The sequence below is a fragment of the Mycobacterium sp. NS-7484 genome, from assembly GCF_001953975.1.
In the GTDB taxonomy this organism is placed as follows: Bacteria; Actinomycetota; Actinomycetes; order Mycobacteriales; family Mycobacteriaceae; genus Mycobacterium.
This window is the reverse complement of sequence record NZ_MBEJ01000028.1, coordinates 57,430-242,501: the sequence shown is the minus strand read 5'-3', so window position 1 is coordinate 242,501 and position 185,072 is coordinate 57,430. Positions and strand designations below refer to the sequence as shown.

Sequence of the window (185,072 nt, the reverse complement as noted above, 5' to 3'; positions counted from 1 at the left end):
CCCCGCTTGCACAGCTGTGCCCGTTCCACGGTGAGCAGCGGACTGTCCAGCACTGCGGTGAGGTCACCGAGCACGGCGTTCACCTGGGCGCCGGTTCCCAGCCCGATGATCATCAGTGGCACCTCGGTGTTGCGGCTGAAGAACCGGGCGCGGCGGCGGTGGCCGTGCGCGGTGCCGTCCACCCCGAGGAACACCGTGGCGCCGGCGAAGCCACGCCGGTGCAGCAGGTCGCACACCGCCCGGTGGGCCGGCGCCCCGCCGATCCGGTGATGACGGCCGACGTACACGGTGAGCTTGCAGATGTCGGTAACCGTCGGTGGCGGTGACTGTCGGCGGATCAGCTGGGCGCGTTCCAGGGTGATGAGACCGCGGGGGATCAGCGTCACGGCCTGCTCGGCCAGCGCGGAGATCGTGGCGGCCGTGTCGACGGCTGCGATGGCGATCGGGGGGTCTTCGGAGGCGGTCAACGTCTCGTCGGTGCGCAGCTGATGGTGCGGGCCGAAACTGGCGATCCCGCGCAGCATCACGCTGAGGGCGACGTCGCTGCGGCCGTAGAGGTCGAGGAGCGCATCGGCGACAAACCGCTGCTCGTGGCGCAGCCGCTCGGCGAAGTACGTGGTCAGCTTGAGGTAGTCGGTGGTGGTCACAGTCGCGTGCCCACCGACATGCCCGCCCACGCCGCGACGAGCCCGAGCGCCACGCTGACGACGATGTTGGCCAGCGCGGGCCAGAGCCGACGTTCCTCGGCGAGGCGCTGCGTTTCCAGCATCCACGTGGAAAACGTGGTGTAGGAGCCGACGAATGCGGTGCCGGCCAGCAGCGCGGCGTGCGGGTTCAGGGCCAGGCCGCCGAGGAAGCCGAGCAGGAAGGCGCCGCTGAGATTGACCGCCAGGGTGCCGAACGGAAAACCCCGGGTGTGGCGCGCGGTAACCGCGCGGTCCAGGAGAAATCGGCAGACCGCGCCGACACCCCCGAGGGCCAGAACGCCGGCCCACACCACGGCGGTCATCAGCGCACCGCCGCGCGCCGCACGAGCGCGGTGGCGGTCAACACCGCGAAAAGTCCGGCGGCGATACTGGCCGCCGTGTAACCCGCGGCCAATGCCCAGTGGCCGTGCTCGAGCATCGTGATCGTCTCGACCTGCATCGTGGAGAACGTGGTGAGCCCGCCGCACAGACCGGTTCCCAGCAGCGGGCGTCGATAGCTGGACACCGGCAACCGCTCCAGCAGGCGTGTGGTGAAGTAGCCGAGCAGAAACGCCCCGAGGACGTTCACGATGAACGTGGGCCACGGCCAGTGACCGGGATCGTGCGCCATGAGCACTGCCAGGCCGGCGCGCGCCACCGTGCCCAGGGCGCCGCCGACGAACACTGCGGCCAGTTCTCGAAGATCGTGGCCGAACATGGGTTAAAAGTATGGCCTCTGGTGCGCGTGCGGCGGCAGCGACATCGGTTCGGGAGCAGAATCGGTTGCATGGCTGCCCATCCCCGCGCCGGACAACCGGCTCAACCCGAGGACCTCATCGACGTCGCACATGTGGTGACTGCGTACTACACCACCCAACCCGATCCCGAGAACGTCGCCCAGCAGGTGGTCTTCGGCACGTCCGGGCACCGCGGATCGAGCCTGGACGCGGCGTTCAACGAGGCGCACATCCTGGCCACCACGCAGGCCATCGTCGAGTACCGGGCCGCCCAGGGCACCACGGGTCCGCTGTTCATCGGTCGTGACACGCATGCGCTCTCAGAACCGGCGTGGGAATCGGCGTTGGAGGTGCTGGCCGCCAACGACGTGGTGGTGATGATCGATGCGGCCGACCGCTTCACGCCGACTCCGGCGGTCAGCCACGCGATCCTCACCTACAACCGGGGCCGACGGGATGGCCTGGCCGACGGCATCGTCGTCACCCCGTCCCACAACCCGCCGCGCGACGGCGGGTTCAAGTACAACCCGCCCAACGGCGGCCCGGCCGACACTGACGCCACCGGCGCCATCGCCAAACGCGCCAACGAACTGCTGAAGGGCAAGCTCGACGGTGTGCGGCGGAAGCCCCTGGCGCAGGCGCGGAACTGCGTCGAACGGCACGACTACCTCAACGCCTACGTCGAGGACCTGTCGAATGTCGTCGACCTGCACGCCATCAGCGCCGAGCACATCCGCATCGGCGCCGACCCGTTGGGCGGCGCCAGCGTCGACTACTGGGGAGCGATCGCCGAGCGCTACAACCTCGACCTCACCGTGATCCACCCCTACGTCGATCCGACATGGTCGTTCATGACGCTGGACACCGACGGCAAGATCCGGATGGACTGCAGCTCGCCGAATGCGATGGCCGGACTTGTTCGGAAGGTGACCGGCAACCCCGACACCTACCAGATCGCGACCGGAAACGACGCCGACTCCGATCGGCACGGCATCGTCACTCCCGACGGCGGGCTGATGAACCCCAACCACTATCTGGCGGTGGCCATCGACTACCTCTATACCCAACGGCCGAACTGGCCGGGCAGCACCGCGGTCGGCAAGACCGCGGTGAGCAGTTCGATCATCGACCGGGTGGTGGCCGGGCTGGACCGCAAGTTGGTCGAGGTGCCGGTCGGGTTCAAGTGGTTCGTCGACGGCCTGATCAGCGGCGGCATCGGGTTCGGTGGGGAGGAGAGTGCCGGGGCGTCGTTCCTGCGTACCGACGGTTCGACGTGGACCACCGACAAGGACGGCATCATCCTGGCGCTGTTGGCCTCCGAGATTCTGGCGGTCACCGGCCAGACGCCGTCGCAGCGCTACGCCGAATTGGCCGAGCGTTACGGCTCACCGAGCTATGCGCGCATCGATGCGCCCGCGAACCGCGAGCAGAAAGCCCGGCTGGCCAAGCTGTCGCCCGAACAGGTCAGCGCCACCGAGCTGGCCGGTGAACCGATCACGGCCAAGCTGACCGCGGCACCCGGCAACGGCGCCCCGCTGGGCGGGCTGAAGGTCACCACCGAGAACGCCTGGTTCGCCGCTCGGCCGTCGGGAACTGAGGACGTGTACAAGATCTACGCCGAGTCTTTCCTCGGCGCCGAGCATTTGGCGGAGGTGCAGCAGGCCGCCAAGGAGGTGGTCAATACAGTCATCGGGTGACCGTCAAGACCACGCAGAGGCTGCCGCGCGAGGTCTGGCTGTTGGTTTGCGCGAACGTGGTGGTCGCGCTCGGCTACGGCGTGGTGGCGCCGGTACTGCCGAACTATGCCCGGCATTTCGGGGTCAGTATTGCCGCAGCCACCTTTGTGATCACGGCGTTTGCCGCGATGCGCCTGGTGGGTGCCCCACCGGCCGGCTCTCTGGTGCAACGGCTGGGGGAGCGTCGGGTCTACATCAGTGGACTGCTGATCGTCGCGCTGTCCACCGGAGCGTGCGCGTTCGCCCAGACCTACGCGCAGTTGCTGTTGTTCCGTTCCCTGGGCGGGCTCGGCTCGGCGATGTTCACGGTGTCCTCGCTGGGCCTGATGATCCGGATTTCGCCGCCGGATGCTCGCGGCCGAGTGGCCGGGTTGTTCGCCTCCGGGTTCCTGGTCGGCTCGGTCGGTGGCCCGGTGCTGGGCAGTCTGACTGCCGGGTTCGGACTCTCGGCACCGTTCTTGATCTATGGTGCGGCGCTGTTGGTGGCCGCCGCGGTGGTGTTCATCAGCTTGCGCCATTCCGAGTTGGCCGCCCCGTCGGTTGAAGACGCTCCCAAGGTCTCGATGCGTAAAGTGCTGCGGCACCCGGCATATCGCGCGGCGCTGTTCTCCAACTTCGCCTCCGGATGGTCCTCTGTCGGACTGCGCATCGCGTTGGTGCCACTGTTTGTGGTGGACGCGCTGGGCCGCAGCGCTGGTACGGCGGGCCTGGCGCTGGCCACCTTCGCGATCGGCAACGTCTCGGCGGTGGTGCCCAGTGGCTACCTGTCCGACCGGGTCGGCCGCCGGATGTTGGTCATCGTGGGGCTGACGGCGTCAGCCGCGGCGACAGTAGTGGTCGGGTTCAGCAGCTCGCTGCCGCTGTTCTTGGTGTCTGCCTACGTGACCGGCGCGGCCACGGGCATGTTCGTCTCACCGCAGCAGGCCGCGGTGGCCGACGTCGTCGGCAACAAGGCGCGCGGCGGAACCGCGGTGGCCACCTTCCAGATGATGTCTGACCTTGGCGCGATCGTCGGCTCGTTCGCGGTCGGCCAGATTGCCCTGCACCTCAGCTTCACGGTGGCGTTTGTCACCACCGGTGTGATTCTGCTCGCCGCGGCGGTCGGCTGGCTCTTCGCCCCGGAGACCCGGCCGGCGGCTTCCCACGAGCACACTCCGGCCCGCCCGTTGGGGCCGGACTCGGCCGATGAGCTGCCGTGACCAGCGATTTTGAATGCAGGGTAGCGGTGGTGTAACTTCGTGGGGCACGACAAACGGGGCTATGGCGCAGCTGGTAGCGCACCACACTGGCAGTGTGGGGGTCAGGGGTTCGAGTCCCCTTAGCTCCACGTTTGAAAACCCGCTCTGACTTCGGTCCGGGCGGGTTTTCTAGTTGGCGACGCTTTCATCGGCCTTCGCGGCTCCCGTTTTGCCGGGTTGCCACGCCAGCGTGGGAGTAGGATTCAGTCCTACTACTCGCGGAGGTGGTCATGCGGACAACGCGGCAACTCAGTATCACGCTCCCGAACGACATGGCGGATGCGTTGCGCCAGCGCGTGAACTCCGGGGAGTACGCCAGCGAAAGTGAAGTCATCCGCGAAGGATTGCGCGCGTTGTTCGCGCGTGACCATGCAGTGGAAGCCTGGCTTCGTGATGAGGTCGCGGCGGCGTATGACGCGGTAGCCGCTGATGAGTCACGCGTTGTCGGTGCCGACAGGGTGCGCGCACGATTGGCCGCCGAGCAGGCCGGAGGCGCGTGACTCTCACTGTTGTCTTCACGCCAGAGGCGGAAGATCAACTGGTTGAGCTATATCGGTACATCGCCAGTGCTGGATCGGCGGACGTCGCGACGCGTTACAGCCAGGACATCGTGGCGTTCTGCGAAGAACTGGCGGCGTTTCCGCATCGGGGCCGAGCTCGCGACGACGTAAGGCCAGGACTACGCACAATTGGCTTCAGGCGACGCGTCGTCATTGCCTTCGCTGTGTTGGGCGAGAAGCTGATAGTCATCGGCGTCTTCTACGGCGGCCGCGACTACGAGGTGATCATGAGTGAGCCGAAGCCCCATTGCAAGTAGCAAATTCGCCAAGGCCTCACTCTAAGTCGGAGAGAACCTTTTGCGCAGTTTCGAGTTCGGCTTCGACAGCGGCAATTTTAGTGGCCTGAGCCGGCCTCCTCGATCACCTCGTCGATGGGCGTGGAGAGGTCCTCGTGCAGCTCCTTGGCCGCGCGCGAGACGATAGCAGCAGCGACCGCGACGTTGCGCGCAAGGTAGGTGGTGCCCTTCTTGAGTGCGGAGTGCAATTCACCGTCGGCGGTATCGAAAACCGCTTGTGCACCGGATTTTTCGGGCTCGAAGTCGGCGACGCCACGCATCGCAGACCGACGAGCGGTACGCTGTCGACGTACCCACAAGGTTGCTGCAGAAGCTGGACCTGTCAGGGGAATTCGTGTACACCAATACTGATGGGGGCCGGTGCGTTACCAGTGGTTCTGGCGTGACGTGTGGGGGAATTTCGCTGTCGCGCAAGCTGAATTGGCGGGGAAGCCCACCCCGCACGATCTGCACCACACCTATGCCTAGTGGCAGTTGGTTGACGGGAGGCACGCCGATCACGATCGTGTCGCGGCAGCTCGGGCACGAGTCCATTCAGCTCACCGTCGACTTCTACACGGATGTAAGCCGAACTAGCTCCCGTCAGCTTTCGCCCGGCTTGGCGTACCGCAATTCGTCGGGAAGATGCGCGAAATATTCGGGCGTGTACTCGTCGTACGACAGAACCAGGGTTGATGTAGGCGTGTGGATATCGACGTATTGATGTCCGGGGTGGTCGGCGGGTGTCGCTAGGTCATCAAGGATTTCAACCGCAGCTGCCCGATCTAGGAGCCACTCGATGCGGCCTTCAACCTGTTCTATATCGGCTGCACCGGACTGAATCCGGAACTCGTGGATGACTCCGTCGTGTTCTAGCCGCGACCGTCCATGCTGCACCGCATCGTTCAACGCGGCATGGATGACCGCCGCACCTGCGGTATCCATTGCCAGCATGACAACGTCGTCACCCAGCATGAATTCAGGAAGAAACTGGACATGAATAAAGCTCATCAGTCTCTCCTTCCCTACCTTGTTGTGGTTGGGTACAGCGATTTTCGTACATCAGAACGTGCATCAGAAATCGTCGTCAAGTTCCCCGCCCAATACTGGTAGCTCATTGTCGCCGTCGGGCGGTGATACGAGCTGCGGGCCAAATATGCCAGGCCCACCGCCGATCATGGGTCCGCGCGGCATTCGCGGAACCTCGGCGGGAGCATTCGGTGCTGGCGCTTCGGCGGGTCCCTTGGGTGATGCTTCAACGGGCGCGCGTCGACAAGCACACGCTTCGCGATGCCGCCAGCGCGATGGTCACCGACTACCACTTCACCGCGCCGACCGAGCAGTTCGTCCGGGCGCACGCCGAGCGCGGGAGCACGGTGTTTCGTTACGAATTGCAATGGCCTTCTCCGCGGGCCGGCCTGGGGGCATGCCACGATTCGTGCCTGCCCTTGGTCTTCGGCGCCCTGGACGCCGCGCCTGCGCTTGCCGGTACCGACGAGAAGGCACGCCAGGTGTCGGATGCAGTTCAGCGGCTGCGGCTCGACTTCATTCGTGGGGGAGAGCCTTGGGCACCTTACGACGGTGTCAGCGGGTTCACGATGTTGCTGGGCCCCGAGACCAGAATCGTCCGCGGCCACCGCGCAGAGCAACTCGCGATCTGGGAGAACCGCTATCCCGCCTACGGGTAGGCGACTTGACCGGACACTCCGGACCTGCGCCTCACGCCAAGTCGGACAACACCTTTCGCGCGGCTTCGAGTTCAGCTTCCAGCGCAGCGACTTTGGCGGCCTGCTGGGTGCGGGCCTCTTCGATCACCGCGTCGATGGGGGTGGAGAGGTCTTCGTGCAGCTCTTTGGCGGCGCGGGACACCGCGGCGGCCGCAACGGCGACGTCGCGGGCCAGATAGGTGGATCCCTGCTTGAGCTCGGCGTGCCATTCGCCGTCGGCGGTACCGGTGACGGTGAGGGTCAGCTCAATGGTCTTGGCTTTCTTGCCTGCTGCCTTCTTGGCCGGGGCCTTCCGCGGCTTCTCCTCGACCGTTACCTCAGCGGCGGGGGTGTCGGAATCGGTGGTCGGCATTTCTGCCACGGGAGCGTCTACAGTCATCGTCACGGCGGACTCCTTCACAACATCGCTTGCGCTGGGCGGGCTTGGCGGTCGGAGTCATTAGAACACACGTTCGACGTCCGCGGTCAAGTCGACGCGCCCTCGGCGCTCACTTCGTCGAGTCACCGGTGTCGCGAAGGTGGGTTCCGATGACGGTAGTGTCCAGATGCTTGAGCAGATCTAGCGGATCATCGAAAACCGCTTGTGCACCGGCGGTTTCGAGTTCGCAGTCCGCGACGCCGCCACACCGTAGCCCGATGAACGGCACACCGACACGGGTGGCGGCTTCCCCGTCCCACACCGCATCGCCGACGAAGACGGCGCGATCGGCAGGGACGCCGGCGCGCTGCAACGCCACTTCGACGATGCCCGGGTCGGGTTTGGCCATGTCGACATCCTTCGACGAGGTTGCCGCGGTGATGGCGTCGTCGCTGTCGAGAATCTTTCGGGTGATGGACAGTTCGTCTTCCGGCGCCGAACTCGCGAGCACCACCCGTATCCCGTTGTCGGCGAGGTGGTGCAGTAGTTCCCGGGCACCTGAAAGACGGACGATCAATTCGGCGGACTCTTTGTAGAGGCTGCTGTGGCGGTCTTTGAGGCGCTCCTGCACCTCGTCGTCGGCGTCGCCGGACAGCTGCGCCACCAGGTGGCTGCCGTCCATGCCGATGCTGCGGTGAATCTGCCAGGCCTCCACGTCGATCTTCTCCTCGCGGAATGCCCGCGTCCAGGCGTGCACGTGCAGATAGTTCGAGTCGACCAGAGTTCCGTCGACATCGAAGAGAACCGCAAAAGTCTCAGACATGGGCATCCCGGCGGGATACCCGTCGCCTCGCAGGTCAAACGGTCACCCGCGGTAGCGGGCCAACTGCTCGGTGAGTTCCTGCGCGTAGGCCAATTGCCGCGACAGTTTGGCGCAGGCTTCCGCGGCGCGCGTGTGGCATTCGGCCACGAATGTTGAAGCCTCGTCACGTGCAGCGGTGGCCGCCTCGGAGGCGTTGAGGGTGTCCAGGGCGTCGAGCAGGTGACGCATCTCCTCGAGGCTGAATCCCAACGGTTTCATGCGCCGGATCGCCAACAACCGGTTGACATCGTCGCAGGTGTAGAGCCGGAAGCCGCCTGCGGACCGTGCCGAGGGCACCACCAGACCGACCTCGTCGTAGTGCCGGATTGTCTTGATCGACAGCTCAGTTCGTGCGGCGACCTCGCCGATCTGCAGGTGCTCTTGAGCGTTCAACGATGCCCCGTGTGACGGTTCAGTGCGCCGCGGTGAGTTGGCCACTGAGGCGGGCGTGACGCTGTGCACTGTTGTCGTTCATACCGACAATGGTGACAGTCTTACCCTTGGCGGCATATTTGGTGGTGATGGCGTCCAGCGTGGCGACGGTGGACGCATCCCAGACATGGGCTTGGCTCATGTCGATGACGATGTTCGTCGGGTCGCCGGCGTAATCGAATTGGTAGACAAGGTCATTGCTAGAGGCGAAGAACAGCTCGCCCCTGACCGCATACACCCGGGTGTTCTCGTCGGGATGGGCGATGTCGACGACGTCGGTGAAGTGGGCGACGCGGCGGGCGAAGAGCACCATCGCGGTGAGTGTGCCGACCGCGACGCCGTAGGCCAGGTTGCTCGTGGCCACGGTGACGGCCACGGTCGCGAGCATCACCGCGGTCTCACTCTTGGGCATGCGCCGCAACGTCTTCGGGTTGATCGAGTGCCAGTCGAAGGTGCCGACGGAGACCATGATCATCACCGCGACCAGTGCCGCCATGGGGATGCGGGCGACGAGATCGCCGAGTCCGACCACCAGACCCAGGAGGAACACACCCGCCAAAAACGTCGAGATGCGGGTGCGGGCGCGGCACACCTTTACGTTGATCATCGTCTGACCGATCATGGCGCAGCCGCCCATGCCCCCGAAGAATCCGGTGACGACGTTCGCCACGCCTTGCCCCAGCGCCTCGCGGGACTTGTCGGAGTGGGTGTCGGTGATGTCATCGACCAGCTTGGCCGTCATGAGGGATTCCAGCAGACCCACCACTGCCATGGCCAGTGCGTAGGGCGCGATGGTCCCGAGCGTCTGCAGGGTGAACGGCACGTCAGGGAGTAGCAGGGTCGGCAGGCTGGAGGGGAGTTGGCCTTCGTCCCCCACGTTGGGAATCGACCAGCCGAACCCGACCGTCGCGGCGGTGAGCACCACGATGGCGACAAGCGGGGCGGGGATGGCGGTGGTCAGTTTCGGCAGCGCCACGATCACGACGATGGCGACCGCCACCAACGGATACACCGACCACGGCACCCCGAGCAGGTGCGGCAGCTGAGACAAGAAGATCAGGATCGCCAAGGCGTTGACGAAGCCGACCATCACACTGCGCGGCAGAAACCGCATCAGCTTGGCGACACCCAGACCGCCGAGGATCAATTGCAGTACGCCGGCCAGGATGACGGTGGCGATCAGGTAGTCCAGACCGTGACTGCGCACCAGCGGCGCCACCACCAGCGCCACGGCACCGGTCGCGGCCGAAATCATCGCCGGTCGACCGCCGACGATCGCGATGGTCACTGCCATTGTGAAAGCGGCGAACAGTCCGACGCGGGGATCCACTCCGGCGATGATCGAGAACGAGATCGCCTCGGGGATCAAGGCCAGCGCCACCACCAGGCCGGCGAGCACCTCGGTGCGCAGTCGCTGTGGTGAACGAAGGGTGGCGGTCACCGACTGCTGTTCGCGCGGCGTCAGAGCGTCAGGCGATCGTTTCAACACAGCTCCGTTTCAGCGCCACGCGGCAACCCGGCGAGGCAAGTGGGCATGGGTGATACACGCGTCGTTGCGTGAAAAGTCTTGCCAGAGCATGCGATCCGCGATGTCCGGCGCCGGTGTCGAACTCTACCCTTGGGGGAGGGTTGCGTTCCAAATCGGTCAGCCCGGATGTGCCCGACGCCACATGGGCGTCGCGCGGTTTCGGAGCCGGCGCGGCAATCGACGGCCTGGAGAGCTGGTACTACCGGCGATACCAGGTTTCGAACACACACCATGCCTCCGCAGCCGCGACGGAAGTGACGCGTGTGATCACCGGGTATCCGAGCCGCGCGGAACTCAGTCCGCGAGACCGTATTCGTCGAACCAGTAGGCGAGTTTGCCGCGTCGGCTCACTGCCCGCAGTCGGGCCTCGGCGGCGGTGCGCATCTTGCTGGTGGTGACGATGAGCAGTTCGTCGCCGACGGCGATGCGGGTGTCCGGTAGGGGCACGAACGTCCGCCCGTTGCGGATGATCAGCGTGATGACGGCCGGGTCGGGCAGCCGCAGCTCCAGGATCGTCACGTTGTGCAGCCGGGAATGCGGTTGGACGGTCATGGTGAGAAGTTCGGCGTCGAGCACGTCCAGCGGGGCAGCCTCGACCTGGATCTCGCGGGTGACGTCGCGGGTGATCAGTCCCAGGGCATTGGCCACGAAGCGGATGCTGGGCGCCTGCACCAGGGTGAAGATCACCACGAGCACGAACACCACGTTGAGCAGCCGGTAACTGTCCGGCACCCCCGCCACGATCGGAAACGTGGCCAGCACGATCGGCACCGCACCGCGCAGCCCGGCCCACGACAGAAAGAGTTGTTCGCGGATCGGGATACGGAAGCCGACCAGGGACACGATCACCGAGACCGGCCGGGCGATCAGCAGCAGCACGAGCCCGACCACGATCGCCGGAATGATGTCCCCGGCCAGATCATGCGGGTTCACCAGCAACCCGAGGAGCACGAACAGCCCGATCTGCGCCAGCCAGCCCACCCCTTCGGCGAACGACCGGGTGGCCGATTTGTGCGGCAGGCCCGAGTTGGCCAGCACCACCGCGGACAGGTAGGCGGCGATGAAGCCACTCGCGTGGGCGCTGCCGGCGGCGGCGAATGCGATGAAGCCCAACCCGAAGGTGGCGATGGGATACAGCCCCGAGGCCGGCAGCGCGATGCGCCGCAGCGCGAAGGCACCGGCGAACCCGACGGCCAGGCCCAGCAGAGATCCGGTGACCAGCTCGTAGGCGAGGTCGGTGATGGCGCCCTCGGGATGGAACACGAACGGCACCACGCTGAACGTCAACACGAGGATGACCGCCGGCGCGTCATTGAAGCCGGATTCGGCTTCCAGCAGCCCGGCCAAACGTCGCGGCAAGGGCAGGATCCGCAGCACCGAGAACACCGCGGCCGCATCAGTGGAGGAGACGATGGCTCCGAGCAACAGGGCGAGCTGCCAGTTCATGTCCAGCAGCAGGTGCGCCCCGACAGCGGTGATCGCGGTGCTGATCACCACACCGACGGTGGCCACTACGCCCGCCGGCGCCAGCACGCCGCGGATATCGGAGAACCGCGTGGTCAGGCCACCTTCGACCAGCACGATCGCCAGTGCCGTGGTGCATACGTTGCGGGCCAGTTCGACGTTGTTGAAGTCCAGTCCGATCCCGTCGACCCCCAGCACCATGCCGACCGCCAGGAAGAACAGCAGACTGGGAAATCCGATCTTGGTTGCCACCCGCGTGCCGATGATGCTGGCCAGCAGTACGACGCCGCCGGTGAGCAAGGTGAGGTAGAGCTGGTTCAGACTCATCGGAAGTTAGTTAATCACCGACAATGGGCCGCAAGTGGGGCGTGCGGATAGGCGAAGATGGCGGGGTGGAGGGACGCAAGATGCGAGTCGTGGTCGCCGGGGCGGGCAACGTGGGTCGCTCCGTCGCGCGCGAGTTGCTCGACAACGGTCACAAGGTGCTGTTGATCGAGCAGCTCTATCGGCGCTACGAACCGCAGACGGTGCCCGATGCCGACTGGTTGCTGGCCGACGCCTGCGAGCTCTCCGCCATGGAGGAGGCCGGGATCGAGACCGCCGATGTGTTGATCGCGGCCACCGGTGATGACAAGTCGAACCTCGTGGTCGGTTTGCTGGCCAAGTCGGAGTTCGGGGTGCCGCGCGTGGTGGCGCGCATCAACGACATCCGCAATCAGTGGCTGTTCGGTCAGGACTGGGGTATCGATGTTGCCGTGTCGACGCCGGGCGCGCTGGTGGCCGGCATCGAGGGCGCCATCGACGTCGGGCACCTGGTGCGGTTGATGACGCTGCGCGGTGGTCGGGTCGAGCTGACCAAACTCACGCTGCCCCAAGACAACCCGGTGGTCGGCCAGCGGGTGGACCGATTGGAACTGCCCGCCGACACCGCGTTGGTGACCGTCGTCCGGGGAAACAAGGTCAGGTTTCCCAAACCCGACGACGTGCTGGAAGCGGGCGACGAGCTGCTGTTCACCGCCAACCGCACGTCGGAACACTCATTGCTGGCCGCGATCCATGGAGGTGAGTTTCTGCGTGAGGTGGTTTCGGAGGAGCCCTGAGCTCGTGCACAAGAACACCGAGGACACCGAAGACGCCGAGGTGCTGGAACGCCGGCTGGTGATCAGGGTCAACTCGAACGCCAAGATGTCGCGCGGTAAGGCTGCCGCGCACGCGGTGCACGCGGCGCTCAAGCTCTATGGCATCGACTACCACCATCCGGTCATCGTGATCGGCGGCAAGCCCGACGAGATCTTGGCGCAGACGGTGCACGTGCGTGACGCCGGCCGTACCGAGTTGGAGCCCGGCACCCTGACGGCCGGTGCCAGTTGGGAGTACAAGCACCGCGAGGAGCCTGCCGACCCCGAATAGTCAGCCTGTTGCAGCGGTGCGTTCCTCGCCCGGCTGGGGAACGCCCAGCCCGAGGTGCTCGCGCAGCGTGGTTCCTTCGTAGTCGGTACGGAATACCCCGCGCTCCTGCAGCAGCGGAACGACGCGGTCCACGAACGGGTCGAGCCCGCCCGGGGTGACGTGGGGGACCAGGATGAACCCGTCGCTGGCGTCCGATTGCACGAGATGGTTGATGGATTCGGCGATGGTGGCCGCCGAGCCGACGAAGTTCTGCCGTCCGGTGACCTCGATGATGAGCTCGCGCGTGGTCAGGTTCTCGGCTTCGGCCTTGGCGCGCCATTCGTTGGCGACGGCGATCGGGTCGCGGTGGATGCGCACACTGGCGCGGCCCTTGGCGATGGTGTTCTCGCCGACTCGCGGGTCGACGGTGGGTAGCGGTCCGTCGGGGTCGTGATCGGTGAGGTCACGGTTCCACAGTTGTTCGAGGAACTTGATCGCAGTGGCCGGCGACACCTGGGCCAGCCGCACCTCGTGGGCGAGCTCGGCGGCCTCGGCATCGGTGTCGCCCAGCACGAAGGTGGCCGCGGGCAGAATCAGTAGTTGGTCATGGCGGCGATCGTATTTGGCCAACCGGCCCTTGACGTCGGCATAGAACTTCTGGCCGTCTTCCAACGTCCCGTACCGGGAAAAGATGGCGTCCGCAGCTGCCGCGGCAAACTCACGTCCGCGCTCGGAGTCCCCGGCCTGGAAGATCACCGGACGGCCCTGTGGGCTGCGCGGGACGTTGAACCGGCCGCTGATGTCGAAATGGTCGTTGTGGTAGGCGAACTCGCCGGCCGCCGCATCCGACAGGAATAAACCATGTTCTTTGTCGGCGACGATCTCATCGCCTCGCCAGGAATCGAACAACGTGTGGGCGGCCGCCAGGAAGCTCTCGGCCCGTTCGTAGCGTTGGTTCTCGGGCAGGAAGCCGCCGCGGCGAAAGTTCTCTCCGGTGAAGGCATCCCAGGAGGTGACGACGTTCCAGGCGGCCCGGCCTTCGGACAGGTGGTCCAGCGAAGCGAATTGCCGTGCCACCTCATAGGGTTCGTTGAACGTCGAGTTGATCGTGCCGGTCAGCCCGAGCCGATCGGTCACCGCCGCGAGGGCCGCCAGCACCGTGAAGGTGTCCGGGCGTCCCACCACGTCGAGGTCGTAGATCTGGCCGCCCTGTTCACGCAGCCGCAATCCTTCGGCCAGGAACATGAAGTCGAACTTGCCGCGCTCGGCGGTCTGCGCGAAGCGGACGAACGAATCGAACTCGATATGGCTGCCGGAGTTCGGGTCACTCCAGACCGTGGTGTTGTTGACCCCGGGGAAATGTGCGGCTAGATGAATCTGCTTGACGGGCTTGCTCATGGGCGTGTCCTGTCAGACGGTCGTGTAGCGGTTAGCGGGCCGAGGGAGTCCCAGCAGACCGCGCAGGGTGGACGCTTCATAGGACTGGCGGAACAGGCCGCGGCGCTGCAGGTCGGGGACCAACACATCGGTGATCTGTTGCAGGTCGTGCGGAAGGGAGGCCGGCCGCAACCGGAAACCCGCGGCTCCGGCGGTGTGCCAGGCTTCCAACAGGTCGGCGAGCTGCCCTGGCGTTCCCATGAAAATCTCAGCATCACTGCGGTATTCGGCTCCCGCCAGTGCGTCGAGGCGTTCGCGTCGTGCACGCGCCGCGTCGAGCGTGTCGTCAAGGACTACCACCAGGTCGGCGAACACCTGCGGATCGCGTGCGGGCTGTAGTGAGCCGATCGTCTCGACCAGGGCGGCGACCTCATCGACGCTGTGCGGGGTGACAAAGCCGACGTCGGCGCTGTCGGCGATCAGTTGAAATGCCGGGTCGACGTGGCCGAGCGCGGCGACGATCGGTTGTCCCTGCGGCGGCCGCGGGGTGATCGAGGGACCTTTGACGGAAAACGAGGCGCCCTGGAAGTCGATGTAGTGCAGCTTGTTCCGGTCGATGAACCGCCCGGTGGCCACGTCGCGGATCTCGGCGTCGTCCTCCCAGCTGTCCCACAACCGGCGCAACACCTCCACGTAGTCGCCCGCCTCGTCGAACAACTCCGCACTCAGCGCCGCACGGTCCTCGGGCAGACGACGACGACCGAAGTGGGCTGCGGCATCCCGACGAGAAGCCACCTGAACCCGCACCCCGGCGCGGCCGGTGCTGACGTAGTCGAGGGTGGCGATCGCCTTGGACGCGTGGAACGGCTCGGTGTAGGTGGTGATGACGGTGGGCACCAGGCCGATGTGGTGGGTCCGCGGTGCGACGCGGGACGCAATCAGCACGGCGTCGAGCCGGCCGCGCAACCGGTCGGTGCGGTTATCGGGGCGGAAGGGGTGATCGGACTGCAGTGTGAGCCCGTCCTCGATGGTGACAAAATCCAGCAGTCCGCGTTCGGCCTGGCTGACCAGGTCGGTCCAATACCGCGGGGTGAGCGTTTCGGCAGGGCGGGCCAGCGGCTCGCGCCAGGAAGCCGGGTGCCAGCCGGTGCCATCGAGCGCGACGGCCAGGTGCAGTGGGGTGCCCATCGACGGTTCTCACTTTCGGTCGCGGTCTGCACTGGCAACGCGTGCAGGCGCACCAGTAATCCCCTCGGAGGTCGATTCCAGTGTCCGACTCTCCGCTGACCTGCGGGTAGAGATCGACGCATGGTGAGGAAAAACCCCTGACAGCTCAAACGCGAGGCAAGAAGGGCACGCTCTACGGCATCGAATACCACCATCCCGCAATCGTCATCCGTGGTTGGTCCAGACACTTTCGGGCTTCGGGGCCGGGTGTGGCCGCAACCGGCCGCGTAGGACGCTCATGATCGGCCGTGGGTCGGCGCGCCCGTCCCGCCGGAAGGGCATCGAGTCCCGCGATGCACTGATCCACTCGGAGCGCGCCATGTCCTCGAGGAACAGCCGGCGTCCGGCTCGGCCGGCAAGCAGGTGTAGCAGCAGGGTCCCGGTGCGCCCGTTGCCCTCACGGAACGGATGGATCTGGTTGTAGTCGGCGTAGATTCGCGCCAGACGGTAGGACAGCGTGCCGTCGTCGATCTCGACACCCTCACCGGCGAGTGCGCTGATCTCGGCGCGAAGTGCCTCCAGGGCACGCGGAATTCGTGCGCAGGAGCCAAACGCGGTGTCGCGTTTGCGGAGTTCGACGATGCGGGGCTCGCCCGCCCAGGCGTACACATCGCCGAACACGTGGCGGTGCAGTGACCGCACATCCAGATCTGAGTCCTGGCAACGGAGATGCACCTGCAGGATCCGTCCGGCGGTCGCGACAAATTCCAGTTGCGTCAGCAGCGTGTCATCTTGCACGCCGAAGTTGTTGCGCAGCACCGATGTTCCCGGGAGGAAATAGGGGCGACGTCGCGCGAACACCCGGCGGCGCGGCGACGGGGCAGGGTGGGGGAGATGGGGACCCAGGTACTCGCCGTAGGTAACCGCACCGGTGAGCAGGGCGGTCAGGGCGTCGATCTGTTCCGGTGTGGGTCGCCAGCCCTCGAGGCGTTCGGCGGCGATGGTCTGAGTCAGGGCGTGCTGCCCGGACTCGGTGAGGCCGGTTACCACGTCGAGAACGTCGAGGTCGACGCCAGATAGTCAAGTTTGCGGCGCACCGCGGTGAGCTCGCGGCCGATGCTGCGCAGCGCAGTGCGGTCCTGCGGTGAGAGCTCCGACAGTTCGACGCGCTCGTCGAAAGCCGCGGAGTCAGCATCGGCCCGCCAGCGCGCCGCCCGGACCCGCCAACGGATGCTTGAGCCGATCGCATGGCATTTCGCCAGCACCCGGGCATCGTCGGGATCGAGGTAGCGGGTGCCGGCGGCCGTACCGAGGCGATCTGCGGTGAGCAGCGCGTCGGATCCGCAACTCAGCGCGGCCCAACGGGCGATGCGGACCACGGGGTCGACGGCGGCGAGCTTGATGTCGACGCCACCGTCCCCGGAGGCAAGCACCCGCAGGCGGGACGGGACGTAGGCGCGCGCATAGGTGGCGTCCTGCAGCATCGCAGCCAGCGCCGCCGGTTGCGCCCGCGCTGCGATACCGGCTTGATCGCGGAGGTCCGGTCCGTCACCAAGCGCAACCGCGTCGGTCAACAGCCCGATCATCACCACACCCCGGTCCGTGGAAGGGTCGGTGGACCAGCGACCCATCCCGACCGCCCACTCCTGAGCGGTGCGGTTGAACCGGGCGCGGGAGGCGACGGCGCCGTTGTCGTCGGCGCGGAACCCGCAGCGTGCCAACACGTCGTGGACATCCGCCGCCTGGGCCACGGCGGAATTCGGTGTCGCGTCGCGGCTGCGGACCATCAACGTCTCCAGGTCCGATCCGGGTAAGGCGTCACCGCGGCCCACGCTGCCCGAGGCATACCAGTCGCCGACGTCGGGAGCGACCAGTCGTGCCGCGGTCGTCACTGCGGCCCGCATGACGGCCGACCAGGTGGCCGCGACTGACGCTGCCCCGGTGCGGGCGTCGACCACCGTGCGCACCGCATCGTGGGCTTCGAGGGCCGCGGTCACCAGGTCGTGTTCGTTGTCCGCCGACGCAATACGCCGGCAGGCATCGTCCAACGCAGCCACCGCCATGTCGGTGATTGTGACAGCACACCGGCGTGGTGAGGTTTCGGCAACGCAATGCTTACCGCTCGCTACATGAACGAAACACGCGGGTGACAGCTCGGACATGCCGGGAGGCTTATCTATCGAGTGACAGTTAAGAAGCTGGCGGCACCGCCCCTGAGCCCGAGAGAAACGCCTATGACCAGCAGCGCTACCGAAAGCCAGCGAGACGTGGTCGGCCGCTTCGGCGACCACGACGACCTGGCCGAGTTCGGTTACGACCAGCAGTTGCACCGTCGGCTCGGCAAGTTCGAATCGTTCGCGGCGGGCTTCTCGTTCGTGTCGATTCTGACGACGATCTTCCAGTTGTTCGGCCTCGGCTTCGGTTTCGGCGGCCCGGCCTTCTTCTGGACCTGGCCGGCAGTGTTCCTCGGCCAGTTCCTGGTGGCGCTGTGTTTCGCCGAACTGGCCGCGCGCTATCCGATCTCGGGCGCCATCTATCAGTGGTCCCGGCGGATGGGTGGCGAGGTGATCGGCTGGTTCGGTGGCTGGTTCATGATCCTGGCCCAGATCGTCACCGCGTCGGCCGCGGCGATCGCGCTGCAGGTGGTGCTTCCCACGATCTGGTCGGGTTTCCAGATCATCGGTGACGACCCGGCGCTGACCTCTTCCAGCGGCGCGGCCAACGCGGTGCTGCTGGGCACCATTCTGCTGGTGCTGACGACCACGATCAATTGCCTTGGCGTCAAATGGATGTCCCGCGTCAACAGCGCCGGGGTGATCTGCGAGATCGTCGGTGTCATCGCCGTCATCGGGGTGTTCTTCACCCATGCTCAGCGCAGTCCGCAGGTTGTGTTCGACACCGGTCACGCCGGAGGGCAACCCGGCTATGTCTGGGCCTGGATCATGAGCGGACTGATGGCGGCCTACGTCATGGTCGGCTTCGGCTCGGCCGGTGAGCTCGCCGAGGAGACCCGCAATCCTCGGCGCGTCGCGCCCCGGACAATCCGGATGGCGCTGTCGGTCTCGGCGCTCGGCGGCGGGTTGATGATCCTGGGTGCCCTGATGGCCGCGCCCAGCCTGACCGACGGACGCCTGGCCGCCGAAGGCCTGCCGTACGTGCTCGACACCGTGTTGTCCTCGCCGTGGGGGACGGTGCTGCTGGTCGATGTCTGCATCGCGATCACGATCTGCACCTTGGCAATTCAGACCGCCGCCTCACGGCTGATGTTCTCGATGGCCCGTGACGGCCGCCTGCCGGCCTCGTCGATCCTGGCCCGGGTCAACAGCCACACCGGCACACCGATCTGGCCGTCGGTGCTCATCGGTCTGCTGTGCATCGGGGTGCTGCTGGTCAACGTCGGCAACTCCGCCATCTTCGCCACTCTGGCCAGCGTCTGCATCATCCTGATCTACCTGGCCTACCTGTTGGTGACCGCACCGCTGCTGTACCGCCGCATCAAAGGCTGGCCCGCGCAACGCAACCAGGTCGACGCCGAAGGGCTGCCGTTGTTCTCGCTCGGCAAGTTCGGTGTCGCCGTGAACGTGCTTGCCGTGCTCTACGGCGCGGTGATGATCGTCAACCTCGGCTGGCCTCGCGCCGAGATCTTCAACCCCACCGGGGAATTGCCGATCCTGCAGTGGGCCGGTCCCCTGAGTATCGCAGCTGCAGTTCTACTCGGCGCGCTGTGTTTCCCCCGCGGCAAGACCCACCCCAACCCCGTCACGATCGGAGCCTGACATGTCTACCGCGACGACCGCCGGAGCCCGCGACCACGCCCGCGCTCAAGCCGGAGCCCTCACCGACTCGATGCCGGTGGTGCCGGCTTCCGCCTGGCCCACGCCACCGACCGGTGTTGCCGCCGAGAGTTTGACCTGGGCCGAAACCGTTCCCGGCGGCCGCTATACGAGCAAGGTGTTGGCCCGCGGTACCCGATTGCGGCTGCGCGACCTGGATGGCACCGCATGTGCGCACGTGTTGCTGTGGCGAGCGGACGCCCCTTGGGAGCGGCTCAACGTCGCTGACACGGTGAAAGTGCCGTGGCAGGCGTATCTTTCGACGGGCCACCCGCTGCTCAGCGATCAGGGCCGGGTACTGGCCACGCTGGTGTCGGACACTTCGGGTCACCACGATGCGCTGTGCGGTACCACCACGCTGACCGGCAATGCGGCCAAATACGGTGCCGGTGAGGTGGAGTCGGCGAGCCCGGCCGGGCGTGAACTGCTTGCACTGGCCGCCCTGAAGAACGGGCTGACCCGTCGCGACGTGGCACCGAGCGTGTCGTTCTTCCACGGTGTGCGGGTGGAAGCCGACGGCACATTGCTGTCCACCGGGTCAGCGGGTGCCGGTACCGCCGTCGAGCTGGTCACGCACCTGCCGCTGATCGTGGCTGTCGCCAATACCGCGCATCCGCTCGATCCGGCGCCCCAGTTCACCGTCGGCTCACTCGAAGTGCTGGCCTGGTCGGCGCCCGGTGACCTGGCCGAGATCGGTGCCACGATCGACGCGCGCGATCCCGAATACCAACGCGCTTACCTGAATTCCGAAGACGTCTGGAGCGCCCGATGACCCTCACCGCTACCCACACCATCGTCGATGAAATCGTTGCCCCTCGCGCCCCGTGGTCGAAAATCGTGCGCGCCGGGGACGTACTCACCATCATCGACCTGCACGGCAACCAGGCCGTGGACACCCTGTTCTACGGAGCGGACGATCACACCGTGCGCTACAGCGCACCGGCCACGATCGCGGCGCAGGGCAACATCTTCCTGACCACCGGGTCGGTGCTGCGCGACAGCGACGGCGAACCGATGCTCACCATCGTCGATGACGAGGTCGGCAACCACGACACCCTCGGCGGAGCGTGCTCGCAGGAATCCAACACCCTGCGGTATGGGCACCACACCAAACACCAGCACGCTTGCGTCGAGAACTTCATCGGCGAAGGCGCCCGCTGGGGGCTGACCAAGGCCGACATCGTCAGCAACATCAACTTCTTCATGAACGTGCCGGTGGATCCCGACGGCTCGCTCGGTATCGTCGACGGCCTATCCGCCCCCGGCAAGTCCGTGTCGCTACGCGCCGAGATCGACACCTTGGTGCTGGTGTCGAACTGCCCGCAGATCAACAACCCCTGCAACGGGTTTGATCCGACCGCCGTGCGGATGATGGTGACGCGCCCATGAGCACGTGCGAGATCGTCCGGCCCGGCATGTCCACCACGGTCCAGGATTGGCCGGGGCGCACCGGGTACTGGCAGATCGGGGTGCCACCGTCGGGACCGATGGACGACGTGTCCTTCCGGCTCGCCAACATCGCCGTCGGCAATCTGGAGGGTGCCCCGGGTCTCGAGGCGACGATGGGCGGACCGGCGGTGCGGTTCGACACCGACACCTGGGTATGCGTCAGCGGTGCGCCCGCACTGGTCACCGTCGACGGCGCCCGGGTACCGCAGTGGGTGCCGGTCCTGGTCGAGGCTGGGCGGGTTCTCGATGTCGGAATGGTCGACGGCCCGGGGCTTCGGATCTACATCGCGATGGCCGGCGGTCTTCAGGCCGATGAATACCTTGGTAGCGCCTCGACTTTCACGCTCGGCCGATTCGGCGGCCACGAGGGCCGGGTACTGATGTCGGGTGACAAGCTGGAAATCTCGGATGCGGCAGTGAAAACTCGACGGCGCATCCTGTTCGAAGAACAGCCGGCCATCGGCAACCACTGGTACATCGCGGTGACCGTCGGCCCGCACTCCGCGCCGGAGTTCTTCACGCGCAACGACATCGACACGCTGTTCGACCACGACTACGAGGTGCACTTCAACTCCGACCGCACCGGCGTCCGGTTGATCGGGCCGAAGCCGGAATGGGCGCGCCCCGACGGCGGGGAAGCCGGACTGCACCCGTCGAACATCCACGACAACGCTTACTCGGTGGGCTCGCTCGACTTCACCGGGGACACCCCGATCCTGCTGGGCCCCGACGGGCCCAGCCTCGGGGGCTTTGTCTGCCCGGTCACCGTCACCGCCGCCGACCGCTGGAAACTAGGGCAACTCGCCCCCGGCGCCACCATCCGGTTCGTGCCGGTGCAGGCCGCGGCGGCCGCCGCGCCGGCCTGCCTCGGGCCCGCCCGCCGCGCGCACCTGCCGGCGGTGTTCTCCGCCGGTGGTGACGAGGACGATGGAATCATCGGCGGCACAACCTCGTCGGATGGCAGTACGACTGTCACCTACCGCCGGATCGGTGATGACAACGTCCTGGTCGAGTACGGTGAGATGCGGCTGGATCTGGCGTTGCGGGCCCGGGCTCACGCACTGCACCACGCGCTGGAACAGCATCGGCCGGATGGGCTGATCGACCTCACGCCCGGGATCCGTTCGTTGCAGGTCAAGGTGGACCCGGCCAGGCTGCCGCAGTCGAGACTGGTGCCGCTGCTGGCTGAGCTTGAGGCCTCGCTGCCTGCCGCGCAGGACCTTGTGGTGCCCAGCCGGACTGTGCGGTTGCCGCTCAGCTGGGATGACCCGTCGACCCGCGAGGCCATCGAACGCTACATGCACGGCGTGCGCGCCGATGCGCCGTGGTGCCCGTGGAACATCGAGTTCATCCGGCGGATGAACGGCCTGGACTCGGTCGATGATGTGCACCGAATCGTCTATGGCGCCGAGTATCTGGTGCTCGGGCTCGGTGACGTGTATCTGGGTGCCCCGGTTGCCACTCCGCTGGATCCGCGGCACCGTCTGGTGACGACCAAGTACAACCCGGCCCGGACCTGGACCCCGGAGAACGCGGTCGGGATCGGCGGGGCATACCTGTGCATCTACGGGATGGAGGGGCCGGGCGGGTACCAGTTCGTCGGCCGCACCACGCAGATCTGGAACCACAGGCATCCATTGGTAGCTAAGGGCTTCGATCCCGAACATCCTTGGCTGTTGCGATTTTTCGACCGGATTCAGTGGTATCCGGTTTCCGCTGAAGAGCTGCTCGACCTGCGCGCCGACATGGCGGCAGGGCGCGGTCACGTCGAGATCACCGACGGAACGTTCTCGCTGGCCGAACATGAGCACTTTCTAGCCGCCAACGCCGAGAGCATTGCCGCAACTCGAGCGGCGATGGAGGCCGCACGGGCCGAGGAGCGCCAACGGTGGGAGACGGCAGGAGAATTCGCACGAAAGGAGTCCGCGTGACTCGGATTGCCGACATCTACCGCTCGATCGCCGAGAGTGGACGTGACGAGGTGTTCATCCACCTGCGTCCGCAGAGCGAGGTCGAGGCCGACTACCACGCCGCGAGTGGACCCTTGGCCGGGCTGGTGCTCGCCGTCAAGGACAACGTCGACGTTGCCGGCATACCGACCACTGCAGGATGCCCAAACTTCAGCTATATTCCCGATGCCGACGCACCGGCGGTCGCCGCTCTCAAGACCGCCGGTGTTGTCGTCATCGGGAAGACGAACCTCGACCAGTTCGCCACCGGATTGGTCGGTACCCGCAGCCCCTATGGTGCTGTGCGGGATTCGCGACGACCCGAGTACATCTCGGGAGGGTCGAGTTCGGGGTCTGCGGTGGCGGTGGCGCTTGGGTTCGCCGATATCGCGATCGGTACCGACACCGCAGGGTCGGGCCGGGTGCCCGCCGGGCTGCAAGGAATCGTCGGCATCAAGCCCACCCTCGGCGTGGTCTCCGCCAAGGGTGTCGTTCCTGCGTGCGCCAGCTATGACTGCGTGACAATCTTCGCCGCTGACCTGGCCACCGCTCAGTCGGCGATGGCTGTGATGAGTGGTGGTGCGCCGCAACGGCAATGGCCGGCGGACGTTCCCTTCGCCGCGCCGGTGACGCCCAGAATCGCGATCCCGGAGACCTTGACGGGGCTCGACGACGCGTGGCAGGCCGCGTTCGGTGAGGCCGTGCGGCAGGCGAAGGCTGCCGGATCCGACACCGTACCGATCCCGATGGACGACTTCTTCGCCGCCGCAGCCCTTCTCTACAACGGCGCACTGGTGGCCGAAAGATGGGACGCGGTGGGGGAGTTCGTCAGCTCATCCGGTCCTCAGGCCGGGTTGGATCCGACCGTAGCCGCGATCATCAGTGCGGCTGGCGCATATTCGGCCACGGACCTGCTGCGTGACCGGCGGCGGGTCGAGGAATTGCGTCGCACAGCCTTGGCGCAGCTTGAGGGCTGTCACGCACTCATGGTCCCGACGGCTCCCGAGCATCCGCGCATCGACGAAGTCGCGGCAGACCCGGTTGTGGTGAACTCCCGGATGGGCCGGTACACCAACTTCTGCAACCTCTTCGACATGTGCGCGATCGCGGTTCCCGCCGGGACGGTAACCGATGGGGCACAGTTCGGAATAACCCTGCTGGCACCGGGATTCCACGATGGCGTTATTGCCGATCTGGCGGCCCGGTTCCTCGACGTTCCGTCAACCGAGACCTGGCCCGAGTCCGGTGGTGCGCCGCTTACCGAGCTCGCCGTGTTCGGTGCACATCTACGCGGACAGCCGCTGGAGCATCAGCTCACCGGGCGGGGCGCTCGCTGGGCCGGACCGATCACGACGGCACCCCACTACCGGCTGTATGCGCTCGACACGGTTCCACCCAAGCCCGGCCTGATCCGAGTCGGCGAGGGCGGGGCGCCGATCGTGGGTGAGCGGTGGCTGTTGTCCCCGGCCGCGCTGGGGGAGTTCCTGACCGAGCTGCCGACGCCGATGATGCTGGGGAAGGTGGAGCTCGACGACGGCCGCTGGATCACCGGTTTCGGTTGTGACCACGTCGCTCCCACGCATGGACGTGACATCACCGAGTACCGGGGCTGGCTGGCCGCAATGGCGTAAGGGGCTGTGGATGAATTCCGCGTTGGGGACAACTCGCCCATGAGCTGGGCTGGTTGTCGGTAGGTAGCGAGACCGTTGTCGCGATCATCCCTTCGAACAAGGATTGCGACATGGGTAGGTTCGAGTCAACCTGCAGTCAGGTATCTGAAGTATATAGTCAGGGTGCCTGATATATATACCGGAGGTCTCTATGACCAAGCGTCTGATCGACATCGATGACGAATTGCTGGCCGCTGCGCAGCGTGAACTCGAAACCACCGGGATTGCAGACACGGTCCGATCGGCATTGCGGTTCGCGTCAACGCGATCGGCCCGCGTGCGGCAGGCGGATTGGCTGGCCTCGGGCGGATTGGCGTCGCTGGCGGAGAAGCGCGACAGGGACGAGGTATGGCGCTGACGGCCCGGTTTCTCATTGACACCAGCGCAGCCGCCCGGATGGCACAGCCGGCGGTCGCGGAACGACTGCGCCCGTTGATCGAAGCAGGACTGGTGGCCACGTGTGGGGTACTCGACGCCGAGGCGCTCTTCAGTGCCCGGTCGGCGGACGAGTATGCGCAGTTGCGCGCGGACCGTCGCGATGCGTACGAGTATCTTCCGACCGACGATGAACACTGGCAGTCGGCCTTCGACGCGCAGTTCCGGTTAGCGCAATCTGGCCGGCATCGGGCGGTGGGCATTTCCGACCTGTTGACGTCGGTGATCGCAAGTCGTCACCGGTTGACGGTGGTGCACTACGACGCCGACTTCGAAATCGCTGCCTCGGTACTGGATTTCGAGCAAGTATGGGTGGCTGCCCCTGGATGGGATTGAGCGGCAAGCTGATTGGCGGATTCAGCCTCCGGGGACGATCAGCGACACCATGGTCTCGAGCTGGCGGGCCATCTGTCGGTAACTCATCGCTCCGGTTTGTGCCTGTAGCAGCGCGCCCCAGAACACCGCCTCCAGGGTGGCGAGGACTTCCGGCCAGGCTCCACCGCCCAGGGCCGTGGAGATCCGGCGGTTGACCTCGGCGGCGATCCGGGAGCGGACGTCCTCGACCAGGTCATCGTCGGTGCTGATCAACGCCTGGGTACAGGCTCGGGCCAATCGCGGCTCATCGGCCATCAACAGCGTGAGCGCGGTGAGTTGCTCGGTGACGCGGCTGGTGGGTCTGGCTGTGGGATCGATGTCCAGCGGCAGCTGAATCACCCGGTCCAGGTACAGCTCGGCGAAGACCACCTCGATGGATGGGAAATGTGCGTAGAGCGCGGCCGGTGCCATCTTCGCGCGTGCGGCCAGCGCCGGTACCGAGACGACGTTGTGCGCGTCGAGAAGTTGCGTGGCCGCTCCGAAGACACGACGGTGCGCGCGGACGCGCTGATCGTGTGCGTCGTGTAGGCGAGTGACCGTAGCCGCCGCTGGCCTGGACATGTGTCCAAGATATAGGCCAGGTGCTCGATTGGCAATCGCGCAATGAAACAGCATGTAACAACCCATTTCCAGTGCTGATCTCCGTGTGGTTCGATTTCCGTTGGGAGCGCGGGCGCGGGTTTCGACTCGATAAATCGGACAGGTGTCCAGTAGGATCTGGTCGAGATCTGGAAGGGGAGGTCCGATGGCTTACGTGATCACGCAGAACTGCTGCAAGGACGCCAGCTGTGTTCCGGTGTGTCCGGTGGATTGCATTCGGCCGGCCGAAGGAGGGCTGGATTCCGCCTCCGCCGAGATGCTCTACATCGATCCGGAATCGTGCATCGACTGTGGAGCGTGCTTCGAGGAGTGCCCGGTCGGCGCGATCCATTACGAAGAGGACCTGCCTGTCGAGCTGCAGCGGTTCAAGGACCTCAATGCCGCCTATTTCGAGCGCCATCCACTTGAGCCGGTGACCGTGTCGACGCCGGCCTCCCGCGCACGGGTCGCGCCGGGATCGCTGCGGGTGGCCATCGTCGGATCCGGCCCGGCCGCCTGCTACGCCGCAGCCGAATTGATCGACGTCGACGGCGTGGAGATCAATCTGTTCGAGCGACTGCCCACGCCCTTCGGCCTGATCCGCGCCGGGGTGGCACCTGACCATCAACACACAAAATCGGTGGTCGACATCTTCGAGCGGGCATTCACCAACCCTCGCTTCGCCAGTCATTTCAACGTCGAGATCGGCCGTACCATCAACCACGACGAGCTGCTGGCCCATCATCACGCGGTCATCTACGCGGTGGGGGCGGCGACCAGTCGGCCACTGGGAATCGCCGGTGAGGATCTCATGGGCCATCACGCCGCGGCAGAGTTCGTCGGTTGGTACAACGGGCACCCGGACCACGCCGGGCACCAGTTCGACCTGTCCGGTGAGCGTGCGGTCATCGTCGGCAACGGCAACGTCGCCCTCGACGTCGCCCGGGTGCTGTTGATGGACCGGGCCGCGCTGGCGGCCACCGACATCGCCCAGCACACACTGGATGCCTTGGCCGACAGCGCAATCCGGGAAGTCGTTGTCCTGGCCCGCCGCGATATCAGCCATGCCGCCTTCTCGGCAGGGGAGTTCCTGGCCCTGGGGCACCTCGACGGTGTCGACGTGATCGTCGACCCCGCGGACCTTCCGGCCGATGACGAGCATGACGACGTCGAGACTTCGTTCAAGCTCGCGATCGCCCGCGAGTATGCCCAGCGCACACCGACGCCGGGTAACCGGCGGGTGGTGTTCCGATTCGGCGTCGTCCCGGCAGCCATTCTGGGTGCCGATCGCGCCGAAGGGCTGGAGGTCACCACCGCACGCGGCACCGAGGTGATCGAGACGTCACTGATCCTGCGGTCGATCGGCTACCGGGGCCTGCCGGTGTCCGGGCTGCCCTACGACGAGGACTCCGGGACGGTGCCCAATGAGGCGGGCCGCGTCGTCGACGGTGCACCGGTGCCTGGTACCTACGTGACCGGCTGGATCAAGCGAGGGCCCCGTGGGGTGATCGGGACGAACCGGCTGTGCGCCGAAGAGACCGTGGCGCAGCTGTGGGCGGATTTCGATGCGGGCCTGCTGACCCGCGAGGCCGAGAGCCGCGAATCGCTCGATGCGCTGTTGGCGGCGCGGGGAGCCGAACCGGTCGGCTGGCCCGGATGGCGTGCCATCGATGCCGCCGAACGCGATCGTGGTGTTCAGGCCGCACGGCCACGGGTGAAATTCGTGTCCGTCGAGGAGATGCTCAGCGCGGGCCGCGGCTGACCTCGGCTTCGGTCTGGGCGCCGGAACCCACAGCAGAACCAAAGGATCACCGGAACACCGAGATTGAAGCCTGGGACAGAGACAGCGCCGATTGTGTCCCTGGCTTCAATCTCGGTGAACTCCCCCTACGCCCGGGTTAGTTCTGCGTACCGGCCAGTGTGGTAGTCGGTTGATCCGAACTCGTACTGAACCGCAGTCAGGCGCTTGAAGTAGTGACCGATCGCAAGTTCCTCGGTCATGCCCATGCCGCCGTGCAGCTGCACCGCGTTCTGCCCGACAAACCGCGCGGCCCGTCCGATGGTGGCCTTGGCCGCCGATACCGCCTTGGCCCGTTGTGGCGGTTCGGCGTCGAGGTTCAGCACGGCGAGATAGACGGCGGCAGCGGCCTGTTCGACCTCCATGTGCATATCGACCATGCGGTGCTGCAAAACCTGAAAGCTGCCGATGGGCAGGCCGAACTGCTGGCGTTGCTTGCAGTACTCGACCGTGTCGGCCAGTACCTTGCGCATACCGCCAACAGCTTCGGCACACACCGCCGCCGCCCCCTCGTCCCGGGCCAGGTCCAGTGACGGCCAGGCCTGTCCCTCGGCCCCCAGGAGCGCCGAGGCAGGAACCCGGACATCGGCGAATGTCAGGTCCGAGGCTCGGCGGTCGTCCACCGTACGGTACGGGTGCGCGGTGAATCCCGTTGACAGCGAGGCGATGTCGACCAGGATAAGAGAGATCCCGGAGGTATCGGCACGTTCCCCCGAGGTACGCGCGGTCACCAGCACGTGCGTGGCCAACGGTGCGCTTACGGCCATCACCTTCGAACCGTTGAGCACCCACTGGTCACCGTCGCGTCGCGCGGTGGTGGACACGTCGCGCCAGTTGTCCCCGGAGGTCGGCTCGGTGGCCGCCAGTGCGACGATGACCGAACCCGCGACGATGTCCTCCAGCAGGGAGGCAGCGGTCGCATCACCGGACCGGCGCAGCAGCCCACCGGCCACCACCACGGTGTCCACGAACGGTTCGATCACCAGGGCGTGGCCCAATGCTTCGGCGATCACCATGGTTTCGACCGCACCGCCACCGATGCCGCCGGCCTCCTCGGGCAGGGTGGCGCCCAGGATGCCAAGTTCTTCGGCGAACCCGCGCCAGATCTCGGGCTGCCAGCCCGGGCCGGTCTTAGCTGCGGCGCGGCTGGTCGCCAGGTCGTAGCGGCTGGCCAGGAACTTGGTCAGCCCGTCGCGCAGCAGTTGCTGTTCGTTGGTCAGGTTGAAGTCCATCAGAGCCCCAGTTCTGCCTTGGCGAGGATGTTTCGCTGAATTTCGTTGCTACCGGCGTAGATCGAGCCGGCCCGGTCGTTGAAGTAACGCAAGGGGGCGACCGCCTGCCACGGTTCACCGCTGTGATAACCGTCGGCTGGTGGCACGTATTCGGCCACCGGGCCACCCGGGCACGTGGCGTGCGGCTGGTAGGCGCGGGCGAGCGGTCCGGCTGCCTCCATGGACAGTTCGGTCAGCGTCTGGCTCAACTCGGTGCTCAGCACCTTGAGCATCGAGGACGCGGTTCCGGGATGACCGCCCTCGGCGAGTGCCGCCAACACCTGATACTCCAGGACCTCCAGCACATCGGTACGGATGCGGGCGTCGGCCAGTCGGCGGCTGAACCCCGGATCGTCGATGAGCCGTCCACCGGCGGGGCCGGGCATGTCGGCGGCGACAGCAGCAATTTCGTCGCCCAGTACCTGCAAGGCCGGGGCATTGGCGCCGCCACCGCGCTCGAACTCGAGCAGGTACTTGGCCACCGTCCAGCCGTCGTCGATCGTGCCGATCACGTTGGACTTCGGCACCCGCACCTCGTCGAAGAAGACCTGATTCTGGACCTCTTCGCCGGAAGTCATGACCAGCGGGCGGATTTCGATGCCGGGGGAGGTCATGTCGATCAGCACGAACGTGATGCCCTGCTGCTTTTTGGCGCCGCGGGTGGTGCGCACCAACGCGAACATCCAGTTGGCTTCCTGGGCATGGGTGGTCCAGATCTTGCTTCCGGTACACACCAGGTCGTCCCCATCGGACACCGCCGCCATCGACAGCGCGGCCAGGTCCGACCCGGCCTCTGGCTCGGAGTAGCCCTGGCAGAAGAACACCTCGCCGGTCAAAATCCCCGGGAGGAAGTAGTCCTTCTGCGCCTGCGTGCCGAATCTGATGATCGCGTGGGCCACCATGCGGATGCCCATGGGCGACAGCGACGGGGCGCCGGCCAGCGTGGATTCGCGGCTGAAGATGTAGTGCTGGGTCAGGCTCCAGTCACAGCCGCCGTACTCGACGGGCCAGGCCGGGGCTGCCCAGCCGCGCTCGTGGAGAATTTTCTGCCAGGCCATGCTCGCGTCGTGATCGGCATACACGCTGGTCATCAGCTGACCGGCCCGCCGGATCTCGGGCGTCAAATTCTTTTCGAGAAAGTCGCGCACTTCGTCACGGAATTCCTGGTCGCTGGTCGACCACTTCAAGTCCATGCCTGCCCCTGTCTACTGGTGTCGCTCCACAGAGTAAACCTAGTTAGTCAAGTGGCGTACGCCACCCTGCATTCCGTGTGTGGGCGAGAAGGCAACACCGGCCCCCGCAGTGCCGCGGCAGTGGTACCCGAGAGTGAGCACAGGCGATAATCGAGCCGTGGAGCGTCGCCAGAGCGGTCCGGAGCCTCGATCTCCGATGGCATTGCTGGAGAACCTGCCCGCCCTGGTCGTGTTGGAGCGGTTCCCGGTGCCGGTGTTGGCCATCGCCGAGGACGGCACCATCCTGTTCGCCAATACGGCCTTCGCCGAGATGGTGGGGCGCGACACCGAGGCGGTCACGAGCATGCCGTTCGCCGACGTGTTTCACGCGCTGCCCGCCGATGAGTCGGCCGTCTCGGTGGTGCGGGCCAATGCCGGCCTGCTCGTCGATCTCGTGCACCACGACGGGTCGATCGTCCGCGCGCGGATGAGCAAGTCAGCCCTGCTGCGCGGTGACGATCCCGTGGCGTTGGCGACGTTCCAAGACCTCACCGATCGACTGTGGGCCGAGGAACTCTAGGAAGTCAGCCTGCGGCTTGTGACCGGCGCAGCGATTCACGGGCCAGGAACTCCCGGAAATAGCCCATGGACTCCGCGCTGACGATGGCAGGCAGCAGCATGTCCCACGTGTGCGCCACCCGCTCGCGTAGGTCGGTGCCCGTCGCGGTGGCACGCGACAACGTCTCGGCGCCGAGCATCGAGCCCAGGATCACCCCGGCCGCGCCCGTCACGTCCAGGTCCTCGCGCAGATCACCCTCGTCGGCGGCCTGGACCAGCTGGGCGGTCAGTTCCTCGAGCCAACTCTCGTACACCCGGGTGGCGGCGTCGTTGATGCCGCTGAACGTCCGCAGCAGATCCATGCCGATGCGGGCGAGCTTGTCGGAGCGGGCAAAGTCGGCCACCACGAACAGTCCGTGAATGGTGTTCTCCAACGCCGGCGACGACGATTCGGTGATCGTGCGGAACGTGGCGAGCATCGCGGCGCCGCCGTCGACGATGATGGCCTCGGCCAGGGATTCCTTCGAGTCGAAGTGGTAGTAGAGCGCACCTTTGGTCATCTCGGCCCGCGCGATGATGTCGCCGAGTCCCGTTGCGGGATACCCCTGTTCCCTGAACAGCTCGACAGCGGCGGTGATGATCTTCTGCCGGGTCAGCTCCGAGCGGGCCTGACGTGGCACGGTGGCTTTTCGAATTTCTGGTATCCGTCCGTCAGGGGCACTGGGCGGTCGTGTCTGCCGCGCGGCCCGACTGGTCCGGGCGAAGCGGGGTCACCTTCTTGATGCCCACCGCCGTCCGCCGTCGGATGAACTGATTGATGTAGCCGAGCCGCTCGGGCTCGACGAACCCCGGCAGCGCCAACCGCCAGCTGTGTTCCAGGTCGGTGAGGAACCGTCGCGGATCATCCAGGTCGCTGATCTGGCGTACGCCCAGATAGAGCGACACCAACAGACGTGCGGCTGCCTCCGGGTCCGTATCGGCGGTGAAATCGCCCTCACTGATGGCCCGTTTGGCAATTCCGGCGAAGCCCTGAACCCATTGGTCGAGCACCCTCGGTCCGAGACCGTCGGTGCGGCCGATGGACTCGACGAGGTTCAGGCAGGCCCGGGCCATCGGATCACTGATGTCCTCGGCGGCCACCAGGCACGACAGGTCGATGATGGTCTCCAGCCCGGACAGGTTGCGCGCCAGGGCTTCGGCGAGCGTTTTGTGGGCCAGTTCCGTTCGATGCTCGACGATCGAGACCGCCAGAGCGCGTTTGGAACGGAAGTGGAAATACAGCGCACCTTTGGTGACGGCCGCGTCGGCCAGGATGTCGTCGAGGCTGACCAGGCTGTACGGCGTGTGGGCGAACTGTCGCGCTGCCGCCTGCAGGATCTGAAGGCGGGTCAGGTCTGCTCGCCGGTCGAGCTGCTCAGTCACCTCCCGGGCCTTCCTGATGCGGGCCGTCGACCGTGTCGGGTTTCTCCACGGCCTCCGACAGACTCAAAGTCGTCACGCTACGTGCGTAACATTCTAAAGGTATGTATCGTGCTTAGCGTGATAACTCTTGGTTGGTCGCGGAATGCCCGCCCGGCAGTGGCACTCGCCATCGCCGCGGGTGCCGTCGCCGGCCCGGCCGTGCCTCGGTCAGGCGTAGCCATGAGCTATCCCGGAAACGTTGCCATGGCCTGCACCGGCAATCCCCCTCGAATCCCGGTGCGGGCCGTGGCAACCCCAACTTTTGTGCACTCACGCGACGTTGGCGGGTCTGGAGATCTGTCGTTCAGCAACATCGGAGTGTCGTCGATCCATGTGGGATGACGAAGTCGATGTTGTTTGCTGTGGATCGGGCTTCGGGGCATTGGCCGTGGCGATCGCGGCGGCGGATTCCGACGCCGACGTGTACCTCGCCCGGTCGCCGATCCTGAGTCACCCCCGAATCGCAGGGGATCGGCCCTGGTTGGGCGTCGGGGTCGAGGACCCCGAGACCCGCGAGTATTTCGATGAGCTGTCAGCCGATCTGAGACTGATCCCGGACGCCGGCTACGACACGGCCCTGACGGTCCGCCCGGTGAGCGAGTGGACGCCGGTATCCGGACGCGGCCGGATCGCACCCTTCTACGGAGCGCGGCTGCAGGATTGGGCGAAGCACTGCCTGACCTCGCCGTACGGCGTGCTCTACACCCGGTTGACCGACCGGGGTACGACGTCGATGAAGACCCGTGCCGGTGACGAAATCCAGGTCAAGGTCCTCGGCGCGCTCGAGGTCGACGGCGGTAGGGATCCGGCGTCGGCGCTCGGCGACTGGCTGTCGGCTCAGGTACACGACCGGCAGGTCGAGATTTCACCGGACAGCACCTTGCAGCGCATCGTCTTCGAGGAGGGCGAGATTGTCGGCGCGGTGCTCGATACGCCCGACGGTCCACTGGCCCTGCGGGCCCGGCACGGCATCGCCGTATCCACCGAACCCCCTGGCAGCAGCTCGGATTCGGCCACACAACCCGTCGAAGCGGATCAACCCCTTCAGGTGGCCCTGGTCGGCCACAACGCGAGCCGGTTCGGCCGGGTGGAACTGCTGCAGTTCGAACGAGATGGCGGACAATCGACCTACTGCGGCTCAGGCGGGGTTCGGGACTCCGGCCGTGACGCCGGGCGTTCACATGCGCGGCGCCGACGAGAAGTGCACGGGCACCCGCCCTTTGGCGAGTAGCTCGGCCATCTCGTGACCGAGGATCGGCTTGGACAGCAGGAACCCCTGGGCTCGATAACAGCCGTGCCGTAACAGTGTGAGCGCAGCCCGTTCGGTCTCTACTCCCTCGGCCACCAGTTGCAGGCCGAAGGCCCCGGCCAACGCGATCACCGCACGGACGATCGGCAGATCGCCGGGATCGGACCCGAGCCCGGCGACGAAGCTGCGGTCGATCTTGAGCGTGTCGACGGGCAGCGACTTCAACAGTGACAGCGCGCTGTAGCCGGTGCCGAAGTCGTCGATGGCCACCTGCACGCCGACCTTGTGCAGACCGGTCAGCGTCGAGCGGGTGGTCTCGATGTCCTGCACCACGATGCTCTCGGTGATCTCCAGACACACGGAACCGCGTGGTAGACGGAACTCCTTCATGATGCCGGCCACCGACTCCACAAATCCGTCGGTCACCAGCTGGACCGGCGAGACGTTGATCCGCAACACCACATTGCGGCCGACGCCGTTGGACCGCCAGCGGGCAAACTCGGCACATGCCGTCCGCAGCACCCAGCGGCCCAATTCTCCTGCCAGGTTTATGGATTCGGCCACTGCGATGAACGATTCGGGGGACAGCAGACCGCGGGTCGGGTGTTGCCAGCGAACCAGGGCCTCGGCGGCGAGCACCTCGCCGGTTCGCATGTCGATCTCCGGCAGGTAATGCAATACCAAAGCGCCGCTTTCGATCACGCTCTGCAGATGCAGCTCGATGTCATTGCGGAAGTCGATGTCCATCGCCATCGCATCGGAGAACACTGCGACCCGGTTGCCGCCGGAGTTCTTGGCGGTCAAGACCGCGTGATCGGCACGGTTGATCAGATCGGAGGTGGAGTCCCGGCCCGGAATCCCTTCGGCCAGACCGATACTGACCGTTCGGGTGAGCATCTCGCCATCGATCGTCACCCGCTCGCGCAGCACCGACTGGAGCCGATAGGCCATTGCCGTGGCCGCCTCGGCCGTCATCGGCGCCGCCGGGACGACGACGAACTCGTCACCCCCGAGTCGCGCGATCAGCTTGGGCTGGTCGTCACCGCGCTGCAACCGCTCTGCCAGGATGCTGATGAACGCGTCGCCGGCGGTGTGGCCCAGATAGTCGTTGATCGCCTTCAACCGATCGAGGTCGAAGAACATCACCGACACCGGCCCCGGCTGCCCGGGCGCCAGTCGGGCCTCCAGATGAGCCATCAGTGCCCGCCGGTTGTGCAACCCGGTCAGATGATCATGATCAGCCAGGTAACGCAACCGGTCTTCGGCCTCGATGCGAGCCTGCACCTGGGCGAACAACGAGGCGATGGCCTTGAGGGCGTTGAGTTCTGCCGGCAGCCACTCGCGGTCACCGAACTTGACGAAACCCAGTACACCCGTGGTGATGTCGCCGGACAGCAACGGCACGCAGGCCATCGAGGTGGACGCGACATGGCGTCCGGCCTCGATCGTGCGCTGGTAGTCGTCGGTGGCCGGTTCCGGGCGGAACACCGCCGGCTCTTTGAGGTGCTCGGCCATCGCAAACACCGGATCGGCGTCGGCGAAGTGGACGACCGCGATCGGATCGGTCGGGGTGTCCACTTGCCGCGGTGGCCACTCCGCGACAAGTCGGGTGGCGTGCGCCTCGTGATCGTTGTGGCGCAGAAAACTGACGTCCACGTCGAAGAACGAGATGAGCTCGGCCAGCACCTGTTCGCTCACCGCGACCGAGGTTGCCGCGTCGACCGCCATGAGCTGCGTGGCGACAGACGTGACGAGCAGCTCGAGGTTGCCTGGCAACAAATTCCTCCGCATCTAGCACAACATCCGGCTCAGCCGTGCAGCGGCGTCGAACCCGTCCGGACCCGACGTCGGCTGCGGACGGTGGGCCGCGGCGCGTAGGACAATCTCAGTACCAACGCCTGCGACTCGTCGCGTTCGGTGCACGTCAACCTGCGAAAAGCGTACTGGAGTTCGCGCAGCGCGTCGGCATGGTGTTCCGAGAGTTCCTGACGGTCCCCGTCGTCGTGGGCGTAGAGAAACACCGGCGACACCGGCTGGACTCCGAGCGCGTGTTTCTGGGCCTGGACCCACACCGCCTCCACCGCCGACCCGGCCAGGGCATAGTCGGTCAGCCGGCGGCCGCGAACGGAGACCACCGCCAAAGCAGAGCTGGAGGTGACCCGCTCATAGGTGTCGTCGCCGAGGGCCGCGCCGGCATTCCAGTCCGACAACTTCGCCATCACGTCGGACCGGCGCAGGATGTCCAGCACCACCACGTCGGTCGGGTCCAACCCCAGCGTGATGACCTCGATGCCCGTATCGGGTTCCGGGTCGCCGGGCCAGCGCAGTTCCGAGATCATTTCCCGGTGCAGGGTCGGGGTCAGATAGCGGAGCCGGTCGGTTTCGGCGAGTAGCCGTGCGGCCGTTTCCATCTCGGCGCGGTCGGTCAGGATCGTCAGCTCGGCGCCCTCACCGCGTGCGGCGGTACGCAGATCCTCGAGGACATCGGCGGGAATCGCCGCCGCCGTGCCGCGCAACCGGTTGGTTTCGCGGGCCAGCATCGGTTGGTACAACTCGGCCAGTTCCGGGGCGGCCCCCGGGGCGAATTCCGCGATCCCGTACAACGGGGTCCCCTCGTCGCCGCGTGACCACTGCACCTGCCCGGTCAGGCCGTGGGCTGCCGCGGCCACCCGAGCATTGAAGGCCGCCGCGCCCAGCGCCACGGCACTGCCGCGATAACCGACGTCCATTGTCGTCGTGCAGTTGGTGTCGAGTCGGAGGCTGATCCGGTTGTCCCTGGCCTCGATGTGCCACGGTTGGACATTGCCGCCCGAGGGGGCCCGCCCGGCTGCGTGAGCGAGAACGTCTGCGACGGTGACCGGTTCGGGCTCGTGGGGCGCGGGCGCAGGTTCCGGTGTCGAAGCCGACAGCGTGACCAGGGGATCGCCGATCTGATCCAGCGCATCGGCAACATCGACGCGGACCCGGCCGGACGGCATCGGCTCACCCAGTCCGATGCGGCGCACGGCATTGGCCACGACGGTGGCGCCGAGGACGACCTCCGCGGCGAGCTGGGGCCAGGTGGTCAGTGTCTTGCCGACCTCGACCAGCGATGCCGCCATCCGGGGAGACAGCTCCGACGCGTCGAGAATCCGCAGGACGTGTGGCACCTTGTCCTTGCTGTCGAGCCCGGCCAGATCAGCGGCGGCGATGTCACCGAGCAGACCGTGCAGGATCGGACGTGCGGGTTCCAGGTCGAACCGTTCGACGTCGAGCAACCCGCGGTCGCCCGTCGTCATCACCACGGGCAGTCGTCGAGCTCGCGCCTGTTCTCGGACAAGCACTTTCGCATCAAGGGAGTCACACTCCTCGACGACGATGTCCAGGCCGTGCAGGAAGTCACCGATCGACTCCGGTACCGCGCCGTTGCGGTCGATCCGCACCTCGATGTACGGATCGATCTCGGCGATCCTGCGTGCCGCGACCACGGCCTTGTTCACGCCGAGATCGAAGACGGTGCCGGGCACCCGGTTGAGGTTCGCCAGCTCGAGTTCGTCGAAGTCGGTCAGGCGAATCTCGCCGCACAGACCTTCCGTGGCGAGGTTGTAGGCGATGGCGTGTCCGACGCTGAGCCCGACGACACCGATTCGCAGGTTCGACAGGCGGTGCTGCTCTTCGGCGCTGATGAGATTCCGATTGCGGTCCAGGCGTAACCGTTTGAACGCCGCAGGCCCCAGAATGTGGACCACGCAGCGGCGCCACGGGTAGTAAACCCATCGGGTCGGCTCGTCTGAGACCTCGGCCTCCACCGCCGGCACGAGCCCGCGCAGCGCAGCTCGCTGTCCGTGACAGCTGTCGACCACGGTGATCCGCGAATCCCGACGCAGCCGCTCCAGGGTGTCCTCGTCGTCGACGAAGAGCGCGCGGTACTGATCGGAATCTTCGAGGGCGGTCAGCTCGGAAGTCTCGTTGTGGTTCCCGTGGGTCATCGCCCCGCCGCGCTGGACGTGAGGGCGTCGAAGCCGACAGCTCCGGTGCGCGGGGCGATTCGCTGCGCTTCGGTGAAGTATCGCGCCAGCTGTCGGGCATCGGCGTGATTGGCGAATGTGCGACGATCCCACCACATCATCTTGGTCTGATAGCGCTCGTCCGGATAAGGAGTCGCCGGGATTTTGGCCGCCAGTACACCGCCCGATGAGAGCCAGCGTTTCAGCACGTAGGCAGCAGCTGTGGCCATTGCGAACTGAATGTTGAGCAGGGTCATGGAATGCAGCGGCATACGCGCCAGCGTATCGGTGAGTGCGCGGCTCTGTTCGGGGTCGTCGCACACCCAGGCGGTCTTCATCTCGACCACTCCGAAAGGCAGACGGTCGCCGATCATTTTGCGCACGGAATCCAAGCCGGGCTGGCCGGCCCATTCGACGACGGCGTGGCTTTCGTCGATGTTTCGGTAAGGGCCTTTGGCGCGAAGGCCACCGACCACCCGTCCCGAGGTGTTGATCCCGACACAAAACAGCGCCGTATCGTCGCCTGTCTCTAGGGCTTTGGCGTCCAGTGCTTGTTCCACCCCATGTTTGCGGTAGTTAGCCTGGGCGCCGCGAACATATTCGTTCCACAGTTCGCGCTCCACGCCCGGACGTGCCACCACAATGGTGCACTCGCTGTCGGGGTCCCACCAGGTTGGGCTTTCGTCCAGTGCGACGGAGGTGCGGCCGGCGGCATCGAGTTGGGGAGCAGTCATCTGGGATCCATTTCGTCGGTCAACCGCACCTTCCAACTGGAGCGGCTGATTGGTGCGCAGCACGGTTGTGCGAATACGTGTGTTGAGTATCGCGCCGCATAGCCTTGAAATTCCAGCGAGCGCGTAAAACTTGTCCAGTCCTATGTTGAATTCGATGTGCCGGTCATGGAATTACTCGCGGGTACATGCAAATTTGGCAAATTCAGGAAACCCTATTTAGGCCGTATATCGCCGTATCGGGCCGAGTTGTGGCAAAAAATCGTTATTTGCGCCGACGTCGAATTGCCTTGGCGGTGTCGGCGGGGGCGCGTTTTGCTGTGTCAGTGCCCAGCCAGCCCCCACCCGCTACGGTTCGCCGTCGGGTGCGCTCGGTTTGGGGCGGCTTCGGCGATAACGCCGAGTTGCTCAACCGCCGGCCGGCGCAGATGAGATTCTGGTGGCGATGACACAGGAGTACCCGAAAACAAGCGCCCTCCCCGCCCAGGACATCGGCAGGTTATTGCTGCGTTGCGCGGACCGACCCGGCCTCGTCGCGGCCATCAGCGGCTTTCTCACCGACGCCGGGGCGAACATCGTGTCGTTGGATCAGCACTCCACCGAAGAGTCCGGCGGCACGTTCATGCAGCGCACGATCTTCCACCTGCCGGGCCTGGCGGCGGCGCGTGAGCGATTGGAACAGGACTTCGACGCGCAGGTGGCCTCCCCATTCGGGATCGATTACCGCCTCACCGAGGCTTCTAAACCCAAACGGGTGGCGTTGATGGCCTCCCGTGAGGACCACTGTTTGCTCGACCTCTTGTGGCGCAACCGGCGCGGGGAGCTCGACATGTCGGTGGCCATGGTCATCTCGAACCATCCCGACCTGGCGGATCAAGTCCGCGCCTTCGGCGTGCCCTACCTCTACGTTCCGGCGACCCGCGACAATCGGGCCGAAGCCGAGCAACGGCTGCTGGAACTGTTGCGCGGCAACGTCGATCTGGTGGTGCTGGCCCGGTATATGCAGATCCTCACCCCGGAGTTCCTCGATGCCGTGGGCTGCCCCCTGATCAACATCCACCACTCGTTCCTGCCGGCGTTCATCGGCGCGGCCCCGTACCGCCGGGCCAAGGAACGCGGGGTCAAGTTGGTCGGGGCGACAGCGCATTACGTCACCGGCGATCTGGATGAAGGTCCGATCATCGAGCAGGACGTGGTCCGCGTGGATCACCGCCACTCGGTCGGTGACCTGGCCCGCTTGGGGGCCGATGTCGAACGGCTGGTGTTGGCGCGGGCGGTGCTGTGGCACTGTGAGGACCGCGTGATCCGGTTCGGGAATCAGACCGTAGTCTTCTGAGCACGGTTCGAGAGGAGTGAGCGTGAAAGTCTTCAATGGTCTTGACGAGTTCGTGGCGGCGGCCGGTAGCGAGCTGGGCCCCACCGACTGGATGGAGATCACCCAGGATCGGGTGAACCTGTTCGCCGACGCCACCGATGACCATCAGTGGATTCACGTCGACCCCGAGAAGGCGGCCGGCGGTCCGTTCGGGGGGGCCATCGCGCACGGCCTGTTGACGCTGTCACTCCTGCCGCATTTCACCCATCAGCTCTATCGTGTCGACAACATCGCGATGGCGATCAACTACGGCTACAACAAGGTTCGGTTCATCACGCCCGTGCGGGTCGGGGCCAAGGTGCGTGCGCGGGCGGCGATCGCCGACGTCGCCCAGCTCGACGGCGCGGTGCAGGCCACCATGACGGTCACGGTCGAGATCGAGGGCTCGGACAAGCCCGCTGCCGTCGCCGAGTCGATCATTCGCTTCATCGGCTGACCCTCTTTTCGCGAGCAGTCACAAACCCGCACCAAAACTGGGCTTTTGGTGCGGGTTTGTGTCTGTTCGTGCGCTTTCTGACAGTTGTCAGAATCCGTTGACGCCCGTCAAACGCTGCTGTTAGTGTTCTGCATCACAACGTGAGGAGCACTGGGTTGGCGCATTCACTTCCGCGGACGGCGATCATCGGCGCAGGCATCAGCGGGCTCACCGCGGGGAAGATGCTCAAGGACTACCGGGTGCCGTACACGACGTTCGAGACATCGGACCGCGTCGGCGGCAACTGGGCCTTCCGGAATCCGAACGGACACAGCAGTGCCTATCGCTCCCTGCACATCGACACCAGCAAGCATCGGTTGTCGTTCAAGGACTTTCCGATACCCGAGCACTTCCCGTCGTTCCCGCATCACTCCGACATCAAGGCCTATCTCGACGCCTACGCGAACGCCTTCGGACTGCTCGACCACATCGAGTTCAACAACGGCGTGGTGCATGCGGCCCGTCGCGACGGCGGCGGATGGGAGATCGAGGACCAGGCCGGTGCCCGCCGCGAGTTCGACCTGCTCGTCGTCGCCAACGGTCACCACTGGGATCCGCGACTGCCGGAGTTCCCGGGAACATTCACCGGTGCGTCGATCCATTCTCACCACTACATCGACCCGAAGGAACCGCTCGAGCTGACCGGCAAGCGAATCCTGGTGGTGGGTATCGGTAACAGTGCCGCCGACATCACCGTCGAGCTGTCGTCGAAATCGCTGCAGAACCGGGTGACGCTGTCCACCCGGTCGAGCGCGTGGATCGTGCCGAAATACATTGCCGGACAACCGGGTGACAAGTACTTCCGCACCAATCCCTACATTCCGTTGTCGTGGCAGCGCAAGCTGGTGCAATTGATCGCGCCTGCCCTCGGCACCGATCCGACGATGTACGGGTTGCCCGCGCCGAATCACAAACTGTTCGAGGCACACCCGACGCAATCGGTGGAATTGCCGCTGCGGCTCGGCTCCGGTGACGTCATCCCGAAACCCAATGTGTCCCGATTGGACGGTGACACCGTGCATTTCGAGGACGGCACCAGTGACGTCTTCGACGTGATCGTCTATGCCACCGGCTACAACATCACGTTCCCGTTCTTCGACCCGGGACTGATCAGTGCTCCGGACAATCACATCCGGCTTTACAAGCGGATGTTCAAGCCCGGCATGGACGATCTGGTGTTCATGGGTTTTGCGCAGGCCATCCCGACACTGTTCCCGTTCGTCGAGTGCCAGTCCCGGCTGCTGGCGGCCTATGCGGTCGGTCGATATGCACTGCCCTCGGCAGCGGAGATGGAGCGGGTGATCGATGCCGATCAGCAGCTGCACGCCGGACACTGCACCGACCGGCCTCGGCACACCCAGCAGGTGGACTACTTCTACTACGAACACGACATCCGCGCCCGTGAATTGCCCGCCGGTGCGAAGCGGGCTGCCGGCAGAGAGCGTGTGGGGGTGACGGCATGACCTACACCGAGCTCACGTTCTACTCGGTGGGTGAGCGGTGCAGTGCATGGCATTTCACCGCCGCGGGCGACGGCTTCACCGGCCCGTCCGGGCGGCCGGTCGTGGTGATGGCACACGGCTTCGGTGGCACCAAGGATTCGGGTCTGCAACCCTTCGCCGAACGGTTCAGTGGAGCCGGCCTGGACGTGCTGGCGTTCGACTACCGGGGTTTCGGCGCCTCCGATGGGCGACCGCGCCAAAGTGTTTCGGTCGATCGGCAGATGGCGGATTACACCGCCGCGATCACCGCGGCCCAAGGCCTACCGGGTGTCGACCCTCGGCGGGTGTTGTTATGGGGCTCGTCGTTCTCCGGCAGTCACGTGCTGCGGGTGGCTGCGCAATGTGCCGACGTGGCCGCCGTGATCGGGATGACGCCGTTGACCAGTGGGCTGGCCGCCAGCCGGGCGGCAGTGGCGCACCGCGACGTCGCATCAGCGCTGCGCTGGACGCTGGCGGGGGTGAAGAGCCGGGTGTCGGTGGCCCGGGGCGGGCGGCCGACATTGATGCCCCTGGCGGCCAAACCGGGAGAGGCCGGCGCGCTGGCGCTCGACGGCGCGTACGACAGCTACACCGCGATCGCCGGACCGACGTGGCGCAATGAAGTTGATTCGGCGATTGGCATGGAGCTGGTGCAGATCCGCACCGGCGCCGCGGCCAAGGCGCTGAAATGCCCGGTGTTGATTCAGATTGCCGATTTCGACCGGTTCGTGCCGGCCAACTCGGTGATGAAGACGGCGGTGCAGGCCCGCGCGCAGATCCATCACTACCCATGCGATCACTTCGACGTCTGGCCGGGACACGACTGGTTCGAGACCGCCGCCGACGACCAGGTGAAGTTCTTGACCCGCACGTTGGCCACGGCGTGACTTTCTCCCGCGAGCAGACACAAAACCGTAGCTTCTTACGCGAAAAGGTACGGTTTTGCGTCTGCTCGCGGGGGAAAAGTTAGGGGCGGTACAGCACGGCGACGTCGTCGGGCCGCACCTTGAGCGCCGCATTGCGCGGGAGTGCGTCGACAACCGTCACGGCCACCGGCACGTGATGGCTCGGGAGTGCTTCGCGGACCAGGTCTTTCAACTCGTCCTCGGTCGGCGCCACAGCGCCTCGTCTCAGCTCAACTGCGGCGAACGGCACCTGACCCAGGCGGGCATCGGGGACACCCACCACGCAAGCGTCGAGCACGCTGGGGTGTGAGATCAGTACCCGCCGAACCGTTTCCGGAAGAATCTTGAACCCACCACGGTTGATCGCCCCGTCGCCCCGGCCGTGCAGGGTCACGAACCCGTCCTCGTCCATCGACGCCAGATCCGTGGTGCGCACCCAGTCCGGTCCGATGACCTCGACGCTGGCTTCCAGCAGTCCGACGCTGCCGGTCGGCACCTCGGCCCCGGTGTCCGGGTCGATGATACGAACGCGCACGCCGGGTAGGGGAGGGCCCACGCTGTCGGGTTTGTCGGCGCCGTAGCGCTGATATAACTCCGGTGTCCAGCTGCACACCGAGCCGGCGAATTCCGTTGCCCCATAGGCCCACAGCAGTGGGATTCCGTAGCGGATCTCGAATTCCGCGCGCAGTTCCGGCTCCAACGGGCCGGAGCCACCGGAGAGCCCCTCCAGGGAGGCCAGGTCCTCGGGCGCGACGTCGGCCTGCAGCAACATCCGGATGATGGCCGGTTGCACTCCGGCCCGGGTGATCCGGTGCGTCTTGACGGCGCGCACCCACTCGTCGACGCTGAATTTCTCCAGCAGCACCATGCGTTTACCCGCGCATGGCGCGGCCAACAGTTGGCAGACGCCGATGCTGCCGAACGGCCAGTACACCAGGGCCGGCGGGGTGTCCGGTCCGACCGCTTCGGTGCCTGAGCCGATCGTCATGCTCAGCACGGTGTGCGCAAGGACCTTGGTGGCCACCGGGATTCGCTTGGGTGGGCCGGTGGTGCCGCTGGTCAGGATGTGCAGGCCGGCCTGCTCCAGCTTAGGATCGTGACGACGGCCCGGCTGCCGGGGCGTCATGACCCCGACCGCAAGGGGATCGTCGGACAGCGAGAGGACGGCGGAGCCCACTGAGCGCACCGCGGTGTCGAGTTCCGGTGTCAAGTCGTCGACCTCGGCCAGGATCGCCGGCAATTTCAGGCTTTCGACGTCCCGCGCGATCCCGGAGGCCGACTGATACGAGTAGATCATCACCACCGGCCGTCGGCTGGCGATGAACCCCAGGATGGCTGCGGCGTGAGGAACCCGATTGCGAACCACGATGCCGACCGGCTCATCCGCCGTGACTCCGGCGGCAGTCAGGGCACCGTCGATGCGCTCGATGAAATCCGTGATCGCGTTGCCCGAGTACCACTTTCGGGAAAACTCGATGAACGGCCGATCGCCGTACCGCTTGAGTCCGGCTGCCAGCGCGTCGGCGAAGTCGGTACCGATGGGGCTGGACACGGCGGTCTCAGAACTGGGTGGAGCCCAGGTCGACGGCCACCTTGCTGGCGGTGACGAACCGCGACTCGTCACTGGCCAGCCAGCAGGCGGCGTCGGCGATGTCCTCGGGTTCGGCGATCCAGTCCGGCAGGAACGGTGTGACCATCTGCATCAAACCGGGGTTGGTCTCATTGGCCCGGTTGAGTGCGGCCATCATGTCGCCGGTGCCCATCGGGGTGTTGACCGCGCCGGGATGCAGGCTGTTGACCCGGATTCGGTGCTTGCCCAACTCGGCAGCGAAGGCGCGGGCCAGCCCGGTGACACCGTGCTTGCTGGCGGTGTAGTGCACCATGAACGGCTGCATCTTGATCCCGGCCGCGGAGCTGATCAGGATGATCGAGCCGCCGCGGCCGCCGTCGATGATGTGCTGAGCCCCGGCGATCACGGTGTTCCAGGTGCCCGTCAGGTTGATGTCGATGACGTCGCGGAACGATTCGGGGGTGGTCTCGTTCCACGCCTCGGGCACGGTGATGCCGGCATTGGCGACGATGATGTCGAGCCGACCGAACTCGGCCACCCCCTTGTCGACCACGGCCCGCAGCGCGTCGAGATCGCGAGTGTCGGCGGTGGCAGCCAGGATTCGCTTACCGGTGGCCTCGACCAGGCGCACGGTTTCGGCCAGGTCTTCGGGGGTCGCCGAGTCGTAGGGCACGCTCGGCGGCAGCGGCGCGGCGATGTCGATCGCGATGATGTCGGCGCCCTCCTTGGCCATTCGGACGGCGTGTGCGCGTCCCTGGCCACGGGCAGCTCCGGTGATGAACGCGACCTTTCCGGCCAGCCGCTTGGTCATGAATTCTCCTTAAGGGGTCTGCGGATGGGTTCAGAGCTGACGTTGGGCGGCCTTGACCAGGCCGCCGCCGATGATGAGTCGCTGGATCTCGCTGGTGCCCTCATAGAGGCGCAGCAGGCGGACCTCGCGGTAGATGCGCTCGACCGGTACCTCACGCATGTAGCCGGTACCGCCGTGGATCTGGACCGCGAGATCCGCGACATTGCCGGCCATTTCGGTGCAGAACAGCTTGGCGGCTGACGGGGCGATGCGACGGTCTTCGCCGGACACCCACTTGGCGGCGGCATCGCGCACCAACGCACGTCCGGCCATCACCCCGGTCTGCTGATCGGCGATCATCGCTTGCACGAGTTGGAAACTGCCGATCGGTTGACCGCCCTGGGTGGCCGCGGCAGCGTAGGCAACCGATTCGTCGAGGGCGCGCTGGGCGGATCCGACGGCGAGCGCGGCGATGTGGACCCGGCCCCGGGCCAGGGAGGTCATGGCGGCGCGGTAGCCGACGTCCTCGCTGCCGCCGACGAGCGCGGCGTCGGGCACCCGCACGTCGGTGAAGGTGACGTCGGCGGTCCAGGCGCCTTCCTGGCCCATCTTGGCGTCCTTGACGCCGACCTCGACACCGGCTGCCTCGGCCGGCACCAGGAACACCGCGATACCCGCTCCGTTTTCGTCGGCGGGCCGGGTGCGGGCGAACACCACGAACAGGTTGGCGGTGGGGGCGTTGGTGATGAACCGCTTCTGGCCGTCGATCACCCAGTCATCACCGTCGCGAATAGCCTTGGTGCGCAAGCCTGCCGGGTTGGATCCCGCTCCGGGTTCGGTCAGCGCGAAGGAGGCCACGACGTCACCGGAGGCAATGCCCTCCAGCCATCGGGTCTTCTGTTCGTCGGTGCCGAAGCCGACGAGAACCTGCCCGGCGATGCCGTTGTTGGTGCCGAACATTGATCGCAAGGCCAGCGAGGTGTAGCCGAATTCCATTGCCAGCTCGACGTCTTGGGCCAGGTTGAGACCCAAGCCGCCCCACTGTTGGGGGATCGCATAGCCGAACAGCCCCATGTCCTTGGCTTGCTGGCGCAGGTCGTCGGGCACGGTGTCGGTGGCCAGGATCTCGTTCTCGCGCGGCACCACGGCGGTGCGGATGAAGCTGCGGGTCTGCGCCAAGATCTCGGCGAAATCCTCGTCGCTGACTTCGGCGGGGGCCGCGGTGGTGGTCACAGGGCAGGCTCCATTTCTTCGCGCGGAATCCGGCGGGGTGATGACTTGCAATATCGTATATGAAATATGATCCTAGGCTGACAGAGCCCCCGGGATCGAAAGTTAGGTGATCAGGTGTCGTTGCTGACCGGTCAGACTGCAGTGGTGACAGGCGGTGCCCAGGGTCTGGGCCTGGCCATTGCGCGGCGTTTCATCGACGAGGGCGCCCGGGTGGTGCTCGGCGACGTCAACCTCGAGGCCACCGAGGCTGCCGCCCAGGAACTGGGTGGCCCGGACGTCGCGACGGCGGTGCGCTGTGACGTCACGTCCTCCGCTGAGGTCGAGGCGCTCGTGCAGGCCGCCGTCGAGCGATTCGGCGGGCTGGACATCATGGTGAACAACGCGGGCATCACCCGTGACGCCACCCTGCGCAAGATGACCGAGGAGCAGTTCGACCAGGTCATCGCGGTGCACCTGAAGGGCACCTGGAACGGCACCAAATCGGCGGCAGCGATCATGCGGGAAAACAAGCGCGGCGCGATCGTCAACATGTCCTCGATCTCGGGCAAGGTCGGCCTGGTCGGCCAGACCAACTACTCGGCGGCCAAGGCCGGCATCGTCGGCATGACCAAGGCGTCGGCGAAGGAACTCGCGCATCTCGGGGTCAGGGTCAACGCCATCCAGCCGGGGCTGATCCGCTCGGCGATGACCGAGGCTATGCCGCAACGGATTTGGGACGAGAAGCTGGCCGAGATCCCGATGGGTCGTGCCGGTGAACCCGATGAAGTGGCCAAGGTGGCGCTGTTCTTGGCCAGTGACCTGTCGTCGTACATGACCGGGACCGTGCTCGAGGTGACCGGCGGTCGGCACGTATGAGCACTCCCGAGGCGGTCATCTGCGAACCGGTCCGCACCGCGATCGGCCGCTACGGCGGCATGTTCAAGTCGTTGAGCGCCGTCGACCTCGGCGTCGTCGCCCTCAAAGGCCTGTTGGAACGCACCGGGGTGGCACCGGATCAGGTGCAGGACGTGATTCTGGGCCACTGCTATCCCAACAGTGAGGCCCCGGCCATTGGCCGCGTGGTGGCACTCGACGCCGGCCTGCCGATCACAGTCCCCGGGATGCAGGTCGACCGGCGCTGCGGCTCCGGGCTGCAGGCCGTGATCCAGGCCTGTATGCAAGTCCGCAGCGGTGACAACGATCTGGTGATCGCCGGCGGCGCCGAAAGCATGAGCAACGTCGCGTTCTACTCCACCGACATGCGCTGGGGCAGTGCACGTTCCGGGGTGCAGATCCACGACGGCCTCGCCCGCGGTCGTACGACCGCCGGTGGACAGTTCTACCCGGTGCCCGGCGGCATGTTGGAGACCGCCGAGAATTTGCGTCGCGAGTACGGCATCACCCGCGCCGAGCAGGACGAGCTCGCGGTGCGGTCGCATCGCAGCGCGGTGGCCGCCCAGGAATCCGGCGTGCTGACCGAGGAGATCATCCCGGTGACCGTTCGCGACCGAAAAGGCGAGCAGCTCATCGACACCGATGAGCACCCCCGTGCCGACACCACGGTCGAGGTTCTGGCCAAGCTCAAACCCGTTCTGCTCACACAGGATCCAGAGGCCACCGTGACGGCCGGGAACTCCAGCGGTCAGAACGACGCCGCGTCCATGTGCATCGTCACCACCCCGGAGAAGGCCGCCGAGCTCGGACTAAGGCCGCTCGTGCGGCTGGTGTCGTGGGGTTCGGCCGGGGTGGCGCCCAACGTCATGGGCATCGGACCGGTGCCGGCCACCGAGGCGGCTCTGGCCAAAGCCGGTCTGCAACTGAGCGACATCGATTTGATCGAACTCAACGAGGCCTTCGCCGCCCAGGCGCTCGCCGTGATGAAGGAGTGGAAGTTCGGCGACGCCGACTTCGAGCGCACCAACGTCCGGGGGTCCGGGATCTCGCTGGGGCATCCGGTGGGGGCGACGGGCGGCCGCATGCTGGCCACCCTGGCCCGGGAGCTCGATCGGCGTCAGGCCCGCTACGGGTTGGAGACCATGTGCATCGGCGGCGGCCAGGGGCTCGCCGCGGTTTTCGAGAGGGTGGCATCGTGACCAGACTTGCGCAGACGCTGGGACTCACCGAGTTCCAGACCGAGATCGTTGCGACGGTACGGCAATTCGTCGACAAAGAGGTGATCCCGACCGCGCAGGAGCTCGAGCACTCGGACACCTACCCGCAGGCCATCGTCGATCAGATGAAGGACATGGGCCTGTTCGGGTTGATGATTCCCGAGGAGTACGGCGGGCTCGGCGAATCGCTGCTCACCTACGCGTTGTGTGTCGAGGAGCTGGCGCGCGGTTGGATGAGCGTGTCGGGGGTGATCAACACCCACTTCATCGTCGCGTACATGATCCGGCAGCACGGGACCGACGCGCAGAAGCAGAACTTCCTGCCCCGCATGGCCACCGGCGAGACCCGCGGGGCGTTCTCGATGTCCGAGCCCGAGCTGGGTTCGGACGTGGCGGCCATTCGGACCCGGGCCGCCAAACAGCCCGACGGCGATTACCTCATCAGCGGTCAGAAGATGTGGCTGACCAACGGTGGCAGTTCCACCCTGGTGGCCGCGCTGGTGCGCACCGACGAGGGTGCCGACAAACCGCACCGCAACCTGACGGCGTTCCTGGTCGAAAAGCCCACTGGCTTCGGCGAAGTCGTTCCGGGACTGACCATTCCGGGCAAGCTCGACAAGCTCGGCTACAAGGGCATCGACACCACCGAGTTGATCTTCGATGGTTACCGCGCCAGCGCGGACGACGTTCTCGGTGGCGTGACCGGCCAGGGCTTCTTCCAGATGATGGACGGGGTCGAGGTCGGTCGCGTCAACGTCTCGGCCCGCGCCTGTGGAGTGGGCATCCGGGCCTTCGAGTTGGCGGTGCGCTATGCGCAGCAGCGGGAGACGTTCGGCAAGCCGATCGCCGAGCACCAGGCGGTGGCCTTCCAATTGGCCGAGATGGCAACCAAAGTCGAGGCCGCCCACCTGATGATGGTCAACGCCGCCCGACTCAAGGACTCCGGTGAGCGCAACGACGTCGCCGCCGGGATGGCGAAGTACCTGGCCAGTGAGTTCTGCTCGGAGGTCACCCAGCAGAGTTTCCGGATCCACGGCGGGTACGGCTACTCCAAGGAATACGAGGTCGAGCGGCTGATGCGGGATGCCCCGTTCCTGCTGATCGGTGAGGGCACCAGCGAGATCCAGAAGAACATCATCAGCAAGCGGCTGCTCTCCGACTATCGGGTCTGAGCCGTGTCCATCCCCGATTTCGCTTCTCGGCCACAGTTGGCCGAGGACGTGGCGCGATTGATCCGGAGACGGATCTTCGACGGCACCTATCCGGCAGGCAATTACATCCGGCTTGAGCAACTCGCGGCCGAGTTGGGAATCAGCGTGACGCCGGTGCGGGAAGCGTTGTTCGGCCTGCGCACCGAGGGTCTGCTGACCCAGCAGCCCCGCCGCGGGTTCCTGGTGCTGCCGGTGACCCGCCGCGACATCGATGACGTAGCCGGTGTCCAGGCCCACATCGGTGGTCAGCTGGCGTCGCGGGCCGCGGCGCAGATCACCGACAGCCAGCTCGACGAACTCGACCGGATTCAGGGTGAGCTGGAAGATGCCTACGCGCACAATGATCATGAGGCGGCGGTCCGGCTCAACCACGCATTCCACCGCGGGGTCAATCGCGCGGCCGAGTCACCAAAACTGGCCCAACTGATGTCCCAGATCACCCGGTACGCACTGGAATCGGTGTACCCGACGGTCGAGGGTTGGCCCGAACAGTCCACCCACGACCATCGCCGGATCCTCGCCGCGCTGAGGGCGCGGGACGGGGATTCGGCCCGTGCGGCGATGGCCGAACATCTGTGTGCGGCCTCCAAACCGCTCACTGATCATCTCGACCGGCTCGGCGTGCTGGAGTAGCGATTTATCCCGCGAGCAGACACAAACCCGTACATCTCGGTGCAAAAATGTACGGGTTTGCGTCTGCTCGCCGAAGGAAGGTGAGCCAGGATGGCAGGAGTTCTCGACGGGATCCGCGTGCTCGATTACGGCAGGTTCATCGCCGCACCGTGGTGCAGCGCGATCCTGGCCGATATGGGAGCCGACGTGTTGCGGGTGGAGAAACGTGAAGGCGGCGAGGATCGTTGGGTGCAGGCGGTCACCGAAGGCGGTGAGGGCGGCACGTTCCTGCAGTGCAACCGCAACAAGCGTTCCCTGACCCTGGACTCCACGACGGCCGAGGGCGCCGAGATCACCCGCCGGCTGATGGCGAGCGCTGACATCGTGATCGCCAACATGCCCGCGGCCGGGATGCGAGCCAGCGGACTGGACTACGAAACGCTCAAGGCGGTCAAGCCGGACATCATCCTGGCCAGTGCCACCGCCTACGGGGAGGGCGGCCCTTACAGCGAGAAGATCGGCTTCGACGGGGCCGGACAGGTGATGTCGGGAGCGGTGTACCGGCAGGGCCTACCCGATCAGCCGATCCGAACCGTGGTGCCGTACGCGGACTTCGGCACCGCGCTCACGTTGGCGATCGGGGTGATGATGGCGTTGTATCACCGTGATCGCACCGGCCAGGGCCAGCACGTGGAGGGTGCGCTGCTGCCCACCGCGCTGATGCTGTCCAACGCGTTCCTGATCGAACGGGAACTGCTGCAGGTGGACAAGCCTCGGATGGGCAACAAGGGCGCGTCCGTCGCGCCGTGTGATCTGTACCGCACTGCCGACGACCAGTGGGTGCTGCTGCAGGTGGCCGGGCAGCCGATGTTCAAGCGTTGGTGCCGTCTGGTGGGCCGCGAAGAACTATTCGACGACCCGCGGTTCGCCAACGACGACATCCGCTGGGCCAACGGCGACATCCTCAACGACATCATGGCGCAGTGGTGTGCCGACAAGACCAAGGCTGACGTGTTGGCGTTGCTGGAGAAGGCGAAAATGCCTGCCGCACCCCTACATTCCACACAGGACGTTCTCGACGACCCTCATGTACAGGCCATGGGCTACCTGAAGCGGGTCCCGTTCCCGGGTGCGTCGCGGGACGTGCCGATCGTCGAAACCCCGTTCCGGCTGTCGGAGACACCGGGCACTATTCGACGCCGGGCCCCGCTGTTGGGCGAGCACACCGATGAAGTGCTCGGTGAGATCGGTTACGACGCTGCACAGATCGCCGACCTGCGGGCGAACCAGATCGTGTGACTCAGAGATCGTCACCGATCGGCTTCAGTGCCTCGAGCTGCTCACGGAAGTGTTCGGCACTGCGCGCCTGCACCGAGCAGTTGGCGACCGTGGCCCCAACCTCACGCAGCCGCTCGAGTCGACGGCGGGTGCCGGACGGGTCGCCGAGCGGATCCAGCGACACGCCGGGGGAGAGGACGACGTCGAAATCGGTGGGTAGCTGGTGGCGGCTGAGGAACTCGGCGATGGTGTCCGGCGAGAGGGCGAAAGGCATCCAACCGGTGCCCAATTCGACTGCCCGCCGTAGCGAGCGCTTGGTGCGCCCGCCCACCCAGACCGACACATCCGTGCGGGGTGCATGCGGTTCGATGGCGAAGCCGTCGACCACCGGCTGCCCCCAGGCGGCGCGCAGGGTGGCAATGTCACGGTCGGCTGCCGTGCCCCGATCGGTCCATTGGGCACCGAGAAGCTCGAACTCCTCGGCGAGCGATCCGACGCCGACGCCGAGGATGACTCTGCCGCCGCTGAGCCGGTCGAGCGTGCCGTAGCTCTTGGCCAGCGCCACCGGATGGTGATAGGGCAGCACGACGACGGCGGTGGCCAACCGGATCTGGCGGGTGCGGGCAGCCAGGAACGACAAGGTGGCCAACGGATCCCAGTACACCGTTCCGCGCACCCCGGCAGCCGAGGCGGGGATTCCGGTGTGCTCGGCACAGGTGAGGTGGTGAAAACCCAGCCGGTCGGCCGCCTCGGCCACCAGTGCCAGCTCGTCGGCGCCGGCGGTTGCCTCCCAGGGCGAGAACTCACCAGGGTGCTGCATCACGATGGGGGTGGAAAGTCCGAGCTTCATGTCGCTGCCTCCTTCACCCGGATCTTCGCAAAGCTGACGGAGGCGACGACGGCCAGGTCGTTGTCGGGCACGGTGAAGATCTCGACCTGGATCACCATGGAGCGCTTGCCGCTGTGCACGAGGCGCGCCACTGCACGCGCGGCGCCGGCGGTGACCGGCCGCAGATAGCGCAGGTTGAGGTCGGAGGTCACCACGCTGTGACCGGCCGGCAACTGGCGCATGGCGAGCTTGCCTGCGGCGGTGTCCACCAGGGTGGCGAGCAGCCCGCCCTGCAGCCCGCCGTTGGTGTTGACCACATGCGGGGCGACGGGAAGATCGACCACCGCCTCGTCATCGGAAGCCGGTACCTCCCGATAGCCGATCAGCTCGAACAGTTCGAAGATGTCAGCGGTCATCGGTCGGCATCCGTGTAGCGGATCACGCCGCGAATGTTGCGTCCCTCCAGCATGTCCCGGTAGGCATCATTGATCTGTTCCAGGCGGTACTCGCGGGTCACCATGTCGTCGAGGTTCAACTCACCCAACTGATAAAGCGTCAGCAGGTTGGGGATGTCGAACTGCGGGTTGCCGCCGCCGAACAGGCTGCCCTGCAGACTTTTCTGGAGCAGGGTCAGACCCGCCAGATTGAGCGTGGTGTCGTCGTCGACGACGTTGCCCATCGCGGTGAGCACACACGTACCACCCTTGGCGGTGAGCTGCATCCACGACTCCACCTGATTGCCCTCGGCGCGCCCGACGGTGACGATGACCTTGTGACACATCCGGCCTCCGGTGGCATCAGCGATACCGGCCAGGGCGGCGGCGACGTCCGGATAGGCTTCGCGGGCACCGAACTTGAGGGCCTGCTCTCGCTTCCAGTCGACCGGGTCGACGGCGAAGATGCGCCTAGCGCCAGCGATCGCGGCGCCCTGCAGGGCCGCGGTGCCGACACCGCCGATGCCGATGACGGCCACGTCTTCACCGGGCCGGACGTCGGCGCTGCGGACGGCCGAGCCGTATCCCGTGGTCACCCCGCAGCCCACGAGGCAGGCCACCTCGAACGGGATCGACGGGTCGATCTTCACCACGGAGGTTCGGTGCACCACCACGTAGGGAGAGAAGGTACCGAGCAGGGACATGGGGATCACGTTCTGCCCCTTGGTCTGGACCCGGAACGACCCATCGGAGACAGAGGCACCGGCCAACAGGCCCATGCCCAGGTCGCACAGATTGCGTAGGCCGACCTGGCAGGCCGGGCAGCTGCCGCACGAGGGGATGAACGACATCACCACATGATCGCCGACCTGCAGACCCTCGGTGTCCGGGCCGACCTCCACGATCACCCCGGCACCCTCATGCCCGCCCAGGATCGGGAAGTCGGCCATCGGGATGTCCCCGGTCATTAGATGATGATCAGAGTGGCACAAGCCCGCCGTTTCCAGTTGTACCTTCACCTCCCCGGACCGCGGGTCGCCGATCTCGATCTCCTCGATCGACCACGGCTCACCGAAATTCCACACCAGCGCGCCTTTGGTTTTCATTGCCGGACACCTTCTTTCAACATGGCCCGCAGGGCGGAGTTGTCGATCTTTCCGGTGGCGCCGCGCGGCACGGCGTCCTCGTCTTCGAGCAGCGTCCACAACGTGGGCACCTTGAACGAACTCACGGCCGCAGCGGCCGCGGCGCGCACTGACTCGACCGTCAGCCCGTCACCCACCACGACCGCACCGACCCGGTTAATTTGGCCGTCAGGGACATTGACCACATGAGCGGCACGCACGCCGGTAATGGACCGCAGCGCCCGCTGTACTTCACTGGGGTACACGCTGGCGCCCCGGACCTTGAACATGTCGTCGGACCGGCCGCGGTAAAACAGGAACCCATCCTCGTCGAGGTAGCCGAGGTCGCCGGTGGGATAGTAGCCGTCCGGGGTGAACACCTGCTCTCGCGTGCGCCGACAGATACCTCGCATCAGGTGCGGGCCCCGGATCTGGATCACCCCGGTTTTCCCGTGCGGCAGTGGTGTTCCGGTGTCGGTGTCGACGATGCGGACGTCCATACCGTCGAACGGCTTGCCGCAGCTGCCCCACGCCGTCTCCGGCATATCGGTGTCGGCCCGGAATCCACAGTAGGGGCCGAACGACTCGGTCATGCCCAACAACGATGCCCGCGCCCCGGGGCGCGACCGTAGGCCCGCCGGCAACAGCGCCTCGAGACTGCCGGGTTGCAAGCTGCTCAGGTCTGCGGAATGTGCGTGACGGGCCAGCACCTCGGCCTGCTCGGGCCAACCGCGGAAAAGTGTGACGCGTTCGCGTTGCAGCAGGGCCAGAGTCGAGTCCGGCCGTCGGATCGGCTCGGTAACGAGGGTGGCCCCGGCCATCAGGACGGTGAGGATGCCTGCGCCGAAACCCCCGACCCAGAAGAACGGCATGGGCAGATACAGCCGGGTGTCAGCGGTGACACACCGTGCGTGCAGTCCAGAACGCACGGCACCCAGGGCGTTTCGGTGCGAATGTATGGTGCCCTTCGGAGCTCCGCTGCTCCCGGAGGTGAACATGATCACCATCGGGTCGCTTTCGCGCAGTCGGTCAGCCAGCGCATCGGCGGCGTCGCGTGGTCCGGTGAAGGCCAGTGCCTGCGCGGTGGTCCACACGGCACGCAGCGCGGGCAACTGATCCGGCTGTACCGGGTAGGGCTGGCCCCGGAACTCCTCGACCGATACCAGGAACTGCACCGATGCCATGCGAAGTTGTGCGGCCAGTTCAGCGGGGCGCAACAGGGTACTCAACGGCACCAGGACCGCGCCGATCCGCATCAGCGCCACGGCGATGCGGACCCAGTCCACCCCGTTGGGCATGATGAGGCCAACGCGCGACCCCTTGGTGACGCCCGCCGCGATGAACCCGGCAGCCAATGCTGCGGTATCGGAGTCGAGTTCGGCATAGGTAAGCCGGGATGCGGGGTCGATCACCATGGGCTTGTCTGCCATCACCGTCGCGTTCGCGCGTACGACGGCGTCGACGGTCAGAGTCGGGTCAGCCATCGAACAGTCCGGCCAGGGCGGGATAATCGATTTTGCCGCTCGACAACACGGGTATCTCGTCGCGTGGTATCACCGCGAACCGGCGCGGCACCTTGTAGGCCGACAACCGGGTTCGCAGTGCCCGACGAACCTCGTCCTCGTCGAATCGCGACGCGTCGTCCAGTGCCACGACGGCGGCCACGCTCTGCCCGCGGTCGGTGTCGGGCAGTCCGATCACATGTGCCGAATAGCCGAGTGCCGCCAGTGCCTTCTCGACTTCTCCCGGTGTGACGTTGGCGCCGGCGGTCTTGATCATCGATCCGGCCCGGCCAAGAAAGTAGACATAGCCGTCCGCGTCGACACGCACCAGATCCCCGGTGTGAAACCAGCCGTCGGCGTCGAAGCAGTCCTCGCGGTTACGCCCGTAGTAGCCCTGCATCAGATACGGCCCCCGGACGCACAATTCGCCCGAGGCCAGTACCTTCGTCTCGAAGCCGGGGGCCGGCCGGCCGTAGCTGCCGCGCCGATGTTCGGGCTGATCGCCCTCATCGGCGTCGATCAGCACCACGCTGCCGGTCTCGGTCATGCCCAGCATGTTGTGCCGTAGCTCTGGATCGGCGGGCCGGGAGTCGGGCGTCATGATCGGATACAGATTGCCGCGGCGCGCCGAGAACATCCGGTCCGGGTAACTCGGGTGACGAGCCAGCTCGGCAATGCCCGCCACGAAACCGTTTGTGATCGTGGGCTTCTCCTCCTCCAGCAGATCGAGAGTGGCACCGGCGTCGGAGGCGGTCGAACAGATCAGGGTCGCCCCAGCCACCATCGTGGCCAGCAGCCCGAACGCGAATCCGCCGATCCAGAAGAACGGGGAATTGCAGAACAACCGGTCGGTGGCGGTGAGACCGCGGATCTGGTTGAGACTTCGTTGATGCGCCAGCAGGCCGCCGTGCGTGTGCACGACGCCTTTGGGTGCGCCCGTGGAGCCCGACGTGTAGATGATCGCCAACACGTCAGATTCGTCGACGTCATCCTCCAACCCGGCCAGGTCTGGCCCGTCGGCGTGCGGCAGGTCGAACAGCACGTGCCGCAGGCACGGGGCCGTGACCCCGTCCAGGCGCTGCACATAATCGTGGTTGCGATAACTCCACGCCGACAACAGGATCGCAGTGTCGCTGTCGAGCAGTTGATGAGTCAGCTCGGTGGCGGTAAGGAACGTCGAATACGGCACCACCACCGCACCGATTCGCGCGGCGGCCAGCATCGCCACCACGAAATCAATCCCGTTCGGGTACAGCAGCCCGACATGGGTGCCTTTACCCGCGCCGAGGTGGATCAGCCCGCGAGCCACCGAGGCCGAACGGCGTTCGGCCTCGGCGTAGCTGATCCGGTCACCGTCGCAGATCAACAGCGGATGCTCAGTGCATCCGCGCAGTAGTCCGGGAACGGTGTCAGGCACTGGCAGAGAAGTACTCCCGGATGGCACCGAGATCGGCCTTGCCCGACGGAGTGCGGGGGATGGTGTCGACGATGGCGATCTTTGTGGGGACCTCGTATCGGGCCAGCCGGCCCTGCAGGTAATCGGTCAATTCGGCCGCCGGGGCCGGCCCGCGCAACTCGACCATGGCCACCGGGGTCTCACCCAGTCGGTCATCGGGCATACCGATCACCGCCGCGCCGAGGACGGCGGGATGGCTTTCCAAAGCGGTGCGGACATCATCGGGCATCACCTTGAACCCGCCGCGGATGATGGCCTGGTCGGCGCGACCGAGAATCCAAACGAACCCGTCGGCGTCGATGCGGGCCAGGTCGGTCGTGCGCAACCAGTCGGCATCGGCGTCGAACTGCGCCGGTTTGACCTCCAGCAAGCCCTTTTCGCCTGCCGGAAGAACGGCGCCATCGGAGTCGACGACGCGTAGCTCGGCACCGGGATTGGCTCGGCCGACGCTGCCGCGTTTGTCTTTCCAGTACTTCTGGTGGTCGGCCAGTGTCCAACTGGCCACTCCACCGCCGAACTCGGTGGCGGCATACGACGTGAGCACCGGGATGCCGAATTTCTCGGTGAACGCGTCGGCGTCGTCGGCCGACAGCGGGGCGGTGCCGGAGGTGACAGCGCGAATCCCCGCCAGATCGTCGCGGGTGAGATCGGAGTGCAGCACCATGCGCAGCGCGGCGGGCACCAGTGACACCACCTTGGGGTGATGCTCCCGGACGGCATCGGCCCAGCGTCGCAGTTCGAACTTGGGCAGCAGCACGAACGGCCGCGCCTCGGCGATGCACAGCAACACCCGGAACACCCCACCGACATGCACCAGCGGTGAGTTGACGATCGCCACCCCGCGGCGCAATTCAGTGGGCGCCGCGGCATTCTCGGGATCACGCCCAATCACGCTGCGGGCCAGCATGTCGTAGGTGAGGTCGACGCGTTTGGGTGGCCCGGTGGTACCGCTGGTCAACATCCACACCGCCACGCCGGGACGGCCCGCGTCGGCCGCTGGGCTCGGGGCCGGCGTGACCTCGGGTTCGGTGTCGAGATCGCGGATGGCCACCGTCGTCGTCGTGGGGGAGGGCGAGGCCAGGGTGGCGAGATCGTCCGCCAGGCCGATCAACACCGGCAGGGCCAGCGCTTCGACGTCGGCTCGGGTCCGCTCGTCACCACGCGAGGGATTGATCACGACCACGGTGCCACCGGCGGCCAACACGCCGAGAAGTGCTGCCACATGGGCGGGTTGGTTGCGCAGCATGATCCCCACCCGGGTGCCGGCCGATACCGCACCGATGCGCCGGGCCAGGGTGGCAAGTTGACCCCAGGTGGCCCAGTCGCCGTCGTATTGGATCGCGCGGGCAGTCGGCTCCAAGCCGAGCACATCGGAGATGCGTTGCGAGAGCGGATGAGTCATCACCGAATCCAGGGCTTGTTCTTGGTCAGCGGGCGCTCGGCCAACTCGGCCTTGGCGATCGGGTTGCCCAGCCGGGTGTAGATCAGCCCCTGGTCCATGGCGGCCCGGTACGGCTTGTCCAGGGATTCCCAGATGGCCTTGACTGTGCCCTGGGTGGCGGTCGGCGGTTTGGCGGCGATGCTCGCCGCGATCTCGTGCGCGCGACCCCAGAGTTCGTCGCGGGCCACTACTTCGGTGACCAGACCGATCCGCAGCGCAGTCTCCGCGCTGACGCGTTCGTCGTTGCCCATCAGCGCCATTCGCAACGTGTCACCGAGTCCGACCCGACGCATCAGCCCGATGGGCTCGAGCGCCGAGACCAGTCCCGCGCTGACATGTGAGTCGAAGAAGGTGGCCTCTTCCGAGCAGATCACGACGTCGGCTTCGTTGACGAAGTACAACGCACCGGCGGTGCACATGCCCTGTATCGCGCACACCACGGGCTTCCACATCTTCTGCCACTTCGGGCTGAGAAGCTCACCTGGATCCTCGTGGTTCCAGACGATCTCGGGCTGCCCGTAACTGGACTTGACGTCCAACCCGGCGCTGAACGCCCGGTCGCCGGCCGCCCGCAGTACGACGGCGTTGATGCCCTCGTCCTCCTTGATGGCATGCCAGGCATCGCGCATCTCGTGGCACATGGTGCGGTTGAACGAGTTCAACGACTCCGGCCGGTTGAGGGTCACCGTAGCAACGCGAGCGACGTGGTCCAGATCGAGCAGGATCGTGTCCATGGCTTACCGCGCCTGCCAGTTGGGCTTGCGCTTCTCCACAAACGCCCGTGGGCCTTCCAGCGCGTCCTCGGTGCGCACCACGCGCTCGCGGAAGGTCTCGGCCAGAATCTCGCCCTCGTGTAGCGGCAGGTCCAGGGTCTTGTGAATGGCCAACCGGGTGCCCCGAACGGCCAGAGGCGCATTGAGACACACTGTGTCGGCGATCTCGTGGGCACGTTCCAGCAGCTTGCCGTGTTCCACGATCTCGGTGATCAGTCCGAGCTCGTACGCCCGTTCGACGGTCATCCGCTCGTGCTTGCCCATCAACGCCATCCGTAGCGCCACCGAACGCGGCAACGCGCGGGCGAGCCGCACCATCTCCCGGGCGGCCACCAGGCCGATGCTCACGTGCGGGTCGAAGAACGTGGCCTGGTCCGAGGCGATCACGATGTCGCCGGTGGTGACCCAATCCAGTCCGGCGCCACAGCAGATCCCGTTGATCGCCACGACGACCGGTTTGGCCATCGTGCGAAACGGCGGAGTGCCTTCCTGGGGTGCCTCCCACTGCTCGTAAGTGGACAGGTAGGGCCGCTCGTTGACGACCTTGCCGTCGCCGGGTATCTCTTTCACGTCGGCTCCGGTGCAGAACGCCCGGCCGGTGGCGGTGACGATCATCAACCAGACGTTGTCGTCGTTCTCGGCTTCGGCGTAGGCCGCCCGCAACTCGGTGATCATGTGTGGCGACAGCGCATTGAGCGCCTCGGGCCGGTTCAAGGTGATGGTGGCCTTGTGGCCGTCCACCTCGTATTTGATGGTGTCGTAGGTGACAGACGCAGTCATGTGTTCCCCTTATCGGCCTCGGAAGTCCGGGTCGCGGCGTTCCCGGAACGCGGCCAGGCCTTCTTTGAAATCGGTGGTACGACAGGCGAGTTCCAAATTGGACAGTTCCTGGTTCATGGAGTCGGTCAGGCTCGCGTGCTGACCGAAGGCGATGGCCTGCTTGGCCAACCCGATCGCCACGGTGGGGCCGGCGGCGAGCCGGGCCAGCAGCTCCTCTGTGGCGGTGTCGAGGTCGGGGGCGGGTACCGCGGAGTGGATCAAACCCCAGTCGGCGGCCTGTGCGCCGCTGACCTTCTCGCCCAACAGCAACATGCGCTTGGCGCGGGCAACTCCCGCCAGCCGCGGCAAAAGCCAGCTCGCCCCGGAGTCGGGGGTGAACCCGCGGCTCATGAACGGTTCCCAGAACGTCGCCCCGGTGTCGGCGATGGTGAAGTCGGCGGCCAGCGCCAGATTGCAGCCAAGGCCCACCGCCCAGCCCCGCACCGCGCAGACCACCGGTAGCTGGATGGTGGCGACCAGTTCGATGATCCGGTGCGCGGTGTGCGGGATCCGACGGACCAGATCGCCGGTGCGGGGCCGTTCTCCGCTGCTGTTGGTGGCAACCCAGTCCGCCCCGGTGCAGAAGTGCTCGCCGGAGCCGGTGATCGCGATCGCCCGCAACGAGTCATCGTAGGCGGCCGCCGACAGGGCGGCCACGAGAGTGTCGACCATGCTGTGGTTCAACGAGTTTCGTCGTGACGGCCGATTCAGGGTGATGCGAAGGACGGCACCGTCGCGCGACGTCGATATCGCCTCGTCGCTCATCAGAAACCCGCCTCCCAAAGCCATACAGTTGCCCATACAGTAGACGATGCGATTACTATCCTGTACAAGTTAGCAAGGAAAGACCGTCGGCGGAACAGTGGAGGGCAGGGTGCCGGCACATCGGATACGTCAACCTCGGGTGGCCGAGATCGTGGCATCCAAGCTGCGCGACGACATCCTGTCCGGCCGCCTGCGGGAGGGGGACGTCCTGCCCACCCAGGAGAGTCTGTTCGGTGAGTTCGGGGTCAGCCCACCTGCACTGCGCGAAGCCATCCATCTGTTGGAGACCGACGGGTTGATCTCGGTACGCCGTGGAAACGTCGGCGGCGCGGTGGTGCAGATGCCCTCGGCCGACCGCACCGCCCACACGATCGGCATGGTCCTGCAGACCCGGTCCGCCACGCCCGCCGACGTGAGCGAGGCTCTCCTGCATCTGGAGCCGATCTGCGCCGGGATGTGCGCTGCTCGGGAGGACCGTGCAACCGAAGTGGTTCCGTTCCTGCAGGCCGAGATCGACCTGCAGAACGCGCAATTCGACGATCTGTCGCACTACGTCCCCAATGCCCGACGCTTTCACGAGGCGTTGGTGTCCCGTTGTGGCAACGAGCCGATGATCCTGCTGATCGGTTCGTTGGAGTTGATCTGGTCGGCGCATGAATCGTCGGTGTGGACCGGGGAAGGGGATGCCGGCGTATCCGAAAAGACCATGCGCGCCGCATTGCGCGATCACCAGCGGCTGCTGGACGCGATCGCCGAAGGAAACCCGGCCCGGGCGACCAAGCTCGCCGCCGACCACCTGACCGCCGCACGGCGCACCACGCTGGCCGCCGGTTACGACAAAACCATTGAAGCGAGGCTGATTTCGAATGACAGATGACCGCGTGCTCTTCGAGGTCGACGACGATCACCGGATCGCCACCATCACGCTGAACAACCCGAAGCAGCGCAACTCCTACGACGCCGCGATGCGCGACGAGCTGGCCCGCCACCTCGACGTCGCGGCGGACGACGATGACATCACCGTAGTGCTGCTGCGCGGCGCCGAGGGGGTGTTCAGTACCGGTGCGGACATGAACAATGCCTACGGTTGGTATGGCGACGGCAAGAAAGAAGAGCAGGAGAAGTCGCGCCCGAGCCAGCGGCGGCGGCTCACCGTGGACCGCAAGTCTTTTGGCTTCTATCACAACTTCATGGGATTCCCGAAGGTCACCGTGGGGGAGATCAGCGGCTACGCGCTCGGCGGCGGTTTTGAGATGGCGCTGATGACCGACATCTCCGTCATCGCCCGCGACACCAAGATCGGGATGCCGGCCGCGCGGTTCCTCGGCCCGGCGCTCGGAAGCCTGCACATGTTCTTCCACCGCCTCGGTCCGGTGCTGGCGCGGCGGCTTCTACTCACCGGCGACATCATCGACGCCGGTGCCGTCGAACACCTGGGCATCTTCACCGACACCTGCGAGGCCGACCAGGTGACGGCTCGGGCGCAGTACTGGGCGGCGAAGGCGGCCAAGATGCCCGCCGACGGGGTGGTGATCGCCAAGGAGGCGTTCCGGATGGTCGAACAGAGCCAGGCCTACCAGGGCGAAGAAGTGGCCAGCTACCTCTTCCACGCCTACGGCACCAATTTGCAGTTCTCACCCGGCGAGTTCAACTTCGTCAAGACCCGGGCCCAACACGGCACCAAGGAGGCGTTCCGGCTGCGTGACGAGCATTTCCACGTCCCGGAACCGCGGTGAACCGGACTCCTGGTACGTTTACACAAGCACTCGATATCGTAAAGGTGGAACCATGCCAACACCCGTCATCGTGGGCGCTGCCCGCACCGCGATCGGCCGCTCCTTCAAGGGGACGCTGGTCAACACGCCGCCCGAAGATCTGCTCGTCCCGGTCCTGGCCGAGGTCGTGCGCCGGGCCGGCATCGCCCCGGAGGCGATCGATGATCTGATCATCGCCGAATCGAACTACGGCGGCGGCGATCTTGCGCGTTACGCCGCTGACATCCTCGGTTGGCAGTCGGTGCCGGGTCAGGCCGTCAACCGGCACTGCGCGGGCAGCTTGACCGCGATCGGCAACGCGTCCGCCCAGATCGGTTCCGGCATGGAGCGCGTGTTGATTGCCGGTGGCGTGCAGTCGCTGTCCATGACGCCGCTGACCAACTGGCGGATTCCCGGGCCGGAGCTCAAGTTCGAGGAGCGCTGGATGACGCCCACGCATGTGGAGACGCCGGATGCCCCGATGCGCGACATGTCGATCACCGTCGGCTGGAACACCGCCCAGTCGGCCGGGCTGACCCGCGAGGACATGGACGCGTGGGCTGCCCGGTCACATCAGCGCGCGATTGCCGCGATCGACGCCGGCAAGTTTGTCGACGAGATTGTCCCACTCAAGATCACCCAGCCCGACGGCTCGGTCACGGAATTCAGTGTCGACGAGCATCCGCGCCGCGGCACCACCGTCGAGAAGCTCGCCGAACTCAAGGTCCTGCATCCGGAGATCGAAGGATTCTCCATCACCGCGGGCAACAGCAGCGGCACCAATGATGCTGCCGCTGCTGTCGCCCTCGTCGACGCCGACTATGCCGCGGCCGAGAAACTGGACGTCCTGGCCACGGTCAAGGCCTGGGCCGCGGTCGGGGTCGCGCCGCGCGACACCGGCCTGGGCGGCGTCAAGGTGATCGGCAAGGTCTTGGACCGGGCCGGGCTCAAGCCGTCGGATGTGGCGCTGTGGGAGATCAACGAGGCCTTCGCCTCGGTGCCGATCGCCGCGGTCCGCGAGTACGGGCTCGATGAGGAGTTGGTGAACTTCTCCGGCAGCGGCTGCAGCCTGGGACACCCGATCTCGGCATCGGGCGCCCGCATGGTCACCACGCTGGTCTACGAACTGAAGCGCCGCGGTGGCGGCATCGGTGTCGCCGCGATGTGCGCCGGCGGTGGCCAGGGCGGCGCAGTCGTCATCGAGGTTTAGCGCGTTTGGCGTGCGCCCGATGGGGAGGATCCGCTGTGGTCTCCCCATCGGGTTCCGCCTTGCCCGCTGCTTGATAGTCGTCCAACTCCGCGCGGACGGCTTCGTCGAACGCGCGGTCCAGGCTCGCGTGGGCGAGTCGTCGGGCCGCCCTGCGCATGGTGTCCACCAGGTCCGCGGCCCAGGCGAGTTCGGAATCATTGGTGGGTAGCCAGCCCGGCCCCCGCTGGCGGACCACTTCGGTATGCCCCCCGCGGGTCATCTCGCGCGCTGCGGCATCGAGCTTCTTGTCAACCGCCGCACTGGTTTTCAGAAGAATGTCGAGCGGCATTCCGCGGGCGACGAGTGAGGCGAAGTCATCGACGAGCCGCACATCGGTGACCGAGTAGACGTTCTTCTCGGCCGTCGGTGCGATCAGGCCCTGGTTGGTCAGTCGTCGCAGCATCGTCGGGTCCAGCTCACCGAGCCGCTCTTCGAGTTCATCGAGGGACATGGTGCGCGGCTCGGGGTGCGACCACGGCGCGGTGACCAACTCTTCGAGATCGGAAAGATCCAGAACGTCGACGAGGTTCTGACCGCGCTGCAAGCCGGTCAGGAACTTCGTGATGTGCTTGAGGGTGAAGCCCTCACCGAGCAATCGGGTGATGGCGCGCAGTTGCCGCAGATGGCGATCGGTGTAGATGGCCACCCTGCCCCGACGCTGGGGCCGGGGCAGGAGCCCGTTGTCCTGGTAGACGCGCACGTTCCGGGTTGTTGTCCCCGCCTCCCGAGCGAGGTCGTCAATCCGATACTCGGTCACCACGAAATCCTATCCGGTGGGCAGGGGATCGGCGCTGACCTGCGCCACGGCGCTCTCGTTGTCGCGGCCCGCCGCAGTGTTGTTGTCGCGGCCCGCCGCGGTCTCACTGTCCCGGCGTGCGGTGATCTTGTAGTCGTGCAGGTTCACCGTCTTGAGCTGAGTGACGTACTGCGTGGCAAACCCGGGGTACATGGTCGCGTTGAAACCGTCCTCGGTCAGGTACCAGCTCTGGCAACCGGAATTCCAGGTCGTCGACTGCAGACGGCGTTGGATGTCCTCGTTGTAGCGGTCCTGGGCTTCCGGGCGGACATCCAGTGACTTCCAGTCGTACCGCAGAACAGTGGATATCGCCTCGACGATGTAGTTGATCTGGGCTTCCATGTACACCAGGGCGGAACTGTGTCCGGGCCCGGAGTTCGGGCCGAACGTGAAGTACAGGTTGGGGTAACCCGATACTGCGACGCTGCGGTAGGCGTAGGCACCGCGACTCCATTCGGCGGCCAGCTCTCGCCCGTCGATCCCGGTGATCGCGAACGGCGTGCCGGTCTTGCAGACATCGAAGCCGGTGGCGAACACGATGCAGTCGAATTGATGCTCGATGCCTTCGACGGTGCGAATCCCGTTGGGGGACAGGCGCGCAATCGGCCATGTCACGAGCTTGCAGTTGTCGGATTGCAGGGCGGGGTAGTACTCGCTGGTCATCAGCAGTCGCTTGCACCCGGCGGAGAAATCCGGGGTGAGCTGTCGCCGCAACCACGGATCCTTCACCTGCAGACGTAGATTGGCGATGCTGACCGCCTCGACGACGCGGGTGAACGGGCTGTCCCACACCACGCCGAGGGCGACCGACTCGTGCCCCCAGTACCAAGCGCTGCGCATGAGGCTCTGGGTGAGCGGAAGCGTTCGGTAGAGACGCTTGAGCCAGCTGCTGGTCGGGGTGTTGACCCTCGGCAGCACCCACCCTGGGGTGCGCTGGAAGACCTTGACCGATTTGGCCGTCTTCACCAGCTCCGGCACGATCTGCACTCCGCTGGCACCGGTCCCGATCACCGCGACCCGTTTGTCCGTGAAATCGTAGTCGTGGTCCCAGCGGGCGCTGTGAATCTTGTGGCCCTCGTAGGTGTCGATCCCCGGGATGTTCGGGAAACTGGCATTGGCCAGGGGGCCGGAGGCGACGATGACGTTCCGGGCCCGCACCGGGTCCCGGCCGTCCAGCTCCACGGTCCACTCACCGGCAACCACATCGTAGGAGACACCGACGACGGTGTGGCCGAACCGGATCTTCGGTGCCAGACCGGACGATTCGACCATGCCGTCGATGTACTCGAGGATCTCGGCACTGCCGGAATAGGTGTGCGACCAGTCCGGGTTGGCCGCGAAACTGTATGAGTACAGCCGAGACGGGATGTCGCAGGCTGCACCGGGATAGGTATTGTCGCGCCAGGTCCCGCCGACGCGGGTATCGCGCTCGAATATCACGAAGTCGTCGATGCCCTGGGCCGCCAGGCGGATGGCCGCGCCGATGCCGGCGAATCCGGCGCCGATGATGGCAACAGACGTGGAAGAAGAAGTCATCTCGTCGATAGGTCCCTTCAGGCGACGGGTTCGTAGGTCAGTTCCTGCGACCAGGTCGGGGTGTTCTGGACCAAAGACATCGGGATCACCCCGGTGATCTTGACCAGGGAATCGGCCAGCCAGTGGTACTTGGAGGTCCGGTCGATCACCTTGCGGCTCTGCCACGAGATGATCCGGTACATCGGCAGGCGACGGGCGAATTCGCTTCGCTCGCCGACACTTTGGAATCTACGCATCGCCTGGTACAGCCGGTCCTCATTGACGCCCATCTCGACGATGTTGTCGCGCATCTTGTTCAGCAACGGGAAGTAGCTGAGCACACCGACCAGGAAGGTGGGCTTGATCCACCCGCCCACCAGCTCGATCAGCAGCTTGCGCATATCGGCATGGCCCAGTATGTCCATCACCTCGAAGTCGACGGCCAGGTGCCGGGACTCATCGGAGTTGATCCGCTTGAACACCTCCTGGGCCACCGGATCCTTGACCTCGTCGGTGATGAACTTGATGAGTGCCCCGTCCAGTGCCACCTCGAGCATGGGGATGACTGTGCCGAGGAACGTCAGCCCCATTCCGTCCGAATGTTTGTCGAGCCAGTTGATGACCAGTTGGACGTTGACGTTCGGCGGTGGGATCTCGTCGTTTTCGAGCATGCCCCATCTGCGCATCAAGGCCAGCTCGGCGTTGGCGTGCTTCTGCTCTTCGGCGTGGAAATGCTCGTAGATGCTCTTGAGGGTCGGATTCGGTGCTTTCTTCGCCAGGGCGGCAAAGCCCCGGGCGCCGACGTTCTCGATCCACATCAGGTCGGTCATGAACGGCTTGAGCTTGGCATGCAGCTCGGGCTCGATCAGCTCGGCTCCCGGTGCGTCCCAGTCGATGTCGACCAGGGCCCACTGCCGGTCCTTGATCATCTGCAGCATGTTGTCGAGATCCATCGCCATGGTGCGTCCTTTCTCGAAATAGCGGTTCAGTTGTGTCCGGAGGCGTCAGTCTTTGGGTAGAACGCGGCCGAGCAGTCCGGCGCCGCGGACATAGAGACCGGGGAAGTGCCGCTTCAGGTGCCAGATGACGGTGGCGTCGATCTGGGGCACCACGTAGAGCCGGCCGGCGTCGTGGGCGTCGAGGGTGCGGGCGGCCACGTTGTCCGGCGACAGTCCGGTCCACCGGGCGAGTTGCTGGCTGAGATTCATGGAGCCGGGCGTAATGCGACCGTCCTGAAAGACGTTGGTCTTCACGAACGTCGGGCACAGCACCGTGACCGCGACACCTGCACCGGCAAGCTCGGCGGCCAGTGTCTCCGACAGTGACATCACGCCCGCCTTGGAGACGTTGTACGGAGCCATCGACGGGGCGGCGGCGAATCCCGCGGCCGAGGCCACGTTGATGATCCCGCCGCGGCCGGCCTCGCGCAGGATGGGTGTGAACACCTCACACCCGTACACCACCCCCCACAGGTTGATTCCGAGCGCCCAGTCCCAGTCTTCGAATCCGATGGCGCCGACGGGCTTACCGCCGACACCGACGCCGGCGTTGTTGATCACCAGCGTCGGTGGGCCGCCGAAGACGCTGTTGGCTTGCTTGGCCAACTGCTCGATCGCGCTGCGATCCGATACGTCGCAGACCACCGCGTGGCCCTTCCCGGTGGGAAGTTCGCCGATCAGCTCCACCGTCTCGTCCGCCCGGTCACCATCGATATCCGCGCAGACGACCTCGCCACCCCTCCGGGCGAGCTCGAGCGCGAACGATCGGCCGATTCCGCTACCTGCACCGGTCACCACCGCCTTGGCGTTGGTGCAGCGCCGGTCACCGCGAAACACGTTGAGCAGCATGTCGATTCCGAACATCAGGACACCTCCATGTGGGTATCGGGCTTCCTCAGGGCGGAGGAGATGAACCATGCTGCCCGGCGCAGCGCCAGTCCGGCTTCTGGTGCCAGTCGTGGCAAGGCCTGGAACACATGCACCATGCCAGGCCAGACTTCGACGATGCTCGTCCCTCCAGCCTTTCTCACCTCGGCGTCGAGGTGGCGCGCGTCCGCGCTGAGCATTTCGAACTCACCCACCTGGATCAGCATGGGCGGCAGGCGATCTGCTTTTCGGAAGGAGAGGCGCAGCCGCGGCTGATCGGGGTTCTGGGCTGTGGTGTAGAGACGGACCAGTTCCCGCGCGGCGATGGCGGACATGGCCGGATCGCGTCGTACCGTTTCCTGTTGCAGCGCGAGCTCCATGGTGAGGTCGATCAGTGGGGAGAACAGCACCACCGCGGCGGGCTGGAAACCGGGTTCGTCGGCATGCTCGAGCAGTAGGTCGCAGGTGAGGTGTCCACCGGCGGAGTCTGCGCCGATCACGACATCCGATGCGGCATATCCCTGATCGAGCAACCAGCGGTAGCCGGACTCGACGTCTTCGGCGGCAGCGGGGAATCGGTGTTCGGGTGCCAATCGGTAATCGACCGAGAAGAACGGCATGCCGGTGGCCTCGGACAGCTGTGCCACGAGCTTGCGGTGCGTCCGCGCCGAGCAGATCACGTACGCGCTGCCATGCACGTAATACCCAGCGCATGTGCCGAACTCGACGCCGGGCCCGAGCACCCATTCGCCACGGACGCCGCGCTGGCGGACCGGGACAACCCTGGTGCCGTCGGGCATCGTTCCCAACGTCCCCATGATGGTGGCGATCAGCCCGCGGGAAAACCACACCCCGGAACGATTCATCGGGATGACGCCGGTGAGATTGCCCAACGTCCACCGAGTGATGGCCGCCGCGACCACGGCACGCCGGGAACGCTCGGTGGGCACCGCCGGTAGGTCGGGTGAGGCAACTGCAGTCACGCGGTTCACGTCACCACAGACTGTTACATTTGTCAATGTAACAATAGGCGATGACGCAACTGATCGAGTGAGTCTGGCGGAGCACGAAAACGCCCGGGCCAGAGCAGGTCCGGGCGACGTGGGTTGGTGAAAGTGCCAGAAGCAGCCGGAATGCGGCTCCGGGTCAGAAGGCGCCTACTTGCGCTTACCTTTCGCGGCCTTGCCGGCGTTGGCGTCGATCCGGGCGGCTGCATGGTCGAGGATGCATTCCAGGCCGTACTCGAAGTTCTTCTCGTCGGCCGCCCCGATGCGGTGGCCCTCGCTGGTGACCTGCGCCAGCAGTGGGGTCACCTCGGGATCGATGACCATGCTCTCTTCGTAATAACCCGGCGCGTTGTCGTCGGCCCGATTCTTCTCGTAGAGCCGGTGCAGCACGACTGATCCGCGCACGTGCACCGACACCGCCGAATAGGTGTCGAAGGCGTCCTCGACCGACAGTCCGGCTTCCACCAGGCCCGAGATCGCGGTTTCCATTTCCTGGACGCCCAGGCGGGCCGCGCGGGGGCTCAGCGCGGACCGGATGAGAATGAGGTCACACAGAATCGGATTGGCGATGAAGGCTTTTCGCATCGTCCTGGCGTGGTTGGCCAGTGACTCGCGCCAATCCTTGGCCTCGACATAGGGGGTGGCCACGACGAACTCGCGCAGGGCGCGGTCGGTCATCGCGTTGAGCAGGTCGTCCTTCTTGCGGAAGTACCAGTAGATGCTCGTGACGCCGACGCCCAGATGTTTGCCCAGAAGCGGCATGCTGAGGTTGTCGATCGAGACCTGTTCGGCGAGTTCGAAGGCGCCCTTGATGATGTCGTCCGGATTGATGGACCCGCGTTCGCGCCGTTGGCGTTTCTCCGCGGTCGGTTGCTTTGCCACTGCGGGCACCTCCATCGAAGTCGATACTGTCCGAGCCGTCCCTGTGCCGCGGGTCAATCGCAGGTGAATTTACCGTCGGCTACCACTTGAACTGCGCCTATGCGCGCGTGTCGCGGGGGCTTGTCGCTGTCAACCTTACCGGTAGCCCTTCTGTGTGTGCCGTTCAGCGTGGGTGCCGCGGCGTCGCTCGGCTATCGCCGGCGAGCCGCCATCGCAGTACTGTAATCCCTATAGTAGGCTTTTCGGCGGTTATTGGGCTGCGAGTAAAAGGGGCATTGATGTCGGACGAAGTTCTCACAGAGCGTCGGGGTCGAACACTCATCATCACGATCAACCGTCCGGAAGCGCGTAACGCGTTCAACCTGGCGGTGGTTCAGGGTCTTGCCGACGCCATGGACGAGCTTGACGACACTGCTGAGCTGTCGGTGGCGGTGCTCACCGGTGCGGGCGGAAACTTCTGCGCCGGCATGGACCTCAAGGCGTTCGCTGCGGGGGAGCTGCCCTATGTACCCGGGCGCGGCGCTGGTTTCACCGAGCGTCCGCCACGCAAGCCGCTGATCGCCGCCGTCGAGGGATTCGCGCTCGCCGGTGGTACTGAACTCGTCCTCGCCACCGACCTCGTGGTGGCGTCCAAGGTCGCCAAGTTCGGCATCCCGGAGGTCAAGCGCGGTCTGGTGGCCGGTGGCGGTGGCCTGTTGCGACTGCACCAGCGCATCCCGTACCAGAAGGCGATGGAACTCGCACTCACCGGTGACAGCTTCACCGCCGAGGAGGCCGCCGCGTGGGGCTTCGTCAACAAGCTGACCGAACCCGGTGCCGCGCTCGACGGTGCGCTCGAGCTCGCCGATCGAATCACCGCCAACGGGCCGCTGGCAGTCGCGGTGACCAAGGAGATCATCGCGTCGTCCTCGGAATGGTCGTCCGACGAGATGTGGAAGAAGCAGGGCGAACTGCTCGGCCCGGTGTTCTCTTCGAACGACGCCAAGGAAGGCGCGATCGCGTTCGCCGAGAAGCGCGCCCCCAACTGGACCGGTTCCTGAGCCCGGCGGGCAGGAGCGGAGCGACCGGGGGAGATATTTAGGCCATGGATCTCGGATTCGCAGGTGCGGCCACCGTTGTCGTCGGCGGTGGCCGGGGCATGGGTTTCGCGACGGCGCAGTGCCTGGCCGAGGACGGCGCCCGGATCGCGATCGTCGGACGTTCGCGCGACGTACTCGATGCCGCGGCCACCGAACTCGCACGGATCGGGTCGCCGGAGGCCATCGCGATCGTCGCCGACACCTCGGACGGCTCACAGGTCGACCGGGCGTTCGCCGAGGTAGGGGAGCGCTGGGGTGAACTCAACGCGCTGATCAACACCGTTGGCCCGGGTGCCGCCGGCAACTTCGAGGAGTTGACCGACGATCAGTGGCAAGAGGCGTTCGACTCCGGTCTGATGGGCATGGTGCGCTGCGTGCGGGCGGCACTTCCGTTGCTGCGCAACGCCGAATGGGCTCGCATCGTCAACTTCTCGGCGCACTCCACCCAACGGCAGAGCACGCGGCTGCCGGCCTACACCGCGGCCAAGGCCGCACTGAACAGTGCGTCGAAGAACCTCTCGCTGTTGCTCGCCAAGGACGAGATCATGGTCAATGTGGTGTCCCCGGGCAGCATCTCGTCAGAGGCCCTGCGGGGCTGGGCCGATACCGTGGGCGTCGACGGCGACGATCCTTACGCGCTGATGGCTGCCATCGATGAGCACTTCGGTCATCCAGCTCACTTGCCACGCGCCGGCCTGCCCAGCGAAATCGGTCCTGTCGCAGCATTTCTCGCGTCCAAGAGAAATTCATACATGACCGGGGCGAACGTCAACGTCGATGGTGGTAGCGACTACATCTGAGGAGGGCTCATGGCGACGGCATCCGAGGCACGTGACTGGGCTCGTACTGCGCTACGTGGTATCGGCGACTCGCTGTACACGCCCTTCTGCGGCACTGACGGTGACGACATCGACTGGGCGGCCTACCGGTACCTGGTGCGCTACTGTGCCGGTGACCTCGGTCACCAGATGCTCTGGTGTACCAGCGGTTTGGCCGAGTTCTGGGCGCTGACCCTCGCCGAGCGCAAACAGCTGTTGGAAGTGGCCATCGACGAAGGGCGCCGGGCCAACCCCGCGGTCGTGGTTCAGGCCTGCACCGCGGCCACATCGGCCAAGGACTGTCTGGAGCTGACGCTGCACGCGCAACAGGCGGGCGCCGACATCGTCTACATCCAGACACCGATGATGGAGGCCCACGGTGGCGAGGGCGTCCTTCGATTCTTCCGCTACATCGCCGACCGCACCGACATCGCCCTGGGGATGTTCAACTCGCCGTCCTCGGGTTACGTGCTCACACCCGACGAGAGCGCCCGGATCGCCGAGGAGATCCCGGCGGTGTGCGCAACGAAGGAAGGTGCGTTCCGGCCGGCGGCCAGCCGCAGACTGCACGAACTGGCGCCGTATCTGGCGGTCTGGGAATGCGATACCACGGTGTACCGGGCCGGCTGGCTGCGCGACGGCATCGTCTGCCCGGCACAGCTGGGCACGGCCGGATATCTCTACGAGACCCCGCAGCGTCGTATCTTCACCGAGTACTGGGACCTGGTGTACGCCGACCGATTGATCGAAGCGATGGACTACGGCCGGGAATCCGGACTCGACCAGTTCGGTCTGGACATGGGCTCGTGGTTCACCTGTTACCCGGGCCGGGCCGACTACTTCACCCACTGGGCCGGGGCGTTCAAGCATGCAGCGTCCGTGCTGGGGTTGCCGATCGGTGACTATCCCCATTCCCGTCCACCGCAGGTGCTATTGCCCGAGGTCGCCAAGACCCAGATCGAGACCGCTTATCGAAAGCTCGGTTTGATCGACGATTGAGTCGTCTTTGTGCAGGTCGACGCGCTTCCACGGGGCTTGCGGAATGCACTACCGATAGGTATACAGTATGTATGTCTGAACGGCTGGCGCGGTATCGGGAGGTGTTCGGCGGATGACGCTCGCCGACGATGTGGGAACCGAGGCGGTGCGGTATGAGGTCACCGACGCCGGGGTCGCGATCATCATGCTCAATCGCCCGGATCGGCTGAACTCCTGGGGTGCGGACATCTCGGCCGGCGTGTACGCGAGTTTCGACCGCGCCGAAGCGGATCCGGCGGTGCGGGCCATCGTGCTGACCGGTTCCGGACGGGGATTCTGCGCCGGTGCCTACATGGGCGCCATGGCCTCACTCGGCGAATCCATCAGTGAAGACACCGATGTCAGCAAGATCGTCGGCGAACGGCACCCGCACTTCCTCACCACGCTGAACAAGCCGGTGATCGCGGCGATCAACGGGGCGTGCGTGGGCATCGGTCTCACCCACGCCTTGATGTGCGACGTGCGCTTTGCCGCGGCCGGTGCCAAATTCGCCACCGCGTTCCCGCGTCGCGGGTTGATCGGCGAATACGGCATCACCTGGATATTGCCGCGACTGGCCGGCTGGGGTGCCGCGGCCGATCTGCTGCTGAGTGGCCGGACGTTTCTCGCCGAGGAAGCCGCGCAGCTCGGCTTGGTGAAAGAGGTTGTGGCGCCGGATGATCTATTGCCGCGAGCGCTGGAATACGCCGAGGATCTGGCCCGGAACTGCTCACCGGCATCGATGGCCGTGATCAAGCGCCAACTCTACGGCGACGCCCTCGACGACGTCGTCGACGTCAGCGATCGCGCCGAAAAGCTGATGCACGAGTCCATGGTGCGTCCCGACCTCATCGAGGGCATCACCGCATTCTTCGAAAAACGGCCCCCGAACTTCCCGCCCTTGAAAGAAGGTTGATGACATGACCGAAGCTCCCGAACGGCTTCCGTATCTGGCCGTCGACGTCGACAACCACTACTACGAACCGATCGACGCGTTCACCCGGCATCTGCCCAAGGAGTTCCGCAGCCGCGGCGTGCAGATGGTGCAGGACGGGAAGCGGACCCTGGCGGTGATGGGTGGCACGGTGAACCACTTCATCCCCAACCCCACCTTCGACCCGATCATCGAGCCGGGCTGCCTGGATCTGCTGTTCCGCGGCGAGATCCCCGAGGGCGTCGACCCGGCGTCACTGATGAAGGTCGACCGGCTTTCCGAACACCCCGAGTATCAGAACCGGGACGCCCGGCTCAAGGTGCTCGATCGCCAACGCCTCGAAACCGTGTTCATGCTCCCGACTTTCGCGTGCGGTGTGGAAGAGGGCCTCAAGCATGACATCGAGGCCACCATGGCCTCGGTGCACGCCTTCAACCTGTGGCTGGATGAGGACTGGGGTTTCGACCGGCCCGACGGTCGCTTCGTGTCGGCGCCGATTATCTCCCTGGCCGACCCGGACAAGGCGGTCGAGGAGGTCGAGTTCGTGATCGGCCGCGGCGCGAAGCTGGTGTGCGTGCGGCCGGCGCCGGTGCCCGGGGCGGTCAGGCCGCGCTCACTCGGTGACCCGCTGCACGATCCGGTGTGGGCCCGGCTGGCCGAGGCCGGAGTCGCCGTCGTCTTCCACCTGTCGGACTCCGGATACATGGCGGTCCCGGCATTGTGGGGCGGCAGCGGCGTGTTCAAGGGATTCGGCAAGCGGGATCCACTGGACATGGTCATCATGGACGATCGCGCGATCCACGACACCATGGCCTCGATGATCGTGCACCAGGTGTTCACCCGGCACCCCAAGCTCAAGGTGGCCAGCATCGAGAACGGCTCGTACTTCGTGTACCGGCTGATCAAGCGCCTGAAGAAGGCGGCCAACAACGCGCCGTATCACTTCAAAGAGGATCCGGTCGAGCAGCTACGCAACAACGTCTGGATCGCGCCCTACTACGAGGACGACGTGAAGTTGCTGGCCGATACGATCGGGGTGGACAAGATCCTGTTCGGTTCGGACTGGCCGCACGGCGAGGGTCTGGCCGATCCGACCACGTTCACCGCCGACATTCCACAGTTCCCCGAGTTCAGTCTCGAGGACACCCGAAAGGTCATGCGCGACAACGCTCTCGAACTACTCGGTGACGTGCACCGAGTCGCACCCGGGGTCGCACACCTGACGGTGCCGGCGTAGCCCGCGATGGCCGAATGGACCATCGGTGCCGTCGTCGACGCCATCGCCGAGGCGGTGCCCGACCGGGAGATGACGGTGTGTGGCGCGCGCCGCACCACGTTCGCGCAGGGGGCAGAGCGGACCCGCCGGTTGGCGAACTTTCTGGCGTCGGCCGGGCTGGGGGCGCACCGCGAGCGTCAGGACCTCAATCGCTGGGAATGCGGTCAGGACGTCGTCGCCCTCGTGATGCACAACGATCTGTACCCCGAGATGGTGATCGGTTGTCTCAAGGCGCGCACGGTGCCGGTGAACGTGAATTACTACTACACCCCGGCCGAGGTGGCCGATCTGCTGGCCTACTTGAAGCCACGGGCAGTGATCTACCACCGCTCATTGGGCGCGAAATTCGCCGACGTGCTCGCGCACAGCACCGCCGAGCTGCTGATCTCTGTCGATGATGGCGACGGCGCCAAGCTGCCCGGAGCGCTGACACTGGAAGACGCTCTGGCGCAGGGGGACCCAGAGCGTGTCGGTCCGGCGTCGCCGGACGACCTGCTGATGGTCTGCACCGGCGGCACGACGGGCAGGCCCAAAGGCGTGATGTGGCGTCAGGGCGACATCTATGTCTCCTCGATGAACGGCGCCGACCATGAGCAGGTCGGCGAGATCCACGACAAGGTGGTCCATGCCGGGCCGCCCTGGTTCGCGGTGTCGCCGTTGATGCACGCGGCCGGGATGTGGACCGCGTTCTCGGGTCTGCTGTCGGGCCAGACCGTGGTGCTGCATGACACCAAGCCGCGGTTCGACCCGCGAACGGTGCTAGAAACCGCGCAGCGGGAGAAGATCGGGCTGATGACGATGGTCGGCGACGCGTATGCCGCCCCGATCGTCGAGGAGTTGGGCCGTCGGTCCTACGACCTGTCGTCGATGTTCGCGATCGGCACCGGGGGCGCGGCCACCAACCCGAAACATCAACGGGCCCTGCTCGAACACATTCCGCAGATCACCATCATCAACGGGTTCGGTTCCTCGGAGACCGGCAACATGGGCTTCGGCCACACTCAGCGCGAAACCCCGACCGCCGAGACGTTTCAGCTGCGGGCCGGCGGTTTGGTGCTGGCCGACGATTACTCCCGGTTCCTCGTACCTGGTGACAGCGCGGTCGGTTGGGTGGCCCGTAACGGTCGAATCCCGTTGGGCTACTTCAACGATGAAGCGGCGACCGGGAAAACCTTCCCTGAGGTGGCCGGTGAGCGCGTCGTGGTGTCCGGTGACCGTGCCTCGCTGGAGGCCGACGGCACCCTGCGCCTGTTGGGGCGGGATTCGTTGGTGGTCAACACCGGTGGGGAAAAGGTGTTCGTCGAGGAGATCGAAGAGGTCCTGCGGACACACCCACAGGTGGCCGATGCACTGGCGGTGGGTCGACCGAGTGAGCGATGGGGCGAAGAAGTTGTCGCGGTGGTGGCGCTTCGCGGCGCGGTGGACGCCGACGGCCTCCGCGACCACTGCGCGACGCGGCTGGCCCGATTCAAACTGCCCAAGGCGGTGCTTTTTGTCGATGAGATCCGCAGGCTCGGCAACGGCAAGGCCGATTACCGGTGGGCCAAGGACGTCGCTTCCGGAGGAATGAAGGTATGACCCACAAGGTGATTGACTGTCTTGCCAATGTGCACTTCGGCGAGACCGAGAACCAGCCCACCTTCATGAAGAAGGTGCGCGACGACTACTTCAAGGGCCCGCAGTCGATGTATGACCCCATCGACCTGTCGGAACTGCTGGACGAGATGGACACCCACGGTGTGCAGCGGGCAATCCTGATGGACTCCCTGGTCAAGCCGTCGGTGACCGCGCGGAAGTTCGTCGAGGCCCACCCGGATCGCTTCGCGCTGGCGATGGGCGGGGTGAACCTGTTACGGCCGATTGCTTCCTTGCGCGAGCTCACCGCGGTCGTCACCGACCTTCCCGTCGCGTATTCCGTTGTGGGGCCCAGCTTCTGGGGTGACGGTCAGTATCCTCCCAGTGATGCGGTGTACTACCCGCTCTACACCAAGTGCGCAGAGATCGAGCTGCCGTTGTGCGTCAACACCGGCCTGCCCGGCCCGCCGATACCGGGTGAGGTGCAGAATCCGATCCACCTGGACCGGGTGTGTGTCCGGTTCCCGGAGCTTAAGCTGTGCATGATCCACGGTGCGGATCCGTGGTGGGACATCGCGATTCGGATGCTCATCAAGTATCAGAACCTCCGGTTGATGACCTCGGCGTGGTCGCCCAAGCGGCTACCGGAGTCCCTGCTGCATTTCATGCGGACCCGGGGCAAGGGCAAAATCATCTTCGCGTCGGATTTTCCGGTGCTGCGCATGCAGCGTGTGGTGCCCGAGGCGCTTGCGCTGGATCTTCCCGAAGACGTGCTGGACAACTACCTGTACAACAATGCTGCCGAGTTTTTCTTCGGCGAGGCCCACGAGACGGAGAGCTGATGGACCGCTACGAACTACGCAGGCTGGATTACAGCCTGTCCGAGGATCACGTCGACCTGCAAACCGCGTACCGGCAGTTCTTCAAGACCCATTCCGACATCGAGGCCGTGCGGGCCTCCGAGCCGTCGGGCTTCGACAAGAGTCTGTGGGAACGCTTGTGCGCGATGGGCGCCACCACGATGGCTCTGCCCGAAACTGTTGGGGGAGACGGGGCGACGCTCGTCGACCTGACCCTGGTGGCCGAGGAACTCGGCCGTTCGCTGGCGCCGGTGCCGTGGATCGATCATGTGGTGGCCGCGCGGTTGCTGGCCCGACTCGGCGCATGCGAGTCCGAGGAGATCGTGCAGGGCACCCAGATCGTCGGGTTCGACCCGCAGCAGGTCGCCCCGACCGGCGCGCGGCTGATCCCCACCGGTTCGATCGCCGACCACATCGTCGTCCGCGACGGACAGGATGTGGTGAAGCTCGAGTTCTCCACGCGGCCGGCCCGCGTCGACAATATCGGCAAGCTGCCGATGGCCTGGGTGGACCCGGCCACCGCCGACTCGCGGGTCGTGCTGGCCAGTGGTGCCGATGCCATGGCGGAATACCAACGGGCGTTGGATGAATGGCGTCTGTTGACCGCCTCGGCCCTGGTCGGCCTGGTCGAGGAGACGATGACCATCGCCGCAGAATTCGCCAAGACGCGTTACACCCTTGGCGTGCCGATCGGGACGCTGCAAGGCATTTCGCATCCGTTGGCCAACATCGCGATCACCGTCCAGAGCGGCCGTGGGTTGGCGCGTCGGGCCGCCTGGTTCCTCGACAACGAGCCTGACGAGCGGCCCGAGCTGGCGCCCTCGGCGTTCGTGTTCATGGCCGAGGAGGCCGCCAAGGCCGCCACCATGGCGGTGCACGTCCAGGGTGGGCTGGGGGTGTCCGCGGAGGCCGCGGCCACCGCCTATCTGGTGCGGGCCCGCGGCTGGGCGCTGGCCGGCGGGGATCCGGGTGCCACGGCGGTGCACATCGGTCAGATCGTCGCGGCTCGTGAAAGCAAGGTTTAGACATGGATTTCTCAACTGTTGAACTGTCCACCGAAGACGAGGCGTTCCGCACCGAGGTACGAGAGTTCCTGTCGAGTGTGGTGACCGAAGACGTCATCCGGCGGGATCGCGAGACCGGCGACAACTTCGACGAGGGTGTGCACCTGGCCCTGGGGGCGGCCGGCTATCTGGAACGAGAGTTCAAGGCCGAGGCCGACGGCGGATTCAACCGGGTGCAGCGGCGCATCTGGATTCTCGAGAAGCGGCGTGCCGAAGTTCCCTGGGTGACATGGGGAACCACCGTGATGATCGCCCGTTCGGTGGCCAAGTTCGCTTCCGATGAGATCCGTGACGACGTGCTGCGCGGGGTGTTCGACGGCACCGTCCGGATGTGCCTGGGCTATACCGAACCCGAGGGTGGTTCTGACGTCGCCACCTGCAAGACCCGCGCCGTGCGCGACGGTGACCAATGGATCATTAACGGGTCCAAGATGTTCACCACCGGTGCCCACAACTGCCAGTACGTCTTCCTGATCACCAACACCGATCCAGAGGCGCCGAAACACAAGAGCCTCACCATGTTCCTGGTGCCCTTGGACTCCGACGGCATCGAAATCCAGGGCATCCGCACCGTCGACGGTGATCGCACCAACATCGTCTATTACTCCGATGTGCGGGTCGATGACAAGTACCGGCTCGGTGACGTCAACGGCGGCTGGACCGTGGTGCGTGAGCCGTTGGACGCCGAGCACGGTGCGGTCGCCGCAGCCGACGACGGGCTCGACGATGTGGCGATCATGATGCATCAGGCCGGCTTCATGGCGGAAGCGGCCGACAATGTCGCTGCCCTGGTTGGCAGTAATGGCGCCATCGACGACGGCTCCGTGGCATATCGGTTGGGGCGCAGCGTGGCTCGGCTGGAGGCATCCCTGTCATCGCCCAGCATTTTCGGACGCGTGGCGATCGCACAGACCATGCGAGATATCTCCCCGGACCTGATGGATATCGCGGGTTCGGTTGCCGCACTGCCGATCGGGGCCGACGGGGGAGCCGACGACCGCAGTGAGTACATCTACCGCTTCGCCCCACTGGTCGGTATCTACGGTGGCACGCTCGAGGTGTTCCGCAACATGATCGCCCAGCATGTCCTGGGCCTGGGTAAGCCGAACTATTCGGCCCCGAAGGCGAAGGCTTCCTAGCGCGAGCAGACGCAGGTGTACCCAAATCCCGCGCGTGTCGGGTACATCTGCGTCTGGTCGTCGACTATGCGGGCGCCTCGGCCACTTGCGCCCCTGCCGGAGCGCGGCGTCTAACCAGTCGGCGCCAGGCTGGGTTGAACGGGAGCCAATGGCGGCGGGACAGTCGACGGCGCTACCTGCACGTCGCCGCGGGGTACGAGGCCTGGTGGTATCCGTCCGGCACCGCTGGCTTCGGCCGGCGGCGCCTCACACTTCTGCTGGCCTTCGTTCCAGACCCCGCCGCTGTGCCGACAGCAACCTTTCGTATCGTCAATCTTTTCCTGCAGAGATTCATTGAGACCGTCATTGAGGATGTCCGTGCAGGAGTCGAAATCCTCGATGTCCCAGACGCCGGGTTCGGCTTGCGAAATACCGGTCGGCGCCATGATGCCGAACATCGTCGCAGCGGCGACAGCCGTTGCACCCGATGCAATGCGCTTCGCGAGAGTCCTTGTCGGGCTTGATCTTGTCGTCGTTGAGTTTGCCATCGCCGCACCCCCATTGGGCTGGGCGTCCGCGACCGTATCCGCCCCGGGCGCCTGCGAATCCCCTGTCTTGAATACAAAGAGTGTGCGCTCCGGCCGGGGCAGGAACAACCTCGGCGATGACGGGACCTTGCCAGGGCAAGATTCCGGCAAAAAGGCGTTCCAGCCAGAACGCTATGAGTCACCCCAATGGCCGCTCAGCAGTTTCAGGCCCGGATGCTTCAGCCTTCGGCCATCGCCGGTGGTCTGACCGCGTCTGGATCGGGGTTGGCGATCGGCAGGCCCATGAAGCGCCGCGCGTTGTCGCCCATGAAGTCGTAGGTGCGGCGAATGTCCATGCCCTCGGCGTACTTCCAGAAACCCTTCGGTTCGGCCAGGCCTTCGGGATGCGGGTAGTCGGAGCCGAACAGCACCTTGTCCCAGCCGACCGTCTCGACCACGTCGGATACACAACCCTCCCAGAACGGGCTGACCCAGATGTTGCGGCGGAACACGTCGTGCGGGTGCTCGGGGAAGTTCTGTGGCATCTTCTTGTACAGATCGGCGAAGTCGTGGAACAGCGGGAAGATCCAGCTGCTGCCGTTCTCCACGCTGGCGATACGCAGCTTCGGGAACCGGGTCAGGGTGCCGTGGCAGATCAACGCCGTCAGCATGTCGGCGATTTCGCGGTGGCCCAACACCATCCAACGGAATGCGCTCTGCGCCATGAAGTTCTGCGTGTAAGGCGGTTCCCACTTGTTGACATAGTCATCGAGCGGGGGATAGCTGGCATGCAACACGATGGGCAGCCCGGCGGCTTCGACATCACGCCAGAACGGATTGAACTCGGGCAGGGCAGGGGAGCGCCAGCCGTGCAGGCCGTTCACCGGCCCGGGTTTGATCAGCGCGACCTTGGCGCCTTTGGCCAGGATCCACTCCAGCTCCCGTTGTGCCGCATCCACTTCCGACAGGTTGATGATCGGCGTGGAAAACACCCGGTCGGCGTGATTGAAGCCCCAGTGCTCCAGGATCCATTCATTGAGCGCGTGCACGAGAGCCAGGGTCAGCTGCGGATCGTCTGCGCTGGAGTGCTCGACGAGACTACCCAGGGTGGGGTAGTTGAGGGCCTCGACCACGCCTTGGCGGTCGAGTTCTTTGACGCGGTCCTCGGGGTTGCGGGTGGCCGCGGGCGCGTCGATCGCCTTGCCCTGCATCTCCCGCAGCGTCAGGCCTTCGGTGTTTTCCCCGGCGAAGAACTTCTCGTGCGCGCCCGGCGCCGCGACCCGCTCGAAGGTCGGGTTGGGGATGAAGTCGGTGACCCGGTTGTTGATCACGATGCGGGTCTGACGGCCGATCTGGGCGTACTGCACTGCACGTGAGTACTTTTCCGGGAGGAACTTCGTGAGCGCGTCGCCGGTTTCGTACATGTGCTGGTCGGCATCGAAAATCGGTGCGTCCCTGAACTGTTCGGTCATGGTGGGTTTCCCTTCTCCCGCGAGCAGACGTCCCGCTTTTCTCGGCGTGTCGGGTACATCTGCTGGGGGTCCCTCCCGCTTGCGGGGGACTGCTCGGCGTTGAAAGTCAGAGGGTCAGCACGGTGGCACCCGCGGTGCCGGGTGCCCCGTAGAGCTGAGCGAAGCCGACGCGGGGATTGCCGGGCACCTGCCGGTCGCCGGCTTCGCCACGCAACTGACGCACGAGCTCGTGAATCTGGCGTAGGCCCGAGGCCCCGATCGGCTCTCCGTTGGCGATCAGGCCGCCGTCGGTGTTGATGGGCAGGGACCCTCCGATTTCGGTGGCGCCGTCGGCCAACAACTTTTCCTGATCTCCGTCGGCGCAGAATCCGCATTCGGCCATGTGGATGATCTCCGCACCGGCGTCGGTGTCCTGCAGCTGTACGACGTCGACGTCTTCGGGTGCCACGCCGGCCTTTTCGAACGCGGCGCGGGCGGCATACACCGTCGGCGCCACATCTTCCTCGACCGGTGCGCACGTCGTGTTGACCTCGTAGGCGCCGTAGCGGCGGGTCCGCACCTCGACAGCCTTGAGGTACACGGGTTTGTCGGTGTAACGGTGGGCGATGTCGGCGCGGCACATCACCACCGCGGCCGCACCTTCGTCTGGGGCACAGAACATGTACTGGGTCAGCGGGTAGTTCAACATGGCCGAGTTGAGGATGTCGTCCTCGCTGATCGGCTTGCGCCGGAAGGCATTCGGATTGAGCGCGCCATTGCGGAAATTCTTGTTCGCCACCTTGGCCAGCGTGCGCTGCGAGATGTTGTGCTCGTGCAGGTACCGGTTGGCCTTCATCCCGAAGAACTGCGTGGTCAGGTACTGGCCGTTCTCGGCATACCAGCTGGGCATGCCGACCAGCGCCGGATCCTCGGTGAACGCTCCGCGCGGATGCTTGTCCAGGCCGACGGCGATGCCGATGTCGTAGTCGCCGAGGCGGATCCCGTCGGCACAGGCCTTGGTGGCGCTGGCCGCCGTCGCGCAGGCGTTGAACACGTTGGTGAACGGGATGCCGGTCAACCCCACCATCCCGACGATCGCATCGGGGTTGGCCACTGTCCAGCTGCCGCCGGCCGCGGCACCGATGTCCTTCCATTCCACCTCGGCGTCTTCGACCGCGGCGAAGATGGCGTCGACGCCCATCTGCATGGCGGTCTTGCCCTCGAACCGGCCGAACGGGTGGATGCCGACGCCGATGATGGCTACCTCGTTGGTCACTGGTCGGAACCTTTCGGGGTGAAGGCGAAGGTGACAACCTCGTTGCCTTCTTCGTCGGTGGTGAACGGGATCATGGTGAGTTCGACGTCCATGCCGAACCGCAGTTTGGCCGGGTCGCTCTCGGTGAGCCGGCCCTCGACGCGGATCACGTCACCCAACTGGACCAGGCCGACGCCGAACGGGACGAAATCTTTTCCGATCGGCCCCTTGTACGGAGGCCCGGGCGGGAAGCCCTGGGTGGTCCAGGCGATGAGGGTGCCGTCGCGCGGTAGGCGGACCTCCTCGGTGTTGCCGCTGGAGCACCGCGGGCAGCGGGCCTGAACCGGGAAGGTGGTGGCACTGCAGTCGGAGCATCGGCTGCCGATCAGCCGGGGTTCGGCGTCGGGCCACGTCGAAATCTCAGGGGCCAGCGCTTTCTGCATCGTGAGCTCCTCATATCACCGAACTACGCACACCAACTGTAATTCTTACAGTAGCGTATCTGGTGTCGTGTTCCAGCCCCTGTTCCGAGGTGTCGATGTCACCACACGCCGTCGAGCACAAGCCGACGTTCTGCCGGATCTGCGAGCCGCTCTGCGGCATGATCGCGACGGTCGAGGAGGGGCGGCTGACCTCGCTCCGCCCGGACAAGGACCATCCGCTGTCGGCGGGTTTTGCCTGCCAGAAAGGCATCGCCTTCACCGAGGTGGTCAACGACCCGGACCGGATCACCACTCCGCTGAGACGGACTGACGACGGTTTCGAACCGGTGAGCTGGGACGCCGCCCTCGACGACATCGCCGCCAGGCTCACCGAGATCCACCGCCGCCATGGATCGGGTGCGGTGGCGTGGTACATGGGCAACCCCGCGGCATTCAGCTATTCGCATCTGTTCGCCGCGATGGCGTTCGCCAAGGGCATCGGTCGCAGCAGCCACTTCTTCAGTTCGTCGACGCAGGACACCAGTAGTCGGCTGCTGGCCAACCAATTCCTCTACGGCGCACCGTTTCCGGTGCCGATACCGGACCTGATGCGGACCGATCTGTTGGTCATGCTGGGTGCGAATCCGGTGGTGTCCCATGGCAGTTTCCTGACCGCGCCGAGGATCAAAGACCGCATGCACGACATCGTGAAGCGGGGCGGGCGCGTGGTGGTGGTCGATCCGCGCCGCAGCGAGACCGCGGCCCAGTTCGAATGGCTCGGCATCGTTCCCGACACCGATGCCTACCTGCTCCTGTCGATCCTGCAGGTGCTGTTCGCCGAAGGGCTTGTCAATGCACGAGCCCGCAGCCAGGCCGACGGAGTGGACTGGTTGTCCGAGCAGTGCGCGTCCTTCACCCCGGAACGCACCCTGGAACACACCGGCATCGACCCCGACACGGTTCGCGCCTTGGCCCGCGATCTCGCCACCACCGAGCGGGCCGCGGTCTACGGCCGGCTCGGCACCTGTGTCGGGCGCAACGGCACGTTGACCACCTATCTGCTCGATGCGGTCAATCTCGTCGCCGGCAACCTGGACACCCCCGGCGGCAGCGTGTTCAGCACGTTGGGGATTCCCGGTCAGAAGTGGGGATCGATGGCCATGGGTGCCTCGTTGCGCCGCAGCTACCGAACCGCACGCACCCGCGTCGGTGGGTTCCCGTTGGTCATCGGCGCCGAACCCGCGGCCTTCATGGCCAAGGAGATCACGACGCCGGGAGAGGGCCAGGTCCAGGCGATGTTCATCGGCGCCGGCAACCCCGTGCTGTCGGTGCCCAACGGCCACGAGTTGGAAGAGGCGCTGGACGCGACGGAACTCTCGGTCGGCCTCGACCTTTACGTGAACGAGACCACCGCGCACTGCGACTACGTGCTGCCCGTGACGACGATGTACGAACGTGACGATTTCGCCGTGACGTTCCAGATGTTCCAGGCCACCCCGTTTCGTCAGGCCACCGACGCGGTGGTGGCGCCGCGTGGTCAGGCCCGCACCGAATGGGACATCGTCATCGACCTGATCAGCAGGATGCGTGTGCGCACACCGGTTTTCGCTGCGATACGGCTGGCCACCAAGCGGGCGGCACGGCGCGGCAAACGGCTCAGCCCGAGGCCGATGATCGACGCCATGATCCGGATGGCCGAGGGCGGTGACCGCTTCGGCTTGCGCCGCGGCGGCCTGACCTTCCGTCGCCTGGCCGAGCAGCATCCGCATGGTGTGGTGGTGGCGCCGAACATCCGCACCGACGTGCTCGGTGAAGTCGTGGTGTATCCGAGGGGCCGGGTACGGCTCGCGCACGAGGAGATCACTGCCGAGATCACCGCGATGTCGCGTCGCGTTGCGCCCGAGGGCTTTCCACTGCGCATGATCGGCATGCGGGAGCCACGGTCGGAGAACTCGTGGTTGCACAACGCGCCGTTGCTCATGCGTGGCAACAGGATTCATCGAGCCCTCATGCACGCCGACGATGCCGCCGCACGGCACCTGTCCGACGGTGACGAGGTGCGAGTGCGCTCGCCCTACGGGCAGATCGAGCTTGCGCTGTCGCTCACCGAAGACATCGTGCGCGGCACCGTCGCCATCCCGCATGGGTGGGGTCACAACGGAAAAGGCGGCTGGCGGTTGGCCAATCAGGCCGGCGGTGCCAACGTCAACCAGTTGATGTCGAGTGATCCGACGGATGTCGAGGCGCTGGCCGGTATGTCGTGGCTGACCGGGGTTCCGGTGCAGGTGGAGAACTGCTGACCATCGTACTGTAAGTGTTACAGTTGTCGGCGTGAGCGAAGTCGTGGACCAGGCCGTCACCAGTGTGGAGATCGGTCGCCGCGCGGCCGGCCGCGCCGAGAAACGCATGTTGATCGACGGTGAGCTGGTGGCCTCGGCGTCCGGTGCCGAGTTCGACAATCGCAGTCCGGCCACCGGCCTGGTGCTCGGGACGACGGCTGCCGCGGGTGCGCCGGACATGGACGCCGCGATCGGGGCGGCCCGGCGTGCTTTCGACAGCTCTGATTGGAGCACCAACCGCGGGTTACGTCAGCGGGTGCTGGGTCAGCTTCAGTCCGCGATCGAAGCCGAAAAAGATGACCTGCGTGAGGAATTGATCGCCGAGGTCGGCTGCCCGGTGATGACGACGGAAAACGCCCAACTCGACTGGCCGCTGGCCGACGCGCTGCGGTACCCGGCCCGGCTGATCGACGAGTTCGAATGGGAGCGCACGCTCGACGGCGGCGGTCTGTTCGGTGAACGCAACGCCCGCACCGTGGTCAAGGAAGCGGTCGGCGTGGTCGCCGCGATCACGCCCTCGAATTTCCCGATCGAGGTGATCCTCAACAAGCTCGGTCCCGCGTTGGCTGCCGGTAACACCGTGGTGCTCAAACCAGATCCGAATACCCCATGGAACGCGACCCGCCTGGGCCGGCTGATCGCCGAGCGCACCGACATGCCGCCCGGTGTGGTGAATGTGGTGCCCACCCCCGACAACGAGGTGGCCGGGCAGTTGGGCACCGATCCGCGCGTCGACATGGTGTCCTTCACCGGATCGACGGCAGTCGGCCGACACCTGATGCGCGTCGGGGCCGACACCATGAAGCGCACCTTCCTGGAGCTCGGCGGCAAGTCGGCGATGATCGTTCTCGACGACGCCAAGCCCGGCCACATCATCCCCGGCGCGATCGGGGCCTGCGTGCACGCGGGCCAGGCCTGCGCGGCCAACACGCGAATGTTGGTGCACCGGAGCCTGTTTGACGAGGCGGTCGCGAACGTGACGATGGCTTTCGGCGCGGTCCCGGTGGGTGATCCGGCGCTGCCGACGACACTGGTCGGCCCGTTGATCAGCGCGGCGGCCAAACAACGTGTGCTCGATGCCATTGACGGTGCTCGCCGCGGCGGGGCGCAGATCACGGTGGGCGGCGGTGAGCCGTCCGGGCTGGCCGAGCATCTGCGCGACGGACACTTCGTCGCACCCACCGTGATCGTGGGAGCTGATCCGGGCTCATCGATCGCCCAGGACGAGGTGTTCGGCCCGGTGCTGGTGATGCTGCCCTTCGATGACGACGACGAGGCGGTGCGGATCGCCAACGACAGCGCGTTCGGTCTGGCCGGTGCGGTGGTGTCGGCGTCATCGGAACGGGCGATGGGCATCGCACGGCGGATAAGGACCGGCGCAATTGGTGTTAATGGCGGCATGTACTACGGCGCCGACGCTCCGTTCGGTGGATACAAGAACAGCGGTGTCGGAAGGCAATGCGGCATCGAAGGTTTCGCGCAATACACCGAGACCAAGACGATCGGGTGGCGCCGGCCGCGGCAGTGAGTTTCCTCGCCGAGCAGGCAGTGCGTTCCCTTGCCGAGCAGGCAGTGCGTCCCCTTGCCGAGCAGACGCAAACCCGTACTTTCTGGCGCCAAAAGGTACCGGTTTGCGTCTGCTCGCGGAAGGACGTTAGGTGGCTGTTCGCGGAAGAACGCAAGGTGCCTGCTCGCGGGAGGACGTTAGGTGGCGCAGGCGGCCGCGCGGTCGAGGATACTGTCGAGGATGTGGTCGAAGTTGATGTCGTCGGCCATGCCGATCCGGTAGCCCCGCCCGGGAATCGAAGCGATCAGCGGCATCTCGTCGGGGTCGATCACCTGTTCCCAGTATTCGCGGGGAAAATGCACATCGGCTGATCGGCTCTGCAGCCGCTGCAGCACCGCCGAGCTACGCACCAGCACCGCAATGGCGGTGTAGGTGTCGAACGCCTGCTTGGCGGTGAGCCCGGCCGCCACCAGTGCCGCCACCGGATGCTCGATCTTCTCCAGCGCGGTGCGCGCCGCCGGGATGCCCCGGGTGCCGCGGATCAGCAGAAGATCGCACACGATCGGATTGCTTTTGAACATGTCGCGCATCCGGTGGGCATGGGCGCGTAGGGATTCTCGCCAGGTATCGGCTTCGATGGACAACACACTGAGGTCGTAATCGAGCAGCACGCGCTCGGTCATCGCATCGAGTAGCTCGTCCTTGCGGCGGAAGTACCAGTAGATGCTCGTGACGCCGACGTCGAGATGGCGGGCCAGTTGCGGCATGCTGAGGTTGTCGATTGACACCTCGGCGGCCATTTCGAAAGCGCCGCGAAGGATTTCGTCGACACTGATCGATCCGCGTTCGCGGCGTCGCCGTCCGCCGGCAGCCCTCACCATCGCGGCATCCTCAACGGGCCGGCTCGAAGGTGACGGGGATGGCGGTCGGGGAGCGGAACGGCTGACCGAAGATGTGTGGATCGTCGTCGGTGACGAGTTGGAGGTTGTGCACTCGCGAAAGCAGGCTTTCCATCGCCACGCGGGTTTCCATCCGGGCCAGGTGCAAGCCCATGCAGGTGTGCTCGCCCGCGGCGAAGGTGATGTGCGGCACCCGTTTCCGGAAGATGTCGAACTCTTCGGGTCGCTCCCAGCGGGTCTCGTCACGATTGGCAGACCCGATGCACACGTCGATCACCGCACCGGCCGGCAGCGCCATTCCGTCGAGTTCGGTGTCCTGGGTGGTCGAGCGTTGCACGGTGGTCAGCGGGGTTTCGTAGCGCAGCCCCTCCTCGATGGCCTGGCCGATCAACTCGTGGTCGGACTGCACTGCGGCGAACTGGTCGGGGTGGGTGAGCAGCAGATAGATCAGGTTGCCCGAGGACCGGTAGGTGGTCTCCAGCCCGGCCGGCAGGAGCAACCGCAAAAACGAATAGATGGCCTCGTCGGTCAGCTTCTCGCCGTCGATCTCGGCGGTGACCAGGTCACCGATGATGTCCTCGGTGGGCTTGGACCGGCGCAGGTCGATCTGGGCCAGGAAATAATCCTTGAGCGCCGCCGAAGCTTCGAATGCGCGCTTGTACTTGACGGTGTAACTGATCAGTTCGACGGCCCGTTGGCGGAACCACGGCAGGTCTTCCTCGGGGAGTCCCAGCAGCTTGGAGATGACGCGGGTGGGGAACTCGAAGGTGAAGTCGCGCACCAGGTCTGCCGTACCGGTCTCGATGAACTCGTCGACGAGCGCCTCGCAGATCGGTCGGACGATCTCGGGCTCCCAGCGCTGCAGCGAGCGTGACTTGAATGCGGCCGACACCAGGTTGCGATGATCCCGATGGGTCTTGCCCTCCATCGCCAAGATGGTGGGACCTATGAACAACCCGATGGTGCTGTCATAGATCTTCGAGTTGAACGACTTGCCGTCCCGGAACACGGTGTTGACCGCGTCGAAGGACACCGCTGCGTATTGGTGTTCTGGCAGTAGGGATTCCGGAGTCTTCGACCAATCCATCACCGAGCCACGGAACACGCCGTGCTCGGCTCGGTGCCGCGCGAAGATCGGGTACGGGTCGCGCAGCAGGGTGGCGGTGTCCACGATCGGCGCGTCGACGGTTCCCTCAGACGCGAAGTCTCGTACCTGGCTATCCACGGCTCACCCCACCATTCGCAACGGCACGCTCACACTGATGCATATTACTGTAAATATTACAGTAACTAAATTCGCGAGGTCCGGCAGAGATCACAGCGGGATCGGTGCCCCATTGCTCATCGCGGCGATGAACCCGCCGTCGACCTGGATGTCCTGCCCGTTGATCCAGCGTGCCGCCGGTGAGGTCAGGAAGGCGATCAGCGGAACAACGTCGTCGACGGTGGCGTGCCGGCCCACCGTCGCACGCACCAGATCCAGCACGTCCTTGCCCATGGTCTGCTCGAAGTCGGTCAGGATCGGCGTTTCGACCGGCCCCGGGCTGACGGTGTTGACCCGCACCCCGTATTTGGTCCAAGCCGGCCCGGAGACGCGTTTGGCGAACAGGATCGCGGCCTGCTTGGAGGTGGTGTACACCGGGAAGTCCGGATCCTGTCCGGTCTGCCACTCCGCCACCGCATCCCCGTCGGTGAGCGCGAGCAGTCCGTCGAGGATGTCGATCCGTTGCTGCCAGCCCAGGGCGGCGGTGGACGCCACTGTGACGATCGAGCCGCCCTCGCGTAGCAGTGGCAGCATGCCCTCGGTCATCAGCCGCATCCCGAGGTAATTGACATTGAGGACGTCGGCGGCCGGCGCGGTGCCCGGCACTCCCGCGACATGTGCCAACGCATCCCACCCCTCGCCGATTTCGCCCAGCAGTCGGGCGATGTCGGCGGCGTCGCGCAGGTCGCAGACCGCATGCTCGGAGGCCGGGGTGTCGCCCGGACGCAGATCGACAGCGAGAACATGGTCCCCGCGGTCGTGGAAGTACGCCGCCGTGGCCGCTCCGATGCCGGAGCCGGCTCCGACGACGACGATTCTGCGGGCGGTTTCCGACATGCACAGACCTCTCACCGAATTAACGACAGTAAGGATGACTGTAAACAATTCAGGCCGACCGGACAATCGACTCGGACCGGCTTGGCGAGTGCTACCGTTAGCCTTACCGGAGGGGCCTTCGGTACGCAGAAGCGTGCCTGGCGAAGGGACGGAATCGATGAGTGCGATCGACGAGCGGGCAGCGGTGCAACCGCAGCGTGACGGGCTGGATGAGCTGCTGGCTGCCCAGCGTCGTTCATTCATCGCCGACGGTCCGCCCGATGTCGGGTTGCGTCGCAACCGCATCGACCGGTTGCTCGCGATGGTGCTGGACAACTCCGAGGACTTCGTGGCGGCCACCGCGGCCGACTACGGATCGCGGTCGCGGTCGGCGGCATTCTTCGCCGAGATCCTGGGCATGTTGTCGGTCATCGAACACACCAGGGCCCATGTGCCCCAATGGATGCGCGCCACCAAGCTGATGCGCGCCGCCCGGTTCGCCGGGTTGCGGGCCGAGGTGCTGCCCAGCCCGCTCGGGGTGATCGGGGTGATCGGCCCGTGGAACTTCCCGATCCAGTTGACGGTGCTGCCCGCAGCCGCGGCGTTCGCCGCCGGCAACCGGGTGATGATCAAGATGTCGGAGGTCACCGGGCGCACCGCGGAGTTGATGGCCGAGACCGCGCCACGATATTTCGATGCGACCGAATTGCAGGTGGTGACCGGCGGACCGGAGGTGGCCGCCGAATTCGCCGGCCTGCCGTTCGACCACCTGTTCTTCACGGGCTCGCCGTCGATCGGCGCGCTGGTGGCCCGCGCGGCTGCCGACCACCTGGTTCCGGTGACGCTGGAACTGGGTGGCAAGAACCCGGTTGTCGTGGCACCTGGTGCCGACATCGAACGGGCGGCGAGCCGAATTGCCCAGGGCCGCATGGTCAACGGTGGTCAGGTGTGTGTATGCCCGGACTATGTGTTCGTACCCGAGGGACAGGTGGACCGGTTTGTCGCAGAGGCGCGTAAGACGCTGGCCGCCATGTTCCCGAGCATCGTCGGCAATCCCGACTACTGCTCCTCGGTGAACCAGTCCAACTTCGACCGTGTGGTGGACCTCATCGCCGACGCCCGTGCCCACGGTGCCCGGGTCGATGCCGTCATCCCGGCAGGGGAGGTGCTTCCGGATCCGGCGTCGCGCAAGATCGCCCCGACCATCGTGCGCGACGTCGACGACCGGATGAAGCTCGCCACCGAAGAGGTGTTCGGGCCGGTGCTCGCGGTGCGCGGTTACTCCCACCTCGATGAGGCTGTCGACCACATCAACGCCAACCCGTCGCCGTTGGTGGCGTACTGGTTCGGCCCGGACGACGCCGACTTCCGGCGCTTCGTCAGCCACACCCGCAGTGGCGGAGTCGCCCGCAATGACTTTGCTGCACATATGATCCCGGCGAGCGCCCCGTTCGGTGGCGTGGGACGCAGCGGCACAGGTGCTTACCACGGGAAGGCCGGTTTCGACGCGTTCAGCCACTACCGCACGGTGGTCGGCAGCGACCTGCCGTTCAGCATCACCGGGCGGGCGGCGTGGCCGTTCACCGGTTCGATGCGGGTCAGCGCTGATCTCAGCCTGCGCCGAGCCCGCAACCGGACTGCCGCGCGGCTCAAGAAGTTTCGCTGACCGCCTGCTCGCGGGCCCAGCGGTAGTCGGCCTTACCGGCCGGGCTGCGTTCGATCCGCGGCCGGAACACCACAGCCTTGGGGAGCTTGTAGCGGGCGATCGAGGACTCGGCGTGCCGGATCAGCTCGTCGGCGTCGGCAGCGGTCCCGTCGACGAGCGACACGACCGCCACCACCTCCTGCCCCCAGCGTTCACTGGGACGGCCGGCCACCACCACGTCGCTGACCGCGGGGTGGGAAGCGATCGCCGACTCGACCTCTTCGGCGAAGATCTTCTCGCCACCGGAGTTGATGGTCACCGAGTCCCGGCCGAGTAGTTCGATCGCGCCGCTGTCCAGGTGGCGGGCCCGGTCGCCCGGAGTCGCATAGCGTACGCCGTCGATCACCGGGAACGTCGCCGCAGTCTTGGCGGCGTCGCCCTTGTAACCCAGTGGCACGTAGCCGCGCTGGGCCAGCCAACCCAACCCGTCGTGGCCGGGAGCCAGCACCGCGGTGAAATCCTCGGTGACCACACAGGTATCGGGCCCGGCATTGAACGTTCCGGTCGAGACGGCGCCCGGTGCCGACATATGGCTCATCTGTGCGCCGGTCTCCGATGAGCCGACGCCGTCGACGACCATCAGGTTGGGCTTCGAATCGATCAACTGCTGCTTGACGTAGGGCGTGAGTTGGGCACCGCCGTTGGCGACGACCGCGAGCGAGGAGACATCGGCGACACCGCCTTCGATGGCGGCGACCAACGGTCGCGCCATCGCGTCACCAACGACCGTCGCCACCAGAACCTGCTCGCGCTCGATGGTGCGCACCACGTCCTCGGCGTCGAATCGGTCCACCACACTGGGGAATACGAGCGTCTGACCCGTCGTGATGGCCGTCATGGCGGCCCACTGGGCCGCGCCGTGGATCAGCGGAGGCAGGATCATCAGCTTCGTCCCGGGATTCTCGCCCGCGCGGGTGGCGATCTCCTCGGTCGATTCGGCCTTGGCGCCGGTCATCATGTTGCGGCCACCGAAGGCGGTCATGAAGATGTCGTGCTGACGCCACAACACGCCTTTCGGCATGCCGGTCGTGCCGCCGGTGTAGAGCACGTAAAGGTCGTCCGGACTGGGTTCGACTGGGGCCACCGCCGGCGTCGAGGTATCGGCCACGATGGACTCGTAGTCCACCGCGCCGTCGAGCAGTTCGTTGCCGGAATCGTCGGCGATCTGGATCAATACGCGAAGCTGGGGCAGTTCGGAACGGATCTCTGCCACGCGCGGGGCGAAGGTGGCGTGGTAGACCAGTGCGCTCGCCCCGGAATCGTCGAGCAGGTACTGCAGTTCGTTCTTCACGTAGCGGTAGTTCACGTTGAACGGGGCCACCCTGGCCCGGAAGGCGCCGAGCATCGACTCCACGTATTCCGGCCCGTTGTGGGCGTAGATGCCCAGCAGGTCCTGCCCTACTTCGTGCCCGGCCAAGTCGCCTCGTTCGGTCTGCACGCCCAGGCCGCGTGAATGCAGGTATGCCGCCAGGCGATTCGATCGGTCCAGCACCTGACGGTAGGTGAGTCGACGCTCGCCCTGGACGATCAGCGGACGGTCGCCGATGGTGGCGGCAACGGCTTCGACGACGGCCGGGACGGTGAACTGCACGGGGGTTTCTCCTCTGGAGTGGGGGTCTCAGCGCTGCCAGGCGCGCAGCAAGTGGTCGGTGGTGGTGACGGTGGCCAGTAGGGACAGCGTGTTGTCGATGACCGCGTCGGCATAGGCCGTCGGGATTCCGGCCACGGCGTCACGCGGTAGCACCACACGGTATCCGGCGTTGACCGCGTCCATCACCAAGTTGGTGATCGCGATGTTCACTGAGACACCCACCGCCACGATGGTGCTCACCCCGAGGTTGCGCAGGATCGCATCGAGGTCGGTGCCGCCCATGGGCCCCAGCCCGTGCCAGCGGGACAGCACCAGATCGTCTGGCTCCGGGCCGAATTCGGGTAGCAGGGAGGCACCGGGGCTGCCGGGCGTGATGCCGACATCGCTGCGGCCGATCGCGAAGATCTTGGCGTTGTGGTTGGAGCCGAGCCCGTCGGGACGACGCTGCACCAGGCAGTGCACCACGTTCACCGACGCCGCGCGTGCCACCGGAAGCAGCCGGCCGATGTTGGGTAATGCCTGCCGGCGGGCCTCATCGGCCAGGGCGGCCAGACCGGCGTCGGGGCCGACGACCGCGCCTTGGCATTCCTGGGTGACGATCGCGGTGTGCCCGGGCGCGACGAGGTCCTCCAGCTCGGGTTTCATGCGTGGACGACGGGGTCGTCGGCGGGCACCTCGTAGAACTGGGTGGCCCACTTACGCATCGCCATATACGGTTTCGCATCGATCTTGGCCAGCGGCGGATGCTCCACGTACTTCTGATAACGCCAGATGTCGCAGTCCTCCCAGACCGTTTTCAGGAACTGTTTCTCGACCTGCTTGCGCACCTGCTCGGGTGGGATGTCGGAGGTCTCACCCGGAAGTTTCGGCCACCAGATCGAATAGAACATGTCCGAGACCTCGTCATCGACCGGGGTGCAGGCGAAGATCAACCGGTGGTTGGACGAACCCTCGAACGCGCTCATGGCGAACCCGAGCCCGGAGAAGTGGCTGTGGATGCGCAGCGCCATCTTGTCCGGGTCGTCACTGCGGGCGTCGGGCCATCCGGTCAAAAACCGCCATTCTTCGTCGACGTGTTCCCAGTGCAGGCACACCGGTGTCACCGTGGCGCCATGTACATAGCGGAAATGCGAACTGTCCGGGCCGTTTTCGGCCACGATCTGCGGGTGCACCGGGATGGCGTCGGCCCGGCTGGAGAACTCCGGATACGGCCGGTAATACGCATCCGGATCGGTCTCGAACTGCGGGAACTTGTGGAAGATGTCGGGCAGCTCCCACTGTGGCGGCTTGCCCTCGGGCTGATACCACATGAAGATGCAGCCGTACTGTTCCTTGACCGGGTAGGACCGCAGTCGCAGGCCACGGTTTGGCTTGTCCGGTTGGTAGGGAATGTAGGTGTTGTTGCCCTCGGGCCCCCAGCGCCAGCCGTGGAACGGGCACTCGACGCAATCGCCGACCACCTTGCCGCCGTGGCCGATGTGAGCGCCCAGATGCTTGCAGTGGGCCTCCAGCACGTGGAGTTCGCCGGCCTCGTCGCGGTAGGCGGCGAGGTCCTCGCCGAAGTACTTCAGCGCTTTGACGTCACCGACCTCATGATCGGCTGACCAGCCGATCATGAACCAGCCAGTGACTTTCCAGGTGAACGGCACTTTCACGGCCGATGCCTCCTCTTCCCCCGCTCGCGTCAACGTTACGGAAGACATTACAGTAGTGGTTACTGCACAGGGAAGCGGCAGCGTGCGCGGCCGCCGGATTCGAGGAGGAATACATGTCCGACGACATCGAGGCGATCAAGCAGCTCAAGGCCCGCTACTGCCGGTTTCTGGACACCAAGGACATTGACGCCTGGCGTGCCCTGTTCGCCGAGGATGTCGTGGTCACGCTGGACATGGCGGTGTCGACCGGCGGTGCCGATCCGCAGACCGCCCCGCCACTGAACGGTTTCGACGAGTTCTTCCCAGTGGTCTGGGGTGGGGTCGAGCACGCGGCAACGGTGCACCACTGCCACACCCCGGAGATCACCTTGACCTCGGACACCACGGCGACGGGCATCTGGGCCATGGAGGACATGTTGTTCTTCGCCGATGGTAACGAATTGCACGGCGCCGGCCACTACCACGAGACCTACGAAAAGCGCGGTGGCAGTTGGCAGATCACCAGCCTGCACCTGACCCGGACACTGTTGAAGTTCAAGACGGCTTGATCCGTGAGCTCGAGGCGTCCGATCCGGCACTGAAACCCATCACCTCACCGAAGGTCGTGATGTAGTCGAGTGCGGCTTCCGGGCTGCTGCCGTCGACGTGCACAACCGCCCAGGTGGCACCGTGGCCCGCGAGGTCGGCCAACGTCTGCCGGGCGTGGCGCAGCGACGCGTCGTCGTCCAGGTCGACGGGTGGGCAGACCACCTGGATATCGACCGAGCGCGGATCGCGGCCGGCGTCGGCGAGCCGTTCGTGAAGATGGCGTACCGCGGAGGCGAACTGGTCGGAGTTCTCGATGGCCGTGGTGCGCATCGTCGAGGCCATCCCTTTGGCCGCGATGATCGGCATCCATCCATCACCGTGCTCGACCACCCGTCGGATCGCCGCATTACCGTTTCCGCCGATCCAGATCGGTGGATGTGGCCGCTGCGTCGGGCGTTGGAGCCAGAGCTCACCGACCGCGGCGAAATCTGCACCGGTGACCGGTATTTCGGGGGTGGTCCAAATGGCGCGTAACGCGGCCAGCGCCTCGTCGAGCAACTCGGCGCGACGGTCCAGACTCACCCCGACGGCGGCGAACTCGGATCTCAGATAGCCCGCGCCGACACCGGCGATCAACCGGCCGCCGGAGACGAGGTCCAGACTGCCCAGCGCCTTGGCTGACAGGTACGGATTACGGAACGGCAGTACATACAGGTTGGTCATCAACCGGATCTGCGAGGTGGCCGCCGCCATGAAGCTCAGCGCGGCGATCGGATCGAGTGTGTTGTGGCCGCCGTTGCTGCGCCACTTGACCGACGGAGCGGGGTGTTCGCTCAGGGCCACCGCCGAGAATCCCGCGGCTTCGGCGCCGGTGGCAACTGCCCGGATCACCTCCGGCCGCAGGAAATCGTCAGGTGCAGTGGGTAGTTCGCTGGAATACTCCAGGGTGTACTTCATCGATCTCCCGGTTCCGGCACCATACTGAAAGCATTACCGTAACATTCATAGCCGATCGTCAGACGGGATGGAGTTGCGATGGATCGCCGGCGGAAAGTGCTCGTCATGGGTGCCAGCGGAAATGTGGGTGCCTGCGTGACCCGCCAACTCGTCGAGCGTGGCGACGATGTGCGGGTCCTGCTGCGTCGCAGTAGCTCGACCAAGGGCATCGACGGTCTCGAGCTGGAACGCTGCTACGGCGATATCTTCGACACCGAAGCGGTGGCCGCGGCCATGGCGGACCGCGACGTGGTCTTCTATTGCGTCGTCGACACCCGGGCCCATCTGGCCGACCCGGCGCCGCTGTTCTCGACCAACGTCGAGGGTCTGCGTAACGTCCTTGATGTCGCGGTGGACGCGGACCTGCAGCGCTTCGTGTTTCTCAGCACCATCGGAACCATCGCGATCGGGAACGACGGCGCCATCGTCGACGAGGACACCCCGTTCAACTGGGCCGGTAAAGGCGGGCCCTACATCGAATCCCGCCGCCAAGCCGAGGACCTCGTGCTGTCCTATGCCCGTGAGCGCGGGCTGCCGGCAGTGGCGATGTGTGTGTCCAACCCCTACGGTCCGCCCGACTGGCAGCCCAGACAGGGGGCGCTGGTGGCCATGGCCGCCTTCGGCAAGATGCCGGTGTACATCCGGGGTGTCGGCTCCGAGGTGGTCGGCATCGATGATGCCGCCGATGCGCTCATCCGGGCCGCCGAGCACGGGCGGATCGGTGAACGGTACATCGTGTCCGAGGGCTACATGTCCCAGCGGGAGATGTTCACCACCGCGGCACGGGCCGTGGGCGCACGGCCGCCGAAGTTCGGGATTCCGATGGCGCCGATGTATGCGCTGGGCTGGTTGGCCGGCCTGTCGAACCGGTTGTTCGGCACCGATTTTCCGATGAATCTCACCGCGGTGCGGCTGATATGGCTGACGTCGCCGGCCGACCACGGCAAGGCGACCCGCGACCTGGGCTGGAAGCCGGAGCCGACTGCCGAGTTCATCGCGCGTGCGGCCGAGTTCTATGTCGAGCGCAAGAGTCGCGACGAGAAGGTCATCGATCTATGAGCGCCCACGACTCCGACGTCGACTTTGACGTCGTAGTCGTCGGCGCCGGATTCTCCGGCCTGTACGCATTACACCGGCTACGTGAACTCGGCCTACGGGTGCGGGTGCTGGAGAAGGCCGACGCCGTCGGCGGTACCTGGCTGGTCAACAGATACCCGGGCGCGCGCTGCGACATCGAGAGCATCGAATACTCCTACAGCTTCAGCGACGAGATCCAGCAGGAGTGGGTCTGGACCGAGACCATGCCGGCCCAACCCGAGATCGAGGCCTACCTCAACTTCGTCGCCGATCGACTCGACCTGCGCCGCGACATCGAGTTCGGCACCGAGGTCGTCGCGATGGCCTTCGACGATGGCCGCGCGCAGTGGGCGGTGTCGACGGCGGCCGGTCAGACACTGCACACCCGGTTCGTGGTGGCGGCCACCGGAATCCTGTCCGTGCCACTGGAACCCGACATCCCCGGGATGAACCGGTTCGGCGGAACCTCGCTGTACACCAGCCGCTGGCCTCGCGACGGCGTCGATTTGACAGGCAAGCGGGTCGGGGTGATCGGCACCGGCTCCACCGGTGTCCAGTTGATCCCCGTCGTTGCCCGCGAAGCGGCGGAATTGACGGTCTTCCAACGCTCGCCGGCGTTCACCCTGCCGTGGCAGGTGCGTCCGTTCGAGCCCGGTGAACTCGACGCGCTGAAGGCCGATTACGCACAGATCCGTGCCGCGCAGCGTGAGCATCCGGTAGGGGCGGCACGACTCAGCGCCTTCTCGGTGCTGCTGGACATGTTGGTGCGTCCGCCGGTGAAATCCGCTACGCCCGAGGAGAAACAGCGCGCGGTCGCCGAACACGGCGTGATGGGTGCGCTCAACTGGGGCGACGTGTTCTTCGACATCGACGCCAACTGGATGGCCACGGAGTTGTACGGGCAGGCGGTAGCCCGCATCGTCGACGATCCGGACACCGCGGCGTCCCTGACGCCCAGCCATCCGTTCGCGTGCAAGCGCCCGATCATCGACCAGGGTTACTACGAGACATACAACCGGGACAACGTCGCCCTGGTCGATCTGCGCAAGGGTGGTATCCGCGAGGTGACCACCAGTGGAATCTCCACTGAACAGGGCGATTTCGACCTCGATGTGATCGTGTATGCCACCGGGTTCGACGCCATGACCGGAGCGCTGAGCCGGATCGATGTGCGTGGGCGTGACGGGTTGGTGCTGGGGGAGTACTGGTCCAAGGAGGGTGCGCTCTCCTATCTGGGGCTGGCCGTGGCGGGATTCCCCAACCTGTTCACCATCCAGGGACCGGGAAGTCCCTCGGCGGCAACCAACTTCGTGGCGGCCCTGGAACAACACGTGGAGTGGATCGCGGACTGCATCGCCTACCTCACCGACGGCGGGTATCGCACGATCGAGGCGACACCGCAGGCGCAGGCCGAATGGGTCGAGCACACCACGGCTCTGGTCGCACCGACGGTGCTGGTGCACCCCAGCTGCAACTCCTGGTACAACGGCGGCAATGTGCCCGGCAAGAAGCGGATGTACCTGGGCTACACCGCGGGCATCCCCGAGTACCGTCGCCGGTGTGACGAGATTGCCGCCGCCGGCTACACGGGCTTCGTCGTTGCCTAGGGCCGCCAGGATCGCCTGGGAACTCGGTGGGGTGCTGCCGCGCTCGGTCAGCGCCTTGGCCAGTGCCGGCGACTGGCGCGCATTGTCGCTGACCGGTCTGCGTCAGCTCGGTGAAGTGACCCTCGACGAACTCGTGGTCACCGGTATGACGCTGACCGGCCCTCCGCCACAATTGCCGCGGCCGCTGGATGACTATCGGCGCGCCGCCAACGAACTGGCCACGCTGGGTATCGATGGCGCCCACGCGTGTCCTGAGGCGTTGGAGGTCAAATACATTCGGCCGCGCCGCTTCGGTGCCTTGATGTTCGACGAGCTGATCTTCGACCATGAGCCCGCACTTCCGGCTTCTGTGCTGGCCGATGGACACGGCGGTGCAGCGACCGGCAGGGTGCGGCTGTATCGCCGTGGTGAGGTCACCCGGCCCTGGGTGATCTGGGTGCACGGCGCGGGACAGGGCGATTCGATGGATCTGCTCGTAGCCCGGGTGCGCCAGCTGGACGAACTCGGATTCAACGTGGCGCTGCCGGTGCAGCCCGGCCACGGGCCGCGTCGCCGGTCCTGGCCGGAGTATCCCGCCCGCGATCCGCTGGCCAACGTGGCCGGCATGATGCGGGCCGTCTCGGAAGTGCGGGCACTGATCGGCTGGTTGGAACCGCAGGGGTCGTCGATCATGGTCGCCGGTCTGTCGCTGGGAAGTGCTGTGGCCGCACTGGTTTCACACCTGGAACCGCGTGTGGGGGCGGTCGCGGTCTACACGCCGATTCTCGGGCTCAACGCGATGATCGGGCTGCACCTGGGCCGTTGGGGCACCGCCGGACGGGAGGCCGGCACGCTACTGCAGTCCGACGTCGTGGCGGCGCTGACCTCGGTGATCGATCCCCTCGCCACCATGCCGCAGGCCGACCGTCGGCTCATCGTGGGCGCCTGGCACGACCAGATGGCCATGCGGACCTCAGCTGTGGCCCTGCACGAGCGGTGGGGTGGTGAACTGCACTGGCACGACGGTAGTCACGTAGGGCATCTGTTTTCGCGGCAAGTGTGGGACGCCACGATGCGATTTCTCGAGCCGTTACGTTCCATAGGTTGACGTGATCCGGCGTCGAACCCGGTTCAGCTCGTTCGGCAGATCGAGATCTTCGGGCAGCACCACCCAGTGGTAGGCGATGCCGAACACCGAGCCGGTGATGTCCTGCTGGGCGATCTCGAGGTCGATGTCGGGCCGGATCGATCCGTCTTCGATGCCGGTGCGCAATCCCGCGTCGATTTTGCCCGCGGCGCCGCGCAATTGAGTCCGAACGGCGTCGCGGAGCGGGGAGGTGGTCTTGACCGCCTCGAATGCCGAGACGAACATGGCCCGCATGAGTGCCGGGTCCTGGGAGTGGATCTCCTCGATCCGATCGAAATGTGCGAGCACCTGCTGCAGGCCGGTATCGCCCGGTTCGGGGTCGGGATTCAGGCGCGTCACGTAGGTCTGCTGGAACGCCTCCAGGATGGCGTCCTTGCTCCCGTACCGGGCGTGCACCATCGCCCGGCTGTAACCGGCGCGGCGACCGATCTCGGCGGCAGTCGTTGCTTCCCAGCCTTTTTCGACGATGAGCTGAGCGGCGGCCTGCAGAAGCCGCTGACTGGACATCTCGACTCGTTGCGGTTGGGTCAACCCGCGCTCAGGCGAAGGCACCATTGCATATTAGACACTGAACAATTATGTTGTTTGTTCAGTGTCAAATAATTCACCCGGGAGCGCGATGGTGGCCTACGTCCAAGCCTCGGATCCCGCACGGATACCCACCGGCATCGACGAGGTGACCGTCGACTGGCTGACCGAGGTGCTGCGGGCCGATTCCGCCCTGCCTGACTCGGCGACCGTGACCGGGCTGCGTGCCGAGCAGATCGCAATGGACAGCGGGTTTTCATCCCTGCTGTACCGCCTGCACCTGGACGGGAATGACGTCCCGGCCACGCTGATCGTCAAGCTTGCCGCGCAATCCGAAGCTCGCGGCGCCATGGACCTGCTCGGTGGCTACCGTCGTGAACTCGCGTTCTATCAGCGGGTGGCCGGCCACGCACCGATGGCCACCCCGCACGTGTACACCGCCCGCATGGACGAGGGCTCCGTCGACTTCGTGCTGGTCATGGAAGACCTTCAAGACTGGGTCAATGCGGACCACCTGGCCGGGCTGTCGCTGGACCGGGCCCGTATCGCCATCGGTGAGCTCGCCGGGCTGCACGCGTGGTCGGTCACCGAGGCCGACCCGGTGGTGGTCGACGAATTTCCCAGCCTGGACACGCCCATGGCCCGCGACCTGTTCCTGCCGGTCTTCGGGATGGGTTGGCAGGTGTACCGCGAACATTCGTCGCAGCCAGTACCCGCCGCGGTGGCCCGCTTCGCCGAGCGGTTCGCCGAACTGGCCCCGCAGGCGCTGGCGGCCTTCACCGAACGCACGATGCTGCTCCACGGCGACATCCGCGCCGACAACATGTTCTTCGACGGAGATCGCTTGAAGGTGGTGGATTTTCAGTTCACCAGCCATGGTGCGGGGGCGGCCGACATCGGCTATCTGGTGAGCCAGGGCCTGCCCACCGAGGTGCGGCGGGACAATGACCAAGCGCTGGTGCGCGAGTACCTGGGCCGGTTGCAGGCTCACGGGGTGACGGACTACCGGTTTGACGAAGCCTGGCGGCACTACCGCTTCGCCGTGGCGTATCTAATGGTGCTTCCGGTCATCACGCTGGTCGGTTGGGAGGCGATGCCGGACCGGTCCCGCGCGTTGTGCCTGACCCTGGTGGACCGCGCGGTGGCATGTGTCGACGAGATCGACGCCCTCGAGGTCTTCGTATGACCGCCCGCACCGCGCGCGACGTCGTCGAGCTGTACAACCTCGTGGTGTGGAACAAGCGTGACTTTGTACTGGCCGAAGAACTGATGGGCGACACCGTGATTCGCCACGACGTCGGTGAAGCGCAGACTCTCACCCACCGGCAGGCCGTGCAGCGCATCATCGACCACTGGGCGATGTTCGAAACCATTCGTTTCGACCTCAAGCTGGTGATCGCCGGCGACGACGGCCAACACGTGGCTATCGTCTACGAATCACCGATGACGTTCCCCGACGGCAACGCCATGACGATCAGCAGCATGGAGATCTTCCGGGTGGTCGGCGGTCGGATTACCGAGGTGTGGAATTGTGGTTATAAGCAAGGAGTTTGGGCGTGACCGACGAGCGCTTGCGCGAGGAGCCGAAATGACCGACGAGCGCTTGCGCGAGGAGTCGAAATGACCGACGAGCGCTTGCGCGAGGAGTCGAAATGACCGAACCGGTACTCGATGAATTGGGCTATTACCTGCTGGCCGGCGCCGGGGGAGAGGGCCCGGCCACCCTGATGGACGAGGCCCGGCGCGGTGAGGAACTCGGCTTCGGCACCGCGTTCATCTCCGAGCGGTGGAACGTCAAGGAGGCGTCCTCGCTCGTCGGTGCCGCCTGCGCGGTGACGAACCGCATGCAGATCGCCACGGCCGCAACGAATCACAACACGCGCCATCCACTAATCACCGGATCCTGGGCCACCACCATGCACCGGTTGTCGCGTGGACGTTTCACCTTGGGCATCGGCCGCGGCATCGCGGCGATGTACAACGCGTTCGGTGTGCCCGCGGTGACCACCGCGCAGATGGAGGATTTTGCCCAGGTCATGCGCAAGCTGTGGCACGGCGAGGTGATCTTCAACCACGACGGGCCGATCGGGAAATACCAGGTGCTGTTCCTCGACCCCGACTTCGACGAGGACATCCGGCTGGCCATCGTGGCCTTCGGGCCTCAGACGCTGGCCCTGGGTGGGCGTGAGTTCGACGACGTCATCCTGCATACCTATTTCACCCCGGAGACGTTGCAGCGCGCCGTCAAGACCGTCAAGGACGCCGCCGAGCAGGCCGGACGCGATCCCGACAGCGTGCGGGTGTGGTCCTGCTTCGCCACGGTGGGTGACCACCTGCCCGAGGAATTGCGGCTCAAGAAGACCGTGGCCCGGCTCGCCACCTACCTACAGGGTTACGGTGACTTGATGGTGCGCACCAACAACTGGGATCCGGCTGTGCTGCAGCGGTTCCGGGAGGATCCGGTGGTGACGTCGATTCCCGGCGGCATCGACCACAAGGCCAGCGCCGAGCAGATCGAGCACATCGCGACCCTGATCCCCGATGAGTGGCTGGAGCCCTCAGCCACCGGATCGGCGCGGCAATGTGTCGACCGCATCCGCAAAGAATTCGACTACGGTGCCGACGCCGTCATCATGCACGGAGCCACCCCCGACGAACTCGAGCCGATCGTCACCGAGTACCGCGCAACCCGATCCTGACGCGGAAAACAGAAGAGCAGGGGCGCCGTCCGCTCCCTGCCACTTTCAACATATAGCGCACCCGGGGTCTTGTGGCAAGGCCCGGGGTATGCGTCACAATCTCCTGTCTGACGCCAATAGGCCCAGATGACAGGGGGTTTCATGATCGACGTGATCATCGCCGGTGCCGGGCCCACAGGGTTGATGCTCGCCGCGGAGCTACGACTGCAGGGTGTGCGCGTACTCGTGCTGGAGAAGGAGAACGAGCCGACACAGGTGGTCCGGGCGCTGGGATTGCACGCCCGAAGTATCGAGGTGATGGATCAGCGCGGCCTGCTGGGCCGGTTTCTCGAGCGCGGAGAGCAACACCCGGTCGGCGGGTTCTTCGCCGGCATCCCCAAACCGCAGCCGAAAGGCTTGGACACCGCGCACGCGTACGTGCTCGGTATTCCGCAACCGATCATCGAGCAGTTGCTCATCGAGCACGCCGAAGATTGCGGTGCCGAGATCCGGCGCGGGGCCGAAGTGGTCGGTCTCGGTCAGGACAGTGACGGGGTGACGGTCGAGCTGGCCGACGGTTCCACCGTGCAGGCTGGCTATCTGGTGGGCTGCGACGGTGGCCGCAGCACCGTGCGCAGACTGGCGGGCATCGACTTTCCCGGCGAGCCATCGCAGGTCGAGACGCTGCTCGGCGAGGTGGAGCTGGATGTGCCGGTCGACACGCTCGACGCCGTGACGGCCGAGGTGCGCAAGACCCAATTGCGTTTCGGCTCCATGCCGCTCGGTGACGGGAGATACCGAGTCATCGTGCCGGCCGACGGGGTGGCCGAAAACCGTGCCACCGCACCCACTCTGGACGAGTTCAGACAACAGCTGGTAAAAACGGCGGGCACCGACTTCGGAGTGCATTCCCCGCGCTGGCTGTCCCGGTTCGGGGACGGCACGCGACTGGCGCAGCGCTACCGCAGTGGCCGAGTGCTGTTGGCCGGTGATGCCGCCCATATCCATCCCCCGACCGGTGGGCAGGGGCTCAACCTCGGTATCCAGGACGCATTCAACCTGGGCTGGAAACTGGCTGCCGTGGTGAACGGTTGGGCGCCGGAAGGGCTGCTGGACACTTATGAGTCCGAACGCCGCCCGGTCGCGGCCGACGTGCTGGACAACACCCGCGCACAGATGGCACTGATGTCCCTCGAGCCCGGCGCCCAGGCCGTGCGCCGGCTGATGGCCGAGCTGATGGACGTCCCGGAAGTGAGCCGACGTTTGACCGAGAAGATCATCGCGATCGGCATCCGCTACGACTTCGGTGACGGGCCCGAGCTCCTCGGGCGTCGGCTGCGCGACATCAGGCTGGGCCGCGGACGGCTCTATGCGTTGATGCATGCCGGTCGCGGACTGTTGCTCGATCAGACCGGGCACCTGTCGGCGGCCGGATGGGCCGACCTCGTCGACCACGTCGTCGATCAGAGCGACGAACTGGATGCCCCGGCGGTGCTGCTGCGCCCCGACGGGCACGTGGCCTGGATCGGGGATGATCAGGCGGACCTGACTGCGCACCTGGCCAAGTGGTTCGGTGCCGGGGTTACGGCATGATCAGGGAGCGGGACACCGGCTCGGCCACCGCTTGGCGGCTGAAGATTCCGTGCTGCAGCGTGACCAGCAGCGCGTTGCGGGTCTCCTCGGGGGAGATGAGCTCGTCGAACCCGAGGTGGCCCGCGGACCGGAACGACGCCTCCAGCTCCATGCGCTTGAGCACCTCGGTGTAGTCCTCGCCGGCGTGGGTGGCGGCGCTGAGCGCGGCCGCTCCCATGGCGCCCATGGTCGCGCCGGGATAGGCGAACGTGGCCACCTGGTCGTCGAACCCCAACAGTGACATCACCATCGACCCGAACCCGAATGCCTTACGCAGCGTCACATGCAGCTTGAGCGTGGTCGCGGCCGTTTGCGCGGCGAACATCCGTGCCCCACTGCGCAACACACCGGATCGCTCGGACTGGCTGCCCGGCAGCATGCCGGGGTTGTCGGCCAGGAAGATCAGCGGCAGGTGGAACGAGTCGGCCACGGAGATGAAGTGTGCGGCCTTGTCGGCGGCGTCGGCATCGATGGAGCCGGCCATCACCTGTGGCTGATTGGCCACCACCGCAACCGGATAGCCGCCGAGATGGGCCAGGGCACAGATGATGGCGCGACCGAACTTGGGCTGCACCTCGAACCAGTCGGGCCGGTCGAAGATTTCGTCGAGCACCGTGCGCATGTCGTAGATCTGACGGTTGTCACGCGACACGATGTCGAGGATCTCGGGGGTGAGTCTGGGATCGGCCGTGTCGTCGGCAAGCCGGGTCGGGGGATACGACCAGGCGCTCGACGGGAAATAGGACAGGTACCGCCGGATGTCGTCGATGACGGTTTCGTCGTCGTCGCCGTAGTTGTGGATCACGCCGCTCGTCAGCGCCACGTCGGGGCCGCCCAGATCCTCCTTTGAGATGTCTTCTCCGGTGGACTCTTTCACGACGGGCGGGCCCGCGGTGAAGATGGCGCCCTGACGGCTCATGATCGTGAAGTCGCACACCGGGGCGACCAGCGCGCCGTGGCCGGCCGACGGGCCGAGGATGGCCGAGATCGTCGGCACCTTCCCTGAGCATTTCGCCTGCGCGATCAGGTCGGTGGGCGTGCGCCCGTAGTGTTCTCCACTCGGGCGAAAACCCGCCCCCTCCAACAACATCACCAACGGAATCTTGTTACGCAGGGCCAATTCGGCGAGCCGGTAGCGCTTGGCGTTGCCGCCTGGGCCGATGCTGCCGGCCAGGGTGGTGAAATCCTCGGCGCCCACCATCACCGGGGTGCCTTCGATGCGGCCGGCGCCGGCGACGAGACCGTCGGCGGCGATGTCCCCGCCGACCAGCGTGCCGAACTCCTGGAAGGTGTCTGGGTCGAGCAGTCTCGCAATCCGGGCTCGGGCGTCGAGTTTTCCCTTGCCGTGGTGCTTGGCCACCCTCTCCTGCCCGCCCATCCCATAGGTGTGCGCACGTCGCCGGGCAAGGTCCTCGAGGGTTTCCTTCCACTCCGGATCGTTCGTCATCGCTGTCCTCACTCGTCGTGCAGTGCCCTGGGGGCTCAGCCTACCGCCGTTGACCATACTGAATTGCTTACTGTAGCGTCGATCAGGTGGTCGGATGGCACATGATCGAACCAACTGGCAAAGGAATGCGGCACCGATGAGCGACTCGGCGGCTCGCGCTGTGAAGATCGACCGCGGTATCCCGAGCCGACTTGCCGAGGTCCCAGAACTCGCCCGTGAGTTGGAGGCGCAGGGTTACGACGGCTGCTGGACCGGCGAGATCAACCACGACCCGTTCCTGCCGTTGACGTTGGCGGCCGAGCACACCCGGCGGATGCAAATCGGCACCAGCATCGCCGTGGCTTTCGCGCGCAATCCGATGACGATGGCACAACTGGGCTGGGACCTGCAGACGTACTCCGGCGGACGTTTCATCCTCGGGTTGGGCACTCAGATCCAACCGCACATCGAAAAGCGGTTCAGCATGCCGTGGAGTCACCCGGCGCGCCGCATGCGTGAATACATCGAAGCGCTGCAGGCGATTTGGGAATGCTGGCGCGACGGCACCAAACTTCGGTTCGAGGGAGAGTTCTACACCCATAAGATCATGACGCCGATGTTCACCCCGGAACCGTCGGCGCTGCCGTTCCCGAAGATCTTCCTGGCCGCGGTCGGTGAGTTGATGACCGAGGCGTGCGGTGAGGTGGCCGACGGACTCCTTGCGCATGCCTTCACCACCCGCCGCTACCTGGACGAGGTGACCACCGTCGCGCTGCAGCGCGGGATGGACCGCAGCGGACGCGACCGTGGTGACTTCGAGCTGTCCTGCCCGGTGTTCCTGGTGACCGGAGCCGACGAGCAGGAGATGGCCGCGGCGTCGGTCGCGACCCGCAAGCAGCTTGCCTTCTACGGGTCGACACCCGCCTACCGCAAAGTTCTCGACCTGCACGGCTGGGGAGATCTGCACACCGAACTGCACCGGCTGTCGCTGGCCGGCGAGTGGGACGCGATGGGCGAACTCATCGATGACGAGGTGCTGGGCGCCTTCGCCGTCGTGGCCCCGATCCCCGAATTGGCCGCGGCGTTGCGGCGCCGCTGTGACGGCGTCATCGACCGCGTGCTGCCCGGCTTTCCCGCCGCTGTATCCCCGGAAACCGTCAACGCGGTGCTGCAGGAGTTTCGCGAGTGCCCGCCAGTGAGGAGCAACGTATGACCGTCCGCGCCGTCGACGATGTCGCCAAGATGTTCGCTGATCCGTCGGCGTACACCGATGAGGTGACATTCCACCAGGCCCTGACCCACCTGCGCGCGAACGCGCCGGTGTCCTGGGTCGACGTGCCGGACTACGCGCCGTTCTGGGCGATCACCAAGCACGCCGACATCATGGAGATCGAGCGCGCCAACGACATCTTCACCAACTCGCCGCGCCCGGTGCTGGTCACCCGTGAGGCCGACGAGCAGCAGGCCGCGATCGGCATCCGGACGTTGATCCACACCGACGACCCGCTGCACCGCGATCTGCGGGCGATCGGAGCCAACTGGTTTCGGCCAAAGGCCATGCGCGCGTTGAAGGATCGCGCTGACGAACTCGCCAAACGATTCGTCGACCGGATGGTCGATGAAGGGCCGGAATGCGACTTCGTGCAGCAGGTCGCCGTGAACTATCCGCTCTATATGATCATGACGCTGCTGGGTGTGCCCGAGTCCGATTTTGCGTTCATGCTCAAGCTCACCCAGGAGCTGTTCGGCAGCGACGATGACGAATTCAAGCGCGGCGCCAGTATGGAAGAGCAGGGCATGGCACTGCTCGAGATGTTCCAGTATTTCACCGAATTGACTGCCTCACGTCGGGCGAATCCGACCGACGACCTGGCCTCGACGATCGCCAACGCCACCTTGAACGGGGAGCCGCTGTCCGATATCGACACGGTCTCCTACTACGCGATCATCGCCGCCGCCGGCCACGACACCAGCAGTGCCAGCATTTCGGGTGGCATGCACGCGCTGCTGCAAAACCCCGACCAGCTGGCCCGACTGCAGAACGACATGAGCCTGATGCCGCTGGCGGTCGAGGAGATGGTCCGGTGGACGACACCGGTCAAGGAGTTCATGCGCACCGCGCAGCAGGACTACGAGATTCGCGGTGTACGTATTGCGAAGGGCGAGTCGGTGCTGCTGTCGTATGTTTCGGGCAACCGCGACGAGGACGTCTTCGTCGACCCGTTCCGCTTCGACGTCGGGCGAGATCCCAACAGACACATCGCGTTCGGCTACGGTGTGCATTTCTGTCTCGGCGCTGCGCTGGCCCGGTTGGAGATCAACAGTTTCTTCTCCGAGCTGCTACCGCGGTTGCGCTCGGCAGAACTCGCCGGCGAACCGCAGCACATGGCCACAACGTTCGTCGGCGGTCTCAAGCACCTGCCGGTGCGGTACTCGCTCAGATAGCCCCGCCAACAGACATAAACCCGTACCTTTTCGGCGGAGAAGGTACGGGTTTATGTCTGCTCGGCAGGGAAAGGGACTACTCGGAACCGGAGTTTCCGCGGGCCGCCGCATGCAGGGCGTCGCCGCGGGTGCCCTGTTCGTGGTGGCTCAGCGCCTGGATCGAAACATCGTGGCCCTCAGCGGCTTTACGTAGCGCGCCGACGGTAGCCTGCTCGCGTGAGATATGGGTGAACGGGTCGAACGAGTACCAGCGCATGGCGTTCTCGTGCGTCATCTTGTTGATGTCCGCGTCGGGCACGTTGTTCTCGGTCAGCACCTCCCACAGCTCCTCGGGGGCGCCCGGCCACATCGAGTCGCTGTGCGGGTAGTCGGCCTCCCAGCAGATGTTGTCGATACCGATCTTGTCTCGCAGGGCCACGCCGACCGGATCGGAGATGAAGCAGGTCAGGAAGTGGTCGCGGAACACCTCGCTGGGCAGCTTGCCGCCGAAGTTCTGCTTGGTCCACGTCGAGTGCATCTCGTATGTACGGTCGACGCGCTCCAGGAAGTACGGGATCCAACCGGTGCCGCCTTCGGACAGCCCGATCTTCAGGTCCGGATAGTCCTTGATCGGCTTGGACCACAACAGGTCTGCGGCGGCCTGCACGATGTTCATCGGCTGCAGGGTGATCATCACGTCCAGCGGCGCGTCGGGGGCGGTGATGGCCAGCTTGCCCGACGATCCGATGTGCACGTTGAGCACGGTGTCGGTGTCGCACAACGCCTTCCACAGCGGCGTCCAGTAGTCGTCGTGGAAGCTGGGGTAACCCATGGCGGCCGGGTTCTCGGTGAACGTCAGGGCGTGTACACCCTTCTTGGACACCCGACGTACCTCGGCGGCGCAGGCTTCAGCATCCCAGATCACCGGCAGCGCCATCGGAATGAAGCGGGCCGGGTACGCGCCGCACCACTCGTCGATGTGCCAGTCGTTGTAGGCCTGGACCAGAGCCAACGAAAACTCCGGGTCTTCGGTGGCGAACAGGCGCCCGGCGAATCCGGGGAAGGACGGGAAGCAGATCGAGCCCAGGATGCCGCCGGCGTTCATGTCCTTGACGCGCTCGTCGACGTTGTAGCAGCCCTTGCGGATCTCGTCGAGGCCCTGCGGTTCCAGGCCGTACTCCTCCTTGGGGCGGCCGGCCACGGCGTTGAGCGCAACATTGGGGATGACGATATCGCGGAACTGCCAGGTGTCGCTGCCGTCGGGGTTGTGCACCAGGCGGGGTGCCTCGTCGGCGTACTTCTTGGGCAGATGGTTCTTGAACATGTCAGGTGGTTCGACGATGTGATCGTCCACGCTGATCAGGATCATGTCGTCTTTGTTCACGGGCGCGCTCCATTCACGACTGCCTTACCGTATGGCTCACAGTATATGCTCGATCTCGCCGGATTGACCCGAGGTTGAACTACCTTTCCAGGGCCTCCGCACATCGGCCGAGGATGGCGAGGAAGCTGCGACGGACGAGCCGAGAACTGACTGCATCCATCAGCTTGCCGCCCACGCGAACCGGATAGGTGAAGCAAGACTCCCACTCAACGTGAGTGCCCTCGGCCACGGCCGTGAATGTCATTGTGGCCCCACGATGGTCGACGGTGGGAAACGCGCGAACGACCCGGTAGGAGTAGCCTCGCGGAGGGTTGTACGCCGTGATCACCTCGCGAAACCAGGCATTGCCGAACCCGTTGACTTCGCGTACTGCGCCTACCGCAGGGGGCGAACCGCCGACATAACCTGCCGTGAATCCGATCGAAGAGGCCAAAGGCGTCGTGAAGTTGGCCGGATCGGCCAGCCAGCGGAAAACTCGGTCCGGCGAAGCGGCGATAGTGCGCTCGACATGAAGTTGGACCATGACAGTGGGCCCCCGGGTGTTGCGTCTCCACCGGATGGTAGCTGCTGGACCTGCTCGTTCAGGCCGCTCTGGACAGACTGACGCCTGTCCGCTCAGCAGCAGCGGGCGCCCGGATTGGCCTCCGTGTTGCGATGGCGCATCTTCCAGTAGTCGCGCTCGGACAACACCGGCTCGCCCGGGTGAGTGCGTGCGCGGTGCGCGACGTAGCGCCGATAGTGGTTGTCGCCCATCAAGGTTGACCAGTACCAGCCGATGTGGCGTGCGGCCTGGCGTGTGCTTCGGGCAAGGCGTCCCACTGTTTCTGCACCTCCTTCTCGACCGATGTGGCGATCAGGCCCGACGGGGCGAAGATGCGCGACGGCACCTCCTCGTCGACGGCCAAGGCGCGTCCGCTTCCCCGCAGTGCGCGCAGGGCCACCACCACACCCGCGATGAACACGATCAGCACCAGCACCGCGAACACGATCGACAGGGTGCCCTGGATGAACGTGTTACGGATGACGGCATCGATCTGGTCGGGGTTCTTGGCTGCCCCGAACGACGACTGCCCGGCCTCGCTGGCGGCGACGTACTGCGAATGCTGCTTCCAATAACCGACTTTCGGATCGGCTGAGAAGATCTTCTGCCACGATGCCGTCATCGTCACCACCAGATCCCACAGCAGCGGAATCCCGGGAATCCACGCCCACTTCACCAGTCCGCGTTTGATCACCACGACCGTGACCACCGTCAGCGCGATCGCCGCCAGCAGTTGGTTGGCGATACCGAACAGCGGGAACAGGGTGTTGATGCCGCCCAGCGGGTCGGTCACGCCCATCAGCAGGATGGAGCCCCACGCGGCGACCACGATGATCGAGCAGGCCCAGGCGCCCACCCGCCAGCTCGGATTGCGCAGCTTCTTCAGCGGCCCGCCGAAATTGCCCAGCCCGTCGGACAACATGAACCGGGCCACCCGGGTGCCGGCGTCGACGGTGGTGAGGATGAACAACGCCTCGAACATGATCGCGAAGTGGTACCAGAACGCCTTGAGACTCGCGCCGCCGAACACCTGGTGCAGCACCTCGGACATGCCGAACGCCAATGTGGGTGCGCCGCCGGTACGCGACACGATCGACTGCTCACCGACCCCGTCGGCGGCCGCGGTGATCTCCTGGGCGGTGATCGGATCACCGGACAGGCCAAGGCCGTTGACGTAATCGGCGGCGGTCTGCGCGGTGGTGCCGGTGGCGGCCGTGGGCGCATTGATCGCAAAGTAGAGATGCTGGTTGAGGATTGCCGCGGTGATCAGGGCCATGATCGCGACGAAGGACTCGGTGAGCATGCCGCCGTAGCCGATCAGCCGCATCTGGCTTTCCTTCTCCAGCAGCTTGGGTGTGGTGCCCGAGGAGATCAGCGCGTGAAAGCCCGACAGCGCACCGCAGGCGATCGTGATGAACAGGAACGGGAACAGCGAACCGGCGAACACCGGGCCGGTGCCGCTACCGGCGAACTGGGAGATGGCCGGGGCTTCCATCACCGGCCGGGCGATCAGGATGCCGATGGCCAACAGCGCGATGGTGCCGACTTTCATGAACGTCGACAGGTAGTCGCGCGGCGCCAGCAGGAACCACACCGGCAGCACCGAGGCGGCCAGTCCGTAGATGATGATGCACCACGACAGCGTGACCTTCGAGAGGGTGAACCAGTCTGCACCCCACGACGTTTCGGCCACCCAACCACCGGAGACCACGGCCAGCAACAGCAGCGCCACGCCGATCAGCGAGACCTCCGACACCCGGCCGGGCCGGAAGAAGCGCAGGTACAGGCCCATGAAGATGGCGATCGGGATGGTCATGGCGATCGAGAACACGCCCCACGGGCTCTCGGCCAGAGCGTTCACCACGACCAGGGCCAGCACCGCCAGCAGGATCACCATGATCACCAACACGCCGACGATCGCTGCCACGCCGCCGACTGCACCCAGCTCGTCACGCGCCATCTGTCCCAGCGAGCGTCCGCGCCGGCGCACCGAGATCGACAACACCAGGTAGTCCTGCACGCAGCCGGCCAGGACGGCGCCGACGATGATCCAGATGGTGCCCGGCAGATACCCCATCTGCATGGCCAGCACCGGGCCGACCAGCGGCCCCGCGCCGGCGATCGCGGCGAAGTGGTGGCCGAACAGCACCCGCCGGTCGGTCGGCATGTAATCGGTGCCGTTCTCGAAAAGCTCTGCCGGAGTGGCATTGTCGTCACGTGGCTGGACGATCTTCATCTCGATCAGCCGGGCGTAGAACCGGAAACCGATGACGTAGGTGCAGATCGCGGCAATGACGAACCACACCGCGTTGACCGTCTCGCCGCGGAAGAAGGCGATCACCGCCCAGGCGATTGCGCCCAGCACCGCGATGACCGCGAAAATCGCCTTGTGCTTGGCGGTGATCGGGGACCGGTCGACGACCGCTACCGGTGGCAGGTCTTTGTCGGTGCGGATATAGGTGACGTCGCCGTCGTGCTCCTCGATGCGATCCGCCGGTGGGGCATCCGGTGTTGCCACGCTCTCTCCTCGCTCGCCCAGTGTCGTATGCGTCGGTGACGATCTTTTCATCGAGCCAAACGGTGCGCATCGAAACCCCGATTCGAGCGTCACTCACGTTCGTGCAGTGCGCGCACCGTCTCGACGGTATCGGCCTCGTCGGCCGCCTTGTCGTCGCGGTAACGGATCACGCGAGCGAATCGCAACGCCATCCCACCGGGGTAACGGGTGGACCGCTGGATTCCGTCAAAGGCGATCTCGACGACCTGTTCGGGCCGGACGGTGACCATCCAGCCGTCGTCATCGACCTGCAATTCGCGGAAGCGTTCGGTCTGCCAGTCCAGCATCGCGTCGGTCATGCCCTTGAAGGTCTTGCCCAGCATCACGAATCCGCCGGTGTCGGGATCTCTGGCGCCCAGGTGAATGTTGGAAAGCTTGCCGGTGCGGCGGCCCGACCCTCGCTCGACGGCCAACACCACCAGATCGAGCGTGTGCACCGGCTTTACCTTCAGCCAACCGGCACCGCGGCGTCCGGCCTCGTACGGTGCCGTCGGTGCTTTGGCCATCACGCCCTCATGGCCGGCCGCCAAAGTGCGGTCGAGGAATTCCTGTGCGGCCGCGGGATCGGAGGTGACGATGCGATCGACGCGCTGGTCAGCCGGCACGAGCGCATCGAGTTCGGCCAACCGCTGTTCGGTCGGCAGATCGAGCAGATCCCGACCGTCGACATGCAACAGGTCGAAGACGAACACCGACAACGGCTGCAGGTCCCGCGGATTCTTGCGGCCGAACCGGGCAGCGGTCACCTGAAACGGTTGGGGGCGACCGTTCGGCCGCAGTGCGATGGCCTCGGCGTCGGCGATCAGATCGGTGGCCGGCAACGCCAGCGTCGCCTCCACCACCTCGGGGAGCCGGTGGGTCACATCGTCGAGGCTGCGGGTGTAGATCGACACCTGCGCGCCGGCGCGGTGGATCTGCACCCGGGCACCGTCGAGTTTGGCCTCCAGAATGCCTGTGCCCCCGAGCCGTTCGAGTGCGTCGGCCACGTCGGTGGCGGTCTGGGCAAGCATCGGACCGACTGGACGTCCGACCTGCAGCTGAAATTCGGCCAAGGCAGAACGACCGTCTATCAGGGCGGCGCCGGCGACCGCGGAGAGATCACCGGCGAGCATGGCAGCCCGGCGGATCTCGGCCGCGGGGATGTCCGATGCGCGCGCCACCGCGTCGGCCATCACACCGGACAGGGCACCCTGACGCAGCTCGCCACCGAGCAGCTTGCGCAGGAAAATCTGCTCGGTGTCCGTCGCCGTGGCGAACAGGTCACGCACCAACTCGGCACGTAGCGCCTGCGACCCCTTCCCGGAGACCGCGCCGATCCGCGTGAAGCGCCCGTCGACGTCATCCACGGTCAGCGTGGGTTGCTCCGCCGGCGCCGGAAGGGACCGTAAACCGGCCCAGCCCACCCCGATCTGACGTTGCGGGAGTTCGCCGGACAACCAGGACACCGTCACCGCGACCGAACGTGCGTCGCCCTCGGCGGCGATCAGGCTCAGCAGCGTGGCGATCCGGTTGGTCTTGGCCAGGCGCGCCGACGTCGCGGCAATGTCGGCGGACGCGGCGGCTACTTCGGCAAGCAACACCTGCTCAGCGTGCCACGGGGCGCGGACACTCTCGGAGGATTCTCCGCACGCTCGGCCGTGGTGAACGTGCGCTGAGTGTCGCTGCGGCACGGCGTGGCGGGAGACAAACACGCACGCTCGCGGGGCAGGGGGTTACCCGAAAGGCTTACGGGAAGGCTCGATGGGATAGGTTGCTTTACGATTTCGGTCATTTTTGGAAAGGAAGCTAGATGGAGATCGAAGGCAAGAAGGCGATCGTCGTCGGTGGCGCGTCGGGCTTCGGCCGCGCCACCGCCGAGGCATTGGCCAAGCGTGGCGCCAGCGTGGCCGTGCTGGACCGGCCGCAATCCAAGGGCCAGGAAGTGGCCGACGCCATCGGCGGCTCGTTCTTCGCCGTCGACGTCACCGACTTCGACGGCACCGAGAAGGTGCTGGAAGAGGCCGTCGCGGCCCTGGGCGGTCTGCACATCATCGTGACCACCGCCGGTGGCGGCATCGGCGAGCGCACCATCAAGAAGGACGGCCCGCACAGCCTGGACTCGTTCCGCTCCACCATCGACCTCAACCTGATCGGCACGTTCAACATCAGCCGGCTGGCGGCGTGGCACATGAGCAAAAACGAGCCGGTCGATGCCGAGGCCGAGGAGCGCGGCGTCATCATCAACACCGCCTCGATCGCGGCGTTCGAGGGGCAGATCGGCCAGGTCGCCTACACCGCCTCCAAGGCCGCCATCGCCGGGATGTGCCTGACCATGGCACGTGACCTGGGCAGCCTGGGCATCCGGGTGCTGGCCATCGCCCCGAGCCTGTTCGCCACCGGCCTGACCGAAGGCATTCCCGACGAGTTCGCCTCGGTGCTGACCAAGGACGCGGCGTTCCCCAAGCGGCTGGGCAAGCCCGAGGAGTACGCCAAGCTCGCCGTGGCGATCGCCGAGAACGCCATGCTCAACGGCCAGTGCCTGCGTTTGGACGCCGGTCAGCGGTTCGCCCCCAAGTAGAGTGAGTTCCGGCGTGATCGAGGCGCTCCCGCGTCGCCGATCACGCCGGACTCGCTACCGGGAGGCGTGATGGCGACCATTGCGGACCAGGTCATTTCCCTGCTGAGCCTGAGCGGGGTACGACGTGTCTACGGCCTGCCCGGTGACAGTCTCAACGGTTTCACCGACGCCATCCGCCGCAGTGATCAGATCAGCTGGCAGCACGTCCGCCACGAGGAGTCCGCGGCATTCGCCGCGGCCGCCGACGCCGCATTGACCGGTCAACTGGCGGTGTGCGCGGGCAGCTGCGGCCCCGGCAATCTGCACTTGATCAACGGCTTGTTCGACGCGCAGCGCAGCCGCGTCCCGGTGCTGGCCATCGCCGCGCACATTCCCCGCACCGAGATCGGGTCGGAGTACTTCCAGGAAACCCATCCGCAGGACCTGTTCCGCGAGTGCAGCGTCTACTGCGAACTGGTCAGCACGCCCGAGATGGCGCCACGCATCCTGGAAATGGCGATGCGTACCGCGATCGAGGAGAGCGGCGTGGCCGTCGTCGTCATCCCCGGCGAGATCTTCCTGCAACGCGCCGATGACAACGGCTGGACAGTGCGCCCGGTGCGCCCCACCCGATCGATCGTGCGCCCCGACGACGAGTCGGTACGCCGGGCCGCCGACATCCTCAACGCCGCCGAGCGCGTCACCATCCTCGGCGGTGCCGGCGTGGCCGGCTCCCACGATGCGCTGATCGAACTCGCCTCGACTTTGCAGGCCCCGATCGTTCACGCGTTGCGTGGCAAGGAATTCATCGAGTACGACAACCCCTACGACGTGGGTATGACGGGGCTGTTGGGTTTCGCGTCGGGCTACAAGGCCATCAAGGAAGCCGACACGCTGCTCATGCTGGGCACCGACTTCCCGTATCAGCAGTTCTATCCCGAGGGCGCCACCGTCATCCAGGTTGATATCCGCGGCCGCAACCTCGGCCGGCGCACCCCGATCGATCTGGGCCTGCGGGGCAGCGTCGCCGACACCCTCGCCGCACTGCAACCGTTGCTGCGCGCCAAGACCGACCGCGAGCATCTCGACCGGTCTCTGCGGCACTACCGCAAGACGCGCGCCACGCTCGACTCGTTGGCCGTCAACGACCGTGACCGCACCCCGATCCGACCGGAATACGTTGCTGCCCTGGCTGATCGATTGTCCGCCGACGATGCGGTGTTCACCTGTGACGTCGGATCTCCGGTGGTGTGGGCGGCCCGGTATCTGACGATGAACGGGCGACGTCGGCTGATCGGGTCGTTCAACCACGGCACCATGGCAAACGCGCTGCCGCACGCGATCGGTGCTCAGACCGCCTTTCCGGATCGACAGGTGGTGGCGCTGGCCGGTGACGGCGGCCTGACCATGCTCTTCGGTGAGCTGGTGACGCTGATCCAGAACCGCTTGCCGGTCAAACTGATCGTGTTCAACAACTCGTCGCTGAACTTCGTCGAGCTGGAGATGAAGGCAGCCGGCATCGTCACGTTCGGTACCGATCTGGTCAATCCGGATTTCGCCGCGGTGGCCCAGGCCATGGGCATGTTCGGCAGACGGGTCACCGAACCGGGGGAGTTGGAACGGGCGCTCTCCGACGCCTTCGCCCACGACGGCCCGGCCATCGTCGACGTGCACACCGCGCGGCAGGAGCTGTCGATACCACCGGCCATCACCGTCGAACAGGCAAAGGGCTTCTCGCTCTACGCGATCCGCACCATCCTGGCCGGGCGTGCCGACGAACTCCTGGATCTTGTCACCACCAACGTGGCCCGCCGCATCCTGGACTGAGCGCTCAGGCCGGCCGCGGAATCGTGGCCGCGGTGCTCTGACCGAGCCATCTGGGAATGGCGCGGCGGACATCAGCCGACCCGGACAACGCGACGCGGCCGTCGAGTACCGCACGGGCCCAGCCGACGTCACCGCGCCAGATCTCGGTCAACGTGCGCAGGCTGGTCTGTACCGTGCCGACCACCTCGTGACCCGGATCGAAATCGCAGGCATCGGCCTGCCCGTCGGCCACCACCAGCCACCACCTCGACGCCCGGGGCGCCACCCCGTCGAGGATGAACGCCACCGTGGTGCGCTCGGCAGGCCAGTTGTCGAGCGGGATGGTGCGACGCATATCCCACATCAGCAGGTGCGGGTCGAGATCCTGCTCGCCGAGTTCACCGATCCACCGCACGCCCCAGGAGCCCAGGGCATCGATGACGCCGGCGAGTTCCTGGCCGCACGGGGTCAGGGAATAGCTTGTGCGGCCGTCGGTTTCGGAGCGTTCGACCACCCCGGCGCGGGCCAATGACTTGAGCCGCTTGGACAGCAGTGCCGGCGACATCCTCGGCACCCCGCGGCGCAGATCGTTGAAGTGGGCACTGCCGCGCAGCAATTCCCGGACCACGAGCAGGGTCCAGCGCTCATCGAGTAACTCCATGGCCTTGGCCACGGGACAGAACTGGCCATAAGTCGACATCGGCGGGGACCTCCCGGGACAGTGCGTCGTCCTCTAAGTACACCGCTGTCAGGGCCTGCAGGCCAGTACAGATCCGGAACTGGAACCGCACCGGTCTTCGGGATGACGATGGATAACACCTGCGAAAGGAGGCCGAGATGACCGCCGCGAGCATCGGCCGGGACCTGGAGGCCAAACACCGGGCGCTGTGGGCGCTGGGTGACTATGCGGAGATCGCCGCGAACATCGTGCGGCCGCTGGGCTCGGTGCTGGTCGACGCCACCGGGATCGGGCCGGGGGACCGGGTGCTGGATGTCGCCGCCGGGACCGGCAACGCGGCCATCCCGGCCGCGGTCACCGGTGCCCGGGTGACCGCCAGTGACCTGTGCCCTGAACTGGTCGCAGAAGGTCGTCGGCTTTCCGCGGCGGCCGGGGCGAACGTGGAGTGGAACGAGGCGAACGCCGAGGCGTTGCCTTACGCCGACGATTCCTTCGACGTCGTGCTGTCGTGCATCGGGGTGATGTTCGCCCCGCACCACCAGCAGGCCGCCGACGAACTCGTCCGGGTGACCCGCCCGGGCGGACGCATCGGTCTGATCTCCTGGACGCCAGAGGGATTCGTCGGGCAACTGTTCGCCACGATGAAGCCGTACGTGCCGCCACCGCCCCCGGGGGTGTCGGCGCCGCCGCTGTGGGGCGACGAGGGCTACGTCCGCACCCTGCTGGGGGACCGGGTCGCCGGATTGACCTGTGATCGGCGGGAACTGGACGTGGGGGCGTACGCCGACGGCGCCGAATTCCGCGATCATTTCAAGGCCGCCTACGGTCCGACGATCGCGGCCTACCGGGCGATCGCCGAGGATGCTGACAAGGTCACCGCCCTCGATGCCGAGATCGCCGCACTGGCCGATCGGTTCCGTCAGGGCTCATCGATGCCGTGGGAATACTTGCTCACGGTGGCGAACCTGCGCTGATCCGAGCGGCCAACTGGCACCATGACTGCATGCCCGAGGACGTACAGGAACTGCCGACGCTCAACGCCACCGACCAAGAGGCGATCAGCCGATGGCTGCGGGATCAACGGATCGGCACGACGCTGACCGACGTGGCGCCTTTGACCGGTGGAACGCAGAACATCGTCGTGGGCATGAACGTCGATGGCCGCCGAATGGTGTTGCGGCGTCCGCCTTTACATCCTCGGCCGACCAGTGACAAGACCATGCTGCGTGAAATCGCGGTGCTGCGTACCCTGGCCGGCTCGGCCGTACCGCATCCCGGCTTCATCGCGGCCTGTACCGATCTCGATGTGATCGGCGTGGTGTTCTACCTCATGGAGGAGGTCGACGGGTTCAACCCCGGTACCGAGGTGAGTCCGGCCTACCAGGACGATGCCGGCCTCCGTCACCGCGTCGGGTTGTCATACGCGGCGAGCCTCGCCGAACTGGGCAACGTCGCCTGGGAGAACAGCGAGTTGGCCGCCATCCGCAGGCCGGGATCGTTTCTGGCCCGCCAGGTCCCGCAGTTCCTCGGCCTGCTGGAGAGTTACCGCCACGACGCGTATCGGCCCGAATCGTTGACCGGGGTGGCGCAGCTGGCGCAATGGCTGGAAGACAATCGCCCGGCCGATGCCGAGCCCGGGATCATGCACGGCGACGCCCACCTCAACAACGTTCTGCTGCGCCGGACGACTCCCGAGTTGGCCGCCTTCATCGACTGGGAGATGTGCACGATCGGTGATCCGCTGCTCGACCTGGGCTGGATGCTGGTGTGCTGGCCGGACGATCCCAATCCCATCAACGCCGGATCGGCCCTGGCAGCGCTCGGCGGACTGGCCGACCGCGGCGAGTTGATCGAGGCATACCGCGCGGCCGGGGGTAGGCAGACCGACCGGCTCGACTGGTATGTGGCGCTGGCCTGTTTCAAGCTCGGCATCGTCATCGAGGGCACCTGGTCGCGGTATCTGGCCGGGCGGGCCAGCCGGGAGGCCGGGGAGCAGCTGCACGCCTCGGCGGAGAATCTCCTGGCACTGGGGACTCGGGTCACCAAGGGCGACAACCCCTTCGGGTGATGGCCCAGGTGCTCCGGCGACCAGACGCAAACCGGTACGTTTTCGGGCGAAAAGGTACCGGTTTGTGTCTTCTCGCGGGGGTCAGTAGGTGTCGAGCGCGAGTTTGACGGCCAGTGCGACGCCGGCCGCACCGATCAGCAGCCGCAGCGGAGTCGCCGGCGCGTGGCGGACGATCACCGGCCCGAGGCGTGAGCCGATCAGGCAGCCGACGCCCAACGGCACCACAGCTGGCCAGTACACCGGGGCGATCACCATGAAGGCCACGGCGGCAACCGAATTGGCCACGCCGAGGATCACGTTCTTGCCGGCGTTGGCGTGCGCCAGCGTCGCACCACCGGTACGCAACAACAGCGCCAGCAGCAGCACTCCCGCCGCCGCACCGAAATACCCGCCGTAGATCGTGATCACGAAGATGGCCCCGGCCTGCATGGCCACCTTGATGCGGTGCTCGCGATGGTCGGCCACCCGGGTCTCTTGTCGACGGCCACGCGGCAGCAAGATCGCCACCGAGGCGAACGCCAGCAGGAACGGTACGACCTTCTCGAAGCCCTCGGCCGGTGTGCACAACAGCAGCGCCGCGCCGACCGCGCCGCCGGCCACCGCGACTGGCACGATGCGCTTGATCCACGCGCTCTGCCCGGCGAGCTCAGGCCGCGACCCCAGCACGGAACCCACGCCGTTGAACACCAGCGCCACCGTGTTGGTGACGTTGGCCGTCACCGGCGGCAGGCCGATCAACAGCAGCGCGGGATAGGTGGCCACCGAGGCCAGGCCGGCGATACTGCCGGTCAGACCGCCGCCGATGCCGGCGACGACAAGCAGAACGACCTCACCGACACTCATGAGGCTTCCACCCCGAAGAGATTACGGATCAAAAGCGTTTGCGCGACCCGACGGGCTGCGTCTAGCATCGCCAACGTGCCAAGGCGACTCGTAGTAGCAACCCGCAGCGGGGTCTGATCAGACCGACCCCCCGCTGTGGGTCGTTCGCTACCTCGTCGGTCACTTCCTCTGAGCAAGAGAAGACCGGCACATGTATTCCACTTCACCAGCACCGCAATCGGGTGATCCGATGCCTTTCTCAGCGCACTTCACCACCCCGTTGCCGCGTGATCTGCGCGAAGCCGGCGCGGCGACATCCTGGGAGCAGTTCCTCGGCGAGTACGCACCGTCGGCCGGGCCGCTACGGCTCGGGCAGTTCACCTGCACCGAAGAGCGTGCGCGTGGCCGTCTCGGGCCGCAGGCCCGCACCTACCGGGCCACACTCGCCATCGGCGACACGATCGAGACCTCGACCACCGCGGCCAGTGGGCCCGTCGCGGCGTTGACCGCGATGCTGCACGACTGCGGCGTCAGCGTCGAGACGACGTCGTTTCATCAGCTGCCGACGGACGGGCAGACCGCCACCTTCATCGAGGGCTGCGATGGCCTGCACCGCTGCTGGGCGGTCGGGGTGTCCGAAGATCCCGTGCAGTCGGCGCTCTCGGCGGTGATCGCCTGTGCCAACCGCCTGATGACGGCGGCCTGACGGCAACCCACCGGCCTCGGCGCGGGCCGCCAAGCAGCGTCTCCGTAGGCTGTCCGCTCAGGCGGTTGGGGTAGATCGGGGGAGGGGCTCTGGTGAGATCGGTATGGACGCTCGTGGCGGCGACCGCGGCGAGCTGCACGGTGGTGGCGGTGGTCACGGCGACGACACCGTGGGCGGGGCCGAGCAACCGGTACGCCGAGTTGCTGGCCAAGACGGTCCTGGCCATGGGCGGCAACGGAAACGGCACCGGGCTGCTGATGGAGAACGAGCTCGACGGATACATCCGGCCGGGGGACCCGAATTACGGGCTCTGCGCGACGGGCGCGGATTGCGCGGGCGACCAGTTCCAGATCGCCACGTGGAACGCGACCGCCTGGACGCCGGCATCAGACTTCGATCGCCAGCAGGCCGACGGTGTCGACAGCCTGGACCGTCAGTTACGCCAAGCGCTGGCCGCTGAGAAGGCGAAGGAGGCCGGCCCCGACGCAGACGGGGAGGCGCGCGTCGTCGTGGTCGGCTACTCATCGAGCGCCGACGTCGTCCTGAAGGAACTGCAGGCGCTACAGGCGCAGCGCGACGCCGGCGCCGCGGATGCGCTCGACCCGGACGAGGTCAGCTTCCTGGTGATGGGCAATCCCGACCGGCCCAACGGCGGGATCCTGGCCCGCTTTCCGGCGTTCACCCTGCCCATCGCGGGGGTGACGTTCGGAGGGAGCAGTCCCCACACCGACTATCAGATCACCGACATCAGCTGGGAATACGACCTCGCCTCCGATGCTCCTGCCTATCTGAATCCGCTGTCGTTCGCCAATGGCGTGCTCGGCTTCTTCTACCAGCACAGCTTCTATTTCGGGCTGGACCCCAACACCACCGACACCGACTCGGTGGTGTTCGACGGCTACGACGACAAGGGAAATCGCTACATCACGATCTCTGCGCGGCACCTGGCGTTGCTGCAGCCGTTCTACGACATCGGTGTGCCCATTCGGGTTCTCGACGCTGTCGAGCCGACGCTTAAGGTGCTCATCGACCTCGGCTACGACCGCGACACCAAGCCCTGGGAAACCAAGCGGCTCGAGCTCGCACCGCCCCCCGAACAAGTTGCCGCTGCATTACCCGAATTGCAGAAGGCACTGACCGAAGGCGCCCAAATCGCATTGGGCATCAAGGAACCGCCGTCGGCCGACGACCCGGATACCGAGAACGCCACCCTGGCGGTCATCGAGAATGTGCTGGGTGGCTTCCTGAAGGAGGCGTCGTGGGACACCGTCAAGACCACGATCGAGAACACCTTCGGGATCTCGTTGCCCGATCTGCCGGGCACCCCGACGAGCCAAGCCGGCGTGCCCGCGGCCGTGACGCACCCGGCGGTCGAGCCGGCCCCGCAGGCCGGCGACGATGACGGGCCGGCCGACCTGTCGACCGGTCTACGCGTGGCTGCACCGGATGCGGCGCGGCCGATCCGCACCCAGGTCGCCGACAACGCCGCGCGCCGAATCGACGACCGTCACGACGCCGTTGTCGCGAGGCTGCAGGGTCAACGGAAGGTTGTTGCCAAGCTCGACGAGACGGCCGACGCATCGGCGGGTCGGCCGGGTCGAAGTGCGGCGAACTCAGCTCACGACGTCGTCAAGCGGCCAACGGGCGGGTCCAAGTTGGGTCCGGCGAAGAACAAGGCCACGCCGGGCAAGACCATGAAGGACAAGGCCACGAAGAACAAGACCACGAGGCACAAGGCCGCCGCCTCGACCGACTGAGTGCAGCTCAGCCCAAGGGGCGCAGCACGATCGGCATGCCGTCGATCGGCACCGGCATGCCGCCGTAGTCGTAGCTCGGCTGGTAATCCGGGCTGGCCAGCTCCAGCTTGTAGCGGCGCAGCAGTCGGTGCATCACCGTCTTGATCTCCAGCTGGCCGAACACCATGCCGATGCACTTGTGCGCTCCACCGCCGAACGGGGCGAACGCGTAGCGGTGCCTCTTGTGCTCGTTGCGCGGCTCGGCGAAGCGATCCGGGTCGAACTTCTCCGGATCGGTCCACAGCTCGGGCAGCCGGTGATTGATCGAGGGCCAGGTCACCACGCTCGTCCCGGCCGGGATGAAGTAGCCCAGCAGGTCGGTGTCGCGCACGGCCTGGCGGAAGTTGAACGGCAGCGGCGTCATCATCCGCAGCGACTCGTTGATCACCAGGTCATAGGTCTCCAGCTTGTCGAGCGACTCGAAGTCCAGCGGCCCGTCGCCGATCCGGGCGGAGTCCTCGCGCAGCCGTTCCTGCCACTCCGGGTTGGCGGCCAGGTGATAGCACATCGTCGTCATCGTCGAGGTCGACGTGTCGTGGGCGGCCATCATCAGGAAGATCATGTGGCTGATGATCTGCTCGTCGGTGAAACTCTGGCCGTCCTCGTCGGCGGAATGACACAGCACGCTGAACATGTCGGTGCTCTCCGAGCGCCGCTTCTCGCTGATCCGGCTGGCGAAGTAGTCCTCAAGGGTCTTGCGGGCCTGGATGCCGCGCCACCACTTCAGCGGCGGCACCGGGGTACGCACGATCGCGTTGCCGGCCCGCGTGGTGGTGGTGAACGCGTTGTTGACCGTGGTGACCAGCGCGCGGTCGGTGCCGGCCGGCACACCCATGAAGACCTCAGAGGCGATGTCGAGCGTGAGCTCCTTCATGGCCGGGTGCAGAAGGAAGCGCGGGTCGTTGGCCACCCAGTCGTTGGCCAGCACTGACGAGGCCACCGAATCGATGTGTGAGATGTAGCCGCTCAGCCTGGTGCGGGTGAACGCCTCCTGCATGATCCGGCGGTGGAACAGGTGCTCGTCGAAGTCGAGCAGCATCAGGCCGCCCTCGAAGAACGGGCCGATGACCGGGTCCCAGGCGCGCTGCGAGAAATCCTTGTTGCGGTTGGAGAACACCGCCTGGGTGGCGTCGGGGCCGAGCGCCATCACCGACGACAACGCAGGGGACTGGGCGTAGTAGATCGGACCGTGCTTGCGGTAGAGCTCCAGGATGAAGTCCGGACCGCCCCGGAAGATCTCGATCATGTGGCCGATGATCGGCAAACCCGCGTCGCCGCTGATCGGCTTGAGTCCGCTGCCGGCCGGGGGCTCGGCGAAGACGAACTGGTCCCACTGCTTGGCTTTGAGCCGCTTTTCCAAGGCGCCCATTCCGGGCAGCGTGTTGGGCGTCGGAGTGAAGCGGCGCTTTGCCTGGTCGAGCAGGTAGTGCGGGGTGCTGATGGTTGCCATGGGCCGCTCCTGACCGTACAAACGCTGACGAAGTGTGGTCGATGTCACCACTTGTGGTCATCCTGACTGCCAGACTTGACGCATGTCAAGTTTTGATCTGGCGCGTCGCGAGTGCAAAGGTCTTATGCCATGACCGCCGAATCGATACCCGGGAGCTCCGGCAGCTCCACCGGGCGTCCGCAGGCCCGTCGCAGCCGGGGGGACCGGCAGCGTGAGGCCATCGTGACGGCTGTGCGGGAACTGCTCGAAGAGGAGTCGTTCGCCGATCTCTCGGTGAGCACCATCAGCGAACGCGCCGGGGTGGCCCGGTCGGGCTTCTACTTTTACTTCGACTCGAAGTACGCCGTGCTGGCTGTGATCCTGGCCGACGCAATGGAGGAACTCGCCGCGCTGACGCACGATTACGCACCCCGCGAGGCCGACGAGACCCCGGCCGCGTTCGCCGAGCGGATGGTCGGCAGTGCGGCAACGGTCTTCGCGACCAACGATCCGATCATGGCGGCGTGCACGGTGGCGCAGAACACCGACGCACAGATCCACGATCTGATGAACGATTTCGAGGACGCCGTGATCGACAAGATTGTCGGTCTCGTGGAACAGGACAAGGGCGCGCATCCGATCTCCGACGATCTTCCCGCTCTGGTTCGCACCCTGGTGGCGACCACGGCGATGACGCTGTCTCACGACTCGGGGTTCGTCGGTCGGGGCAGCGATCCGGCCCGCGCGCTCGATGTCGTCGAGCGATTGTGGCTCAACGCACTGTGGGGTGGCCAGGGCGGCTAGCGCCACAGGTAAGGTCACCGCTATGGGGAGCGATACCGCGGGTAACGGTCGGGCCGACTTCGGGGGAAAGCGTTGTCTGATCACGGGTGCGGCCAGCGGTATCGGCCGCGCCACCGCGCTGGCGCTCGCGGCCCAGGGTGCCGAGCTTTTCCTCACCGACCGCGACGACGTGGGTCTGGCGCAGACCGTCGCCGACGCCCAGGCCCTGGGCGCCCAGGTGCCCGCCCACCGCACGCTCGACATCTCCGATTACGAGCAGGTGGCGGCTTTCGCCGCCGACATCCACGCCGCACACTCGCCGATGGACATGGTGATGAACATCGCCGGGGTGTCGGCGTGGGGGACGGTCGACCAGCTCACCCATCAGCACTGGCGGTCGATGATCGACATCAACCTGATGGGCCCCATCCACGTGATCGAGACCTTCGTGCCTCCGATGGTGCAGGCCCGCCGGGGTGGGCACCTGGTGAACGTGTCCTCGGCGGCGGGCATCGTCGCGCTGCCGTGGCACAGCGCCTACAGCGCCAGCAAATACGGCTTGCGCGGTTTGAGTGAAGTGCTGCGCTTCGACCTGGCCCGGCACCGCATCGGGGTGTCCGTCGTTGTGCCCGGTGCGGTGAAAACCGGTCTGGTGCAAACGGTTCAGATCGCCGGCGTGGACCGGGAGGATCCGAACGTGCGGAAGTGGGTGGACCGGTTTGCCGGTCACGCCATCTCGCCGGAGAAGGCCGCCGACAAGATTCTGGCCGGCGTGCGCCGTAACCGCTTCCTGATCTACACCTCAGGCGACGTCCGGGCGCTGTACGCCTTCAAGCGGGTGGCCTGGTGGCCCTACAGTGTGGCCATGCGGCAGGTCAATGTGCTGTTCAGCCGCGCATTGCGACCGAAAACCGCACGGCGCTAACGCTTTCCCCAATGCCAGGCCGGTGTGTTCAGCATGCCGAAGCCGGCCACCTTCGTCTCGCCCCACTGCTTGTAGAGCTCGACCTCGATGGCGGTACCGCGCTGCTCTTCGGCGGCCGGGGTCGTTTCCAGAAAGTCCAGCAGCGCACGCGAATGCGTGACCACCAGCACCTGGGTCTGCTCGGCGGCGGTGCGGATGAGTGAGGCCAACGGGCGCACCAGGTCGGGGTGCAGGGAGGTCTCGGGTTCGTTGAGCACCATCAACGAAGGTGGACGGGGGCTGGCCAACGCCGTCGCCCACAGCAGGAAACGCAGTGTGCCATCAGACAATTCGGCGGCACGTAGCGGCCGGAGCATGCCGCGCTGGCGTAACTGCAGGTCGAAAAGCCCATCGTTGACCGCGACCGAGAGCTCGGCTCCGTCGAACGCATCGGCCACGGCGCGGCCCAGGTCGTCGAAGGTTGTCTCGACGATCGTCTGCACCGCTGCGGCCAGATCCGAGCCGTCGTCGGAGAGCACCGGGGTACGGGTGCCGACGTGAGGTTGGCGGGCAGGTGCCTCGGCGTCCACGCGGAATCCGTCGTAGAACCGCCAGTCACGAAGCCGGTCGGAGACTGCCGACAGTTCCGGTAGCGCGTGGGGATGGGCGTACTCGGCGAGCACGCTGCGGTAGGAGGGCAGCGAGCGGCTCAGCTCATCGAAACCGCGGCCGGATTGAGCGGCGGCCTCGGCGTATTCGCGAGTACGACGCACCAGTGCCGAGGCGGGACGTAGCACCGGACCGGCGAACACCACCTCGCGCTTGATCTCCGGATCCCGCGAGAACGCCGACGGCTCGCCACCGGATCCGGCCATCTGCGGTAGACCCAGGTCCACCAGATAGCCGAAATCGTCTGCCGCGAAGCCGAGTTCGAGCGACACCGGCCGGTTGCGAGTGGTGCCCTGCGGGTTTTCCGACGGTTGCTCGGGACCGGCCCACAACACCGACTGCAACCCGCCTTCGCGGGCCAGCGATCCGATCACCTGACCGCGGCCGCAATCGGCCAACAACCGCAGTGCGCGGTAGATCGACGACTTGCCGGTGCCGTTGGCGCCTGTGACCACCGTGAGTTGACCGAACGGCAGGATAACCTCGCGCAGCGAGCGGTAACCCCGGATGGCGATGGTCTGCAGCATGGCTACGAGGTTATTGGTCTGATGTGACAGGGGGAATCTCGTCCATCGACAGTTCGAGGCGCACTCCCAGGAGACGGACGGGACGGTCCAGGTCGAACTGATCGAATACCGCAAGCGCGGTGTCGGTGATGAGCGCGGCGTCGGTGCTCGGCGCGCTGAGCTTGCGGATCTTGGTTTTCGTGTAGAACGTCGCGGTGCGGACGGTGACCGCCACCCGGGTGACGACGCGTCCCTGCTCGACGACCTCGTCGAGGGTGCGGCGGGTGAGTTCGCGAATCGCGTCGTCCATCTCGGCGCGCTCGGTGAGGTCTTGGGGGAAGGTGATGACGTGGCTGCGCGAGCGGGGAATCCAGGGCTCGGAGCTCACCTCCGTATCGCCACCGCCCTTGGCCAGCAGCAGGATCCACAATCCGGTGCTCGGCCCGAAGGCCGAGGTGAGGACCGTGGCATCCGTCGCCGCCAGATCGGCAACCGTGGTAATGCCCAGCGTCGCAAGTTTTTTGGTCGTCTTCGGACCGATTCCCCACAGTGCATCGGGCGGGCGGTCACCCATCACCGCCATCCAGTTGGCCTCGGTGAGCAGGTACACGCCTGGAGTCTGATCTGCTCCTCGCGTGCGCGGTGGCTTGGCCAGTCCGGTCGCCACCTTGGCCCGCTGCTTGTTGTCGCTGATCCCCACCGAGCACGACAAGCCGGTCTCGGCGGCGATGACGGTACGGATCCGCTCGGCCAGCTCGACGGGATCGCTGACGTCGGCGCCCAGATAGGCCTCGTCCCAACCCCAGACCTCCAGTGGATGGCCGAGGTCACGCAGCAGGCCCATCACCTGTTCGGAGGCTTCGTCGTAGGCCTGTGGGTCCGAGGGCAGGAATGTTGCGTCGGGACATTTGCGCGCCGCGGTGCGCAGCGGCATGCCGGCGTGTACGCCGAACTCACGTGCCTGATACGACGCACAGGTCACGACTTTGCGAGGCTCGGTGGGATCACCGCTGCCGCCGACGATGACGGGCAGGCCTTCCAGTTCGGGGTGGCGGCGCAACTCCACCGAGGCCAGGAACTGGTCCAGGTCGACATGCAGCACCCAGGCGGCCATGGCGCTAGTGGCCGCACAACTTGCGGGCAGTGTCCTGCCATGCCGCGGCCAGATCATCGAGTCGTCGGCCCTGCGAGAGTTGGTGCGCCACATAGTCGGGATCGAGGAGCGCGATCAGGGCGTCGGCCTGGGCGTCGAGATCGCCGGTGGTGCCCGCGGTTTCGAGCAGCATCCGGACGTGGGTGCGGTGCAGCGTGAACGGGCCGGTGTAGCGCAGCGCGGGATCACGTATCGCGTCGGACAGCAGCGCCTGATGGCAATGCACGAAACGAAGTCGGTCCGCGCCGTAGGCGAGCAGCCGTTCCAACGGTGGCGCCCCGGGACCCAACGGGGGAGGGCCGAACATGAAGGCGTCCTGCTCGGCGGTCTCGTCCTCGTCGAGCAACACCATCATCAATCCGGCCCGGCTTCCGAACCTGCGGAACACCGTTCCTTTCCCGACGCCCGCCTCGACCGCGATATCGTCGGTGCTGACTGCGTCGGGGCCGCGTTCGGCGATGAGCCGGCGTGCGGCGTCGAGGATCAGGGCGCGGTTTCGGGCGGCATCCCCGCGTTCTGGTGGCGCCGGGTCGATGCCCGCGAGCCGGGTCGGGCGGTCGGAGGCTGCCACAACTGCACTTTAACTCAGCCGGAATTAATCGGACCACAGTCCGGTTGATGGTTGCGAAGATCAGGCGACGAACAAAGGAGCATAGATATGGCCGATATCAAGGTGCTGGTGTTGGTAGGAAGCTTGCGTGCAGCATCGGTCAACCGGCAGTTGGCCGAGCTGGCGGTGGAGCAGGCGCCCGACGGTGTGACGCTGCGGCTCTTCGACCGACTGGGGGAGCTGCCCTTCTATAACGAGGACATCGACGGGGACGGGGTGGCCGAGCCCGTCGTCGCGCTGCGGGCCGCGGCCGCCGAGGCCGATGCGACGCTCGTCGTCACCCCTGAATACAACGGAAGCATCCCGGGGGTGTTGAAGAACGCCATCGACTGGCTGTCCCGGCCGTGGGGCAACGGTGCGCTCAAGGACAAGCCGCTCGCGGTGGTCGGGGCGGCGCTCGGACAGTACGGCGGGGTGTGGGCGCAGGACGAGACGCGCAAGTCGTTCGGTATCGCCGGGCCCCGCGTAATCGAGGATCTCAAGCTGGCGGTGCCGACCAAGTCGCTCGACGGCAAGCATCCGCGGGAAAACGCCGAGGTGGCCGCGGCGCTGCGCGACATTGTGGGCAAGCTCACAGCGGAGGTCGGCTGACGGTTCGTCTTGGCGTTTTGCCTTCCGGGTCGCTTCCCGGCAAAATTCCTGCCGCCGGTTGGGTCGTACGACCCGGCCGGCGGCTTTGCTATTGGGGGCTCTTGCGCTTTGCGGCGGTCGGACTTGTCGGTGGCTGCTGGTACATCTGGGGGCCGGGTGCGACACGGTCTGTCAAGTTGTGTGCGACACGCCGTGGGCGAGGTTGCTGGCACACTTACGACCTGGGAATTTCAGAAATGTTATTCAGAACATCTTGTATGGCTTCGAACTGTCGGCCACTAGGTGTAGTGTCTGAGAGGCCGACAGGCCACCACGGTTCGGGGGCCGGCCGGAGCGCAGCGAATCCGGCTGAGTCGGTTTCAAGACCAGCCGCAGAGCGGCTTCGACCGGCAGGAATTTTGGCGGCCCGAAGGTCGCTGAACTTAAGCGAAACGTAAGACCCGAGCAGTTGCCAGTCACCTGTCCAGTTTGTTCACTTTCCGCAAGAGGAGCCGTACCGAAGATGACCGTCACCGTGTACACCAAGCCCGCATGCGTGCAGTGCAACGCCACCTACAAGGCGTTGGAGAAGCAGGGCATCGAGTTCGAGAAGGTCGACATCACCCTCGACAGCGAGGCCCGCGACTACGTCATGGCGCTCGGGTACCTGCAGGCGCCGGTCGTGGTGGCCGGTAACGACCACTGGTCCGGCTTCCGGCCCGACCGGATCAAGGCGCTCAGCGCGGTCTCTGCCAGCGCATAACGGAGGTCATCAACGGGGAGAGGAGGGGGACACGATGAGTCATCTCGTCTACTTCTCCAGCGTCTCGGAGAACACCCACCGCTTCGTCCAGAAGCTGGGATGGCCCGAGGGCCAGGTCACCCGGATTCCGCTGCACGGCCGCATCGAGGTGGACGAACCCTATGTTCTGATCCTTCCCACCTACGGCGGCGGCCGTGCCACCCCTGACATCAACAACGGGGGCTACGTCCCCAAGCAGGTCATCGCTTTTCTCAACAATGAACACAACCGGTCGTTGATCCGCGGCGTCATTGCCGCGGGCAACAACAACTTCGGTGCGGAGTTCGCGTACGCGGGCAATGTGGTCTCGCGCAAATGCGGTGTGCCGTACCTCTATCGCTTCGAACTCATGGGAACCCCGGACGACGTCGAAGCAGTCCGCGCGGGGTTGAAAGACTTTTGGAAGGACCAGACGTGCCACCAACCGTCACAGCTGCAGAGCCTGTAACCGCTCCCGGGCATGCCCTGCCCGGAGAGACCGATTATCACGCGCTCAACGCGATGCTGAATCTGTACGACGCCGACGGCAAGATTCAGTTCGACAAGGATGTGCGGGCGGCGCGGGAGTACTTCCTGCAGCACGTCAACCAGAACACCGTGTTCTTCCACAGCCAGGACGAGAAGCTCGATTACCTGATCGAGAAGGAGTACTACGAGCGCGAGGTGCTCGACCAGTACAGCCGCAACTTCGTCAAGAGCCTGCTCGATCGGGCCTACGCCAAGAAGTTCCGGTTCCCGACCTTCCTCGGCGCATTCAAGTACTACACCTCCTACACGCTCAAGACCTTCGACGGAAAGCGCTATCTGGAGCGCTTCGAAGATCGTGTTGTGATGGTGGCGCTGACCCTGGCCGCCGGTGACACCGTGCTGGCCGAGAAGCTCGTCGACGAGATCATCGACGGCCGCTTCCAGCCGGCCACCCCGACGTTCCTCAACTCGGGCAAGAAGCAGCGCGGCGAGCCGGTGTCGTGCTTCCTCCTTCGCATCGAAGACAACATGGAGTCCATCGGGCGCTCCATCAACTCGGCCCTGCAGCTGTCCAAGCGCGGCGGCGGAGTCGCCTTGCTGTTGACCAACATTCGTGAGCACGGCGCGCCGATCAAGAACATCGAGAACCAGAGCTCCGGTGTCATCCCGATCATGAAGCTGCTGGAGGACTCGTTCTCCTACGCCAACCAGCTCGGCGCCCGCCAAGGTGCCGGTGCGGTGTACCTGCACGCACACCACCCCGACATCTACCGGTTCCTCGACACCAAGCGTGAGAACGCCGACGAGAAGATCCGGATCAAGACGCTCTCGCTGGGTGTGGTGATCCCGGACATCACCTTCGAGTTGGCTAAGAAGAACGAGGACATGTACCTGTTCTCGCCGTACGACGTCGAGCGGGTCTACGGCGTCCCGTTCGCCGACATCTCGGTGACCGAGAAGTACTACGAGATGGTCGACGACGCACGGATCCGCAAGACGAAGATCAAAGCGCGCGAGTTCTTCCAGACGCTGGCCGAGCTGCAGTTCGAGTCGGGCTACCCGTACATCATGTACGAGGACACGGTGAACCGGGCGAACCCGATCGCCGGCAAGATCACCCACTCCAACCTGTGCTCGGAGATCCTGCAGGTCTCGACGGCCTCCGAGTTCAACGACGATCTGTCCTACTCCAAGGTGGGCAAGGACATCTCGTGCAACCTGGGCTCGATGAACATCGCCAAGACGATGGACTCACCGGACTTCGCCCAGTCCATCGAGGTGGCCATCCGGGCGTTGACCGCGGTGAGCGATCAGACCCACATCTGGTCGGTGCCGTCGATCGAGCAGGGTAACAACAGCTCGCACGCCATTGGCCTGGGGCAGATGAACCTGCACGGGTACCTGGCCCGTGAGCGGATCCACTACGGCTCCGAAGAAGGCATCGACTTCACCAACATCTACTTCTACACCGTGCTGTTCCATGCCCTGCGGGCGTCGAATCTGATTGCGATCGAACGCGGTACGAAGTTCGGCGGCTTCGAGGACTCGAAGTACGCGTCGGGGGAGTTCTTCGACAAGTACACCGAGCAGGTGTGGGAGCCGGCCACCGACAAGGTGCGCCAGATCTTCGCCGACGCCGAGATCCACATCCCGACGCAGGACGACTGGAAGCAGTTGAAGGAGTCGGTGCAGAAGCACGGCATCTACAACCAGAACCTGCAGGCCGTCCCGCCGACCGGGTCGATCTCCTACATCAACCACTCGACCTCCTCGATCCACCCGGTGGCGAGCAAGATCGAGATCCGCAAGGAAGGCAAGATCGGCCGGGTCTATTACCCGGCGCCGTATTTGACCAACGACAACCTGGAGTACTACCAGGATGCGTATGAGATCGGCTACCAGAAGATCATCGACACCTATGCCGCGGCGACTCAGCATGTGGATCAAGGTCTTTCGTTGACGCTGTTCTTCAAGGACACTGCCGATACGCGCGAGGTCAACAAGGCGCAGATCTACGCCTGGCGCAAGGGAATCAAGACGCTGTACTACATCCGGTTGCGGCAGATGGCACTGCAAGGCACCGAGGTGGAAAATTGCGTCAGCTGCATGTTGTGAGGCTCTGACGTCGAGTGGCCAGTTATGACGCGTAAAACATGAAAAAGCGTGTGATAACTGGCCGTTCGGCGTTCAGGGAAAGGCATACTGCACGACCACCGGCGCGTGGTCGGATAGCCGCGCGCCGGGCGTGGGTTCCTTGTCGACGGTCACCGACACGGCGGTCCTCGCGAGCCGCGGCGTGGCCAGGTGGTGATCGATCCGCCAGCCCACGTCCTTGATGAACGACTCGCCGGCCCAACTCCACCAGGACAACGGCCCGGGACGGTCGCCGTGCACCGTCCGAACCACGTCGATGAGCGTGCGGGGCCCGATCTGTGCGCCCAGCCAGGCGCGTTCCTCCGGGAGGAAGCCCTCCATCTTCTGCGCGGGCCGCCAATTGGTCACGTCGTGCGGAAGATGGGCCAGGTTCAGGTCGCCGAGCAGCAGGAACTCGCGGCCCGCCGCGAGCGCCGCCCGACGGTTCCGGCGCAGCTCGCGTGCGAACGCCCCGAGGAAGCGCATCTTCCGGTCGTACTTGGCGCCGCCGTCAGGTGTGTCGCGTATGTTGCCTGGCCGCTGAAGGTGCGCCGGCAAACCGCCCTTCGGCAGGTACAGGCACGCCACCGTGAGGGGAATGTCCACGAGGTCGACCTCGAGGTACCGGCCTTCATGCGCGTAGGCCCCAAGGCCCCGGGTGCGCGGCGGATGCGAGACCCAGGTCCGTGCGGACGACGGCGCTTCGCGTGTCAGGATCGCGACGCCGTTGCGGCCCGGTATCGAGCCGCAATCGATTGTCGCGTGATAACCATCGAACGCGCCGACCTCTCCGGCTGGGCAGCGCAGCTCTTGCAGGGCCACCACATCGAGCCCCCGCTCGGCGAGCCAGTCGTCGAAGCCCCGACGGCGTGCCGCCCGGATCCCGTTGACGTTGAAGGTGGCGATCCCCAGGTTCGGAGTGTCAGGCATCGAGTAAGGGCGGTCCCGTTCGGAGTGCGTCATCGAGTCATCATTTTCGCCCTACCGTCACCAAAGGCAGCCAAGACGGCGACGGCTTGTGATGTCTATTTGATATGGATGGCGGTCTGTATAAATTAGCGCTGGATGTTGCGCGCGATAGTGATGCGATCGTGGATCCAGATCAATTGGGAGGGTGCGAAGGGCGTCGTATCGCACGCTGAAGTCGATATTTCATCAGCGCGACGCGGTGGGGGCCGACGCGGAGGAGCGTGCGCGTCGGGGGTCACCATCGGCGATGACCTGGGGTTTCCGTCTCGGTGGGCATCAAATGTTCTGTATGACGACACCTCGGATGTCTGTGCTGACCGAGCGGGTCATGATGCTCGACGCACGTGCGCAGAGCGCCTGGGCGTCGCTGCCACTGGTTGCGCAGTCTCACTACCGGCACTCGATGATCGTCGAGGAGATTCAGGCGACCAACGACATTGAGAACGTCAGGTCTACGCGGCGCGAGATCGTCGATGCCTTGAGATCATTGCAGGACGGCTTGACGCAGAAGCGTCGATTTCGTGAGATGGTCCGCCTGTATGAGGCCCTTGGCGACCGCACGGTGTCGCCGCCGGAGACTCTCGACGACATCCGGGCCCTGTATGACTCGGTGACCGCAGGCGAGGTGGCGCCGGGCGATGAGCCGGACGGCACCCGGTTTCGCGCCGGCACGGTGTCGATCACCTCGGGTCAGAAGGTTGTTCATGTCGGGATGACGCCGGAAAGTGCGATCGATGACGCGCTGACCGTGATGCTCGCTCAACGCTGCGATGAGGATGTGCCGCGGCTGATCCGGGCTGCCGTTGCGCATCTGATCTTCGAAGTCGCCCACCCGTTTTACGATGGCAACGGCCGGACGGGGCGCTATTTGATGGCCCTCGATATCGGTGAACTGCTGTCGCCGATCTCGTGGTTCTCCTTGTCGGCGACGATCTTCGACAACAAAGACAGCTACTACCGTGCGTTTACGGAGGTCGAACACCCGCTGAACCGCGGGGATGCGACGCCGTTCGTCGAGGTGATGCTCGGGATATTCAGCGAGGCGCTGCACCGCCTTGCGACTGATCTAGATGAGCGTCGGGAAGCACTCTCTGTGCTACACCAGTGCATCCGCGACATCGGGCGCCATGTCGACGCTCCCGCTGACATTGACGACGACGGTCGCGCGATCCTCTTCGCGCTCGGGCAGGCTGCCCTTTTCGGTCTTCGCGGCGTGCTGACACTCAATGAGCTCGCCGATTCGGGAACGCGCTCTAAACAGTTCGTCCGATCCAGGGTGCAGAGTTTTGTCGATGCCCGGCTTGTCGATGTGATATCCCGAAAGCCGCTCCGCTTTCAGCTCAGTTCGGCGGGGCGAGCGCTGTGCGGCGTCGCGGTCGCTCCGTCGGCTGGCTAGTTATTGCACGCACATCGCGAAAACACGTGCAATAACTAGCCATTCGGCGTCTAGCTGCGAGCCTGCTCCGCGCGAAGCGCCTTCAAGCGCCGCTCCTCGCGCAGCACTTCCTGGTAGCTCTGCCGCTCGGCGACGAGCCACTCCGGCTTCTCCTCGAGCAGCGCATCGATCTGCTCGGTGGTGAGTGCTTTTTCGACACCGCCGCGGGTGAGACCGGCGATCGAGATACCGAGCTTGGCGGCCACGAGGTTCTTCGGATGCGGGCCGTTCTTGCGGAGGTCCTTGAGCCACTGTGGTGGGTCGGCCTGCAGTGCCGCGAGCTCGTCGCGGGTGATCGGGTTTTCCTGGAACTCCGCAGGTGTCGCCGGCAAGTACACGTCCAGCTTCTTGGCCGCCGTGGCGGGTTTCATGGACTGCGCGTTCGGCCTGCTCATGGCCCCAGCCTATCGGTAACCTGAGGCTGTGACCCTGCAGTCCCTTGCCCTCGGATACGTCCCCGGCGGGACGCCCGCGAAGTGGGCGCGGATCTGGGAGCAACGTCACCCCGAGGTGCCGCTGCAGTTGCACGCCATCGCCGCAGCAGACGCCGCCGATGCCGTGCGGGACGGCACCGTCGACGTGGCCTTGCTCCGGCCGCAGTCCGACACGTCGGGGCTGGCCACCATCAGGCTCTACGAGGAGACGACGGTGGCCGTGGTGCCGACGGATCACATTCTCTGCGCCGTCGACGAGATCACCGCCGCCGACCTCGACGGCGAGCCGATACTGGTGCCACGCGACGATGTCGTCTCCTGGGCGGACGCCCCGGGAGCCCCCGTCGATCACCGACCCGAAACCACCTCCGACGCAGTAGAACTCGTCGCTGTCGGAATGGGTGCGCTCATCGTGCCGCAGTCGCTGGCGCGGCTGTATCACCGCAAGGACCTCACCTACCGACCGATCACCGACGCGCCCACCTGTCCGGTGGCACTCGCTTTCCTGGAAGGACCGCAGGCGACGCTGGTCGAGGAGTTCATCGGGATCGTGCGGGGCCGCAAGCCTGGTTCGTCGCGCGGGCAGGCCGAGCCGGCACCGAAACGCACCGCGCGGGAGAAAACTCTCGCGAAGCAGGCCGCTCGCGCCGCGGCGGGCAAGGTCGCCCGTAAGCCAGGGCCCGCCAAACGCGGTCGACGCTGACTCGCGGGGTCGGGGTTCTAGGAGCCGCCGCGGGGCCGGGCACCGCGACCATAGGTGATGTCGGCGCGCTGGGGATCCCACTGATTGCGGAACACCACGTCGGACAGTGGCCGGCGCCGAACCGGCCCGTGCTTGCCGCGCGGCCAGCCGACCACGATGTGTCCGGCCAGAAACCACTCGTCGGGGATACCGATCGATTTCCGTAGCACCTTGTCGCCGTCGTAGGACGCCCAACTGGTGATGCACGCGCCGAGTCCCTGGGCCCGCGCGGCCAGGTAGAAGTTCTGCATCGCGGGGTAGATGGATCCACCCTGCAAAAACTCCGAGGAGAACTCGTTCTTGAAGGCTACAAACAGCACCGAGGTGTATTCACCGGCGCGGTCGTGAAGCTCGTAGGTGGCCCGGTTGTTGCGGGCTGCCCGGCTCTGGTCGTCGGCGGTGGGCCGCGACATGCCATAGATGGATTCGATTGAGGTCAAAGCGATCTGGGCAGCCTCGGCGACCGCGGCGCGTTGTTCGGGCGCGTCGAGCACGATGAAGCGCCACAGCTGGGCATTCGCCCCGTTGGGCGCCCACGTCGCGGCCTGCAGGCAGCGGTTCAGCGTCTCGTCGTCGACCGGCTCGTCGGTGAATCGGCGGATGGACCGAGCGGTGGACAGGACTTCCCAGACATCGGTGGTTGGATCCGGCATTCCATTGGTGTACTCGAAGAAGCCGACGAATGTCGAGACCCTCGTGGAACGCTACTTGACCGTGTGCTGCGGGCCCTGGGCCTTCTTGTAGAGCGCCTTGAGCATCCGGTCCCGGAATGCCGCATTGTCGATCAGCTTCACCCCGGCCTCGGCCAGTTTCGGATAGCCGATCAACTTGTGCATATAGCGGCCACGCCGGTATTCCCGGCCCCATGCGGCTTCCATCCGCTGTGCGTAGTTGGTGAAGTCGTCGGGGCCGCCGTTCTGCAGGGCGGCGATGGCGCATTCGCCGGCGGCCAAGCCGGATTCGAGTGCCTTGGAGATGCCCGCACCCGAGGCCGGCTTGCCCGCGCCCAACGAGTCGCCGGTGAAGAGCACACCGGGACGCCACGGCGGCCAGGCGGTGAAGCCCATCGGCAATCGCCAGGCCCGCACACTCTTGTTCTTCTTGAGTTCTTCGATCGGCGGCAATTCCCACTCCGGCGGAAGGGTACGCAGAAATTCACCGAGGAACTGGGTGGCATTGATGGACTGCCAGTTCTTGTAGCTGTTGACGTAGCCCAGGCCGATGTTGAACATCCCGTTGCCCATCGGGAACACCCAGCCGTAACCCGGCAACTGATCGCCCTGGAACACCAGCTTGAGATAGATGTCGAGGCTGTCGGAGTCCGGTCGGTTGGCGTGCATCTCCGACCGGATCGCGATCGCCGAATAGCCGTTGTATTCCGAATCGATCTTGAGTGCGCGCTTGATCGGGGAGTAGGCGCCGTCGGCGGCGATCACCGCATCGCCGAACACCTTTTCACCGCTCTTGAGTACCACGCCCACCACGCGCCCGGTGGCGTCGAACTCGGGTCCGGCGACCTCGGCGCCTTGGCGCACCTCGGCACCCGCGGACTCGGCGTGCTTGAGCAGGACCGTGTCCAGGTGGGTGCGGCTCACGGTGTGGCCGTGGTCGGGCATTCCGGGCCGACGAGGGAACGACAGCTCCCAGGCGCTGGGGCTGAACACCGTCACCCGATTCACCCGGTGGTAGGTGGCGACCTCGTCGGCCAGGCCCATCTTCTGCAGATAGCTCACCGCGCGGGCGGTCAGTCCGTCCCCGCAGGGCTTGTCCCGGGGGAACTCCGCCTTGTCCAACACCAACACCTTGGCGCCGGTCTGCGCGGCCTGCCATGCCGCGGCCGACCCCGATGGGCCGCCACCAGCAATGACCAGGTCGTATCGCTGCGTCATGAGCCTCGTCTCATAGGTTGACTGTCGCTGCGATACTACCGAAGCGCCGCATCGGCAGCTCGCCGGGCGAACGGCCGGGTCAGGCGGCAAGACCGCGTGTTGACCGGCGGTCTGGGCAGGTCAGCCCCGCCGGGGCGGGTACAGTAATCGGGTGCGGCGAGCGTCGAGATCACATTCCAGCGATGGCCCGGGCGTCAAGGTCGATGCCCGTAGCGAGCGCTGGCGTGAGCACCGGAAGAAGGTGCGCTCGGAGATCGTCGACGCCGCGTTCCGGGCGATCGACCGGCTGGGTCCGGAGCTCAGCCTGCGCGAGATCGCCGAAGAGGCCGGCACCGCCAAGCCCAAGATCTACCGTCACTTCGCCGACAAATCCGATTTGTTCCAGGCGATCGGTGAGCGGCTGCGCGACATGCTGTGGTCGGCGATCTTCCCAGCCATCAATCTGCGCGCCGATCCGGCCCGCGAAGTCATCCGGCGCAGCGTCGAACAGTATGTGCGCCTGGTCGACGAACACCCCAACGTGCTGCGATTTTTGATCCAGGGCCGGTTCGCCGAACAGAGCGAATCGACCATGCGTGCGCTCAACGAAGGTCGGGGCATCACGCTGGCGATGGCCGACATGTTCTCCAACGAACTGCGCGAGATGGAGCTGGACGGCGCCGCGATCGAATTGGCGGCGTTCGCCACCTTCGGCGCGTGTGCCTCGGCCACCGACTGGTGGCTGGGCAACGACGAGGACAGCCCGCGCCGGATGCCGGCCGAGGAGTTCGTCAACCACCTGACCACGATCATGGTCGGATCCATCAACGGCACCTGTGAACTGTTGGGCATCTGGATCGACCCCGATCTTCCGCTGCACGAGGGTGTTCAGCGCCGTCAGCACGCCAGCTGACGCTCTCATTGACAGTCGCAACCGGAGTCCGGAAACTGGGAATTATCCGGTACCGCCGTTCCCAGAAAAGGACCTGAGCTATGACGGCTGCCCAACCCTCGCCGCAGGGTCAGGAACCCATCCGCACCCGCGCGCTGATCATCGGCAGCGGGTTCTCCGGCATGGGGATGGCGATCGAACTGCAGCGCCGAGGCGTCGACTTCTTGATGCTGGAGAAAGCCGACGAGTTCGGCGGCACCTGGCGTGACAACACCTACCCGGGCTGCGCCTGCGACATTCCGTCGCACATGTACTCGTTTTCCTTCGAGCCGAAGGCCGACTGGAGCCACATGTGGTCGTTCCAGCCGGAGATCCAGGATTATCTGCTCGGGGTGGCCGCCAAGTACGGGCTGCGCCGCTACACCCGGTTCAACACCCACGTCGACCGCGCGCACTGGGACGACGAGGAACTGCGCTGGCACGTCTTCAGCGACACCGGCCAGGAGTTCGTCGCCCAGTTCCTGGTCTCCGGGGCCGGCGGCCTGCACATCCCGCTGATTCCGGATATCGAAGGGCACGAACAGTTTTCCGGCGCGGCCTTCCACTCCGCACAGTGGGATCACAGCGTCGACCTGACCGGCAAGCGCGTCGCGGTGATCGGCACCGGCGCCAGCGCCATCCAGATCGTGCCCGAGATCGTCAAGGACGTCGCCGAGCTGCACCTCTACCAGCGCACCCCGGCATGGGTCATGCCGCGAGTGAACACCAAGTTCCCGCAATGGGTTCGACGCGCGTTCAGCTTCGTGCCCGGCACCCGCGCTGCGATGCGGGCCGCCATCTACTGGATCCACGAAGGCGTCGGCTTCGCCATGACCCAACAGCCCTGGCTGCTCAAGATCGGCGAGGCGATGGGGCGCTACAACATCAACCACAGCATCAAAGACCCGGAGCTGCGCCGCAAGCTCACCCCGCGCTACCGCGCCGGATGTAAACGAATCCTCAACTCCGACACCTACTATCGCGGCATCGCCAACCCCAAGACCCAGGTGATCACGGAGTCGATCTCCCGCATGACACCTACCGGCATCGTCACCGCCGACGGCGTCGAACATCCGGTGGATGTCGTGGTGTTCGCCACCGGGTTCCACGTCACCGACTCCTACACCTACGTCGACATCAAAGGCGCCGGCGGCGAGGATCTGGTGGACCGGTGGAACCGGGAGGGCATCCAGGCCCATCGCGGTGTCGCGGTTTCCGGCATGCCCAATCTGTTCTTCCTGCTCGGGCCCAACACCGCGCTAGGGCACAACTCGGTGGTGTTCATGATCGAATCGCAGATCCGCTACGTCGGTCAGGCGATCGCCGCGGTCGACAAGGCCGGGGCGCAAGCGTTGTCCCCGAGCCCACGCGCCCAGGCCGAGTTCAACGCCGAACTGCAACGCGATCTGGCCGGCACGGTGTTCAACACCGGAGGTTGCCGGAGTTGGTACATGGACACGCACGGCGTCAACCGCACCCTCTGGAGCGGCATGACCTGGCAGTACTGGCTGGCAACGCGCAAGCTGGATGCGGGGGAGTTCGATTTCCTCCATGCCGGACGCGACACGAAAACACTAGATGCGGGGGTCCCCGCCGGTGCGTAACCCCAGGGGTAGTGTCGTGGGTGCCGTCCGGCAAACACAACGACCTGGTGAAATGGGGTTCTGGTGAGCGAAGGCATGAAGCTGATCGACCGTGTCTCAGCGATCAACTGGAACCGGCTCCAGGATGAGAAGGACGCCGAGGTCTGGGACCGGCTCACCGGTAATTTCTGGTTGCCGGAGAAGGTGCCGGTGTCCAACGACATCCCGTCCTGGGGAACGCTGACCGACCACGAGAAGCAGCTGACCATGCGGGTGTTCACCGGCCTGACCCTGCTGGACACCATCCAGGGCACGGTCGGTGCGGTCAGCCTGATCCCCGACGCGCTCACCCCGCACGAGGAAGCCGTCTACACCAACATCGCCTTCATGGAGTCGGTGCACGCGCGCAGCTACTCCAACATCTTCTCCACCCTGTGCTCGACGGCCGAGATCGACGACGCGTTCCGCTGGTCGGAGGAGAACCCGAACCTGCAGCGCAAGGCCGAGATCGTCATGCAGTACTACAAGGGTGACGAGCCGCTCAAGCGCAAAGTGGCCTCCACGCTGCTGGAGAGCTTCCTGTTCTACTCGGGCTTCTACCTGCCGATGTACTGGAGCAGCCGGGCCAAGCTGACCAACACCGCCGACATGATCCGGCTGATCATCCGCGACGAGGCCGTGCACGGCTACTACATCGGCTACAAATACCAGCGTGGCCTGGCCCTGGTTGACGAGGAAAAGCGTTCGGAGCTCAAGGATTACACCTACGAGCTGCTGTTCGAGCTCTACGACAACGAGGTCGAGTACACCCAGGACCTCTACGACGAGGTCGGGCTCACCGAGGACGTCAAGAAGTTCCTGCGCTACAACGCCAACAAGGCCCTGATGAACCTTGGTTACGAGGCGCTGTTCCCGAAGGACGAGACCGACGTCAACCCGGCGATCCTCTCGGCGCTCTCACCGAACGCCGACGAGAACCACGACTTCTTCTCGGGCTCGGGTTCGTCCTACGTGATCGGCAAGGCCGTTGTCACCGAAGACGAGGACTGGGACTTCTAAGTCGCTGGTCAGGGCGCTGCTTTTGGCAGGGCGGACGGTCTCGGCTGGGCATGTCCGGTCGGCCGCACTGTGACGAATGTGTAGCCCTTCGGTGGGAAATCTGAGAAATGTCGACGTCTTCCTACACACTCGTCACAGCGTCCAGAACAGATGTCAGCAGCTCCCCGTGACTCCGAGTTCGGCCTGAACCGGAACTGAGGAAGCAGGGCTGCGGGTCAGGTCAGTACACCCGGCAGAGTCATACCGGCGCGTACGGCGCACTGCAGTCCATCGTCGCTCTCTCGTCTCGGACGCGGCGAGGCTGATCGACTCGACCATCAGCATCTGCCCATACGCCGTCCTCGGATCGAACGGCTTGCACAGCGACCATAGCCGGGCGCCACATTCCCCTCACTGCGCCGTTCACCTCCAAGCCATGCAGCATCGAGGGCTTCTCTGAAACCCGCACGGAGACAGCGGATGAGCGGTGGGTCGCCCGGAAACCCCTGGTGGCCGTCCACCTGCCGTGCAATGCTCCGGGCATGCCCGAGATCGGCTCGCGGAAGCGGAACCTCCCCGCACCCCCGCGCGTGGTGTTCGAGGATCTGAGTGTGCCGAACCGCAGCGAAGCCCGGCCGTGGCTATACCTGCTCGAAAACGAGGTGGCGCCAGATGTCCTGGAGTCCCGGGAGCCGGGCTACGTGGTGTGGTCCTCGCTATGGCCGTGGCGACCGGACGCACGGATCACCTTCGAGCTAGCGGGAGCCGGCCCCGGTGGAGGTACCGATCTGCGGTGGACGCTCAGCGTCGAGGAGCCGGCGCCCGCGGAGAGCTTGACCGGCCACATGCGCAAGCGGATCAACACCTTGATCCACGCGAACCTTCGCCACACGTACGGTCAGTAGCGCCCGGCTGCCTGCAAACGGGGCGTTTCCTCGGTGGGACATACGGCCGACACACCGACCCTCACCCACCTAATGTGTCGACATGGCTTACCCCTACGTGCTGCGAGCCTTACCGGACGTCGTCGAACTGTGGTCAACGATCCGCTTGCCGTATCAACCACGCGACTGGGTGCTCGAGATGCGAAACGACCTGTGTCGAGCGCTGCGCGACTCAGCGTCCAGATCGGGTGGGCACCTGCACGCGGTGTACAGCGCAGCCGACGATGGCGCGTTCGTCGACACCGAGAACGTGTTGCTTTTCAACGTCGGCAGCGGCGCGCTCCGGCCACTGATGGCGCGATCGGTAACCTTCGAACGCGGCTATGGGATTCCGCCGCCGCCGCCGGGCAGCGGACTGACCGAAGGTGCGACGCTGCACTATCAGCGCTACCGCGAGGCATGCCACGACGCGTTCGAGTTCTGGAGACCGGGCAAGCAGTTGGCCGCGTTTACCGGCGTCCCGGTGGATTCCGTCGACGCCAAGCCCGCGCCAGTGTGGAAGGCGATCCGGGACTTCGCGGCGCCGCCAGCCGAGACAGCCAGTGCGCCATCACAATTCCTCCTAGACCTTCACGTAACGGACACGAGAGAAACCAAGGCTGCGAACTCGCTGGTCTACATCGTCAAGCCGACCCTGGACGGCATCATCAGCGCCTATCACAACCATGAAGGTTCTGATGGCGTTGTCGAAGCTCAGCGGCTCGAAGAGGCAGGCCTGGGATCGAAGGAGACGCTGCGCGACCAACTTCTCGATCGACGCTGGGCCGCACTCGGGGGAAGGCGACTCGTGTCATCGTTCGGTAAGACGGGAGTGCAGTGGAATCCTGCCGATGACCTCTGCGTCGCCGCCCACATCACTCTCAGCGTCGGCGATTCGGTTGAAGACGGCCACCATGCCCGGTGGCGGCTGTCCGGTGAGTTGGCGGAGGCCATCCCCGTGCGCGAGGGTTGACAATTGCGGTGGTCAACGAACGGATGCATGACGACAGACGGGTCGCACGTGTCACTCGGTCGGCCTCCGCTCCGGACATGACCGAGTTGTCTGCCGCCGTCGAGCTCTGCGAATGCTCCCGACGCGATCCCGTGGGTTCGGTGGACGGTCGGTGAGTGGAGCCGTCGATCCGCAGTGATGAGGTCTGGGATTCCGAGGCGGACTTCTCCCGCTGGTCATAGTGCAGCTGCTGCATAGCGACGCGGTGGAGCGGTGTAGACCGACCACCCCGTGCCGGCCTGGCGCTCGGGGACCCAACCGCTAACGCAGCATCTTTGCTGCGCCGCGCTCACGGTTCGGGTCGGTATGCCGGTCTCGGCCGGCATGTCCGGTCGGCCGCACTGTGACGAATGTGTACCCCTTCGGTGGGAAATCTGAGAAATGTCGACGTTTTCCTACACATTCGTCACAGCGTCCAGAACAGATGTCAGCAGTTTCCCGCCGAGATCTCCTGGGACTTCTAGTCACGCCCGGCGGCCGCGGGTGCGACGCAACAGGCGCCCGCTCAGCAGTCCACGACGGAACTTCTTGGTGGTCTTGTCGATGACGGACGTGTCGCGCAACGGCAACTGCAGTTCGTCCTCGGCCGGGATGCCGGCTTGCAATTGCCGGCCCCGCTCGAGTTCGGCGTCGACCTCGGCGCCGAACAGCAAGGCCACGTTGGTGATCCATAGCCACAGCAGGAACACCGCCACGCCGGCCAGCGAGCCGAACGTCTTGTTGTAGCTGCCGAAGTTGGCGACGTACACGCCGAATAACAGCGAGGCCACGGCCCACACCACGATGGCGATGGCCGCGCCCACACTGATCCACCGAAACTTCGGCTGCTTGACGTTGGCCCCGAAGTAATACATCACGGCCAGTGCGACTGCCACCAGAAGCAACAGTCCGGGCCAACGGGCGACGTTCCATACGGTCACCGTCGTCTCGCCGAGATGCAGCGCCGAACCGACCGCCTTGGCGACGTCACCGCTGAGCGTGAGCAGCAGCGCGCCCACGGCCCCGCCGATCAGCCCGACCGCGGTCAGCAGCAACTGCTGGGAGCGCAGCTTCCAGGCCGGGCGGCCTTCCTCGACGCCGTAGATGCGATTCATCGCGCGGCTGAAGGCTCCGACATACCCCGAGGCTGACCACAGCGCGCCCAGGATGCCGACCACCAGAGCGAAGCCGGCCGTCGGTGCGCTGGCGAGCTGCTCGATGGGTTGTCGCAGGGTGTCGACGGCGCCGCCGGGGCTGATGTCGTCGACGATCCCCAGCAACGTCTGCGACGTGCGTTCGCTCTGCCCGATCACACCCACCAGTGACACGATCACCACCAGTGCGGGAAACAACGACAGCACCGCGTAGTAGGTCAGCGCAGCGGCCAGGTCCATGCACTGGTCACTACTGAACTCGCTGATGGTCCGCCGGGCGGCGTACCGCAGCGAGGGTCGGGTCAGATCGGCGGGGGAGTCCGGTTTGGTCGGCGCGTCCGGGTCTGGGCGCGAACGGTTTTCGTTTTCGTCGACGGGTGTTGAGGTGGTCATCTCGTGCCGATCATTCGCTCGCGGAGTCGCTCATCGCCCGCTGTGGCGACGTTCCTGCTGATTGGACAACCCGAGCGCCACACCGAGTGCAGACAGGGCGACGATGCCCGCCCCGAGGCCCGGACCCGCCCAGCCGAGGCTCATCGCCGCGACGCAGACGAGGGCCGAAGCAGCAATCAGTATGGCAAATGCCAGAGCGACAGAGTGTCCGCCGGCGGTCGGCTTGTGTTCCATGGCGGTGGGATTACCCGCGGGACGCCCGCTCCACACCGGTTTTCGACTCCCAGGTGCAGCGAACACTCAGCAAGCTGACAGTTGCCGCTGATATCAAGTGAAACCGATGCACCAGTTGATTGCACAAATCCCCAACAGGATTACAACGTGTCGTCGACCTCTGTGACGAATCGGAATGCCAATCGACCACAGCGAGCTTCTCAAGCCGCGGAATGACACTAGGATGGGTTTGGTAGCGAGTGTACAAGAAAATCGCCATCCACAGTGCCGGCTCGTTCTGCAGATTGTTTTTTTGGGTCGTTTGATCTCGCGATTGTCGTGAATCTGCACAACCGAGCTTCTATCTCGAAGCGGTGAGTCCCAATTGATTTCACAAGCGATTACGGAGTTCGACGAATAGTCTTACCGTGTCGGCCGTGGTAGCCGGCTATAAGTCTGCGTGAACTGGCCCGCTTTCTGAATTATCGGATAACGAGTACTATGCGTCCTGACTCGCTAAGGCACACGGCGGCGTAACCGAGCGTTTTGGCAGTCGTAGTGCCATAACTATGGCAATCCCAAATCCCAATCTGGAGTTGTCCAGAACCTTGCTGAACAGCAGGATTCGCATATAGTTGGTTGAAGACGGCTATCGCTTCGTTGCAATCGGCAGAGGAAAAATTTTGGACCAAGGCCGTGCCTTCACCTGCATATGGTCCACACTCGCTGTCAGGTGGAGCTGCCGTAGCAAGACCGGCGCCGCCCAGCGCGCACGCATAGGCACACACGGCACCAGCGAGCGTGGATTTCGTCAACTGGGCCAACATGACGCTTCCTCCATGCGGGGTTCGCTATAGTGGCTGGCCGGCGGTTGGCTCATGGTTATGCAAACAACTGAATTAGAGCGTTCCATGGATTTCGTGATCCATTCCGTCCTTTAAATGTGACCTCCCAGGCTGCTGTTGTCATCGAAGAACCTGAGGGTGTCGAAGGCACGGGCACCGGCAAGGTGTCGTTTCCAATCGATTTTGACCCGACCACCGTCACCTTTTCATCCACTACGACGGCGCCGTTCATTGCTTGCCAACCGTTAACTCCATCTATGACGCGGTTGTGCTCTTTGGACCAATCTTTGCCATTCTCCGAAGTCCATATTGCGGCGTCCATTCGTGGACTATCGGCGAAGGAGTCCAGGCCGAACGCTAGCCAGAGGCCGCGAGCAAAAACGATATCCTGCACTTTTTGGGCCTCGGGTTGGCCAGCGAAACCTGTCGACTTTTCCCAACGTATGCCGTCGTTTGAACTCCAGATCGCGCCATCTTCTGAATTTGCGTTCTTTACATCAGATTTTTCGAAAGCGGGATCGGTTTGTCTGTCATAGCCACAGATGAGCCACGTCCCGTCGATGTACCGGACCGATGCGGTTCCCACTTCATTCAGCGGGCCAAGCGATGTCGACGTCCAATCTTTGCCGCCGTGGCGGAACCATGCAATGGCGTTGTCCCGGTTACCCCCTACAACTATCTCATCCTCATCGTGATGCTCGTAAGCGGTGAAGTGAGTGGCCTCTGCGGGAAAGTTCAACTCGTCAGCGCGCTCAAGGCCATCTTTGCCGTTTCGAACTCTCCAGACCGATCCACGACTTTTGCCACCATCTGAGCTGTCTCTGCCGACGATCAATAAGCCGTTATCGGTGCGCCGCACTGCGCTCATTAGAACTTCTGAGGACGTGCCGTCTGGCAGTGATTTCGAACCAAACATCTGTACGTCGTCCCTGAACGGTTTCCATGTGAAACCATCAGGGGACTGCCAGACGGCGCCGCTGACTGCCGTGTTACCGGTCGTTCCGGGCTGACGGTATCCGACCGCTATGTATCGCTCGCCATCCCATTCGACGCCGTACATTACTGAACGGTCGCTGTCGCCACCGAGACTCACATTGTTCAATGCCTCTATCTCGGGATCGTAGGCGCGTAGAAAAAGACCGATAACAAGCGCAAGAACTAGCGCAATAGCGCCAACAGAAGAGAGTCCAAGCACGGTTCTTTTGTCTACGGCGGATAACATCGAGCGACCGCGCAAGTAGTTGACCGCGATAGGCACTGACCAACTCAATATCAGGCCAGCAAGGGCGCCAAGTATTATTCCGCCCCAAAATGTCCCACCGAACAGCCAGATTATCGCACTTGCGATTCCAGTCGGGACACCGATGGCGAGAATTTTTCCTATTGTCGGCATCTGTCGTCCTCGGATGTGTCTGACACGTCGATTCTTCGCAAAGAAGTGTTACGGCCTAGGCATACTAGGCGCCGGTGTGTAGCCAGCGTTCCCCCTCAAGCGATCTTCCAGCAAGCCAATCGATAACGTGGGTCAGCGAAACCTGCAAAATATTACAACATTCCACCGCCGCCCTTGGTTGCTTGTGAGTTTGCAACCGCAGTAGGTCGACGGCCGCAGATCGGCGTCCTTTAGTCCTTCCACATCCAGTCGCCTGACATATTTGTGGTGTCAGGCGCAGCCACCATCCAGCAAGCTGACAGTTGCCGCTGATATCAAGTGAAACCGATGCACCAGCTCATTGCGCAGATCTCGTTGATCCACGGCTGGTTTCCCGTCGTCGTCCAGACGGTCGCCGCGATGCTGCTGGGCGCTGCGGTGGGTTGGCGCTCGCCGCGCTGGCGTCGACGGCTGTTGCCGGTCCTCGTGGTCGTGGCGGCAGTGCTGGCCGCGCTGACCTACTGGTACATCGACTCGATCGGGGTGGCCGGCAACGCCGGACCGCCGCAGCTGTGGGTGTGGATCGCGTTGACGGCGCTGGCGGTCGGTGTCGCGATTGTGGGGTGGGTGAGTGCCCGCTGGTGGCGACGCACCGCCTCGGTGGCCGCAATCGCCGCATGTGCGGTGGCTTGTGGGCTGACCCTCAACATGTGGGTCGGCTATTTCCCGACGGTGCATGCCATGTGGAACCAGCTCACCTCCGGTCCGCTGCCGGGTCAGACCGACCGGTTGACCGTGACCAAGATGCAGCTGGCCCATTTCCAGCCCACCAGCGGCGTGCTGGTCCCGGTGACCATCGACGCCGAAGCGTCGGGTTTCGCGCACCGCACCGAACTCGTCTACCTCCCGCCGGCCTGGTTCGCCAGCAACCCGCCCCCGCGGCTTCCGGCGGTGATGATGATCGGCTCCCAGCTGAACACCCCGGCCGATTGGCTGCGGGCGGGCAACGTGCTGGGAATCATCGACGGGTTCGCGGCGACGCACGGCGGCACGGCCCCGGTGTTCGTCTTCGTCGACGCCACGGGCTCGTTCACCAACGACACCGAGTGCGTCAACGGTGTACGAGGCAACGCGGCCGATCATCTCACCAAAGACGTTGTGCCGTACCTGGTCTCGAACTTCGGTGTGCGCGCCGATCGTGACGGGTGGGGGATCGCGGGGTGGTCGATGGGTGGCACGTGCGCGGTCGATCTGACCTTGATGCACCCCGACATGTTCTCCTCGTTCGTCGACATCGCCGGTGACCTGCGCCCGAACGCCGGCAACAAGGACCAGACGATCAGCCGGCTCTTCGGCGGGGACGCCGACGCCTGGGCGGCCTACGATCCGCTCACCATCATGCGTCGGCACGGCCCGTACTCCGACGTCAGGGCCTGGTTCGAAGTCCCCGCCGCGCAGCATGGCGGTGGCGGGCACGATCCAGCCAATCCCGAGGGACAGGACGTGGCGGCCACCACCCTGTGCGACACTGCCCGAGCGGCCGCGATCGAATGCTCGGTGATCACCGCACCGGGCCGCCATGACTGGGCGTTCGCCAACAATGCGTTTGCCGCGGCATTACCGTGGCTGGCCGGTCAACTGCACACTCCCGGTGTGGAGGAGACGGCGTTGCCGGCGTCGACGTCGGGGCCGCACGCCACGAGTGTTCAGGCCGCCCCGGGCTAGCAGTGCTAACGCCCGCGCGCGGGCTGGGCTGCAGTCGACGCCGACGAGGACGGCAATGTCGAGGGCCGTTCGATGATCGTCGAGTTCGCCCCTCCCACACGGTAACTGGCGCCACGATGCTCGTCGGCGAGCCGGTCCCCGTTGCCCAGCAGCTTGTTGCGCAGGCTGCCCGGTGCGTACTCCGTCTGGTAGGCGCCGCGCTCGGTGAGCACCGGCACCACGTGGGTGATGAAATCCGCGAAGGATCCGGGCGTGATCGCGTAAGCCAGGTTGAAACCGTCGACGTCGGTCTCCTCGACCCACTCCTGCAAGGTGTCGGCGACGTGCACGCCGGATCCGACAATCCGGGGACCCATGCCGCCGATCTCACCCCACTCGGCGATATCGCGGACATTCCACTCACCGCCCTTGTCGGAGGCGGACTGAAATGCCTTGACGGCCGAGAGGATTGCGTTGGAATCCACATTGCCGATCGGCTCGTCGAGGCCGTAGCGGGCCAGATCGACCCCCATCCAGCCGGACATGAACACCAGCGCGCCTTCGGGATCGCCATAGGCCAGGTACTCGGCGTGGGTGGCGTGGGCGGCCTCGTCGGTCTCGCCGGTGATGATCGTGGTGAGGTTGAAGATCTTGGCCGAGTAGGGATCGCGCCCGGCGAGTTCGAGTTCGGCGCGGATCGTGGAGACCGTCTCGCGCAGAAGGGCTTTGGTGGGAGCGGCGGTGAAGATGGCCTCGGCGTTCTCGGCGGCGAACCGCACCCCGCGCGGGGAGGAGCCCGCCTGGTAGATCACCGGGGTGCGCTGCAGCGACGGCTCGGCCAGATGCACGCCCGGAACACTGAAATGTGTTCCGGAGTGGCCGATGTGATGCACCTTGGCCGGATCGGTGAAGACTCCGCGGGCGGCGTCGCGCACCACCGCGTCGTCCTCCCATGAGCCTTCCCACAACTTGTAGAGCACCTCGAGGTACTCGTCGGCGTGGTCGTAGCGCGCATCGTGGGCCGGTTGGTCCGTCTGGCCCATGTTGCGCGCCGCGGCGGGCAGATACCCGGTGACGACGTTCCAGCCAACCCGGCCATTGGTCAGATGGTCCAGCGTCGACATCCGACGGGCGAACGGGTAGGGATGCTCGAAACCGGTCCCGGTGGTGATGCCGAAACCGAGGTGCTCGGTGACCAGGGCCATCGCCGACACCAGCAGCATGGGGTCACCGACGGGGATCTGGGCGGCCTGGCGGATCGCCGCCTCGTCGCTGGCTCCGTACACGTCGTAGGTGCCCAGCACGTCGGCGATGAACAACCCGTCAAATCGCCCGCGCTCCAACAACTTCGCCAGCTCGGTCCAGTAGGTGATGTCCTTGTACCGCCAAGACTGGTCTTGTGGATGGCGCCACAGACCGGGGGACTGATGGGCGACGCAGTTCATATCGAAGGCGTTGAAGCGGATCACACGGGTCACTGGGTGAGCGTGTCGGACCGACGGCCGCGCGTCACCGGTTGTGCTCACGGGGATTGTTTTGGAAGTGCACCACGAGCGCACAGCCGGCCACCTTGTCGGCTTTTCCAGTGGAGAGTTCGGCGGGAAACCGCCAAACTTGCGGAGTGTCAACGAAGTCGCTGCTGATCTCGGTCCTGAACTGGCTACGCGCCGGGTATCCAGAAGGCGTTCCGGGTACCGATCGGGTTCCCCTGCTGGCCTTGTTACGGGCCACCCCGCTCACCGAGGAGCAGGTGGCCGAAGTGGTCCGCAACATTGCCGAGGCCTCCGCGCCCGCCGACATCGACGATCCCATCGAGCGCGACGACATCGCGGAGTTCATCGCCGATGTGTGCCATCACGATGCCGGCCCCGAGAACATCGCGCGGGTGGCGGCCAAACTGGCCGCGGCGGGCTGGCCGCTGGCCGGCGTCGACCTGGTATCCGACGCTGCCGCCGACTCAGACGACCAATAAACGCGTACGCCGCGGATTGCAGTTAAGGGTGACTGCAATCCGCGGCGTTGACGAGGCGCTGAGTATCAGGCGCGCAGCGAGGAGGTGTCGATCACGAAGCGGTACCGCACGTCACTGGCGAGCACACGCTCGTAGGCCTCGTTGATGTAATCGGGCTGGATGACCTCGATCTCGGGGAGCACACCGTGCTCGGCGCAGAAATCGAGCATCTCCTGGGTCTCGGGGATGCCACCGATCATCGAGCCGGACAGGCTGCGACGCATGGCACCGAGCGGGAAGAACGGCACTACCAGGGGCTTCTCCGGAGCGCCCAGCTCCACGAGCGTGCCGTCGCGCTTGAGCAGGCCCAGGTAGGCGCCGAGGTCCAGGTTCGCCGAGACGGTGTTCAAGATCAGGTCGAACTGGCCGGCCAGCTTGCCGAAGGTGTCCGAGTCGCTCGTCGCGTAGTACTCGTCGGCACCCAGCCGCAGGCCGTCTTCCATCTTCTTGAGCGACTGCGACAACACGGTGACGTGCGCGCCCATCGCCTTGGCCAGCTTGACGCCGACGTGGCCCAGACCGCCGAGGCCGATGATCGCGACCTTCTTGTCCGGCCCGGCGTTCCAGTGCCGCAGCGGGGAGTAGGTGGTGATGCCGGCGCACAGCAGGGGAGCGGCCTTGTCCAGCGGGATGCTGTCGGGGATACGCAGCACGTAGTTCTCGTCGACGACGATCGCGCCGCTGTAGCCGCCATAGGTGGGGGTGCCGTCGCGCCCGGTCGCGTTGTACGTGCCGATCATGCCGCTGCCGGTGCAGTACTGCTCCAACCCGGCCTTGCAGTTGTCGCATTCGCGACAGGAGTCCACGAAACAACCCACGCCGACGTGGTCGCCGACCTTGTACTTGGTGACCTCGGAGCCGACGGCGGTGACGACGCCGGCGATCTCGTGGCCGGCCACCACCGGGTAGTTCGGGGTGCCCCACTCGCCCTTGACGGTGTGGATGTCGGAATGGCAGATGCCGGCGAAGTGGATGTCGAAGGCCACATCATGTGGGCCGACCTCGCGGCGGGTGATGCTGGTCTTGGCCAGCGGCTCGGTCGCCGAATTTGCGGCATAGGCGTAAACAGTGCTCATCAAAAGCCCTCTTTGCTCGTCGTCGTGCTTTTCACCGAAGGTTAGCCCGGTTAACTGACTACTGCCTGAAGACGGCAGTCCGCCCAGTGCAACGGCGCAGGCGGCGGCGATAGTCCCGCTGTCGGCTGTGACATGTATCCCGGACAGTCCGGGCCGATGTCACAAGCCTGGCGCGCGGAAGGCCCCGTTGAAAGACGTGCGTTCGCAGCGGATCAGCCCGGCCAGCGTGTAGGGATCGCGGGCGATCAGATCCTCGACCTCCTGCTCGCTGAGGTCCCCGGTGATCAGCACTGCGCCGGTCGCCGATTCCAGACGTCCGGCCAACACGATGCGGCCCGCGGCCACCTCCCCCTCGAGCCACGCGATGTGGGTGGGGCGGGTCTGGTCGACGACGTCGAGCGGTTGGGTGTACGTGGTGGTGAGGACGTGAAACACGTGGCTGAGATTAGTTGATCGGCGCGTTGACCCAGCGCAAGTCATCGAGGATGCCCCGGGCGGCCACGATGTTCTGTCCGGTCTGCCAGACCTCGTTGTTGACCACGAACACCCGATTGTCCCGGGTCGCGGACAATGCCCGCCACGCCGGGCTGTCGAGAATCGCCGGGGCATGATCTCGCGCTTCCGGCGACGCGAAGGACACATAGACGATGTCGGCGTCGGCGATGCGGTAGTCGGCGTCGGTGGTGCTCAGCTCCTCGTAGGGCTTGTCGGTAAATCGTTGAGCCGCACGGCGATCCAGGCCAACTGCGGCGAGCACGCTGCCGGGGAAGTTGTTGGCGCCGTAGACGCGCACGGTGTTCTCGGTCAGCTGTACCACCGAGGCCTGGAAATGCCCGGCGTCGTTCTGTGCGCCGGCGTCGCGGGCGGCGTCGTCGAACTTGGCGATCAGGTCGGCGGCCGCCTCGGCGCGACCCGTCGCCTCTCCGACCGCCCGCAAGGTGTCGCGCCAACCGGCCCCGGGGGCACCGGTGAACACGGTCGGCGCGATCGCCGACAACGCGCCGAAGGACGACGGCGTCAGGGCTGCCGACCCCAGGATCAGCTCGGGCTTGGCGGCTTCCAGGGCGGCCAGGTCCGGCGCTTCCCGGGTGCCGGCCGGGGCCACCTCGTGGATGACCCGGCCCAGGTATGAGGGCTGTTGGTCGGAGCCGACCGGGAGCGCCGCAGCGACGATGCGTGACTGCAGTCCCAGCGCGCACAACGCGTCGAGCTGGTCGCCGGACAACGCCACGATGCGTTGCGGGTCACCTCGCAGCTCCGTGGACTCCGGGATCTCCGAGTTGTCCGCTCCATCTGGCTTGGCGTTGCGGACCCGGCGCGCCGCCTGGTCGGCGGGTGCCGGCTCGGCGGCGCAGGACTCGTCGGGTCGGCGATCGTTTCCCAACACCCCCGCGCCGGCGATCTTGGTGACGCTGGTGGAGATCGACGTCTGACCCGTGGATGTCTGCTCGGCCGTGCCGCACCCACTGGCCAGGGTGGCGGCTGCGGCGATCACGGCGACTGTGGCGCGGGGACGGTTCGTCAGCACCGGCCGACCGTAACATCGACAGCCTTCCCGCTGGTCAGAAGCTCGTAGCCGAAATTGCTCGCGTCGGGACGCCACGCAGTACGACAGTTTGTAGGACCCACGGGCGCGCAGGCCGCCGGGAGCGTTAGGATTCAGTTCGAGAAGCGGGATTTCCCGACGAATCTTTGGAGGATCTCTTGGTAGCCGAAGCGCCCCCAATCGGAGAACTCGAGGCACGTCGTCCTTTTCCGGAACGGATGGGCCCCAAGGGCAACCTGATCTACAAGCTCATCACCACGACCGATCACAAGTTGATCGGCATCATGTACTGCGTCGTCTGCTTCGCCTTCTTCTTCATCGGCGGTCTGATGGCGCTGTTCATGCGTACCGAACTGGCGATGCCCGGCTTGCAGTTCTTGAGCAATGAGCAGTTCAACCAGCTGTTCACCATGCACGGCACGGTGATGCTGCTGTTCTACGCCACCCCGATCGTGTTCGGGTTCGCCAACCTGGTGCTGCCGCTGCAGATCGGTGCGCCCGACGTGGCGTTCCCGCGCTTGAACGCGCTGTCGTTCTGGCTGTTCCTGTTCGGCGCGCTGATCGCCCTCGGTGGCTTCATCACCCCGGGCGGCGCCGCGGACTTCGGTTGGACGGCCTACTCGCCGCTGACCGACGCCATCCACTCCCCGGGCGCCGGCGGCGACCTGTGGATCCTGGGCCTGGCCGTCGGTGGTCTCGGCACCATCCTCGGCGGCGTCAACATGATCACCACCGTGGTCTGCATGCGCGCCCCGGGCATGACGATGTTCCGGATGCCGGTGTTCACCTGGAACATCCTGGTGACCTCGATCCTGGTGCTGATCGCCTTCCCGATCCTGACCGCCGCACTGTTCGGCCTGGCCGCCGACCGCCACCTGGGTGCGCACATCTACGACCCGGCCAACGGCGGTGTGCTGTTGTGGCAGCACCTGTTCTGGTTCTTCGGTCACCCCGAGGTGTACATCATCGCGCTGCCGTTCTTCGGCATCGTGTCCGAGATCTTCCCGGTGTTCAGCCGCAAACCGATCTTCGGCTACACCACCCTGATCTACGCCACGATCAGCATCGCGGCCCTGTCCATCGCGGTGTGGGCGCACCACATGTACGCCACCGGTGCCGTGCTGCTGCCGTTCTTCTCCTTCATGACGTTCCTGATCGCCGTCCCGACCGGCATCAAGTTCTTCAACTGGATCGGCACGATGTGGAAGGGCCAGTTGACGTTCGAGACGCCGATGCTGTTCTCGGTCGGCTTCCTGATCACCTTCCTGCTCGGTGGCCTGTCCGGTGTGCTGCTGGCCAGCCCGCCGCTGGACTTCCACGTCACCGACAGCTACTTCGTCATCGCGCACTTCCACTACGTGCTCTTCGGCACCATCGTGTTCGCCACTTATGCGGGCATCTACTTCTGGTTCCCGAAGATGACCGGACGTCTGCTCGACGAGCGCCTGGGCAAGCTGCACTTCTGGCTCACCTTCATCGGCTTCCACACCACGTTCCTGGTCCAGCACTGGGTCGGTGACGAGGGCATGCCACGTCGGTACGCCGACTACCTGGCCAGTGACGGCTTCACCACGCTTAACGTGATCTCCACGATCGGCTCGTTCATCCTGGGTATCTCGGTGCTGCCGTTCGTGTGGAACGTGTTCAAGAGCTGGCGCTACGGCGAGCCGGTGATGGTCGACGACCCGTGGGGTTACGGCAACTCGCTGGAGTGGGCGACCTCCTGCCCGCCCCCGCGGCACAACTTCACCGAGCTGCCCCGGATCCGTTCGGAGCGTCCGGCGTTCGAGCTGCACTACCCGCACATGATCGAGCGGATGCGCGCCGAGGCCCACGTGGGCCGCGCACATCACCCAGAGCTCGAGTCTGCGGACGCCTCCAGCTGACGGGTGACAGCATCCGGGGGTGAGCCCGTCGAAGAAGTGTCGATCGGTGCTTCACGAGAGCGCTCATCGGTACTGATCACGGTCACCGGAGTCGATCAGCCCGGCGTCACCTCGGCCCTGTTCGAGGTCCTGGCCCGCCATCAGGTGGAGCTGCGTAACGTCGAACAGGTCGTGGTCCGCGGCCGGCTCACCCTGGGTGTGCTGGTCGCGGCGCCGGTGACGGCGACGGCCGACGGCGCGTTACGCCGTGACGTCGAGTCGGCGATCCATCGGCTCGGGCTCGACGTCGCGGTCGAGCACAGCGACGACATGCCCGTCATGCGCGAGCCGTCGACGCACACCATCGTGGTGCTGGGCCGCCCCATCACCGCCGAGGCGTTCAGCGTGGTGGCCCGTGAGGTGGCCGCACTGGGCGTCAACATCGACACGATCCGTGGGGTGTCCGACTATCCGGTGACCGGGCTGGAACTTCGGGTGTCGGTGCCGGCCGGGCCAGACAACGCTGTGTACGGCGCCTTACAGTCGGCGCTGTCCCAGGTGGCGGTCGATGAAGGCGTCGACATCGCGTTGGAGGACTACAGCCTGGCGCGGCGGGCCAAGCGACTCATCGTCTTCGACGTCGACTCCACCCTGATCCAGGGTGAGGTCATCGAGATGCTGGCCGCCCGCGCCGGCATGGAGGCACAGGTGGCGGCGGTCACCGAAGCCGCGATGCGCGGCGAGCTGGACTTCGCCGAATCGCTGCACCGCCGGGTGGCCACCCTGGCCGGGTTGCCGGCCTCGGTGCTCGACGACGTCGCCGAACAGATCGAGCTGACCCCCGGGGCGCGTACCACCATCCGGACCCTGCGGCGGCTCGGCTTCCACTGCGGCGTGGTGTCGGGCGGGTTCCGCCAGGTCATCGAACCGCTGGCGCATGAACTCATGCTCGATTACGTGGCGGCCAACGAACTCGAGGTGGTCGACGGAAAGCTGACCGGACGGGTCATCGGCCAGGTTGTCGACCGGCCTGGTAAAGCCAAGGCGCTGCGTGATTTCGCCCAACAGGTCGGCGTGCCGATGGAGCAGACCGTGGCCGTCGGAGACGGCGCCAACGACATCGACATGCTGGCCGCCGCCGGGCTGGGCGTGGCGTTCAATGCCAAGCCCGCACTGCGCGAGGTCGCCGATGCCTCGCTGAGCCACCCTTATCTGGACACCGTGCTGTTCATCCTCGGCGTCACCCGCGGTGAGATCGAGGCCGCCGACGCGCTCGACGGCATGCTGCGCCGCGTCGAGATCCCTGAGGACTGACACACGGCGAGAACCCGACCGCCGGGCTGTCGTAGGGTAGGGGAATGGCGAACCTCAAGCACACGATCGTGGTCGGAACGTTCGCTGTCGCGGCAGTTCTGGGACAGTTGGCGGTGGCGGCCCCGGCCGAGGCCAAACGGTGCCCGTCCGGAACCAAGGCCACCAAGTTCGACGGCGTGTGCGTGGCCGGTGGTTCCGGCGGCGGGATGGGTGCGGTGGCACCGCCGGTGATGGCGCCGGGCACCGGAGACGCCAACATCCAGAGCCGGCCCGGCCAGCTGCCGACGGTGAACGGAGTTCCGTGCACCATCGAGCATTTCAGCACCTGCTACGCCATGTCGCAGCAGCCCTGATCGCCGATCAGACCACCAGCGTCTGCGGCGGTGCGCTCAGCGTGCCGGTGATGCTGTGCCAAGCGCGCACCAAGAGCTGAACGGCCGCTTCGAGTTCCGGCTCGGGTAGTGCGTAGGGCAGTCGGATGAACCGCTCAAGGGTGCCTTCGACCCCGAACCGCGGGCCGGCAGGCACATTCAGCCCCAACCGCATGGCGGCAGCCGACAACGCGGTGCTCATCGGCGCCGGCAGCCTCACCCACAATGACATCCCGCCGCGTCCGCGGCCTGGTTGCCAGTCAGGGAGTTCGCGGGCCAGGAGCGTCACCAGGAATTCCCTACGGGCGCACAACATTTCGCGACGCTCCGGCAGCACCTCCGCGTGTGCCGTGAGTAGCCTGGCCGCGGCGAGTTGCTCGAGAATGGGAGTGCCCAGATCCACCGACGGCCGGATCGCCGCGATGGCCGCCAGCGTGGCGGGTTCGGCCCGGATCCAGCCGACCCGCAGACCGCCCCAGAACGATTTCGACATCGAGCCGACCGTGAGCACCAGATCGTCGCGCGCCACCGCGGCGGCCAGCGGCTCGGGCGGTGCTTCGTCGATCCACATGTCGGCGATCGACTCGTCGATGATTGTCCGCGTGCGAGTATCGGAGATGAGTCGCCCCAACCGCTTTCGTTCAGCAGCGGGCATGGTGAAACCGGTCGGGTTGTGGCTGTCGGGAATCAGGTACGCCAGGCTCGGGGCGAGCTGTCGTAGTGCGGCCTGCACCGCGTCGAGTTCCCAACCGTCCTCGGTGAGCGCCACGGGGACCGCCCGGGCTCCCGCGGTGGCGATCGCGGTGAGCGCACCGTGGTACGTCGGCTGCTCGACGAGCACCCGATCGCCGGGCCGGGTGTGGCTGGCCAGGATCAGCCCGATGGCGTGTTGCGCACCGGTGGTCACCATGATCTGGCTCGGGTCAGTGGGTAGGCCCCGGGCGCAATACCTTTCGGCGACCGCGGCGCGCAGCGGCACCACGCCCATCACCTCGTGCCCGGGCTCACGCAGATACGGCGCGATGTCGCGGGCGGCGTCGGCGAACGCCTCGAGCACCGCGGTGCCGGGCGCGGCCATCGCCGCCTCGGCCAGGCTGACCGTGGGCGTGGTGGCCTCGGTCGGAATGGGGCCGGCGGCGGGCAGGGCAGTGGTGCTGCGCGCGCCGCGGCGGGCATGCAGGTAACCGTCGTCGCGCAGCTGCGCGAAGGCTGCGGTGACCGTGGTGCGCGACACCCGCAGCGACTCGGCGAGCGCGCGCGCGCGGGGGAGCCGAGACCCGACCGGAACCCGGCCGTCCACGATGAGCAGCCGGATCGCGTCGGCCAGACCGAGATAGGCCGGGCCACTCTGGGTGGACGTGCGCCAGTTGCCAAGCTCGCGGGACAAGAGGTCCACATCGAGGGCGCGGTGGGCCATATCCGTCGACATAATGAGGCCAGTATGCGCTAACTGGCTATTGATGGACAAGCCACCTGGCCGGGATCATGGCGGCATGGCACGGAACTGGATTTCCCGATTGGCGCAGAATCTCCGCCGTCTGCACGATCCCGGCAACGACGCCGGTGTCCGCGATGTGGACGCTCGCCGGGTGCGCAGTGAGCTCGACGCCATCCGCGTCCGATTCCCCGACCACGCATGAGGACCGCACTCACCCGCACCGCCCTGCTCCTGATCGGCCTGTGCGGCTATGGCGTGTCGATGGCGATGATGGTGCGCGCCGGGCTCGGCCTCGACCCGTGGGACGTCTTCCACCAGGGACTCACCCGGCACACCCCGCTGAGTCTGGGCATGGCCTCGGCCGTCACCGGTGTCGTCGTGCTACTGGCCTGGATCCCGTTGCGTAACCGGCCCGGGATCGGCACCGTCGCCAACGTCATCGTCATTGCCGTCACGGTGGATGCCACGCTGGCGGTTCTGCCGGATGCGTCGGCGATGCCGGTGCGTATCGCCATGATGATCGGCGCCGTCGTGCTCAACGCCGTCAGCACCGTGCTCTACATCGGCGCCGGCCTGGGTCCGGGGCCCCGTGACGGTCTGATGACCGGACTGGTGGCCCGCACCGGGCTGTCGGTGCGGTTGGTGCGCACCGCGATCGAGGCGACCGTGCTGGCAATCGGCTGGCTGCTGGGCGGAACGATCGGTATCGGAACGGTGGTCTACGCCTTTGGGATCGGCCCGCTGGTGCAGCTGTTCCTGCGGCTGTTCCCACGATCGTTGTTGTTCCACGATTTCAGCGGCGGGCGTGCCCGAGCCGATCGCGATCCGGTCACTACGATGAGCGAGTGGCCGCAGGGGAACGCACCGACTCGACAATCAACGATGACGACGACGGAACCGACCCCGACCTGTTGATCGACTTCGCGCGGGTGACCCTGCGCCGGAGCGGCAACACCCTGGTCGGGCCCATCACCTGGACCGTCGAGCTGGACGAGCGCTGGGTGGTCATCGGGCCCAACGGTGCAGGCAAGACGTCGTTGCTGCGCATCGCCGCGGCCACCGAACATCCGTCGTCGGGCACCGCCTACGTCCTCGGGGAACGGCTGGGTCGCACCGACATGTCCGAGTTGCGGGCCCGCGTCGGTCTCAGCAGTTCGGCACTGTCACAACGGATTCCCGACAGCGAGGTGGTGCGCGATCTGGTGGTGTCGGCCGGTTACGCCGTGCTGGGCCGCTGGCGCGAGGACTACGAGGACGTCGACTACGTCCAGGCCATCGACATGCTGGAAAGCGTCGGCGCCGAACACCTCGCCGAACGGACCTACGGGACACTGTCGGAAGGTGAACGCAAACGTGTGCTGATCGCCAGGTCGCTGATGACCGATCCGGAACTGCTGCTGCTCGACGAGCCCGCGGCCGGCCTCGATCTCGGCGGCCGCGAGGATCTGGTGGCGCGGCTCAGCGACCTGGCTGCCGACCCCGACGCGCCGGCCATGGTGTTGGTCACCCATCATGTCGAGGAGATCCCGGTGGGATTCAGCCATGCGCTGATCCTGTCCGAGGGCAAGGCGGTCGCCTCCGGTCTGTTGACCGAGGTGTTGACTGCGGAGAACTTGTCCAAGGCGTTCGGTCAGTCGATCGCGCTGGACGTGATCGACGGGCGCTATTTCGCCCGGCGGACCAGGAGCCGTGCGGCGCACAGGAGGCGAGAATGAGCATGACAGCCGACGAGGGCTTGCACGAGGAGCCGACCAGCAAGCCACTGGTGCCCAGACCGGCGGCCACGGTGATGCTCGTGCGAGACGTGCAGCGTCCCGGCGCGGCCGACATCGAGGTCTTCATGATGCGCAGGCACGCGGCAATGGAGTTCGTGGCCGGGGTGATGGTGTTCCCGGGCGGCGGGGTCGACGATCGGGACCGCAATGCCGACATCGCCTGGTTCGGTCCGGAACCCGACTGGTGGGCGCAACGTCTCGGGGTGGACACCGGATTGGCCGAAGCGCTTGTCTGTGCCGCCGCCCGCGAAACCTTCGAGGAATCCGGGGTGTTGTTCGCCGGGCCGGCCGGTGGATCGGGGTCCCCGGGCATCATTTCCGACGCGTCGGTCTACGGCGAGGCGCGGACCGCCCTGGCCAACCACTCGCTGTCGTTCGCGGATTTCCTGCGCGACGAGAAACTCGTGCTGCGAGCCGACCTGTTGCGGCCCTGGGACAACTGGATCACCCCGAAAGAGGAACGCACCCGGCGCTACGACACCTTCTTCTTCGTCGGTGCCCTGCCAGAAGGGCAGCGGGCCGACGGGGAGAACACCGAAAGCGACCGCGCGTTCTGGAGCACCCCGCAGGCCGGGCTCGACGATTTCGAGCAGGGCAACTCGTTCCTGCTCCCGCCGACCTGGACCCAGCTCAACTCGCTCAACGGACGCTCCGTCGCCGACGTGCTGGCGACCGAACGCACGATCGTGCCCATCGAACCCAACCTCGCCCTGGGCGGGGGGAACTGGGACATCGAGTTCTTCGACGGCGAGCGCTACAACGCCGCGCGCAACCACCGGTCTCCGGGGGCAGACCGGTGAACGAGTTCGTCAACGTGATCACCGGGGCGACGCCGGAGCAGGACCGGATCGGCACGCTCATGCTGTCCCGTCCGCCCACCAATGCCCTGACCCGGCAGATGTACCGCGAGATCATCGCGGCCGCGCACACGCTCGGTGAGCGCACCGACATCGCTGTGGTGATCCTGTTCGGCGGACATGAGATCTTCTGCGCCGGCGACGACGTTCCCGAACTCCGCACGCTGAACGCTCCCGAGGCGGCCGCGGCCGACGCCGCGCTGCGCCAATGCATCGACGCCGTGGCCGCCATCCCCAAGCCCACCGTGGCGGCGATCACCGGCTATGCGCTGGGCAGCGGTCTGTCCCTGGCGATGGCTGCAGACTGGCGCGTGGCCGGGGACAACGTGAAGTTCGGCTCCACCGAGATCCTGGCCGGACTGGCGCCGCGGGCCGGCGGCGGCACCCGGCTGGCCGAGGTCATCGGGGCCAGCAAGGCGAAGGAGCTGGTGTTCAGCGGCCGATTCGTCGGCGCGGAGGAGGCCCTCGAACTGGGTCTGATCGACCAGATGGTGGCACCCGACCACGTCTACGACGAGGCGCTGGTCTGGGCCCAGCGCTTCGTCGAACATCCGGTCGACGTGCTGGCGGCGGCCAAGGCCGCTGTCGACGGACTGGCGGACCGGCCCTGACAGACGCCGGAGGCGGGCCGTTAGGCTGCCCTTCATGACTGACATCAAGGATTCCGGCACCGAGGCTGACGCGTCGGTCGACCTGGCTGGCATGCCGACTCCTAACCCGCACGCCACGGCCGAACAGGTCGAGGCCGCGATGCACGACAGCAAGCTTGCGCAGGTGCTCTACCACGACTGGGAAGCCGAAACCTACGACGAGAAGTGGTCGATCTCCTACGACCAGCGCTGTATCGACTACGCCCGCGGCCGGTTCGACGCGATCGTCCCCGAGTCCGAGCAGCGTGAACTGCCCTACGACCGGGCCCTCGAGCTGGGCTGCGGCACCGGCTTCTTCCTGCTCAACCTGATCCAGTCCGGGGTGGCGCGGCGCGGCTCGGTGACCGACCTGTCGCCGGGCATGGTCAAGGTGGCCACCCGTAACGGGCAGGGCCTCGGCCTGGACATCGACGGTCGGGTCGCCGACGCCGAGGGCATCCCGTACGAGGACAATACTTTCGACCTCGTCGTCGGGCACGCCGTGCTGCACCATATTCCAGATGTCGAGCTCTCGCTACGCGAGGTGGTGCGGGTGCTCAAGCCGGGCGGGCGTTTCGTCTTCGCCGGTGAGCCCACCACGGTCGGCAACAAGTACGCCCGCGAGCTGTCCACGTTGACCTGGCACGCCACCACGAACCTCACCAAGCTGCCGTGGTTGAGCGGTTGGCGCCGGCCGCAGGAAGAGCTCGACGAATCTTCGCGCGCCGCCGCGCTGGAAGCCGTGGTGGACCTGCACACGTTCGACCCCGCCGACCTGGAGCGCATGGCGACCAACGCCGGTGCGGTCGAAGTACGCACCGCCAGTGAGGAATTCACCGCAGCCATGCTGGGGTGGCCGGTGCGGACCTTCGAAGCCGCGGTGCCGCCCGGACGCCTGGGCTGGGGTTGGGCCAAGTTCGCGTTCAACAGCTGGATCGGCTTGAGCTGGGTGGACGCCAACGTCTGGCGTCACGTGGTGCCCAAGGGCTGGTTCTACAACGTGATGGTCACGGGGGTCAAGCCGTCCTGAGCGGTGGGGTAGATTTCGATCTCTCGCACGTCGCGTATCTGCGCTCAGATGCGGGCCGCCGGGCGTTGAGTCAGGTCGCCACGATGTCGCTGTCCGGTGCCTCACTGGTCAGCGACATCGCTTCGGTCCGAGGGCAATTCGGCGACCACGCGGCAGTGCTGGTGGAAACCGTGCAGTTGCGCCGGCGGGCGCAGGCCAAATTCGGCGACCCGGGGCGCTGGTTGTTCACCGACGAGGCGCTGCAACAGGCCACTGCCGCACCCGTGGCCGCGCACCGGGCCCGCAGACTCACCGGGGCCCGGGTGCACGACGCCACCTGCTCGATCGGCAGTGAGCTTGTGGCCCTGCGTGATTGCACTTCTCAGCTAGTCGGCAGTGATCTCGACCCGGTGCGGCTGGCGATGGCCGCCAACAATCTCGAGGACGGCGGCCCGGCCGTCGGACTGTGTCGAGCCGACGCGCTGGCGCCGATCACCCGCGACGCGGTGGTGATCATCGACCCGGCCCGGCGGGCCGGCGGACGGCGCCGGTTCGATCCGCGGGCCTACACCCCGGCACTCGACGCGGTGCTAGAGGTCTACCGCGATCGCGATCTGGTGGTGAAGTGTGCTCCCGGAATCGATTTCGACGAGCTCGCCAAGATGGGGTTCGCCGGGGAGATCGAGGTGACCTCGGTCGGCGGCAGCGTCCGGGAAGCCTGCCTGTGGTCACCGGGTCTGACCGAGCCCGGAGTGCGCCGCCGCGCCAGCCTGCTGGAAACCGGTGAAGAACTCACCGACGCCGAACCCGACGAATGCGCCGTCGCTGCGGCCGGACGCTGGATCATCGACCCCGACGGCGCAGTGGTGCGGGCCGGGCTGGTGCGCCACTATGCGGCCCGCCATGGCCTGTGGCAGCTCGACCCTGACATCGCCTATCTGTCCGGTGACGAGTTGCCCGCCGGGGTGCGTGGTTTCGAAGTTCTCGACCAGCTGCCGTTTCAGGAGCGCCGGCTGCGGTCGGCGCTGGCCGATCATTCGGCCGGCGCGTTGGAGATCCTGGTGCGCGGGGTGAATGTGGATCCCGACGCGTTGCGTTCCCGGATGCGGTTGCGCGGCACCCGAGCGCTGGCTGTGGTGATCGCCCGGCTCGGTTCCGGTGCGGCCGGGCGGCCGGCGGCATTCATTTGTCGGCCGTCGCGATGACCGGCACGTATCCTGAATCCGAGCACACCGGCATGTCGACCGGTGTGAGTTGATCGCCTGCGAGGACGACTGACGATGCGAATTCCCCCTGTGACAGCGCTGCTGGCAGCCGGTGTGCTGCTCGGCTGGCTCGGCCTGCCGGTGGCAGCTGCGCAGTCGGCCTGCGCCGACCTCGGCGGCACCGTCGACGCCGACCAGACGTGCCAGGTGCACACCGCCAATGCCACCTACACGCTCGACTACACCTTTCCGGTCGACTACCCCGATCAGCAGGCCGTCGCGGCCTACCTGACCCAGACCCGCGACGGCTTCGTCAACGTCTCGAGCATGCCCGGATTCCGCGACCAGCCCTACGTGCTGGACGCCAAGGGCACCGCCTACAGTTCCGGCACCCCGCCGCGCACCCAGAGCCTGGTGTTCGAGGTGTACCAGAACGTCGGCGGCGCGCACCCGCAGACCTGGTACAAGGCGTTCAACTACAACCTGGCCACCCGGGCGCCGATCACGTTCGACACTCTGTTCAAGCCCGGCGCCCGGCCGCTGGACGTGATCTTCCCGATCGTGCAGCGCGAACTGCAGAAGCAATCCGGTGTCGAGCAGGCGATCCCGCCCGCCGTCGGCCTGGACCCGGTGCACTATCAGAACTTCGCGATCACCGACGATTCGGTGATCTTCTTCTTCGGCCAGGGCGAACTGCTGTCGGAGGCGGCCGGAGCCAGCCAGGCCAACGTGCCGAGGTCTGCGGTCGAGGCGTTCCTGGCCTGACCGTCACTGCGGCGCGAAGCCGTACACCTGACCGTCGCTGGTCGCGGTGACGACCCGGTGGTCGTGCCCGATCGACACCCCGACCGGCCAACCGGTGGCCTCGGGCAGCGGATAGGTGTTGAGGGTGTGCCCGTCGGCGGAATCGAACACCAGCAGGGTCTGTCCATGGCCGCCCTCGCGGGCCACCGCATAGGCGACACTGCCGGCGCGGCTCGACGTGGTCAGCGGGACCACGTCGTCACGGGTCCAGGCCACCTCGCCGTGGTCTCCGGCGTCACGCACCGCGGTGAGTTTGGCATCCGGACCGCCGCCGGCGACGATCAGCCCGTCGGGGGACACCGAGGGTGGCGTCTGGGCCAGATACGTCAAGGGCACCGACCATTTCGGTGAGCCGTCGGCCGAGTTGAGCGCCCACAGTTTCTGATCGCGGCCGTTGACGTACACCGTCGAGCCGTCGGCCGACAGCACCGGGCTGGCCAGTGGCCCACCACCGACCGCGTCGCTGGTCCACGCCGGCGTCAACAACGTCTGCTGACCGCGGTGATAGCGCAACCCGACCAACCCCGGCGCCTCGGCACCGGGCTGCCACACGCTCAGCACCACGATGCCGCTCTCCTGGGAGAACGCCGGCGCGGCCGCCACCGGACAGCGGGACCGGGCCGGTTGGCAATCGGCGAGCCCGCGCTGCGAATCGGTCGGGTCCACCCCCGAGACCAGATCCAGCGGCGTTCCCTCGACGGTGCCGCGATGGCCGTCGAACACGAGCACCTGGCCCAGGTGCGTGACCACCAGCAACTGGCCGTCCTCGAGCAGCCTGGCGGTGGTGGGCATCCCGATCACCGGCTGACGCCAACGAATCCACTGCGTCGGCGGAAACGACAGGATGGCGCCGGGTTGGCCGATGTAGACGTTGTCGAAGCCGTCGAACAGGGGACTGGACCAGCCGCCGCCCTGCACCAAGCGTGAGCACCAGCGCTGGCGGCCGTTGTTGTCGGCCTCCCACACCATCAACGAACACCCGCCGGCGGTCTGCGCGTTCGCCGCCAGGTAGCCGCTCGACCCGAGCGCCACCTGGGCCCCCAACTCGCCCTTGACCGACCGGCTCCACTCAAGTTGCAGTGCCTCGGCACCGCGGGCCCGGGTGTAGCTGCTGTTGGCCGCGTCCCCGTACTGGGCCGGCCAACCGTCTGCAGCGTGTGCGTTCACCCACGAATCGGTGTTCTCGCAACCGGCGAGCAGGCCCGTGAACAGCACCGCGACCACGAGTGCCAGGTATCGCCGGAACACGATGTCCTTTCGTCGCCGAACCCGCGTGGGCTCGATTTTGTGACCCACGTGAGGGTAACCCGGCGGGCTTGCGGTACAGGAGGAGAGCGACCTGGGAAGCGTCGCGAGTCCTCGCGTAGGCTGTCCGGCCATGACGACGATGTGGGGGGCCCCGATCCACAAGCGCTGGCGGGGGTCACGCCTGCGTGACCCGCGCCAGGCCGATTTCTTGACCAAGGCCTCGCTGAAATGGGTGATCGACAACCGTGCCTACACCCCGTGGTACCTGGTGCGGTACTGGCGGCTGCTGAAGTTCAAGCTGGCCAACCCGCACATCATCACCCGGGGGATGGTCTTCCTCGGCAAGGGTGTGGAGATCCAGTGCACACCCGAACTGGCCCAGATGGAGATCGGCCGTTGGGTGCACATCGGCGACAAGAACACCATCCGCTGCCACGAGGGTTCGTTGCGCATCGGTGACAAGGTGGTGCTGGGTCGCGACAACGTCATCAACACGTACCTCGACATCGAGCTCGGCGACTCCGCGCTGATGGCCGACTGGTGCTATGTGTGCGACTTCGACCACAAGATGGACAACGTCAACATGCCGATCAAGGACCAGGGCATCATCAAGGGCCCGGTGCGCATCGGGCCGGACACCTGGATCGCCGCCAAGGTCACCGTCCTGCGCAACACCTCGGTCGGGCGCGGTTGTGTGCTGGGTGCCCACGCCGTGGTCAAAGGCGAGATCCCGGATTACTCCATCGCCGTGGGAGCTCCGGCCAAGGTGGTCAAGAACCGCAAACTGGACTGGGAGACCTCGGCCGCCGAGCGCGCCGAACTGGCCGCGGCACTGGCGGACATCGAACGAAAGAAAGCCGCCAACAGCAACTGAGCAGGCTCAGGCCCCGTTGCACACTCCGGAGTCGCGGATCACGTTGCCGTAGACGTTGGCGGTGGCGATGTTGGCGTTGATGAAGCCCGACGGCTGCTTCTGTGCGATCTTGTCGCTGATCTGGGTGAGCTGATACCACAGGTGATAGATCGAATCACCGTTGTACAGCGGTGAATACTGGCTCTGGTCCGGGTAATTGGTGATGTACAACGTGTGGGCCCGGGGATCCAGGAACGCTGCCGACTGATCGACGTTGGCCTTCACCGCGTCGCCCGCCGCCTGCACCCCGGGCGCGGTCCAGTAGTCGTCATGCTCGCCCAGATAATGTTGGAATCCCACGATCTGGGTCATCAAGGTGCCGTACTGGGCGTTGAACCACTGGCAGGACTCACGCTGGGCGTCGATCTGCTGGGGCGTGACGCGGACCTGCCACAGGTTGTACGGGAACACCGTGTAGTCCGGCGCCCAGTTCGAGGGATGCGGCACAAACACGGGCAGGCTGGGGGCGGTGCCGTTGGGTTCGGCAGCCGCCGGTGCGGACATGCCGAGGCTGAGCGTGGCGCCGACGAGTGCAGCGCACACGGTTTTCAGATGCGGGCGAATCTGGACCACGCCTCGATTCTGCTTCGTGTCCGCCGCAGATGACTGCCAATCGGCTGATCTGGCGCAGCGTCAACCGGTCCAGTCGATACCGAAGCGCTCGGCCAACGCGGTGCGGCCGGCGTCGGTGACGGTGAGTGCCCGGTGGCGTGGTGTGCGCCGAACCCAGTCTGCGGCCACGAAGTGATCCAGCAGCGCGCGGCCCAGCGCGCCGGCGAGGTGATGTCGCTGTTCGGTCCAGTCGAGGCAGTACCGAACGAGAGGCCTTGAGCCGGTGGGCAATTGGACACCCGCCTGCCGCAGCACGCCTCGGCCGGTATCGGTGAGCTGATAAGCCACGTCGTGGCCCAGGCTGCTGAGCCGGTCGGTGCCACCGGGGTGAAACTGGCCGTCACCGCCGGTCAGCACGTCGTGGTCGAGCAAACTGCCCATGAGTGCCACGCCGAGCCGGCCGGCGATGTGGTCATAGCACGTTCGGGCAGACCGCAGCCGTGCCGCGCGGGTGCCCTCCCGCAGGGAGGTGACCGGTCGTGTCGGCGCCAGCCGGCCGAGTTGTTCGATGAGCGCCCCGACCTCTGGCCCGGCCAGCTGGTAATAGCGGTGACGGCCCTGGGTGCGGACGGTGAGCAGACCGGCATCGGTCAGCTTGGCCAGGTGACTGCTGGCCGTGGGGCGACTGATGCCGGCCTCTTCGGCCAGCACACTGGCCGGCAGCGCTCGTCCGTCGTCGAGCGCCAGCAGCACCTTGCAGCGGGCCGGATCGGCCAGCAATGCGGCCACCGCGGCGAGGTCCACCTCGCTTGCGGTCGCCAGTTTCCTGCGCCTCACGCATGGCAGGACTCCTTCCCGACGGCGCCGCATCGTCTCGCCGGTGCCGTCGCCGGCGACTGCGTCACCGATGGCGGGTAGCGCCAGGTTGACGGCGTTGGCGTCGATCAGACCGACGAACAGCCCGAGGTAGGCGGCGATCAGCGTGACGACAGGGGAGCGTTGTGGTGCCATATCCGCACGCTAAGTGCGGAATGATTCGACGCCGGTCGAATCAGCGGTCGGGCAGCGCGTGCTCCACGATCGGCCGACGCGGATGCGGTTCGCGTTCGGCGCGTTTGGCGGCCAGATAAACCTGGCTGGTCTCGGCGGCCACGGTGTGCCAGTCGAAATCCGCGCTGAGTCGCTCGCGGGCGGCGATCGCGCGCCGCTGGGCGGCCTCGGGGTCGTCGAGCACCGCTCGCACCGCCGCCGCCAGGCCGGCCACATCCCGTGGCGCGAACGACATTCCGGTCTCGCCGTCGATCACCGCTTCGCCCAGGCCGCCGACGTTGGAGCACACCAGCGGGGTTCCGGTGGCCGCAGCCTCCAGCGCGACGATTCCGAAGGGTTCGTAGTGGCTGGGCAGCACCGCGGCGTCGGCAGCTTGCAAGGCTCGTACCAGGTCGTCGTGGCCGAGGCGACCGACAAACCGGGTTGCCTTGAGCACCTTGTGCTTTCGGGCCTGTTCGAGCAGCCAGTCAAGTTGGGTGCCGTCACCGGCGATGGTCAGGGTGGTGCCGGGATGCGCGCGCCGGATCCGCGGCAGCGCGGCGATCGCCTCCTGGACACCTTTCTCGTACTCCAACCGGCCCACGTAGAGCAGCTGGGGTGGGCCCTGGCGCGGACGCCGCGGCGCGAACGGCCACAGGTCGGCGTCGATCCCGTTGCGGATCACCCTGATCTCCGACAGTCCCGGTCCGAACAGCTCGGTGATCTCGTCGCTCATTGACGCCGAACAGGTGATCAGCGAATCGGATTCGCGCACCAGCCAGGACTCCACGGCGTGCACCTGGCGGCTGATCGGCCCGGAGACCCAGCCGGAATGCCGACCGGCCTCGGTGGCATGGATCGTGGAAACCAGTGGGACATCGAAAAATTCGGCCAGAGCAATCGCCGGGTGGGCAACCAGCCAGTCATGGGCATGGACCAGGTCGGGGATCCAGCGATCACCCGAATTGTCTTTGACGGCAAGGCCGGTGCGCACCATCGAGTGCCCCATCGCCAGCGTCCAGGCCATCATGTCCGTACCGAACACGAACTCGTGCGGATCCTGGGCCGCGGCCACCACCCGCACGCCCTCGCTCATCTCGTCGGTGGACGGATGAGTGCTCGGATCGGTGTCGGTGGGCCTGCGGCTGAGCACCACGACCTCGTGACCCGCCTCGGCCAGCGCGGTGGCCAGATGGTGCACATGCCGGCCCAGGCCGCCGACGACGACGGGCGGGTACTCCCATGACACCATCAGGATCTTCATGACTGCGTGCCTTCGTGCCGGTGCGAATGTGCGGACAATGCTGGGATTCGGCGGCGTGTCGTGGTGCAGACACGCACGCTCGCGGTGCAGGTCATTTTGGCAGCCGCCGGGCGTCGAGGGCACCGAACAGGCCGTCGGCCTTGTTCCAGCCGTCGGCGAGGCGCTCGGCGTGGTCGCGACGGCCCGAGGCCAGTGCATCGGAGATCTCGCGGGTGGCGTGGGCGTGCAGGTGGGCCCGGTAGCGCGCGTAGTCGGCCGCCGAATCCTTGCTCACCATGAACGGCCAGTCGCTGGACACCGTCAACAGCGTCTCCCGCAGGATCTGGTCGGCCACCCGGTCGCGCGGGGTCGGCACACCGACCGCCGCCTGCTGGGCCAGCGCCTTGTCCACGGTGCTCAGGGCGCCGTCGACCACCTCGCTGTTGAGCTGGACGAAATCGGTCACCTTCTCACCGTTCCAGACCTGCCAATCCTTGCCGGAACCCCAAGAGCTGGGCGGCAATTCGACTGGCGTGCCGACGAATCCATCGGCTTTGGCATCGGACAGCGTCCCCACGCGCACACCGGCCGCCGGCAGGGCCCGCAGTACCCGGCCCAGCCACTCGGGGCCCTCGTACCACCAGTGCCCGAACAACTCGGTGTCGAAGGCGGCCACCACATGCGCCGGGCGACCGATCCGCTCGCTCTCGCTGATCAGACGCCGGCGGACCACCTCGACGAAGTCGGCGACGTGTTCGTCGATCGCGCGGTCGGCGCGCTGCGGATCGTAGGGCGCCTTCTCCTCGGACGGGACGTTGCGGCCCGTGACGCGGGCCGGCTTGAGGCCGGTGGTGTGGTCATAGGTGTGGAAGTCGCGGTAGGCGGCGTGGCCGGGATAACCGGACTTCGGCGACCACACGCGATAGCTGACCTGCAGGTCGCGCCCGAAGGCGACCACGTCGGTCTCACCGACCGGCCGGCCCAGCGTGGTGTCACCGTGCAGGGACGGGCCGTCCACCATGAAGTGACCGACGCCGGCGGCGGCATATCCGGTCTCCATGCCCGGGGCGTAGGCGCATTCGGGCGCCCAGATCCCGACCGGGGTATGGGCGAAGCGCTGGTGCGCATCGGCCAGGCCCTCACACAACGCGAACTCACGCAACCGTGGGTTGAGCAGCGGCTGGAACGGATGCGACAGCGGGCCGCCGAGCAGTTCGATGGTTTCGGCGTCGATCAGTGCGCGCAGCAGGCCGCTGCCGCCGTGGCGCCAGTGGGTGGTGAACTCCTCGATGGCCGTACCGGCCTCGGCGTACTCACGAATCCCGAACTGCTGCAGGGACTTCTGGCCGTGCAGTGTCGTCGCCTCCTGGGCGCGCAGCTGCCAGTTGGCCAGCCAGTGGTGCATGCCGGTCAGGCAATAGGGATCATCGAGCTGTGCGGTGACCACCGGTGTCATGCCGAGGGTGATCACGTGGCGGCGATCCTCGGCGGCCAGGCCGCGCAGTACCCGCATCAACGGCAGGTAGGCCGCCGCCCAGGACTGATACAGCCACTCCTCGCCGACGGGCCAGCGGCCGTGGTGGGCCAGCCAGGGCAGGTGGGTGTGCAGGACCAGGGTGAACAGCCCGGGTACGGGGTCGGGTTCGTCGGCGGAATGCGTCACGGCCGCACCGCGATCGCCACCAGGTCGAGGCTGTCGTCGATGTCACGCTCGTCGGCGGAGGTGAGGTCGAAGTCGTCGATGCTGACCGCGGCGACGTCGGCAAGCAGCTGTTCGGGCCACGGCGCGTCGGCCACGGCGCGTTGCACCTGCGCCTCGATGATCGAGCCGCCGTGCCGCGCGTCGAGCTCTTGCAGCCCGGCGCCATGGAAAACGCCGTAGACCCCTTCGATCTGGAATCCGGCGTCGTGCAGTAGTTCGGTCAGCTCCGCGGCATTGAGCTCACGGGTGTGGAACGGGTTGAGCGGGGTGTCGCGACCGGGGGAGAAGGTGATCCGGTTGGGGGTGGAGACCAGGAATACGCCGCCGGGCCGCAGCACGCGGAAGCACTCCGACACGAACTGGCCTTGATCCCACAGGTGTTCGATGACCTGGAAGTTCACCACCGCGTCGACGGACTGGTCGGCCAGCGGAAGCTCGGCGAGGTTGCCGTGCCGGATCTCGACCCGGGGATAGCGGGCCCGCACGTGGGCCACCGTCGCCTCGTCGTAATCCAGCGCAATCACCTTGCGTGCGACGTCGGCCAGGAGATCGGCGCCGTAACCCTCGCCGCAGCCGGCTTCGAGGACGTCACGGCCGGCGCAGCGGTCGGCGAGTCGTCGATACACCACCTCATGGCGGCGGAACCAGTAGTTTTCCTCGGCCAGGCCGGGAATGGTCCGCTCGCCGGTCAGGGGCAAGGCGTGATCCGGGTCGCCGGCCGGATCGTCTACGAATGCGCTCATTGGAAGGCAGGCTAACCCAGCCTTATCCAGGGTGAAGGGGTCGGTGGCGAATCGACCGACGCTCGGATACCTCGGAGGTGTGGTAGGGGAGGCCGGAATCCTAAGTCCGACCGGTTATGGTGTTCCTGCGAACCACCATAAGTTACCGCCCGGTAACATGGTGCTAGTTGCTTAGAACGTGATATGGGCCGGGCCACCGGTCTCATCGAGGAGGACGAACCAGAGTCATGACGAACATCGTGGTCCTGATCAAACAGGTCCCAGACACTTGGTCGGAGCGCAAGCTGTCCGACGGCGATTTCACCCTCGATCGGGAGGCCGCCGACGCCGTGCTCGACGAGATCAACGAGCGTGCTGTGGAAGAGGCGCTGTTGATCAAGGAGCGTGAGGGCGGGGACAGCACTGTCACCGTGCTGACCGCCGGCCCTGAGCGTGCCACCGAGGCGATCCGCAAGGCGCTGTCGATGGGTGCCGACAAGGCCGTGCATCTCAAGGACGACGGCCTGCACGGGTCTGACGTGGTGCAGACCGCGTGGGCGCTGGCCCGCGCGCTGGGCACCATCGAAGGCACCGAGCTGGTCATCGCCGGCAACGAGGCCACCGACGGCGTCGGCGGCGCGGTTCCGGCCGTGATCGCCGAGTACCTGGGCCTGCCCCAGCTCACCCACGTGCGCAAGCTGACCGTCGAGGGCGGCAAGGTCACTGCCGAGCGCGAGACCGACGAGGGCGTGTTCACCCTCGAGGCGTCGCTGCCGGCCGTGGTCAGCGTCAACGAGAAGATCAACGAGCCCCGCTTCCCGTCCTTCAAGGGCATCATGGCCGCGAAGAAGAAGGAAGTCACCGTGCTCACCCTCGCCGAGATCGGCGTGGAAGCCGATGAGGTCGGCGTCGCCAATGCCGGTTCCAAGGTGCTGTCTTCGACCCCGAAGCCGCCGAAGACCGCCGGTGAGAAGGTGACCGACGAAGGCGACGGCGGCACCAAGATCGCCGAGTACCTGGTCGCCCAGAAGCTGATCTAGCAGCTGATTCGATTTCGAGCGAAAGACAAAACGAGAACTCATGGCTGAAGTACTTGTGCTCGTTGAGCACTCCGAAGGCGCATTGAAGAAAGTCAGCGCCGAGCTCATCACCGCCGCCCGTGTGCTGGGTGAGCCTGCCGCTGTCGTGGTGGGCAAGCCGGGCACCGCGGACCCGCTGGTCGACGGCCTGAAGGCCGCCGGTGCGGCCAAGATCTACGTCGCCGAGTCCGACGATGCAGAGAACTACCTGATCACCCCCGTGGTGGACGTGCTGGCCGGGCTCGCCGAGTCGGCCGCCCCCGCCGGTGTGGTCCTGGCCGCCACCGCGGACGGCAAGGAGATCGCCGCCCGCCTGGCCGCCCGTATCGGCTCGGGCCTGCTGGTCGACGTGGTCGACGTCAAGGAGGGTGCGGTGGGCGTCCACAGCATCTTCGGTGGCGCCTTCACCGTCGAGGCCCAGGTCACCAGCGACACCCCGGTGATCACCGTGCGTCCCGGCTCGATCGAGGCCACCCCGGCCGACGGTGCCGGCGAGGTCGTCAAGGTCGAGGTCCCGGCCCAGGCCGAGAACGCCACCAAGATCACCAAGCGCGAGCCCGCCGTCGCCGGCGATCGCCCCGAGCTCACCGAGGCCAGCGTCGTGGTCGCCGGTGGCCGTGGCGTCGGCAGCGCCGAGAGCTTCTCGGTGGTCGAGGAGCTGGCCGACTCGCTGGGTGGCGCCGTGGGTGCCTCCCGTGCCGCGGTCGACTCGGGCTACTACCCGGGCCAGTTCCAGGTCGGCCAGACCGGCAAGACCGTGTCGCCGCAGCTGTACATCGCCCTGGGCATCTCCGGCGCGATCCAGCACCGGGCCGGCATGCAGACGTCGAAGACCATCGTCGCCGTCAACAAGGACGAGGAAGCGCCGATCTTCGAGATCGCCGACCTCGGCATCGTGGGCGACCTGTTCAAGGTCAGCCCGCAGCTGACCGAGGCGATCAAGGCCCGCAAGGGATAGATCCCGGCGTCGACAACGCGTCAACGCAGAACCCCGGTGCACCTGGTGCGCCGGGGTTTTGTGCTGTGTGGGGGTTGCCCCGGGCAGCGTGCCGACTACGGACTTTCCAGGGTTTGATCCTCGGGGCGAGGTGCCAGTGTTGATCTTGTCAGCACGTCGAGAAAGGTATTCGCACAATGAAGATCACAGTGATAGGTGCCAGCGGGCAGATCGGCTCGCGGGTCGTGCGGTTGCTCACCGAGGCCGGGCACGAGGTGGTCGCCGCCTCGCTGTCCAGCGGGGCCAACGTTCTCACGGGTGAAGGCCTGGCGGCGGCGCTCACCGGAGCGGACGTGCTCGTCGACGTGGTCAACTCGCCCTCGTTCGAGGACGGACCGGTGATGGACTTCTTCACCGCGTCCTCACAGAACCTGGTGGCCACTGCCACCGAGACCGGCGTCGGCCACTACGTCGCGTTGTCGATCGTGGGCACCGACGGACTGCCGGACAGCGGTTACATGCGGGCCAAGGTGGCCCAGGAGAAGATCATCACCGACTCCGGGTTGCCCTACACGATCGTGCGGGCCACACAGTTCCAGGAGTTCGCCGAGGCGATCACCGCATCGCTGGTGGTCGGTGACGAGGTGCGGGTCCCTGATGCGCGCATCCAGTTGATCTCGGTCGACGATGTCGCTGCCGAGGTGGCCAACGCCGCTTCAGCTGCACCGGTCAACGGGATCGTCAACATCGGTGGGCCCGAGAAGTTTTCGTTCGCGGACATGGCCCGCACGGTCCTGGCCGCGCAGGGAGACGACAAGCCGGTGGTGATCGATCCGCAGGCCACCTATTTCGGCACGGCCGTCGATGACAACAGCCTGGTCACCGGTGACGACGCGATCCTGGGAACTATCCGCTTCGCCGACCGGATCGGGGCCCACTGATGCCCGTGTCGGCTGAGCGTGAGAAGGCGCTTCACGATGCGATGACGGTGATCGGCAGCGTCAAGCCGCCCTACATCCCTCCGAATGCGGAAGTGATGACGACGATCATCGAGTGGCCGGCAGGATCGCCCGGGGCGCCGCCACACCGGCATCCGGCCGGTCCCGCCTTCGGCTACGTGCTCGAGGGGGAGATGCTCTTCGAACTCGAAGGTGAGGCACCGCGGGTGGTCAAGGCCGGTGAGGCATTTTGGGAGCCCGGCGGCGACGTCATCCACTACTCGGACGCCAACAACCGCGACGACATTCCGCTGCGGTTCCTGGTCAACATGCTGTGCGTGCCCGGGGAGCCGATGCTCGTGATCGTCGAGGACGAGGAACTCGAGGCCCGCAAGGACCGTCGGGTGGCGTGATGAGTGAGTTCGCAGACGTCGTCCGGTCCCGCCGGTCCGCGCGGATGTTCTTGGCCGACAAGCCCGTTCCGCGTGAATTGCTCGACGAGGCACTCGAGCTGGCGATCCGGGCGCCGTCGAACTCCAACACTCAACCGTGGCATGTCTTCTTCGCCACCGGTGAGCGGTGCGATCGACTGGTTGACGCGCTGCTCACCGCGGTCGAGGCGGCCCCGCCGGCGATCGGCTCCGCGGGCCTGCCGCCCCGCTTCGCGCATCTGCGCAGGGAGAGCGGGGCGCTGGTCTACGGGGCCATGGGCATCGCCCGCGACGATGCCGAAGGCCGCTGGGCCGCCCAGCTTCGGAACTGGGGGTTCTTCCACGCTCCCGTCGCCGGGGTGGTGTGCATGCATCGCGACTTCACCCACGTCGACGCCCTGGGGGTGGGGATGTTCCTACAGACCCTGCTGTTGGCGTTGAACGAACGCGGAGTCGGTAGTTGCGTTCAGGTGTCGATCTCGTTCTACCCGGGCGTGCTGCGGGAACAACTCGGCATACCGGACGACCTGATCGTCCTGTGTGGGGTGTCGATCGGCTACGCCGACCCCGATTTCCCGGCCAACCACCTGGACACGCCCCGCAATCCGCTCAGTGAGAACGTGGTGTTCCTCGACCGCTGACGCAGCGCGGCAAAAACGTCACCTGGCGCTCACGGACATGTCACACGGGCGATGCCGTACGGCGACCCGACTGGGCGACCGTGCTGGCTATGAGCACTGCATCTGTACTCATCGCCGCAGATCACACCGACAGCGCGGCGCGCGATGCGCCGCGCTACACCCTCCTGCTTCATCCATTTCGCTCGTCGCGTGCACGGGCCGCCGACCACGAGCTGATCGAAGCCGCCCAGCGGCTCCGGCACGACGTATTCACCTCGGAACCCGGATTCGCACTTGCCGGTGCCACAGACGGACGTGACGCCGACCGATTCGATGAGCACTGCGACCACCTGTTGGTACGTGAGGACCGCACCGGTGAACTGGTGGGCTGCTACCGGATGCTGCCGCCGCCCGGCGCGATCGCCGCGGGCGGGCTCTACACCGCCACCGAGTTCGATGTCCGCGGTCTCGACGCCCTGCGGCCGTCCCTGGTCGAGATGGGCCGCGCGGTGGTACGAGCGGACCACCGCAACGGCGCCGTCGTATTGCTCATGTGGGCGGGCATCCTGGCCTACCTCGACCACTCCGGCTACGACTACGTGACCGGCTGCGTGTCGGTGCCCGTCGCGGGCAATGCCGACGGCCCGCCGGGAACGGCGATCCGCGGAGTCCGTGACTTCGTGCGGCGCCGCCACGCGGCGCCCGCCGAACACACGGTCTACCCCTACCGGCCGGTGGTCCTGGACGGCAGAGGGCTCGACGACATCGACCCGCCCTCGCGCACCACGGTGCCGCCGTTGATGCGCGGCTATCTGCGGCTGGGGGCGCAGGTATGCGGGGAACCGGCCCACGATCCCGACTTCGGGGTCGGCGATTTTCCGGCCCTGCTGGACAAGCGCCGTGCCGACGTGCGGTACCTCAAGCGCCTTCGCTCGGTCTCGGCAGCAGCCGATCTGGCCGGGGGCGCATCGTGACCATCGCCTGTGAGCATTCCTGGCTGCCGAAGGCCTCGTGCGACGCCAGTTGCGTCCATGCCGGCGGCGCCGATGCGGGCCGTCGGTTGTTGGTCTGGATTCGCACCACGGTACGGGTCACCATGGCCGTGGTCCTGGTGCCGGGAGTGCCGCTGCTGGCGGTCCCCATGCCCGGCCGTTCGCACGTGCAGCGGTTTTACTGCCGATTGATGCTGCGCTGCTTCGGTGTCCGAATCTCCCTGTCGGGCGGCCCGATTCGTAATCTGAAGGGCGTGCTCGTGGTCAGTGGCCACGTGTCATGGCTGGATATCTTCACGATCGGTGCGGTGTTGCCGGGCTCCTTCGTGGCGCGCGCAGATCTGGTGGAATGGCCCGCGGTGGGCCGGCTGGCCCGGGTGATGAAGGTGATCCCGATCGACCGGGGCAGCCTGCGCCGGCTGCCCGCGGTGGTGCACACCGTGGCCGAACGATTGCGTGCCGGACACACCGTGGTGGCCTTCCCGGAAGGCACCACCTGGTGCGGCCTGGCACACGGACAGTTCCGGCCCGCGATGTTCCAGGCCGCGATCGACGCGGCCCGCCCGGTGCAACCGTTGCGGCTGGACTACCGGCACCGCGACGGCCGGCCCTCGACGGTTCCGGCCTTCGTAGGGGACGACACCCTGTTGCGGTCGGTACGACGGGTGATCACCGCACGTCGCACGGTGTGCCACGTCCACGTCGGGTCGCTGCAGCTGCCCGGAGTTGACCGGCGGGCGCTGGCAGAGCGCTGCGAAGCGGTGGTGCGTTCCGACCGGACCGTGCACCGGCCGCGTGCCGGCGCGCCTGCGCATGTCCTGGCGGCCTGAGGCGGCTGGAAGGCGGGGCCGCTGCCGACGGCTATCCTGGAGAGGTTATGACCTCTATCCCGACGGCGTCCCCAGGCGGGCAGGTCTATCTCGATCACGCCGCCACCACGCCGATGCATGCAGCCGCCATCGATGCGATGACGGCTGCGCTCGCGACCGTGGGTAACGCCTCTTCGCTGCACGGTTCGGGGCGTCTGGCCCGGCGCCGGATGGAGGAGGCCCGCGAAACGCTGGCCCGCCTGTTGGGATGCCGCCCGTCGGAGGTGATCTTCACCGCCGGCGGCACCGAGAGTGACAACCTCGCCGTCAAAGGCATCTACTGGGCCCGTCGTGACGAGGAGCCCACGCGGCGCCGGATCATCACCACCGCCGTCGAGCACCACGCCGTGCTCGATGCCGTGCAGTGGCTGGTCGATCACGAGGACGCCGAGGTCACCTGGCTACCGGTCGATGCCGAGGGCATGGTGGCGCCGCAGGCATTGCGCTCGGCGCTTGAGGCCGGTGACGGCCCCGCTGACGTGGCGCTGATCAGCATCATGTGGGCCAACAACGAGGTCGGCACGATCATGCCGATCGACGAGTTGGCCGCGATCGCGTCCGAGTTCGGCGTGCCGGTGCACAGCGACGCCATCCAGGCCGTGGGGCAGATCCCCGTGGATTTCACCGCCACAGGGCTTTCGGCGATGAGCGTGGCCGCGCACAAGTTCGGCGGTCCGATGGGGGTCGGCGCGCTCGTGCTGCGTCGTGACACGGCCTGTGTGCCGCTGCTGCACGGCGGCGGCCAGGAGCGTGATGTGCGCTCGGGGACGCCCGACGTGGCCGGCGCTGTGGCCATGGCCGCGGCCGCCGAGGTCGCCATCGGTGGCCTGGCCGACTACAGCGCGCGGGTGCAGGCGTTGCGCGACCGGTTGATCGACGGCGTGCTCGCCACGATCGAGGACAGCTTCCTCAACGGGCCGCGCTTGGCCGGCCGGCTACCGGCCAACTCCCACTTCACCTTCCGCGGCTGTGAAGGCGACTCACTACTGATGCTGCTGGATGCCAAGGGCATCGAATGCTCCACTGGTTCGGCGTGTACTGCCGGGGTCGCGCAGCCATCGCACGTTCTGATCGCGATGGGCGCCGACCCGGCCACCGCACGCGGGTCACTGCGTTTTTCTCTGGGACACACCAGCACCGAAGCCGATGTCGACGCGGTGCTCGAGGTGCTGCCGGCAGCCGTGGAGCGGGCCCGGCAGGCGGCGTTGGCCAGCGCGGGTAGGACGTTCTCATGAGGGTGCTGGTCGCGATGAGCGGCGGGGTCGATTCCTCGGTGGCCGCCGCCCGCATGGTGGACGCCGGCCACGACGTCGTCGGCGTGCACATGGCGCTGTCGACGGCGCCGGGAACGCTGCGCACCGGATCGCGCGGCTGCTGCTCCAAGGAGGACGCCGGCGATGCCCGCCGGGTGGCCGACATCCTCGAGATCCCGTTCTACGTCTGGGATTTCGCCGATCGGTTCAAGGACGACGTGATCGACGACTTCGTCGAGTCCTATGCCCGCGGCGAAACCCCGAATCCGTGCGTGCGGTGCAATGAGCGGATCAAGTTCTCGGCGTTGGCCGCCCGCGCCCTGGCGCTGGGGTTCGACGCGGTGGCCACCGGTCACTATGCGCGCCTGGTCGACGGCCGGCTGCGTCGCGCTGTGGACGCCGACAAGGACCAGTCTTACGTGCTCGGTGTGCTCACCGCCGAGCAGTTGGCGCATGCGATTTTCCCGATCGGTGACACCCCCAAGCCGCAGATCCGGGCCGAAGCCGCCGAGCGTGGACTGGCGGTCGCGAAAAAGCCTGACAGCCATGACATCTGCTTCATCCCGTCCGGAGACACCCAGGCCTTCCTGGGTGCCCGTATCGGGGTGCGCCGCGGCTCGGTGATCGACAACGAAGGCACTGTGCTCGCCGAACACGATGGCGTGCACGGTTTCACCATCGGGCAACGCAAGGGTCTCGGTATCGCCGGGCCGGGCGCAGACGGCCGCCCGCGCTACGTCACCGGGATCGATGCCGAGACGGGCACGGTGCGCGTCGGATCTGTCGAAGACCTCGAAATCCGGGAGCTGACCGGCGACAAGCCGGTGTTCACCAGCGGGACCCCGCTGGCCGGCCCGGTGGAATGCCAGGTCCAGGTACGGGCCCACGGCGGGATCACCGACGCGGTGGCCGAACTGCGCGACGGCCGGCTGGTGGTGTCCCTGCGGACTCCGCTGCGCGGCGTCGCGCCCGGCCAGACGATGGTGCTGTACCGGCCCGACGCCGACGGTGACGAGGTCATCGCCAGCGCGACGATCGCACGCGCGTGAACGCCATCGCATGAGTGTTGTCGCATGAGTGCGTTTTCGACGGCCACCGGTATCGGATCCTGGCCCGGAACCGACCCACGAGCCGCCGCCGAAGTCGTCGTCGGTGAACTCCACCACCTGTCGCACCTCGTGGAGCTGCCGGCCCGGGGTATCGGCGCCGACCTGATCGGCCGGGCTGGGGCTCTGCTGGTCGACATCGGCATCGACACCGTGCCGCGGGGGTATCGCATCGCCGGTGGCCGTAGCGCTGCCCGGCGCCGGGCGGTCAGCCTGCTCGGTGAGGACATCGACGCACTCGAAGAGGCTTGGGAGCGCGCCGGTTTGCGCGGCAGCGGCCGTGCGGTCAAGGTGCAGGCGCCCGGCCCGATCACGCTGGCCGCCCAATTGGAACTGCCCAACGGACATCGCGCCATCACCGACCAGGGTGCGCTGCGGGATCTTTCGGCGTCCCTGGCCGAGGGGTTGGCGTCCCACCGGGCCGAGGTGGCCCGGCGGCTGGAGGCCCCGGTGGTGGTGCAGCTCGATGAACCGTCGCTGCCTGCCGCCCTGGCCGGGCGACTGTCCGGGGTCACCAGCTTCACCCCGGTGCATCCCGTGGACGAGCCGGTGGCGATGAACCTGCTGGACGAGTGTGTGGCGGCGGCCGGCTCGGACGTCGCATTGCACAGCTGCGCGCCCGAGCTGCCATGGAAGGCGCTGTTGCGCAGTGCAATTCAGGCAGTGTCGGTTGACGTGTCGACCCTGACGCCTGCCGATCTGGACGGTATCGGGGAATTCGTCGACTCGGGCCGCACCGTGTTGCTCGGCGTGGTGCCCGCCACGGCCCCCGACGGTCGGCCCTCGGTCGAAGAGGTCGCCAAGACGGCGGTGACGTTGACCGACCGCCTGGGTTTCGCGCGGTCTGTGCTGCGCGACCGTATCGGCATCACTCCGGCCTGCGGTCTGGCCGGAGCCACTGCTCAGTGGGCGCGCACCGCAGTCGAACTCGCGCAGAAGGCGGCCGATGCGTTCGCCGAGGATCCCGACGCCATCTGACCAACGCAGCGGACGCGCGCTAGCGGTCTCGCAGCTCCCGGCGCAGGATCTTGCCTGCCGACGACTTGGGAATGGCATCGATGAATTCGACCTGGCGTACTTTCTTGTAGGGTGCGACCAGCCCGGCCACGAACGCGATCACCTCGTCGGCGTTCAACTCGCAGGAAGGTTGTTTGACCACAAAGGCTTTGGGAACTTCTTCACCGGATTCGCGGTCCTGCACACCGATCACCGCAGCGTCGGCGATACTCGGGTGGCCCAGCAACACGGCCTCCAGCTCGGCCGGTGGCACCTGGTAGCCCTTGTACTTGATGAGTTCCTTGAGCCGGTCCACGACGTAGACGCAGCCGTTGGAATCGACCTGCGCCAGATCCCCGGTGTGCAGAAATCCGTCGGCGTCGATGGTCTCCTGCGTTGCCGCCTCGTTGTTGAGGTAGCCGGCCATCACGTTCGGCCCCTTGAACCACAGTTCGCCGGTTGCGCTCAAACCTTCTGCCGGAATACCGATTTCATTGCCAGTGTCGGGATCGACAAGCTTGCTGACACCGTTGGGCACGGTCCAGCCGCACGAGTCCAAAGGTGCAACCGTGCCGACTGTCGCCAGCCCACCGTCGTGCGGGGTGATGTGGCTGACCGGGCTCAACTCGCTCATGCCGTAACCCTGAGACACCGTGCAACCCAATCGTTCTGCCACCGCGCGGCCGAGGTCGGCGTCGAGCGATGCCGCACCGGACAGGACGGCCCGCAGCGAAGACAGGTCATAGGAGTCGACCAGCGGATGCTTGGCCAGGGCGACGGCCACCGGCGGGGCGATGTAGACGAACGTGCACCGGTGGTTGGCGATGTTGCCCAGGAATTCACCGAGATCGAACGACGGCATGATGACCAGCCGCGCCCGGGCATGCAGGGCGGCATTGAGAAGCACTGTCATGCCGTAGATGTGGAAGAACGGCAGCACGGCCAGCAGCCGGTCGTCGGCGGTGAGGCCCTGCAAGGGGCGGATCTGGGCCACATTGGCGGTCAGGTTGGCGTGGGTGAGCATGACGCCCTTGGGGTTGGCCGTGGTGCCCGAACTGTATGGCAGGGCGGCCAGATGCGTCGCCGGATCGAAGGTCACCTCCGGTGCCGGGCCGTCACCCCCGAGGCCGGCGCCGTCGAGTACCACCACTTGGTCCTTGGTATCCAAGCCAGCGGCGGCGGCTCCTTCCAATGCCTGCGGCAGCAGTGCGCTCACCGTGACCAATAGGCGCGCCTTCGAATCCTTGAGCTGCTTGGCGATGTCGCGTGCGGTGAACAACGCGTTGACGGTGGTGGCGGTGGCCCCGGCTCGCAGGATGCCGTGGAACGCAATCGCGAAACCGGAGCTGTTGGGGGACAGCAGGGCCACCACATCGCCGACGCCGATCCCGCGAGCGGCCAACCCGCCGGCGAACGCATCGATCTGTCGCACCAGATCGCCGTAGGTGGTCTCGATGCCGGACTTGGCGTCCACCAGGGCGATCCGGTCGGCATCGGCAGGGGACATGTCGGCGAAGAGATAGTCGTAGATGCTGACGGACGGCAGCTCGACGTCGGGGAAGGGGCTGGCGATACTCATGGCTGACTCCGATCAGTTCTCGTCGAGTTGTTTGATGAGCCGGCGTGAGGCGACCAACCGGAACGAGGCATCGACGAGTTCGCGCACTTCGACCCAATCCACCTTGGCGGCAGTAAAATCCAGACCCAGCCAGCCGAAGGGCCCCATGTAGGCCGGGAAGAAGAATCGGTCGTCCTGTTCCAGGGCCCGGCGATCGCTCTCGTCGACCTTGATCAGGAGCGAATGCGGGAACGGCACCATCTCACCGCCGCGTTCGGGCTTCACATTGCCGCCGTACATGGCGAACATCTTCGGTGCGCAGAACACCGGCCGGCCCCACGAAACTTTCTCGAAGGCCTCGGGAAAACCCAGCGCGATGGTGCGCAGATCGGCCAGGCCCAAGTCGTCGTCGCTGAACATGATCGGGTGCGGCATGTGGTCAGGGTATCGGTAGGGAGAGCCCTCGCTGCGCGCGTCGAGAACTCAGCGGCGGCTCGACACCGCGCCGATATCGCTGCGGGGGTCAGGCGCGCTGCGCCGTATCGTGTCGGCGCTGTGATCGTCAGGCTGACGTTGGGATTCGATCTCGGCTTCCACCCGTGCTCGGTACCGCGCGACTTCCCGGCAGGCTTGTACTTCATCCCAATGCAAATGCGGTGCGGCCAGCTCGGCGACGATCCGGGCGGCTTTCACACCGCGGTCCGCGGTGTCGATCGACATCCGGGTGCGCCGGGCGAGGATGTCGTCGAGGTGCAACGCACCCTCGTGTGTGACGGCGTAGACCACCTCCGCCCGCAGGTAGGCGCTGTCCTGGATGATCGGCTGTGCCAGGGCAGGGTCAGCCTCGATCAGCGCAAGCACTTCGGTGATCGCGCTTCCGTACCGTCCGAGTAAATGGTCGATGGTGGCTACCGGCAGGCGGGTCTGTGCAGCCAGCCGAGCTCGGGCTGCCGACAACTCGTGATAGCCGTCCGCCCCGATCAGCGGCAG

178 protein-coding genes, 1 tRNA gene and 1 pseudogene (1 of these 180 running past the window's edge) are annotated in these 185,072 nt (G+C 66.0%); 95 read left to right on the top strand and 85 right to left on the bottom strand.

The window, feature by feature from the left end; translation table 11 throughout:
- The 3 genes from A5733_RS07220 to crcB (A5733_RS07210) all read right to left on the bottom strand — a co-directional run.
- A partial coding sequence (locus A5733_RS07220) for a DUF190 domain-containing protein (RefSeq protein ID WP_142253838.1) occupies positions 1-647 on the bottom strand: 647 nt, incomplete at its 3' end.
- Entirely contained in the window at positions 644-1,009 is a 366-nt protein-coding gene (gene crcB / locus A5733_RS07215; RefSeq protein ID WP_076239619.1) for a fluoride efflux transporter CrcB, read from the bottom strand. The genes crcB (A5733_RS07215) and A5733_RS07220, both read right to left, overlap by 4 nt.
- Positions 1,009-1,404: a fluoride efflux transporter CrcB gene (gene crcB, locus A5733_RS07210; RefSeq protein ID WP_076239618.1), complete on the bottom strand. Its 396-nt coding sequence runs from the start codon at positions 1,402-1,404 to the stop codon at positions 1,009-1,011. Before crcB (A5733_RS07210) ends, crcB (A5733_RS07215) begins: the two co-directional genes overlap by 1 nt.
- A 69-nt stretch (positions 1,405-1,473) precedes the next feature.
- On the opposite strand from crcB (A5733_RS07210), the gene pgm reads away from it, so the two are divergent.
- The 5 genes from pgm (at position 1,474) to A5733_RS07185 (ending at position 5,214) form a co-directional block, all read left to right on the top strand.
- Positions 1,474-3,120 carry a phosphoglucomutase (alpha-D-glucose-1,6-bisphosphate-dependent) gene (gene pgm / locus A5733_RS07205; protein ID WP_076239617.1) on the top strand — a complete coding sequence of 549 codons (1,647 nt, stop codon included), beginning with the start codon at positions 1,474-1,476 and terminating at the stop codon, positions 3,118-3,120.
- The gene (locus tag A5733_RS07200) at positions 3,117-4,358 is read left to right on the top strand and encodes an MFS transporter (protein WP_067768578.1); all 1,242 of its coding nucleotides are present in this window, start codon (positions 3,117-3,119) and stop codon (positions 4,356-4,358) included. The genes pgm and A5733_RS07200 overlap by 4 nt, the downstream gene beginning before the upstream one ends.
- Positions 4,359-4,413: 55 nt before the next feature.
- Positions 4,414-4,486: transfer RNA gene (locus tag A5733_RS07195), tRNA-Ala, on the top strand.
- Positions 4,487-4,627: 141 nt separating this feature from the next.
- Complete coding sequence (locus A5733_RS07190) at positions 4,628-4,897, top strand: type II toxin-antitoxin system ParD family antitoxin (RefSeq protein ID WP_076239643.1); 270 nt, start codon at positions 4,628-4,630, stop codon at positions 4,895-4,897.
- Positions 4,894-5,214, top strand: coding sequence for a type II toxin-antitoxin system RelE/ParE family toxin (locus tag A5733_RS07185; protein WP_076239616.1), 321 nt, complete (start codon positions 4,894-4,896; stop codon positions 5,212-5,214). Before A5733_RS07190 ends, A5733_RS07185 begins: the two co-directional genes overlap by 4 nt.
- Positions 5,215-5,230: 16 nt before the next feature.
- On the opposite strand, the pseudogene A5733_RS07180 reads toward A5733_RS07185, so the two are convergent.
- Positions 5,231-5,513, bottom strand: a pseudogene (locus A5733_RS07180) (DUF6319 family protein).
- A 322-nt stretch (positions 5,514-5,835) separates the two neighbouring features.
- Positions 5,836-6,243 carry a hypothetical protein gene (locus A5733_RS27440; protein WP_158070591.1) on the bottom strand — a complete coding sequence of 136 codons (408 nt, stop codon included), beginning with the start codon at positions 6,241-6,243 and terminating at the stop codon, positions 5,836-5,838.
- Positions 6,244-6,365: 122 nt separating this feature from the next.
- Between A5733_RS27440 and A5733_RS07170 the strand changes: the two genes are divergently transcribed.
- Positions 6,366-6,920 carry a carboxylesterase family protein gene (locus A5733_RS07170; RefSeq protein ID WP_369830911.1) on the top strand — a complete coding sequence of 185 codons (555 nt, stop codon included), beginning with the start codon at positions 6,366-6,368 and terminating at the stop codon, positions 6,918-6,920.
- A 31-nt stretch (positions 6,921-6,951) separates the two neighbouring features.
- Here A5733_RS07170 and A5733_RS07165 read toward each other — a convergent pair whose 3' ends face one another.
- The 5 genes from A5733_RS07165 to A5733_RS07145 all read right to left on the bottom strand — a co-directional run bounded on the left by A5733_RS07165 (position 6,952) and on the right by A5733_RS07145 (position 11,930).
- Positions 6,952-7,344, bottom strand: coding sequence for a DUF6319 family protein (locus A5733_RS07165; protein ID WP_076239642.1), 393 nt, complete (start codon positions 7,342-7,344; stop codon positions 6,952-6,954).
- 103 nt (positions 7,345-7,447) lie between these two features.
- A complete protein-coding gene (locus A5733_RS07160; RefSeq protein ID WP_076239615.1) occupies positions 7,448-8,140 on the bottom strand; it encodes an HAD family hydrolase in 693 nt (230 codons plus the stop codon).
- A gap of 42 nt (positions 8,141-8,182) precedes the next feature.
- The gene (locus A5733_RS07155) at positions 8,183-8,572 is read right to left on the bottom strand and encodes a MerR family transcriptional regulator (protein WP_076239641.1); all 390 of its coding nucleotides are present in this window, start codon (positions 8,570-8,572) and stop codon (positions 8,183-8,185) included.
- A 19-nt stretch (positions 8,573-8,591) separates the two neighbouring features.
- Positions 8,592-10,052, bottom strand: a complete 1,461-nt coding sequence (locus tag A5733_RS07150) for a SulP family inorganic anion transporter (protein WP_233152641.1) — start codon at positions 10,050-10,052, stop codon at positions 8,592-8,594.
- A gap of 381 nt (positions 10,053-10,433) precedes the next feature.
- Entirely contained in the window at positions 10,434-11,930 is a 1,497-nt protein-coding gene (locus tag A5733_RS07145; RefSeq protein WP_076239614.1) for a potassium/proton antiporter, read from the bottom strand.
- An 80-nt stretch (positions 11,931-12,010) separates the two neighbouring features.
- On the opposite strand from A5733_RS07145, the gene A5733_RS07140 reads away from it, so the two are divergent.
- Both A5733_RS07140 and A5733_RS07135 read left to right on the top strand, forming a co-directional pair.
- Complete coding sequence (locus A5733_RS07140) at positions 12,011-12,703, top strand: TrkA family potassium uptake protein (RefSeq protein ID WP_076239639.1); 693 nt, start codon at positions 12,011-12,013, stop codon at positions 12,701-12,703.
- 4 nt (positions 12,704-12,707) lie between these two features.
- Positions 12,708-13,013: a hypothetical protein gene (locus A5733_RS07135; RefSeq protein WP_076239613.1), complete on the top strand. Its 306-nt coding sequence runs from the start codon at positions 12,708-12,710 to the stop codon at positions 13,011-13,013.
- Here the strand turns inward: A5733_RS07135 and A5733_RS07130 are convergent, their stop codons facing one another.
- The 4 genes from A5733_RS07130 to A5733_RS07115 form a co-directional block, all read right to left on the bottom strand.
- On the bottom strand, positions 13,014-14,390 hold the full coding sequence (locus A5733_RS07130; RefSeq protein WP_076239612.1) for an NtaA/DmoA family FMN-dependent monooxygenase: 1,377 nt from the start codon (positions 14,388-14,390) through the stop codon (positions 13,014-13,016).
- A 12-nt stretch (positions 14,391-14,402) separates the two neighbouring features.
- Positions 14,403-15,557, bottom strand: coding sequence for an LLM class flavin-dependent oxidoreductase (locus tag A5733_RS07125; RefSeq protein WP_076239611.1), 1,155 nt, complete (start codon positions 15,555-15,557; stop codon positions 14,403-14,405).
- Positions 15,558-15,761: 204 nt separating this feature from the next.
- A complete protein-coding gene (locus A5733_RS07120) occupies positions 15,762-16,586 on the bottom strand; it encodes a Fic family protein (protein WP_076239610.1) in 825 nt (274 codons plus the stop codon).
- Positions 16,580-17,599: a putative nucleotidyltransferase substrate binding domain-containing protein gene (locus A5733_RS07115; protein WP_083666028.1), complete on the bottom strand. Its 1,020-nt coding sequence runs from the start codon at positions 17,597-17,599 to the stop codon at positions 16,580-16,582. The genes A5733_RS07120 and A5733_RS07115 overlap by 7 nt, the downstream gene beginning before the upstream one ends.
- 171 nt (positions 17,600-17,770) lie before the next feature.
- Here A5733_RS07115 and A5733_RS07110 point away from each other — a divergent pair, with 171 nt between their 5' ends.
- The 7 genes from A5733_RS07110 to A5733_RS07080 all read left to right on the top strand — a co-directional run bounded on the left by A5733_RS07110 (position 17,771) and on the right by A5733_RS07080 (position 25,208).
- Entirely contained in the window at positions 17,771-19,312 is a 1,542-nt protein-coding gene (locus A5733_RS07110; protein ID WP_076239609.1) for an amino acid permease, read from the top strand.
- A 1-nt stretch (position 19,313) separates the two neighbouring features.
- A complete protein-coding gene (locus A5733_RS07105; protein WP_076239608.1) occupies positions 19,314-20,141 on the top strand; it encodes an urea amidolyase associated protein UAAP1 in 828 nt (275 codons plus the stop codon).
- Positions 20,138-20,758, top strand: coding sequence for an urea amidolyase associated protein UAAP2 (locus A5733_RS07100; RefSeq protein WP_076239607.1), 621 nt, complete (start codon positions 20,138-20,140; stop codon positions 20,756-20,758). Before A5733_RS07105 ends, A5733_RS07100 begins: the two co-directional genes overlap by 4 nt.
- Complete coding sequence (locus A5733_RS07095) at positions 20,755-22,749, top strand: 5-oxoprolinase/urea amidolyase family protein (protein WP_076239606.1); 1,995 nt, start codon at positions 20,755-20,757, stop codon at positions 22,747-22,749. The genes A5733_RS07100 and A5733_RS07095 overlap by 4 nt, the downstream gene beginning before the upstream one ends.
- On the top strand, positions 22,746-24,398 hold the full coding sequence (gene atzF, locus A5733_RS07090; protein WP_076239605.1) for an allophanate hydrolase: 1,653 nt from the start codon (positions 22,746-22,748) through the stop codon (positions 24,396-24,398). The genes A5733_RS07095 and atzF overlap by 4 nt, the downstream gene beginning before the upstream one ends.
- 190 nt (positions 24,399-24,588) lie before the next feature.
- Positions 24,589-24,795, top strand: a complete 207-nt coding sequence (locus A5733_RS07085) for a DUF2191 domain-containing protein (RefSeq protein ID WP_076239604.1) — start codon at positions 24,589-24,591, stop codon at positions 24,793-24,795.
- Positions 24,786-25,208, top strand: a complete 423-nt coding sequence (locus A5733_RS07080; protein ID WP_083666026.1) for a PIN domain-containing protein — start codon at positions 24,786-24,788, stop codon at positions 25,206-25,208. Before A5733_RS07085 ends, A5733_RS07080 begins: the two co-directional genes overlap by 10 nt.
- 21 nt (positions 25,209-25,229) lie before the next feature.
- On the opposite strand, the gene A5733_RS07075 is transcribed toward A5733_RS07080, so the two are convergent.
- The gene (locus tag A5733_RS07075) at positions 25,230-25,808 is read right to left on the bottom strand and encodes a TetR family transcriptional regulator (protein ID WP_076239603.1); all 579 of its coding nucleotides are present in this window, start codon (positions 25,806-25,808) and stop codon (positions 25,230-25,232) included.
- A gap of 184 nt (positions 25,809-25,992) precedes the next feature.
- On the opposite strand from A5733_RS07075, the gene A5733_RS07070 reads away from it, so the two are divergent.
- Positions 25,993-27,588: an FAD-dependent oxidoreductase gene (locus tag A5733_RS07070; protein ID WP_076239602.1), complete on the top strand. Its 1,596-nt coding sequence runs from the start codon at positions 25,993-25,995 to the stop codon at positions 27,586-27,588.
- A gap of 125 nt (positions 27,589-27,713) precedes the next feature.
- On the opposite strand, the gene A5733_RS07065 is transcribed toward A5733_RS07070, so the two are convergent.
- The gene (locus A5733_RS07065; RefSeq protein WP_076239601.1) at positions 27,714-28,856 is read right to left on the bottom strand and encodes an acyl-CoA dehydrogenase family protein; all 1,143 of its coding nucleotides are present in this window, start codon (positions 28,854-28,856) and stop codon (positions 27,714-27,716) included.
- Positions 28,856-30,088 (bottom strand): acyl-CoA dehydrogenase family protein, encoded by a 1,233-nt coding sequence (locus tag A5733_RS07060; RefSeq protein ID WP_076239600.1) that lies wholly within the window; start codon positions 30,086-30,088, stop codon positions 28,856-28,858. The genes A5733_RS07065 and A5733_RS07060 overlap by 1 nt, the downstream gene beginning before the upstream one ends.
- Positions 30,089-30,284: 196 nt before the next feature.
- On the opposite strand from A5733_RS07060, the gene A5733_RS07055 reads away from it, so the two are divergent.
- Complete coding sequence (locus tag A5733_RS07055) at positions 30,285-30,647, top strand: PAS domain S-box protein (RefSeq protein WP_197508391.1); 363 nt, start codon at positions 30,285-30,287, stop codon at positions 30,645-30,647.
- 4 nt (positions 30,648-30,651) lie between these two features.
- Here A5733_RS07055 and A5733_RS07050 read toward each other — a convergent pair whose 3' ends face one another.
- Positions 30,652-31,305, bottom strand: a complete 654-nt coding sequence (locus A5733_RS07050; RefSeq protein WP_076239599.1) for a ScbR family autoregulator-binding transcription factor — start codon at positions 31,303-31,305, stop codon at positions 30,652-30,654.
- 31 nt (positions 31,306-31,336) lie between these two features.
- Positions 31,337-32,047 (bottom strand): TetR/AcrR family transcriptional regulator, encoded by a 711-nt coding sequence (locus A5733_RS07045; protein ID WP_067775703.1) that lies wholly within the window; start codon positions 32,045-32,047, stop codon positions 31,337-31,339.
- 370 nt (positions 32,048-32,417) lie between these two features.
- Between A5733_RS07045 and A5733_RS07040 the strand changes: the two genes are divergently transcribed.
- A complete protein-coding gene (locus A5733_RS07040) occupies positions 32,418-33,317 on the top strand; it encodes a hypothetical protein (protein WP_076239598.1) in 900 nt (299 codons plus the stop codon).
- Here A5733_RS07040 and A5733_RS07035 read toward each other — a convergent pair.
- From A5733_RS07035 to A5733_RS07025, 3 genes are read right to left on the bottom strand one after another with little or no spacing between them, the layout of a single operon-like run.
- Complete coding sequence (locus tag A5733_RS07035) at positions 33,264-35,126, bottom strand: bifunctional diguanylate cyclase/phosphodiesterase (RefSeq protein WP_067775708.1); 1,863 nt, start codon at positions 35,124-35,126, stop codon at positions 33,264-33,266. The two genes, A5733_RS07040 and A5733_RS07035, sit on opposite strands and share 54 nt — an antisense overlap.
- A 17-nt stretch (positions 35,127-35,143) precedes the next feature.
- Positions 35,144-37,303, bottom strand: coding sequence for an Rv1355c family protein (locus A5733_RS07030; protein ID WP_076239597.1), 2,160 nt, complete (start codon positions 37,301-37,303; stop codon positions 35,144-35,146).
- Positions 37,300-38,055 (bottom strand): hypothetical protein, encoded by a 756-nt coding sequence (locus A5733_RS07025; RefSeq protein ID WP_076239596.1) that lies wholly within the window; start codon positions 38,053-38,055, stop codon positions 37,300-37,302. Before A5733_RS07025 ends, A5733_RS07030 begins: the two co-directional genes overlap by 4 nt.
- Before the next feature lie 442 nt (positions 38,056-38,497).
- Here A5733_RS07025 and purU point away from each other — a divergent pair, with 442 nt between their 5' ends.
- The 4 genes from purU to A5733_RS07005 all read left to right on the top strand — a co-directional run bounded on the left by purU (position 38,498) and on the right by A5733_RS07005 (position 42,270).
- On the top strand, positions 38,498-39,388 hold the full coding sequence (gene purU / locus A5733_RS07020; RefSeq protein ID WP_076239636.1) for a formyltetrahydrofolate deformylase: 891 nt from the start codon (positions 38,498-38,500) through the stop codon (positions 39,386-39,388).
- Positions 39,389-39,410: 22 nt separating this feature from the next.
- Positions 39,411-39,863 (top strand): MaoC family dehydratase, encoded by a 453-nt coding sequence (locus tag A5733_RS07015; protein WP_076239595.1) that lies wholly within the window; start codon positions 39,411-39,413, stop codon positions 39,861-39,863.
- Between the two features lie 155 nt (positions 39,864-40,018).
- Positions 40,019-41,365: an NAD(P)/FAD-dependent oxidoreductase gene (locus A5733_RS07010; RefSeq protein WP_076239594.1), complete on the top strand. Its 1,347-nt coding sequence runs from the start codon at positions 40,019-40,021 to the stop codon at positions 41,363-41,365.
- Positions 41,362-42,270, top strand: coding sequence for an alpha/beta hydrolase (locus tag A5733_RS07005; RefSeq protein ID WP_076239593.1), 909 nt, complete (start codon positions 41,362-41,364; stop codon positions 42,268-42,270). Before A5733_RS07010 ends, A5733_RS07005 begins: the two co-directional genes overlap by 4 nt.
- A 79-nt stretch (positions 42,271-42,349) precedes the next feature.
- On the opposite strand, the gene A5733_RS07000 is transcribed toward A5733_RS07005, so the two are convergent.
- Genes A5733_RS07000 through A5733_RS06990 form a run of 3 tightly spaced genes read right to left on the bottom strand, consistent with a single transcriptional unit; the run spans position 42,350 to position 45,881 of the window.
- Positions 42,350-43,840 carry a class I adenylate-forming enzyme family protein gene (locus A5733_RS07000; protein WP_076239592.1) on the bottom strand — a complete coding sequence of 497 codons (1,491 nt, stop codon included), beginning with the start codon at positions 43,838-43,840 and terminating at the stop codon, positions 42,350-42,352.
- A gap of 7 nt (positions 43,841-43,847) precedes the next feature.
- Positions 43,848-44,669: a mycofactocin-coupled SDR family oxidoreductase gene (locus A5733_RS06995; protein ID WP_076239591.1), complete on the bottom strand. Its 822-nt coding sequence runs from the start codon at positions 44,667-44,669 to the stop codon at positions 43,848-43,850.
- A 30-nt stretch (positions 44,670-44,699) separates the two neighbouring features.
- Positions 44,700-45,881, bottom strand: coding sequence for an acyl-CoA dehydrogenase family protein (locus A5733_RS06990; RefSeq protein WP_076239590.1), 1,182 nt, complete (start codon positions 45,879-45,881; stop codon positions 44,700-44,702).
- Between the two features lie 114 nt (positions 45,882-45,995).
- Between A5733_RS06990 and fabG the strand changes: the two genes are divergently transcribed.
- From fabG to A5733_RS06965, 5 genes are all read left to right on the top strand, one after another.
- Positions 45,996-46,736, top strand: coding sequence for a 3-oxoacyl-ACP reductase FabG (gene fabG / locus A5733_RS06985; RefSeq protein WP_076239589.1), 741 nt, complete (start codon positions 45,996-45,998; stop codon positions 46,734-46,736).
- Complete coding sequence (locus tag A5733_RS06980; RefSeq protein WP_076239588.1) at positions 46,733-47,953, top strand: acetyl-CoA C-acetyltransferase; 1,221 nt, start codon at positions 46,733-46,735, stop codon at positions 47,951-47,953. The genes fabG and A5733_RS06980 overlap by 4 nt, the downstream gene beginning before the upstream one ends.
- Positions 47,950-49,143 (top strand): acyl-CoA dehydrogenase family protein, encoded by a 1,194-nt coding sequence (locus A5733_RS06975; RefSeq protein WP_067772536.1) that lies wholly within the window; start codon positions 47,950-47,952, stop codon positions 49,141-49,143. The genes A5733_RS06980 and A5733_RS06975 overlap by 4 nt, the downstream gene beginning before the upstream one ends.
- 3 nt (positions 49,144-49,146) lie before the next feature.
- The gene (locus A5733_RS06970) at positions 49,147-49,815 is read left to right on the top strand and encodes a GntR family transcriptional regulator (RefSeq protein ID WP_076239587.1); all 669 of its coding nucleotides are present in this window, start codon (positions 49,147-49,149) and stop codon (positions 49,813-49,815) included.
- Positions 49,816-49,905: 90 nt separating this feature from the next.
- Complete coding sequence (locus A5733_RS06965) at positions 49,906-51,093, top strand: CaiB/BaiF CoA-transferase family protein (protein WP_076239586.1); 1,188 nt, start codon at positions 49,906-49,908, stop codon at positions 51,091-51,093.
- A gap of 1 nt (position 51,094) precedes the next feature.
- Here the strand turns inward: A5733_RS06965 and A5733_RS06960 are convergent, their stop codons facing one another.
- Genes A5733_RS06960 through A5733_RS06920 form a run of 9 tightly spaced genes read right to left on the bottom strand, consistent with a single transcriptional unit; the run spans position 51,095 to position 60,239 of the window.
- Entirely contained in the window at positions 51,095-51,922 is an 828-nt protein-coding gene (locus A5733_RS06960) for a TIGR03619 family F420-dependent LLM class oxidoreductase (protein ID WP_076239585.1), read from the bottom strand.
- Positions 51,919-52,317, bottom strand: coding sequence for a PaaI family thioesterase (locus A5733_RS06955; RefSeq protein ID WP_076239584.1), 399 nt, complete (start codon positions 52,315-52,317; stop codon positions 51,919-51,921). The genes A5733_RS06960 and A5733_RS06955 overlap by 4 nt, the downstream gene beginning before the upstream one ends.
- A complete protein-coding gene (locus A5733_RS06950; RefSeq protein WP_076239583.1) occupies positions 52,314-53,441 on the bottom strand; it encodes an NDMA-dependent alcohol dehydrogenase in 1,128 nt (375 codons plus the stop codon). Before A5733_RS06950 ends, A5733_RS06955 begins: the two co-directional genes overlap by 4 nt.
- Positions 53,438-54,943: a class I adenylate-forming enzyme family protein gene (locus A5733_RS06945; RefSeq protein WP_076239582.1), complete on the bottom strand. Its 1,506-nt coding sequence runs from the start codon at positions 54,941-54,943 to the stop codon at positions 53,438-53,440. Before A5733_RS06945 ends, A5733_RS06950 begins: the two co-directional genes overlap by 4 nt.
- Complete coding sequence (locus A5733_RS06940) at positions 54,936-56,384, bottom strand: class I adenylate-forming enzyme family protein (protein ID WP_369830913.1); 1,449 nt, start codon at positions 56,382-56,384, stop codon at positions 54,936-54,938. The genes A5733_RS06945 and A5733_RS06940 overlap by 8 nt, the downstream gene beginning before the upstream one ends.
- Positions 56,371-57,819: a class I adenylate-forming enzyme family protein gene (locus A5733_RS06935; protein WP_076239580.1), complete on the bottom strand. Its 1,449-nt coding sequence runs from the start codon at positions 57,817-57,819 to the stop codon at positions 56,371-56,373. The genes A5733_RS06940 and A5733_RS06935 overlap by 14 nt, the downstream gene beginning before the upstream one ends.
- Positions 57,819-58,592 (bottom strand): enoyl-CoA hydratase/isomerase family protein, encoded by a 774-nt coding sequence (locus A5733_RS06930; protein ID WP_076239579.1) that lies wholly within the window; start codon positions 58,590-58,592, stop codon positions 57,819-57,821. Before A5733_RS06930 ends, A5733_RS06935 begins: the two co-directional genes overlap by 1 nt.
- A 3-nt stretch (positions 58,593-58,595) precedes the next feature.
- Entirely contained in the window at positions 58,596-59,411 is an 816-nt protein-coding gene (locus tag A5733_RS06925) for an enoyl-CoA hydratase/isomerase family protein (RefSeq protein ID WP_067772504.1), read from the bottom strand.
- Positions 59,412-59,420: 9 nt separating this feature from the next.
- Positions 59,421-60,239, bottom strand: a complete 819-nt coding sequence (locus A5733_RS06920) for an enoyl-CoA hydratase/isomerase family protein (protein ID WP_076239578.1) — start codon at positions 60,237-60,239, stop codon at positions 59,421-59,423.
- An 85-nt stretch (positions 60,240-60,324) separates the two neighbouring features.
- On the opposite strand from A5733_RS06920, the gene A5733_RS06915 reads away from it, so the two are divergent.
- Genes A5733_RS06915 through A5733_RS06905 form a run of 3 tightly spaced genes read left to right on the top strand, consistent with a single transcriptional unit; the run spans position 60,325 to position 63,179 of the window.
- Entirely contained in the window at positions 60,325-61,092 is a 768-nt protein-coding gene (locus A5733_RS06915) for a FadR/GntR family transcriptional regulator (RefSeq protein WP_076239577.1), read from the top strand.
- Positions 61,082-61,951: an enoyl-CoA hydratase/isomerase family protein gene (locus A5733_RS06910; protein WP_076239576.1), complete on the top strand. Its 870-nt coding sequence runs from the start codon at positions 61,082-61,084 to the stop codon at positions 61,949-61,951. Before A5733_RS06915 ends, A5733_RS06910 begins: the two co-directional genes overlap by 11 nt.
- A gap of 52 nt (positions 61,952-62,003) precedes the next feature.
- A complete protein-coding gene (locus A5733_RS06905; protein ID WP_076239575.1) occupies positions 62,004-63,179 on the top strand; it encodes a thiolase family protein in 1,176 nt (391 codons plus the stop codon).
- Here the strand turns inward: A5733_RS06905 and A5733_RS06900 are convergent.
- The 6 genes from A5733_RS06900 to A5733_RS06875 all read right to left on the bottom strand — a co-directional run bounded on the left by A5733_RS06900 (position 63,166) and on the right by A5733_RS06875 (position 69,298).
- The gene (locus A5733_RS06900; RefSeq protein ID WP_076239635.1) at positions 63,166-63,975 is read right to left on the bottom strand and encodes a MerR family transcriptional regulator; all 810 of its coding nucleotides are present in this window, start codon (positions 63,973-63,975) and stop codon (positions 63,166-63,168) included. The genes A5733_RS06905 and A5733_RS06900 overlap by 14 nt on opposite strands.
- A 9-nt stretch (positions 63,976-63,984) precedes the next feature.
- A complete protein-coding gene (locus A5733_RS06895) occupies positions 63,985-65,550 on the bottom strand; it encodes an NAD(P)/FAD-dependent oxidoreductase (protein WP_076239574.1) in 1,566 nt (521 codons plus the stop codon).
- Positions 65,551-65,567: 17 nt separating this feature from the next.
- Positions 65,568-66,488: a reductase gene (locus tag A5733_RS06890; RefSeq protein WP_067772487.1), complete on the bottom strand. Its 921-nt coding sequence runs from the start codon at positions 66,486-66,488 to the stop codon at positions 65,568-65,570.
- A 45-nt stretch (positions 66,489-66,533) separates the two neighbouring features.
- Complete coding sequence (locus A5733_RS06885) at positions 66,534-67,391, bottom strand: SDR family NAD(P)-dependent oxidoreductase (protein ID WP_142253835.1); 858 nt, start codon at positions 67,389-67,391, stop codon at positions 66,534-66,536.
- The gene (locus tag A5733_RS06880) at positions 67,391-68,377 is read right to left on the bottom strand and encodes an alpha/beta hydrolase (RefSeq protein WP_076239634.1); all 987 of its coding nucleotides are present in this window, start codon (positions 68,375-68,377) and stop codon (positions 67,391-67,393) included. The genes A5733_RS06885 and A5733_RS06880 overlap by 1 nt, the downstream gene beginning before the upstream one ends.
- Positions 68,378-68,551: 174 nt before the next feature.
- The gene (locus A5733_RS06875; RefSeq protein WP_197508336.1) at positions 68,552-69,298 is read right to left on the bottom strand and encodes a TetR/AcrR family transcriptional regulator; all 747 of its coding nucleotides are present in this window, start codon (positions 69,296-69,298) and stop codon (positions 68,552-68,554) included.
- A gap of 263 nt (positions 69,299-69,561) precedes the next feature.
- On the opposite strand from A5733_RS06875, the gene A5733_RS06870 reads away from it, so the two are divergent.
- From A5733_RS06870 to A5733_RS06830, 9 genes are all read left to right on the top strand, one after another.
- On the top strand, positions 69,562-70,323 hold the full coding sequence (locus A5733_RS06870; protein WP_067772484.1) for a crotonase/enoyl-CoA hydratase family protein: 762 nt from the start codon (positions 69,562-69,564) through the stop codon (positions 70,321-70,323).
- Between the two features lie 44 nt (positions 70,324-70,367).
- The gene (locus A5733_RS06865; protein WP_076239573.1) at positions 70,368-71,162 is read left to right on the top strand and encodes an SDR family NAD(P)-dependent oxidoreductase; all 795 of its coding nucleotides are present in this window, start codon (positions 70,368-70,370) and stop codon (positions 71,160-71,162) included.
- Positions 71,163-71,171: 9 nt separating this feature from the next.
- The gene (locus A5733_RS06860; protein WP_067772479.1) at positions 71,172-72,179 is read left to right on the top strand and encodes a dihydrodipicolinate synthase family protein; all 1,008 of its coding nucleotides are present in this window, start codon (positions 71,172-71,174) and stop codon (positions 72,177-72,179) included.
- Positions 72,180-72,291: 112 nt separating this feature from the next.
- Positions 72,292-73,113, top strand: coding sequence for an enoyl-CoA hydratase (locus A5733_RS06855; protein ID WP_067772476.1), 822 nt, complete (start codon positions 72,292-72,294; stop codon positions 73,111-73,113).
- A gap of 4 nt (positions 73,114-73,117) precedes the next feature.
- Complete coding sequence (locus tag A5733_RS06850; RefSeq protein ID WP_076239572.1) at positions 73,118-74,368, top strand: amidohydrolase family protein; 1,251 nt, start codon at positions 73,118-73,120, stop codon at positions 74,366-74,368.
- Between the two features lie 6 nt (positions 74,369-74,374).
- Positions 74,375-75,985 carry an acyl-CoA synthetase gene (locus A5733_RS06845; RefSeq protein ID WP_076239571.1) on the top strand — a complete coding sequence of 537 codons (1,611 nt, stop codon included), beginning with the start codon at positions 74,375-74,377 and terminating at the stop codon, positions 75,983-75,985.
- Positions 75,982-76,824, top strand: coding sequence for an amidohydrolase family protein (locus A5733_RS06840; protein WP_076239570.1), 843 nt, complete (start codon positions 75,982-75,984; stop codon positions 76,822-76,824). The genes A5733_RS06845 and A5733_RS06840 overlap by 4 nt, the downstream gene beginning before the upstream one ends.
- Positions 76,824-77,867, top strand: coding sequence for an acyl-CoA dehydrogenase family protein (locus A5733_RS06835; protein ID WP_067772462.1), 1,044 nt, complete (start codon positions 76,824-76,826; stop codon positions 77,865-77,867). Before A5733_RS06840 ends, A5733_RS06835 begins: the two co-directional genes overlap by 1 nt.
- Positions 77,868-77,869: 2 nt before the next feature.
- Positions 77,870-79,045, top strand: a complete 1,176-nt coding sequence (locus A5733_RS06830) for an acyl-CoA dehydrogenase family protein (RefSeq protein WP_076239569.1) — start codon at positions 77,870-77,872, stop codon at positions 79,043-79,045.
- A 110-nt stretch (positions 79,046-79,155) separates the two neighbouring features.
- Here A5733_RS06830 and A5733_RS06825 read toward each other — a convergent pair whose 3' ends face one another.
- The 4 genes from A5733_RS06825 to A5733_RS06810 all read right to left on the bottom strand — a co-directional run bounded on the left by A5733_RS06825 (position 79,156) and on the right by A5733_RS06810 (position 82,700).
- Positions 79,156-79,482 (bottom strand): hypothetical protein, encoded by a 327-nt coding sequence (locus tag A5733_RS06825; protein WP_067772457.1) that lies wholly within the window; start codon positions 79,480-79,482, stop codon positions 79,156-79,158.
- A gap of 308 nt (positions 79,483-79,790) precedes the next feature.
- Positions 79,791-81,023: an amidohydrolase family protein gene (locus tag A5733_RS06820; protein WP_076239568.1), complete on the bottom strand. Its 1,233-nt coding sequence runs from the start codon at positions 81,021-81,023 to the stop codon at positions 79,791-79,793.
- A 106-nt stretch (positions 81,024-81,129) separates the two neighbouring features.
- Positions 81,130-82,278, bottom strand: coding sequence for a thiolase family protein (locus tag A5733_RS06815; protein WP_076239567.1), 1,149 nt, complete (start codon positions 82,276-82,278; stop codon positions 81,130-81,132).
- On the bottom strand, positions 82,275-82,700 hold the full coding sequence (locus tag A5733_RS06810) for a Zn-ribbon domain-containing OB-fold protein (protein WP_076239566.1): 426 nt from the start codon (positions 82,698-82,700) through the stop codon (positions 82,275-82,277). The genes A5733_RS06815 and A5733_RS06810 overlap by 4 nt, the downstream gene beginning before the upstream one ends.
- 95 nt (positions 82,701-82,795) lie before the next feature.
- Between A5733_RS06810 and A5733_RS06805 the strand changes: the two genes are divergently transcribed.
- Both A5733_RS06805 and A5733_RS06800 read left to right on the top strand, forming a co-directional pair.
- The gene (locus A5733_RS06805; protein WP_076239565.1) at positions 82,796-84,979 is read left to right on the top strand and encodes a molybdopterin-dependent oxidoreductase; all 2,184 of its coding nucleotides are present in this window, start codon (positions 82,796-82,798) and stop codon (positions 84,977-84,979) included.
- Between the two features lie 31 nt (positions 84,980-85,010).
- Positions 85,011-86,546, top strand: a complete 1,536-nt coding sequence (locus tag A5733_RS06800) for an aldehyde dehydrogenase family protein (RefSeq protein ID WP_076239564.1) — start codon at positions 85,011-85,013, stop codon at positions 86,544-86,546.
- A 176-nt stretch (positions 86,547-86,722) separates the two neighbouring features.
- Here the strand turns inward: A5733_RS06800 and A5733_RS06795 are convergent, their stop codons facing one another.
- The 3 genes from A5733_RS06795 to A5733_RS06785 form a co-directional block, all read right to left on the bottom strand.
- Positions 86,723-87,406: a TetR/AcrR family transcriptional regulator gene (locus A5733_RS06795; RefSeq protein ID WP_076239563.1), complete on the bottom strand. Its 684-nt coding sequence runs from the start codon at positions 87,404-87,406 to the stop codon at positions 86,723-86,725.
- 10 nt (positions 87,407-87,416) lie between these two features.
- Positions 87,417-88,649: a cytochrome P450 gene (locus A5733_RS06790; protein ID WP_076239562.1), complete on the bottom strand. Its 1,233-nt coding sequence runs from the start codon at positions 88,647-88,649 to the stop codon at positions 87,417-87,419.
- A gap of 90 nt (positions 88,650-88,739) precedes the next feature.
- Positions 88,740-89,525, bottom strand: a complete 786-nt coding sequence (locus tag A5733_RS06785) for an SDR family oxidoreductase (protein ID WP_076239561.1) — start codon at positions 89,523-89,525, stop codon at positions 88,740-88,742.
- Between the two features lie 157 nt (positions 89,526-89,682).
- Between A5733_RS06785 and A5733_RS06780 the strand changes: the two genes are divergently transcribed.
- Positions 89,683-91,170, top strand: a complete 1,488-nt coding sequence (locus A5733_RS06780; protein WP_076239560.1) for an aldehyde dehydrogenase family protein — start codon at positions 89,683-89,685, stop codon at positions 91,168-91,170.
- Here A5733_RS06780 and A5733_RS06775 read toward each other — a convergent pair.
- Genes A5733_RS06775 through A5733_RS06765 form a run of 3 tightly spaced genes read right to left on the bottom strand, consistent with a single transcriptional unit; the run spans position 91,154 to position 94,455 of the window.
- The gene (locus A5733_RS06775) at positions 91,154-92,800 is read right to left on the bottom strand and encodes an acyl-CoA synthetase (protein WP_076239559.1); all 1,647 of its coding nucleotides are present in this window, start codon (positions 92,798-92,800) and stop codon (positions 91,154-91,156) included. The two genes, A5733_RS06780 and A5733_RS06775, sit on opposite strands and share 17 nt — an antisense overlap.
- Positions 92,801-92,827: 27 nt before the next feature.
- Positions 92,828-93,445, bottom strand: coding sequence for a cysteine hydrolase (locus A5733_RS06770; protein WP_076239558.1), 618 nt, complete (start codon positions 93,443-93,445; stop codon positions 92,828-92,830).
- On the bottom strand, positions 93,442-94,455 hold the full coding sequence (locus A5733_RS06765; protein ID WP_076239557.1) for a Rieske 2Fe-2S domain-containing protein: 1,014 nt from the start codon (positions 94,453-94,455) through the stop codon (positions 93,442-93,444). The genes A5733_RS06770 and A5733_RS06765 overlap by 4 nt, the downstream gene beginning before the upstream one ends.
- A gap of 113 nt (positions 94,456-94,568) precedes the next feature.
- Here A5733_RS06765 and A5733_RS06760 point away from each other — a divergent pair, with 113 nt between their 5' ends.
- Positions 94,569-95,003 carry a nuclear transport factor 2 family protein gene (locus A5733_RS06760; RefSeq protein WP_076239556.1) on the top strand — a complete coding sequence of 145 codons (435 nt, stop codon included), beginning with the start codon at positions 94,569-94,571 and terminating at the stop codon, positions 95,001-95,003.
- On the opposite strand, the gene A5733_RS06755 is transcribed toward A5733_RS06760, so the two are convergent.
- A complete protein-coding gene (locus A5733_RS06755) occupies positions 94,990-95,940 on the bottom strand; it encodes a TIGR03619 family F420-dependent LLM class oxidoreductase (RefSeq protein WP_076239555.1) in 951 nt (316 codons plus the stop codon). The two genes, A5733_RS06760 and A5733_RS06755, sit on opposite strands and share 14 nt — an antisense overlap.
- A 78-nt stretch (positions 95,941-96,018) precedes the next feature.
- Between A5733_RS06755 and A5733_RS06750 the strand changes: the two genes are divergently transcribed.
- Genes A5733_RS06750 through A5733_RS06740 form a run of 3 tightly spaced genes read left to right on the top strand, consistent with a single transcriptional unit; the run spans position 96,019 to position 99,750 of the window.
- The gene (locus A5733_RS06750; RefSeq protein WP_076239554.1) at positions 96,019-97,038 is read left to right on the top strand and encodes an NAD-dependent epimerase/dehydratase family protein; all 1,020 of its coding nucleotides are present in this window, start codon (positions 96,019-96,021) and stop codon (positions 97,036-97,038) included.
- Entirely contained in the window at positions 97,035-98,663 is a 1,629-nt protein-coding gene (locus tag A5733_RS06745; protein WP_076239553.1) for an NAD(P)/FAD-dependent oxidoreductase, read from the top strand. Before A5733_RS06750 ends, A5733_RS06745 begins: the two co-directional genes overlap by 4 nt.
- Positions 98,656-99,750 carry a PHB depolymerase family esterase gene (locus A5733_RS06740; RefSeq protein WP_076239552.1) on the top strand — a complete coding sequence of 365 codons (1,095 nt, stop codon included), beginning with the start codon at positions 98,656-98,658 and terminating at the stop codon, positions 99,748-99,750. The genes A5733_RS06745 and A5733_RS06740 overlap by 8 nt, the downstream gene beginning before the upstream one ends.
- On the opposite strand, the gene A5733_RS06735 is transcribed toward A5733_RS06740, so the two are convergent.
- The gene (locus A5733_RS06735) at positions 99,733-100,296 is read right to left on the bottom strand and encodes a TetR/AcrR family transcriptional regulator (protein WP_233152640.1); all 564 of its coding nucleotides are present in this window, start codon (positions 100,294-100,296) and stop codon (positions 99,733-99,735) included. The genes A5733_RS06740 and A5733_RS06735 overlap by 18 nt on opposite strands.
- 112 nt (positions 100,297-100,408) lie before the next feature.
- Between A5733_RS06735 and A5733_RS06730 the strand changes: the two genes are divergently transcribed.
- The 4 genes from A5733_RS06730 (at position 100,409) to rox (ending at position 104,588) form a co-directional block, all read left to right on the top strand.
- Positions 100,409-101,503, top strand: coding sequence for a phosphotransferase (locus A5733_RS06730; RefSeq protein WP_076239550.1), 1,095 nt, complete (start codon positions 100,409-100,411; stop codon positions 101,501-101,503).
- Positions 101,500-101,877, top strand: coding sequence for a nuclear transport factor 2 family protein (locus tag A5733_RS06725; protein ID WP_076239549.1), 378 nt, complete (start codon positions 101,500-101,502; stop codon positions 101,875-101,877). Before A5733_RS06730 ends, A5733_RS06725 begins: the two co-directional genes overlap by 4 nt.
- A 92-nt stretch (positions 101,878-101,969) precedes the next feature.
- Complete coding sequence (locus A5733_RS06720; protein ID WP_067768617.1) at positions 101,970-103,016, top strand: TIGR03857 family LLM class F420-dependent oxidoreductase; 1,047 nt, start codon at positions 101,970-101,972, stop codon at positions 103,014-103,016.
- 141 nt (positions 103,017-103,157) lie between these two features.
- Entirely contained in the window at positions 103,158-104,588 is a 1,431-nt protein-coding gene (rox, locus tag A5733_RS06715; protein WP_076239548.1) for a rifampin monooxygenase, read from the top strand.
- On the opposite strand, the gene A5733_RS06710 is transcribed toward rox, so the two are convergent.
- Positions 104,578-106,074 (bottom strand): acyl-CoA carboxylase subunit beta, encoded by a 1,497-nt coding sequence (locus tag A5733_RS06710; RefSeq protein WP_076239547.1) that lies wholly within the window; start codon positions 106,072-106,074, stop codon positions 104,578-104,580. The genes rox and A5733_RS06710 overlap by 11 nt on opposite strands.
- A 136-nt stretch (positions 106,075-106,210) precedes the next feature.
- Between A5733_RS06710 and A5733_RS06705 the strand changes: the two genes are divergently transcribed.
- Both A5733_RS06705 and A5733_RS06700 read left to right on the top strand, forming a co-directional pair.
- Positions 106,211-107,266, top strand: coding sequence for an LLM class F420-dependent oxidoreductase (locus tag A5733_RS06705; protein ID WP_076239546.1), 1,056 nt, complete (start codon positions 106,211-106,213; stop codon positions 107,264-107,266).
- Positions 107,263-108,498, top strand: coding sequence for a cytochrome P450 (locus A5733_RS06700; RefSeq protein ID WP_076239545.1), 1,236 nt, complete (start codon positions 107,263-107,265; stop codon positions 108,496-108,498). Before A5733_RS06705 ends, A5733_RS06700 begins: the two co-directional genes overlap by 4 nt.
- A gap of 76 nt (positions 108,499-108,574) precedes the next feature.
- On the opposite strand, the gene A5733_RS06695 is transcribed toward A5733_RS06700, so the two are convergent.
- The 5 genes from A5733_RS06695 to A5733_RS06675 all read right to left on the bottom strand — a co-directional run bounded on the left by A5733_RS06695 (position 108,575) and on the right by A5733_RS06675 (position 114,539).
- On the bottom strand, positions 108,575-109,861 hold the full coding sequence (locus A5733_RS06695) for an amidohydrolase family protein (RefSeq protein WP_076239544.1): 1,287 nt from the start codon (positions 109,859-109,861) through the stop codon (positions 108,575-108,577).
- Between the two features lie 79 nt (positions 109,862-109,940).
- On the bottom strand, positions 109,941-110,384 hold the full coding sequence (locus A5733_RS06690) for an SRPBCC family protein (RefSeq protein WP_076239543.1): 444 nt from the start codon (positions 110,382-110,384) through the stop codon (positions 109,941-109,943).
- Between the two features lie 92 nt (positions 110,385-110,476).
- Positions 110,477-110,680 (bottom strand): YbdD/YjiX family protein, encoded by a 204-nt coding sequence (locus A5733_RS06685; protein ID WP_076239542.1) that lies wholly within the window; start codon positions 110,678-110,680, stop codon positions 110,477-110,479.
- Entirely contained in the window at positions 110,614-112,920 is a 2,307-nt protein-coding gene (locus A5733_RS06680) for a carbon starvation CstA family protein (protein WP_076239541.1), read from the bottom strand. The genes A5733_RS06685 and A5733_RS06680 overlap by 67 nt, the downstream gene beginning before the upstream one ends.
- An 89-nt stretch (positions 112,921-113,009) precedes the next feature.
- The gene (locus tag A5733_RS06675) at positions 113,010-114,539 is read right to left on the bottom strand and encodes an ATP-dependent DNA ligase (protein WP_076239540.1); all 1,530 of its coding nucleotides are present in this window, start codon (positions 114,537-114,539) and stop codon (positions 113,010-113,012) included.
- A 209-nt stretch (positions 114,540-114,748) separates the two neighbouring features.
- Between A5733_RS06675 and A5733_RS06670 the strand changes: the two genes are divergently transcribed.
- Positions 114,749-115,516 (top strand): SDR family NAD(P)-dependent oxidoreductase, encoded by a 768-nt coding sequence (locus A5733_RS06670; protein ID WP_076239539.1) that lies wholly within the window; start codon positions 114,749-114,751, stop codon positions 115,514-115,516.
- A 69-nt stretch (positions 115,517-115,585) separates the two neighbouring features.
- Complete coding sequence (gene poxB / locus A5733_RS06665; protein WP_076239538.1) at positions 115,586-117,322, top strand: ubiquinone-dependent pyruvate dehydrogenase; 1,737 nt, start codon at positions 115,586-115,588, stop codon at positions 117,320-117,322.
- Between the two features lie 4 nt (positions 117,323-117,326).
- Here poxB and A5733_RS06660 read toward each other — a convergent pair whose 3' ends face one another.
- Positions 117,327-118,001: a helix-turn-helix domain-containing protein gene (locus A5733_RS06660; protein ID WP_076239537.1), complete on the bottom strand. Its 675-nt coding sequence runs from the start codon at positions 117,999-118,001 to the stop codon at positions 117,327-117,329.
- Between the two features lie 137 nt (positions 118,002-118,138).
- On the opposite strand from A5733_RS06660, the gene A5733_RS06655 reads away from it, so the two are divergent.
- Entirely contained in the window at positions 118,139-118,954 is an 816-nt protein-coding gene (locus tag A5733_RS06655) for a class I SAM-dependent methyltransferase (protein WP_076239536.1), read from the top strand.
- Positions 118,955-118,983: 29 nt separating this feature from the next.
- Positions 118,984-120,048, top strand: coding sequence for a phosphotransferase family protein (locus tag A5733_RS06650; protein WP_067771382.1), 1,065 nt, complete (start codon positions 118,984-118,986; stop codon positions 120,046-120,048).
- Positions 120,049-120,129: 81 nt separating this feature from the next.
- Here A5733_RS06650 and A5733_RS06645 read toward each other — a convergent pair whose 3' ends face one another.
- Positions 120,130-120,891: a sulfite exporter TauE/SafE family protein gene (locus A5733_RS06645; protein ID WP_076239535.1), complete on the bottom strand. Its 762-nt coding sequence runs from the start codon at positions 120,889-120,891 to the stop codon at positions 120,130-120,132.
- Positions 120,892-121,120: 229 nt separating this feature from the next.
- Between A5733_RS06645 and A5733_RS06640 the strand changes: the two genes are divergently transcribed.
- Complete coding sequence (locus A5733_RS06640; protein ID WP_231965751.1) at positions 121,121-121,576, top strand: alpha-isopropylmalate synthase regulatory domain-containing protein; 456 nt, start codon at positions 121,121-121,123, stop codon at positions 121,574-121,576.
- A gap of 92 nt (positions 121,577-121,668) precedes the next feature.
- Positions 121,669-123,333, top strand: coding sequence for a PE-PPE domain-containing protein (locus A5733_RS06635; RefSeq protein ID WP_142253833.1), 1,665 nt, complete (start codon positions 121,669-121,671; stop codon positions 123,331-123,333).
- 7 nt (positions 123,334-123,340) lie between these two features.
- Here the strand turns inward: A5733_RS06635 and A5733_RS06630 are convergent, their stop codons facing one another.
- Complete coding sequence (locus A5733_RS06630) at positions 123,341-124,822, bottom strand: cytochrome P450 (protein WP_076239532.1); 1,482 nt, start codon at positions 124,820-124,822, stop codon at positions 123,341-123,343.
- Between the two features lie 129 nt (positions 124,823-124,951).
- On the opposite strand from A5733_RS06630, the gene A5733_RS06625 reads away from it, so the two are divergent.
- Both A5733_RS06625 and A5733_RS06620 read left to right on the top strand, forming a co-directional pair.
- A complete protein-coding gene (locus tag A5733_RS06625) occupies positions 124,952-125,605 on the top strand; it encodes a TetR/AcrR family transcriptional regulator (protein WP_076239531.1) in 654 nt (217 codons plus the stop codon).
- A 22-nt stretch (positions 125,606-125,627) separates the two neighbouring features.
- The gene (locus A5733_RS06620) at positions 125,628-126,509 is read left to right on the top strand and encodes an SDR family oxidoreductase (protein ID WP_076239530.1); all 882 of its coding nucleotides are present in this window, start codon (positions 125,628-125,630) and stop codon (positions 126,507-126,509) included.
- Here A5733_RS06620 and A5733_RS06615 read toward each other — a convergent pair.
- From A5733_RS06615 to A5733_RS06605, 3 genes are read right to left on the bottom strand one after another with little or no spacing between them, the layout of a single operon-like run.
- Entirely contained in the window at positions 126,506-127,684 is a 1,179-nt protein-coding gene (locus A5733_RS06615; protein ID WP_076239529.1) for an AAA family ATPase, read from the bottom strand. The two genes, A5733_RS06620 and A5733_RS06615, sit on opposite strands and share 4 nt — an antisense overlap.
- 10 nt (positions 127,685-127,694) lie before the next feature.
- Positions 127,695-128,777 (bottom strand): DNA polymerase IV, encoded by a 1,083-nt coding sequence (locus tag A5733_RS06610; protein WP_076239528.1) that lies wholly within the window; start codon positions 128,775-128,777, stop codon positions 127,695-127,697.
- A gap of 4 nt (positions 128,778-128,781) precedes the next feature.
- Positions 128,782-129,387: a TetR/AcrR family transcriptional regulator gene (locus tag A5733_RS06605; RefSeq protein WP_076239527.1), complete on the bottom strand. Its 606-nt coding sequence runs from the start codon at positions 129,385-129,387 to the stop codon at positions 128,782-128,784.
- An 87-nt stretch (positions 129,388-129,474) separates the two neighbouring features.
- Between A5733_RS06605 and A5733_RS06600 the strand changes: the two genes are divergently transcribed.
- The 4 genes from A5733_RS06600 (at position 129,475) to nrdE (ending at position 133,381) form a co-directional block, all read left to right on the top strand.
- A complete protein-coding gene (locus tag A5733_RS06600) occupies positions 129,475-130,017 on the top strand; it encodes an NAD(P)H-dependent oxidoreductase (RefSeq protein WP_067771404.1) in 543 nt (180 codons plus the stop codon).
- Between the two features lie 502 nt (positions 130,018-130,519).
- Entirely contained in the window at positions 130,520-130,759 is a 240-nt protein-coding gene (locus A5733_RS06595) for a redoxin NrdH (protein WP_067771406.1), read from the top strand.
- A 34-nt stretch (positions 130,760-130,793) separates the two neighbouring features.
- On the top strand, positions 130,794-131,246 hold the full coding sequence (gene nrdI, locus A5733_RS06590; RefSeq protein WP_067771408.1) for a class Ib ribonucleoside-diphosphate reductase assembly flavoprotein NrdI: 453 nt from the start codon (positions 130,794-130,796) through the stop codon (positions 131,244-131,246).
- A 17-nt stretch (positions 131,247-131,263) separates the two neighbouring features.
- Positions 131,264-133,381, top strand: coding sequence for a class 1b ribonucleoside-diphosphate reductase subunit alpha (gene nrdE, locus A5733_RS06585; protein WP_198938747.1), 2,118 nt, complete (start codon positions 131,264-131,266; stop codon positions 133,379-133,381).
- A 72-nt stretch (positions 133,382-133,453) separates the two neighbouring features.
- Here the strand turns inward: nrdE and A5733_RS06580 are convergent, their stop codons facing one another.
- On the bottom strand, positions 133,454-134,362 hold the full coding sequence (locus A5733_RS06580; protein ID WP_233152639.1) for an exodeoxyribonuclease III: 909 nt from the start codon (positions 134,360-134,362) through the stop codon (positions 133,454-133,456).
- Positions 134,363-134,672: 310 nt separating this feature from the next.
- On the opposite strand from A5733_RS06580, the gene A5733_RS06575 reads away from it, so the two are divergent.
- Entirely contained in the window at positions 134,673-135,764 is a 1,092-nt protein-coding gene (locus A5733_RS06575) for a Fic family protein (protein ID WP_233152638.1), read from the top strand.
- A 50-nt stretch (positions 135,765-135,814) separates the two neighbouring features.
- Here A5733_RS06575 and A5733_RS06570 read toward each other — a convergent pair whose 3' ends face one another.
- Entirely contained in the window at positions 135,815-136,198 is a 384-nt protein-coding gene (locus A5733_RS06570) for a DUF5997 family protein (RefSeq protein WP_076239523.1), read from the bottom strand.
- 28 nt (positions 136,199-136,226) lie between these two features.
- On the opposite strand from A5733_RS06570, the gene A5733_RS06565 reads away from it, so the two are divergent.
- The gene (locus A5733_RS06565; RefSeq protein WP_076239522.1) at positions 136,227-136,940 is read left to right on the top strand and encodes a LysR family substrate-binding domain-containing protein; all 714 of its coding nucleotides are present in this window, start codon (positions 136,227-136,229) and stop codon (positions 136,938-136,940) included.
- Positions 136,941-136,957: 17 nt separating this feature from the next.
- Here the strand turns inward: A5733_RS06565 and A5733_RS06560 are convergent, their stop codons facing one another.
- On the bottom strand, positions 136,958-137,632 hold the full coding sequence (locus tag A5733_RS06560; protein WP_067771422.1) for a nitroreductase family protein: 675 nt from the start codon (positions 137,630-137,632) through the stop codon (positions 136,958-136,960).
- Between the two features lie 51 nt (positions 137,633-137,683).
- A complete protein-coding gene (locus A5733_RS06555; RefSeq protein WP_076239521.1) occupies positions 137,684-138,868 on the bottom strand; it encodes an NAD(P)/FAD-dependent oxidoreductase in 1,185 nt (394 codons plus the stop codon).
- Positions 138,869-139,019: 151 nt separating this feature from the next.
- On the opposite strand from A5733_RS06555, the gene A5733_RS06550 reads away from it, so the two are divergent.
- The 5 genes from A5733_RS06550 (at position 139,020) to A5733_RS06530 (ending at position 144,295) form a co-directional block, all read left to right on the top strand.
- Complete coding sequence (locus tag A5733_RS06550) at positions 139,020-139,760, top strand: TetR/AcrR family transcriptional regulator (RefSeq protein WP_067771458.1); 741 nt, start codon at positions 139,020-139,022, stop codon at positions 139,758-139,760.
- 80 nt (positions 139,761-139,840) lie between these two features.
- Positions 139,841-141,382, top strand: a complete 1,542-nt coding sequence (locus A5733_RS06545) for an NAD(P)/FAD-dependent oxidoreductase (protein WP_076239520.1) — start codon at positions 139,841-139,843, stop codon at positions 141,380-141,382.
- Between the two features lie 75 nt (positions 141,383-141,457).
- Positions 141,458-142,420, top strand: coding sequence for a class 1b ribonucleoside-diphosphate reductase subunit beta (gene nrdF / locus A5733_RS06540; RefSeq protein WP_076239519.1), 963 nt, complete (start codon positions 141,458-141,460; stop codon positions 142,418-142,420).
- Positions 142,421-142,941: 521 nt separating this feature from the next.
- Positions 142,942-143,304, top strand: coding sequence for a hypothetical protein (locus A5733_RS06535; protein ID WP_076239632.1), 363 nt, complete (start codon positions 142,942-142,944; stop codon positions 143,302-143,304).
- An 82-nt stretch (positions 143,305-143,386) separates the two neighbouring features.
- Positions 143,387-144,295 carry a hypothetical protein gene (locus A5733_RS06530; protein ID WP_076239518.1) on the top strand — a complete coding sequence of 303 codons (909 nt, stop codon included), beginning with the start codon at positions 143,387-143,389 and terminating at the stop codon, positions 144,293-144,295.
- A 503-nt stretch (positions 144,296-144,798) separates the two neighbouring features.
- Here the strand turns inward: A5733_RS06530 and A5733_RS06525 are convergent.
- The 3 genes from A5733_RS06525 to A5733_RS26955 all read right to left on the bottom strand — a co-directional run bounded on the left by A5733_RS06525 (position 144,799) and on the right by A5733_RS26955 (position 148,311).
- The gene (locus tag A5733_RS06525; protein ID WP_076239517.1) at positions 144,799-145,860 is read right to left on the bottom strand and encodes a YihY/virulence factor BrkB family protein; all 1,062 of its coding nucleotides are present in this window, start codon (positions 145,858-145,860) and stop codon (positions 144,799-144,801) included.
- A 30-nt stretch (positions 145,861-145,890) separates the two neighbouring features.
- Positions 145,891-146,094, bottom strand: a complete 204-nt coding sequence (locus A5733_RS06520; protein WP_067766825.1) for a hypothetical protein — start codon at positions 146,092-146,094, stop codon at positions 145,891-145,893.
- Between the two features lie 861 nt (positions 146,095-146,955).
- Entirely contained in the window at positions 146,956-148,311 is a 1,356-nt protein-coding gene (locus A5733_RS26955; RefSeq protein WP_142253832.1) for a hypothetical protein, read from the bottom strand.
- A gap of 327 nt (positions 148,312-148,638) precedes the next feature.
- On the opposite strand from A5733_RS26955, the gene A5733_RS06515 reads away from it, so the two are divergent.
- Entirely contained in the window at positions 148,639-150,015 is a 1,377-nt protein-coding gene (locus A5733_RS06515; RefSeq protein WP_076239631.1) for an alpha/beta hydrolase family protein, read from the top strand.
- Positions 150,016-150,020: 5 nt separating this feature from the next.
- Here A5733_RS06515 and A5733_RS06510 read toward each other — a convergent pair whose 3' ends face one another.
- On the bottom strand, positions 150,021-151,472 hold the full coding sequence (locus tag A5733_RS06510; protein WP_076239516.1) for an LLM class flavin-dependent oxidoreductase: 1,452 nt from the start codon (positions 151,470-151,472) through the stop codon (positions 150,021-150,023).
- Positions 151,473-151,615: 143 nt separating this feature from the next.
- On the opposite strand from A5733_RS06510, the gene A5733_RS06505 reads away from it, so the two are divergent.
- A complete protein-coding gene (locus tag A5733_RS06505) occupies positions 151,616-151,966 on the top strand; it encodes a DUF3349 domain-containing protein (protein WP_067766819.1) in 351 nt (116 codons plus the stop codon).
- A gap of 65 nt (positions 151,967-152,031) precedes the next feature.
- Here the strand turns inward: A5733_RS06505 and A5733_RS06500 are convergent, their stop codons facing one another.
- From A5733_RS06500 to A5733_RS06490, 3 genes are all read right to left on the bottom strand, one after another.
- Positions 152,032-153,081 carry an NAD(P)-dependent alcohol dehydrogenase gene (locus tag A5733_RS06500; RefSeq protein ID WP_076239515.1) on the bottom strand — a complete coding sequence of 350 codons (1,050 nt, stop codon included), beginning with the start codon at positions 153,079-153,081 and terminating at the stop codon, positions 152,032-152,034.
- Positions 153,082-153,240: 159 nt separating this feature from the next.
- Entirely contained in the window at positions 153,241-153,516 is a 276-nt protein-coding gene (locus tag A5733_RS06495; RefSeq protein WP_076239514.1) for a YciI family protein, read from the bottom strand.
- 10 nt (positions 153,517-153,526) lie between these two features.
- A complete protein-coding gene (locus A5733_RS06490; protein ID WP_076239513.1) occupies positions 153,527-154,609 on the bottom strand; it encodes an iron-siderophore ABC transporter substrate-binding protein in 1,083 nt (360 codons plus the stop codon).
- A gap of 176 nt (positions 154,610-154,785) precedes the next feature.
- Here A5733_RS06490 and ctaD point away from each other — a divergent pair, with 176 nt between their 5' ends.
- Genes ctaD through A5733_RS06475 form a run of 3 tightly spaced genes read left to right on the top strand, consistent with a single transcriptional unit; the run spans position 154,786 to position 158,159 of the window.
- Entirely contained in the window at positions 154,786-156,513 is a 1,728-nt protein-coding gene (gene ctaD / locus A5733_RS06485) for a cytochrome c oxidase subunit I (RefSeq protein ID WP_067766884.1), read from the top strand.
- Positions 156,514-156,555: 42 nt separating this feature from the next.
- Positions 156,556-157,806: a phosphoserine phosphatase SerB gene (gene serB, locus A5733_RS06480; RefSeq protein WP_067766881.1), complete on the top strand. Its 1,251-nt coding sequence runs from the start codon at positions 156,556-156,558 to the stop codon at positions 157,804-157,806.
- Between the two features lie 44 nt (positions 157,807-157,850).
- On the top strand, positions 157,851-158,159 hold the full coding sequence (locus A5733_RS06475) for a hypothetical protein (RefSeq protein ID WP_067766807.1): 309 nt from the start codon (positions 157,851-157,853) through the stop codon (positions 158,157-158,159).
- Positions 158,160-158,166: 7 nt separating this feature from the next.
- Here the strand turns inward: A5733_RS06475 and A5733_RS06470 are convergent, their stop codons facing one another.
- Positions 158,167-159,606, bottom strand: coding sequence for a PLP-dependent aminotransferase family protein (locus A5733_RS06470; RefSeq protein ID WP_076239512.1), 1,440 nt, complete (start codon positions 159,604-159,606; stop codon positions 158,167-158,169).
- A 64-nt stretch (positions 159,607-159,670) separates the two neighbouring features.
- Here A5733_RS06470 and A5733_RS27670 point away from each other — a divergent pair, with 64 nt between their 5' ends.
- The 8 genes from A5733_RS27670 to A5733_RS06435 all read left to right on the top strand — a co-directional run bounded on the left by A5733_RS27670 (position 159,671) and on the right by A5733_RS06435 (position 165,855).
- Positions 159,671-159,817 carry a hypothetical protein gene (locus A5733_RS27670; RefSeq protein ID WP_198938741.1) on the top strand — a complete coding sequence of 49 codons (147 nt, stop codon included), beginning with the start codon at positions 159,671-159,673 and terminating at the stop codon, positions 159,815-159,817.
- On the top strand, positions 159,814-160,530 hold the full coding sequence (locus A5733_RS06465; RefSeq protein ID WP_067771610.1) for a YitT family protein: 717 nt from the start codon (positions 159,814-159,816) through the stop codon (positions 160,528-160,530). The genes A5733_RS27670 and A5733_RS06465 overlap by 4 nt, the downstream gene beginning before the upstream one ends.
- Positions 160,491-161,330, top strand: coding sequence for an ABC transporter ATP-binding protein (locus tag A5733_RS06460; protein ID WP_067771641.1), 840 nt, complete (start codon positions 160,491-160,493; stop codon positions 161,328-161,330). Before A5733_RS06465 ends, A5733_RS06460 begins: the two co-directional genes overlap by 40 nt.
- Before the next feature lie 2 nt (positions 161,331-161,332).
- Positions 161,333-162,190, top strand: a complete 858-nt coding sequence (locus A5733_RS06455; protein ID WP_076239511.1) for an NUDIX hydrolase — start codon at positions 161,333-161,335, stop codon at positions 162,188-162,190.
- Entirely contained in the window at positions 162,187-162,858 is a 672-nt protein-coding gene (locus A5733_RS06450; RefSeq protein WP_076239510.1) for an enoyl-CoA hydratase, read from the top strand. Before A5733_RS06455 ends, A5733_RS06450 begins: the two co-directional genes overlap by 4 nt.
- A gap of 91 nt (positions 162,859-162,949) precedes the next feature.
- Positions 162,950-163,906 (top strand): class I SAM-dependent methyltransferase, encoded by a 957-nt coding sequence (locus A5733_RS06445; RefSeq protein ID WP_142253840.1) that lies wholly within the window; start codon positions 162,950-162,952, stop codon positions 163,904-163,906.
- The gene (locus tag A5733_RS06440; RefSeq protein WP_198938746.1) at positions 163,840-165,090 is read left to right on the top strand and encodes a class I SAM-dependent methyltransferase; all 1,251 of its coding nucleotides are present in this window, start codon (positions 163,840-163,842) and stop codon (positions 165,088-165,090) included. The genes A5733_RS06445 and A5733_RS06440 overlap by 67 nt, the downstream gene beginning before the upstream one ends.
- Before the next feature lie 75 nt (positions 165,091-165,165).
- Positions 165,166-165,855, top strand: coding sequence for an esterase (locus A5733_RS06435; RefSeq protein WP_067771600.1), 690 nt, complete (start codon positions 165,166-165,168; stop codon positions 165,853-165,855).
- A gap of 3 nt (positions 165,856-165,858) precedes the next feature.
- Here A5733_RS06435 and A5733_RS06430 read toward each other — a convergent pair whose 3' ends face one another.
- Positions 165,859-167,142: a PQQ-binding-like beta-propeller repeat protein gene (locus tag A5733_RS06430; RefSeq protein ID WP_067771635.1), complete on the bottom strand. Its 1,284-nt coding sequence runs from the start codon at positions 167,140-167,142 to the stop codon at positions 165,859-165,861.
- A gap of 130 nt (positions 167,143-167,272) precedes the next feature.
- On the opposite strand from A5733_RS06430, the gene A5733_RS06425 reads away from it, so the two are divergent.
- Positions 167,273-168,016: an acetyltransferase gene (locus A5733_RS06425; protein WP_067771597.1), complete on the top strand. Its 744-nt coding sequence runs from the start codon at positions 167,273-167,275 to the stop codon at positions 168,014-168,016.
- Between the two features lie 6 nt (positions 168,017-168,022).
- On the opposite strand, the gene A5733_RS06420 is transcribed toward A5733_RS06425, so the two are convergent.
- From A5733_RS06420 to A5733_RS06400, 5 genes are all read right to left on the bottom strand, one after another.
- Positions 168,023-168,559: a hypothetical protein gene (locus tag A5733_RS06420; RefSeq protein WP_142253839.1), complete on the bottom strand. Its 537-nt coding sequence runs from the start codon at positions 168,557-168,559 to the stop codon at positions 168,023-168,025.
- A gap of 129 nt (positions 168,560-168,688) precedes the next feature.
- Positions 168,689-169,618 (bottom strand): helix-turn-helix transcriptional regulator, encoded by a 930-nt coding sequence (locus A5733_RS06415; protein WP_233152637.1) that lies wholly within the window; start codon positions 169,616-169,618, stop codon positions 168,689-168,691.
- Between the two features lie 40 nt (positions 169,619-169,658).
- The gene (locus A5733_RS06410) at positions 169,659-170,900 is read right to left on the bottom strand and encodes a glycosyltransferase family 4 protein (RefSeq protein ID WP_076239509.1); all 1,242 of its coding nucleotides are present in this window, start codon (positions 170,898-170,900) and stop codon (positions 169,659-169,661) included.
- Between the two features lie 91 nt (positions 170,901-170,991).
- Complete coding sequence (locus A5733_RS06405; protein ID WP_076239508.1) at positions 170,992-172,542, bottom strand: glycoside hydrolase family 57 protein; 1,551 nt, start codon at positions 172,540-172,542, stop codon at positions 170,992-170,994.
- Entirely contained in the window at positions 172,539-173,324 is a 786-nt protein-coding gene (locus A5733_RS06400; protein ID WP_076239507.1) for a bifunctional 2-polyprenyl-6-hydroxyphenol methylase/3-demethylubiquinol 3-O-methyltransferase UbiG, read from the bottom strand. Before A5733_RS06400 ends, A5733_RS06405 begins: the two co-directional genes overlap by 4 nt.
- Positions 173,325-173,551: 227 nt before the next feature.
- Between A5733_RS06400 and A5733_RS06395 the strand changes: the two genes are divergently transcribed.
- The 10 genes from A5733_RS06395 to A5733_RS06350 all read left to right on the top strand — a co-directional run bounded on the left by A5733_RS06395 (position 173,552) and on the right by A5733_RS06350 (position 182,506).
- Positions 173,552-174,343: an electron transfer flavoprotein subunit beta/FixA family protein gene (locus A5733_RS06395; RefSeq protein WP_067771584.1), complete on the top strand. Its 792-nt coding sequence runs from the start codon at positions 173,552-173,554 to the stop codon at positions 174,341-174,343.
- 40 nt (positions 174,344-174,383) lie between these two features.
- Positions 174,384-175,340 (top strand): electron transfer flavoprotein subunit alpha/FixB family protein, encoded by a 957-nt coding sequence (locus A5733_RS06390; RefSeq protein ID WP_067771581.1) that lies wholly within the window; start codon positions 174,384-174,386, stop codon positions 175,338-175,340.
- A 176-nt stretch (positions 175,341-175,516) separates the two neighbouring features.
- Positions 175,517-176,260 (top strand): SDR family oxidoreductase, encoded by a 744-nt coding sequence (locus A5733_RS06385; protein ID WP_076239506.1) that lies wholly within the window; start codon positions 175,517-175,519, stop codon positions 176,258-176,260.
- Positions 176,260-176,670, top strand: a complete 411-nt coding sequence (locus tag A5733_RS06380; RefSeq protein ID WP_076239505.1) for a cupin domain-containing protein — start codon at positions 176,260-176,262, stop codon at positions 176,668-176,670. The genes A5733_RS06385 and A5733_RS06380 overlap by 1 nt, the downstream gene beginning before the upstream one ends.
- Positions 176,670-177,329, top strand: coding sequence for a nitroreductase (locus A5733_RS06375; RefSeq protein ID WP_076239504.1), 660 nt, complete (start codon positions 176,670-176,672; stop codon positions 177,327-177,329). Before A5733_RS06380 ends, A5733_RS06375 begins: the two co-directional genes overlap by 1 nt.
- A gap of 89 nt (positions 177,330-177,418) precedes the next feature.
- Positions 177,419-178,282, top strand: coding sequence for a GNAT family N-acetyltransferase (locus A5733_RS06370; RefSeq protein WP_076239503.1), 864 nt, complete (start codon positions 177,419-177,421; stop codon positions 178,280-178,282).
- A complete protein-coding gene (locus A5733_RS06365; RefSeq protein ID WP_076239502.1) occupies positions 178,279-179,130 on the top strand; it encodes a 1-acyl-sn-glycerol-3-phosphate acyltransferase in 852 nt (283 codons plus the stop codon). The genes A5733_RS06370 and A5733_RS06365 overlap by 4 nt, the downstream gene beginning before the upstream one ends.
- Positions 179,131-179,177: 47 nt before the next feature.
- Positions 179,178-180,404, top strand: a complete 1,227-nt coding sequence (locus tag A5733_RS06360; RefSeq protein WP_076239501.1) for a cysteine desulfurase family protein — start codon at positions 179,178-179,180, stop codon at positions 180,402-180,404.
- On the top strand, positions 180,401-181,471 hold the full coding sequence (mnmA, locus tag A5733_RS06355) for a tRNA 2-thiouridine(34) synthase MnmA (RefSeq protein WP_076239500.1): 1,071 nt from the start codon (positions 180,401-180,403) through the stop codon (positions 181,469-181,471). Before A5733_RS06360 ends, mnmA begins: the two co-directional genes overlap by 4 nt.
- Positions 181,472-181,495: 24 nt before the next feature.
- A complete protein-coding gene (locus A5733_RS06350; RefSeq protein ID WP_076239499.1) occupies positions 181,496-182,506 on the top strand; it encodes a methionine synthase in 1,011 nt (336 codons plus the stop codon).
- Positions 182,507-182,525: 19 nt separating this feature from the next.
- Here the strand turns inward: A5733_RS06350 and A5733_RS06345 are convergent, their stop codons facing one another.
- The 3 genes in view from A5733_RS06345 to A5733_RS06335 are tightly spaced (at most 48 nt apart) and all read right to left on the bottom strand, a layout consistent with a single transcriptional unit that may run on beyond the window.
- A complete protein-coding gene (locus tag A5733_RS06345) occupies positions 182,526-184,103 on the bottom strand; it encodes a 4-coumarate--CoA ligase family protein (RefSeq protein WP_076239498.1) in 1,578 nt (525 codons plus the stop codon).
- A gap of 12 nt (positions 184,104-184,115) precedes the next feature.
- A complete protein-coding gene (locus A5733_RS06340) occupies positions 184,116-184,517 on the bottom strand; it encodes an MmcQ/YjbR family DNA-binding protein (RefSeq protein WP_067771550.1) in 402 nt (133 codons plus the stop codon).
- A gap of 48 nt (positions 184,518-184,565) precedes the next feature.
- On the bottom strand, positions 184,566-185,072 hold the final stretch of the coding sequence (locus tag A5733_RS06335) for a glycerol-3-phosphate dehydrogenase/oxidase (RefSeq protein ID WP_076239497.1). 1,224 nt of this gene lie beyond the right edge of the window; 507 of the gene's 1,731 nt are visible here — the last part of the coding sequence; the start codon falls outside the window, past its right edge — the gene reads right to left on this strand; the stop codon is at positions 184,566-184,568.

Bases quoted from the DNA above. Each gene is read 5' to 3' on its own strand.
- crcB (WP_076239619.1), bottom strand. From the start codon at position 1,009: ATGACCGCCGTGGTGTGGGCCGGCGTTCTGGCCCTCGGGGGTGTCGGC.
- crcB (WP_076239618.1), bottom strand. From the start codon at position 1,404: ATGTTCGGCCACGATCTTCGAGAACTGGCCGCAGTGTTCGTCGGCGGC.
- pgm (WP_076239617.1), top strand. From the start codon at position 1,474: ATGGCTGCCCATCCCCGCGCCGGACAACCGGCTCAACCCGAGGACCTC.
- A5733_RS07190 (WP_076239643.1), top strand. From the start codon at position 4,628: ATGCGGACAACGCGGCAACTCAGTATCACGCTCCCGAACGACATGGCG.
- A5733_RS27440 (WP_158070591.1), bottom strand. From the start codon at position 6,243: ATGAGCTTTATTCATGTCCAGTTTCTTCCTGAATTCATGCTGGGTGAC.
- A5733_RS07160 (WP_076239615.1), bottom strand. From the start codon at position 8,140: ATGTCTGAGACTTTTGCGGTTCTCTTCGATGTCGACGGAACTCTGGTC.
- A5733_RS07145 (WP_076239614.1), bottom strand. From the start codon at position 11,930: ATGAGTCTGAACCAGCTCTACCTCACCTTGCTCACCGGCGGCGTCGTA.
- A5733_RS07140 (WP_076239639.1), top strand. From the start codon at position 12,011: ATGCGAGTCGTGGTCGCCGGGGCGGGCAACGTGGGTCGCTCCGTCGCG.
- A5733_RS07130 (WP_076239612.1), bottom strand. From the start codon at position 14,390: ATGAGCAAGCCCGTCAAGCAGATTCATCTAGCCGCACATTTCCCCGGG.
- A5733_RS07125 (WP_076239611.1), bottom strand. From the start codon at position 15,557: ATGGGCACCCCACTGCACCTGGCCGTCGCGCTCGATGGCACCGGCTGG.
- A5733_RS07115 (WP_083666028.1), bottom strand. From the start codon at position 17,599: ATGGCGGTGGCTGCGTTGGACGATGCCTGCCGGCGTATTGCGTCGGCG.
- A5733_RS07110 (WP_076239609.1), top strand. From the start codon at position 17,771: ATGACCAGCAGCGCTACCGAAAGCCAGCGAGACGTGGTCGGCCGCTTC.
- A5733_RS07105 (WP_076239608.1), top strand. From the start codon at position 19,314: ATGTCTACCGCGACGACCGCCGGAGCCCGCGACCACGCCCGCGCTCAA.
- A5733_RS07100 (WP_076239607.1), top strand. From the start codon at position 20,138: ATGACCCTCACCGCTACCCACACCATCGTCGATGAAATCGTTGCCCCT.
- A5733_RS07095 (WP_076239606.1), top strand. From the start codon at position 20,755: ATGAGCACGTGCGAGATCGTCCGGCCCGGCATGTCCACCACGGTCCAG.
- A5733_RS07085 (WP_076239604.1), top strand. From the start codon at position 24,589: ATGACCAAGCGTCTGATCGACATCGATGACGAATTGCTGGCCGCTGCG.
- A5733_RS07080 (WP_083666026.1), top strand. From the start codon at position 24,786: ATGGCGCTGACGGCCCGGTTTCTCATTGACACCAGCGCAGCCGCCCGG.
- A5733_RS07075 (WP_076239603.1), bottom strand. From the start codon at position 25,808: ATGTCCAGGCCAGCGGCGGCTACGGTCACTCGCCTACACGACGCACAC.
- A5733_RS07070 (WP_076239602.1), top strand. From the start codon at position 25,993: ATGGCTTACGTGATCACGCAGAACTGCTGCAAGGACGCCAGCTGTGTT.
- A5733_RS07065 (WP_076239601.1), bottom strand. From the start codon at position 28,856: ATGGACTTCAACCTGACCAACGAACAGCAACTGCTGCGCGACGGGCTG.
- A5733_RS07060 (WP_076239600.1), bottom strand. From the start codon at position 30,088: ATGGACTTGAAGTGGTCGACCAGCGACCAGGAATTCCGTGACGAAGTG.
- A5733_RS07055 (WP_197508391.1), top strand. From the start codon at position 30,285: ATGGCATTGCTGGAGAACCTGCCCGCCCTGGTCGTGTTGGAGCGGTTC.
- A5733_RS07040 (WP_076239598.1), top strand. From the start codon at position 32,418: ATGTGGGATGACGAAGTCGATGTTGTTTGCTGTGGATCGGGCTTCGGG.
- A5733_RS07035 (WP_067775708.1), bottom strand. From the start codon at position 35,126: ATGCGGAGGAATTTGTTGCCAGGCAACCTCGAGCTGCTCGTCACGTCT.
- A5733_RS07030 (WP_076239597.1), bottom strand. From the start codon at position 37,303: ATGACCCACGGGAACCACAACGAGACTTCCGAGCTGACCGCCCTCGAA.
- A5733_RS07025 (WP_076239596.1), bottom strand. From the start codon at position 38,055: ATGACTGCTCCCCAACTCGATGCCGCCGGCCGCACCTCCGTCGCACTG.
- purU (WP_076239636.1), top strand. From the start codon at position 38,498: ATGACACAGGAGTACCCGAAAACAAGCGCCCTCCCCGCCCAGGACATC.
- A5733_RS07005 (WP_076239593.1), top strand. From the start codon at position 41,362: ATGACCTACACCGAGCTCACGTTCTACTCGGTGGGTGAGCGGTGCAGT.
- A5733_RS06995 (WP_076239591.1), bottom strand. From the start codon at position 44,669: ATGACCAAGCGGCTGGCCGGAAAGGTCGCGTTCATCACCGGAGCTGCC.
- A5733_RS06980 (WP_076239588.1), top strand. From the start codon at position 46,733: ATGAGCACTCCCGAGGCGGTCATCTGCGAACCGGTCCGCACCGCGATC.
- A5733_RS06965 (WP_076239586.1), top strand. From the start codon at position 49,906: ATGGCAGGAGTTCTCGACGGGATCCGCGTGCTCGATTACGGCAGGTTC.
- A5733_RS06960 (WP_076239585.1), bottom strand. From the start codon at position 51,922: ATGAAGCTCGGACTTTCCACCCCCATCGTGATGCAGCACCCTGGTGAG.
- A5733_RS06955 (WP_076239584.1), bottom strand. From the start codon at position 52,317: ATGACCGCTGACATCTTCGAACTGTTCGAGCTGATCGGCTATCGGGAG.
- A5733_RS06950 (WP_076239583.1), bottom strand. From the start codon at position 53,441: ATGAAAACCAAAGGCGCGCTGGTGTGGAATTTCGGTGAGCCGTGGTCG.
- A5733_RS06945 (WP_076239582.1), bottom strand. From the start codon at position 54,943: ATGGCTGACCCGACTCTGACCGTCGACGCCGTCGTACGCGCGAACGCG.
- A5733_RS06935 (WP_076239580.1), bottom strand. From the start codon at position 57,819: ATGACTCATCCGCTCTCGCAACGCATCTCCGATGTGCTCGGCTTGGAG.
- A5733_RS06930 (WP_076239579.1), bottom strand. From the start codon at position 58,592: ATGGACACGATCCTGCTCGATCTGGACCACGTCGCTCGCGTTGCTACG.
- A5733_RS06925 (WP_067772504.1), bottom strand. From the start codon at position 59,411: ATGACTGCGTCTGTCACCTACGACACCATCAAATACGAGGTGGACGGC.
- A5733_RS06920 (WP_076239578.1), bottom strand. From the start codon at position 60,239: ATGGCTTTGGGAGGCGGGTTTCTGATGAGCGACGAGGCGATATCGACG.
- A5733_RS06910 (WP_076239576.1), top strand. From the start codon at position 61,082: ATGACAGATGACCGCGTGCTCTTCGAGGTCGACGACGATCACCGGATC.
- A5733_RS06905 (WP_076239575.1), top strand. From the start codon at position 62,004: ATGCCAACACCCGTCATCGTGGGCGCTGCCCGCACCGCGATCGGCCGC.
- A5733_RS06895 (WP_076239574.1), bottom strand. From the start codon at position 65,550: ATGACTTCTTCTTCCACGTCTGTTGCCATCATCGGCGCCGGATTCGCC.
- A5733_RS06890 (WP_067772487.1), bottom strand. From the start codon at position 66,488: ATGGCGATGGATCTCGACAACATGCTGCAGATGATCAAGGACCGGCAG.
- A5733_RS06885 (WP_142253835.1), bottom strand. From the start codon at position 67,391: ATGTTCGGAATCGACATGCTGCTCAACGTGTTTCGCGGTGACCGGCGC.
- A5733_RS06875 (WP_197508336.1), bottom strand. From the start codon at position 69,298: ATGGAGGTGCCCGCAGTGGCAAAGCAACCGACCGCGGAGAAACGCCAA.
- A5733_RS06870 (WP_067772484.1), top strand. From the start codon at position 69,562: ATGTCGGACGAAGTTCTCACAGAGCGTCGGGGTCGAACACTCATCATC.
- A5733_RS06865 (WP_076239573.1), top strand. From the start codon at position 70,368: ATGGATCTCGGATTCGCAGGTGCGGCCACCGTTGTCGTCGGCGGTGGC.
- A5733_RS06860 (WP_067772479.1), top strand. From the start codon at position 71,172: ATGGCGACGGCATCCGAGGCACGTGACTGGGCTCGTACTGCGCTACGT.
- A5733_RS06855 (WP_067772476.1), top strand. From the start codon at position 72,292: ATGACGCTCGCCGACGATGTGGGAACCGAGGCGGTGCGGTATGAGGTC.
- A5733_RS06850 (WP_076239572.1), top strand. From the start codon at position 73,118: ATGACCGAAGCTCCCGAACGGCTTCCGTATCTGGCCGTCGACGTCGAC.
- A5733_RS06845 (WP_076239571.1), top strand. From the start codon at position 74,375: ATGGCCGAATGGACCATCGGTGCCGTCGTCGACGCCATCGCCGAGGCG.
- A5733_RS06840 (WP_076239570.1), top strand. From the start codon at position 75,982: ATGACCCACAAGGTGATTGACTGTCTTGCCAATGTGCACTTCGGCGAG.
- A5733_RS06835 (WP_067772462.1), top strand. From the start codon at position 76,824: ATGGACCGCTACGAACTACGCAGGCTGGATTACAGCCTGTCCGAGGAT.
- A5733_RS06830 (WP_076239569.1), top strand. From the start codon at position 77,870: ATGGATTTCTCAACTGTTGAACTGTCCACCGAAGACGAGGCGTTCCGC.
- A5733_RS06825 (WP_067772457.1), bottom strand. From the start codon at position 79,482: ATGTTCGGCATCATGGCGCCGACCGGTATTTCGCAAGCCGAACCCGGC.
- A5733_RS06820 (WP_076239568.1), bottom strand. From the start codon at position 81,023: ATGACCGAACAGTTCAGGGACGCACCGATTTTCGATGCCGACCAGCAC.
- A5733_RS06810 (WP_076239566.1), bottom strand. From the start codon at position 82,700: ATGCAGAAAGCGCTGGCCCCTGAGATTTCGACGTGGCCCGACGCCGAA.
- A5733_RS06805 (WP_076239565.1), top strand. From the start codon at position 82,796: ATGTCACCACACGCCGTCGAGCACAAGCCGACGTTCTGCCGGATCTGC.
- A5733_RS06795 (WP_076239563.1), bottom strand. From the start codon at position 87,406: ATGGTGAGGGCTGCCGGCGGACGGCGACGCCGCGAACGCGGATCGATC.
- A5733_RS06785 (WP_076239561.1), bottom strand. From the start codon at position 89,525: ATGTCGGAAACCGCCCGCAGAATCGTCGTCGTCGGAGCCGGCTCCGGC.
- A5733_RS06780 (WP_076239560.1), top strand. From the start codon at position 89,683: ATGAGTGCGATCGACGAGCGGGCAGCGGTGCAACCGCAGCGTGACGGG.
- A5733_RS06770 (WP_076239558.1), bottom strand. From the start codon at position 93,445: ATGAAACCCGAGCTGGAGGACCTCGTCGCGCCCGGGCACACCGCGATC.
- A5733_RS06760 (WP_076239556.1), top strand. From the start codon at position 94,569: ATGTCCGACGACATCGAGGCGATCAAGCAGCTCAAGGCCCGCTACTGC.
- A5733_RS06755 (WP_076239555.1), bottom strand. From the start codon at position 95,940: ATGAAGTACACCCTGGAGTATTCCAGCGAACTACCCACTGCACCTGAC.
- A5733_RS06750 (WP_076239554.1), top strand. From the start codon at position 96,019: ATGGATCGCCGGCGGAAAGTGCTCGTCATGGGTGCCAGCGGAAATGTG.
- A5733_RS06745 (WP_076239553.1), top strand. From the start codon at position 97,035: ATGAGCGCCCACGACTCCGACGTCGACTTTGACGTCGTAGTCGTCGGC.
- A5733_RS06735 (WP_233152640.1), bottom strand. From the start codon at position 100,296: ATGTCCAGTCAGCGGCTTCTGCAGGCCGCCGCTCAGCTCATCGTCGAA.
- A5733_RS06730 (WP_076239550.1), top strand. From the start codon at position 100,409: ATGGTGGCCTACGTCCAAGCCTCGGATCCCGCACGGATACCCACCGGC.
- A5733_RS06725 (WP_076239549.1), top strand. From the start codon at position 101,500: ATGACCGCCCGCACCGCGCGCGACGTCGTCGAGCTGTACAACCTCGTG.
- A5733_RS06720 (WP_067768617.1), top strand. From the start codon at position 101,970: ATGACCGAACCGGTACTCGATGAATTGGGCTATTACCTGCTGGCCGGC.
- rox (WP_076239548.1), top strand. From the start codon at position 103,158: ATGATCGACGTGATCATCGCCGGTGCCGGGCCCACAGGGTTGATGCTC.
- A5733_RS06710 (WP_076239547.1), bottom strand. From the start codon at position 106,074: ATGACGAACGATCCGGAGTGGAAGGAAACCCTCGAGGACCTTGCCCGG.
- A5733_RS06705 (WP_076239546.1), top strand. From the start codon at position 106,211: ATGAGCGACTCGGCGGCTCGCGCTGTGAAGATCGACCGCGGTATCCCG.
- A5733_RS06700 (WP_076239545.1), top strand. From the start codon at position 107,263: ATGACCGTCCGCGCCGTCGACGATGTCGCCAAGATGTTCGCTGATCCG.
- A5733_RS06690 (WP_076239543.1), bottom strand. From the start codon at position 110,384: ATGGTCCAACTTCATGTCGAGCGCACTATCGCCGCTTCGCCGGACCGA.
- A5733_RS06670 (WP_076239539.1), top strand. From the start codon at position 114,749: ATGGAGATCGAAGGCAAGAAGGCGATCGTCGTCGGTGGCGCGTCGGGC.
- poxB (WP_076239538.1), top strand. From the start codon at position 115,586: ATGGCGACCATTGCGGACCAGGTCATTTCCCTGCTGAGCCTGAGCGGG.
- A5733_RS06660 (WP_076239537.1), bottom strand. From the start codon at position 118,001: ATGTCGACTTATGGCCAGTTCTGTCCCGTGGCCAAGGCCATGGAGTTA.
- A5733_RS06655 (WP_076239536.1), top strand. From the start codon at position 118,139: ATGACCGCCGCGAGCATCGGCCGGGACCTGGAGGCCAAACACCGGGCG.
- A5733_RS06650 (WP_067771382.1), top strand. From the start codon at position 118,984: ATGCCCGAGGACGTACAGGAACTGCCGACGCTCAACGCCACCGACCAA.
- A5733_RS06645 (WP_076239535.1), bottom strand. From the start codon at position 120,891: ATGAGTGTCGGTGAGGTCGTTCTGCTTGTCGTCGCCGGCATCGGCGGC.
- A5733_RS06640 (WP_231965751.1), top strand. From the start codon at position 121,121: ATGCCTTTCTCAGCGCACTTCACCACCCCGTTGCCGCGTGATCTGCGC.
- A5733_RS06630 (WP_076239532.1), bottom strand. From the start codon at position 124,822: ATGGCAACCATCAGCACCCCGCACTACCTGCTCGACCAGGCAAAGCGC.
- A5733_RS06625 (WP_076239531.1), top strand. From the start codon at position 124,952: ATGACCGCCGAATCGATACCCGGGAGCTCCGGCAGCTCCACCGGGCGT.
- A5733_RS06620 (WP_076239530.1), top strand. From the start codon at position 125,628: ATGGGGAGCGATACCGCGGGTAACGGTCGGGCCGACTTCGGGGGAAAG.
- A5733_RS06615 (WP_076239529.1), bottom strand. From the start codon at position 127,684: ATGCTGCAGACCATCGCCATCCGGGGTTACCGCTCGCTGCGCGAGGTT.
- A5733_RS06610 (WP_076239528.1), bottom strand. From the start codon at position 128,777: ATGGCCGCCTGGGTGCTGCATGTCGACCTGGACCAGTTCCTGGCCTCG.
- A5733_RS06600 (WP_067771404.1), top strand. From the start codon at position 129,475: ATGGCCGATATCAAGGTGCTGGTGTTGGTAGGAAGCTTGCGTGCAGCA.
- A5733_RS06595 (WP_067771406.1), top strand. From the start codon at position 130,520: ATGACCGTCACCGTGTACACCAAGCCCGCATGCGTGCAGTGCAACGCC.
- nrdI (WP_067771408.1), top strand. From the start codon at position 130,794: ATGAGTCATCTCGTCTACTTCTCCAGCGTCTCGGAGAACACCCACCGC.
- A5733_RS06580 (WP_233152639.1), bottom strand. From the start codon at position 134,362: ATGACGCACTCCGAACGGGACCGCCCTTACTCGATGCCTGACACTCCG.
- A5733_RS06575 (WP_233152638.1), top strand. From the start codon at position 134,673: ATGTCTGTGCTGACCGAGCGGGTCATGATGCTCGACGCACGTGCGCAG.
- A5733_RS06570 (WP_076239523.1), bottom strand. From the start codon at position 136,198: ATGAGCAGGCCGAACGCGCAGTCCATGAAACCCGCCACGGCGGCCAAG.
- A5733_RS06560 (WP_067771422.1), bottom strand. From the start codon at position 137,632: ATGCCGGATCCAACCACCGATGTCTGGGAAGTCCTGTCCACCGCTCGG.
- A5733_RS06555 (WP_076239521.1), bottom strand. From the start codon at position 138,868: ATGACGCAGCGATACGACCTGGTCATTGCTGGTGGCGGCCCATCGGGG.
- A5733_RS06545 (WP_076239520.1), top strand. From the start codon at position 139,841: ATGACGGCTGCCCAACCCTCGCCGCAGGGTCAGGAACCCATCCGCACC.
- nrdF (WP_076239519.1), top strand. From the start codon at position 141,458: ATGAAGCTGATCGACCGTGTCTCAGCGATCAACTGGAACCGGCTCCAG.
- A5733_RS06535 (WP_076239632.1), top strand. From the start codon at position 142,942: ATGCCCGAGATCGGCTCGCGGAAGCGGAACCTCCCCGCACCCCCGCGC.
- A5733_RS06530 (WP_076239518.1), top strand. From the start codon at position 143,387: ATGGCTTACCCCTACGTGCTGCGAGCCTTACCGGACGTCGTCGAACTG.
- A5733_RS06525 (WP_076239517.1), bottom strand. From the start codon at position 145,860: ATGACCACCTCAACACCCGTCGACGAAAACGAAAACCGTTCGCGCCCA.
- A5733_RS06520 (WP_067766825.1), bottom strand. From the start codon at position 146,094: ATGGAACACAAGCCGACCGCCGGCGGACACTCTGTCGCTCTGGCATTT.
- A5733_RS26955 (WP_142253832.1), bottom strand. From the start codon at position 148,311: ATGCCGACAATAGGAAAAATTCTCGCCATCGGTGTCCCGACTGGAATC.
- A5733_RS06515 (WP_076239631.1), top strand. From the start codon at position 148,639: ATGCACCAGCTCATTGCGCAGATCTCGTTGATCCACGGCTGGTTTCCC.
- A5733_RS06500 (WP_076239515.1), bottom strand. From the start codon at position 153,081: ATGAGCACTGTTTACGCCTATGCCGCAAATTCGGCGACCGAGCCGCTG.
- A5733_RS06475 (WP_067766807.1), top strand. From the start codon at position 157,851: ATGGCGAACCTCAAGCACACGATCGTGGTCGGAACGTTCGCTGTCGCG.
- A5733_RS06470 (WP_076239512.1), bottom strand. From the start codon at position 159,606: ATGTCGACGGATATGGCCCACCGCGCCCTCGATGTGGACCTCTTGTCC.
- A5733_RS27670 (WP_198938741.1), top strand. From the start codon at position 159,671: ATGGCACGGAACTGGATTTCCCGATTGGCGCAGAATCTCCGCCGTCTG.
- A5733_RS06465 (WP_067771610.1), top strand. From the start codon at position 159,814: ATGAGGACCGCACTCACCCGCACCGCCCTGCTCCTGATCGGCCTGTGC.
- A5733_RS06455 (WP_076239511.1), top strand. From the start codon at position 161,333: ATGACAGCCGACGAGGGCTTGCACGAGGAGCCGACCAGCAAGCCACTG.
- A5733_RS06445 (WP_142253840.1), top strand. From the start codon at position 162,950: ATGCCGACTCCTAACCCGCACGCCACGGCCGAACAGGTCGAGGCCGCG.
- A5733_RS06435 (WP_067771600.1), top strand. From the start codon at position 165,166: ATGCGAATTCCCCCTGTGACAGCGCTGCTGGCAGCCGGTGTGCTGCTC.
- A5733_RS06425 (WP_067771597.1), top strand. From the start codon at position 167,273: ATGACGACGATGTGGGGGGCCCCGATCCACAAGCGCTGGCGGGGGTCA.
- A5733_RS06420 (WP_142253839.1), bottom strand. From the start codon at position 168,559: ATGTCCGCACCGGCGGCTGCCGAACCCAACGGCACCGCCCCCAGCCTG.
- A5733_RS06415 (WP_233152637.1), bottom strand. From the start codon at position 169,618: ATGGCACCACAACGCTCCCCTGTCGTCACGCTGATCGCCGCCTACCTC.
- A5733_RS06410 (WP_076239509.1), bottom strand. From the start codon at position 170,900: ATGAAGATCCTGATGGTGTCATGGGAGTACCCGCCCGTCGTCGTCGGC.
- A5733_RS06400 (WP_076239507.1), bottom strand. From the start codon at position 173,324: ATGAGCGCATTCGTAGACGATCCGGCCGGCGACCCGGATCACGCCTTG.
- A5733_RS06395 (WP_067771584.1), top strand. From the start codon at position 173,552: ATGACGAACATCGTGGTCCTGATCAAACAGGTCCCAGACACTTGGTCG.
- A5733_RS06390 (WP_067771581.1), top strand. From the start codon at position 174,384: ATGGCTGAAGTACTTGTGCTCGTTGAGCACTCCGAAGGCGCATTGAAG.
- A5733_RS06385 (WP_076239506.1), top strand. From the start codon at position 175,517: ATGAAGATCACAGTGATAGGTGCCAGCGGGCAGATCGGCTCGCGGGTC.
- A5733_RS06380 (WP_076239505.1), top strand. From the start codon at position 176,260: ATGCCCGTGTCGGCTGAGCGTGAGAAGGCGCTTCACGATGCGATGACG.
- A5733_RS06375 (WP_076239504.1), top strand. From the start codon at position 176,670: ATGAGTGAGTTCGCAGACGTCGTCCGGTCCCGCCGGTCCGCGCGGATG.
- A5733_RS06370 (WP_076239503.1), top strand. From the start codon at position 177,419: ATGAGCACTGCATCTGTACTCATCGCCGCAGATCACACCGACAGCGCG.
- A5733_RS06360 (WP_076239501.1), top strand. From the start codon at position 179,178: ATGACCTCTATCCCGACGGCGTCCCCAGGCGGGCAGGTCTATCTCGAT.
- mnmA (WP_076239500.1), top strand. From the start codon at position 180,401: ATGAGGGTGCTGGTCGCGATGAGCGGCGGGGTCGATTCCTCGGTGGCC.
- A5733_RS06350 (WP_076239499.1), top strand. From the start codon at position 181,496: ATGAGTGCGTTTTCGACGGCCACCGGTATCGGATCCTGGCCCGGAACC.
- A5733_RS06345 (WP_076239498.1), bottom strand. From the start codon at position 184,103: ATGAGTATCGCCAGCCCCTTCCCCGACGTCGAGCTGCCGTCCGTCAGC.
- A5733_RS06340 (WP_067771550.1), bottom strand. From the start codon at position 184,517: ATGCCGCACCCGATCATGTTCAGCGACGACGACTTGGGCCTGGCCGAT.